This is a genomic window from Bacillus cereus group sp. RP29 (genome assembly GCF_040459765.1).
Classification (GTDB): Bacteria; Bacillota; Bacilli; order Bacillales; family Bacillaceae_G; genus Bacillus_A; species Bacillus_A paranthracis.
In genome coordinates, this window is record NZ_JARVHN010000002.1 from 1 (window position 1) to 230,686 (window position 230,686).

Genomic DNA, 230,686 nt, shown 5'->3' on the forward strand with positions numbered 1-230,686 from the left:
GTTGCAGCGGACTTATCTTCCATTACATTAAAGCTAATAAAGTCCGGATCTCCGCCTCCTATAACCTCCCATTTCAAATATTTTGTTCCTGCAGGAAGATTCTCAGTACTAAAGTTGCCACTTGAACGATTTTTCTGTCCTGGTTGTGGCTCTTTACCTGATCTTACTCTTGCAATCTCTACTGTCGCTTTTGTTTCCATTTCCATTCCCCATTTCATAATAATTGTATATTTTAGTTAGGTTACTACAGCAACCTAACTAAAATATACAATTTGTAGAAAAAAATGGGTATTGAGAAATATTGCGGCGTCTTTATTCATAAATTAAAGCATATATGTTTATTCCAACTAATGATGTAGCATTCCGAACATTATCAATGTAGAGTTCTTTATTTTGTACTACTTCAGTTCGATTTTCGTGTAAAACATCACTAAAAATAAGGTCATCTATGTCCCAGAATTTATCTTCCATTACGTCAAAAAGAATATCATCTAAATCACCGCTACCTGCTAATTCCCATTTCAAAAAACTCGTGCCTTCGGGTAAAGTTGCAGTACTAAATAACTGACCTGGATATATAGTTGCTACCAATTGCCTCTTTTTTATCTTCATGTTCATTAGCCCCTTTTCCAATAAGCATCATTTACTAAAATATATATTTTTTAGAGGTATTTAGGTATTGATAAAATCTACAGAATACTTATTATTGGTGAATGCGAAAACATAAAGATAGTCTAAAAAAATTACTTTATTAGGTTGAGATTTTTTAACCGTTTAAAAAGGTATACCTTTACAAACAGCCAAAGAACATCTATGAAACATTGAATTATCAAGTTTATAAAGGTGATGGAAATATTTTTATAAACGTTTATTTTCAATGAATACCTTTATAAACGAAAATGGTATAATTAAGGTAACAAATGTAAGGAGAATACCAAACGTGGCGAATATTTATGGATATATACGCGTAAGTACAAACGTGGGGTGGAGGCTCGGCGCATTTTTGTCGGAGATCAAAATGAACAACGTCAATTACATAAGATGATGGAACGTGGGGTGGAGGCTCGGCGCATTTTTGTCGATAAAGCAAGTGGGCGACATTTTGATCGTCCTCAATATCAATTATTACGAAAAATATTGAGTACAGGTGATATTGTTTACATAGATGCTTTAGATCGTATGGGCCGCAATTATGATGAGGTAATTTCAGAATGGAAGTACATAACAAGAAAATTACAAGCTGATATTGTTGTTTTAGAAAATGAAACACTGTTTGATAGTCGTAAATTTCGAGAGATGGGTGATATGGGTCGATTAATGGAAGATCAGTTTTTATCTTTACTTTCCTATGTTGCAGATCAAGAGCGTAAAAAAATCCATCAGCGACAAGCAGAAGGGATTGCAGTTGCTAAATCCCAAGGTAAGCATTTAGGGCGTCCTCCATTTACCCTTTCAGTATTAAGTGGAAAAAAAGCAACTAATTATAATTGAAGAAACTTATGAACAGTGGAAAAAAAGAGAGATAACGAGCGTTATATTTATGGAACTATTAGGACTTAAGAAAAATACTTTTTATAAAATACTAAAAGAATATGAAGAGAACAAATTACAACCTAAATAAAGCATATGGGCCGAATATTCCTTAGAGTAGGAAATTCGGCTCATTTTATGTCGAAATTTACTTAGCGTATATTTTCGTTAATTATCTTAACTAGTCGTTACGTATGACTTTACAGCATTCGATGCAAAGTTATCGGTTTTTTGTATGCAAATTTATGGATTAAGTCATACAATTACGCACTATTTTTAATGAATCGATATTTACTTGTTTCTTCAACTAAGTTCGTCCGAATCTTTTTCTACAAAATCACTAAAGTCATCTCCCCAATCACAGATGGCTGTTACAACATTCTCTAGTTGATGACCAATTTCACTAAGTTCATACTCAACCTTAGGAGGCACTACGGTATTTTCCAAATACACATCGAGTAATTATTTTATCGTCTTCTAATTCTCTTAATTGTCTAATCAACATACGTTGATTAACTTCAGGCAGCTTTTTTTGTATTTCACTTAATCTTAATGGCGAACGTTGTAACAAACACCATATAATTGCTATTTTCCAACGCCCTCCTATCACAGATAAAGCTAAATCTTTTCCAGTGAAAAATTCCTTGTCCTTATAATGAATAACCATAATTTTTGACCTTCCTCTCGCGAAAAAAATGTTTATAGTGACAAATTTGTCAGTATTGTAATTAAAATTATAAAGTGTAATTATAGTGGTGTAAACAATAAAAAAAGAAAGTAGGGATTCAATTGAAAAGTAGAGCTGCTGTTGCATTTAAGCCAGGGGAGCCACTTCAAATCGTAGAAATCGATGTAGAAGAGCCAAAAGCAAAAGAGGTATTAGTAAAAATACTATATACTTCTGTCTGTCATACAGATGTAAAACCTGGGGATCATGTTATTCCACTATATACACCTGAATGTGGAGAATGTATTCTGTCGTTCTGGTAAAACAAACCTACATTATCAGGTGACGACCCAGAAGGAGTATTTCCTGCTGTATTAGGCCATGAAGGTGCTGGTGTTGTCGTTTCAGTAGGTGATGAAGTTACTTCAGTAAAACCTGGGGATCATGTTATTCCACTATATACACCTGAATGTGGAGAATGTAAATTCTGTCGTTCTGGTAAAACAAACCTATGTAGTGCTGTACGAGAAACACAAGGTAAAGGTTTAATGCCTGATGGAACAACTCGCTTCTCTTATAATGGAGAGCCCCTTTATCATTACATGGGAACTAGTACATTCAGTGAATATACAGTTGTTAATGAGATTAACTTAGCGAAAATCGATGAAAACGCTCCGTTAGATAAAGTTGCTTTATTAGGATGTGGTGTGACTACAGGTATTGGTGCTGTACACAACACTGCAAAAGTTGAAGAAGGAGCTGTAACAGCTGTATTTGGTTTAGGAGCGATTGGATTAGCAGCTATTCAAGGATTGGTTCAAGCAAAAGCAAGCCGAATTATTGCAGTTGACCTGAATCCCCAAAAATGGGAACTCGCTAAAAAAATGGGAGCGACTGATTTTGTGAATCCTGCAGATTATGATCGCCCAATTCAAGAAGTTATAGTCGAAATGACAGATGGTGGCGTGGATTATAGCTTCGAATGTATTGGTAATGTTGAAGTAATGAAATCCGCTCTTGAAGCATGTCATAAAGGTTGGGGCGAAAGTATTATTATCGGAGTAGCTGGTGCTGGTAAAGAAATCCATACTCGTCCATTCCAATTAGTAACGGGCCGAGTATGGCGTGGATCAGCCTTTGGTGGAGTTAAAGGAAGATCTGAACTTCCAGAAATGGTCGAAGATTATATGCATGGTGATATTGATTTAGATTCATTTATTACTCATCATTTAGAATTTAAAGACATCAATGCGGCATTTGACTTATTACACAAAGGTGAATCCATTCGTACGATTTTAACTTACGGAGAGTGAGAGTATAGCCATTATTCCGAAGTCTTGCAATGTGATATGAAATTTAGTATCTACTTACCATCAAATAAAGAAAAGAAAAAAATTCCACTTATATGGTGGTTATCTGGTTTAACTTGTACAGATGATAATTTTAGTCAAAAAAGTGGATTTCAACGTTTGGCTGAAAAACATCAAGTTGCAGTAGAATACGTTTCTGATGTTGCAGCATGGGATCTTGGACAAGGGTTTTTATTTAAATGCAGGATGAGTCTTAAATGTATTGAACAACATCGTTCTTTCGAAGGAGAGCAACGTAAGTATAGCCATTATTCCGAAGTCTTGCAATGTGATATGAAATTTAGTATCTACTTACCATCAAATAAAGAAAAGAAAAAAATTCCACTTATATGGTGGTTATCTGGTTTAACTTGTACAGATGATAATTTTAGTCAAAAAAGTGGATTTCAACGTTTGGCTGAAAAACATCAAGTTGCAGTGATTATGCCAGATACTTCACCACGTGGAGAATACGTTTCTGATGTTGCAGCATGGGATCTTGGACAAGGGGCAGGTTTTTATTTAAATGCTACCCAGGATCCTTGGGCACAGCATTATAAAATGTATTCGTATATCGTAGATGAATTAACATCCATTGCTTCGACTATAGTACCTAATTTTTCAGGTGAAGAAAGCATAATGGGGCATTCAATGGGAGGACATGGGGCTTTAGTGATCGGTTTGAAAAATGCTAAGAGATTCAAAGCGGTTTCTGCTTTTTCTCCAATCTTAACTCCTAGTCAAGTACCATGGGGAATAAATGCTTTCACCTCTTATTTAGGTGAAGACAAAGATTCTTGGAAAGAATGGGATGCTTCAGAATTAATTAAAGAAGCTACTATTCCACCAATTCTTATTATGCAAGGTAGTCAAGACGAGTTTTATCCGAAACAATTGGAAGAACATATTTTCTTAGAGAACGCTCAAAAAAATAGTCAAATGGTAACTTATAAAAAAATGGAGGGCTATGATCATAGCTACTTCTTTATTTCCACTTTCTTAAATGAGCATTTCTCTTTCCATATGAAGTATTTAAGATGATTCTTATTTACAACAATACCCACTTCCAATGGCATATGAAGTATTTAAGTTTACAGCAAAATATAGTAACAAAAGTATCCGCATGTAGAGATGTGGGTACTTTTGATTGTTATATTTTGTCATATTATATCGTTTGTAAAAACAAATAAATTGGGAGGAAGAGTTCATGTGGATGAAACGTCTAAACCCGTTTCGATAAGAGATACAAGATCATATATTCAGCCTAATACTAAAACATTAAAAAAATGTTATTTAATTACCGTGTTAAACCATCCTTATTAAAATCTCGTTATGAGATCGAAAAGGAAAATCGACAAGTTGACTTATTTGAAAGTTCCACTGAAACGTCTAAACCCGTTTCGATAAGAGATACAAGATCATATATTCAGCCTAATACTAAAACATTAGAAGACATGATTAATTACTTAGCAGCTATTCGTGAAATCCCTTCTCTTTCCGTGGATAAGAATAAAATGCTTTGGCCATTAATATCCAAATGCTAAATTCAAAAAAATAATGGTTATAATTTTAGCTATTTCTATATCAAATATTTGAGTTGATGGGAGGTACAGTTTGTATGGAAATGAAAAAAATGTTAAACAATGACCGTATTAAACCATATTTATTAAAAGCACGTTTTGGAGTTGAAAAAGAAAGTCAACGAGTTGACCTATCAGGAAGTTTAGCTAAAACGGAACATCCCAAAAGTATTTCAGTAAGAGATGAACATCCTAGGAGATTTATTTAATTATTTAGCAGCTATATTCAGCGAGATTTCTCTGAAACACAAATGGAATTAATCACACCAGTTACTGAGACACTAGGAGATTTATTTAATTATTTAGCAGCTATCCATGATGTTGCCTATCGTTCTATGGGAAATAACGAAATGCTTTGGCCATTAAGCATGCCACCACAGTTGCCCGAAAAAGAAGAAGATATTGTTATTGCGAAACTTAATAATCATGAAAATGTTTTATATCGTCGATATTTATCTAATTCTTATGGTCGACGAAAACAAATGATTAGTGGTATTCATTACAATTTTGAATTTAGCGATAATTTGATTCAGGCATTATTTGAATTACAATCAGAAATAAAAGATTATCATCAATTTAAAACAGAAATTTATCTGAAAGTCACAAGGAATTATTTACACTATCGATGGTTAATAACTTATTTCTTCGGTGCTTCTCCTAGTAGTGAAAAGAATTTCTTTGAAATAAATCCTTTAAATGACGCCGTAAGAAGCATTAGAAATAGTAAATATGGTTATAGTAATGAAAATGATGTTCAAGTATCCTATAGTAGTTTACAGAACTATATATCTGATCTTTCTTCGCTGGTAAGTAAAGGGGTTTTATTAGAAGAAAAAGAATTTTATGCATCTGTCCGTTTAAGGGGCGGTCCTCAAGTTTCAGATTTAAAAAATCATGGGATTCGTTATATTGAATTAAGAAACCTAGATTTAAATCCTTTTGAAACATATGGAATTAGCCATGAACAAGCAGAATTTCTACATCTTTTCCTCATCTATTTACTCTGGATTGATCAAGACGATAATAATGATGAATGGGTAAAAATCGGTGATTTTCAAAATAATTTAGTGGCTCTTGAACATCCGTTAGAACATACGCAATTTAAAACAGATGCTGAGCGTATTATTGATGAGATGGAACATTTAACAGGGCTGTTAGACATAACTGTTTCGAATACCTTATTTGTTAACTTGAGAGAAATGCTAACAGATCCAAGTAAGACTTTATCCAAGACTTTATAAAGAAAATTCTTAGATAAGACTTTAGCTGGAAGACTTTATAAAGAGATTATAAAAAGTAGTCAAAGTCAGGTAGCTTCCCGTATTGCTAAAGAAAATTATAAAAAAGCATGGGATAAACCATATCAACTATCAGGATTTACTGACATGGAGTTGTCTACACAAATTTTAATGTTTGATGCTATTCAACAAGGATTACAAGTAGACGTTTTAGATCGACAAGATCAATTTTTAAAACTACAGTTAGGAAATCATGTTGAATATGTGAAAAATGGGAATATGACAAGTAAAGATAGTTATATATCACCATTAATTATGGAAAATAAAACAGTAACAAAGAAAATTCTTCAACAGCATGGATTTCGTGTACCAATAGGTGAGGAATTTAGTGATATAGAAAAAGCCTTACGTTCCTATGATATATTTGCAGGAAAGCCTTTTGTCGTTAAACCAAAAACAACAAATTATGGTTTAGGAATATCTATCTTTAAAGAAAACGGAGCAAGTTACGAAGACTATCAAATTGGAACAGAATATCGATTTTTTGTGCTAGATGGCAAAGCACTCACAATAGCATTTAAAGAGGACTCATCAGTATTAATAGAAGAATTTATTAATGGAACAGAATATCGATTTTTTGTGCTAGATGGCAAAGTTTCTGCCGTTTTATTACGAATTCCTGCCAATGTTATAGGAGACGGTTCACATACGATTGAAGAGTTAGTCGCTCAAAAGAACCTGAATTCATTAAGAGGAATGGACCATAGAACACCTTTAGAAAATATACAATTAGGTGAATTAGAGGTCCTAATGCTTAAAGCTCAAGGGTATCGAAAAGATTCTATTCCAACAAGTGATGAAATTGTTTTTCTGCGAGAAAATTCTAATGTCAGTACAGGTGGAGACTCAATTGATATGACAGATCAAATTCCCGATGATTATAAGAAAATTGCCGTAGATGCTGTGTCGGCACTTGGAGCAAATATTAGTGGTATTGATTTGATTATTGAAAATACAGAAGTTCCTGCAGCTAATAAAAATGCTTATGGAATCCAGACGTTTGACCATCTGTATATTATTAGAAAGGTATTTGAGGCAAACTTTAATCCATCGATGTATATGCATATATATCCGTATAAAGGCAAATCCAGACGTTTGACCATCTGTATATTACATTATTTATTCCCTGAACTACCAAAAAAATAATTTAGAAGTCTTCGAGATGTTAGAGGGATTAGTATAAAAATTGTAAATGATGTAACAAGAGGAGACATTACTTTTTAATTAATTGGGATCTCTCAGAGGTCCCAATTTAAATTATTATTTTAGAAACAGGCGTATGAGAAATGGGTTATTGGAATGCAAGTTTGAATAAGATAAAATAGGGGGAATATCAGAGGGAAATTTAGAAAGGTATTTTGACTTATTTGGTCAATCAAGAGCAAGTCAAAAAGGGATACAGACGAGATATACATGTTATCTATACTTAGGAGTAAAAACCTTAATTTAATAAGAGTTTTACATTGAATACATGTAAACAATTTGTTTGACAACGATCCTTGCAACATCGAAGTCTACAACCGTTCGTTGCCCTCAAGGTAACGGACGCGCCTTAAGGAGCTCTTAAGAGACACGGTTTATCCAAGCAAGGTTATTCGATACCTTCTCATTGCACTACCTTGAATACATTAAATACATAATTTACTTAGTTAAGATATCAAGTAGTTAACGTAGCTTATCACTCAATTCTTCTTCTTAGAATACTTTAAATATTCCTGATTTTCATAGTAGATAATACACGTACCTTGGCTGTACTCCAACGTAATAGTTGATATAAAACTTACGTTAAGCAAATTTCCACGAAATTTTCACTATTTGATTCTTTAAAAAAAGTAGTAAACTAAGTAATCGGTTCCTTAACGTACAGGAATCAGTTTAAATGTGTCTAAATTTTGTCTAAACGTACAATTTTCTTTTTTTGGTATGGTGACCCCTTATTGCTCCACCAGGTATAGAAAATCCAGAGTGGGAACCTATTAGAAAGTTTATTTATAACGACAGTACATGCAAAAAGAAAAAATCATTTAAACATTTTTTACATTATCTTCACGCGAATGGGGCAGATTCTGACTATCTTAATCCACACTATTCACAACAATATATTCAAGGAGAAGAAGAGTTTGTAACCAATTATATATATTTAGAGAATTTCTCTAATGAAATCTCAAAAATAGAAAACAAATATAACTTACAGACTATCCCACTAGACACATTAACGAGATCATGGCATCATCAGGCGCCTAAGATGATTCATAAGGGAAACTACGCTGAAGCTGACATTACAGATCCATCTTTCCCTCGGCTGCCGACATATCAGAGCTTTTATGATACGGAGGCTATAAAATTAGTTACAGATATATTTAATGAAGATTTTGAAGCGTATCATTATCTTAAAATGGATATTTCTACAATATGAATCAGTTTCAGAGTACTTAAATAATAGTCTTATTTTTAATATGGAAAACACCGTGAACACTGTTATGGTGTTTTTTTGGGTTTAACACTATATTTTTAACTTTATATAATCCATATACCTTCAAGATAAGATGTATTTGTAAAATAATGTATGCTTATGACCCATTTCTACAAGTATCTCGGCTGAACCCCTCTAGGTTTTTCTGTGCATCCTTTATATATTAAAGAGCCGATTTACTCTTAGCGGGGTAAATTCTGGCTCTTTTCTTATATATATTCTCTTAGCGTGGTTTTTTTCCGAAATGCTGGCGGTACCCCTGATATTCTTGTCAAAGAAGAAAACATGCTATATAAACACATTCCAGAACGTGATGTTTTCAAACTTACACATTCGGAAAATTCTCACTAGGAAAATGGATACTATAAATGGAGTTACAGAAATAAAAGGTGTTTTCACATATAGAAAACACCTTTTCAGTCTACAACTATTTTTTAATAGATTAATACTTTTTTCTATAGTCTAAAACATTTTTTAAATCAAACATTAGAATTATAACTTAACTCTGTATTTTTATTAGGAACAGCAAAATGTTGCTTTTCTAAGAGAGCTTTTTGGAATATAAATTTTATCGTTTTCAATTTTGTATTCAATATCATTCTCTTTTAATATTTCAGTGTTAACAGTATGTATACTATCGCCCCATCTAACGAATTCTTCATTTTGATTTTTTTGATAAAAATAATATGCTATTAACATGCTGAAAATTAACAAGCATAAAAGAACAATAGATTTCTTTTTCAAATTTATCCCCCCTAATTGATTTAAATTATAACATCGTTTATTAAATTAAACTGCCAGTTAGTGGAAGAAGGGAAACTGACATAATAACATTTTGATTCAACTTTTTTATAAACGGTACGGCTATATTTCAATTTTACATTAAGGGGTACCAACGCATGTCCATCAAGCTAAACAAGTAACTTACTAGATATGAAACGATTCTTGGTTCAAAACTAGTAATTGATAGAAAAGTAGGCATGCTAAAGAAGCCTATTAAAACGTGATTTTTTCGCTAGGCAGCTTATCTATGCTTCACTGTCGTTTTATACACAATCCCTAGAATATCAAAGACGGTCATCTTCTTATACCTATGACATTTACGACCGTTCTTTTTGAGCAGCTGATAAAGGCGATGCAAGTTCTCACTTATTTAGAATAAGAGTAAAGATGATGCTTTATTTGTTCAATGAAATATTGATGGTGTATATTATCGTTAGATACTCGACTTGCCATAATAGCTCCCTCCATTGAAGAGGCAAGAAAAGAAGCGAGCGATATAATGTCTATCTCTTCTTTAAGTTCTTGTTTCTCTATTCCTTCCTTTATGAGAGAGGCCATTAACATTACTGTATCATCATAGCCTTTTGCTGCTGCTTTTTGTAATTCTGGAAATACGCCAGTACTTTCAATGGCGCTATTAAGTAATGGACAGCCTCCAGCAATAGGAGGATTATTAGCTGCATCTTGATATACAAGGAAAATTGCAAGGATTTTATCGATTGCTGTTTTTTTATTTTCCATTGCTTTATGAAAATGACTCCACATAATCTCACCACTTTTGTCGTAGGCAGCAAGAACAATTTCTTCTTTATTTTTGAATCTACGATAAATAGATCCTTTCGGTAGTTCAGTGGCTGTCATTATATCCTGAATGGATGTGCGAGTTATCCCATTAGTATTAAATAAATATAAAGATGTTTCAATAATTTTTTCTTTTACCTTATCAACTTTAGTCATGCTTTGTCCTCCTAATGAAAACGATCCTAATATTCTAGGTAATGTTTACCCTCTATTTTCTTGATTTTTTTGTGAGTATAAATAAGTTCGGAACAGAAATATCTTATCAATCGCTATCTTATGAAAATCTCAAACAATACAGTTTGAAAAGAAGTTAATCAAATTATATTATCCATGTAAAATAAGTGAATTTGTTGGTTTGAAATTAAGTTTGATTAAAATTTAAGCGAAACCATTGATTTCATCACAAAAAAATCTCACGCATTTTGAAAAAAATTTGATTAAAATGCGTGAGTTGAAATTTTACAAGCTATTTATTTTTATAATAAAGTTTGATAATTTCGGTAAGCGAATTGTTAAAATGTGCCCTCTAATATTATATTTTATTAATTAATTTATCTAATTCTAATTCAGATATAACTTTAATGCCCTTACTTTCTAATAGAGCAGTCGTTACGCCGACTCCTGTTACCTTTTTTCCAACAAACTCACCACTATAAATTTCTTTACTGCCACAAGAAGGGCTATATTCTTTTAAAACTACATGGCTAGCTTGCATTTCTTGTGCTAAATTTAAAGTCTTCATGGCACCATTTATATATAATTCCGTCACATCATTACCGGAACGTTCCATTACTTTTGCTTTGCCCTCTAAAACATCATATCCATCTCCGCCCAAGATTTCAGCTGGTTCTCTCGGTGTAACAAAACCACCTAATAACTCCGGGCAAACAGGTATCGCTTTCTTTTCATCAATTAATTTTTGAATTGTATCGTTTAAACATGCAGTACCATTATATCTTACTGGTTTTCCAGCTAAGCAAGAACTAACTAAAATCATGATGTACATCCTTTCAAATTCATATTCAATTATTACAACAACATTAAAAACTACCCTTTTCTTAACTATGCGAACATCTTAATATTTTTGCTTTTATTTTATTAATAATTTATAAAGGGGGTTTAAAAAACTAGAAACTTATAGTATCATTAGTTTTCGAACCGAACCGTCCGGTTTGGTATTAATATAATTATATTTTAGAAGGAGAACCTAATGCAACAAGAAAAATCAAAGATTCTAAGTAATTTCATTATGGAGGTAATAAAGTGAGCTTTATAAAAATGAATACAAAAGAACTTGTTATGCTAATAGTTTATATACTGTTTGCACTACTTCAAATTGGCTTGTTCATATTATTTGGCATATCCCTTTTAACTAACAGTAATTTAGTTGAATCAGAATTTGCTCTTAGTGCCATCGGTGTGACTGTACCTGCTATTGTAGGAATCATTTTCTTTAGGAAAGAAATTATTGAAAGTTTTACTTATTTTAAAGAGAAAACAATTTTGAAAATAGTAAGCATTCCTATGGTAGTTTTACTTATGATAATTGTGGAAAATTCTATTATGCATTTTCTAAATACAGGTCAGCCAGAGAACCAAGAACAGATCCTTACAAATGGCGCAGAGATGCCTATTATATTCACATTACTTGTATTTGGGATTATAGGACCAATAATTGAAGAAATTATATTTCGCCATATATTAGTAAATCGTTTTTCGGAATATGTTGGTACTGCTATTGCATCCATCGTTTCGATTATAATTTTTACACTTCTTCACACGAACCAACTTTCGGATATTGCTATCTATTTACCTGGCGCGGTGATGCTTACTGCAGCTTATCTTATTTCTAATAGATCCCTTGCATATGTTATAGCGATACATGTGTTAAACAACACTATTCCTTTTATTTTATCATAGAGAGACACATGCAATTGAATATTATAAAAAATTAGGAGGGTGTCAAACATGATTGTAACAACAACGTCTGGAATTCAAGGTAAAGAAATTATTGAGTATATTGATATTGTAAATGGTGAAGCTATTATGGGTGCAAACATTGTACGCGATTTATTCGCTTCTGTTCGTGAGGTTGTCGGTGGTCGTGCTGGTTCTTATGAAAGTAAGCTAAAAGAAGCTCGTGATATCGCAATGGACGAAATGAAAGAACTTGCAAAACAAAAAGGTGCGAACGCTATCGTTGGTGTTGACGTAGATTACGAAGTAGTTCGTGATGGAATGTTAATGGTTGCGGTAAGTGGTACAGCTGTACGTATATAAGTAAATAAAAAAACGGATTCCCTCCTTGGGATTTATACTTTGAGGGGGAATCCTGGCTCTGTTGCAGATTTTAAAGACTAAAAACAGAAGTTGATAAATCATTGTACGTCGAAAACCCACAGTTTGAGTGTAAACTGTGGGTTTTTTATAGAGGCCCCATTCCATCACTATCAGGCAAAATTTTTTCAGTACCTCCAGAACGAAATTTTGTGTTAATTTGTAACAAAAAGTTCTTTTTTTCATTTTGGGGTAATTCTGAATTCTTAAGTTGATGGGCATGGGGTACCAACGTAAAAACGCGGTTTTTATACGCTAAGATATTTTTATTAGTAAAACCCCTAACATAAAAAATAATTATTTTCGACGCCTTCTCTTTGCTTTTTTTCGCCGATTTGTTTGACTATATTTTTTTATAGGAGTGCTTTTATTTTTCTTATAATCGGGTAACTTGAGTATAAGAACAGAAATCGCAGTAAAAATGCAAAATATAAGCATTGCAATGATCCAGAGGTTAATGTCATATTCATATAACTTACTAAAATACTTTTTGTGATGAGTAATATAACTTACATTACTGTCAATTGCTTCAAGGGTGTAGGGAATAACCCAAACGTAACCAATTATCATAACAAATGTTCCAAATAGGAAACTAGTTATATGTTTTATCAAGTTCAGTTCTCCTTTAATTATGTTTTCTATATAAATTCATATAGAATATAACGTATTTCTGCAGAGATTGTCTTTATTTAAAATAATAATATAAATTTCTATTAAGTTGATAGTGCATGTGGTGATTTCATGGAAATGAATATCTATATTGAATATTTTAAAAAGCGTAGAAAGATTAAATTCCTACGCTTTTTCTTCTTAATAAATATTTACTGTTGTTCTAAATTTTTTATATAAGATTTCACAGCTTGTAATAAGAATTCTTCCTGTCCCATACCTGAACTCGCTGCCATTTGAACTATTTTCTGCTTAAATTCGTGATCTGCATGAAAAGTTAATGGCTCTACATTGCTTTTAAAATAAATTCCTTCAACATGTGGAAGTATCGTACCGGATTTCATATGAGAATGTAAGTATTTAATCTCTTCTTGAAATTGCAATGGATCAACTTGTAATACAAAAGGTTTAATTTCTAATTTAATAGTATCAGATGAAACACTCAATCGCATATTTGTGATACCTAGCTCTTTATAAAATAAATTTATTAGATTATAAGTAATGGAATTAAATAGTTGAGGTTTTTTAAATGAAAAAGATAAATACCCTCGTTTTGTAATTACAGCTTGCTTACGGAAAGGTTCAAAGGAGTAATCATGCTCTTTGTACGTGGATAGAGGGAAAATTTCTTCGTCTTCTGTAAGAATCTTGCCATCTGCTCCATTGATTTCTATTACTCTCGCTATTTTTCCGGTATGTTGATGTGTTAACAATTGATACAAATATATATCTTCATCTTGAATCTTAGTAATGAATGTTTTTCGCTCTTTTGAGGTAGTTTTTTCATAAGTAAGTTGAAAAGTTTCAAGGTCATCTTTATTAATGATATATACTTCTTTTCCACGCTTTTCAATCTTTGAAGCAGGTAGTTTTCCAGATTTGATATATGTAAAGACAGTAGATGGTGCTACATTAAGAATCCCAGCTGCTTCTTTTGTACTATAACCCTCAATCTCTTCGTTATTTTTCAAACGTTCAATATCCTCTAAATAAAAAATCTTACTACCGAATTGCTTCCAATTATCTTTATATACACATTCTATTAATCCATCTTTTTCTTTCTTTAAAATTGTTTGTACCGTTACTCCTAATAAGTCGGCTGCCTCTTTTGTCGTTACAGTAGGTTTTGTAATGAACAATAAATCTTGTGTCATGAAAGGACACCTCCATAACTATTGTTTACTAGTGTTTTAGATATGTATATATAATATCAGAATATGAGATATATTTGAAATGGGAAATAAAATTTATTAAAGTTCTTATAAATTATTGTATTTTTAAGGAATTTTAGATTTTATTAATATCTTAATTTAATTTTAAATTCATCTTCTTTGTAAAACAGATTTAAAATCTAATGTATTAACTATTAAATGATATCTATTTACTAATAATTTATAAAAAATTATATATATGTTTAGATAGAGAAGAATGTAGCGTTCTTACAGAAAGAAAATGAATTATCATTTGTATAATAGATAGAAGTGAAATAAAATAATACGTATAGATAATAAAAAGAATTATATTCATAATCTTCAATAGGAGAGGTGAATTCTAATTATGGGTAATAAGAATTCAAAAGAAAATGTACCTATTATAAACAATCAAAGTGAGTATATGGATACATATGTAGAGAATATAAGTTGCATCATTCCATTTTTGCATAACAATTGTTATGTAGATAAAGTGGAAGAGAAGATGGAAGTTGCAGAAAAAGAGGGAAAGAGTAAATATACGTATTTAAGTGATATAGAAGTCATTTATCATTTTGTGCATTTACAAAAAGATATGGATGAAAAGAAGAATAGAAAAGAGGATACGAAAAAGAGTTATGTGTCCGAAATCTTGTCATTTTGTCAGTGCATGGTGCAGCACGCAGAGGAATTCGAATTGAATGGGGAAGAGGTACAGCAAAACGACTCTTTATTAAAAACATTGCAACCTTGGCATATTCGTAAATATAATGCTTGGTTAAAGCAGGTAGAGAACGGTAGAAACGGAGATACGTACGCGGTCGCAACACTTGCGAAGAAAACAGTGCTCATTCGTTCTTTTCTAAAACATCTTCATGTATTTTCTTACATTGAAAAGCCTCTTCATGAAGAACTGCAGCGCGCGAATGTAAATGAACAGGATCGGCCAAATCGAGACCTATCCTATGATGAAGTGATGAAAATTTTAGAGTTTTATAAAGAACAAGGGCATTTAGTAAACTATACAATTTTACTAGCTCTAGCAAGTACCGGTGCAAGAATTCAAGAATTGTGCACCGCGAGAGTGAAAGACTTACATTATGACGGAAAGTATTGGTTAAAAGTCACAGGAAAAGGGGATAAAGTACGTGAACTTTTCATTCCTGAGCATTTATTCCAATGTATTAGCGAAATGAGACGGAGAAGAGGATTCCAAACTGTATTGAATTGTGGAGATGAAAGTCCTGTATTTATCAATCAAAGAGGAAACTTTTATAATCCCAAAACGTTATCAAACCAGGTAACAGATATGATAAAAAAGACGAATTTAGATTTTCTAAAGTATCGTGAAAATCCTGTAACGGCACATACATTCCGTCATGCTTTTGCAATCATGGCAGTTGAACAAGGAAATGCGGATCTATATCATTTAATGCAAACACTTGGGCATGAAAATATTCAAACAACAAAGATCTATTTAGAGAAGCATATGAAACGAAAGAATAACGTGGGGACTACATTTGCAGATATGTTGGTGTGAATTTTTAATATGAACAATTGTTTAATTATGTCTTTTTTATATAATTAAATACACATTATTTAACGAGTAAGGAGGGTTTAATTATAGAATACTAAGAATCTACACATTAAGAAATGGCCTAGAAAAATCAATAAAGGTAGAGTCCTGGCGTTCATTTAGAGAAGAAATGAATGTGTTAGGAATTCAGGATTCAGATGTGTTTCAAATTCAGTTAGTGGAATATGGTAAAGAGAGAACGAAAAAGAGTTCTCCTAAAAATAATAGAAGAAAATAGTTTACTTACGTATAAATATCATAATTAAGCACATGTTATATACAAATATAGTGGAGGTGCAATTATGAATATTCAAAGACGCGAAAGTAATACAAATGAAATTCTTATTTCTGCTGCAGCAAGTGCTATTGAACAAATGAAGTATGAAATTGCCCGTGAATTAGGAGTCACACTAGGACCTGATACATCATCACGTGCAAATGGGTCTGTCGGTGGAGAAATTACAAAGCGCTTAGTTCGAATGGCTGAGGAACAATTATCAGGACAACACAGATTACATTAAGTTAAAATAATAAAAGGAAAAAGGGTCCATAAAACGGATTCTTTTTCCTTTTATTTACATAAATATTAAAAATCATTTTTAAAAACCTAAAAATGACCACTCAGATTCATTTTTAAGGGTTTTTATTTGATGTGACAATACATTAAGTATAGAAACCCATTAAACCCTTTAAAAGTAACCTTAAGTCTGTTAAACGCTATTAAACCTAAATTCGCTATTTTTTGTTTTAAGGTGTAGTCTACAAGAATTCATCTACAAATTCTAAAATTATAGCATAAGTTAAAAGACCGATTGGTAATAAATTTCCCAATAAAACAAAAATTCTTTTGGTTAAATTCTCTTTACTGAACATTGAAATGACGCTTAAAGGAATAGCAAATAAGGAAGAAAAAAATGTAACTGATATAGAAACCTTTAAAATAGATACTATATTTTCATTTGAAGTCATTGCTAACATATATAAGGATATTGGTAGAATTGTAATTGAAGTTAATGCTGTTAAGAATGAAATTTTAGTAAACACCCTCAAATTTTCTCTTTTCAAAAAATCCCCTCCATTTACTAAAAATAATGATAGTTCATTTGGAACTTTGTTACAATGAACATTAAGAGAAAATTTAAACCTGAGAACATATAGGAAAAAAGCTTTAAAGGGTGTGAAAAAATCGCTTGGAATAGAACTGAAAATGGAGGGACTAATTTGGTTAAAACTCTTATCTTCGATATTGATGGTACAATTTTAGATACAGAAAAAGCAATATTAAAATCGTTACAAAGAATTTTGAAAGAAGAATTAAATGAAGATTATACATTAGATGCATTGGACTTTGCATTGGGTATCCCCGGGAAGGAAGCTTTAAAAAAATTGAATGTGCCTAATATAGACGTTATTCATCTAAAATGGAGTAAAGCTGTATTAGCTTATAATCATGAAGTCTCCGTGTTCAAGTCAATTGAAGATATCATTGGTATGTTGTCTCTAAGTACTATAAAACTAGGCATTGTGACATCGAAAACTAAACAGGAATTAATAGACGAATTTGAGCCATTTGGCTTAAGTAGTTATTTTGAACATACAATTTGCGCATGTGATACGGATAAACATAAACCACATCCTGAACCTTTATTAGCCTGCTTAAAACGATTAGATGTTCCTTGTCACGAGGCAATCTACATTGGAGATTCTATATATGATATGCAATGTGCAAAAAGTGCTGGTGTGAAATTTGCTCTTGCCTCGTGGGGATCAAAAACAAAAGATGCTTTTAAAGATGCGGAATATATTTTACAAGAACCTAAGGACATTTTAAAATTAATATAAACATACAGGCAGGCTTTTTAACTTTTTGAGAGACAGAAATAAAACTATTATAATAGGAGGTTTTGATGATGGAAAGGGATTATTATTGAAAAAGATAACAAAGGGATTGAAAGAGTGAATCGAATCAATTATGAAATTGCTGTTCTTCAATCACTTCGAACTCGACTTCGTTGTAAAGAAGTTTGGATTGAGGGGGCTGATCGTTATCGAAATCCTGATGAAGACTTACCTCAAGATTTTGAAGAACGTAAAGAAGAACATTTTCAAGCATTGAAAGTACCTTTGGAAGCTGATCTGTTTATTTCAGAAATCATACGGTTAATGAAGGAAAAGTTAACTCTATTGAATCAAGGATTCGAAAAGAACAGTAATCGACAAGTTGTCATTACGACGAAAAATAATAAAGGTTGGATTCGAGTTTCTCCTTTAGAGAAACAGCCTGATCCTCCCCATTTGGCTCAAATTAAAGGTGAAATCAAGAATCGATGGTCAGATATTAACTTATTAGATTTGCTAAAAGAAACCGATTTTCACACAGAATTTACGAAGCATTTTAAGACTACGGCAGATCGAGAGATTTTAGACCGAAAAATAATTCAACGTCGACTTCTTCTCAGTTTATTTGGCCTTGGAACCAATACAGGTCTGAAAGCTGTCTCTGCTGGAAGCAACACTGATAGTTATCGGGAACTTCGATACATCCGTCAAAAATTTATACATAAAGATCATCTACGTAAAGCGAATGCAGAGGTTACGAACCATATCATTTGCAACCGTATGAAAGAAGTATGGGGAGAAGCTACTACGGCATGTGCTTCCGATTCAAAACATTTTGGATCGTGGGATCAGAACTTGCTGTACGAATGGCATCCTCGTTATAAAAGACAGGGCGTTATGATCTATTGGCATACAGATCGAAAGTCAGCTTGTATCTATTCACAGCTTAAATCCTGCCTTTCTTCGGAAGTTGCAGCTATGATGGAAGGGGTTCTTCGTCACTGTACGGACATGGAAGTAGATCGAAATTATGTCGATACACATGGGCAAAGTGTCGTTGCTTTTTGTCATCTACTTGGTTTTAAACTGATGCCACGCTTCAAAAATATTGGTTCTCAAAAATTATATCGTCCGGAATATAGAAATCCCCTTGTTGACTATATTTTAAATATAATTAATAAATATGGTACGTGAAATTTTATAATGTGCGTAGAGATGAGATTATATTTAACACAATTAGGGAAGAATGGCATATAAGATGATGGATTAAATACATATACTTTTATTAAAATGGCGGAGTGTTATTAACGCAGTTTCTAAAGAGTTTAAGCAGACCATAAACGCATTAAGTTCTGCCAACACATATTTAGATTGCTTAGTACAAACTAAAACGTATCTGCACTTTCTAATACTTATCATACTTTGTATTATTACTGTTTACATACCTTTTCCATCATTCATGCTTAATTATATAAATGAATTAGATATACGGATGCAATACTTAATTAAATCTTTTTATTTTTCTTTTCCCATTTCATTAGTTTTCCTATTTATAATGAGGGATCAACGGTTTTTGTTTTCTAAAAAAATCACTTTCCAGCAACTAAAAATTTCTTTTTTCTGTGCTTTTATTATTTATGCTATTATGTTGTTATTGTTAGCCGTACTAATATCTTTTACAACATTCAGAGGAGCATCTCATCCCATTGGGAATGAAGGGATTACTAATATGCTTCACAAAACACCTGGTATTGCAATTCAATTAATCGGAGAGAACATTATGTTTGTCTCTATATTGTTTTTTTGGCATAAGATCATACGCTCATTCATAATAAGCCCCATAGCTTCAATTACAGCCTCTTTAATATTATCTGGAAGCTCATTTGGATTACTCCATCTCTCTACGTATAACTATAATTGGATACAATGTTTAACTATCATTGGGATTCCAGCTATCGCCCAAATGATTGTCTTTCTAATATTTAAAAATATTCATATGGGATACATACTACACTTCAATTACAATATAATCATTATACTTTTTAGCTATATAGCTACAATTTAAAATAATTTACCACTGAAAATAAAAGAAAAGGTACCCCTGCTGCAAGGTACCTTTTCTAAGGGGTATAACTCATTAGCTAAGCGGCCGTTGGTCAAGTATACCGCCTAGACTATTACATGAGTTATGTTTTTATTATACATTGATCATATCAAAAATATTATCATTAGTGAAATTAACTTTCATTATTTTTTAATTTTAAAGCTGCCACCATAATAATAATTTTCTCCAAGTTTCATAACAGCTACATATGATCCTGGATCTTGAACAGATGTAATAGGTGTTACAAATCTACAATTCTTTTTCGTTTTAGGGGGTATTTTGTTTTGTTAGCTTGATAGCGATGTGCCTGTACCCCACATCCATCAACTTAAGGATTTAGACTATTCTTAAACTTAAAAGCACGTTACTTTTCTCTTATGTTAATGAGAAAGGGTGACGTGCTTTTTATGAATATGCATCAAAAACAAGAGCTGTCTTTATTTGCCGAAGAGTTATATCGATATATGTCTCCCGCTACACTTAATCAATTAGCTATAGAAGCAGGTGGAATGAAACGAAAATGTAAGTGCCATGGGCACCATTTTTTATCTTTGTGTGTATGGTTAAATCAACAAATCGCTACAACCTCTCTTACTCAACTTTGTAGTCAATTAGAAACTTCAACAGGAATTTTATTAAGTCCTGAGGGACTGAATCGACGATTTAACTCGGCTTCTGTAGCCTTCTTTCGAAATGTATTTACTACACTTCTACAAGCTAAAATTGGAGGATCATCTACAATTTCTCATTCTCTTTCTGCTTACTTTAAGCGGATTCGCATCCTTGATTCTACAACCTTTCAAGTTCCAGATCGATTCGCAGCTACTTATCCTGGTGCCGGAGGCTGTAGTCATACAGCTGGTGTGAAAATTCAATTAGAGTATGACTTGTTGAGCGGAGAGTTTTCTGATGTGAAAATTGAACCAGGAAAACGAAGTGATCAGGCATATGGGGCGACTCGAATGGACATGACACAAAAGAATGAACTATATATTCGTGACTTAGGGTATTTTCGTTTACAAGACTTTAAATCGATCCAAGATAAGGAAGGGTATTATTTATCGCGTCTTAAATTACCAACTAAAATATATAGAAAAGAATTCGAAACAGTGGTATTTAAAACAAAACCTGCTCAATTGAGACCGGTATATATACAAATTCATTTGGAAGACATCATGAACCAATTACAACCTGGCCAAGTGTATGAATTACATGATGTATATGTAGGGAGCAAAGACAAACTACCCACTCGCATTGTGGTTTATAGATGTACAGAGGAGCAAAAACAGAAACGTCTACATGATCGAGCTATTCGTGAAAAGAAAAAAGGGATTACATATACAGAGCGTACGAAACTTTTACAAGGAATTACGGTATATATGACAAACATTCCTACGGAATGGGTACCGAAAGAGAAAATCTATGATTTATATTCACTGCGTTGGCAAATTGAGCTGTTATTTAAAATATGGAAATCTTGGTTTCGAATTCATCGTTGTAAATCTATTAAACAAGAGCGATTAGAATGCCACCTTTATGGACAACTCATTAGTATCCTATTATGTTCTTCTACTATGTTTAAAATGAGAGAACTCCTGTTACGTAAGAAACAGAAAGAACTAAGTGAATATAAAGCGATGTACATAATTAAAGATTATTTCTTACTTTTTCATCAAGCACTACATAAAAACACCCAAGAATTATCAAAGATTCTCCTTCGTCTGTTTAACCTCCTACAGCGAAACGGACGAAAATCTCACAGATATGAGAAAAAAACAGTCTTTGATATTTTAGGTGTTGTGTATGAGCATACCACTTCTGCCCATCAGGTAGCATAGCGAAAAATTTGAAACCCGTCAGGGTTTATTTGATGTGCCTACTTTTATAACATCTATAAAAGATAATAAAAAACTACGTGGAAAGACCGCATTTTGTATAAAAATATACGTTAAGTTGATGGATGTGTGGTAGGACCCCATTAAGGTATTTGTTTTGCTTACAATCATAGAAGGAAGTACTGCTTGCATTCCATTTAACAAACCTAACATATTCACATCATACTTTTTTGATGTGACCACAGGAAATCCTTCTTTTGTTGACCAACATCCTATATTAGGTTGCGCATGCATTGCTAAAATAGGATTAAGCCGGGTAAGATATAATTATTTTTCTAAATAGTCTACTTTATAATTATTTAATCCGTATATTTTGTTTTTAGGGATAATGATTTTGTTTAGTGTTATACATATTTCTTTTCTACTGTATAAACCTTGTCTCCTCCATGAATAATAAACAAGGGATCTAATTTAGCTGCTCTTTGTAATAAAAGTTCGAATTCACCACCCATCTTAAAACAGCTACCTTCAGGTCCGTTGCATCTGCTGTCTTCAAAAAACACAAAATTAAATTTATTCTTACAGTGTAATTTTTTCATTCATTCTTTCAGTAAATATTCTGAACGTCCATGTAGTGTCATAAACATCTTTTCCTTTCATAAAAATCAATAATCTATCTTTTTAATTACATGAAGATTAATTGTTAAGTTAATCAAAAAAATAAAGGTTCTATAATGAATCTTGAGAAGCAAAAATAATTGAAATCATTTGAGTATAGAGATGAAAAACTTAGATGTTGGGAACTTGTTTTTTGTGGCATCTTCAACCAGTGATGTATAGGTGCATCTTCTATGCCTCGAGATATCGCTATCCAAACTTTCTTTTCACACAGTGGGCTTATTTGGATTTTAAGTGATTTGATATGAGATTTATTGTGTTAGCGCCTTTACTAATTTTTATTGTATATAAGATAAAATGAAGGAATGGTGGAAATGAAATGTCTTTTTAAAGTTATAACAATTGCGCTTATAGCTGGGGCTATCAGCGGTTGCTCTGAGTTAGCGGAGATAGAAGAAAGAGGCTTTGTAGTAGGTGCCGCTTACGATATTGTTAAGGAAAAGAAATCTAATCCAATTATGAAAGGGACGTATCAAATGGTACTTCCCAGTAAGTTAACGCAAGAAGGTGGAAAAGGCGCAGGGAATAATTATATTGATGTGAGTGCAAAAGGAGATAGTGTGTTTGAACAAATACGAATAATCGCTAAAAAGATTAGTCGTACTTTATTTTTTCCACATATACAAGTAATCATTTTTTCTGAAGAATTACTATCGAATCCAAATGTTTTACAAAATACGTTAGATGTATACATTCGAGATCATGAAATGAGAAGAAATATTCGTCTATTTGTTTCTGAGAAAAATGCAGAAGCAATCTTGAAACAAAATGCAAAACCAGAAAATTTACCGGCACAGTATATTGATATGCTAGCTGAACACCCTCCTAAAAATGCTCAGATGGTTGAGGCAGCAAGAATTGGTGACGTGCAGGAAAAGATAATTTCAAACCGAAGTTTTGTACTACCTGTCTTAAAACCTACAAAACAGGGGATAGAAATGGATGGGGCTGCGTTGTTTCGTGGGAAGGATAACAAGTGTGTTGGAATGTTAAACGGCGAACAGACAGTGGGAATAAACTTTATAATCGGTGAAAAATTAGGAGGTTATTTTACCATACGTAAAAAGGACCAGCTTATTACATATGAAATTCATAAGCTACACCGAAAAATACAGGTATTTACTGAAAATACTACAAAACCGAAGTTTGATATTCATCTATTTCTCGAAGGTGCTTTAGCGGAGTTGCATTTTAGTGATCATAAAAAATTCATGAATGAAAAACGCTTAACGAAGGATATTTCAAAAGAGGTGGAACAAAGGATTCAAAAATCAATAAAGCTTGTTCAAAAAAAATATAAGGTAGATGTATTAGCGTTAGGAGAAGTATATAAGCGGCATAATTATAAAAAATGGAAGAAAATACGTAAGAATTGGGATCAAGGCGAAAATTATTTTAGTGATGCCCAAATTAATGTTCATGTTCATTCAATAATTGAACATTCAGGTTCAGCTTTACCCAAGAAAGTAAAATGAGTTAATTTGATTGGTTACCGAATTAGATATTAGCTGCCAAATATCAATACTAGCTATACCCCGTATTATATATTTTATTTTCATAACTTCGATTGCTTCATATACATTACCTGTATTTCTTACATAAATTATATAAGTGAACAAGCTTTTACACTTTTCTTCCAATTTCACCTTTTACTTTTCTTAATATTTTCTTTTCAACTAAAAAATTGACTGAATAATTTTTTATCAGAGGTTTGAAATAGATTAAGTAACTAGAGGTACCATGTCAAAAAAGCTTGTAATTTGGATAACATCCAAATTACAAGCTTTTTATTTTTTATTTAATTACTGCCACCAAATCCAAGCCCAAAGGTAATTTCTTATATTTCGAGGAGTAATGCGAATGAAGCGTTCACCGTCAAAGAAGCAATTTAAATTTGGAAGTGTTTCATCTGGATTTTCTGGAACAAAGGTGACGATGTTCTCGTTACTTGTAACGGTTACTGTAATTGGTGGATCGGTAGGCGAGACTTGAAGTTGTAACGAAATATTGGCCGTATTTTTAAACTCATTATTAACAGGTGGACTTATTACTTGTACTGTGAATAACACGATAATTGTTTCGTTTGGCTCTAAATTAGTGGCAACTAGGAAACCGATATTCGGATTCGCTAGTGGAGAGCGTTCACCGTTAATAAAGACAGTGCCGTTTATAAATTGTAAACCTGCTGGAATAGTATCTTGTAACGAAATATTTGAGAGTGAAATTTTGGAAGTATTTGTAATGCGTACCGTGTAATCAAAATATTGATTTAAATAAGCTGAGCTGACGGAAGCATTTTTCGTGACTGTTGTAGTTATAAATTGAACTGGTATACGAACAATATTTGAATTAACAATGAAAGTAATAATTGGATCCTGTGGTGTCAATTGAAAAGCAGCGGTAACTGTTGCAGAATTTATAATTGTACTGTTTGAAGGAATAGAAGTTACGAGGACTTGAAATGTTATAGTTGCTACTGTACCTGCAGATAAAGAACCAATATTAATACCAGTGTCTGGACGAACATTTGGAACCGAAGTACCGTTAATAGTTACGCTGTTTTCTATAAATGTTGTACCAGCTGGAATTGTGTCTATAACAGAAGTACTAATTGTCGGAATTGTGGAATCATTAAATACCTCTAATGTGAATGTAATAACATCTCCTATAACGACGATAGATTTGTCTGCTGTTTTCTCAATGTTAATTATTGGCTCGATTAATGTTGTTGTAACGGTATTTGTTTGCTTTGTAATTGTAATAGGTGGTTCATCTGGATCAATGATAACGGTATAGGAAACAGTAGCATCGTTATTAATTGTAGGTTGAAGAGTAGAAGAAGATATTGTCACTTGGAACGTAATAATGACAGAGTCATTAGGAGCAAGATTTCCTAACGTAATACCATTTTCCGGATTCTCATTAGGCTGATTGATTCCGTTAATCGTAACACTACCAGCAACAAAAGTCGTATCTATTGGTATGGTGTCTATAACAAGAAGGTCTTCAATCGTTACATTACCGCTATTCATAATCGTAATTGTATACGTTAAAGTTTGAGCAGGTAAGGCATTCGTTACATCAACAGATTTTATGGCAATGACATTATCATTTTGGACAGTAGTTGTGACGGTATTTGTTGTAGTCGTATTTGTAACGGGTACGTTATTTGGGTTGACTATATAGTTAAAAGTAGTAATTGCGTTGTTGTTTAGTTCATTTGGTGTTGGAATAGTAGTCACAGTTACTTGGAATGAAACGATAGCATCTCCATCTACAATTATAGTACCAATTGGTATGCCGCTTACTGGATTCACTCCTGGAAGAGTTTCTCCGTTTACAATGACGCTATTTTCTATAAACGTAGTACCTTGAGGAATCATATCTTGAATGATTACATCATTTACTGCAACATTACCGGTTTGATTTAGTGTAATCGTATACGTTAACGCATCACCAACCGTTGCAAATGCAAGGTCAACAGTTTTATTACTATTCAAAGTCGCATGATTAATTGTTGTTACGGCAGCTGATGAAATAATAGTTTCGGTAATAGGCGGCTGGTTTGGTAACGTGTATTGGTATTCAATTGTACTCGTATTAGAGATTGGATTTGTTTGCGGAATTGAAGTAACCCGTACTTGGAATAGAATAGTTGCTGTCGTATTAGGCGGAATGTTATCAAGTTGTATCCCGCTAAGTGGATTATCATTTGGACGAGCGCTTCCATTCACAATAACACTATTCTCTATAAAGCTCGTATTTGCTGGGATGATATCTGTAACGATAATATTTTCCACTTGTATATTCCCATTGTTTGTGATGGAAATAGTGTAAGGGATAATCGTTTGTAGGTCAGCGTATTGGATAGGCGTTGTTTTTGTTGCAATTATATTAGCAGAAATAACTTCAGTGAAGGTAATATTACTAGTTGATATTTGTTCTTCGCTATTAATTGTATAACGAGAAGTGGATTGATTTTGAATACGACCACTAGCAGCTGGAAGAGATACCACAGTAACGGAAAATGTGACTGGGATAGAAGTGTTAGGAGCAATCGTTCCTACAAGTATACCAGTACTTGGATTCGCGTTAAGCTGAGGAATATTATTTACTAAAACGCTACCGTCTATAAAGGTTGTTCCAATAGGAATATTGTCTGTAAATACAACAGCAGTGGCATCTGTATTCCCTGTATTCGTTAAAGTTGTTGTATAAGTTAAAATGTCACCAATTGTTACAGAAGTTAAATCAACGGTTTTAAGTGAAACGATATCAGCATCATTAATTTGAACGAAAGTAGTGTTGGAAGTAGTCGATTTTTGAATTGGTGCAAAATCAGGGTTGAAAATAAAGTCGTAGACGATGTTTGCAGTATTAGGTGTTGGGTTTACAGCAGGTAAATTTGTAACGGAAACTTGGAATGTTATTGTTGTCAATTGACCTGATGCGATATTAGGAATAGAAAAGCCGATATTTGGATCTGCTGCAGGAAGTACAGTGTTGTTAACTGTTACACTTCCCGGAATAAATACAGTTCCATCCTCTATAATATCTGTAAAAAAGATGGAGTTAGTTGTAGTAGATCCATTATTTTGAATGAGTACTGTATATTCAATGGTTTCATCAATAGTAGCTAATACTGTATTAGCGGATTTTGTAGCGATAAGAATGGCATCAATAAATTGTATATTTGTAGTATTGGAAGATGTCGTTTCTGAAATTGGTGGCAAGCTTGGGTCTGGCTGATACTCATAGTGGATGACGGCGATATTATTAATGTTATTTTGAGAAGGTGCAGAGACTACATTTACTTGGAATGTAACGATAATTGTATTGTTTGGAAGGATAATATCAAGGGTGATTCCGGTAATTGGATTTTCGTTAGGTCTTGGTATGCCATCTACAAGGATGCTATTTGGAACGAATGTGGTGCCAGCAGCAATGGCGTCAATGAGGAGAGTATTTGTAATAGGTACTGTACCAGCGTTTGTAACTGCGACTGTATAGGTGATGATTTGACCGATACGTGTAATAGATCTGTTAGCAGATTTAATTGCACTAACATTTGCTGTCCGCACTTCAGTATTTACTGCATTTGATAACGATCTACGCTGAATAATCGGAGAACTAGGGTCAATTTGGTATTCATACGAAGTGTCTGAAATGTTAATGACTGTATTGCCAGGAGGTATACTTGTAAGTTGTACTTGGAATGAAATAGTGACTGTTTCATCTGGTTGTATCGTGCCAAGAGTTATTCCATTTTCAGGGTTCGCACCAGGCTGAATGACATTATTTATTGATAAGCTATCTTCAATGAATATCGTACCTTCTGGAATATTGTCAATGAACAATGTATTGTTAGCCGGAACAGTTCCTATATTTTGTAGTGTATTTGTGTAGGTAATATTTTGCCCGATGGATACGAAAGTAACATCTGCCTGCTTAACAGAAATAATATTTGCATTTTGAAGTGATGTTGTAACGATATTAGAATTTGCAGAGCGATTCACTGGTGGAGCTGTAGGAATACTTACATATTGGTAATTTACAGATGATTGATTTACAATTTCGGTTTCAGTAGGTGGATTATTTGTTTGTACTTGAAATAGTATTGTTTTGGAACTATTTGGTGGAATTGTTCCAATTGGTATTCCGTTTTCAGGATTTGCATCAGGCTGAAGGACACCGTTAATTGTGACACTGTCTGGAACGAATGTAGTCCCAGCTGGAATAGAATCTGTAAAAGTAATATTTATTGCGTCAACATTTCCGGTATTTTTCACTTCAGAAATATAAAGTATCGTTCCACCAATATCTACAGTTATTGGATTGGACGTTTTTGTAACTGTCAATTGTGCTTGCACGAAATTTGTAATGACAATATTACTTGTAGATGTTTCAGTAATAGGCGGTTGCCCTGGGTCTGGTTGAATTGTATATGTTGTATTAGATTGATTTGTAATCAATTGTTGTGAGAACGGATCGTTAATAAGAATTTGGAACGAAATAAGGTGAGTAGCGTTTGCTGCTAGGTTAGGCAAAGTAACACCTACATTTGGATTGGCACCAAGTATAGTTGTTCCGTTAAGTGTAAAACTATTGTCTACGAATGTAGTCCCTTCTGGAAGCGTATCTGAAAATATGAGATTCGTAGCTGGAATATTTCCGGTATTTTCTAGCGTTATCGTATAGGTCAAAATATCACCTGTTGTTGCTTGTTGTGCATTGACTGCTTTTAAAGAAAGAACATTCGCATCCGAAATTTGTGTGAAAGCTGGATTAGACGTAATTGTTCGAGAGATGATAGGAGCAGTTGGATCAGCGATAAAAGTATAGTCAATACGAGCTATATTAGAAATTGGATTCACGCTTGGAATGGATTGAACGATAACTTGGAATGTGACGGTGACGATTTCCGAAGGTGCAATGGAGTTTAATGAGATCCCTACGTTTGGATCAGTACCTGGAGCTGAAACACCATTAATGGTCACACTATCCGGAATAAATGCAGTTCCCTCTGGGACCAAATCTGTTAAAGTAACTGTATTTGCAGTTGTATTCCCGTTATTTTGAACGACTACAGTGTAAGTGATTGTACCGTCAGTAGACTGTACGAGGGAATCTGTATTTTTAATTACAGATAGTGATGCATCAACGACAGCTGTATTAACCGTATTAGATGAAGATGTTGCTGTAACTGGAGGTTGACTTGGGTCGACAATATACGTGTAACTTGTAAGTGCTTGATTTATAATCGCTCCTTGCGGTGGAATAGAACTTGCAAGAAATTGGAACGTAATCGTAGCGGAATCACCTGGTGCGATAATACCAACTGGAATACCGAGAGTTGGACTTGCATCTGGAAGTGAAATCCCGTTAAGCGTGACACTATTTGGAACAAATAATGCTCCTTCAGGAACTCCGTTAATGAGTAATACAGAATTTGCAGGGAAGTTTCCAGTATTCGTTAATGTTGCTGTATACGTAATGATATCTCCGATAGATACGATTGTACGATTTGCTTCTAAAACAGTTGTAACAGTCGCGTTATTAATTTGTGTGGAAGCACTATTAGAAGTTATTGTGCCTATAATCGGAGGAGCTGCCGGGTCAACGATGAATGCGTATTGAATAGATGCAACGTTTGTAATTGGGTTTGAAGGTGGAGTAGATGTAACTATGACTTGGAAAGTAACGGTTAAGGAACTACTCGCGTTAACGGTTCCGATATTCACTCCGTTATTAGGATTGGCACCTGGAATGGTACTTCCATTTACAGCAAAACTATTTTCAACAAAGGTCGTTCCTCCTGGAATGAGGTCTGAGAAATTTACATTCGTAGCGTTTGTATTGCCGCTATTTTGAATTAAAACTGTATAAGTGATTGTGTCTCCAATATTCGCAAAGGCTGTACTAGCAGTTTTTACAGCTAAAAGTATTGCTGTATTAATAGAAGTAACAAAGACGTTCGTTTCCACGTTGCCAGGCTGAGCTTGTAATGCATTGCCTACGTTATATTGGAAGTTCACAAATGCTAAGTTTTGGAGTTCAGGAGTGAATGTTGTTGGATTGCTTACAATTTGAACTTGGAATATGATTGTTACAGTTTGATCTGGATTGACTGTATTTATGCCAATACCGCTGGTGATAGAAGCGGATGGTAATGAAGTACCGTCAACAACAACTGATCCTGCAACAAATTGTGCCCATGAAGGTAAAGGGTCTGAGAAAACAACGTTGTTAGCTGGAATATTTCCTGTATTCATAATCGTAGTTGTATACGTAATCGTATCACCAATCGTTGCAAAAGTTTTATCTCCTATTTTAATCGTATTTAAAATCGCACTTTCAATTTTTGTTGTAACGTTGTTAGAAGTAATATTTTTTGAAACTGGAGGATTAGCTGGATTAACAATATGTTGAAAGCTAACGCTAGCTTGATTCGTAATTGGATTTATAGCTGGAATTTCATTGGCAATAATATGAAATGCCACAATGACAGATTCGTTTGGCGCAATATCACCAATTGGAACACCTGTAATAATATTTGCATTTGGAATGGTAGTTCCGTTCAATGTAAAGCTATTCGGTTCAAAGGAAGTTCCGTCTGGAATAAGATCGGTAAAAATAACATTCGTTGCACTAACATTGCCGCTATTTGTAATTGTAACGGTGTAGGTAATATCCTGCCCGATATCTACCGTAGATACATTTGAATTTTTTTGTGCAGTAAGAATAGCACTATTAATTTGTATGGTCGTTGTATTAGATTGATTGGACGTTGTAATAGATGGTTGGCTAGGATCAACGACATAATGATATGTGATAGAAGCAGAATTAGAAATAGGATTAAGTGTAGGAAGTGTGGTAACAGTTGCTTGGAATGTGACGATTGCTGCATTACCGCCGTTAATGGCACCAATATTTACACCAGTAGATAAATCAGCGTTTGGAATGGTTTGCCCATTAACTGTGAAACTATTTGGAACGAAACTTAAATTACTATCAAGAATATCGATAATAGTTACATCAGTTGCAGCCGTATTCCCGGTATTAGGGAGGTTAAGTGTAAATGTTATTGTATTACCAATATCCGCGAAAGTAAGATCTGCTGTTTTTGTGCTAATAATAGTTGCGTTGTTTATTTGAAGAAGCGTTGTGTTGGAAGTAGCTGCACTCGATACTGGAGGGTTAACAGGATCAACAATAAACTCATATGTCGTTGCTGCTGTATTCGGTGCTGGATTAATAGGTGGAATGCTGTTCACCGTAACTTGAAAGACGATACTATATATTTCATTTGGTGGAAGTGTTGCAAGTAATACGCCTGTATTTGGATTCGCATTCGGTTGTAAAACGCCATCGACCGTTAATGTGTTAGGAACAAATGTGAGTCCACTTGGTAATGTATCTGTGAATACAATATTAGTTGCATCGGTATTGCCTACATTGGTAATAGAAGTAGTATAAAAAGCAGTTTGCCCGATATCTGCAAAGGATACACTTTCATTTTTCGTCATAGACAATATTGCTTCGTTAATTTGGGTTGAAACAGGATTACTAATTGAAGTTTCTGCATCAGGTGGTGAGACTAATTGATACGATGTTGATGAGAAATTTACAATTGGGTTTTGGTTTGGTAATGATGTTACAGTAACTTGGAACGAAACTGTTACTGTAGTCCCGGCTGTTATTGTCCCAATATTCACACCGTTCGATGGATCCGCCCCACTTTGAGGAACTCCATTAATAGAAAATGTGTTTGCAATAAATGTAGTGACGCTTGGCACGGTATCTGTAAATATAACATTTTGTGCGGATGAGTTTCCATTGTTTGTTAAAACGACAGTATAAGTGAGTGTGTCTCCAATATGACTAAAGGATTTATCGACTTGTTTTAATGAAAGAATGTTAGCTGTATTAATCGTAGTAAACACTGTGTTTGAAGTAGCACTTCTTGAAACAATAGGTGCATTGGGATCAGCGATAAATGTGTAAGAAGCAGTAGCGGAATTGGCAATAGGATTTTGAACAGGGGTAGAAGTAGCGGTCACTTGAAATGCTATAGATATTGAGCTGTTAGGAGCAATTAATCCAATTGTAATACCTGTATTAGGGTTGAGCCCGATTTGTGTGATGCCATCTATTGTAACGCTATCAGTTATAAACGTCGTACCATCTGGTATGAGGTCAGTGAAAGTAATATTCGTAGCGTTTGTATTACCGCTATTCGTTAAAATTGTCGTATAGGTAATGGTATCACCTAGTGTTACAAGTGTTTGATCTACAGATTTCACCATCGTTATCATAGCATCTAGTACCGGGTTTGTAACGATATTTGTTGAAATAGAAGTTGTAATAGGAGTTCCGTTTGGATCGACAGTATAAGAATATAAAATTGTGTCATTACCCATAATCGAATTTGAAGGGGGAACAGAAATAACATTTACTTGGAAAGTAACAGTTACTGTTTCACCCGGTGCGATATTTGGTATAGTTACTCCCAGTGCTGGTTGTGCACCAGACTGCTGAACGCCATTTATCGTGAATGAATTTGGTATAAAGGTAATGCTAGCTGGAATAGCGCTTGTGAAAGTAATATTCGTAGCGGCTGTATTTCCTGTATTTGTAATAGTAGTTGTATACGTAATCATATCTCCAACTGAAACGATAGATTTATCAGCACTTTTTTGGGTTGTTAAAATTGCACTATTAATAGTTGTCGAAACAGCATTAGATACATTCATTTGTGATACGGAAGGTTGGCTAGGGTCGACCACATATGAAAATTGTACAGAACTAGAATTAGAAATTGGATTTATACTTGGAATATTTGTAACAAGTACGTTGAGAGTAATCACAGCCGTTCCGTTTGGATTTATATTTCCAATCTGAATCCCGTTAGCTGGATTTCCGATCTGCTGTGTACCAGAATCGTTTGTAAGAGTGCCAGATATGAATGTCGTTCCGTCAGGTAAAATATCTGTGAAAATTATATTTTGTGAAGTAACATTTCCAGGGTTACTTAATGTAATCGTATAAGAAATTGTATCGCCAATTGTTGCGAAAGTTTTATCTACAGATTTAACAAGTGTAATTTCTCCGGAATTTATTTGTGTCGAAACCGGATTGGATGTCGTACTTCTTGAAACGAGTGGTAAATTAGGTCCTGTCATAAATTGATAATCAATAGAAGCGCCATTTACAACTGGTGAGTTTGGCCCCCGAGGTCCAATTGTGAAAATTGGATTTGGAATGCTAACTACTTGCACGCGGAAGGTAATGTTTGTAAAATCTCCTGCAATAATATCCCCAATTGGTACCCCATTCGCTGGATTTACCCCAGGTAATAAAACCCCGCCTACTCGAACGCTATCCGCTATAAACACTGTATTATTTGGAATCGGATCTGTAAAAATGATATTCGTAGCAGTTGTGTTTCCTATATTCTCCAATAAAACAGTATACGTTAAAAATGAATTTCCAGGTGCTACGTCAGAAAATAGTCGATCCACACTTTTCGTTGCTTGAATAATCGCTTCGTTAATTTGAACTAAAGTTGGATTACTTGTAGCTGTTTCTGTCACCGGCGGCTGGGTAGGATCAACAATGATCGAGTATGTCGTGCTAGACTGGTTCAACGTTGGATTTGTAACTGGTATTGAGCCAACGATAGCTTGAAAGCTAATGGTTGTCGTTCCTCCAACTGGAATTGAGTCTAAAGAAATCCCGCTATCTGGTCTAAATCCAAGTTGTGGGATGGTATTAATTTGTACGCTATCAGGAACGAATGAAAGTTCAGGTGGTAATATATCGATAAAAACAGGTGTGTTTGCGGTAGTATTTCCGCTATTGGTGAGGGTAGTTGTATACGTAATTGTATCTCCAACAGCAGCAAATGCACTGCTTGCAGTTTTTGTTGCGATAACGGAAGCAGTATTTACTTGTGTAAAAGTTTTATTAGATTGAACTGTTCGTGAAACTGGCGGTTCATTTATACCTACAATAAAGCTATATTGAAGCGATGATTGGTTTGGGATTGGATTCGGATTTGGGAGTGATGTAATGTTTACTTGAAAACTGAGTGTAGCAGATGCATTTGCATTCAAGTTGCCAATATTGATACCATTTTGTGGATTTGCATTAGGAATAGTTGTTCCATTTACCGTAAAACTGTTTGGAATAAATGATGTACCATTTGGAATTACATCTGTAAAAATAACATTGTTTGCGGTAGTATTACCGGAATTAGTAATGATAGCAGTGAAAGTCAGTGTATCTCCAATAGTAGCAAATGTTGAATTGACAGTTTTATTTATAGAAAGAGTTGCATCAATAATTGGCGTAACCGTCGTATTCGTAACTGTACTACCAACAGCGGGTGATTGGTTTGGATTCACGGTATATTCATAATTTACAAGAGCATTATTTGTTAATGTCCCACTAGGTGGTATCGCTAAAATTTGTGCTTGAAAAGTAATGAATATAGTATCTCCTGGCGAAATATCTGCCAAGTGAACACCAAGTGAAGGATCTAATCCTGGTTGTGGAACATTATTGATAGTTACGGAGTTTTGGATAAATGAAGCTCCTGCGCCAAACCCATCTGTTAAAACAGTTGCACTAGCAGGGATATTACCTGTATTTGTTACTGCAATCGTATAGGTAACGATATCACCAATTGCAGCTGTCGGTGTATTCACAGACTTAGTAGCGACAATAGTAGCGTTATTAATTTGAATTGTTATTACGTTACTTAACGTATTGGTGGATACTGGCGGTAAGTTAGGATCTACGACATACTGGTACGTTGTATTGCTTTGGTTCGGGATTGGATTCGGGTTCGGGATAGAATTTACTTGTACTTGAAATGAGATTGTCGTATTTGCATTCGGATTTATTGGATCAATTGCAATTCCGCTCGCTGGATTGACATTAGGGAGTGTATTCCCGTTTACAGTAACACTATTAGGAATAAACGATGTCCCGTTTGGAATGACATCTGTAAATATTACATTTGATGCAAGTGTGTTCCCGTTATTCGTTAAAGTAGTCGTGTAGGTAATAATATCATTTACGTTAGCAAACTGTTTATCTGCCGATTTAGTAGCGGCAATTGAGGCGTTATTAATAGTTGTCTGTACGGTGTTAGATGCCACCATCTGCGTTACAATTGGTTTGGATGCGTCGTACATGTATTGGAATGTAGTGCTCGATTGATTCGTAATCGGATTTGGACTAGGAATAGTTGGTACAGAAACTTGGAATGAGACAGTACGTGATGAATTCGCTCCTATTGTACCAATTAAAATGCCATTAGCAGGGTTTGCATTAGCTATAGGGACACCGTTAATCGTTACAGTGTTAGGAAGGAAGATGGTACCAGCTGGAATGATATCTGTAAACGTTACATTGGAGGCAGGGATATTGCCGTTATTCGTTAAAATTGTTGCATAAGTTATGACATCGCCAACATCAGCGAAATTTGTACTTGTTAGTTTCGTAGCGACAATATTAGCAGTATTAATTTGTGTCGTTACTATATTACTAGTAGCATTTCTCACAACAGCAGGTAAATTTGGGTCAGCAATAAAGTTATATTGCAGTGCAGCACTGTTTTGAATTGGATTTTGTGTAGGCAAACTACTTGCGCTTATTTGAAAAACAATCGTTGTAAATCCGCCAGCAGGAATTGTCCCGACTTGAAGACCGGTACTTGGGTCTGCACCTAGCTGTAAAGCACCGCCTATAAAAGTACTATTTGGTACGAGAGTTGTGCCGGAAGGGAGTATATCGGTAACAACTACATTATTCGCTGGAGTATTTCCTGGGTTAGCTAGGACAATGGTATATGTGATTGGTTGCCCAACATCAGCAATAGTTAAATCTACCTGTTTAACAATAACTACATTTGCTACATTAATTTGTGTACTTACAGTATTACTTAAAGATGTTTCTATAGTTGGTGGATCGCCCGGATTTAAAATAAAACTATACTGTGTACTAGATGAATTTATTGTTGGATTTTGTGTTGGTAAAGAGGTGACAGTTACTTGATAAGAGACGGTAAGTGAACCGTTCGCAGGAATGGAAGGTAACGGAATACCGACATTTGGATCTGCGTTATTTTGGAGTACACCATTAATCAGGAAAGTGTTTTGGATAAAGGTAGTGCCGTCTGGATTTGTATCTACGAAAGTAGGACTATCAGCAGAAACACTTCCTGCATTCGTTAAAACGACGGTATAAGTTAATACATCCCCTACAGTAGCGAACCCTTTATCTACTGTTTTAGCTGAAATGACATTTGCATCGTTTACTTGCGTAAATGTAGTAGTTGAAGTAGTGTTCTTACTTACAGGCGAAGCGTTTGGATCAACAATAAAGTTATAAGAAATGGAGGCACTATTCGAAATAGGGTTTGGGTTTGGAATGCTAGTGATTAATACTTGGAATGAAGCTGTAATCGTAGTATTAGCATTGATGCTACCAATATTGATGCTAGCTGGTGTAACGCCTGGCTGAGTAACACTGTTAACTATAACGCTGTTTGGGACAAAAGCGGTTCCATTCGCAATTGAATCAGATAGTAATACATTGTTCGCTGCAACATTTCCATCGTTAGTAAGGGCAAAGGTGTAAGTTAATACATCACCAACTTCCGCAAACGTTTTATCTACAGATTTATTAGCATGGAGATTTGCTAGTCTAATTGTTGATGTAACAGAATTAGAATTTGCTGTTTTTGAAGTCGGTGGCAAACTTGCATTTACAGTATATAGATAAGAAGCGAAGGCGTTATTAATGATAGGATTTTGGGTCGTAATATTGATGACTGTTACTTGAAAGGATAAGGTGAAAGTAGCTCCTCCGGGTATTGTACCAATAGGTACGGAAACGAGAGAATCTACATTTTGTAAAACACCGTTGAGTGTTACCGAACCTGGTGTTAATATCGTTCCATTTGGAAGTGAATCTGTTAGCTGTACGTTCGTTGCAGCTGTATTTCCACTGTTTGTAATAAGGATTGTATAACTTATCGTTTCGCCAATTGTGGCAAATTGTTTGTTAGTTGATTTTGTTAATGTTACATTCGCATTATTAATTTGAGTGGAAACGAGATTAGAAGAAATGTTTTTTGTAACTGGTGATTGGCTAGGGTTGACGGTATATTGATAAGAAGCGCTTGATCCATTAGATACGACGTTTGACGCGGGTATTGTATTTACTACTACTTGAAATGAAACATTTTTTGTTGTACCAGTTGGGATGGATCCAATGTTCACACCGTTAGCGGGATTTGCGCCCACTTGTGTCGTGCCATCAATTGTTAAACTGTTTACAACAAAAGTTGTTCCAGTAGGAATGACATCTGTAAAAATAACATTGTTCGCATTCGTATTACCTGTACCTGTAAAGGAAACGGTGTACGTTAGTGTATCACCAATATCTGCAAAATTTTTATCTACTGCTTTCGTCATTGTTACAGTAGCATTATTCACTTGAGTGGAGACAATATTCGTCGTATCAGTCCCGCTTACTGCCGGTTGATTTGGCACAGGAATGTATTGATAAGTTGTTGTACCACTATTTAATATTGGATTTGTTTGCGGGATAGAAGGAACGAATACTTGAAATGAAACCGTAGTCGTAGAATTAGCAGCAATAGATCCAATTGATATACCAGTAGCGGGATTTGCGCCAGCTTGGATAACTCCGTTCACAGTTACGCTCCCTGGAATGAAAGTAGTCCCGCTAGGAATCAGGTCCGTATATATAACATTTGTTGCAGCGATATTTCCTATATTAGCTAAGGCAATACTGTAAGTTAGCGTTTCACCAATATCGGTAAAAAGTTTATTAACTGATTTTGTGCCATTAATATCTGCGAGGTTAACTTGTGTTCCAGCAGAGTTGCTTGTTGCAAGACCGTTAAAGGTCGTTCCACCGGCGATTGGTGTATATTGAAATGTAATATTAGCAGTGTTAGAAATCGGATTTGGATTTGGCAGAGAAACGACAGTCGCTTGGAAAGTTACTGTACGAGAAGCACCATTATTAATTGTTCCAAGAGATATACCAGCGGCAGGATTTGCATTTGTTTGTGGTATGTTATCTACCGTTACAGTGCCAGGTATAAAGGAAGTCCCATTAGGGAGAATGTCTGTCAAAATAACGTTATTGGCGGGAAGAAGTCCGGTATTAGGGATAGTAACTGTATAAGTGAGAATGTCTCCAATTGTAGCTACACTTTTATTCACGCTTTTCGTTGCTTGTATATTAGGTGAGTTTATATTAATTTGTAAGCCGACTGTATTTAACATGTATGCATCTCCGTTAGTTGTTAAACGGATTGCGGCAGATACTTGAGAATTTGTTAAATAGGGAGAAATATCAATGGAAGTAATGTCCCAGCCTTGTCTTCCTGCAGAGATGTTTGTACCTGAAGAAGCACTTTGATTTCGCGTTCCAAATGTCCCTGTTGTATCTAAGTTTCCTGCAGCATTATTAATTTGGGAACCGAAGAAATTATTTATGGCATTATTTGGTCCGGATAAAGCGTTTAATGAACTGAAATTTGGTCCGAATAGAGCCTGATCCCCAATTAAATCAGCATCCCCTTCGGTAGAACTCAAAAATAATCGTCCGCTTACAGGTCCCCCTGAAGGTGTTAAAAATCCTGAAACAGCTACATCTGCACTACCGGTATCAGCAGAAACACGGTTACCCGCTACATAAATGGTTAAGTTTCTTGCTGGCAATGTCCCATTTTGATAAGCGACAATGAGCGTCCATCCAGAAGAATTGATAGCCCCATTAGAAGCATCTAAAGGATCAACAAGTCCAGGGACAGAGCCAGTTGTATAAGAGCCAGATCCAGCAGCTTGAACGAGAGATGTTACATCTGCAGATCGTGTATAGAATCCAAATGTGACAGATCCAGAAACGAAAGTTTGATTTGAAGCTGTAACAGCCGAAGGGTTAATTGAGTATGTTGAAACAGGTGTTGTAAAAGAAACAGGGTTTCCTAATACACTCGTAATGTTTTGATCACGAGATAAATAGTTTCCACCCCAAACGAGTTCTGCGTAAAGAATCGTACTACCAGCAGGGATATTTAATACAGCGGTAGAACTATTTTGTGTATAGTTTAACGTTGTACCAGCAGGAAAAGTAGGTACTTGTAAAGCGGTATTCGTAGTTACGAATGCACCAATTGCCCCGATTGTACCAGCACGGTTTTGGTTACTAATTTTACTTAAACCTAGTGTGTTCCCTGTAATCGCAAGTGCCCCGTTAGTAGTGGTAGAAAATCGATTCGTAATGGGCATTTTTTCACCTCATTTGCATATAGTTTTGGTCAAAATACGATATGCATATAAACAATCAAAAGGAACATGTATAATTGAACTATAAATTCCTTCCTTAATCATTGGAAGGAATTTAATAGTAACAAGGGCTATTTTTAAATCAGTTAATATTAACATTAAAGGAAACTCCAGGGACACAAACATTGATTTATAAAACTGCATTTGTTCCTCTATTTTGTTTATTTTGACTTTTGGATAGCACCACATGCCCATCAACTTAAGAATTTAGAATTACCCCAAAATAAAAAAAATAAGCTTTTTGTTACTTAATAACGGTGTGTCTGTAGCCCTAAAAGGGGCATTTAATTATTAGAATATAATTATTACATTATCGCATACAGTAAAACATATATTTAATAATAGGAAACAGGATTAATACCTTAGCTAAATTTAAATGATTCGTACTATATCTATCAAGAAAAACCTATTCAAGATTAATTAAAATTCAATTATCTGAGCTTTTTTCAAATCAGCAAACCATTCACCTATTATATCGTTATGATGCTTAATAATTTGGGATGCCGATAATAATGTAGTGTCATATGTACTATGCCCATCTTCAACAAGAGTAACATCATACCCTAAGCTATATGCACGTCGACACGTCGCATCTATACATATTTCAGACTGAACGCCTGTAATCACAATGTGTTCGATGTCCCTTTTATTCAATTCTTGTTGAAGACTTGTTTCATGAAATGAATCAGGGTGGTTTTTTTCAAGAACGATATCTTCAGATAGTGGAGCTACAGATTCATGAATTGCCCATTCCGGATTTCCATGCTCTAATAAAGATCCTGTTTTCCCATTAAACTTCATGTAAAAAATAGGCGCTTGGACAGTACGAGCTTTATGGATTAACAATTGAATGTTTTTTAATAATTCAATTCCTTTATATAGCATTCTTTCTTCTTTAAATGAACCCACTTGTACATCTATAATAAGCAATGCTGCATAGCCTTTTATCATAAACGACCACCTCACATTTTGATTAAAATCATACAAGTAAAATATGTATAAAATAAGTATCCATTTTTAAAGTATCCAAAATGGATAGAGAATATAAATATGTGGAATCATGAATTTTTTTATCTTCAAGCTAGAAATGAATACATTAATAAAGTTTGTATTGCTTAATGTAGCCTAGAGGTGTTTGAATGTAGTGAATTTCGCACGTACAGTGTTAAGTGGCGCAAAAGATGGAGATAACTTCAAAGTCTTACCTATCGCAACGATGGGGATGAAGAATGACCATAAATAGAACCTGTTGTTTATAACAGGTTCTAATCAGAGTTATAGGCTCAATTACAGGAACTACAGATCTACTGGGGGGTAGTGTAATTCCTGATTAAAATTAAGATATGTTAAAAAATTTTAAATATGATTAATCAAATGATAACTAAACAAAATCGTTATTTTAAAGTGACTCAAAAAAGAGCACAGATATAAATGTGCTCTTAGAGAGGTAGGTTAAGTATCCTATTGGCCATTGTTCAAAGTTAATATATGTACGTTTAACTAAAAAGTGAAAAATAAAAACAGGATAGTTAGAAAAAAGCTAACTGTTTCATTGCAACTTGTAAAAAAGAATGTGGGAGGTTCAAAAAAGAAACTATATATAATTATACAAGTAAAACAGAATTGTACAGCATGAAAAGGAGCACTACATAAGTGAGTGCTCATCGATAAGGAGGTAACTTTTTTAGCTAAACACCCTTCTTAAAGAATATGCTGGAAAAGTGGGAAATAAAACTAAAATATAGTAACTAATGATGTTATGAATAACAATTTATAGGGAGAGGTTTAATGTTGTTATTATTTAAATAATAAAGCAGCTAGCTCAATGAACTAACTGCTTTATTGTCCAACAATAACGATACCCACAATACGTTGTAACTTAAAGTTACAACTATAGTATAAACGGAATTAAAAATATTATGTAAAATTAAAAGTGAGCTAAATAAGGAAACTAAAAAGAGCACTAGGTACAAGTGCTCTTTAAAAGAAGACCCTATGAGTTAATAGCTACATATCCGTAATATATGATGACAAACAAGTTAATATAAAAGAGCATTCAGCAGAAAACTAACTGCTCATTCCTAGAAGAAAAGGAAAAACAAAATTAAAGAAGTCACTGTGAATTCAAGCTGCATCAGCCCATCTATAGCATTGGACATAATGAATAGAAACAATAAGGTCATTAAAACTCACTTATAAAAACGTAAAGGAGGCACTGCTTAAATTGTAGTATCTCCTTTTAAAAAAGTTAAGTTCAGCTTTACTTCTGAAATCAAAACAGATAATAAAGTTGTTTATTTCCTTGTGAAACTAAAGCTACCATATAGTTGAATAATATAAATTGTTTTATTCGAATATATAGTTTTACCATTGACTTTCCGTCCTTATCCAATAACGGAGTAAATTCCCCTGCATATCCACTCAACTAAATAAATGATGAATTCCTATTTCTTTATCTACCATTATTACTCGTGAACACATAATTTAGAATTTTATTCGGAAAAACTCAAAAAGGCAGCTAGAAAAAACTAACTGCTCTAGTAAATACTATGAATACAATGTTTATTCGTATTCAAACTTGGATTACCTATATTGTTAACATGCCCTAAAAATTTATTCAATAAAAGAGCAGTTAGCCCAGTCTAACTGCTCGATGCAGAGGTATTGTATGCCGAGTTATTGATTTTATTCAAGGAATAAAGAAATTGTATTTATTTGAAAAATATAGTTGAAGAATTTTATAGAGAAAATGTAGCAAATTCTATATTACAAGAGATACAAGGTGTAGCTCCAATAGAAGACAGAAGTACGAAGACCTAAACAACTTTCTGAACCAAATTTTAGTAAGGCTTCAACTAATTTAACTGCATTTGAAACAAAACTAAATAGTAAAACCTAATTAAATGTGAAATTCAACTAAAATTTAATTCTACATAAATAACAAAAGATATTCATGAAAATGGATACTTTCTCTTCTAAAAAGTATCTATTTTATGTCCATGTACAAGTGTAGAAAGACATAAAAGTCTAAACTAAAATCTCACAAATAATTGTTGATAAATAGTAATTACCATATAGCAATAGGATTTGTAAATAATAATCAAACCACATACCTAAAATCTCGAAGATTATACTTTAATGAAAAGAATTCGAGGACTTTTTGCAAAGTACGAAAAATTAGAACGTGAACTTAAAGAAGTTAAATATTGCTTGTTGAAAGCAATATTTGTAGCACATAAGATTAATACGTAAAGCAATTATCTTTATATAATCTTGATATGAATTTTACTTTGTCTTTCTATAAATATGATTTTATCTAAATATAAATAAATTACACTCTCCTTATAAAGCATCGAGGAGAGATAATGATGAATCCATTTAGAAAAACAACCCTGTTTGTATTTACACTATCAGTATTAAATACAAACATTGGTATGTCACATGGTGATATTCCTATATTTACTAAAATACAACCTGCAATACCACAAGAGGAGAATGCAAAATCAGAAGTAGAATATATGAGAAATGAATCAGTAGAATCAGAAAAGGTACTTGAAAAAGAAAATAGGCCCATAGAGCAAGAAAAAGTGATAGTAAGGCCATTGGATGTGCCGCTGATTCTACAAAAACCAGAATTGATGAGAGGTTGTGAAGTAACGAGCCTTGCTATGGTGTTGCAATTTTCAGGTGTACAAGTCGATAAGATGGAACTCGCTGCAAAGATAAAGTCTGTACCATTTCAGGGAAAGGGTATAAAGGGGAATATGCACAAAGGGTTTATTGGGGATATAGCTACATTTGATAAACCTGGACTAGGTGTTTATGTAGAGCCGATTTTAGAATTGGCAAAGGAGTATGTTTCAGAAGAGAAAGTGAAGGATCTAAGTCACAAAGAACCTCAGCAAATATATGAGGCGATAGACAGAGGGCAACCTGTATGGGTATTAACAAATGCCCGTTTTAAACGGTTACCTGATGATGAATTTTATACATGGCGTACAGATGCAGGAGAAATGAAAGTAACATATCACCAGCATAGTGTCGTTGTGACCGATTATGATGAACAATATGTATATATTAACGATCCACTAAAGAAGGACAAACACAGAGCAATTGATCGGAATAGTTTTGAACAAGCCTGGATTCAAATGGGAAGACAAGCGATGACAGTTTCAATGTAAAACGAACGTAGATTGGATGAGAATAGAGATGAAAAAGGTTTTAATAGTTGAAGATGAACAGATTATCCGAGAGACTGTAGCCCATTATTTCTCGCATGATGGATATGAAGTAATTACAGCGGAAGATGGTCAAATTGGGCTAGATTTGTTTGCTGAACAAGAGCATAATATCAGTTTAGTTATTTTGGATATTATGCTCCCATTAATGGATGGATGGTCAGTGTGTAGACGTATTCGAAAGAATTCTAATGTTCCTATTATCCTATTAACGGCACGAAGTGATGAAGATGATACGTTACTTGGATTTGAACTTGGGGCAGACGATTATGTAACAAAACCATTTAAACCGTCTATTTTATTAGCGAGAGCAAAACGTTTGTTCAAAGATACAAATCAACAAGTACAATATCAGGACTGTATTAATTTATGTGGTATTCGCTTAGATAAATCAGCACGTTCTGTTTCAATAGATGGACAAAAAATAGATTTTACACATACAGAATATGAAATTTTACACTCTTTAATGCAACACAAGGAACAAGTACTAACAAGAGAGCAGTTAATCACAAATATTTTGGGATACGATTATGATGGAGATGATAAAACACTAACTGCACATATGCGTAATGTACGATTAAAACTTGGTGAGAAAGCAAAACACATTATTACAGTTGTTCGTACGGGTTATAAATTTGAGGTAGAAAAATGATGAGAAAGAAGATTGTGTTTCAGTTATTTTCTCTTACCTTTTTACTATGTTGCATGATTATCGCAGCTATCTTTTTCGGACAAATGTATGTGATGAAATACTTATATATAGATAAAGAAAAAGAAAATGTTCAGAAGCAATTACAACGGTACTATACATTTTATGAAGCTCATAAACAGGATGAAAATACACTCCAGAGGAAGGAACTCTCGTATGCTAATCAGCAGGGTATTATGATTGCTAGGCTCGATAAAGAAGCCAATATCAAGAAATTACCATCAGGAGATTATTATATAAAAACAGTTGATAAAAATGATTCGAGTCGATCCTCTAAGGTTGTGTTTAATAATTTAATCAATGCAAAGAAAGATATGGATCCTAATTTCAGTATATTAATTACAAGTTTACTCAATAAAACGACTAAACTAGCTATCATGGATACAGTAAGTAAAAGATCGAATAAAGACATAGTGATTCCTACAACATTGAGAATAAAAGGTTATGATGGAAATTTTGTTGCACCTACTTATTATCAGATTGATAAATATATGATGTCTGGTGCTAAAAATGGTATGAAGGTTTTTTCAAAAGAAGAAAGTGAGAAATATTATTTCTTAGAGGGAATTGTAACAGAGATAAAGTGAAATTACAAGGAGACGAATGGGTTCAGAATGAAATCAGTATAGATGGAATCAAGTATCTAGAAACGATAAAACCACTCATGCAAAATGGACAAGTAAATGAATTCATTTATACATTGTCTTCGTTACAACCGATTACAAAAGTGACAGATGTAATGAGTGATTATTATATATATATTATAGCATTTGTGCTGATTCTATCGCTGGTTGTATGTTTATATTATTCAAGAATTATTACCAAACCATTACTAAAAATTAATGAAGCAACGAAAAAAATAATGAAATTTCAATTTCAAGATAAGCTTTCTATCAAATCAAAAAATGAAATTGGTGAGCTTTCCTCTAATATTAATCAACTCTCAGAAAGAATGGAAGGATATATCAATCAGTTAAAAACAGACTTAGAAAAAGAGAAAAAATTAGAACAGACACGAAAAGATTTCATTGCAGGCGTTTCGCATGAATTAAAAACGCCACTCAGTGTCATGCAAATATCTGCATCTATGCTGCAAGATGGAATCGCGCCTGAAATGAATCAATATTATTGGGAAGCATTAGAAAAAGAAATAGAGAAAATGAATGTGTTAATAGATGAAATGTTGAATTTGGCTAAATATGAATCCGGAACGTACCAAATACAGATGGAGCAGGTTAATATAGGGAATTTAATTCAAAAGGCAGCAAAAGATTTACAAGTTCAAATTAAAGAAAAATCACTACACATCAAATTAAATATAGATAATGTTTGTGTTAAAGGTAAAACACATCTGTTAGAACAGGTCATAACAAACTTGTTTACCAACGCGATTCGCTATACAGATGCGAATCGAACCATTGTGATAGATGTAAACGAGAAACAACATGACGTATATATAGGGTTTGAAAATAAAGGGGCACATATAGCAGAAGAAAACATAGATAAAATATGGGATCAATTCTATAGAGTGGATAAATCAAGAAAAAGAGTATATGGTGGAACGGGTCTTGGACTTTCAATTGTAAAAAATATATTAGATTTACATAATGTAAAGTACGGTGTAACTAATACAAAAGATGGGGTATTGTTCTACTTCCATTTAGAAAAATGGGATACAAAGTAGTAAGATGTAACATTGATATTATAGATTTTACTGTGGTGTTAAAGGCGATTTACATTCATATAAATTATTTTTAAAAAGGTGCGGAGTCAACTGAAATGTACCCTTTAAAATGGACAGTTTAATAAAAAAAAACTGAAAAATCAAGCCCTGAAAAGATGATTCCGATATTCAATCGGAATCATCTTTTTTAATGTTCACTGATAACGATTATAATTATACCCCTCCATCTATTAATGGTATCTTTAGTAAAGTTGAAGAATATGTAGGCTAAAGCGTCCATAGCGTTGCTTTTTTTGGTTATATAAGGGTAATATCATATAGGAGTAGAAGCCATGCATATTTGCACCAGAACCGGTTAAAATTAAGGTGGTTCAGTTAGAGAAAGGAACTTTATGGTATCATTTTAGCGAGTTTATTTATATTAAACTATATAAATAAGAAGTTGCATAAAGGTAAGTAAATATTATAATTGATTTTGAACCATTTAATCCAACAATAAATGACATAGCGATCAAACTTACTATGGTACTTTTTATACCGTTATTCTTAGCCTTGCTTATCAAAGTCATACTTATGAAATTTATGAGAGAATCGATTGCTGGCAGACTAGCATATCTATCTTGTCTATTTTTTATGTACTATGTATTTAAATTTGTTACAGAGTAGAAAGACATCTTAGGATGTCTTTTCTTTATAAATAACAGTAATGTAGTATTTAAGCCTATACGTTCACACAAGATTACATGTATTTAGTTCTGTATATCAATAAAATTTTGGAACTTGATTTTCTTATCCAATCAAGTTTCAAAAATGAAACTCTAAACTAAAAACTTATAAAGAATCTTTGATAAATAGCCATTATTATAAATTTTGTAGGTACTTTCATGTCTTAATAACAGGACATGAAAGTCTAAAACTTTTGAACATAGGACAAAAAACTCTAAACTACTTAGCCAGTAATACCTTTAACTTATTTTATTATAATAGATGAAAATAATGATAAAATTATACCTTTTTCCTAATTGCACGTGTGAATATTCTGATACAATAGAATTAAATAAATTTAAAGTTAGGGTGAAACGTAATGTGGGATAGTCATTTCCATGGTACTCCAAGTAAAGTGATAGTTGAAGAGATTTCTTCGGAAAACAATAGTGATAAAACTTTTAAAGTTGGACAAATATATTCACATCCATTATATGTTTATAAGCTAGAAATTTCTAAAATTGAAGCGTATAAAGGTGAAAGTTATAGTTATAGAAATGCTTCTATATTTGTAAAGCCTTGCTTTTTTAATAGGGAAAATGAAATTGTTAAATTAGATGAGTATGAGATGACTACAGAAGAATTGAACGCAGACAAATGGTGGATTGAATCAGAAAAGTAGAGGTGAGAATACTATGATTAATTTACTTATAAATACAGGTCTTTCTAAAAAGCTGTTAAGTGAATGGCATCCTATCAAGAATGGTCACTTGAATCCTGAAGATATTACATATGGAAGTTACGAATATATTTGGTGGGAGTGCTCTGAGGGACATGTTTGGGGATCAACTCCTAATGATAGGCTGAAAGTTGAAGATGAGCTTTGTCCAAAGTGTATGAAGAAAAAGCAGCAGCTAGATAAATTAAACAATGTTAATAAAATAGAAGCTAAATCACTTAGATGTATTGATCCAGATTTATCTAAGCAATGGAATTTCAAAAGAAATGCAGATGTAACACCTGATAATGAGATGATTGATGAAGAGAATTGGAATGTTAGATGGTGGATATGTGGTAAGGGTCATGAGTGGAAGGAGTCTGTTAGAAGTAGACTTCATGATAAAACTGTGTGTCCATACTGTTCAAATAAGAAAGTTTGCAAAGACAACTCATTAGCAACAATGTATCCAGAGATAGCAAAGGAGTTTTGTATCTTTGACACATGTTATCGGCAGAAATTCCGAAATCCATATGAGGCAATTTATACTTCAAATGAAGAAGTAATGTGGGTTTGTAAAGAAGGTCATATGTGGAGAGAAAAAATAAATTTAAGAGTGAAAAATGGTAAGGGATGTAGAACTTGTGAAAAGTATCAACAGTCAATTGCTCTTCATAACCCAGAAATAGCAAAAGAATGGCATCCTACAAAGAATAAAGAAGTATATGGTGTAACAACACCAGAGGAGACATCTACCAGATGTAACGAAAGAGCATGGTGGATTTGTGGTAAGTGTGGACATGAATATAAAGCAATGGTCAAAGCTAGACATGAAGGGGCTGCAAAATGTCCGTCATGTTATCCTCCAGAACCAAGGGTAAGAAAAAAGAAAAGAGAAGCTTTATTTCAAACTTATAATAAGATGGAAGATAATAGGGGTACGGCAACGATTCCTTCTTTTTGGAGCCACTCGCAAACGTAAAACAAGAGGGGAAGTTATATAAATTGTCCCCGCTCTTGCTTAGATTAACCAGTTCCTTCAATTGGAATCGGTGATACAGGTATATCAAATTCAATATTTGGAGGGCGCCGATTAGAATCTAGTCGGTATTTCCCAAAGCGGTTTACATGAAATGTTAAATACGGACTCAGATCAGACAATACTTCCGCATCAATTTTATTTCCCTCTTGTATATATTCATGAAGAATCCGTGTAAGGTGAAATACATTGTAAAAAATTAAGCAATTAGCGATTAGATGATTGTATTTAATGATTTTTCTTTGACGCTCTCGATTATTTTCTGCAATGATTCCTTCACCACCAAAGAATAGCCATTTTGAAAACCCATTAAAAGATTCACTTTTATTTGTGGCTGCTTGAATTGTACTTCTCAATTTTTCATCTGATAGATACTTTAACAAAAATAAAGTGCGAATGGCACTACCTAACTCTCGAAAAGCTTGATATAACTTGTTCTTTTTACTATATGTATTTAACTTATTTAAAATCGTGGAAGGATGAATTCGTCCCATTTTAATCGACATTACTACACGTAACATATCTTTATAATGATTTCCAATCAAATTCCAATCAATTGAGTGTGAGAACAATCCATCAATATGTTGATAGGTAGACTCTTTACTTGGTCGCAAGAACTTTAAATCTTTCCAATTACGAATACGTGGCATAAGTTGAATCCCCAGTAAATAAGCTAATCCAAAAACAGGTGCATTTTGTCCTTGGGTATCAGCATGGAGAGTATCAGGTTGAATATCAGATTTATTTTTCATGAGAAGATCCAAAATATAAACACCCTCCCAGACACCACAAGGAATGAAATGGCTAAATAAAGCGATATAAGTGTCGGAGACATGGTAATAACCAATTCCACCATATCCTCCATATCGAATATGATTTTCTGATAATAAATTTTTTTCATATAAATCCCACATTGTGCCATCAGCCGAAGCACTAGTTCCATTTCCCCAATATTTAGGTAATTTAAATCGATTATAGGCATTAATAATCCACTCAATGGCTTTTTGAATGTTTTCTTCTGTAATATGTCTTTCATTTATCCAAGATATATGTTTTCGATCTAAACTTCCTAGAGAGCGTGCTGTTTGGGTGGGACCTAAATTACATCCATAACAAAAAGCAGTTGTCAAATAGCGTTTGAAGTGACCCCCGAAAGTTAGACAGGTCGTTTCATTAGGCAGCCTCTAGGGTATGAGCCCGGTATTGTACTGGGCTCATACCCTTTAATTTTGCCTTAATTCTTTTATGGTTATAGTATTCTATATACTTTGCTAATTCTTGTTTGAAATGTGTTATATTTTCAAATTCTTTTCGATACAGAAATTCCGATTTCATGATACCGAAGAAATTTTCAATAACGGCATTGTCATAACAGTTTCCTTTGCGAGACATACTTTGAGTTATGCCACAATTCTTAAGAGAATGACGGTATTGTTTCATTTGATAGTGCCAACCTTGATCAGAGTGAATGAGGAGTTTATCCGGATCGGTTACACAATAAAGTGCTTGGTCCAACATCGTTGAAACAAGGGAATAGGTCGGTCTGGGACCAATTGTATACGTGATAATTTCACCATTAAATAAATCCAACATTGGTGATAGGTATAACTTCTCCCCAAATAATTTAAACTCCGTAATATCTGTAACCCACTTTTCATTTGGTTTTTCAGCTTGGAAGTTGCGATTTAAAATATTTGGCGCAATTTTCCCAACTGTCCCTTTGTAAGAGCGATATTTTTTCATACGAACCAGACATTTTAATCCTAATTCTTTCATAAGGCGATACACTTTTTTATGATTTACTTTGTGTCCACGATTCATAAGTTCATCACGAATACGACGATAGCCATAACACCCATCGTGTTCATTATAAATAGCTTGAATCAGTTCTTTTACCTCCGCATTTGGATCAGGACGATTAAAACGTTTCATCCAGTAATAGTACGTACTACGTGGAATGTTTGCGAGTTGAAGTAACTCCTTGATAGGAAATTCATGCCTTAACTCGTAGATTACTTGCGCTTTGTCTTGTTTGGTGATTTTTCTTTGTTTTGAACTAAGGCATTCAACTTTTTTAAATATGCATTTTCCATACGTAAACGCTCATTTTCCGCTTGTAAGGCTTTGATTGATCCTTCATCTACTGGTTTTATTTTTTTATCTTTCATGGTTGGACGCCCCTTTTTCTTTAATTGTAGGGCATCCAATCCTCCTGTTTCATAAGCTATTTTCCATTTCCGAAGTGTTTCATAAGACGGTATATTGAAAAGTGCCGCTGTTTCTCTGATAGATGTCCCGTGTTCATTCATATAATAAAGTACATCTAGTTTATACTGCGCTGGGTAGAATGTATAGCACTTTTCAAAGGCCTTTTCACCTGAAGACTCATATCGTCTAATCCACTCACGAAGTACGCTAGGGTTAACTCCTACAGATTTAGCAATTATTTTTCCACTTTCTGTACCATCTAAATATCGTTTCACCGCTTGGATTTTTTCTTTTGAAGAAAATTTAGCCATAAAAAATGCACCTCCAATTGTTAGACTGTGTCTAACAATTGGGGTGCACTTCAGTTCAGGTGGCTTTTCTAACTTTGCATCATGACCAGAAATCGGGCCGAAAAAACGAGTCCAGTTTAACCAATATTCTGTGTCTCCTAATAAATCTAATACATTAATGGGAACCAATTTTTCATCAATACGTTTTCGTACGGCTTTTAACAAAGGAGATACTCTTTTCTTTTTAGGTTTTGTGATAACTGGCTCACCATTACGTAGTGTGACAGCTTTGTTTTTTGGGAAAGAAACGTCTACACTTCTAGCCCTTTTTTCTAGTTTGTTGTAAACTTGCATTTTAAACTCTTGAGCAGTCATAGGAAGTCCTGCTTGATTGCAAAAAGTAGCGACATTTTCTTGATATTCATCCCAAGAAATTAATTGTTTTCGATAATCTGCATATTTATCGCTTCCTTCTATATATAAGTCTCCAGACTTTAATTCCAACCAAATTTGAGAAAAAACACAGGCTTCAAAATGGCGCCGATGAATCTTTTCAGGAGGAGCGTCCCTTCTCTGATGTGGACGAATCCATCGCCACCATTTTTCAGGTATCCAGGAAAGGTCAACCACAGACGTTGTATGTGAATCAGCTTCATTATTTTTTTGATTAGTTAAGTCCATAATAGGAATCCATTCGGATTTCTTCATTTTATTTTTCACTAAAAATAAAATGGATTGTTCTAACCCTTTATTTTGGTTTGTTGATTTAAATTCTAACGTTTCTAATATTTTCATTAACTCTGCTCTACTGCTTTTTAAATGCTTCCATATAAATGAAAAGTAATTGTTTCCAGCATAAGCTAAATGATTTTCACAATCATCTAATACACGTTGACCAGAGGTTCCGCCAATTATATTTTCTAATTCTTGCACCTTTTCCTCTATCGATCCTTCGGACTGAAATGCAAGTACCGTATTATGTAGAATCGCAATTAAGTTATCAGTTTGTTTTTCTTTCTTTTTTTTCAATTCTTGAAGGGAACCTTCAGACTTTTTATGCGAACTAGCAATCCTCTTTATATACATTTCTCCAATATCATCAATAGTACTTGCAAATTGGACAGATAATAGTGAGACAGCTAATGTATATCTTTTATGCGCCTCCAATTCTTTCATTCGAGATGCATCTAATGTTTTAGCCTCAGCTGCTAATCTTTCAATTTTTGCAGGTGGAATGTGGAGCCGTTGAAAAAAATCAGAACCTACATATCGTTCGTTGAGCCAGTTTTTTCGATGTATCCAGCGTCTTAATTGATATAAAGTGGGACGTCCAGGATCTTGTTTCACTACATTCCAATCAGAATAAGTAGAACCTTCCCTACTCTGAAACAATTGATCTATCTTTTGTTTTTCTTCAATTGTTAATGCATCTGAAATGGATTGATATAAAGTACGATATGCTTCAGCATGTACATGGTCTACAGCTTTTGTAAATGTACTAAAAGCAGGAAGCTCATAGCTGTGTTTGACTAGCTCATCAATTGCAATATTAATGATATCGCTTTTTTCGTCCTTTTCCAATACAGATGTTTTCATAATATTAAACATGACTTGACGAGCTTGGTCATTAAACATTTTAGCTCGACGATATTCACGAATCATAGCGATTTGACGGATTCCTGTACCAGAACGATGATAAGAACTCCATTCTTCTCGCTCTGGTAGATTAAGCTTTGCTTTTCTCGCAATATGTTCAATAATAACTGGTGGAGTATCTCTGATTGGAAGAAAATAATTTAGACATTGGAATGTTTTTAGCATTGTTAATAGACCTAATTGCGAAAACGAGTTACGTGCTTTCTGTTTTGCCCATGAAATTTCACTTGAGCTGGGTGAAAAAAGTTTTTCTAATTCTGTAAAACTTGGACAACTCTTTAATCGGGGATAAGCTGTTTCTTGCATACTAACCATAACGTATCTCCTTTATTAACTAGATGACATCTTATCAGCATACTGACAGGATAGCTGCTCTAGTCCGTAATGTTTTCCTGTTAAAAATATAATTTAATTTAAGTATCTTGCTCTTTTTTCAATTGTCGCTTAGCTCTTGTAAGTGTACTTTTCGAAATACCAGTCTTTTCTTCTACTTCTTTATAAGAATGATGATTGAGAAGAGATAAGGCGTGTTCGATTTGTTTTTTTTGATATTTTTTAGGTCGCCCTTCCCTAAAGTCCGCCCGTAATTTAGCAAGTGCTTTTCCCTCTTGCGTTCTTTCGACAATCATATCACGTTCAAATTCTGCAAATGCACTCATAATGTTAAAAATAAGTCTTCCAGTTGGAGTATTTTCAACTAAGCCCATATTTAAAATATGCACCTTTACTCCTTTTTCAAATAGATTCTTAATTGTATGAATCCCGTCTACTGTCGATCGTGCAAAACGATCCAATTTCGTAACAATTAAAGTATCTCCCTCTTTTAAGTTGGCCAATAACTTTTGAAATTCTGGCCGATCTGTTTTTGTTCCAGTATATTTTTCAGAATAAATAAAATCACAATTTTCTTTCTCTAATGTTGCTATTTGGTTTTCTAAATCTTGATTCAAAGTAGATACTCTTGCATAACCATACTTCACGAAAATACACCTCTTTTTCATTTCACTTATGACTATAAGTTATGACACTAATCAACACCCTTATTTTACTGAATCTTAAATTAGGGGTCAAAACTTGAAAGTTATGATACATAAAAATTTAGAGGAATTAAAAAATCCAATTTCTACATTTTTGAGAAATTGGATTTTTATTGACAAGATTAAATTGTAGAGTCTATTTATTCATTGGTTATTTTCTCTCTAATTATCTGTACAAATTCATTAAGATTTTTGCTTTGAATATTTTTGATGCCTACTCTTTCGTTTTTATTCCAAAAAAGTATACTAGGTACACCAAATAAATTCTTTTTCTCCTTCAGCTTTGATATATTTTCATAAAAATATTCATTAACCCATGCATCACCAACTAAATCAGGGCCGTAAAAGAATAATCTTTTATTTGTAGCAATTAATACTCCAGGGCGTACAGGATGCCTAAATTCAAAAACGTCTAAAGATCCATGTAAAAAATCTAGAACTTTTTCATCTGAAGATAATATTGTCTTGGCTTGGTCTAATATATTTTGCATTGTAGGACTCCTTTATTATCTAATATCAATTATTATATCAGAAAATTCATAGAATTTTAAATCGAATATACATAATATGCAATTTTGCATATTATGTATATTTTTTACAGAAAGTAATTGGAACAATATTCATTATCGTTATATAATTCGAAATGTAACAACAATAAATCGATTTATATGGAGGAATAATTATGAAAGACTTAATCAAAGAATTAAACTTGGAAGAATTAGAGACTTTTGAAGGTGGACATGATGGAGTAAATTATGTGCATCAACATGATGGTGGCGGCGCTGGTGGCGGTAGCGGTATCGGAACTGCTCAATGTGCATACTTTAAAGCACTGTGTTATTCAGGAGGTAGTGAATGGCTTGGTGGTTATGGTGGATGCGGTTCAACTCAAAATAATTGTGAATTAGCAAGAAAATACTGTTAATAATCTTCAGAAAATAAAGAAAAAATTTCGTTGTATAACGAGATTTTTTCTTTATTTTCACGAAATCAACAATCTAAGGAAGCGATAAATATATGAAATATATACATACAAAACAACACGGCGAATATGATTGTGGATTGGCTTGTATATCTTCAATCTTGAAATTTTATGGATATAACTATGGTATCAATTATTTAACAGATTTCACAGTAGTTAAAAAGGGGTATAACTTAAAAGATCTTTTGTCTGTACTTAGAAATTTTGAGTTTTTAACTTATAAGCCTGTTGAGGTAGATAAGAACAGATTAGATATAGTTTTTGATAACATAAGCACACCTTGTATAGCTTTGGTAAATGAAAATAATGAGGGGCACTATATTGTTATTTACAAGAAGAAACGAGGGAAGCTTATAATAAGTGACCCAAAAAATAAACAAATTACAGCAATTAAAATGGATCACTTTTCAAAATCTTTTTCAGGGGTTTTATTAATGATTGAACCATGTTCGGAATTTCATAAACCTGCACAGATAATTAATACCAAAATAGATTTTGTCAAAAAACTTGTGAAGAAAAACATTCTCCAGCTAGGTATTGTATTTATTTTGTCTATATTATTTGTATTTCTTTCAGTTGCAAGTTCTTTTTGTATTCAATTCCTTGTTGATGAGATACTTCCTAGACATTTAGAATATTACCTATTTGTTTGGGGGCTATCTATGTTAGGGGTATTTATAATATCGATATGTTTTGATTACTTCCGGTCCTTATTTATTGTTAAAATGGCAAATAATATCGATAACAATATATCTAAAGACTACTTTAACCATATTGTTAAGTTACCCATCCGATTTTTTGAAAATAGAGAATCAGGGGACATTATCTCTCGTTTTAATGATGCATCTTATATTAGAAATATTGTGAGCACAAGTGTCATATCAGGAATATTAGATTTAATAATTATAATTGGAATTGGTTCTGTACTATATCGAGTGAACACTACATTATTTCTTACTACTCTAATTCCACTATTATTGCTAATATGTTTAACAGTACTTTTTTATGACCTTTTAAGTAAACGAAATAGAACTGTAATGGAAACAAAGGCAAATACAAATTCATTTCTAGTTCAATTTATAAAAAATATGCCTACAATATATGCACTAAATAAAAAACTATACTTTTTAAATAGCTTTAATACCGTATTTAAAAGTCAATTAAAAGCAATTCTAAAAGAGCAGTATGCAGCCAATAACAATGGGGCACTAAAAAAAATGATCCAAAGTTCTTCTACCGTATTAATATTGTGGGTTGGTGCACAACAAATTATGTCTGATGCTATGACTTTAGGAGAATTACTTTTCATTAATTCCTTATTAATGTTTTTAATGGGTTCCTTAGAAGGACTTATTGGATTACAATCACAATTGCAAAAAGCTTTTGTAGCAGGAAATCGTTTTTTGGATATTTTACAATATCCTGTTCATCCTGAAAAACAACAAGAACAGGAATCAAAAATCAAACATATTGAAATACAAAATCTGAATTTTAGTTTTGACACTTTCCGAAATATTATTGAGGGAGCGAACCTTATATTAAATGAAAATGAAAAAATATTGATTATTGGCGAAAGTGGTACAGGGAAAAGCACATTCGCAAAAACATTAACTAAACTTTACAAAGTAGAAAATAATACAATTTTTCTTAATGGAGTAGATATCAATAATATCAGTGAAGATACTATTAGAAAAAACATTGTCTATTTAAATGAACACCCATTTTTATTTAAAGATTCAATCAGAGAAAATTTATGTATGGGAGAAGATTTTAGTGATGTAGAAATTATGCAAGCTTGTAAAGTGGCTAATGTTCATGAGTTTATTTATTCATTACCAAATCAATTGGATTTTCATTTGAATGAGAATGCTGCTAACCTATCTACAGGCCAGAAACAAAGGTTAGCAATGGCTAGGGCCATTTTACATAGACCCAATATACTTATTTTAGATGAATCTTTAAGTAATGTAGATATAGATAACTTTAAGCAAATTCAGTCTAATTTAATGAGTATAAATTGCATGCTTATCTTCATAACACACAATCCCGAAAATGTTATATCGTATGATAGGAAATTCAAATTAGATAATAATAAAATAACAGAAGTAAGCAATCTTAAAGGTGCTATGGTGGTTGAATAAAGTATCCAGTAAAAATGTGATCATTAATAAAATCACATTTTCATTTAATATGATAACTGTAAGTTTTTATTTACAGTCTCCCTTTAAAAGTTGGAATTATAAAGGGGGGACTGTTAGTGAGAAATTATTGTATGTCCAGTAATGATGCATAAAAATTAATAGGAATTAGTATTTTAAGGAGGATGAAGGATGAAAAAATGGATTTTCACTTTAGTTACACTTGTTTTAACAGCTGCCGTTGTATTTATCGTTATCAATTCAAATACTTTAGAAAAACCAGACTATAAAAATGTAAGTTTAAAAGAATATAAACAAAAAATAAGTTCTCAAAACTCTTATTTTATGTATGTTTATAAAACATCTTGTGGTGTATGTCAAGAAATGAAGCCATCAATGAATAAAGTAATCAAACAGGAAAAGGCAGAGATTTTTGCTTTGAATGCTGAAGAACCAAGTAATTTGGATGGAGATTTTTTTGAACAGAATAAACTTAATAAATCACCTACCTTATTATACTACAAAGATGGAAAAGAGCTAGATCGCTTGGAGGGCTTCCATTCCACAGAGGAACTGAATACATTTGTACAAAAATATATGAAATAATTTAAAAGGGGTTATATAGTGGAAACATTAAACGACTTAGTAACTAGATTAGAACATTCGCACCCACATTCTTCTTTATTAAAAGATTTAAGTTTAATACAAGGAAATGAACAATATAACTATATTAATTGGGGAGGTTTAAGCAACAGTCAAAATTTAAATGAACTAGTTTTTCAATATGAAAAGGCACCGTATCCTTCAATTACTTGTGGAATACTTACTTATAATGAAGAGAGATGTATTAAAAGATGTTTAGATAGCCTTGGAAATCAATTTGATGAAATTCTTGTATTGGATTCTCATTCAACAGATAATACTACAAAGATCATTAACCGATATTTTCCAATGGTTAAAGTTGTATATGAGCCTTGGATTGATGATTTTTCCTTTCACAGAAATAAACTTATAAGTTTAACAAGTTCAGAGTGGATTTATTATATAGATGCTGATAATTATTGCGTCGATAGTACGAATAAATTTAAAAAAGTAGCCAAATTGATTCAATTTCTTTCTATAGATTGTATAATTAGTCCGATGATAAAAGAACATATTGGCCATGTATATACTGACAATAGAAAAATGTTTTCTGTAAAAAAAGGGATTCAATTCAAAGGAAAAGTTCATGAAGAGCCTATAAATGCTGATGGTAGTATTCCACAAAATATTACAGTGGATATCATGATTCGCCATGATGGGTATGATCCTGAAGTGATTAATCTGTCCGAAAAAAATGATAGAAATATAAAACTAACAAGACAAATGATGGAAGATGAACCCTCTAATCCAAAATGGTTATATTTTTATGCTAAAGAATTACACTATGCGAATGAAGACATGCATATAATTGAAACAAATTTAATAAAAGCAATTGATTTATATAAGCAAAGTACATATAAGAGATATCAAGCTGAAGCAATATTATTATTATGTAATATTTTATTTCAAAAGAGACAAATCCGAAAGTTAAATGAATATCTTGATTTATTAGAAGAACTACAGCCGCTTTGTTCTGATGTGAATTACTATAGGTCACTTATTTTATTTTATGATATTCGATTAAAAACGGGAAAATTGTTAGATGCGCTAAAATTGAGTGAACTCGAAAATAACAAATATAGTTTTATTGATTCATCAAAAGATCACATTAAAGCATTGTTAATAGAGTTATATTGTTCTATAGATGATTGGGAAGGCGCATTTACGTTATTTGATGAACTTCAATCAACAGAGTCTAGAAATAAATTTTTACGTACAGTCAAAACAATAACTACTCATATCAACAAAAAAATATAAGGGAGGTTATTCAAATACTTAGATTATGTTTGTTTATTTCTCTTATTGCTACTTGTGGAAGTCTTTATTTCAGTGAAATTTTGGGTTTTACTCCTTGTAACCTATGTTGGTATCAAAGAATATTCATGTATCCATTAATATTTTTAATTATTATTGCAATGATAAAAAAGGATGATAATATCAAGTATTATATTCGTGTTTTATCGTTCTGTGGTATGATAATTGCTTTGTATCAATGTATCATACAGTATTTCGCTATAAAAAGTACTTTTTGTAGTTTTACAAGTAATGATTGCTCATCGATTCAGACCGTATATATGGGATTTTTAACTATCCCTCAAATGTCTTTAGGTGCTTTTATATTGATTTTTGTATGTTCATTTTATATTAATAATAAAAACTAATATTTCTACATAAGAATCTGTACCAAAAAAATCTTTTTGGTACAGATTCTTATTTTAGTTTTGTAAGTGGCTCCAAAAAGAAGGAATCGTTGCCGTACCCCTAAAAAGGTTAACAGAACTTGAACAAAAAGAATTAGAAATACGTTATTTAAAGGCAAAGATTATATTGCTGGAAAAGTGCCAAGAAATCTTAAGGAGGTGGGAGGAAAAGAAGAAATAATGAAAATGATAAAGGAATGGCAATCAATTTTTACAATTGCAGAACTGTGTTCCATATTTAATATTTCACGTGCTACTTATTATCGTTGGAAAAAGCAGGAGAAAACAGTAACTAATCATGAAGAAAAAACCGTAATAGAAATATGTCAACATCATAAATATCGGTATGGATATCGTCGGGTTACAGCTTGTCTACGTGCTCAATTTAACATCGTAATGAATCATAAAAAAGTATTACGTATCATGAGAAAATACAACGTATTATCTCGGGTTAGAAAAAAGAAAAAGATATTTGTGCTTGGTCATGAACCAGTAGTAGCTAAAAATAGAATACAACGGAGGTTTAAAGCCACCAAGCCTAATGAAAAATGGTTCACTGATATCACGTATTTGATGTTCGGCAATAAGACTCTTTATTTTTCATCTATTATAGATGGGTTTAACAATGAAATTGTAAGTTATAAAATAGGTGAGACACAGGATGTTTCACTTGTATTAGATACTCTAAAAGAGGCCTTAAGAAAGCAAAATGTGATTGATACGATTTTACATTCGGATCAAGGAAAAGTGTATACATCAAAGCAATTTCAAACATATGCCAAAGAAAACGGCATTATCACAAGCATGTCTCGTACAGGAAACTGCCATGATAATGCCCTCATAGAATCCTTTCATTCTCATTTGAAATCCGAAGGATTCTATGCGCAAAATATAAAACAATCGAATAATGCTAGTATAATACAAACTGTGGATGAATACATCCACTACTATAATAATGAACGGATTCAGAGGAAATTAGCTAACATGTCACCTATAGCTTATAGGAAACATGTTGTCTAGGTGTTTTTTCTTTGTCTCACCAAATGGGGTCAGACCAGGATGGCGTTTTTTATGGATCTTTCGATTCTTGACGAACTTCAACCGATTGCTGAAGAATTACAACGACATATGTCTCCCCATGTTCTAGAACACTTAGCTAAAGAAAAAGGATTCGTTCATCGAAAGAGTAAATATCAAGCAAAGGAATTAGTTGCTTTATGTGTATGGCTTAGCCAACAGGTTGCAAGTACATCACTCACACAATTATGTAGCTGTCTTGAAGTATCTACAGGTGTTCTTATCAGCCCTGAAGGGCTTAATCAACGATTTAATGCTTCCGCAGTACAGTTTCTGGAACAAGTTCTAGCTAACCTTCTAACTCAAAGAATTCATTCAACACAAGAAATAATTCATCAATACACCACGACCTTTAAGCACATTCGGATTCTAGATTCTACAACATTTCAGCTTCCAGATAAGTTTTCTTCACATTATCAAGGTTCGGGTGGAAGTAGCCATACGGCAGGAGTCAAAATTCAATTAGAGTATGACTTATTGAGTGGGAAGTTCCTGCACGTTTATGTAGGAGAAGGAAGAGAAAATGATAAAATCTTTGGTTCAACAAGCCTACAAACCATTCGACCAAAAGACTTGTATATAAGAGATTTAGGCTATTTTGACTTACATGACTTACAGAATATCCACGATAAAGGAGCTTACTATATCTCACGTTTGAAATTAAATTCTCGAATCTATCGTAAGAATGATAATCCAGAATATTTTCGAAATGGGACCCTGAAGAAAGGGTCACTCTATATTCAGTTAGATATGGAAGAACTCATGAATCAATTGTCCCCAGGTCAAACAATGGAGATTTCAGAGGCATACATTGGACAGTATCAAAAATTACCAGCTCGTGTTATTATTCATCGATTAACAAAAGACCAAACAGAGAAAAGGTTGAAGGAACAAGCCAAAAAAGAAAAGAAGAAAGGTATTACCTATAAAGAACGAAGTAAACGGTTGAGTGGGATCAACGTGTATATTACGAATCTTTCTACAGAAAATGTTCCAACGGAACATATCCATGACTTGTATTCATTACGCTGGCAAATTGAAATTTTGTTCAAAACATGGAAATCTTTTTTTCAAATTGACAGGTGCAAAGAAATCAAGAAAGAACGCTTAGAATGCCATTTATATGGGCAACTCATTAGTATTTTACTATGTTCATCGACGATGTTCAAAATGCGTCAGCTACTCTTGGACAAGAAAAAGAAAGAGTTAAGTGAATACAAATCCATCTATATGACAAAGAACTATTATCTATTGTTTTATGAGGGACTACAGAAGGGCATCCATGAATTATTAAAAGTTTTATTGCGTTTGTTTTACCTGTTAGAAAAAAACGGACGAAAATCTCACCGTTACGAAAAGAAAACAGTCTTTGATATCTTAGGCGTTGTGTATGATTGTACGTTGTCACAAAGTTTCCAAGTTGCATAATATTTTTAAAAACACCTATTTAATAGGTTTATTTGCTATGAACATCTTTAGTGTAGTCGTAGAAACTTCAAAAAACACATTCACATATACCCTCTTGGCACCCTTAGCTTGATGGTGATGTGGTGCTCCCCCAAATACATCGGATTAGAATTTATAACACAAATAACCACATTTAATTATATAAAAAATACATAATTAAATATGGTTATTTTTTGTTTATAAAGTTAATGATAAGAGACCAAGAGGAAAATAATTTAGTATTTATAACATCTAAAATAGCACTTAGTTATTTATAAGATATTAAGCTTCCATGATGATTTAAAGGGGAAAATACAAGTAGATATCTTAATAAAATTAATATTTCCTCTTCACAAAAACTTTAATTCCTTTTAATGTATGGGAGTGAAGTAGTAATAGAATCCCTTATAGGAAAGGCGATTTTCTTAGGTTTTTTTATTCCTCAAAATATTGTACTTGGGTACATTAGATAGTTAAGATTAAAGTATTAAATTTAAAGAAAAATGTTGGAAAGCTTCTTATTATTATACATAAATATTAACGCTAAAAATTATGCAATTTTGCATAAACTCTTATATTTCTCTAATAAAAATTCTGGTAATTTTAGGTATAATCATTATCCTTATATTTACGCAGTTCAAAACCACCTTATATAAAAGTAATGAGGTTTTATGGGTAGTGTTATAGAGAATAATGAATAGAAAGGTTAGAGAAAAATATTTATTAGGAGTGCGACAATTTTATTCTAAAGGTATTGAGTCTTAATATTTTATGTATGCCTTGTTTAAAATAAAAATATCTTTACATTAGTTACATGCAACGATTAATGGAAAGATATCTAAGCTGTTGCAGCCTATATTCGTAAGATATATGTTTTCGACTATATAAAAATTACTTGTTTTGTTACAATATCTTTGTAAGATTTTAATAATAAATAAATTGGAGGATTTGAAATGTACAAACATATAATTTGGGATTTTGATGGTACTCTTTTTGATACATATCCAGTAATGGCAAAAATATTTAAAGAATTGCTGAAGAGAGAAGGAATAGACGAGCCATTAAGTGAAATTGTAAAACAAATGAGGGTATCTATGTCATCAGCTTTAAAATACTATGAAAATAAGTATCAAATAGAAAAAGACTTTATAACAAAATATCAATTGCAAAGAAAAGAAATGGAGCTTGAACTATCAAAACCATTTGAAGGAATTGTAGAAATTTGCAAGCATATTCATTCAACTAATAGAAAAAATTATTTGTATACTCATAGAGGAGAATCTTCTATTAAGTTATTGGAAATTTATGGTTTATATGGATATTTTTCTGATTTTATAACATCTCAACAAGGATTTGAGAGAAAACCAAGTCCTGATGCAATTAATTATTTAATTAACAAATATGACATGATTCATTCAGAAACTATAATGATTGGAGATCGGGATTTGGACCTATTAGCAGCGAAAAACGCGGGAATAAGTGCTTGCTATTTTACTGATGAAAATGAAAAAAATGATAATTCTGATTACAAAATCAATAACTTCAAACAATTATGTTCTATCGTTTGAACATAGATAGGAAATTGAAGTTAGCCAGTATTAATTCAATCAAACTTTACTGTACAGAATTTAATTAGGTAAAATGGGATTAAATACATCAATTTTTCGTTACACTTATGAATTAGCATAACATTAAGAAAAAAATTTAGCTTTCAGGATGTTTTTTAGTTAGGTAATAGCGGAGTTTTTTAATGATATTAAGTAATTTGAACAAACAAGGATTTCAATATAAATAAATTATACGAAGAATATATGAATTTTTAGGGGGTGATTATTTTCAGTTAATTCTAACATTAATTGAAAACAATAATATTAAATACTGTTTCTAAACAAAAAGCAGGGAAAATCCCTGCCTTTTTGTTTAGAAAATAGGTATACATGAGGAATTCTATAGTATTGTAAACTAAAGAATAGAAACCTTATTATATCTCTTTCGTTTTAATATGAGCAATCAATTATTAGCCTTTAATTGATACCTTTCTCCAACAGTATGAATTTTATTAACCTACTTTATCGGTACTATATTCTATTTCTTTTCGTGCATAAATATGTGGAAGTAACAGACATAATAGTACAGCTCCTAAAATTCCTGTCAACCAAATTAGTAACGAAGAGACCCATGCTGAGCTAATACTGACAAGATAGATAATTCCTGTAGAAATTAAAATGCTCCCACGATTTGCAAATTTATTAATAGCCATGTAAGAACTTCTTAATGGTTTTTTAGCTAGATCTCCTAAGTAAGTTTGAAAAATAGGTGCAAATAAAATTTCGCCTAAGGTTGCTACAAACATCATAATAATTAATATAAACGGATTTAAATTAGTTGCTATCAATCCATAACCTATTACAAAAAGTACCAATCCGGAAACAAATGGGATTCTTTCGCGTTTTATTTTAGTTATCTTTTTAGAAAATAAAATTGAGAGGAATACAACACAAATAGTATTTTCTAAAACTAAATTTCCATATAGTTGAGTTCCAGTTAGTTGTATATCAAAAATCTTAAAATCGTAATCTTTAAGCTTAATAGCTATGTACCTAGTGAGATGAGCTTCAAGAGAGAATAACAACATACTGGACACTACAAAAATAATAAAAATGCGATCTTTAAAGACCTCAATGTAATTTTTAATATAACCTTTATCTTTTTTATTTGGTAAACCTGAATTATCTGGAAAATAAGTTTCTTTTATCCAAAATAACGTAACTAAAAATAGCATTAAACTCACAGCAGCAAGAATTGTAAATAAATAAATTAAGTTTGTTTCAAAAAAATAAGTCCCAATTCCAGCACCAATAGCCAAAGACAAATTGTTTATCCAATAGATTATATTATACGTATACTTTCGTTCTACAGTCGTAGTAACATCTAGTAACATAGCTTCAGCAGCAGGACTGTATAACCCATTAAAAAAGCTTCGTAGCAAGAAACATAACACCGTTAGAAGCGGCCAATAATAGGAAGGGGAAGTCCCAAGTAAAAATCCAAAAAAGATTAGTACTTTCACCCCTTCGGATAATACCATTATAAATTTCCTACCATGTCTATCAGCATATCCTCCACCATACAGATTTCCTAGTAATGTTAATATAATAGATGCAGTGAGAACTAAGCTAGTTGCCTTTAGGCCAATATGTTTTGCAAAGTATATACTCATGAAAGGAAAAATCATATTTGATGTTAGATTATTAAAAAAAATTATTAATATTCTAAGTTGTATGTTCCGATGTAATCTAAATAAATTCATATATTTTTGTCCTTTTATATTGTTAATGTTTTAATATCCCAGATAATATTATTTTCAAGCCATTCGTTAATAATATTGAATCTTTCTTGAACTTGATGCTCGTCTTTACCTTTGATTATAAGTGACATAATTGCTGAAACGCTTGTGTCACCGCCGGAGAATGTTTTTCCAATTTTTTCATCTCTAACTATACAATGTATTATCCAATCAAAAGGGAAGTCGGTATTGATAGACAGTAATGTTCCTTTTTTAGGAGGGATGAGCATCCATCCATATGTCTCACTATCATTTTGAATTTTTAGATTTTTGTGATTGTAATCTTTATCACACTGTGCACGAACACATTCCGAAAGTAAATTTACACCTGTCTTCTGCAAAAAAGTATTATTTATTTTCCCTCCACCTACACGGGAGGCGATTTCACAGAAAACGATTTCATCCTGAGAAGTATAGAAAAATTCAGCATGGAAAGGTATTACATGATTTGGAGTAGGTAAGTTACGTAATACCTTAAGAACGCTCTTATTTAATCTTTCAAATAAAGGATGTGTTTCAGATAACATAACTGATCCCAAATATTTTTCCTCACGGTATGCTAAACAACCATTTATGTAGATAGAGGGTTGGGATATAATTAATTGATTATTGATATAAAGACCATCTACGTGGTACATATCTCCCTCAATAAATTCTTCTGCAATATAAGGGAAATCTGTATATTCTTCAAGGATTTTCTTGAATTCAGATTCATTCGAAATAACTGAAAAACCTGCCGATCCAGCTCCATCTACCGGCTTAATAATAAAAGGGAATCCATTAATTTCTTTAAAAGAAATTAAATCCATTTGTTCTTTAATCTCTAAATACTTTGGAGTTCTTACGGCTTCTTTTACCATATTTTTCATTAAGACTTTATTTCTAAAACCTTGGGCACTATCTTCTGTCTGACCAGGGATATTTAATAAATCTCTTATTTTACCTACTTCTTCCAAGTCAAACTCGTGAGTTGCAACTATTGATGTAACAGGTTTTTTCTTGTGAAGTTCTTGAATATAAAGACGAATATTATCATCTTCATGAAAATGATTGATTATTTTCCTATTAGGAAATAATTCACGAAATACATTTTTGTGCTTTTCTCTTGTAATTAAGATGTATTCTCCATCTATTCCACTTAAAGCTTCTTCATAATTTATAGTATTTTCTGAAAAACGGTTAATAATGATTATACACATGGTTTTCACTCCTTTGTTTTGAATAACACTAGTTCGTTCTTGAAATAATGTTCTGTAAATCTATAAAGATATATATCCGGAAATTTCCCTAAATGAATTTACAGATTGATTTAATATATATATTTTCCAAAAATTTATTTAGATATAACCCATCATCATACCTCCTTAATTTCAAAACTTTATATAAATTAAGTTATCTATTTAGTCCCTTTAGTCAAAGAGTCTATCTTTATTGAATAAATACAAGTAATAACATGTCTAAATCCACTGAAGGGACTAAAGATAAAAATAAGATTACACCAAAAATATACAATTGTGCAATGTTTTTTGAGAATAAAAATTTTATTTGACAAAATTATCGTACAATTGTATATTTTCTAATACAGTGTTGACATTTTGTTCCATAGGTACTATCGTATGGAAATAGGTTGGCTTTTTAAGAAAATAAATAATATTAAGTTTAGTTTCTTGAAAAAAGGTAAACTCAACATGTTATGAATCATGACAGCTATGAAATAATACATAAAATATATAATTCGTTAAATGTTTAAGAAAAAATAGGCCTAAAATATCAGAATAATTAAAAATACAATTATTTTATTAAAGGTTAAATGATTAGAAATGCGATGATGTAAAAAAAGATATGAAAAGTTTGATGTTTTAATCCAATAGTATTGAATGGGTTTTAGATGTACTGTTCATAATGGTTACATTGGAATTGATAACATCATATTTTGCGGTAATTTAATATAAAAGATGTTTATCGCACTAAAGAAGGGTACAGGTTTTTATCCCTTAACATATGAGGGTGTAGATATGTTGCTCATAATAAGTATGATGAAATCGATATCATTCGACTTGCGTAATATGCTCGCGTATATGTATTTTAGAGACAAGTTATTTTGATTGGGTATGAAAAATGTCATTATGTTAAATATTTCATGACTTTGTGTCTCGAGAAATGAAAGGGGCATATTTATGTAAAGATTTCCTTATGAAAGTAATCCTTTGAGGAAGAAAAGGTCATTAAATAAACACTTAAATTCTTTGAAATGTAACCATTATGAACAAATTTTGGGTATGTAAAAGTTTTATTGTTTGAAGTTAGGAGAGAATAACATGGAATTTTACTGTAAAAATAATAGGGATTTTGAAAAAAATAAGAACAGGAATGATGATTACCTCAGGTCAAATGAGATAATCAACGAAGAACAATACTGGTTAGATGTATATAAAGATGAGATTCCAGTATTGAACATGCCTACAGATTATGTACGGCCAAGTATACAAAGTTATGAAGAGAAATTGGTGAATTTAAAGATTGCTGAAAATATAGTATTAGATTTAAAAAAGCTTGCGATAGATACCGGAACTACAATGGATACACTTTTAATTTCGGCGTTTTACATACTACTTTCAAAATATACTGGTCAAGAAGACATTATAATTGGTGTTCCAATTTTTGATAGAGCTTCTATAGGAATTCAAGTAGGGATAGATTTGAGTGAAAATATTCTTGCTATAAGAAATCAACCAGAGGGTAGTCTAACATACTTAGAATTTTTAGAAGCAGTAAAAGCTAACCTATTAAAAGCATATAGGAACCAGAATTATCAGTTTGAGCAGTTAATAGACAAGCTAAAAATGAAACGAGATATGAGCAGACATCCGTTATTTGATGTAGCATTTAACAGTATTGATAGATCTAATGAAGAAAATATCAATGTAGATGATTTGGCATTAGAAAAGGTTGTTTGTAAAGATAACATCCCAAAGTGTGATTTAATATTTAATGCTGTTAGTAACAATAATAACGGTTTAAGCATTGTTATTAATTATAATTCAAACTTATTTACTCATCAAACAATTGAACGTTTTAGTTGTCACTTGGTTCAAATCTTAAAAAGTATAACCAAAAACAAAAAAAATTATATATCTGATATAAACGTAATGACAGAAGAAGAAATAAATCAAATATTATTTGATTTTAATAAAACAGACTATACATATCCGAAAATCAACACAATTTGTGAATTATTTGAAGCACAGGTTAAAAAAAATCCAACTAAAATAGCAGTTGTATTTGAGGATAACACTTTGACGTATATGGAATTAAATAAGAAGGCTAACAGTTTGGCAAGGAATTTAAGAGAACAAGGAGTTAGACCTGAGTCTATTGTTAGTTTATTAGTAGAGAAGTCTATAGAGATGGTAGTAGGGATCTTAGGCGTGTTAAAAGCTGGGGGTGCATATTTACCTATAGACCCTAGTTATCCGAAAGATAGAATAGAATATATTCTTAAAGATAGTCGAAGTGAAGTATTACTAACAAACATTAAGTTAAATAATAAGATTGATTTTAAATACAAGATTATTGACTTATTGGATGAAGAATTATACGGACGAGAAACAGAAGATTTAGATAAATTACACACCTCAAGAAATTTGGCCTATGTAATTTATACATCTGGTACAACTGGAGAACCAAAAGGGGTTATGGTTGAACACAAAGGCGTTATAAACTTAATTAATTCATCAAAGAAAAAATTCAATTTAAATAGTAATAAAAAAATATTACAATTTGCTAGCATTGCATTTGATGCATCGGCTTGGGAAATATACATGGGTATTTTACTTGGGGCTGAAGTGCATGTCATATCCAAGAATCTTGCAATGGATATTTGTAAACTAAACACTTATATAAAACGAAACGAAATCAACATAACTTTATTACCGCCATTTGTTGCTAACGAAATAGAAATTGAAGATACAGAGCTAGAAGTAATTATAACTGGAGGTAGTGAGTCTAATAGATCTTTGGCTAGCAGAGTTGGAAAAAAACTCAATTATGTAAATGCATATGGGCCAACGGAGAATAGCATCTGTACTACCATGTGGAAGTATGAAGGAACCATAAACAAGAGCGTTCCAATAGGAAAAGCGGTAGATAATAATAAAATATATATCTTAGATAAGTTGAATAATATATTACCGATTGGTATAGCGGGTGAATTATGTATAAGTGGAGATGGTTTAGCCAGGGGATATCTTAATAAAAATGAATTGACATGCCAAAAGTTTATTGACAATCCATTTGAGGCTGGAACAAAGATGTATAAAACAGGTGACTTAGCAAGATGGTTACCCGATGGTAATATTGAGTACTTGGGAAGAAAAGATAATCAAGTAAAAATAAGAGGTTACCGCATTGAACTTGGTGAAATAGAAAATAAGTTATTAGAAAACAATAACATAAAAGAAGCTGTGGTTTTAGTAAAAGAAAATAAAAGAAAGTATTTATGTGCATATATTGTAAGTGATAAAACTGTAGAAGAGCTGGACATTAAAGAATATTTGAAAAAAAAGTTACCAGAGTATATGATTCCAGCACATTTTGTGTTACTTAAGAGTATGCCTTTAACTCCGAACGGAAAAATTAATAACAGATTACTTCCAGAACCTGACACAAATAATTTGAATGCTAATTATCAAGCACCTAGAAATGAAATAGAGAAAACAATAGCAGAAATTTGGGGTAAGGCATTAGAAATTGAGAAAATAGGAGTTTCGGAAAACTTTTTTGATTTGGGGGGTGATTCTTTATCAATAGTAATCATGCTACATTTACTCAATAGAGAATTTGGTAAAGAAATATTCTTAGATGACTTTTTAAGGAATCCAACCATATCATATTTAGCTACTTTGATAGCAGCAGAGAAAGATAAAGAAGATTTGTTAAAGGAAATTGAAGAATCGCTTCAAGAAAAACTTAAAATAAATGTCAAGTTGCGAATACATGATTACAACTTTAGAAGTGTGATTGTTTTATTTACAAATAGTAATCATGATGAGATCAAGAAGATTATTTTAGACAATTACTCAGAAGCTCTCATACCAGATTATATAGTACCATTAAATGATTTTAAAAATTATAATGAACGAGGAATTTTAGATATATTTGATTCTATTTCTATGAATAGTGAGATAGAGGATAAAATTAATGATGTTTTAAGAGAACAGTATAGAGAAATTAATAAGAAAATAGCACTTAATAAGGTAATAAATCAGTTTCCATGTAGTAGTTCCCAGAATAAATTTTTAATGAAAAAAAGATTTTCAAATATTGTATGTACTATCCCTTTTAATAAAATCATAAGTTCATCAGCTATAGAATATGCCTTAATAAATACGATAAACCAAAATTCTATGTTACGTAGCAAGATAGGTTATGCTGAGGGGCGATATTATAATTTTGAAAGTGATAGAATTCACGATCTAGAAATAAATGTTATGGATTTGAGTCGTTATGACGATGCATCAATTAATCTAGTAAAAAAATATATACAAAGAAATATGGAAAGTATGAATTTTGGCACAGATATAATTGATAAGGTCTTATATAGTTTTATATTAATCAAAGTGAGTGAAAAAAAATATGAATTATTAATGATGTTTAATCACATGATTTTTGATGGTGCAAGTATGTTTATTTTAAAACGGCAGATATATTCACATTTAAATTCATATTTATTCAATAACAAAACAAAGAATTCCAACGTGAAACCGATAGATTATTTAGAATATGTAGATGAACAAATGAAAAATACAAATAAGGAAAAGATTATTCAATATAAAGAGGGATTGGAATTTAAAGAAATATGTGATTTTATCCTGAAGAGAAAAATAGATATAAATGATAACTCAGAATACCTGGTTGATTATTTCTTTGAATATAGTATACAAGACAATCATGATTATGGAATTATAGTATCAGAAAAAATGGAATGTTTATCGTTTTGGATTGCATTACAAATGTGCAAAATAATATTTGACCGTAATCAATTTGTTTTAAGAATGACTAGAAATGCTAGAAATATTGGCGGAAAAGATTTCGGTGATGTAATTGGGGATTTCCATATTAGTATCCCAGTAAAAGTAGATGCAGATGATCAAGATATTAATACAAGCTATAACAAAGTCGAAAATAGTTACAAGAAAAACTACATTGAAGATAAAGTCTTTATTGACAATATTGCGTATGGTGAATATGAAGACAAGGAACTTGGAAGGGATATTAAAAAGGTATATGATAGTTTGGATTTTGGCTTTAATTATACGGGAGAGTATTCTGAAAGCGAATATGATAATATCCGCACCATAATTTCTTCAAAGTTTAAAAAACATAAAAGGTATTTTATCACTGCGTTTTCGTACAAAAACAAAATGTGTTTTATTTGTAGGTTACCTAAAAATTACGATTTAAATAAATTACAGAAAATTAAAGAAGTTCAAATGTTATTAAAGTAAGTAAATAACTAACTAAATAAGTATATTTAATTACCTTGGCATGATCTTGAAGTCTAAGAAATCTATTTATTATTATAAACGGAAATAATGATTAAATCATGCCAGGTAATTAAATTAGTTTATATAAAATAATTGGAATGGGTAGGCGAAAATAATGAAATTAACAGAAAAATCTTTAAAGTGGATTAAAAATCATATCAATAATCAGGAGTTTATTGATTTACCGATTGAAGCATATTATAAGGCACCTATAGCTTTATACTTGGGTGGAGAAAGTATAGATGCTCAAAGAATTTTATCAAAAATGAAGAATACTGTGGATCTTTATCATTATTCTGATAAACATACTGTTGGAAGAAAATGTGATAATTATTATAACTACTGGTTATTTTTATACCAATATTTTGCGAAAGACCCTAATAAAAAGGAGATATATGAAATAATTAAGGAAAGTTATTCAGAAAAAACTGGCGGCTTTACATCGATAAAAAATGCAGAAGTTTACGAGTTAAGAGCTACAGCCTTTGGAGGAATATGTGCTTTCTTAATGAAAGATTATCAGGTAGGAAAGAGCACAGCAGATTTTATAGTAAACTTATTTAAAAAGAATGAGTTTATAGGAGATCATTTTTATTTAATTCAAGATGAAAATAATGAATTAATTACTAATTACTCAGAAGAGAATCAACGATTTTATAATTATTATGTAAAGAATAGTAAACCTTTATACTATTCAGTGTCTTTAGCAATTGTGAATTTGTGTTTGGCTTACATGGCGTCAGGAGATGAAATATACATAGAATGTGCAAAGGAATATTATGATATTTTAATTAAAAGCGGCAAAGAGGCAATATTCAATAATTATATAGGGAAATTTGGTATTGCTAGTGTCTTATTGTATATCAATACAAAAGATGAGTTATATGGAGATTATTATAAACGAGTAAACGAATACTTAGCTCAAACACAGAAAGAATTCGGTTTTTGGGAGGACAGTGCTTCGAATTTAACACTTGCTCTTGATAGAACATCTGAATTTACTGCTTCAATATATATTATGAATTATTTAACATCTCAATTCTCAAACTATAATAGTATTAAATCAGAAAGCTACATGGTTGCATCAAATTAATATATAGGAAAAGATTGTTGGAGGTGAATATACTGAAAAATATAGAGAGAAAATTTATTAGTAACTATGATTTGGGAGATATTATTGAGACGGAAATTAATAAAGTAGGTTGGGGTACTAACTATATATTTAAGACAAAATTAGGTAAGTTTTTTGTAAAAATTTTTGAATTAAACAAATCGAATAATAATAGCTTACATGAAATATTAATTTGTAATTACTTAAGGGAAAAGGGATATCCAGTTTCAAAATTTATTAAAAATAGAAAGGGTGAATATATAAGTAAATTAGATTTTAAAAAATCATTTCATGTTCAAGAATTTATTGAAGGTGATATTTGGAAAAAAAACACTGCTCCCAATTGGTTGTTAGAACAAGGATGTAATTATATTGGGAGAATTCATAATGAATTAAAACAGTTTGATTTAAATCTTCGTCCATCTATAAAACTATTAAATGATAAAAACTATCATATTAAACGTATTGAGGGAATAATAAATCAAATAAAAAAAATGCAAGTATCGGAGGATACTAAGCTCTTTATAGAAGATTTGGAAAACAGACGTGATGTCATAAGTAACAGTGAGATTATTGATATGTCAAAACTTACATTCGTTAATGGGCATTCAGATTATTCGGTAACACAAATTATAACTTCTAATAATAATATAACCGGAATCATTGATATGACGGAAGTTTCTAAAATACCCGCAATATGGGAATTAATGCGATTTTACTTAAATTCTATAAAAGAACGTAATGACGGCAGGATTTGTGTTAATGATTTAAGTTGGTTCTTGGAAAACTATATGAATGTATGTTCTTTATCAAAATATGATTTGCTTATGATGTATAAGTTAAATTATTTATATATGTGTCAAGCTGTATCGGTTTATGAAAAATTTATTTGCACAAAAGATGTTAAATTTGCTAACAGAGCGAAATTAAGAATAAACAAAATAAATAAATTTAAAAATTGTCAAGATGATCTACAGAATATAATTAGTAAGTTGAATCACTACTGCAGTAACTAAAGAAATGGAGATATCAAATGAATAAGGCTGCTGTAATTTGGGATTTAGATGGAACATTAATTGATTCATATGAGGTTATTGTTTGTAGTATTTACGAGGTAACTAGTAAATATAAAATACCGTATGATAAAATTACAATTTTGAATTATATTAAGAATAAATCAGTTCAGGAATTTCTTATAATGATTTCAATGCAAAATAATATTGATTATAAAAAAATTAAAAATGAATATTCAAATCTAAGTAATATGAGAACGTATGAATTAAAACCTTTGTTGAACGCAGAAAAAATACTTAAAGTAGTATTAGAAAAAGATATGATGAATTTTATATATACTCACAAGGGAATTACTACTTTAGAAGTGCTAAAAAATAATGGATTGATTGACTATTTTGATGAAATAATTACCAGTGATAACGGTTTTAAGAGAAAACCGAGTCCTGAAGCACTTAGGTATTTAATTGATAAATATTCATTAAAAAAAGAATCCACCTATTATATAGGTGATAGAAGTATAGATATAGAGTGTGCAAAAAATGCTGGAGTAAAGTCAGTTTTGATAAGTACTGACGAAGAAGAAAATATTGATGCTGAATACGTTGTAGGTGATTTGTTAGAAATTCAGAATATTATTTCACAGCACTAGTAATTTTATATTATATGGTAAAAAGAGCTTAAAATAGAAGATTGGTAGTAATATTACAATTTAGATAGAACTAACAGATTCTACAGCTGATAAATTAATATATATTGGGAGGTACTTATGAATAACAATAAGTTGAGTATAGATCAGATAAAATTAGTTATTTTTGATATGGATGGACTAATGTTTGATACAGAAAGATTAGGGATAGAAGGGTGGAAATATGCATTTGAACATTTTGGATTACCAATTCCAATGAGTATATTAATTAAGAAAATTGGTCTAAATTCAGTTGATTCAAGAAAACTATTCGATGAAGAAATTAAATATGAATTTGATTATAAATCTGTGAAGGAAGTAAAGAGAGAGTATGTAATTAACTATATTAGAGAGCATGGGACACCAATAAAAAAAGGACTGTTAGAATTATTAGATTTTCTTGATGAAAATAATATAAAAAAAGTAGTTGCGACTTCTAGAAGTGAAAAAATGGCAGGATTTTACTTGAGTGAAGCAAAAATTCAACATAGATTTGATGCAATTATTACAGGTGATATGGTTTCAAAAGGAAAGCCTAATCCAGATATATTTATTCATGCGAGCAAATTGTTTAATTATGAACCAGCAAATTGTATTGTTTTAGAGGATTCTCTAAATGGAATAAATGCTGCTGTAAATGCCAAGATGATTCCAGTTATGATTCCAGATTTAGTTCATCCAAATGAAGAAATAGAAAAGCTAATTTATGAAAAAAATAATACTCTTATCGAGGTTATTGATTTATTTGCTTAAATTTATAGGGTACTAAGAAATTAATTATATATAATTATAGCTAGGAAAGCACCCACAAATTGAATTTTGTGGGTGCTTTCGCTGCCTATCTAGCTAAGGTTTTGTTAGAAAAGTTTAAGAGGGGTCACCATACATGCCCATCAACTTAAGAATTTTATAATGCCCTAAAACAAAAAAATGTACATTTTTATCTTGTGTTGTTAATCCTCTCGTCTTGGAGTATTTGCTTTCCTTAGCTTGCTGGTGATAGATCTGTACTCCTGGTAGAAAAGCATTTTTTTACTTATAATGGAATATATAACTTAATCAATTAACAAGGAGAATGGAATATGATACAAAGTATTAACCATATTTGTTTTTCAGTTGCAAATCTAGAGAAAGCTATTGAGTTTTATCAAAATATACTGCAAGCAAAATTATTAGTAAAAGGTAGAAAGTTAGCTTATTTTGATTTAAATGGTTTATGGATTGCTCTAAATGTGGAAGAAAGTATACCAAGAAACGAAATTCAGTACTCTTACACACATATAGCTTTCACTGTAACAAATAATGAGTTTGATTCTTTAAAAGAAATATTAATTCAAAATCAGGTTAATATTTTACCTGGACGAGAAAGAGATGACCGAGATAAACGGTCTATTTATTTTACAGATCCAGATGGTCACAAGTTTGAGTTTCATACTGGTACTTTACAAGATCGTTTACAATATTATAAAGAAGATAAAAAGCATATGACTTTTTACTGATTAAAAAAACTAGTAAAATACTAGCTTTTCACACTTCTGATAATGAGACGTTATGTTAACCTGATATGTATAGAATATACAACAAAAATCAAACAACATATCAATTCTTTCAAATGGTAAAATAGGGGAAAAGGAGGTTCTAAATAATGCCTTTAGAAAACCCTATGTATTACATAGGAATTGCTATTATTTTAGTAATCATCGGTGCACTATTTGGCGGGATTATACGTATAATTCGGCATACTAGCAATCACAAAAAGCAAGATCCAGTTGAGCAAAAGTTAGATAGGGTTATTCAACTGTTAGAAAAACAAAACAAAGTTTGACTCTCCAAACAGAGGGAGTTGTTGTTGAGATGAAGAAAAGGAAGGGAACATAAATGGAGTTGTATCGCAGTAAAATTAGAGAATTGCTTGAATTCAATAATCAAAGGGAGTATTTCTATAAAGAGAAAGAAGAAGCTATTCAAGAAGTTGAAGAGAGACTTAACGTAAAGCTTCCAGCCAGTTACCGATGGTTTCTAAAGGAATATGGAGGCGGGGGTAATGGTCTATATGTGAACGACTGCAACGATATTTTGCATTACCATGACAGATTTAAGTCCTTCAACATTCCGAAAGGATATATTATTATTGAGCATTGCGATGAGTATTCCTATTGTTTAGATACGGAAAAAATGATGAACAATGAATGTCCTGTTGTAAACTGGAGTGCTCATGAAAAAGGTATCTATCCAGAATCGGACAACTTTTACAAACACTTATTAGAGAAAATTGAAAATGCAATTGAAAATGAGTGGTGGGAAGAATAATATATAACAAACCACAACACAATTCCTTTCAAGAAATACAAGCAGAATTACTTCAGTTTTCGAATTTTACGTAAACTAGCCTCTCTTGTAGGGGCTAGTTTTTTTCTTAGTGTGGCTTTTTTCCAAAATGCTAGTATTTTCCCAACAAGGCCATTAAAAAAGGGCTGATATGAATATCAACCCCTTTTGATTATGTATAATTATTTCACTGCTTCTTTTAATTCTTTTCCAGCTTTAAAAGCAGGTGCCTTTGAAGCGGCGATTTGCATTTCTTCACCTGTTTGTGGGTTACGTCCTGTACGTGCAGATCTTTCACGTACTTCAAATGTACCAAAACCAAGAATCTGTACTTTTTCTCCATTTGCTAGCGCATTTGTTATTGTATCTAAAACAGCTTGTGTTGCTGCAGCTGCATCCTTTTGTGTAAGTTCTGCTTTTTCTGCTACTGCTTTTGTTAATTCAGTCTTATTCATTTTCTACACCTCGTTATATGTAATTAGGTGACTATTATAACGTGCCTATACTTTTGATGCAATTAGTACCATACCTATATAGTTTTATAAGCTAATTATAAGACTACTCTTTTTATTTTTTAAGATTGACTAAACTTTAATACACTGTAAGAAGAAGTTACAGGGAGAACAATTGGTGTGTCAAATTTACCAGGGCTATGTTGAGCTATCCTTGGACCGTCTGGAGTTTTTTTAATAACAAAAACAGTATGCCACATAGTTCCTGAGGAAGTTTCTTTATATTGTACTACATCACCTGCAGCTGAACCTTTCCATACTGAGTTTTCACTAAAAGTATCAAAGTATGTTAATCTTTTTGTCCAATATTTATAAAAATCTACAACCCTAATCCAACTTGTAGTTACTTTTCTTTGCATATATCCAGTCGGAATTGTTACAAAAACACCATTATACCAATGTGAAATATTATCTGAAGTATTAGGAGTATACATATTTATAGTAGATGGCCTATTAATAGATTTTCCCCCAGCTTGTATAATTTGTGAAACGTAATTTGTACAATCACCACCATCTCCTCCATTTCCATAGTATCCATAAGTATCATTTGAAGTAGAACCGGCATGTCTAGCAGCGTAACTAACAGCTGTAGTAACATTAAATCCACCTTCAGGAGGCACTGCATATTGAATACCATTAGATTTCTGATTTACATTTTTTTCGGTTTGAATTGCTTCATTTTCATTTTTAATTTGTTTTAATGTCTTATTTGCAAGGTGATCCATATTAAATGTCCCTGAGGAATGTAACAATGATTGTTGGTTTTCGTTTGATAATTCTTTTCCTTCATTTTCACTTATATAGTTCGCTGCATAAGCTAGTATCAGTCTATAATGTTTTTCAGTTTTTAAATTTTCATCTTTCCCATACATTAATTGATCAAATAGATAATCCCTTAGTTCTTTAGATCCCATTTCGTAAGATAAATTATTACGTTTAAAATAATCAAACAATATATCTTCAGCTTGTCCAAGTGTAAATGAATCATATGTGGTATCATTAAATGCTTGTTTTTTCTCTTCAACAATTTGCTGTTCGGATTTTTTAGTCACCTCTTGAGCATAACTTACTTCGAAACTACTGATTGTAAGTGTACAAGTAATCCCTAAACCTAATAAAAATTTACTTTTTTTCATTTTCATTCTCATTTTGGGATTATTTTCAATGCTGTATAATAGTATTATAGTTTGTAATGTTTTGTAAATAAGAATATTCTAAAAATTAAAGATGGGGTGAACATTATTTCATGAAATTTTCAAAAAAAAAATTATTATTATTATTAATTTTATTGTGTAGTATAATTTTTATATTTTCCGCTACCAAAGAATCTAAGATTAAAGATTTTCCTATTCCAATGTCTGCTATTAACATTCAAGATGATAAAGTAAAAGCCTATACATATATTAGTATTATCCCAATTACCGAAGCCGAAGGATGGGAGTCTCTTGGACAAAATGGCCATGAAATAGAATTTAAAAAGGGTGATAGAACAGTAGTTGTAGTAAATTATCCAGAAGATAATAAGTATTATATATTTGAAAGATAATTTATTATTTAAATAGATAACTTGGCTCTCGTCCTACATGCACATGCTGTAGTTTTTACCTTTGTAGCTAGAATAGTGGGGGGCGAAATATCTATTCAAGATCAAGATGCGATTATTGATATTAGCAGGATAAACATAAAAGAAGCTGATAAAATTATTTTTTACTTTCCTAATGGCACGCTAAGCAAATTTCGACATAAAATGAGACTAATTCCTTACTCTAAGAGAGATTTAGCTCTAGTTTTTTAGGTAGCGCTATAATATTATAAGAATCCAATCTGTATGTTATGATTAGCTACTAAATCTTTTGCTTGGTACTTACTGGTTCGTTGTACAAAACCAACATCCCTAGCAAGGTCCCTTAAGGTATTTGGAGATAAAAAACTTTGAATCTCTTGAGCAAATAGTTGTAATTCATCAGACACAGAAACAGACATAAAAAACGCCATCCTTTCCTATGATTCTAGAGAAAGAATAGCGTATTTTTTCGTTTTATGGATACATTTTTTTAGCTCAATGGTGATTTCGTGTTACCTCAAATATAATTATATTATTTGAAGGTCTCTTTTAGATTTTTTTCAAATCTTTTCATAGGTTGATATACAAAGACGTGTAGTGATAAACCTATAACTGCAGTAATGTTTAAAATAATACTTATAATCATTAAAGACCATTCTATAACTGGAGAAAAGTATCCGTTCGTACTTAATGTAGAAGAACTTACACCTAGTATTAAAACAACTATTAGTAAAGGTAAGTTTTTAACCAATTTGAATCCCCCTCTAAACATAATATCTTTATATTACCATATAGAACAATAAGTTATGTAATAAATTATAAGATAGTTATCTATGGGAATTTAACTTATTTTTTCGATTTTGGTGCCTTTATTTTTCTTAAATTAATGGGTATAGGGTGACAACTTTGTAATCCTATTGTAAGGAAAATAGATATTTAGAATTTTCCGTTTGTTATAGAGTGAAAGAGCACCAAGTTAATTTTACCCCGCATTAACGGGCAGTAAGACCTACACTGATTAAAGTTCACTTTATTGTTGACTCTTTGTCATTGGTAGAGATGATAGCTGTGTCGTTAGTATGAAACGGCAAGCATCTAAACAATATGAATAGAGGAAAGGAATGTCTTATGAAAACACGTAGTCAAATTACATTTGCAAGTCTTGCCCTTTTAATGGCTGGAAGTTCCCTGTTATACACAACACCAACCTCAATTGTAAAAGCAGAGCCCACTCAAAATGTATCTAGTTCGTTACAAACAAGCACTCAACGAGATCGTAATTCCGTCAAACAAGCAATGCGGGATACATTACAATTTGGATACCCGGGGATACTTGCTAAAACTTCCGAGGGTGGAAAAACGTGGGGTTATGCCGCTGGGATAGCGGATTTGAGAAACAAGAAACCAATGAAAACAGATTTTCGCTTTCGCATTGGTAGCGTGACGAAGACGTTCGTTGCAACAGTTCTACTTCAATTAGCTGGAGAGAATCGCTTGAATCTAGACGACTCCATCGAAAAATGGTTGCCTGGTGTCATTCAAGGAAACGGATATGATGGTAAACAGATTACTATCCGGCAGGTATTGAATCATACAAGTGGTATCGCTGACTACATACAGTCAAAAGACTTTGATATTATGGATACAAAAAAATCGTATACGGCTGAAGAATTTGTAAAGATGGGGATTTCTCTTCCTCCAGACTTTGCCCCAGGAAAGGGCTGGTCTTATTCAAACACAGGATATGTATTACTGGGTATCCTTATTGAAAAAGTAACTGGAAACAGCTATGCGGAAGAGATTGAAGATCGGATTATTGAACCGCTTGATTTGTCGAATACATTCCTACCTGGCAATTCAAGCGTTATTCCAGGCACCAAGCATGCCCGTGGATATGTCCAACCAGACGGAGCAAGTGAGCTAAAAGACGTTACTTATTCTAACCCAGGTAGCTCGGATGGAGAAATGATCTCTACTGCTGACGACTTAAATAAATTTTTCTCTTACTTGCTCGGTGGCAAACTACTGAAAGAACAGCAACTAAAGCAGATGCTTACTACAGTTCCTACAGGAAGAGAGGGAATGGATGGATATGGTCTTGGAATCTTTGAAACTAAGCTTCCAAACAGTGTCTCGATATGGGGACACACAGGTGGCGCTCTAGGATTTACTACTCTTGTTGGAGGTAGACTTGGAGGTAAGCATACGCTGGTAGTTAATTGGAACAGTTTGGGTAGAGCTGACAGTCCTAGCCCTTATAAAAATATTTTACTTGCTGAATTTAGTAAGTAAACAAAAAGGAAAACAGGATACATTTTGTCATAGTTTTTATAATTAAAAATATATCTTTCTGGTTCAAAAACCCTCAAATTTCTCAAAAAAATAAATTTGTTTTTTTGAATTTTGTTTGCAACCCAATGCTATTAAGGTAATAAAACAAAATCCCACCTAAAATGAAAAAATACGCTATTCTTTCTGTAGAATCATAGGAAAGGATGGCGTTTTTTTTTGTTTTGGAGGTACTTTAAAATATTAGCTTGATAGCGATGTGGCGGGACCCCTAAATGAGAAATAATAGCTTTATTAATAGTCGCTATGTGCAAATATAAAACCTCCAATAAAATTAATTACCTCTATTCCTTCTTAAGATTATTTAAAATATAGTCTGTCAGTTCACTACTATTAAATCCCTTTTGTTCTTTTAATTCATTCATTTCGCTAATGAAAGCATTAGTAGAATTAGACTGAAAGAGTAATAGCAATGATACCGCCTGGTCTAATAATCTTGTTTTAGGTATATCAGTATCCTCTTTAAGCTTTTCTAATTTTTCATTTAAATCATTGGCTAATGTTGTAGATAATTGTTTTCTATTCACTACTTTATAGTGTTTCTTTTTAGTCATATTAAACATCCTTTAACTTTTTCATAGTTATATAATAGCATTACTATTGAGTTTCTATCAATTTAATTAAACAACAATAAACTTCATGAAGTTTATTGTTGTTTAATCTCCATATTCATTATATAATTAAAATATAAGGTTTTAGTTGCCGGATATGACTTCGATTAAACAAAGGGGGTGTTACCACGATGGGACTTTTAACTCTTATCACATCAATCTTTATCTTTTCTATAGTTACCATGGCATCGATTATTGTTCTTTGGTTAAAAAATAAACAGTTGTATGCCCCAGACATAATAAGATTAACTGGTGCAATTATATGTTTAATTAGTTCGGGAATTTTACTTATGTTTAAAGATAAATTTGAACCTACTTATAAAAACTTGACTGCAACAATTGGACAGTACACAGGGACCTCATTGAATATAATAATTTTATGCTTATTAGGATTTTTTTTGCTGATAGCTATTTTTAATGCAATTAGACTATGAACATAAAATAACTAATTTAGGGGGATTTAAATGAATAATTTTAATGATTTGATTAATTTATTTTGGTCTTATTTATGGATAGTGGGTTGTGTATCTACATTACTAATCACTTTGATATTAATGGGACGGATGTTTTTTGGTAAACCAACATATAGAGGGTATTCTAGTAGTAATAAGAAGGCGATGGATGTTGCTTTGTTTTCATCTATTACAAGCAGTAGTGATGCCGGAAAAGATTGAAGAACTTAATTCTATTTGAAATTATTGTTTTAAAAGTAATCAATTTATTAAATATAGACAGATGAAAGGACAGAATACAACATCTACAATAAACTAAGAAGGTAATTCTGAGCAGGAAAATCACAATTATTATTATAGAAACAGAGTAAAAATGTAACGTTTATACTCAACGCTTGAAAAAAACTTTGTTAACTAATTAAAAGGAGCTTTTACATGTTAGAGACTCTTGAAATGAGAAAAAAGCAACACGAAATAAAAATAAAAAAATATAAAAAAATACAAGAGTACTACAATCCATTTTTGTGGACAATCTCAATTATCTATTTTCTTTATTTCATGATCAGTGATAATTCTCTTTCAGTACATCTATTACTTTCTTTCATTATTGGTTTGATTCTTTGGAGTATAGGTCTAGCCATTAATTTAAAACTCTTTCATGAGTTGAAAGAAAAAAGAAAAATCTTGAATATAGAAACAATAAACGAAATGAAAAATAATAAATATATGAGTCCAGGAAGAAAAGAACGCTATATCACAGATTATAACGCGACGAAAGATGAACTAGAAAAGATAATGATTTACGCTAAATTTATGTTAGAAGCTGAAGAAAGAGAAAACGAAATAAAAGATGACAATAGCAATTTAGATATATAAGTGTAGTGAGAGAAGAATAAAAATATGTCTATAGAACAGTATATAAATCTTCGTGAAGCAGGGAAAGAAATTGAGGAGATTCAAAAACAATATCTGTTAAGTGAAGCTACACTTTTAACTCTAGAACTAGGTTATAAATGTTATGGAAAAAACATTTCATTGCATAAAGCAATTAATCTTATTGATAAAATTGTAGTATTAAATGTAAATGATACCAAGCATACATCCTTTAGTCCATCTGTGTCCATATGTGATTGATAGCTAGATTGAAGGAGAGAGAGCCATATACCCAAAGGCAAGTTAGATACCTTAATAATATAGTGGAACAAAATCATCGTTTTATCAAGAAGCGTGTGTGCTATGTTGGGATTTAAGTTATATAAAACAGCAACTTCTGTATTGAGTGGTGTAGAAGCCATGCATATGATAAAAAGGGACAAATTGATTTGTAGAATCAGTTTGTCCACCGAGTATTTGAACTTATAGCATAAAATAAGATTCCGTTAGGAATCTACTATCATCCATGTTCTTCTTCATATATTTGCAACAGAACTAATAAAATATTAATATGCTATTTTAAATCTAATTTAGTTATTTTTTATGGGAATTAAAATAATCTTTTGGGACTCTACTTAATGAATCAATTATTTGGCTATTCTCATTAAATTCATATTCTACACCACTAATTTTTACTATTGGTTTATTTGTACCTCGTTGTCCCATTATAAGAGCGGCAGTAGCAGCAAGAAGGTCACAAAAGGTTTCTGTAGATTTCTTCATCTCATTAGTATTTATGTCGACTACCTCACTGATTCTTAGAGCAGGGACACCATATAGGCCTATAGCAATTTGAGTCGCTCCAAGCTTTTCAATCCGCCCATCACTATCGGTAATTATCACTCCAACTTTAACGTTTAGTCTTTTTTGTAATGTTTCACTAATTTTCTTTGCACTTAGGTCGGGATTCTCTGGTAAAAGCATTACATGCTCAAAATCAATTTTATCTATTCCAGCACTTGTTAAACGCATTCCATTTGGTAACCAAGCTCCAATATAATTATTGTCTATTTCTAACTTACCACCTGAAGGATCACCTGTTTCATCTATTATTTTTTGAATTACTCTAGGATTTTTTCTTGGGATTTTTTCATGTATTTGATTAGCTAAATCACTTGGTTTTATGTTACTAAGATTGATGTCGCGTCCTTCTGCAGTTGAAACTGCTTTTGAAGCTACGCATAGTATATCACCATCTTTTATTTCAAAGCTCGATTTTATGACTGACAAAGCGATAAAATCGCCAATATTGTCACCTATATTAATTTTTGGTATACCTGGAACTGCTTCAACATTGATCTTCATATTTTTACCTCCTCTAATTTTTCCCGTAACTTAATAACAGATTGTTTTGAATAACTGTATTTCTCTTCTTCATTTTTAGCGTGGGTTTCAATACTTATAGTGATATCTTGACTATCTGGAATGTGTTTATTTAGTAGAGATAGAATTTTCGCATAATTAATTACCCCCGTTCCAACAGGTACGTATTTTATAGAAGTACCTACATATATAAAGTCCTTAATATGCAGGTACTCAATATGTGGTGCAATCTTTTCTAGGAACGATTCATCTATATCTTCACCAACTTGGATTAAATTCGCAATATCCAACCAGATTTTAATATTAGTAATATTATTACTATCAATAAATTTAACAAAATCTTCTAAGTGCTTTTTCATATAAATCGTACAAACTGGTTCATTTTCCAATAAAAATGTATGATTATCGTTTATTATTTTTTCGAACAATTTATCTCTGACAAAATTGCTAACCGGATTCTCGACTTTACCTAGGTAGGAGAAGATTCTAATTTTATCAATAGATAATATGTCAGCATATTTTAGAATATTATCCATTAGTTTCTCCTTTTCAGAAAGAGATAAATTAGGGTCTATGCCGAAACTATCATGTATGATAGTCTCGATGGAGTTATTAGTAGTCCATTTAAAAAGTGGACTTGCTATAGAAACAGGGGTAATTCCTGACGATTTTAACTTATTAGCAAAATCTACAATTTCATTTTTATTCATTAGGGAAAGGTTTTTATTATTAATCATGCGTAGTTCACATGTATGTAAATCCATTTCTTTTAAAAAAGTAAAAGATGAATCTATGTTGCTCGAAATCTCATCAAGATTGATAGTTAATTTAGCTTTCATAGAATGGCCTCCGTTAATAATTTGTGGATTTTTATTAGTTCTGAATGTTTTATATCAATATCTTTATCAAACCAAATAGATAATGCTAATATCCCCTGATAGATCATCATCCATAAGCCATCAACTACTTTTGCACCATTATTGGAGAAAAATTGTAATAAGATAGTTTTTACTGGATTGAAGACCGCATCAATAAAGAGTTTTTCCTGCATGTTAACACTTTTTAAAAGGTCAATATTAAAAGGGGCTTTTGCCACATTACCTTTCATACCAGTTGATGTTGTGTTGATAATAATATCAGATTTATCAACTATCCCTTTTACATCAGAGTAGGGTAGTAGAGTTATTTGTAGTGCTTTCTGTTTATTGAGTAAATCTTGAGTTGAATCACTAATATTTGGATGATCCCTATATAGAACATACACATTATTGCTAATTTTTTTTGCTGCATATATTGCAGCTCTACTAGCACCACCAGTTCCCAAAATACAAACTGTCGGATTATCTTTTTTTGAATTTATTAGTATAGGCTTGTATAAACCAATCCAATCTGTATTATATCCGACGAGTCCATTGCTGTTTATTTTAATTGTATTTACGGCCCCGACATTAACGGCTGTTAAATCTAATTGATCTATAAGTTCCATTACAGATCGCTTATAGGGCAAAGTAACATTTAGTCCTACATATTTCTTTTTTAATAGCAACTCTAATGTATCTTTTAGTTCGTTAGATAATACTTTGATTTTATCATGACGATAATTACAATCAAATTCAGCACTATTAATTAATTCGCTAAACATAATATCAGAAACAGAATGAGCTACTGGGTTACCAATTAATGCAGAATATTTTTCTTTCATATTTGTCTCCTCCTTTTCATTTTTAGAATATTTATTTTTTTTATAATATCGACAACATACACAATTATTGTATAATAGTCAACAAAATACCGCTTTTAAAGACATTTTTTTACAAAAGAATGAAAGAGGTGTAAATTTGTAACTATTTAGAAGGTTAACTGCAATAGACGTCAATTTATATTAGTTATGTATAAAGGAGTAAGTGGTAATGCATCAATTAAATCCCAGTGTATTAATTATGGGCTATGGTAAGATTGGCAAAATTAAGGCAAAGATTTGGAAACAATGTGGTATAAATGTTTTTGTAACTGATGTTACTAAAACACGACTAGAGAGTGCTCAAGCAGATGGTTTTCGTATTGAAAAATCCCCATCAAATATATCGTATAGTTTTGTGGATATTTGTACACCATCTAATACCCATATCGAGGTTTTGAGACGAATAATATCAGATGATGTTAGATTTGATCGTGTTATTATTGAAAAACCTTTATTTAATAATGCCTATGAAAAACATATATTGTATGAGTTACTTAATAATGATAATTCACTACATGAAAGAATTATTGTTAATGAACAATATTACAGATCAAAAGTAATAAAATGTTTACAAGAAAGACTTTCTAAAGAAAAGATTAAACGGGTGAAAATTACCATGTCCAAAGATAGGAATGCAGATAATAAAAGCGGAAGATTTATAGATAATGATATCGGTGCATATGGTATTGAGTTGCCACATATATTAGCGATACTAGATATACTAGATAAACCAGTTAATCTCATGGCATTGGTAAAAAATATACTATATATTGATTCAGATGATAAAAATAATCAGGGAATCTATATTGAATATGTCACTAAAAATGATACAACAGTAGTTATAAATAGTTTTCTGGGTGATTTTAAAGTATCCCCCGAAAATGAAGTTTCTGATAATTGTTTCATAGATAGATCCTTAGTGATAGAAGGAGAAAACTTTAATCATAGAGTTATTATGGATCCTCATCCCTCAAATAAACGCTTATATGCTGAATTAAAATTTGGAGAAGAATCGATGTTAATTCATGATGATATGTTAAGAGAAAATATATTCAGTATTATTAATAATAATATTGCTGAGGGTTGTAAACTAGAATACGCTATACAGCAATCTAAACAAGCAATCCTTTTATTTAACAATGCAAATATTATTCATATTAAAAAGGAGGATAATTATGTCTATAACTATTAATAATGATTTTATTACACCAGATAAATTACAATTCGAGGTAGTAGAAAGAAAAGGATTAGGACATCCTGATACTTTGGCTGATGGGATAGCAGAGGCAGCTGAAATCGAATATTGTAGATATTGCCTTGATAAATTTGGTTATATTCCGCATCATAATTTCGATAAGGTCATGATTGTAGGAGGCCACTGTATACAAAAATATGGTGGTGATAATTTTTCAGATCCAATAAAAGTCATTTTCATGGGACGAGGAAGTAAAAGTTTTGGTGATGAAACAATCCCGCTGGAGGATATACAAATTAAAGCAGCTAAGAAATATTTGTCAAGAGTCTTACCACATTTAGATGTAAATTCTAAGTCAGTAATTGAATTTCGTTCTATAACTAGTTCTCATAGTACACGCCCTTATTGGTTCAACCCTAGAGACAAAAATGATTTACCAGAATACAATAATGAGGGTCCAACTGCAAACGATACAGCAACAATGATTAGTTACTGGCCACTTACAAAGTCAGAAAAGCTAGCACTTGATATAGAAGGATATTTCTACAAAAATAATACTGCTGATTTACCTTATCCAAGATTTACAGAATTTGGTGGCGATATTAAAGTAATGGTAGTTAGAGATGGTGATACTATCGTAGCTACAGTCGCAGTACCACAAATAACAACTATGACAGCAAATGCAGATCAGTATTTTTTGCGTGAAAATAAGTTAAAAGATAACCTGAAAAGGTACATAAAATCTCTATATCCGAATGATGATATTCAATTGATTTTAAATTCCCGTCCACCATATCTAGTTACAGCTGGTTCATGTACAGACTTTGGTGAAGAGGGTGCAGTTGGTAGAGGGAATAAGACTCACGGTATCATTTCAAGTTTCCGTCCTAACACAATGGAAGCCCCGCATGGTAAGAATGCTACATACTTTGTTGGTAAGGTTCTTGGATATCATGCTGATGTCATTTCAAAAAGAATTTATGAAGCAACTGGGGTACCATGTCAAGTTATACTTCGGGCAAATATTGGGGATAAATTATACTCACCTTCAAAAATATTAGTATCCACAGCAAAAAAAGTGGATGAGATAATTATACAGAATATTATTAAAGATGCACTTAATACTGGTGTGGAGACTACTATATCTATTATAAACGAACAGCCATTTATTCCTCGAACTAATGTCATAGATGAGGTGAAGTATGGAAAAGATATATATTGATTCAACGTTAATAAATACAAAGAAAAGAAGCGGACATATAGGTAAGAAAATTATTAATGGATGTGTTGAGATTCAAATTTCATCTGAACGGGATACTATATTTAATAACATTTTATCGATTCAAAAAGAATTGGGATTGAATACACATAACCAAGTAGAAGCAATTAAAATATCGGGATTAATAAATTACATTCAAGATGAAATTACTAGTGTTACTTTCGATTCTGATAATCGCTGCCTATCAGTAAAAGGCCCATTGGAACTATTTGTTGAGGGACGAGCGCTATATTTTTTATCTGAATATATGTCTGAATGCTTACAGGCTTCCTACACAAATAGTTTATTGATACATGCGGCAGCCGTTTATTCAAAAGAAAAAGATAGATCATATTTGATTTTAGGAGAAAAAGGGTCTGGTAAAACAACATTGTCCTTTAGATTATGTCAAGAATTAGGATTAAGTCTTATTGGTAATGACTTAGTTCGTATTGGATATGATGAAAATGGTGAACTTTTTACAAAAGAAGGAAGTCGATGGTTCGATGTAAGAGAGACAGCAGTAAAGGCTGACGATTATATGAATAAGTTAGCTACTATATTATCTGCTAAATCGGCAAATTCATGGAATAATAAAACTAGAATATTACCAGAAGATCATTCTATAGAAACCCATTTTGAGCAATCGAAAATAGATAAAATTTTAAATATTAGAATTGATCCTTATCAAAATTATTTTTCTGTTTCTCCATGGGAAGGGGTACAGAGAAATTTAATACTTCATGAAAAAATAGGTAGGCATATATCTGGTCAGGCTACACCATTTCAAGATGATCAGGGTAATTATCTTGGATCACTACCAAGCATAAATCGTGATAAGGCTTCATTGGTAAGGGATAATATAGTTAAGTGTATGGTCAATACAGGAATAACTGAACTATTTGGTCCGGACAGTAAAGCACTTGCAACCTGGTTTAAGGAAGAAGTACTATGATTGCTATCGGAATTCCAACTTATAATGAAGCAAAAAATATTTCTAAACTTACTCAATTAATTGATTGTGTAGCAGTAAAAATAGGGCTAGAAATAGTTATTATTAATGCAGACAATAACAGTCCAGATAATACGGCCACAATATTTACATCAGTTAAAACATTAAATAAAAAAATATCTGTTGTTACCAAGGAAGTTGGTAAAGGTTTCAATATTAAAGCAATAATTGATATTGTAAATAACCTAGATAATTGTGAAGGTTGCATATTAATTGATGGTGATATTACATCTTTTTCAGAGTCTTGGCTTAAAAAATTTACTGAACTTTTAATAGACAAAGTAGATTTTGTTGTACCTAATTATTCAAGGAGTTTTCAGGAAGGGAACACAACAAATCACTTTGTTTATCCATTAATCAATTACCATACGAACGGCAATTGCCCAAGACAGCCAATCGCTGGTGATTTTGGTTTATCGAAAAATTTCATCAAATTTCTTGTCAATTCTGTGCACTGGCACAAATATTGTTATGGGTATGGTATTGATATATTTCTTACTTTACATGCTGTATATAATAATTTTCGAATAGAGGAGATCAATCTAGATAGAAAAGAACATAACCCTAGTTTCGGGAAAATGGTAGACATGTTTGTTGAAGTTGCGAGTAGTTATTATGAAACCTCCAAAATCATATTTGAAAGTAAAAAGAAAAATGGCATTTTCAATACAGCAGTAATAAAATCTAGTAATCCATCAGTTTTATTTTCTCCTAAAATATTTTTAAGCCAAGAGGAAATATTAAAGAAAAAAGAGGAAGCTAATAAAATATTAGCATCGAAAGAGACAATATTAAATATGAGAAAAGATATTGAAATTAATCCATCAGTTTGGGTGGAAATATTGCTTGCTCATGAGAAAAGGATAGGACAGGTAGATAGTCAATTGCTTGCAAAATCAATATTGCCGTATTATTTGTTACGTGTTGTAGACTATTTACAAAACATTTCTAATGTGAAAGATGCAGAACTTAATATCGAAAAGGAAATTGATTTATTGCAATTACAAAAAAATGAAGCTGTCAAATCAGATGTTGAATTTGATGTAGATTTTATAAACAGTATTTAAATTAAAGATTAATACCTTGTATTTTTTTAAAATTCGAATAACTATCCTTTTCCTTGAAAACTTCATCATACGGACTATTTGACTATCTTATTGTAAGATCCAAATAGTCCGTTCATCACTTTAAAATGATAACATTAAAAATTTGAATTATAGTGCAAATGGTTTATAATTCTTATTCTATTTTAATGGCTTCTATTTGTTGAAAAATGGAGTAATTTCTCTATTTCAAATTAATTTAGAGATGAATTATGAAGCTTAAATTTTTCGATATCGGTATAGTCCCTCCTTCGCTTGTTTGTTGTATCAAAGCTAAATGAACTATTGGGAATGATGAGGAGAATAAATATTGAAATTATTTTTAAGTTGGTAGGAGGGAACATAATGGATCGTTCAAAGAAAAATGGTATATATATGCTTACGGGTAAAACAACAAATAAAATAGGTAATGTAATTTTTGATTATATAAATAATGTATTAATAGCTTCTTTAGGAACAAAGGCTTCTAACCTTTTAGCACTATATCAAAGTTCTGAAATTATTGTAAATATATTGTTTAATATGTTAGGTGGTGTTTTTGCAGATTTAAAAAATAGGAAGAAAATAATTATTATAACAGATTTAACTGCTTCACTAGCAACCTTTCTACTCTATCTTTTTTGGGATAGTAAAAATTCCTTATTTTTAATTATTTTAATAAACATTTTATTGGCGTTATTGTATTCTTTTAATTCCCCTGCATATAAAGCTATTGTTAAAGATATACTGAAAGCAGAAGATTTAAATAAATTCAATTCATACTCTAATGCTTTTTCAGAAGTGGTTTCTGTATTGGGTCCTTTAGTTGCTATAAGTACCGTACATTATTTTGGATTTAAGACAGGAATGTTAATTAATAGTATTAGTTTTCTTATTTCTGCTTATTGTGTAAGTAGATTTCAAGTTATAAATTATGTGCAGAAGAAGAAAAAGGGTAAAGAAAAATATATGGTAGTTCTTTCAGATGGTTTTAAATATGTTTTGAAGCAGCGTAATGTTCTTGAATTATTAATTGTATCTTCTTTTATTAATTTTTTTCTAGCAGGATATAATTTCTTTTTACCATATACAAATATTTTTTCTGAAAATCAAGGTATCTATGCATCCATTTTAATTACAGAATCTATAGGGAGTATTGTTGGGGCTCTTTTAAATCGATTTTTTTTAAAAAAAATCGATTTAAAAAGTATACACTATTGTTTATTTTTTATGGGGATTTCGCTTTTATTCCTTGCTTTATTTAGACCCTTTAAGTGGAGTATGTTTTTTTATTTTTTTATTTTTTCAATATCATTAACAATTTATAACATAAAGTTCTTTACTTACATACAAAATACTGTTGATACAGAATTTTTAGGTAGAGTTTTTAGTATTGTATTTACTGTCGCGGTTTTATTTATGCCAATAGGTTCGTTCTTTTTTGCCAACTTTACTACACCTAGTTGGAATGCGTTTGGATTTATTGGGACTGGCATACTATTTTTATTTTTAATACTTCTAATAAAAATGAAAATGTTTAAAAATAAGGAGGAGAAATGATGTTTTTTTTAGAAAAATTGAGTTATTATTCAAAAAACACTCCGGATAAAATAGCAATTTTTGATGATGCAGAAGTATACACATATAGAGATGTTGAAGACATTACAAACTATTTTGCAAATAAACTATTAAAATCAATTGGTGAGAATAATAGAGTTTTGGTTAAATTACCTCACGGAGCAAATGTTATTTTCGCAATAATTTCTATTATTAAATCTGGAAATAGTTATGTTCCTGTTAGCAATACAATCTCAAATGAGAAAATAAAAGATATTATTATAGGAACAAAAGCAAGTGCAATTATTAGCGATAACTCGGAGTTAACTTTACCAAGCGAGATTTCTAGGTTTAATACGCCAGATGAATGTTTAAGTGAAGAGATAAGAAATTCTGATTGTTTTATGAGCAATAATTTTAAAATTATTGCTTCAGAAAAAGAAGTGTATGTATTACATACTTCTGGTAGTACAGGAAAGCCAAAAGGAGTAAAGGTTATTAGGAAAAATCTCGACTATATTTTAGAAAATCTCCAAAATTTATTTCCTGTAAATAAGGAATCAGTATACCTTTTCTCCACTCCATATACTTTCGATGTATCTATTTCTGAAATTTTAGGGTGGATTATTGGAGGTGGATCAGTTTATTGTCTAGATTTAAGCTCTTTAGAAGTCTACAGGAAGTTCCCATCCTTAATTAATAAGTATGGTGTTACACATATGGCAGCATCTCCTTCCGCATTTAATACAATTCTAGATTCAATGGACATGAATGATTTGCAATTAATGAATAATTCTATGAAATATGTTGTAATAGCTGGAGAAAGATTTAATCCTATTATTCAACACAAATGGATTCAAAATAACATGAATTTTAAATTGTTCAATGCATATGGTCCGACAGAGACGACAATATATGCAACTTGTTTTGAACTCCCGAAAATTGCGATGGATGATATTCCAATTGGCCAACCACTAGATGGTGTGAAAATTGAAATTCAACCTATCGATGACTCAAATTTAGGAATTCTTTTGATAGGGGGAGATGGAGTAACAGCTGGATATACAGATGAATCCTTAAATAAAGAGAGGTTTGTAGTAATTAATGGGGAAAAATATTACAATACTGGCGATGTAGTTTCATGTAATAAAGATCAACTATACTACCATGGAAGAAATGATAGTCAAATACAAATTAACGGTATACGTGTAGAATTAGGTGAAATTGAATATTTACTTGAAAAAATACATGGGGTTCAACAAGCGGTTGTTTTATTTTATCAGGATAAATTGCTTGCATTTATCCTGAGTTCTAATTTAACAATTCATGATATGAAAAAAATGGCTACTTCAGTACTTGAAAGGTATATGTTTCCAAATGATTATCATATCATCAAGACGTTTCCATTGACCGAAAATAATAAAGTTGACCGAAAATCTTTATTATTTTCTTATGAAGAGAGTAAGAAATCGGAAAAACTAATCATTAGTAAGGATATGACAGAATTTGAAGAGGTTTTAAGAGATAAAGTCGCTCTAATACTTAATTTACCAAAAGAGTTAATTGGAAAAGATAGTGATTTCTTTGAGTTAGGTGGAGATTCCCTAGATGTATTTCAATTACTTTTAAAATTAGAAGAAATGTATGAAACAGAGTTTTCTTTGGAGTTAATTTATACTAATCGAACATTATCTAGGATTGCTTCCGAAGTTTCAAAATTATTAACAACAGAAAGAGAAGAAGTTTTTGAAGAAAAGCTACATGAGGAAGACTTTAAGCTCATGGAAAAAGAAATCAACGGTTATTTATTAAATGATGAATATCAAACTACTTATAGCTTTGAAACTATACACTCACAACGGGTTTACTATTTTGATAATTTTAAGAGTTCAGTTTCCTTTGATTATAGGGTAGATACTTCATACGATAAGGAAACAGTAATAAAAGCAATTAAAACTATTATTAATAGCAATGATTTGATGAGAGCTATGTTAAGGGAAAGTGATTCCAGATTAGAATTTAAAATTTTAAATTCCATTGATAGTTTCCCTATATTTACATTAAATCGAAATGTTGAAAAAAAATCATTTATCCAAAAAATCGAATCAATAGGAGAAAACTTGGTGTATAAGGCTCGCAATAATGGTGGGTTACTCGGTTTTTTAGCCTTACTAATAGATAAATCAGGGTATACAATAGTTGGTGTGTTAGATCATACTATTGCTGATATCTCATGTATTAATATAATTAAAAAAATGATTGGTGAGGAACTAAATGGCTATTCAAGTAAAGAAAAGGCAAGTTATAATGATTTCTGTTATGAGGTTAGAGAATATAATACAATTGATAGCTTAAAAAATAATGCATATCATAATAATTTACTTGCTATAAGCAAAAATGTGAATGATGTCAACTTAAATAAGCTAAGTAAAAGTTTAAAATGTTATGAAATAGATTATCCTAGCCAAGGTGATTCTTTTCGGATTATAAATTTTCTTTCATATGTTATAGGAAAAAGATTATTAGAAATCGTAGATCGAGAACAAATTGTAATAAAATCAGTCATTAACGGGCGAGAAAATAAGCTTTTTGATTTTTCAACCACAATCGGTGATTTTCATGGTAGTTTATATTTAATTTATTCAAAAGATGAAAACTATGAACAATTTACGAATAAATCTGAGGGGATATTCGGAAAATACTACACTACCCACCCATACAGACCAGGGTATGCGTTTGGTTCAAATTACCCAAGTAAAACAAAAGAACAAAAAAAACTTAAAGATCAGTGGAATTCGATTTCAAATACCTCAATAAATTATATTGGAGAAGTATCAGATTACGAAAAGAGCTCTTATTATGATACAATCAGCAATGTCTTTGATAACTTGGAAAAAATACAAGATTTAATTTATGTTACAGCTTTTAGTAATAATAATAAATTAACGGTATTCTTAAATAAAAATTTAGGCCAACTAAATTTCCTTGAAAAAATGTACTATCCAACTTTCATTTAAAAGAGAAACAGTATGTTACCTTATATTTTTGGAAATTGAAAACAGGTTATTATTGTAGCTATCAAAAATACTAAAAAGTTAAATCAATCAATAATAGACAACACTAACTCTAGTATTATATTAATTTATGATTAATCAACGCTGACTGTATTTCCTTGAGACTCTAATAAGACAGGTTTATTATTAATATAGAAAATAAAGTTGGATTTAAATACTATAAAAAAATATATAGAATTAAGGAGATTGGGATATAAAACAAAAAGATATTGAGGGTGTGCTTATTGTGAAAATTACAATAGCAGGAATAGGATACGTAGGACTATCTAATGCGATTTTATTGTCTCAAAATAACGAAGTTATAGCATTTGATATTATTCAAAAAAAAGTAGATATGATAAATGATAAAAAATCTCCTATTTTAGATGATGAAATTGAGAAATTTTTAGCAACAAAAGAATTAAATTTAATTGCAACTACCGATAGTTACAAAGCATTTAAGGATGCTGATTATGTAATTATTGCAACGCCAACAGATTATGATCCAGAAAAAAATTCTTTTAATACAAGGACCGTTGAAACTGTAATTGCTAAAATCTTAACAATTAATCCAGAAGCTATAATGATAATTAAATCAACTGTACCCGTAGGCTATACAGAAAAAGTAAAGCGAAAGTTTAAAACAAGTAATATTATTTTTTCACCAGAATTTTTAAGAGAGGGTAACGCTTTATATGATAACTTATATCCTTCACGTATAATCGTTGGTGAACAGTCTAGTAGGGCTAAAGTATTTGCTGACTTGTTAGTAGAAGGAGCTGCTAAGAAAGATATTCCTGTCTTATTTACAAACTCAACTGAAGCAGAAGCGATTAAATTGTTTGCTAACACATATTTAGCAATGAGAGTGGCTTTTTTTAATGAATTAGACTCATATGCAGAAGTAAGAGGATTACACACAAAACAAATTATCGATGGGATTGGATTAGATAATAGAATTGGGAATCATTACAACAATCCATCATTTGGTTATGGTGGATATTGTTTGCCAAAAGACACAAAACAACTATTGGTAAACTATGAGAATATCCCCAATAATATAATGACAGCAATTGTTGCTGCAAATAGAACGAGAAAAAATCATATTGCAGAAATGATTATAAAGAGAAAACCTAAGGTTGTGGGTATATATCGATTAACCATGAAAATGAATTCAGATAATTTTAGACAATCAGCTGTTCAAGGAATTATGAGGCGTATTAAAGAAAAGGGGATTGAAGTAGTTATATATGAACCTGCTTTTCACGGGAAAGCATTTTATAATTCTAGGGTTATTAATAACTTTGAAGAATTTAAAAAGATAAGTGATGTAATTGTAGCTAATAGATTATCTGATGAATTATGTGACCTAACTGATAAAGTTTATACTAGGGACCTATTTAGTCGAGATTAGAAGTGCATCTGTTACAAAGTTTAAAGAAGCAAAGTTGAGTTGTATGAGTGAGGTTCTATAGTAAATCCCCTAAAAAGATAGTAGGAGAATTTTTAAAAAATGATATAATATACGAGGGTAGCATAATGCGAAGAAAATATTATTTATATTAACAAGTATCGTTTTGACGGTAGGAATTGTTTACACCGCTGCTGGTAGTAAAGAGCAACCAAGCAATTTAGTAAAAATGAATCAGAACAATTATTAGCTAAAATGGATTAACCCTTAAATAATTCGAATGCGATTATCTCAATAGAGGCAATCGCATTTGTTGTTTTTAGAGATATTTCCTAAATTGAACTTTTAAACCTTAAAATCGAGCTTCTTCCTAATTATATACTTACTAAAATAATGAATTTCCTATATCTATTGTGGCCAAGTTTTGGCGTCTTGTACGTTCCCTTAAATAACGTTCTGTCGTCATAATAGATTCATGTCCTAAATAGTCACGTATTTTCTTAAGCTCAACACCTTTTCCCATCAAATGATTTGCAAAGAAGTGTCTGCAGGTATGGGGAGTAATTCTATCTTTTCGGTAACGTAGAAATGGTAAGTTTGTTTCTTCAATTTTTTCTGCTACATATTTTGATAAATAGTCGGCTCTATAATGAGAGCCATTCGCTTTAGGTAGAAAAGCAGATATGCTAGAGGCGTCCAATTGACTTGTTTGTTTACGCAATTGACGAAGACGACAGATATCATCAAGTACATCCTCAAAGATACGGACTTCTCTAGTTTTATTTCCCTTTCCAACTACACGTAGAAGATAAACATTTAAAGAAGAGTGGAATGCAAGGTCAGCCCACTTTGTATTTGCAACTTCCTCAATCCGGAGTCCAGTAGTTGTAAGAAGAAAAAACAAGGAATACATAAAGAAATTCGTTTTCTTCAGTGTATCTAGAATTTCGTTCACTTCTTCTGGAAAGAGATCACGATTGATTAGCTCTTCTTTTCTTACCGATACTTTTTTGAGACGACTACTAAAGTTGTCAGAAAGTCCATTGTTATCATACACATATTTTAAAAACTGCTGAACCACTGTTTTCTTTCGACGTAATGTGGTGGCCGCATACTTCTTACTTAGTTGATAGAAGTAGATTTCCATCTCATTATGGGATAATTCCTTAATGGTTCCGATTGATTCTTTTATATAACGAAGAAAATGAGAAAGATCATGCAGATAAAGTTTTTTTGTTCGTTCACTTCTTTTTTTCGTTAAAGAAGGCTCATCGTGTAAAAATAAATAAACTAATGATTCTTCGCTTAATTTGGAGTAGTCAATGTTTCGAATGCCCATGGCCATAATCTTTTCGAAATGACTGCTATCAAAAAAATCCGATTTGGATTTTACCAGTTGATTATTATGTTCGTAATTTATAATATTCAAATTTACACACACCCTTTAATGGAATGAAAAGATACACATATATTTTTTATAAAATTTCATGATTCTTATTATACCACAATAAATACATAATTTATTGTGGTATAAAATGAAATGATTAAATAAATATTTCAACCTAAATATTTAACGTTTCTATTTAGGTAATGTATAATGGAAATGTTTGATTGATTTTTTTTGTACATTTCAATCCAAATGCGGTAGGAGGAGATTTTTTGACTCATCTTCGTCTGAAAATTTTACATGAAATCCATAATTTAGAAAGCACCCATTGTTCAATTTGCCCTCTGAACAACCTATCAGTGAATTGTACAGATGAGCAAGAACAGGCAAAACAGAGAAACTACAAACATTGTAAAGGATGTCCCATTTTTGATTCCATACGAGAGAAAGGAGAGCAATTGAATTCTTTATCGAAAAAGAGTACATTTAATAAGGTACGAGAACGTTATATGGAAAATCCATTTAAGTACCTGCAGTATAAGGAGTATTCAATCACAGATGTAGTAAAAGAAACAGGTTTAACAAAATATCAACTAAGAAAGTTTAAACAACAGCTAGAATGAAAGTTTCGGATGAGGTGAGAAATGAACTATTTATCTTTAGAAGAGGCATGCGATAGAGTAGGTTTAACCAAAAATCAATTAGGCTATTTAGTTAAGTATAAACACATCGAACCTATTAATTTGGCTACCTGGAAAGCAGATGGTGGATATCGTTTTGAGCAAGAAGATGTAAGAAAGTTAGAGGAGTTATACAAAGACTCTTTAACATTAAAAGAAGCAGCTGAATTTTTAAATAAATCTAAGACTTACGTTCATAATGCAGCTAAAGATGGGATATTGCCCTTTAAAGAGATTGCTAAAGGGAAATCTACTGAACGACTGTACTTAAAAAAAGATTTGGAAGTTTTCAAAGAAAAAATTGAAAACAGATCAAAAGAGGAATCGAAAGAAAAAAAGCAGCATTTAAGCCTATACCTTGATGAAAAAGTTTTAGAAGCAATAAAGAAAAAGGCTGAAAAGAAAGGATATAATGGCTACAAGAAGTTTGCTGAAGACATTTTATCCGCCGAAGTAAAAGAAGACATAGAAGAATAGAATTCCCAAAGAGGATAGACTCCAAAAAAACGAAAAAACGTTACAAGGGGTCTATTTCCGTTTTTAAGAGGTTTTTTAACCGTTGAATATAATTGCATTAACTGAATCGCTATTGATTATTAAAGAGGAATTTGAGAGGTCGTTTTTTACGTCAACTTCTGTATAAATTACTAAAATTTCTAAAATAGGTTTTATATAAATGTAAAGTTAATAAAAGGAATTTGAGAGTTGATTTTAAAGGAGGTTTATTTTAGATGAAAAAAGAGTACAAAAAGAAATGAGAAACGCAATTAAAAATGAACCTATTAATAGGTTGAGTACAAAGCTTTATATGAAATTTACAAGATAAAAAAATCAAACATTTAAGTTTACATATTTTGATTATAGTAAACTAATTTCTTGTTAAACTCTTAAACTATAAGATTATGATTAGGCTTCAATTGGACGAATTTGCTATTTTAGAGTGTAGAAGTATGGTAAAATAGAAGTATAACTGTATATCGTGTGAAGGTGGGCTTGTTATTATCCCTTCTTTCCATTCGGAAGGAAAGGGGGTGATATAACATGGAATTTTTGTTTGAACTTTTAAAAGAAATTGCAAGAGCAGTTGTGCGTGAGGTTTCAGCATATGCACTGAAAAAGCAATTTGAAAAAAAAGACAACAAAAAACCCTCGCTTCACCGACCAAAGTTCAAGCGTGGGCCTAAAAGAAAAAGATAATGCATAATAACAACCACCTTGACAGTAGCAGTTATAAGGCGAGATGTTGACAGCATCTCGTCTTTTTTAGTTTATGCAATTCAGTTAAGTACTATACTTTATATATATTGGATATGCATTCAATATATATCTAATCTACAGTAAACATACCATATTTTTATTTTTTGGTCAACGTTTGGTAATATAAGGGGCTAAATAAAGAAGTATATACATTAATTCATAATACAGGTGATAAGAAAAAATAACTGTGGTTTTATAGAGAAGGGGTAGCTTGATCTGCGTACAATGTACAACCAAAATCAGAATAAATTTTAATGTTGTATTTAATATAAAATAAAACATATTTATCACAAAAACAGCCCATTCCTTATTAGGAACTGGGTCTTTTTTGTAAGGCGAAATATTCTCGCTTTTAGAAATGGATATTTTCAAATGGTAACTATTCATGAAATAATGATATGTTATAATTTTCATAATATACACGAAAAGAAGGGATGGAATGAGCACACAAATTAAAGTAACACCGGAACAAATAGAACAAGCTGCTAAAACCGTAAAAAATACGAAATCATCATTAGAATATTTACATAAAGATTTATACTCTCAAACTGAATATATAGCTTCTCAGTGGAGCGGAGCAAGCAGTGATCGTTTCTATCAGATGTTTAATGAAGCAAAGCCAATGATGTTTAACATTTTGCAAGAATTAGATAAAATCGCAGTAGAATTAGATCGTGCAGCTGTTAAATTCAGAGAAGCGGATGAATTGTATGGCGGAAATTTAGTTGACTCTGACATTCAAGAAGGAGGCATGTGTGGTAAACTCCCTCCAAAATCAGAAGAGTCATTTTTGAATAAAAAGGATTTAAATGCTGCGTGGACTGGTATTTCTACTGGGTTTGTAGATGGTGCAGTGGATGCCTGGGAAGGACTAATATCCTTAGGTGATAAAGAAACCTGGTTAAATATGCGAGATGCGATTGTAAACTATGATGAAACTATTCCTGCTGCGTTGAATGCTCTATCTGATTCATTTGTAAACAATTTTTGGAATGGAGATATGGAAAGTAGAGAGCATTATGTAGCTTATGGTGTAGCAACGTTAGGATTCGGACTTCTGGGGGATAAGGGTCTTAGTAAAGCAGGACAAGTGGGGAAGGTAGCTGCAATTACAGGTATTAACAAAGGGAAATCACTTGTAATTAATTCTCCTGCTTATAGGAATGCATTGCATATATTAAATAACTATGAGTTCAAAGGTGGTAAATACCTTTCATATGCGGGAATTGGTAGCACACAACAGTATTTACAGAAAGCGGCCACCTATACTTATGAAGGTAAAAATGGTCCAAAGACAATTAGGTTAAGAATGGGGGAACTAGCTGGCGATAAACATCCAGTTTCAGGTATATCATATGACTTAAAGGGATTCCCTATTTTCGATGCTTTTGCTGAAGTAAAATTAAAAGAAGTTGACTTTAAAAAATCAAGACCTACTCATGATAGAATATGTAATAAACTGTTATACGAACAGATATTAGAAGATCCAAAACTTGCTGCTAAATTTACAGCAGAGGAAATTGAATTATTTAAAAATGGTCAGAAACCCAAAACATATACATGGCATCACCATCAGGACTCAGGCAGAATGCAGCTTGTAGACGCGAAATTACATAAGCAGACTGGTCACACGGGTGGATATAACATTTGGGGTAAAGACGGAGAAAAATAGGGAGGTTTATTTATGCGTAGCATTGTATGGGTTGGTGTAAGTAAAGAAAAAGTTACAGATTATGAAATTGAACAAGTAGAAAAATGCTTAAACATTAAACTACCTAATGATTTTATTGAATGTGTGAAAGAATACGATGGAGGTTACCCTCGTCCTAAAATATTCGATATACCAGGACAAGATGAAAATGTATTCAATGATTTAATGACCTTCCATATAGAAGATGAATATTCAATTGTGAAAAATTACGAAGATGTAAAAGAAGAATTATTAGACAACGTATATCCTTTCGCAAATGACCCTTTTGGGAATTTCTTATGCTTTGACTATCGTAACAATCCCTCATCACCAACAATCGTATTTTGGGATCATGAAGAAGAGGACATGGAAAAAGCAATACATCCTGTTTGCTCAACATTTACAGAATTACTTGATAGTCTACGTGATTTTGAAGAAGAAGAAAATTAAGGAAACTAAAAAACGGTCTATATCTAATAGACCGTTTTTTTATGATTTACTAATCTTCCAACCATCATCCGTTTTCTCAAGTTCAATTACGATTACTTTTTTAGGATTACCTTTGTATACAGCATCAACAGTTACTGTAGCAATTTCATTTTTCTCTTCGACTTTTCGAATCTTATAGCTTTTAAGGTCTTCACTAATTGATTTCATTAATTCTGCATTTCCGCCAATAAAACCAACTATTTTTTTTGCTTCTGGAGTGAATAACTCGCCAAAATCTTTAACATTTCCTTCTTTTGCATCTTCGAAATACGCTGTAGCAACTTCTTCGGGATCACGATTATTTCCACATGCTGCAAGTGCTGTAACTGATAAAGCCATTACCACTATCAACATGATTATACGTGTAAATTTGTTCATCATTTAAACCGCTCCTTATATATAACTTAATTTCAACTCGCAAAAAGAGCGAAATCACTTGTATAAGTATATAATAATTAAAACTATAAAACTATATATTTTTAGATAATACTTTTTTAATATATTGATCATAAAAACGAATAAGGGTAGGGGAAATCTACCTATTAGGGGTATGTGTAGCAATGGAACCAAATCACGCAATAAGTATTAGTGTACGGTACACTTTAAGGAATGTTTTTTTGGGGGATGAATCAAGCTATTTTAATAGCTCTTTCAAAACTTCTAACTCATATTCTTTAATGTTAATTTCTCTTTTGATTTGCTCTTTTTCCCAATTTTCAACTATAACTCTGTGCATATACTTTGTACGGTAATAATCCCTTTGGCAAGCATAACAAACACGCTTATTTCTCAGTTTACCCTTTTCATAAACAACGTCAAAATTTGATAATGATTGTTCTTCTCCACAATGCGTACAACGGCGAGTGATTCTAGAACTGTCATTTTTTTCAATCCATACTTTTTAGATAAATATTTTAGTCTTCTAATGTTAATGTTTAATACTTCAGCTATTACAGCTTGCGTACCCCATTTATATATAGCTTTCAGTATCTCCAATTCTGTTTTCCCTTGTTCTTCTAATCGGACAACATATCGTTTTATAGATTGAATATCTTCTTGAAGATTCATTAGATCAACTCCTAATGAATTGTACTTTTTAATACCAAAAGTACAATTTTATATTGGTAGTAGTTTGACCAATAAATTATATAAAGATACTTTGCGGTCTATAGCAGAAACCCTGTCACTACTTCTAGAATGTCCGCTAATGCTTATTGCGTGATTCTGTTCCGTTGCTACACATACCCCTATTATTATAGTATTGATTTCCGTTATATACATTAGTATAATAATAACGTCAGAGCACGCTCTGATTAGTCAGCGTTATATTGGGGTATAACAGACGACATTCATTTTTAAAATCATAAAATCGGATTCACTTATATGAAAGATAAAAGCCCTCCTAATTAAAGGAGGGCTTTTATCTTTTCTTTTAAATTACAACGAACAATCGGACTCATAGAATCATATCAATCAATTCAAACCTTCAAAGACGGTATAGTAAATATTACGCCTTAAAAATAAAAATCTTATATTATTTGAAGTGTAAACCTAGAAAAAGAGCCACAATCCCCAATGCCTGAGATTATGGCTCTTTCAAGATGCAAGAAGAAGACACAAAAAAAAGATCAGTGACAAGGTATTTATACATAGAAGAGACTTGTCACTGTTACGTTCTCTTTAAAATTATAGCATAAAAGAATTTTGATGAGGAATAGAAAACTGCAAATTATTCGCGAGATTTATAGTGAATAATTTACAAAAAACCAATTCTCGTATAGTGGAATTGGTTTTTTGTAATAACATAGCCTAAAGGAGACTTGTCTCTTTTATTTAGTATAACCTAAATTGAAAGAAAATTCAAAATGAAAATCATTTAATAAAATATAGCATATGTTACCCAGGTTGAGTCATATAAATTATAGTTAACAGCTTATTAGAAAAAACATCTAAAATTAAGAAGGCCCTGACTAGGGGAGCAGGACCTTCTTAAAGGGAATGTTATATAGTTGACCAACAATGTTAGTCATAGGGTTACCTTTAGATTACTATAATTGGAATTTATATTCCATTGATAAAGGTTGATAAATAAAAAAACTCACCTTTCATTTTTCATTTACATATTTATCAATATTCTGTAAATTGTATTTAAAATCTATTCGTTCTAACGGGAACAACCATGTTTTATGAAAATTAATTAGATGTAGAATAACATTTGAATAGAAATACGTATAGTAAATGCACTTTTTTTATAATAGGCGATGGAGTTCGCCATAAACGCTATATATAGCTAATGACTCCTACTGATAAACGAGGCTTTTTCATGTTTATCAGTAGGAGTCATTTTTTGTATATCTCACATAATTACATGAATAAGGAGTGAATATTTTAATGGAATTACGAAACATAATCTAAAAACTCATTTTGAAAAGGGCCTGTTGCGAGGGTAGGCCCTTTTAGAAAAAAATTAATAGTAAAGTTTACGTTGAGGTTACTTATATAATACTAAATACAATTCATTAGTTCTATATGTTAGACGTTGAAAAAATATAAGTACTAAAAGAGCACCCATACACAAGTGCCCTTTTTAGGGAGGGTTATATGAGTGGAAAAGCTTTCACATACTTATTATATGTTTATACTTCTATTTGGTGACAAGCTAATGGAAAGGAAAAATGGGGGACTGTACCATCTGTTTAAAGAGTGGGGTTCACATACGCGGGAAAATCCTTGCAACAGATAAATTTACGGTTCTTATGATGGCTCAGGGTAAGCAACAACGGATTTACAAAACAGCGATTCCCACAATTAGTAGGGAAACCTTTTTCTTTTATCGAGGACGAGAGACAAAAGAAAAAAAAGAAGATTGAAATCAATCTTCTTTAGAAAAGGAATAGATGACAGAATACTACTCAGCTCGTAATCAATTATAATGAAGTATATAATGATATTCAATCCATTTAGAATTTTCTCAATATTAATTATTTCATTACCAAATTATAATATAAGTAATTCTTTTTATTATTATATGTTTGTTCTTTCCTGTTGCAGCATCCTTGTTATAGGGATGCTCTTTTTTGTATAACAAATCCAAGATAAAAAAGATAAGACCTGAGAGGATCTTATCTTTTTCATAAGGAGAAAAAGTCAAAGACTTTCTTAAGATTTATAATATTATATTTCTTTCTTAACTTCTATATAAAACCCATATTTACCATCTGTTTCTATATTGAGAAACAAATAAATTATAAAATATGTTATAAATCATTCGAAAATCCAATGCTGTAACAGGAGCTAGGAAAAATAAAATTAAGTGTTCTTTATTTTATATACTTGCCAACCAGTATGAAGAATCAAAATAGGGAGAAACTATTGATACTTAACGATAATTTAGGGGGACACAAAATGGATCATAACACAAAAGTAAAACTTGGAGATTACGTTCAATTTTCATATCGTAAAAATCCTAATTTACAATTAACAGGATTTGTAGTCAATGTTCTGCAAAATACAATTGTTGTAGATATTACAGAAATGATGGATATTGAAGTAGATGATGTTAGGCAAGTTGTAAAACATGGTTATTATAATAAAGTAATTCCTACGCAGATTAAAAATAATGCTTCATAAAAAGTTCTCCTAAAGTTATTTAGGAGAACTTTTTATGATAGATATAATTTTCACTATAGTTTTATGATTCAAGTGTCTGGTTATCTTTAATCAAATATTATATGGAAAATGGTGTTTCTTCGTTTCAAAAGAGAAGGGGCTAAGAATTAAGAAAAGGTGCATTACTAAAGAAATACATTAGTCTACAATCTTTTTATAGTTATGTTCGCTTAAGGACCTTAATTATTAATGTGAAAATAACATATTAGTATAAAAATTTGGAGTAATGCAACAACAAGACTAATGTAAAAAGACATGAAAGTAGGAACAAATCTTGTAGTGCAAAATGCTGAATTATTAACTGATACAGTTCATTTAGTACCCATTTTCTTGTCCTCATATTAAGACAAGAAAATGGGTACTTTTTAAATCAAGACACCAAAGTGGATACTTTTTGAAAAAATAGGAAACTAAATTTGAAACAATTTTAACTAGTAACTAGCATAAAATAGAGAGCATAGATTTCTTTTTTATTTAACAGTAAAACCTAATTAACTATGAAATTCAACTGAAATTTAATTCTACATAAGTAACAAAAGACATTCATGAAGGATCTATTTTTTCTTAAAAGTATCAATTTTCATAGTCTTGTACAGTTATTCATTTTTATTATTATAAATATAGTTATCTAAATAGAATTCCTATTTGTGTTTCATAAAAAACATTACCACTTCCTTATTACATTATATAAGGTTATTATAATAACTGGAGTATTAATATTTACTAAGTTAATTATTGTAGGGAGAGAACTTAATAGTATGGACATTTTGATAACAATTTTAATGTTTGCTTCAATCAGTTTATTAGTATACTCACTAATACAGAAAATAAGAAAAAAACCAGCTATCATATGGCTGAAAATTGCTGGTATATCATTCGGTCTTGCTTTAATCGTATCTGGATTTTCTGTTGGAGTAAGAGGTGGATTTGCTGCAATAACGTTTATTATTGGAGCATGCGCTACAGTAAAACTAATTTTACAATTTGTAAAAAAACAATCCGGGAAATTAAAAACTTTCATTGTGGTTCTTATTGCATTTACCACATATACAATACTAGATAACGTAATTCCATATAGTACAAGTGTTGAAAGGAGTGATGGAAATGTTACAAGTCAAAAGAAACCTGCTGTAGATGTGGGGAAAGTAAATGCAAAAGAAGAATCTAGAGAACCTACTCACAAACAGTATAGTACAGAAGAAATTAAATCAATGTTTGCTATCGGGATGAGTATAAAGGAATTTGAAGAAAAAAAAGAAGGCAGTAAGATAAAAGTTCGAAACTATAACAATTACAATCCAGCCGACTTGTACTCATTTGATACTAAAGATGGACAAATTGTAGTAGTGGTATTAAATGCAAAAGAAGTTACTAAAATAGAAACATTAACTGACGAACCTTCTTTAGGAAATTTCATTAAAGAAGAAGAAAATAGAATGAACGAAGAAAAAAGAATTGCTAAAGAAGAAGCTAATAAGAAACTAAAAGAATCATACGAAAATAGTAAACAAAAATTAGAAGGATCTGGTGATTCTGTCACAAATAAAGTCAATCTAAAGTCAGGCTTGGCATTTTTTGATTTTAATAATACAGGTTCAAGAAACTTTATTGTACATTTAAAAAATGCTAGTGGCAATGACGCTGGATTGTTAGTAAATACCATTGGTAGCTATAAAGGAAAAGTATCAACTACAATTCCGGCTAGCGGAGAATATTATTTAGAAGTGAAATCGAGTGGTAATTGGAATGCAGCAATAACGCAAGAAACACCACTTGTATCAGAATCGGTTCCAGGGACAATTAACGGGCATGGTGATGATGTAGTATCCATTAATATCCCAAGCGGAAATCATATTGTTAAGTTAAATCATACGGGTTCAAGAAACTTTATTATTAAAGTGAACGATCAGAATTTATTAGTGAATAAAATTGGTTCTTATGAAGGTTCTTCTTCTCACGTTTTCAAAGATTCAGGGATGTATAGTTTTGGAGTAAAAGCAGATGGAGATTGGAGCATTACAATAGAATAGAACTATAAGGGTAGCAACAAATATAGTTATAGCTTTAAAATAAAGTTTAAATTAAAAACCTTTGTTAAATTTAATGAAATATTGATTTAAGAAGGTTCTTTGGAATCTTAGATTAAACCCTTGTATAAAAACTAATTTTATATGTCTAACACGAGAATCTATTTTGATTAATCTTTTTTCAAAATGGATTCTTTTTCTTTATCGTAAAACATGTTTTTATGCAGTAGGAAATGAAACTGGATACTAATTAATAACGTAAAATATCGAATTACCAATAAAGATGATTCGTTTAATACTTATTTTCTTGTCTAAAAACAATAATAAAAACAGAAGTAGCCACTTTCTTGTCTAAAGAGTATCTATTCTCATGTCTTTGTACATTTGTACAATGGGGGGGAGGGGGTAACTCGCATCTTCTGATGTGTTCGTTAAATTCCGATTTAACGAACTCTTAGATGATTCTCATAGAATATAGTAAAGGAAAAGGGAGATATAGCTACAAGAACAGATAATGGAGCTATTCTTCAATTAATAACAAATGATTAAGGAGAAATAGTAATAGAAGAAACTTGTCAAATAGGGGCAAGTTTACAGTTGGATAACGATATCAAAAGTCTGTTTTTCTTTGTTTCGTCTCAAAATAAAAGAATACTCTTCATTTTGAAATATCCAATTATTTTTTATGTAGATGTTAATACAGCAGCGTCTGATAAATTACAAATAGCAACAAATATGCCATTTGCAACAGAAAACAAATAATTAACTAACTAATTTAATAAATGATACAATACAAAATTCCAAGACCATCTCAATAAAACGTCATAACTTAACTTTTTGAGATGATATTTTTTTAAAAAATAGAACTACCTATAATAAAGGTTATGTAAACTAATTAAAAGTAAGTTTTCATGAAGCCACTTATATACGCGTTTTTTTCACCATATCCCTTTCCCTACTGAATACCCCTTAATAAGGGTTATTCTCCCTTTGTCTAATACTTTTGACGTATCAAAAAGTATGCAACGGTCCTAGCAGCGGTGATCTTATAGGATTTATTTCGCATGCACATCTTTAAATTCCCTACACGTAGCCTTTAGAAAAAAGAAACAACCTCTACTATAATTGACGTTGTATGAGCTTAGCTTGATAGCGATGTGACGCTACCCCAGTATAGAAAATTTACTATTAGATAACGATATATTACACTAATGCGGGTAATTATTATCTATAAAGCATCTCTCCTTTTAACAATTTTGACAGATAAAAAAAGATTAAAACGCAAAACAAGACTGTGGGGCGTACTTTCTCCACAGCCTTCATCTTTTTATGTTATACCTTTCGCTACTTCAGCTAAGCGATCTGATGACGTCGCAATTTGATCGACTGCACCATAGATATCCCCAATAACATAGCCTAGCTTTCCTAAATCTTTGTTAACTTGATGATTTTTCTCTTTTAATTGATGCATAGATGTAAGAATTTCATCAAAAAAACTACTTGTCTTATCTGTTTCCTTTACCCCTTGTTCAACTAATCCATTTGTATTTATTACAGAATCCGAAATGCTATATACTTTTTGGTTAATACCATCAATTAATCCCAATACTTCTTGTACTTCCTTCTTCGTACTCTCCGCTAACTTCCTCACTTCTCCGGCTACGACAGCAAATCCTTTACCTCGCTCACCCGCACGTGCTGCTTCAATAGCTGCATTAAGTGCTAATAAATTTGTTTGCTCTGCAATCGACGTTACTAGTACGGCAATTTCCTTAATTTTGATTGCTTTCTCCTTTAAATCCACCACTTCTAGTTTTACCATCGACATACTCTGTTTTGTAGTATGCATCATTTGTTGTAATGAATTTAATCTGCCATTTCCTTCACTCGATTTCAATTCTGCCATTTCTGCAATAGCTAATCCCGCTTTAGTTAATTCTGTTATTTCTGTAGCTTGTGTTGAAATTCCTTGTAAAGAACAGCTGGCCTGCTCACTAATCACAGCTAACTCATCAATACTCTTACTTACTTGTTGGCGTAAAAAACCTTTTTTCTTCACTTCTTCCTCCCGTTGTCTCCCTTGTTCTTGTTCATATGCTTCCAAGACGAGTTGTTGTTCTAAGCTAACAAGTTTTGTAGTAGCTGTTACAAGTTGATGATATTCCTCTTTTAAATATGTATGTTTATTAATAATTTGAATAAATGATTTTAGTAAATTTTGCAACGCACACATATACCACGTTCTCTCTAAACCAATTCGCACGTGTACATGAGCAATTACATTCCTTTTTTGAATAAAACCTTCGTCAATTTTACCACTAAACATTTCTTGAATGTGGCGTGAGAGTGTCCCCTTTAATCGATTAATATTACTATGCTCTTTAATAATTTGAATAAGTGACGGTTCGTACACTAAACTTTCATAGAATGTTTCGACAATTTCGTGTAAATGTTTTTCTATATACGGCTGAAACGTTCGAAGAATTGCTAAATCATCTATTGTCAAATCAATCATCGTAACTTGTTTTTCTACAATTGTATTCCTTGGTAAATTCATACTAACAAGTCGCCTATTATCTTCTATCCTCTTTAAAATATGCTCTAGCTGCTTTTTTCGCCTTTTCCACATTGACATATACTCCCCCTCTAGTTAACATTTATATTCTATCAAACTATTAATAATTTATGAATTGGTTGATAGAAAGTGATAAGAATTCAATCCATTAATCCTAATATATTAAAAGTAAATAAAATTAACCACACTATATACCCAAATCCACTTCTCAAATTACATTTTCGTTCACATTTATGTCACAAATATATAAATTTCAATACATTAAAATAAAAAGCATTTTTTGTATCAACCTCAAAGAATTCCTATTCTTCTGGGACTTTTCTACTTAAACAAAGATATTTCCGTTCCATATTTAGAGCATTAGAGACGCATCGTATTATAACTTATATTTGAAATACGTCATTCTTTTTGGTAGTCCCTTACTTAAATAAGAGACTTTCTCATTTAAAATAACATTTCTGCTAGTTTTGACACGTATACTTAAAAAACATATGGATATATTATTGAATAGTGATTTTCTATTCATAGAAATCCAATTTTAAAGGGCATAATTTTATGTGCGTGTGCTTTTTATTTAATAATCATTTTTTGAGGGGATTACATACACTAAAAATTAAACACACCGGTTTTATTAAGCTCTCATAAGAGCACCAATACAAATGTGAACACCATTAAATTGTGTTCACATTTGTATTGGTGATAGGTAAGACTTTGAAGTTATCTCCATCTTTTCTCCCACTTAACACTATACGCGCAACTTTCATCGTATACAGTATCCCATCTTATTCTTTTATACTAAAGCAACTAGATTACAAACAATGTTGCACTCACCGATGTATTAATTCCACTTTCTTACGAAAAGTCCCATCATCTTACTCGATCCTGTGAGTTACATCTAGTTGCTTTAGTTTTCAAAGAACAAGACTAGGGAATATCCTTCCACATTTGTTACATGGTTCGTCGGTACTGTGTCCCCCACCTTCACAAAATAAAGCAATTTCGGTTCGTTAGGACCTTATATGCACCTACCTGCTAGTAGGCGATAGTGACAGTTTCTGGCTTATCACATTCCAGTTGACTTAGCTATACATATATCCTTAGGTGCTTACTTTAAGCCCATTATCTTTACATCCTCATCGTTAGATGTTCCAATTTTCACACTATTCACTCTTACTTTTCGGTAGATAACGTCGTCATTAACGACATACACATTTCTAATGCATTAAGCGTTTAGAAATGTGTATTCGCAAGTTCGCCAGTCCATTTGGACATTCTCATCCTAGATATTTTGTAGCATTCCGACCTACCTATTACCATATGATTTCTCACTTAGGTTTTGTTCAGCCGACTTCACCTAGCTACATACAATTTGTGACTACTATCACGCCTTGCATGTAGGAGTATCAGCTAAGTATTTTAAGCTCAACCTGACGGTTTTCATTCCTACTTTCAGTCAATCAGTTGTTGTTATCAAATTGATAACCCTCCTATTTCGTGTTTTACACACCTATAAGGAAACATGTCGTGCAAAGGATTATTTTTTAAAAATCCAGCTTACACCCTATTTTATGGTGGTAATTTTTTATAATTCTGTTTTACCCTTATATATTATTTTTTATTACATTACACTAAAAAGGTATTCGATTAAAATTATCAAGACCTAATTGATAAAAAATGTTATTAAATCACTCCTCATTCCCCTTTGCATATAATTTATTATCGGATGCAAAAAGTGTGTAACAATTTCAATTTAAGATCCCCAAATGACTTCTATGATAATAATTAGATTTAGCAATTACTACAGAAAAACAAAATCTAGATAGTGCTTTATGAGAGCTTATTAGATTGGTTCCATAAGTTAATTGACGAAAAAAGAGTCCAATATTATTTGGACTCCTTCCTATTATTCTAAATATGCTCTTAGGATTATTTTTTTGTTAAGTTCATCAGTATTTTCATTTTTTCAACTATAATAATTGTACATTTAAAATAGTAACTTTTTTAGATTGAAGTAGATATAAATACAGAGTATACAGCACTTTGAGTAATCCCCGGAGTAATAAAAAGTGATATAGCATCCGTTCTTGCAACTGGATTACCAGGTATCGTACTAGTCCATGTAACTGTTGCAGGTGCAACTACTGGATTTGGATTAAATACTTTTACAGGCTGTGCTCCAATATCAGTTGGTTTGATTAAAAATACTATTGTTCCAGTAATATTGGCTGTAAGGGTAAGTGTAGATACTATTTGACCAACCCCTGGTGAAGCTAGATTAATAGGTACATTATCACATACTTGTGGTAGATATACACCTATACCTAAGTTATTTACATTAATAGAAGCTGAAAAACCAACAATACTACCAGCTCCTGCTGTTACATAAGGGAGCGTTTGTGAATCTGCACCAGGTGATCCTGCTGTGCGCTGAAATCCAGCATTAGTACCACCAAAAAGGATAGCCTTTGTAGAAGTTGTTGCTGTAGCGCCGGGAGCTCCAGTAGAACCTGTAGGTCCTGTAGGTCCTGTAGGTCCGTAACTCCCGTAGGATCAGTGTCTCCGGTAGGCCCAGTAGAACCAGTAGCTCCAGTCGGTAATGTAAATGGTGGGATTGGTGGCAATGTAGGTCCTACAAGGTTAGAATCAAACGCTCCAACAGATATAAAATCATCCAGGTTTAATCCTTTTGGATAATTTTCACTCTCATATGACATATACACACTTCCTTTCCCTCTAAAAAATTTATTCATCATATGGCTTGTACATACTATAAAATAGCAAATTAAATTAAAAATACTGGATGAGGAAGTATTGCCTTAAAAAAGAGCCGATTAAAAGCTCTTTTTTAGGTTTACTTGGATTTGTTATAATACGGTTCTGCTTCGTTAATGGAAGAGGGGGGAACTTTATTCCCTCAAACCTTTCTATAAACTTCTGCATAGCAACCTTTAATTGTTCACGCAATTGTTTTTTCTCTTCTTCTAATTTCTTAATCTTACGTTTCAAAGAAGCCATAATTGCATCTTCATTGTTTTCATCTATTTTTCGCTTCACCTGTTTTGGAGTGGGAACTTGAGATTATTGCTGGCGCAGAGATTCAATTCGTTCACGCAGTGCACCGTTGTTGTATAGCGTCGCTTGCCACACTATTAAAATTGATAGGATTATTTGCTCGCAAGAGCCTTTGGATAGCTTTATCCACCTTTTGTGAAGTAATTACCTTTTTTGATGCATGGATTGCTTTCAGTTGCTCTTTGCGGTTACAATTAGTCATTTTTTCACACCTTACTTCTTTTTCATCCGATTTTGTCTTCCAAAGATAATATTACCTTCGCGGATATTGTTTAAAATGTCATGATAACGTTGTAGGTTTCTCTCTTGTTTTTCTAACATATCATCCCGGCCGTGTTGTTTTGCAATCTCAATGGATTTAGATGTTGTTTTTACGTGAAGCACATACTTTTGTACATCATATTCTGAAAAGCCCATTGCCAAGTCCTTACACGTAAGGAAAGGAGGCGCTTCCATATGAGGACAATTCCCTTTCAGTCGGGCATGACACGTCCCGTACGGGTTGTCCATCGCGTTCAGCTTATGATTGCCAAAGAGCGCCCAGTATGTCCTCTGGGATGTCTTCGCCTGCTTTAATTTCTTGCACCTCGCCATTTAAGTTAAAACTGAACACACCTTGGTTGATAATCGATTCAAATGCTTTTCGCTTCGTTTCATCCAACAGTTTGGCATACCGTAAGGTCGTTTCGGGTGAGGTATGTGCCAGCAGTTCCTGTATAGTTAGAATATCTGCTAATTCATCATCAATTGGGATTCGATGCCCTTGTACATATGTTTTTGCAATATCCGTTTCAATAGAATATTGTCCACTAAGTTTTACTAAACAATCAGAGGTTACACCTAATACATCTGATATTCTATGTCCTGTTTTAAACGCAATCCAAACCACAGGAATCACCTCTTTATGCAAATCATTAATGTGCTTAAAAAGTTGCTCTAATACATAGTCGGGAATATAATCAATTCGATTAACAGACTTCTTTTTTGGTTTTGGTTTGTCTTCAGGAAAGAGTAACAATTGTATATTAGTTTCTCCAGGTCCAGGAGGATGCAGCCATACAGCTGGGATAAAAATTCAACTTGAGTATGATTTGTTAAGTGGACAGTTCCTACATATTCATACAAACAACATGATTGCACTTACGGCTCTCTGTGTGTCCCAACTGTGACAGCGAATGATCTATGTATCCGAGATTTAGGTTGTTTTCATTTAAAAAACCTTCAATCTTTCATTTTAAAGAGCTGTTTTTTATAAAAAAGTTTGCTTATTTTTAAGCTCCTTATTCCACTAAAGCATCTGTTAGTTGAAGAGTATCTTCTTCAAGATATTCAATTAAATTTTGTTAGCGTATACTCTAGTATGGTAAATTTAATTCTATAAAAGCTATTACCAATTTTCTAATATATACTTTTACTTACATTATAAAGAAAGGGAGTGTCCATACCATGAAAAAGAGAATACTTGTGCTTTTATCTATGGGTTATGGGTACTCGACTGCAGTTTTCTTTTAGAAAAATAGTAATTGGTGGAGTCTGTCTAATTATTTAAGAAGATATGCAGAAAATTTATAACGAGTGAGGTAATATTATGAAAAAAATTATTAGAAAAAACCCTAAGCTAATGCCAAAACCATTAGGCGACTACAGTCATATCACTAGAGTGCCTAATGGGGCAGCCTTAATAGTAACATCAGGTCAAGTAGGAACAGATATGAAAGGCAATGTTCCGAAGAGTTTAAACGACCAAATAGCTAATACTTTTGCAAACATGAAAAAGATTCTTGAATCAGAGGGGTTGTCTCAAAAAAACGTTATTAAGGTTAATATCTGGGCGACTGAAGAGATAGACTGGGATTATTTCGACCTTAAATGGATTAAGTTTTTTGATAATGAATCCCCATCTATGACAATTGCATATATAACAGCATTAGGATTACCTGAATTAAAAATAGAAATTGAGCTATGGTGTGCTGAAAATTAATGACAAAAAGGGGTCACACGACCGAAAAAAGAAAATTGCACATTAAGGAATATTTTCACATATTATTGAGAAATAAAAACACAGAGAAAATGATTTTCCCTGTGTTTTTATTTCTGTTTTATTCTATTTTTTCGTAGTGGCCGTAAGATTTCAAAATTCACTTTTTGATTTAAATTCCAAATATAATCTCCTGTAAGTGCGATATATTCCCAGCCTAATGGAGAGATGTGCTGAATATATTCCTCTGGAATATGAATACCTTTACTCCGTAACGTTTCAATTGCACGAGAGATATAGATAGAATTCCAGGTTACAATCGCAGAAATAATGAGTTGAAGTCCACTTGCACGATGTAATTGATCTTCATAGGATCGATCACGAATTTCTCCTAATTGATTAAAGAATACAGCTCTAGCCAAAGATGTTTTACTTTCGCCTTTATTTAACTCAACCTGAACTTTTCTTCTATGCTCAGGATCTTATATCCATTTTAACATATATAAACTTCGTTCTATCCGGCCAATCTCACGAAGCGCAATAGATAAACTATTCTTTCTAGGATAAGATGATAATTTTTTGAAAATCAGGGAAGCTTTAACTGTCCCTTGTCGGGGCACGGCAACAATTTGCCCTTTTTCGGGCCACTTATAAAAAACTTTGAAATGTATAATAAAATTTTGACTTTAAGGTAATTAGATTTGGAGTTTTCAAGAACGCTTTTTTTTAATATGTTCCGTAAATTCATTTCAAAAAGTTAACGGAATTCCAGCTCTGTTAACTTTTTGAAAGTGGCGAGTGGCCTCTAAAAGTAGTAATCTTTGCCGTGCGCACCTACATCTACTAACTTCCATAACAATACATTATCAACTTTGTTAAAAATTAAATGAAATTCTTAACAAAGTTGAACTTAAGTAACAATTAATACCATAAAAAACCTCCAATATGGAGATTTTTTTATGGTATTAAAATTTGATCTAAAAGGCTAATATCATATTTATTTAAGTCTACAATATCTAACCCTACAAAACTTTCAAATTTTTCATCCGAGAAACAAAAATCAATCCCTTTATAATGAAATTTTTGATTCACTTCTTGCTTATTTAAGCGGAAAGAATAGATACCACCATCTTTAGTATATATCTGTGTAGAGCCTGCTAATTTAGATAACTCTAAAGCAATTGGACCAAATACCTCGATACCAACAATTCTATCCTGTTCATCGATATCTAATTCTAAATATTCGTTGACTTCTAATTCATCAGTAAGTTGAATTTTATATTGAGCTGTTGAAGATAAAGTGTATAAATAAGCTAATTTTGATTCAATATCATAAGTAATTCTTGGTTTCATTTCTTCTGTCTTACCTCCAGCGACTTTTTGGAGAAGATGTTTTATAAGTTGTTGTTAAAGAATTTCCTTTTCTTGCTACTGCTACACCCTTATAGTAATAGACTGCGGAATTATATATTGGATCATAATATTTCTTCCCTTTTGTAGCTGCATTGAAACCTTGAACAGGTGAAACACCACGTTCATACATACGTTCAGCAAGATGCCATGTAGCACGAATTGCAGGCATTCCATACTTTTTAAATAAAGCAGTAACTTCAGGAGTTGCATATAATTCTGCCTCAAGTTTTTGTTCTTCTAATAGTAATTCTTGAACATCGAAATCTGGATTAATAGTATCACGATATGCCCAAGTTTCTGCATCAATTAAAAGTTCTGTTTCATCTAAACTAAGGATTTCTTGTTCCAATTCCATGGCTTCTTCTGTCGTCATAGTAGAATCAACTTGTTCAATTTTTTGATTTTCTACTAAATTTGACGAATCAAGGTTTAATAATTGCTCATTTGTTAAATGAGTATTATTTTTTGGTTGTGATAATTCAACAGTTTCAGCCAAAGTGGGTCCTACTACAGTAAAAAGCATAACAGTAGTAATTAAAGCAATTAACTTTTTCATTATCTCTACTCCCTTCAAAATATTAACATAGGTTTCGAGTAAAGTTTGATTAATCACCTCTTACAAATCCACATTCTGTGTTAAACAAACAGACTCCATTTTGAAAAAAAATTCATCAAAATAGAATCTTTCTCTGTGACTAAATGTTCAATTTTCATAAAAAATTTTGATCAAAACATATTTAGAATCCTTTAATTAAAAAGATATAGCATCAAATCCTTCTTATAAACATCGTGACTTTATTTCATGTCCATATTTACAACTGTTACTGTAAAAAATGATGTTCTTTAATCTAGTTTGAAACAATACCTCTATTATTACCTATATATTCTTTAAAATTGAATATATCTCAGTACAAAAAGAGCTCCCGAAATCAATTGATTTGGTTCAAGAGCTTTTTTAATGCATTTTTTACAGTGACATTTATGTATAACCAAAAGATTTCGGTCCTTAATTTCATTGATCTTACGATAAATGAACATACTACATCATTAATATCATGTATAGTAAATTACATTAATTATACCAATTACCATATGGAAATATTAACATAAAAAAGAAATGATTTGCAGTGTTATAAAACTTTTTTATACATGTTATTTTTATATTTAGATTACATAGTGTTAATTACAATGCTTACCTTGAAAAAATGTAGAAAAGAGGTGAATAAGGTTAAAAAGATTTTAATTCTTATACTAACAGGACTAGTTTTGTGTAGTTCACTTTTTTATTTTCTTTTTTATAGTGAGTCTACATTATCAAAAACAAAATCTAATATTCCCTACAAAACGAAAAAACAATCTGTAACTTGGGGAAGAAAGGCTGTAATAGAAGATAAATTTACTCATATTCAAAATACAATCAAGGTTGCTATTTTGGATAGTGGTATATATAAAGAACATGAAGATTTAAAAGGTAAAGTTGTAAAAGAATTTAATACTATTAATTTAAATACTCCTATTACTGATGAAACTGGCCATGGAACTGCTATTGCTGGAATCATAGCTGCTGAAAATAATAATTTAGGAATTTTAGGTGTAGTTCCAAACGTTCTACTCTATGACGTCACAGTCCTTAATAATCAAGGTAAAGGCGATGTTGATCATCTTATTAAGGGGATACGTTGGTGTATAGAACAACAAGTTAATATATTAAACATTAGCTTTGGCTTACAATCTGAAAGTCCTGAATTAAAAAAAGCAATAGATGAAGCAGTAGATTCTGGAATTATTGTAGTAGCAGCTTCCGGTAATACCTATGGTTTGAGCGTAGACTATCCTGCTAAGTATGAAAATGTTATATCAATATCATCAGTAAATAAGGAATTTAAACGTGCTAGCTCATCTGCCAAAGGAAAAATAGATTTTGCAGCCCCAGGAGTTGATATATTGTCAACAAATCAAGATGGAGGTTATTCCATATATAGTGGAACATCGTTTGCTACTGCATTTGCAACAGGTGTTATATCTGTATTATTAGCTGAGAGTGACAATAAGCTTAACTTGGACCAAATTAAAAAAACTTTAATTGAGCGTTCAATAGATCTAGGAAGTAAGGGTTATGATAATGAATTTGGCCATGGTTTAATCCAAAAATGACTAGGAGTGACTAAAGATGCAAAAATCGTTAATAAAAATAATGATATTGACTTTATTTATTACTTTAATTCCTAATTTAGGGATTATTGTTCAAGAAGCTAATGCTGCAACACAAGAAACAAATCTAATTGATCAAAATATAGAACGACAAGTTGATAGCAGCATTTCAGAAGGCGTAAATGTTGATGTTATTACAGATAATAGTGCAGAAATCATAGTAGAAAGTGCAGTAAATGCCGTAGATTTTACCGCATCAACGGATGTTTCTTTAGATAAAGAAACAGGTGATGTCCAGGTTAATGGAAACTTTATTGATGAAAATGGGGAAGAAATAAAAGTAAATTTTGATGTTGAAGTAATTGAATCGAATGAAGAAGTATTCATCGCCAACTTTAAAGATCAAAAAACTGGGGAAATATACGAGTACGATACAACAAAACTTCAGGCTTCTGTAATACCAGCCGTTCCAGTGGTATTAGCTTTAGTAGCCAGAGTAGGTATACAAGCTGCTATTAAAAAGTGGGGAAAAACTGCTTTAAGACAAGTTTCTAAGCAACTAACAAAATCTAATAGCCCAGTGTGGAAAGGTCTATCATCACATAAAGGAAAAACAAAAACTAGTGGTAAAGGTTCAAAAAAGAAATACTATGAATGGGATCATACTCATAATGACATTGAGGTTTATAATAGTAAAGGTAAGCATCTAGGAAGTATGGACCCCCTTACTGGTGAGATGATTAAAGGTCCCGTTAAAGGTAGATCTATAAAAATATAATAGTTTGAACAGAGGTGTACTATTTCTTGAAAAAAATTAGAGGTTGGAAAAGAAGAGTAAGAAAGCTGAATCAATGGAAGGTAGAGAATAGTCAATTTGATAATAAATTTTTAGAGGTAAACCATTTTGATTATGTAAAGACTTTTAATTATCTAGACAAACGAGATTTACCAATTTGGTATAAGAGGAAAGTTATTTGTGCATTAATTGAAGTTTTTCAAAGTTGGAAGTTGGCCGCCGAATCTAAGTTTAGTCACTTTTATTTAAGATTACACATAAATGAAAATGATTTATTAGATTCCCAGTTAATTCTAGCTTTAGAGGAACAAATAGTAGAATATAAAAATAAATTCGTCGAATATCAAACTCAATTAGAAAAGCCGTTATTTTTAAATGACATCGCTCTCAATTGGCGAGCATATCATTTAGTTTCTATTTGGCTAGAAGATGAAATAAATACTCTATCTGCCACAGAAAAAGAATTATTATTAAATAATTTACTAGATGTCCGAAAAGTTACCTCCTACGATGATGAAACGTCTAATGAATATTTAATTAAGGACAGTGTTATTTGGGTATTTGATTACGAGAATATTAAAGAGGATAAGTATAAAAAATAAATAACCTCTAGAACATGAGTTTAGTACTGTACTAAACTCATGTTTTTGATTCTAATTAAATTAATATTACACGTTTGAAACATTGCATTGCCAATTAAAAAAGAATAGATGATAACTGAGACTGGATATTCTTATGATTAATAGTTACATATAACTATATGTACATTCCAAGCATATAAATTGACAGAGTGGGGGGCGTAAGTTCGATCCTCTCCGGGGTCATACAGTTAGTTATATCAAGGGCTTGAATACGTTTCTTAACAATTAAAAATGTTATGGTCATTACTCAACTTGTCTTTAGTCACCTCGATGAATTGACCTCAGACGGGTATTCAAATGGTACTTTTACTAAAAAGGCTGTCTTAAGAGTGGGTATGCTGTTCGATGATAATGAAATAGCAAATAAAGTTATGACGCAAAATATTGAATTATGCCTGATTAGGAAAGTATTTAATTAGCTGGAGGGTTTAATATTACCCACTGGCTATTATATTGGCTAAAATTCTACGTCCTTGTTGTGCATATTTGTACAGTCTGAAAATATTTGTTTTGCACAATGCTAGATGTATCAAGGATAGAACACTTATTCTTAGTTAGGGTATGAAAAAAGAGACCACCAGCATTAGCTGTTAGTCTTTCTTTTTGCACGTATTAGCGTGCTTTTACTAATACCTGTCATTTCCTCTACTTGCTTATATGAATGTGTTCCCAGTTGCATCAAAGCGTGTTCTATTTGTTTTTTGCTGTATTTATTAGGACGTCCTTCCCTAAAATCCTCACGTTGTTTAGCTATTGCTTTGCCCTCTTGAGTACGTTCTACAATCATATCACGTTCAAATTCAGCAAAAGAAAAGAAGATGTTTCGTATTAGTTTGCTTGCTGGTGTATTATCCATTATTCCAATGTTGAGTATATGTACTTTGATACCCTTATCTATCAATTCTTTAACAGTTTCAGACCCTTGTGTCATACTTCTTGCAAAACGGTCAAGTTTAGTCACGATTAAAGTATCGTTAGCCAACCGAAGTATTATAGTTCTAATACTAACTAAAATGCCAAACACCTCCTTATGTAAAGCGTTATATTTAGTTTGTTATTTTAACAAACGATTCTTCATCCTTTAACAATAATTGAATCGTATAATCATCATTTTGAATTTTTTCTTTTGTTTCTGGCAAAGCTAAATATTCTTGTATCGCTAATTCAATTCCTTCAATTGTTTCTTCAGAAGGTGGTTTATCTAAATCCGTTTTAATTGAAACATAGGAATGCCCTTTCCTCACTTTATAAGATAATCCTGTTAGTTGATAAGTCGATTTCCCTGCCATTGCAGCATATATTTCAGATGCAATATAATGCCCAGCGATTATCTTGCATACGATGTTCAAAGTTAAACGTATTCACTTCAATATCTTTTACATCTAAATTTTGTGACTCTATTTCTTTTTCGATATCCGCAATAATTTCAGTTGACTCCTGAATATGGTCAGGCATATCAATTGTAACAATGTTAGAAAACCATGTTTCATTAAGACCTGCTAATTCATAATCTGCTTCTTCATCATATCCATATGATGTGAATACTTCCTTCACAATCTTACGTACCTTGTCATAAAGACTGTTTGTTTCATCGCCTTGTTCATCTCGAGGTACTTCAGTTGCTTCTGAAACCTTTAATTCATATTTGTCATAGCCATTTTCATATAGATAATTCGTTATCTTTGGTTCAAGGTCATTTGTTGCTTGTTTTAATGTAGAACCTTTCAAAAATAGTGAAATTTCAATTGTATATGGAGATGGTGTTATCCCCACAGAATTAACAGTGTAACCTTCCTTTTCAATTAATTCAAAGAGTCGAGATGTTAAATCGGGATTATACTGACCATCTGAAAAATTAGGAGTGATAGAAATTGGTAAAACTTTCGCCACAATACTTGCCATTGTCGTTGAGTAGAACGGCGATGTGATGATAAATAGCACACATGCTACAGCAATCCAACCGAAATATTTTAAATGACGTTTTTTATTTTTATGTGTACTCTGCAAAATTTTACTTCTAAGTTGGTCTTTGGATTTGTCCGTTATCTTTAGTTGTTCTTCTAATTCCCTAAATTGTTCATCATAGTATTTCATTGGTAATCCCCCCTCTAATCAATTCATTTTTCAGTTCAACTAACGCTCTTTTTAAAGTCATTTTCACTTTACTTTCTGACCAGTTTAAAACGAAGACTGTTTCTTTTGTTGAAAACTCTTTTAACTTCCGCAAAATGATGACATGCCTATAAGAAGGTTTTAATTGTTGAATAGTTCTATATAATTGTTCATTTTGAAAATTCATTGCTACGATTTGTTCAGGTATTGGCTTGTAGTCTTTCTCTTCCATTGTTAAACCCAAATAATGTTGTATAGGGTGCTTTTTTCTAAAATAGTCCTTTGTCACATTATGTGCAATTGAAAATAACCATGTTTTCACAGATGATTTCTGTTCAAATTGCTGTTGATGTCTATATGCTTTTATAAAAGTTTCCTGTGTTAAATCCTCCGCTTGTTGATAGTCTCGCACCATTAAAAGAGTGTAAGTTAGAATCGAATCACCATATTTATTAAACCATTCAGTTAGTTCCTTTTGTTCCAAAACTGTTCCCCCTTTTCTATAAACTTAGACGCACATTAAAATGAATCGGTCACGCTTTAAACAATTGAATTCAAAGAAATAAAATCAATTATCATTCCGCCATCTTTAAGTAATTTTACAAAATAAAAAAGCGTTAATCCCAAGTTGGGACAACGCTACTAATTTGACCTCCAATATAACATTTAACCAATTTCTCAAATAATAACACATTACAAGCTGTAAATGGACTAACCTTCCGTTATCCTCTTCAACTATCTGCCCCTTTAAGTACATTCTTACACAAACAATATGGCTTATTAAATAACAAACTATAAAAGACATAGTGTCTTATTAAAATCACAGTTTTATTTATCATTGTGCATCCATGTCTTAAATTCTGACCTATATTCAAACGTCCACTCTAATACATAAAAAATCACTGAGGATAGTCTCTCAGTGATTTTTTCTTCTAGACGTTTAACAACATCATCTAATTCTGATTCGATGACTTTGAAAGCATATCGTATAGCGTATTTATAATTGAATCCACTACCGCCATTTGTGTAAATAGTGAATTTACCTTTTGCGTTACGAATATCAAATGCGTGTATTAACTGTACCTTTAATAACATCATTGCAACATGAATGGATTTATCTGTATATCCTTTCTCGTAAAGGCATTGGTTCTGGTGTAAAAATATAACACTTGTGCAATGAATCTGTAAATCTTAGACATACTGATACTATTACTCTACAAAAGGGGTGTGTGATCAGTATGAAAAAGGGAACTTTGTTTAAATGGAAGCACTATCAGCCAGATATTATTCTATTAACTGTACGTTGGTACGTACAATCTTAGTTTTCGTGATTTGATAGAAATGATGGAGGAAAGAGGACCATCCTTGGCTCATACAACGATTATGCGGTGGGTCCCTCAATATGGGACGGAGTTAGATAAGCGAATTCGACGTCATCTCAAACAAACGAATGACTCCTGGAGAGTAGATGAAACGTACATAAAAGTAAAAGGACAATGGATGTACCTATATCGTGCCGTTGATTCTGAAGGGAACACGATTGATTTTCATCTCAGTAAATCTAGAAACCATAAGGCTGCAAAGCGATTCTTCAAGAAGGCTTTGCGGTCTTTTCATATTTCAAAACCTCGTGCAATCACAGTTGATAAAAATCCCGCCTATCCCATTGCTATCAGCGGGTTGAAGAAAGAGAAAAAAATGCCGTTAGGCATCCAAATCAGGCAGATAAAATATCTAAATAACATCATAGAGCAAGACCATTGTTTCATTAAAAAACGTATATGCTCTATGTTAGGACTTAAATCTTTTCGCACAGCTACATTTATTCTTGCAGGAGTAGAAGCCATTCATATGATAAAAAAAGAACAGATTGATTTACGGGATCAGTCTGTTCAAAATCAAAAACAATTCATTCATCAATTATTTGGATTAACAGCGTAAAGAACGATTCCGGTAGGAATCCTCATTGTTTTTTGGAATGTATCCTTTATTTGCACCAGAACCAACAGCCACTTCTATATTGAGTGGTTTTGAAGCCATGCATATGCTGAAAAAAGGACCACTTCACCCACAGGTGAAGTCTGACCAAAATGAAGTTAGATTCATACATAAATTGTTTGGAATTGCATTGTAAACTGTCATTTAACAGTCCATATAGGTTCTATGTTTCTATCAAATGGTTTTGCATCAGAACCTCTTTGAATGTCATTACAAATAACAAAGATAACATTAATATAATTACCGAAAAAAGACACCCTAAGGTGTCTTCCTCCGACTTGAACCATCTTAATTTTAATAATATGTATTGGACTCCCATCCAAATATTATTTTACCATGTTAAGTAATGTTGTGCATTGAGAAAAAATAAAAGCACTCTTTCGAGTGCTCATTTTATGCAGATACAGTAGCTTTATTTTTACGGAAGATGCCCATTAATCCGCCAATTAATAATAATACTCCTGGTAATAAGTAAAAGATAGAAATACAAATAAATCCACCAATAGCAGCGATAGTCATCATGATTCCGCCAACTTTCGCTTTACTTCTTACCATAACAGAACCAACGATTCCTAAGATTGATAGGCCTACAGCACCCCAACCTAATCCGATAATCGTATTTGCGCCTTCAGCTTCAAAAGCAGCTCCCATACCGCCGATCATTAAAGCGATAAATGCACAAATAACACCGAAAATACCACCAATAAGTCCTAATACAAATTCAGCTGTTCTTTTCATTTAATTTCTCCTTATTTAGCAGGTGTGAATTCAAATTTCACAGATTTATCATCTAACGTAAAATTAGGTTTATATGTACCTGTATATTTATCTGAGTCAGCTACATCAAAGTACATTTTTCCTGTAATTTGATTACCTGGGCCAATATTCTCGTTCATAAAAGCATTATCTGCGCCGAAATATTCTTTGAATTGGTTGCCATTAGCATCAGCAATCTTCAATTCTTCTGTTCCGATATAAGCATCTTTCTTACCGTTGTTTTTCGCAGCGAAATCAATTTCTAGTACTTTCCCTTTTTCAGCTTTTGAATACTCATTAGGTTCAACGAATTGAGCTGAATTGAAAGTGATTTGTAATCCATTAACTTCTACTGTTTCTCCAGTTTTATAAACTTTGTTTTCAGTAGATGCTTTTTTGTCCTTTTTTTCCTCTTGTTTAGAAGATTCGTTTTTACTTACTTCCTTAACTTCAGTTTCGCCACAAGCAGCTAAACTAAAAGCAAGCGCTCCAGTTAAAGCAATTGTACCCATTTTTTTATACATTTTGTTTCCTCCAGTTATGTAAAATGTAAGATTTCCAAGATTATCATATCGGATGACCTGACTATTTTATGTCGTATTATGTCGAAAAAAAAAAAAAAAAAAGAGAGCGTTCGCTCTTGATGGAAAGTTTGGTAAAATAATGTAAAATTTCACCTCTGGTAAATGGAACTGATTTCTTTTATGATGAAATCAAATCATAGTATATCTTTGTTGTTTTGTAGCATTTTAACGTACAATGAAACTTGCTTAGCAAAACGACCTTGTTGACGTCCATCTAGCTCCTTATAAGCTTTTTGGATGTCAGTAAACTTATTATTAATTTTAATAATGAAAAGAAGAGAGCAAAAGCTCTCTTTTTATTTTATCTATAAATTCCAAGTCCAAATATCATCATTGTGATCAGTTACAATAAAGATGTTTAATTCTACCCTTATAATCACACAAAACACCTTCCAGTTAACCTAGACGGTGTTTTTAATAGTTGTTTAATATCTCTGTATTGTGAATTACATTGCTTAAATTGAATAACAAAAAAGTCGTTTAAAATCAGAGTCTTCTTCAACAATCAAGCGCCCGATTATTGAAGTTCGGTTTTAGACTAATCCACTTCACATATTTACTTTATGAAGCTTCAAGATGAAGACCGCTGCCACGATAAGAAGGGACACCGTCTGAAAAGTAACTGCGAACGCGCTTTGCCCACTTGCGTACAAAGCTGCGGGAGCGACGCCTTCGGGGAGAGAAAAATACCCCATAGAGTGGCTATGACTAGTGGCGTGGCAACCGCAAGTATAATTTTGACCGCTGCCCCTGTCTTGATATGATAACCCCAGTAACTGAACGCAGCCATTGCACCAAGCTCCAGTAGAAAGAATCCGGTGAGGACGCTAACACCTATCCATTTTATTTCCATCCGACTCTTCCTCCCAATAAAAAGAATTAAGAAACTAATGTTAATTTTTTTATATACAATATGTTTCGGTCATATTCTAAAATCCTGCCATTTAACTTAATGACAATCATTTCAAAATTCTGTGATTTTAGCAATCGCTTTATTCTAGAAAATGGACCGATTGTTAAATAAAGGAATGCACTACAAACTAGATCTTTTTATCAAACTTTTTTTACAAATTATCAATCTTTATTATAAATGATTAAACTTTATATTAAATCAACACTTAGCATGATTTTTTTCCGGTTTTTGATTTTCACCTCTTTTATTAGATTGCATGATTTCTAAACATTTCTCTAAAACGGCCTCATTATCAATAATAATATGCAATTTTTTTCTAGCTCTTGTTACCATCTGATAGAGCATTTTTATATTACTATAACGGTAATCGTTTTTGCTTGTTAGTAGATTTTTATCGTAAGTAAAGTTAGAATCTATTACAACAATTACATTATCAAATTCCTGTCTAATAACCTCATGTGCACTTTCATCCTGTTCATTTTGAAATGCTTCATATGGATAATTCACACGAAAACCTGGTGTATAATTTATTGCCTTCCATTCCTTATCTGTATCTGTAAGACCTTTAATATAATCTTTTACCTTAGTACCATCCTCAAAATATTGCATACTAATATTTGAATAAATTTGAGCTGCATTACTTTTTGTTAAATCAAACAAGTTAGTTATGAAGGCAGCTATCTCTTTATTGGTTCTAATTTTTTTGTTAATGGATAACGTATTGGTGAAACCTCCTCTTTTAGAAATTGATGTAAAAAGACAATAAAGCTATTAAATTTTAAAGCCTAAAACAAGCATAACCCCGTTCTAAATTTAGGACGGGGTTAAAATATAGTTGTTTAATTTCCGATATAAGATACTTCACTGTACTCAAAAATATAACAATAAAGTCGATTAAAAATCTAAGGTTTATTCAGCAATAGCGCCCGATTGTTGAACATCACATTAGTCTATTGAATAGTATCGTTGTACTGTGCAGTAAAAACTATGATGTCTTAGTTCTCGAAGAAATATTAATATTTTATACCTTGTTAGTGTTTGGAAAGTTGTCGATAAAACATCTACATCATATATCATTAACTTTCACTCGTAAATACTAACTCTTCAAAATTCTAAACATTTCTTCTTGATGTTTACCTGCTTTTTCTTCAGTCCATTTTTCATCGTCGAGATTGACTAATTCTTTCATGATCTTCAGTTTCAAGCTTTGTTCAAAAATGCTTGGGTAAGAGCTGATTTTCCCTGCAGGTGGCAAATTAGAAAACTTAGAGTTTCCTGACACAGTAATTAACGCAAGATTTCCAAAACCATCAAGGTCATCCGATTCCCAATTTACACCCTCAGCTAGATGCTGTGGTTGGAAGTGTTCTATCGAACTTCTAAATTGAAATTGCCATTCATCACTCATTGTCGGGATTATTTCCTTATCCAAGTAAGAATACCCATCTTTGTATAAAAGATAATCAAGGTAAGTAAATACGATTCTTTCAAAACCAAATCCACTAGTATTCTCAAAATTTGATTTTATAACTTTTATTTTGCAGTAATCTTCAAGAATTTCAATGATATCATATGATTCATTCTCTAGTAACCTCGTTAAAACTAGTGAAATCCAATGCATTGTCTTAGGTGACGTGTAGGTTATGCGCAAGCAGGATTGCAGAGTTCTTATTTGTTTATTATTCTGACTATCATCATTGCCGAAAGTACCTACATATTTGGGCTTTTCCCCTTTCAAATCACTATATTTTTCTAAACGTTGTAACGACCATTTTCCAGTTTCTTTATAGTCTCTAGCATATTCGCGTTTCAAAATATATTTATCAAACAACACACGACATTTTAACATATGATATAAAAAGTTCTTTGCTCTATCAGCATCATTCCAAGCCCATGATAGATTATTCAAAAAGTGTTTATCATCAAGTGTTGAATCTTCTTCTCCTAACTTACCAATGACTGCATTTACCTGTAATAAAAAATTTGGGAATGAAATAGTCGATTCAAAGCGTTCATTCTCACCTTCATCCTTACTTCCTCCATTATTGAGTAGCTTCTTACTTTTTAGAATGTCAATCAAAGGAACAGAATGTTTATCATCTTCATCATTCGGAATACATTCTCTAATTGAATCAAAATCGTCAATATGATCCTTGATGCTAGACCAATCTTTTGTAAAAAGAGCCTTTCTAACTTTGGGATCAAAATTCATTTGGATATATGAGTCCATATCAGAGCATTTTTCCCAAATCAATGCTGCAGTTTTTTTTATCGTGTTCTGTATCCAAAACTTCTAAAAACTTTGCCTTTGCTATTTCATGAAGTTCTAGTTGCTCACCCCGAGTATTCATGATTTCAAAATAATGATTTAAATCTATACCTTGCGGAACTTGTACACGAACAAGAAAAACCTTTTCAAGTTTTTTCTTTAACTCATTTTTATCTATTTCTTTCGTTTTTTTAAAATAATTTTCAATGATTTGATAACCCGCTAAGATTTCAACTGATACTAATTCCTCCAGTAATTCACCATTGTTCTTATTGTTTATCATGTGAAGTGTACGGTTTGACTTTTCCCGTGCTTCAAATCTCAACGAATCTTTCGCAAAATTCATGCCAAGATAATTTTCTAATAGAAATAATGTCGTCAACCTTTGTTGTCCATCTATTACTTCATAAACATTATTATCAGTTTGATTAACAATAAGATTTCCAAGAAAATAGTTTTTATTAAGATCGTCAATTGAACTATTAATATCTTCTATCAGTTGTTCAATTTGCATCTCTGCCCAAGCATAGTTCCGTTGATAAATTGGAACTACATAACTGATATTAGTAAAAATGTTTGATACCGGTATGATTTTTAAATGATTATCCATCTCCTACCACCTATTCCATTCACAAAGTAAATCATACACTGCTTTGTACTTCTCTTTATTTTTATTCTCAATATCGGGTTGCTCCAAAACAATGAGCTTTAACTCTTCAGCATGGTTCATATCACTAATTTCTGAAAACAGATCCAAATCTTTGTTCAACCGCTCATGTTTTCCTCGTGCATATTTATTAATTGTCTGAGGATACACAGCATGCATAGTAAGTCGCAAAGAATAGCTCCATGAATATAATTGGTGCATCACACCTTTAGATAGGCTTTCAATACCAAAGCGATCAGCAAAAAACAATAACGCACATTCATATAACTGTTTAATGTAAAGATCCCCAGAACGTCTACTCGGAATTTGTTCTTTCGTGTGAGCTTTATTTATTAAATTTTGTATTTGCTCAAGTTGATTTCCATAGTGACGGGTATAATGGAAAAACCGTCTTCCTGCGATTAGTGGCTGTGTTAATTGAAATTGATTTAATGCTTTTGATGCAAGTAATTCATTGCTTCCGTTTGCATTAAACTGTTCTAAGAAAAGGTTACTTGCTTTATGATAGATAGCATAATTAAATACATTTGTGGTTTTAATCCCTTTGAATACATCAATGTTACTTGCAGAATAGCCTAAACCATTCTTTCCTTTATACCATTGCGTCAACGGGAACAGATAACTTTTAAATAAGTCATTTAAATCATCCTGGTTCGTATTTTCCCAATCGTTAATAATTCTTACTTTCTGCTGTTCGTCTTCATCATCCATCTCACGTAAATGATATGACTTCAATAAATCATGTGGGTCTAACTCTTTGCCACGAGAATTTTGCGAATCAAAGAATTGAAAAGCCTCTTGCTCGCTGTCTGTGACAATTTGAACTGTACTACAATGTTCTAGTAAATATTGTTTGTATTTGTTTTGCTCATCTTCTGAAAGTTCACTTATCCTCTTAGATAAAATTTCATAATTAGTCACTATTACATCATTAGATAATTGATTATATTTTTCTCGTAATAGCCCTTGAGTCTCATCACCTAAACAGTATAGAAGAATTGAAATGGTTGTCAGTCGCTGCTGACCATCTACAATGTTGTATTTTTCATTTTCTTTATGTAAAATTACAGAACCAATTCTGTATTCTTGTGTACCTTCTTGATATGCATGATAAGTATCAAGGAATAGCGTATTTGTAGACCTCACACTCCAACTATACGGACGCTGATATGATGGTAAGGCTAATTTTATTCCAAGTAATTCTTGTATCTTTGTTATTTTTAATTCGTTATGAAGTAGAGCCATCCATAAATCCCCCCTCGACAAAAAATTACTGAGTATTCCATAATTTCCTCTTGTTTTGGAATTCAATATATCGTTTAAGTGTGAGGCGATAATGAGAGTCTTCTGGATACTCCCTATCAACAGATACTATCAAAGAAGGAGTAAGCTCTGTTTCTCCATTATATAAACCTTTGTTAAGGATCCCGTTCCACCGACTAATATAATCTTTTACAGATTTGTCTCCCAAATGATAATTCTTTCTTAAAAATTCCCCAAATTCCATACCATATCCCTCACTCACTATTATTTTCTAATATGCCTATTCCCTACCATCTGCTTCTTTTCCTTTTCAAAGGGAGCATAAAAATCATTAATGAAGAACTTTACTGCGCAGTATGTATCTACTATGTATTAAGAATGATGAGTTAATTCTTGAATTAAACTGCCAGTTAGTTCAAGAAGAAGTCCTAACTTAAAAGCTAATAAGATTTCTTATCGAACTTTTTATAAATAATCAAACTTTGTTTTAAATTATCAACTAAAAGTCTATCATTCATGTATATTGTAACTATATAATAAAATAAGAGCACACCTATAAAGGAATGCTCTTATTTTGTATATAAGTGAATCCGATTTTATGAATTTAATATAGCATGTTATACCCCTACAACATTACATTTTAATACCTATATATTATACTAAATCTCCCTATCATTGACAATTGTTGTTTCTATCCTATGATTCCAACCCATATTTTGAACGCTAAAACACTAAATAATAAATAGTCTATAGTGTATTGGAGAATCCTATTTTTTCACAAAAACTAAATCATCAAGGTTTCAATTAAATTACTCAACTTTTCACGATCCCATAGTTTAGTATTAGTCTTGCTAGCTAACTCGACAGCTCCTTTAGTATATGTACTATTTGTAATTACCCATGATTCGTCAGCACCATAAAACGCCTTTCCAGCTACAACTTCTTGTATTGCCGCTGTCCCAACTGTACTTTTATAACGTTTGGCCTGAATTACATATTTTTTATTTTGTTTAAATGCTAAAATATCTGCACCTTGATCCCCACTACCCTTGGTTAATTCTGTTCTGAAACCAAGACACTTTAGTAAGTCCGCTAGATATTGTTCAAACTCCTCTCCACTAAGTAAATCTATATCTCCAATAGTTATATATTTTTGCGTATGTGCAGTTGTTCTATTCTTGTTAAGGGAAGTCTCTAACTGTATAGCTCTAAAACTTTTTATTTCTTTTTTTATATGTGTGTACAATTTTGTTGTTCCTTGAATGTAATTTATAAAACCTTTTTCTTTTAAAAATACTGCTAGAAACCCTAAATATGTTATTTGATTAATGTTACTTTCACCGACCAGACTAATGTATTTATGTATAACACCAACAGTACTGTTATATACTGGGGATAGATTAAACAATGGGATGAAATCATCACTATGTTCACTATAGTTTTTTAATAAAGCCATCTCCTTTAAAATAAGTACAAAATAATCTTCATAACCATTAATTTTATAGTTTTTGCTTTTTAGAACGTGTAAGAATGGATCGAATAATTCCTCGTGAAAGGAAATTACCCAGTTCCAATTTTGATAATGGCATGACCCCGAAATATTATCTTTCCTTTCTTCCCCTTTAATTAGTGCTAGTAAAAGTTCATCTGAATTAGAATGAATAATTCCTGACACATAATGCAGTTCAACAAAATTTTTAAATAGTTCGTTAAACTCATTATCTTCTTTTCTATATTGCTTTTCTTCTAAACGACGTTGTAGTTTTCCTCTTCGCCCCTCTTGTTAACGAGTTTACGAATCACTTCAGCAAAAAATCTAATCTGGGTTGATTTTTCCTCGCCCAGTAAATCAATATTATTATTACTATTAAGTTCTTATGAGACAAAATCAGTTTCCACTTGTCCCTGCCTCTCGAAGTAAACTTCCATTTTTTCTTTTTGTTTTCTACTCAAACGGGTTTGTTTTATTAATTCCCCCTTTTTTTCCTCAATAATAGAATTATATTTTTGAATTTCTATATTCTTTTCCTCAACCTCTAAAACACAGTTTTGAAGTAATTGTTCTTTAATATGCAATTCTTCAGTTACACGTTTAAGTTGTGCTACTTTAGATTCGATTTTGATTGAAATAGAGTCTAATTCTTAATTTTGCTTATTTACTTTTAAATCAATGGATTTTAGATTTTTTTTTACTTTGACAACCTTTGATATGATTGCTTTTAATTCTTCCTCTACTTCTTCTCTTTGTGTTAATATTTTTGTAATATCTTTAATTTTTTTTAGCACTAATTTACGTCTCACTTTCTGATTTATTATCTTTAGACTGTCTAAATAATAGTTACATAAAGGTATAATGTACATTTTAATATAATGATACTCGGTCTGTTTACGCTAGCACTGACATTGCTGGCGGTCATTTCCAAATTGACAGCGGGATCTATGGAAGGAGCGACAGCTTTCTCGTACCCACTGATTTTCTTGCCGTTTATCAGTTCGGCCTTTGTTCCCACTGAAACTATGCCTAAAATTATCCGTGCGTTCGCTGAGAACCAGCCCGTGACTTCAATTGTGAATGCGATTCGTGCCCTTTTGTATGGAGGGGCTGTTAGCAACGATATCTGGATCGCGCTTGCTTGGTGCATCGGCATCATGATCATTGCATACTTCTTCGCAAGTAAAGCATTTAAACGCCAGTTAAGGTAAGTACACCATCGGTTTGGTGTCTCGTGGCAACTGAATCTTACAAAATAAAATATATGTTTAGAAAAGCGTGGGAAGATTTTCCGCGCTTTAATTATTTGTCATGTAACTCAAATTTTAAAATTGAAAGTCAACCTTTTATCCCGCATTAACGGAAGGTAAGCCCCCTATTGGTTCAACTAACCATCAGTGTTGAAGAAAACCACCACTGACGGAGGCTTCACTTTATCAGTATGGTCAAGATAGCAACAATTCTTACGAAAACAGCTTATATTTCATATCTAAAATATAGTGACTTTTCCTTTTTTAAATTATATAATTTTAATATTGTGTTATTTAAAAAATTAAGATAGGAGAATTTCTTTTATGCAACCCGAACTTACGCAAGACAAAGTGTATTCAGTTTCATGGTGGGGGGTTATTTGGGCTGTACTGTTTGCGTTTTTGGGAACGGATATTATCGTAGGAGTATTTATTGGCATTCCGTCTACGATTTATACAGAGTTAATTACTATGCAAGAACCAACTGCCCTTCACGTATCTGTCGAAGATACGGCGTTTAGATTTGGAAGATTAATTGTATTACTGTTATTCATTTACGCATATGAGCCCATTAAGAGCTTAGTCATACCAACTTTTAACTTCCATGTGTTAAAAAAGATCAATATGTATATATATGTACTTCTTTTCCTTGCAGTAAGTTGGATTATATATTTATATGTTCTTGAACCACTATTTCCTCATGCAGGAGAAGAACAATATGTAGCTTTAAAATCAGAAATGCTAGAACAATATCCCATTCTTTTATTTCTCAGTAGTACAATACTTGCACCCATTGTTGAGGAAATAACCTACCGCGGTATCATCTTACGCTTGTTCCAAGAGCGCTTCCCATTTTGGATTGCCGCAATTGGATCAAGTTTTCTTTTCAGTATCGCTCACTCATATTCAGTTGGTGTGATGATAGATACTTTCATTGGTGGGATGCTCATGGCGATATTATGTAAGAAGACGAATTCCATTATTCCAGCTATTTTACTCCACATACTGAATAATGCACTTGGTTAAGCGGTGACTTCTTTTCACATACACCAATAATTTAAATATAAAAAAGGTAAGTGGATACACAAAAAATTGTACATTTTCACCGGGAGATGCCAATTTTATCATTTTGGGGTATTTGCTTTTCTTAGCTTGATGGCGATGTGGCGGTACCCCTAATAGTAAGGTCTTTCACTCTAGAATTTCCTTCATTAATATGAGTAAAAGCGTCAAGAAAAGGAATCCATTGATGTAATTCGGGAATAAGATTAGGTAAATCGATATGATTCATTAAAGAATGAGCCTGTTTTCTCAATTTTTTTAATGCTTTTAGCTCTTCTAGTCTGTCTAGTGGAGGAAGAACAATCCTATTGTTTTAAATGCGAAACTCTTCATTCTCCACTAACTTTTTTGAGCCTTTTGATATGTCTCATCTAATTTTATAGCTAGATTCTGTAAGGTTTCTTGTGCTGATGAAGACCAACCAAGTGTTCTTAATATATGTGGTTTGATTGATTCCCAATCTTCATCTTGTAATAGTTGAGCTCTAGGATCACAATACCTTTCACTAGGGGCGGTGAAAATATCATGCCGTTTTAATGCTTCTGTAAATTGTTCAATTGTCCAAAATGTATAAGCACATCGGTCTATTCGATGATTTTCCCTTTTCAGAATCAATGGTACGATATAAATACATCCATTGTCCCTTTAACTATATATATTTCATCTACTCTCCATGAGTTATTCGTTTGTTTGAGATGACGCCGAATTTGTTTATCAAACTCTGACCCATATTGATGTACCCATCGCATAATAGTTGTATGAGTCAGGTATAACCCTCGTTCCTCCATCATTTCACGAAAGCATAAGTTGTACGGTAGGTACCAATGTACTGTTAACAAGATGATGTTAGGTCGATAATGTTTCCACTTAAATATATTCTCCTTTTCCATGCTGATCATACACCTTTTATAGAGTAATACTATCAGTATCGCCAGTTTTAGGAGATTACTTGCAAGAGCTTTAGAGTCTTTTTACCAACCCCTTTTATATATGCGCTTTTTATTTGGCAATCATTTTTCTTAAAATAATTATATATACTATACTAAGAACTGCCCACCGGTTCTACTCATCCGCATAAGATTTATGCTACTTATTGAGCACTGTTAAACAGTGACCTTTTTTTGTTTAAATAAATATCTTATCAAACTTCAACTTCCACATAACGTTAATTGATATATATAATCAAATTTTCCTAACACCTGAAGTAATAAAATGAATGACACCTTCCTTTTTTTTGTGTTTTTCATCATAGGAATCCTGATTTTATTTTCATTACCACTAAATATTTTTGCATTTTTTAATCTGTTATATTTATTCATTGCCTATACCATTTTTAGATGTCTTATCTTCAAAAAATACAGAAAAAACTTGCTGCGTTTTTAATTATTTCAGGCATTTTATATGATTGCACATGCATTCTAGATTTTTATTATTGGTTGGGGATAAAGCTAAATTTTTCTCCTAAACAACGATTTTGTTCACTATTTTGTCACACATATAACTATCTTAATATGTTAGGATAATATAGTCCTTTTTTTAGTATTACCCTCAAAAAAGTCCTAGTCCCCTAGGACCTTTTTTATTTTAAATAACTGTTTGGCATTAAAATTACACAAATCCCAAAAGCATACATACCATATCATGTGGTTTTCTTTTTCAATTTTAGTTTTGGTCAAAATACCTAAATAGGCACTATTTAACTGTAGTTGCGACAGGTAAGACTTGAAGTTATCTCCATCTCTCCCCCACTTCAATTAAAATCTCATCATAATACAATAAAATGCATTCGACTGTGTACGGATACTTTTTGCTAGGAAAAATCCTAGCTTTTTTATTTTTCTATTGATTAATGCTCAATATTTCGTCAATACTGTAAACATCAAACCCTCAATCCCCCTTGGAGATGAGCCGTTAGCTTTTGTTAGCTGTTTTTTTCGAATTCTAATTAATTTCCCCAAGCACATTTATGAAATTTTCGAATGATACAATGTATCCTTTTTTCAGGAAACGGAACTCCTTACGAGTGCACTTTTATGAAGCGCTATTTTTATGTGTCATAGTAATACAAAATGAATTATTTATCCAATTCTCGAATACATACTCTTCAAATCTTTCGATGAAAAAAGATTTTGACCCACCACTGTTTTTCTGTCCAACTTTTTTATACTGAAATATTCCACCCACCACCACTTTTAAATTTATTTTCTAAGTATCCGACATGATGAATTATTGGATACGCGAACACAGAAGATCTTTCCATAACTAAATCCCCAATTTCAATTCCTTTCCTTTTTTCAAACCAGTTTTATGTTCTTGCAAATACTATACTTAAAGTATGACTAAAAGCCATTCTTGCGTTCGCATCGATACTTTCTGCTAATTTTTTGATTTCCACTATCTATTCTCTACTGCCACCAAACTAAGACATAATTTAGGTTTTCTATATGCTGAACAGGATCTTTCTGAAGCAGCTATACGAAACCTAACAACAGCTATTGATACTCCAGAAAAGAGTTATAAAGCTATTTTCCTTATTGCAAGAGAAAACTACAAACTCGGAAATACAGAAGAGTCCGAAAGTATAATCACAGAAGGAATTGAGTACTTTGAACAACAAGGTTTATTAGGGTTCGTTCATGACTACTCGAAACAATTGGCTTTAAAATTCTACTCATCTAACCAGCAAGATAAAGCAAACCAATATTTCTTTAAGTCACACGAAGCCGAAGAAAAACTACGTAAAAAGGAGGCATTAAAATAATGAAGAAAGTAATTCAAGTTTTAGGTATCACTCTAGGATTAGTAGCCGTTTTCGGATTTAGCTTCACTTCAAACAGCATTACTCAAAATGCTGAACATGGAGAAACATTTGCACCAAAAGTACAGGATAGCTCTATCCATTACGTAATGAGAGAACACGGAGAAACATTTTAATACTTAAAAAGAGCCATTCATATATGGCTCTTTTTTCATTACATTAATTTGTAATCTTATGTCTTTAAGTTCATATATTCAGCTAAATCCATCAGACTTTTACTTACGATTGATCTCTCGCCTAACTTCTTTGCTTCGCCCAAATTTATGCTAGGAGTTTCACTAATCACAAATCGCGGGATTAACTATTATTTAGAAAGGGTGTAATTTCTTCTATGTTAACTACACTTCCGATCATTATGACTACCAATGGCCAGAAATTAAAATGTTCATTTACTAGCATTACAGAACGATGTGATTTTGATCATATCTCCTTCGACATGGAATTTCACGACATTGTGAATAATTCCAGGGTCGGAACTGCTTCATGTCGTATACAAAAAGATCCATCAGAAAACAAAATTGAAATTACTATTACAAGTTTAGATGCAAAACATATTGGAACTGGGGTTGGAACAGCTATGATATACTCCATATACAGATGGGCATATTTTAGCTATCCTGGTTATGAACTTCTCTTCAATGGAATGATTAGCATGGCCTTCGATGAAGAATATTTAATAGGTTTTTATACAAAAGTTGGATTTAACGTAAAAAATGGTTTCTTTAATCTAAAAATAGAGCAAAATGATTTTCAAAAGTTCTGTATAAATACTGAAAGTAAAATATCTGAGCTATGTTTCACATTTCTAAGTAAACAAAATGAAAGCTATAACAATGAAATAGCTAATTATCCTGTCACATATTGAAAAGAAATATAATTCAATGTCATTAATTTCATTTATTAAACAACGCTATTTTAGACGTAAACAGTCCTATAATGAAAATACTCCTATGTAGATTTAAAATAAAGTTTGATGAAATTATTATAAATAACCTTCATATTAAATCAAGAACAACGCTAATATGCCAAAAGGGAGAAAATGGTCAAATGGACTTTTATGTTCCTTATTATCCGAAGAAGAAATACTAATTACATATTATGAAGGCGGCTATTTACTTACTAACTATATGACCATCATTGATATAGATCCGTTAAATAGCGCTATCATATGTACGGATGCTTTCTATAATAAGTTGACACTACAATTTTCGGATATACTGGATGTAAAATAGAATAGATTTAAACGTTTGGATTGTTATAAAGGAGTGTATAAAATGCAAGGGAATCAGATAAGAAAGAATACAGCAAGAACAGTTATTCATAACAATATAAATAACTATCCCTATTTAAATATACCTATGATTATTAATGAGAATGATGGAATAACTTACGAGGTTTTAAGCACGGGTTTTCATAATAATGATGCAGTAGCAATAATAACAACGGACGGTTTCACTACAACTAGGGTAAATACACCAATCGTAATAGTAAAAAACGATGATAGTAGTATCCAAGTATTCCGTTTACCCTTAGAATTGGATTATTGGGTGCTTTCATGTATGCTCGATGCTTCAAGAGGAAAAAATCCATTCCCATGTAAAGTTGCTTTTGGAATCATTGATACTAAATGTCATGTGGAATTCAAGTAAAAAAGGAGTAAATTAATTTGTTCCTTTTATAATTTGGGGGACATTTATTTTTCTTAAGTTGATGGGCATGTAGCGTTATCCCTCACTATTAAATTTCAAATGCATGAAAATGAGAAAAAGTTTAAAATAATTTATATACAAATGAAATAATCCAGCGAGAGTATCAAACTGTATACAATTTACCTTTTCACACTAAAAAATGATACTAAGGTCATTGAAAGGCACCTCAGAGTGTCTTTTTCTTAATTCTAATCCGCGGTAACAAATTCATATTTTTTATATAAAAAGCGGAAAAAATATTTTATAATTCTATTTAGATTAATATTACGTTTTTAATATAAAACTTATAGAAAAATGGCGGTGATTGATTTTATGTTTAATATTTCAAAGGGTGCGATGATAGATACAATAAACAATATAATTTACAACATTGCTCTTTATGTCTTTGTATTTATTATTTGCATGTGGATTTTAGTATGTATTGTTCGATTATTTGTAAGGGGATTATCTAGAGTAATACCTATAACGTATACACCTTCGTTGCAATCTAAAGGCAATGGAAAAAGAAAACAAAATAAAAAAAGGAATGCGTCTTATAGAGTTCAATCAGTTGGAAAGAAAGCAAATACAAATAAAGTTATAAATTCTGATTTGGATGATGAAGGTGATTTTAACGACTATTATGACGACTACAGTTCCCCTAGCTATTATAGCTCTTCTAATAGTTCAAGTTCTGAAAGTTCATATAGTAACTCCAATTATAACAGCACTTCTAGTTACAAAAATGAAGATTCCTCTAGGTATGATAGTCCTTCTTATAATTCTAGTTATAATATTAACTCAGATGAAAATGATTATCAATAAAATACTAACTTGCATGATAGTGCATAATCTATTTGTCATAGAAATGCACACATCCATGTATTCAAAATATATTAAATTGCAACAATCATTTTGGTTAGGAATCTTATGTTTAACATTAAACTTAAGATGGTTCCATACGGAGAAAGGCGCCTTTGGTGTCTTTTCTTTGTATGGATCAGTACCAAGCTTCTAATATATTACGTAAGAACTTGACGCTATTTTCAATGGCTCAAAAAATAGACAATGATTTTCACTTCCAACTTCACAAAACAATTTTCCCTTTTTGATTTGCTCTATTTGACGATGTTCATGCAAATTGAATCATTCTATCCACTAAACAAGAAATAATTCTCCAAGAGCTGAATATATCAATCAATAAAGCAATTTTTCATATAATTGATTTCTTGTTTCATCTAAACCTATATCCTTAGACTTCTACGCTTGAAGTATCCTTTACGGATAAAACATTCCTTCACTACTACATCAATTAAATCTATTCTTGCTGCAGTAGTTTTCCTAATTCATGAAGAAATGTATGAGTTTTCTCAACATCCTTTAAGATATCCTCTAGGTTCTCATTTGCTACAAAATCTCTAATAGAATGGTTAAAAACCATTAACCTACCATATCTATGCTCTATTTCTTTAAACCACACTTCTTTTTCCAAAAGCTTAAAATTTTTACGAATGACTTTTCCCCTTTTTGAAGGGATGAACATAAAGAGGCCTCCTAATACATCACCAATTACATCTCCCATGTGAAAACCTCCTTTTTCTCTATTTTAACATTTAGAAAAAACGATATATATTAGCATTTCCAATACACTTCAAATAAAGATTTGTTACCAATTAGAGTGAACGGTAGAACTTGCGTTATTGTTTTTTCTTATCTCGACAGAATACGACATCACCATTTACCTTAATTTGGTATAATCATCTGTGGAATTTTACAATTTTCAAAATGGAGGAATTAAACATGTTCAAAAAGTTGAGTACCATTGCATTAGGAAGTGCTTTAGCGATGAGTCTAGTTGCTTGTGATGATTCGTCAAACAAAGCTTCTACAGAAAAGAAAGATGAACCCAAACAAGAGGCTAAGAAAGAAGCAAAACAAGACCAAAAACAAGAAACGAAAAAGGACGATAAAAAGAAGATAACGGTTGCCGATGTGGATACTATTAAAACTGGTGATCCTGTAACTGGTGAAGGCGGAGATAAATACGAGGATCTAGTTGCTAAATATGGCGAACCTGACATCAAATCTGATTCTACAAGTAAAAATGTAAAAACGTATACTGCTAGTTGGAGTAAAAATGCAAAAGGTGGCACAGGAGCTAATTTCACCGTTAGTTTCATTGAAAAAGATGGTCAAAAATTAGCAGTAAGTAAAACTCAAATAGGGATGGAATAAATAAAATATTTTTAAAATCATCCCTAACACAAGGAATATAGATACTTATTTTACTCTCAAAGGCTGAAACATAAACATAACTGCATAACTACTGAAAACAAACATAAGAAAGACGTTCAAATCCATGTGGATAGAACGTCTTTTCACTTTACTTCATACATATATCAATTTTTCACTTATTCATTTTGCATTACAATTAAAAAATCGATAAATTCATCTTCATTTACAGGTTTACTGTAGTAATAGCCCTGAATTAGATAACATGCATTACGTTGTAACACTGTTAATTGTTCCTTCGTTTCTATCCCTTCTGCTATCACTTTCATGTTTAAAGTATGAGCAAGTGAAATAATGGTTTGTATAATTTCATCTCCATCAGTAGAAGTTCCAATCCTATTAACAAATTCTCTTGGAATTTTCAAAGTATCAATTGGATAAAGAGGCAGATACGCTAGTGAAGAATAACCTGTGCCAAAATCGTCAATTGATAAATGTACACCAAATGATTTTAATGCTTTTAACTTTGATAAAGTTTCTCTTTCATCTACCATTGCAATTCGCTCTGTTAATTCCAAATCAATCGAATTAGCAGGTACCCCTATCTCTTCTATGGTAGATATAATGGTTTGAACAAAATCTTTCTGTTCAAACTCTATAGCTGATAAATTTATCCCCATCTTTAGATTTGAAAAGCCCGCAGAATGCCATTCTTTCAGTTGTTGACACGCTTTCTGTAACGTCCACTTCCCAATTGAAATAATCTGCGTTGTTTCTTCTGCGATAGGTATAAACTCAAAAGGAGAAATCAGCCCAAGCTCTGGATGTTGCCAACGTATTAAAGCCTCTGCACCAATAAACTTACCTGCCTTACTATCAATTTGTGGTTGATACAATAAAAACAACTCATTATTTTCAATTGCATTTGGTAAATCCTGTTCTAATCGTAATCGACGAGTTACTTTTTGAGATAATGTCTCGTCATACATACAAACAGCATTGTTACCTTTTTCCTTTGCGCTATACATAGCGATATCAGCGTGTTGTAAAAGTGTAGTAGTATTTATTCCTCCAAATGGATATACCGCTATTCCTATACTAAGAGATAAGTAAAAACTATGCTGATTTACTACAAATGGTTCTTCAGTTATACGAAATAGAGTTTTACACAAATCCAATAGCTGTTGCTCTGTTTGGTTATGGACAATGATCGCAAACTCATCACCGACTATTCTTGCTAGAGGAATAGTCGGTGACAGACATGTCCTAAAACGTTTGGCAACTTCTTTTAAAACCTTGTCACCAATCGAATGACCCAATGTATCATTAATAGTCTTAAAGCGATTTAAATCAATATACAGGAGCCCAAACTTATCCTGTGTTTTTTGTGCACGCTTAATAGATCTATCTAATTCTTGTTGGAAGAATATACGATTTCCAATCTCCGTCACCGTATCATGGAATGCAAGGTAATTTATCTCTTCCTGTTGTTGTTTCATCCTTGTTATGTCTTTTACCATTACATAGCTCCCAAAGGTTTGTCCTTCTATCATAATAGGAACTATAGTGACATACCAAAAGAGTATATCCTTCTCATTGTTATTTTTCACACGTAACTGTAGTGAAGATGAACTACATCGTTTCCCTTTCTTTATAGCTACTTCCAATTCAGATTTATCTTCATCTAAAAAAATAGAGAAGCACTCTTTCCCTATCAATGCAGCACTTTCTTTTCCTAATAACATACTTCCAGCCTGGTTTATATTTAATACGATACCGTTTGAATCAATCGTTAAAATAGGATCCGGATGATACTCATATAATGACTTAAATCTCTCTTGATTTTTTACTAAATCATTAGATTTATTTATTAAATCCCTTGTTCTTTGAGATACTGTTTGTTCTAATTGATTATTAAACACTTTTAATGTTTTAGTTAACTCTTTGTTTTGCATTCGTACGATTGTATGACGAATCAGTACAAATACAAAAGCAATACAATTTCCCGTAATTAATGTAGCTGAAGAAGTTTGCTCTTTCAAAGTAAAGCCAATTAAGACTGCAACTGCAAGATACGGGAATATACCAAGAAGTTTCTCTCCAAATGTCGGATTAATAATAAAATAATTTCTTTTAGAAGACGTATTCTTTGGGATTGTAGCAGCAATAGCGATAAATAATAGTAAAACTCTATACAAACACCTTAAAAATATAACTGAACGCTCTGACAAATCACCCTGTAAGTAGAAATACAAGTAGTCCGTAATAGCCAATCCAGTTAATACTAGGATAAAAATAAACAATTTACTTTTTGCATTGAAAATAGCGGGTCTAAAGATTAGTGTAACTCCAAGTAATAGAAGTAATAAATCTATAATCGGAAAAATAAATGAGAGAAAAACATCTCCAATTGATAAGAATAAGATATTTGCAGATGGTTTATTAAATAGGTACCACTCTAATGTAAAAATAGCAGTAACAACAATGCATAAATCACAAAGTAAATACGCTTTCTCCCATTTGTTACATTCCATCATAATTTTATAAAAGAACGCAAAAAGAAAGAAGAATAAAAAAACAACAAAAATACATCAGAAATATTAAAATTTTGGATTGGTAATTCTACATTAAATACTTGAAAAGCAGATATGAAATTCCCTATCAAGAAACACCCTATCGCAATAGTAATACAAACCCAGAATACTCCTAACTTAATTTTTCTGGATAATATAGAATACAGTAATGAGATAAATACAGTAGTTTCAACAACTAAAGATGATAGCCGGATATTAAAATCTAATACAAAATAAAGATTCGGAAAAACAAATAAAAATATAACGCAAAAACTTATATAAGCTATTAAAGCCAATAGCAATACATAAAATTGCACATATGCATGTTTACGCAATGAGCTCACCTTCTTGAGTTTTTTCTATACTTTTATTAAAAAGGTCTTGATAGTGGCACAGCTCCTACTAATTAAAATGTGTGCAACCTATTATGTATATTATGACCTTTTTTAAAAGGTTTCTTTCTACATATAACAGTCTTGTTAACTTTTTGTAGATGTTTACAATTTTCAATACTGAGGATTCCAAATAAGATACGTTGAAAAATGTAGTTTTTTTAAGTATTTGAGCATCGTAAATTTGGATAGTACAACTTATCCACTCTTTAAATACGAGATAGAATCTAATTCTCTATTGGATTATAGTTAACCCCCTAACTGTAGCCATTATAGTTACAACCTAGATTCATGTCAATTTCATATTCCCTCCTTTTTAACGAATTTCCGGAAAGAATTCTCCTTCCTCAAGCGTGTGAAGGGCGTAGCCCAACGGTAGGTGGGAGATGAATTTCGGTTTGGCGTAGCCAAAAGGTTTTCCTTTTTATTTTGCCTCTGATATAATCAGTCTTATAAATGATAAAGGCTGGTATATAAATGAAATTAGATAGTAATAACCATTCAGTATTCTTGTTATATTATCACCTTGTGTTGGTCGTGAAATACAGAAGAAATGTGTTTGATGATGATATGTCAGACTATGCAAAAGATATGTTTGTTCGACTATCTGAAAACTATAACATCACATTAGTTGAATGGAATCATGATGTAGACCATGTTCATATTTTGTTCAAGGCACACCCTAATATAGAAATGACAAAATTCATCAATGCTTATAAAAGTGCAAGTTCTCGACTTATTAAAAGAGACTTTCCACAAGTGAAAAAGAAACTTTGGAAAGAGATGTTTTGGTCAAGAAGTTTTTGCTTGCTAACTACTGGTGGTTCGCCAATAGACGTAGTAAAAACATATATTGAAAATCAAAGTGAAAAGTGAGGTGAAATGATATGACAAAGCAGAATAAAGCATATAAATTCCGTTTGTATCCAACAGAAGATCAAGCACATCTTATGCGTAAAACTTTCGGTTGTGTACGTTTCGTGTATAACAGAATGTTAGCTGAACGGAAAGAAGCGTATGAAAAACATAAAGATGATAAGGATCAACTAAAGAAACAAAAGCTTCCCACTCCTGCAAAATACAAAGCAGAATTTGAGTGGTTAAAAGAAGTGGATTCATTAGCTTTGGCAAATGCTCAACTAAACTTGCAAACTGCCTATAAAAATTTCTTTCGTGGTCAAAATGACTTCCCAACATTCAAAAGCAAAAAAGACAGAAAGTCTTATACAACGAATGTAGTGAACGGAAATATTATGTTGCTTAACGGTCATATCAAATTGCCAAAACTGAAAATGGTACGTATCAAACAGCATAGAGACATACCACAAGACCATATAATCAAGTCATGTACGATTTCTATGACACCTACTGGTAAATACTATGTGTCCATTTTGACTGAATACGAAAAAGAGATCGTACAAAAAGAGGTAGAAACAGTTGTTGGATTAGACTTTGCGATGGATCAATTATACGTCAGTTCTGAGGATGAGAGAGCCAATTATCCTAAGTTCTATCGTGAAATGTTAGACCGATTAGCAAAGGCGCAACGAGTATTATCAAGACGTACAAAAGGTTCAGGGCGTTGGAATAAACAACGTATCCATGTAGCTAAGTTACATGAAAAAGTAACGAATCAACGTAAGAACTTCCTTCATCATAAGTCTAAAGAGTTAGCTACTCATTTTGATGTTGTAGCTATTGAAGATCTAAATATGAAGGGAATATCGCAAGCACTTCATTTTGGAAAAAGCGTCGCTGATAATGCTTGGGGTATGTTCACTTCTTTCGTAGCTTATAAACTAAATGAACAAGGCAAACAGCTTGTGAAAATAGACAAATGGTTTCCTTCCACAAAAACATGTAGCAGTTGTGGAAATGTGAAAAATATGTCATTGTCTGAGCGAGTCTATTCTTGTATATGCGGTGTAAATCTCAATAGAGATTATAACGCAGCTATCAATATCAAAAATGAAGCAATACGCCTATTGGCGTTAGCATAGATAGCAATAAAATAACCCTTGGAACAAGGGAGTTAGCTCGGCTGCCTTAGGACGAATTCGTTAGCTACCAAAAGTAACGACTAACCGAGAAGCCCCCACTTCAAACAGTCCGCTAGGACGTTAAGTGGTGGGTAGTTCACTGGACAAAAAGCATGACGTATTTATAAATAAAAACAAAACATATTGAGAAATAAATAATTAGATTGAATATTCTAAGTATTACACATAAAATGAGTATGAGTCGAATAGCAACTAATCTCTAACCCTTGTATGGAAAAGAGATTGAGTATCATGATCTCTTTTCCATACGTAATTTTAGCCTGTGCATACAGGCTCTTTTTATTTGATAGAAAAGAAAAATATTTGCTATACTAAATGCGCACAAATATATGCAAAATCACAAATAAAAAAAGGGCAGCCTGGCATAGCTGCCCTTTTTTTATATTTATTCTCATAAACTACTATATAGTTTAAGTTAATTATAAACCTAGTACACTAACAATCTGGCATGCTTTGGAATTTACAATATGATAGTACATCTCTAACCCTCTTCTTTCCGAGCGTAGAATCTTGCCACGCATCTTAGATAAATGCTGAGATACGGTTGATTGAGGCAATTCTAATAGCTCTGTTAACTGTGTTACATTACAAACTTTGCGACGTTCTAGTTCTTTCACGATTTGTAATCTAACTGGATGAGCCATAATCTTTAATAATTCTACATCTTCTTCTGGAATTTTGCACATTTCATTACTTACTTGTATTGTTGTCATTTTTTATTTCTCCTTTTTCATTTCTTTTTTGTTTTTATTATCAATTTATGAGCATTTTTAGTTTGTTTAAATATATATTTCACAACCACTTTGTTGCTCGATCTTTTGTCTCTCTATCAAGTTTAATATATAGAAGGATTATTATGCCTAAAAATCCAACAAAAGATAGCATAGGAATTGAGATGGAGCCAAACAAATTCAAGTAATCTCCTGTACAAGAAACTCCTACTGAACACATCTTCAATTCACTTGTAGGAAAAGCCTGAATCGTGATTTGATAAACGGCTATTAATAGGCCAATACATGCAAGTGGAAATGCATATGTACTTACTACATACCTATACCTAATATTAATACTAATGGCTACATGGCCATCCTTTGATACCAGCACAAATTACATGGAGGCAACTTCATCCATTCATTAAAAACCAAACTTATGAGCATTGCACTAGTAGCTATCATCCAAGCAATTGCAATGTGATACTTTCGAATGATTGACATCCTATATTCCCCTCACCTGTCTTATTAGAATGTAAAACGTTTACTAATATATGACTAGTTTATTTCCATGTTTGGAGTACCCTGTTTCAATAGACAGTATCCAATCATTGATATCTTTCCAATCATAACCCTTATCTTTTAATTCTATAAACAATTCCCATTCCCGCTCTTTTTTCAGAAACTTATAGAAAACGAAAAAAAGGACACACCAATGGCATATGTATGCGTAGGTGTGTCCTTTTGCAAGATAGATTTAGAAGTATTTTGATACTTTTATCATATTATAAATCTTATTAATTTTATATAAGAATTAATAATTTTAAAATATTCGGTAGTTTTCTTATAAAACGGTTGTAGTTAAGGTTGGTTTAATACTTACATTCATATATACAATTTGTTAATCCAATTGATGACCTGCTACTAAAATAATACCTCTTTACCCATTATTTCTTTCACTATACTAAAAAAATTAACATGTTGAGGATTAACAGAAAAATTATTATGCATAGCGCATACTGATAACTTATACTGATCATCAATATCATATTGTTTAACAAAATATGGGTTTTTTTTATTATTTTTTATTATTTCAATTTGTTTAAAATCATGTTTTTTAACTAAAAAGGAATTAAGAGGAATTGTTAATCCTTCTCCTAAAACTTTTACATAACTTTCCTTTATAGTCCAAAGATCATAAAAATAATCTAGTTTCCTTAGTGGATCTATAGAAAGCAAATCATTATATTCTGCCTCTGCAAAAAAGCTTTTTGCTATTTCAAATTCAATTGGCTTTATCAATTCAACATCTATACCAATTGAAAATTTATCTACAGCACAAACAACCCAATCGCCCGAATGAGAAACATTAAATTCGAAATTAGAAACATTATGTAAATACGGCTTTCCATAAAGATTATTTTTGAATTCAATTTCTTCATTTGAAATACTATATTTTCTTATAATCAAACTTCTAACAAGAAGGTCCGCAATAAGGCCCCTATAACTATCTTCTTTCCTGTGGAAGTTCTCAATCTTTTTTCGCTTTTCATTAGAAACATAACCTAGTAATTGTTTAAATAATCTAGTTTCTATTTTATTAGGAATTCTTACAATATATACTTCTATCATTTAAATTCCACCACCTTTATAAACCTTTTAAGTTTCTTTAATAGATGTGCGAGTACCAACGTGTAAAACTACGAAAAAAATTGGAGAAGAAACAAGAGAAGTCATTCCCTTTTTGGTGTTTTTCTGATAATTCCCCTATAAAAAACATAGAAATATTAAAGTCTCATTTATAATATTTTACTTTGAAAATCGGATGAACTTAATGTTTTATTTATTACTTTAACAACTTCTTCTGTAAAATCATTAATAAAAAAGTGCCCTCCCAGATATCCATAAAAATAGCATTGTTTACTAGTATAATCAGTCCACTCTATCAATCTTTGATTATCTACTAGCTTATCATCGTAACCGTATAGAATAGAAATATTAAATGTAAAAGGACTTATTTTTCCTTTAAGCTCATAAGTTTCAACTAGTTTAAAGTCTGCTCTAATGATCGGGAGAAACATATCTAATATTTCATCATAAGATTGTAATTCTAATGGAATTCCCCCTAAGTCTACTATGTATTTCTTTAGTTCTTGATCTGGTAAAGTGTAACGCTTTTGCTGATCTATAGTATGAACAGGTAGTCGCCCTGAGAAAAATGCATGTATTGGACTTATTCCTTTGACATCATGGATTTTCTGAATCATTTCATATACTAATAAAGCTCCCACACTATGTCCAAATATCGCAAATGGAGAACCATCTAAATTAGGTTTCATCAAATCGTAAATATCTAATACCGCTTCTTCCATACTTGTATATACGGGCACTTTCAAACGTTTCCCTCTTCCAGCTAATTCAATAGGGATAATCTCAATATCCTTGTTTAAATAATCCTTCCAATTGTAGTAGGCTGACGAAGACCCACCTGCATGATGAAAACAAAAAAGCTTAATTTTTGAAACCATATGTCATTCTCCTATTATTATTTATCTTTAAATATATTAGATTTATCAACATTAATTCATTTAAAAATTTTATACCTGAAATAGGAATATGCATAACTTAAAATTGCTTATAAGTCTGTGTTATGAGGATTTTTTATGTTAAAATACTTTAATTTACCATATCGCTCCCTCCTCCGTTTCAATAATAGAATTAGTACTTCATTTCTTTACCTAGCATCCTATAATATGAAGAAAAGTTTTCAATTTTGCCAACAACTGCTGGATTTATGAGCCTGCATATTTTTATTAATTACGATAAGCCTGCTTTTTAATTTTGTCGATTTTTTGATTAATTTCGTAAATTTTTGCTAAAATCTCCTCTTGCTCTTCTTCATTTACAGGACTATCTGACAAGTAATTCTGCCTCTTGATTTCCAAATAGAAAAGTTCATTTTGCATTTCTACTGTTAATTTTGATTCTTTATTTTGTTTCTCCCGCTCATAATCAGAATAAGAGCCTTCAAATACTCTTTTGCTTGTGCTTCCTAAATCTAGTATTCTATCTGCAATTTTTCTCAAAAAATATTTGTCATGTGAAACAGCAATTATCGTACCTGGAAATTCTTGAAGCGCCTCTTCAATCGTCTCTCTCGTCTCAATATCTAAATAATTATTCGGTTCATCGAGAATGAGTAAGTCGGCGCCGGAGAAATATAATTTTACAAAGGCGACCCTACATTTTTCACCCATGCTTAAATGAGATATTCTTTTGAGCACATTATCTCTTTTAAACAGAAAACAGCCGAGAATTGTCCTTGCCTCTGTCTGAGTTAAATTAGGAATTTTCATAATATGATCCAATATTGTATCGCTTCCGTCCAGATCACTAAGCTCTTGTGAAAAATAACCAACCTTACATCTAGGATGAAGCTGTACCATTCCTTCTTCCGGCTGCTTCCGTCCTAAAATAAGCTGAAGTAGAGTAGTTTTCCCGGAACCATTTGGCCCAATTACAGCTAATCTCTCGGAGCGTTTCACATCTAAGTTAAAATCCTTAAAAATAGGAATACCATCATATCCAAATGTCATTTGACGTATTTGCAAAAGACGTGAGGCTCCAAAATCTGTTTCATGAAAATCAAGCTTCACTCGATCTGCTTCTTTGTACTTTTCTATTTTATTTTTCTCAAGGCGATCTAATGCTTTTTCAAGCGCCTTAAATCGTGAGGCGCTTTTCGTTGCCCTCGATGAGAAATTGTTTTTTTGCGCAGCAGAATCATCTTTTCCAGATGATTTTTGGGCTTGCTGGAACCATTGCTTATAACGGTTAATTGACTCTAATAACTCTTTCTTTTTTTGTTCCTGTTTGGCGTAAAGTTTCTGATGGGTTAATATTTCATGATCCTTCTGTTTTTTATATGCTGAATAACCGCCTTTGTACTTTTTTGTTCCTCCTGCTGTCAACTCATACGTTACATCAGCCACCTGATCAATAAAATGTCTATCATGAGAAACGAACAATACGGTTGTATCACTAGCTTTAATCCAATTCGTAAGCCATTCAATTGCATCTTTGTCCAAATGATTGGTTGGTTCATCTAAAATTAAAAATTTTGGATTTTTGAGCATCGTCCTAGCTAATTGCGCCCTAGTTTTTTCTCCACCACTTAATTGACTATAAGGCATGTACCAGCTTGCTGGGGGCAACTGTAATTGACTCAGGTGCTTTTCAATTTCCGTTTGAAATTGAAAACCATCCATTGCGATAAAACGCTCATAAAATGTCGTGTATTCCTCCATCAAGCCTTCTAGCTCCTCTTTTGTTACAATCGACATCTTTTTTTGAAGCTCATCAATCTTCTTTTGATAAGTTGCCAGCTCAGGACGAACCAAACTAACATATTCATAAAGAGTCACATCCGCTAGTTCCTCCATCTGTTCAACCCATCCCCAAGCATCTGCAGGATACCTTCTCATAATTTTTCCCTTTTCTAATTGCACCTTACCAAATAGTGCTTTAAGCAATGTCGTTTTACCAACACCATTACTGCCAATAATGGCTACTCTCTGCTTTTCTTCTATATCTAAATGAACGTTTTCAAAAATCACCTTTTCATTTCTAGTAGCTTTACACCCTTCTGCTTTTAACATAAGCATTTTATCGTTCCCCCTTAAAACAATCCCCCCACCTTTCATAAGAAAAGTGAGGGTAATACCTATCCTATTAAATGTTTTTTATATGCATTTCTAAAAAATATCCTTTTTCCCTCATCATTGAAAATAGTTTCTTTATATAATCAACTGAAGGCTCTGGCCATTCAAAACCGCACTGTTTTAAATAGTGAACTGTTACATCACATTTACTTTTTACTACGGCACGATACGCCTCATTCTCCTTCACAATATAATAAGTAAACCCTAAAATCTTTTGATAGTTTTTTTCATTAGCATAGGATTCTACTAGCAATTCATACTCATGATCTGGCACCTTATTTATTTCAATGCCTCCTAAATTAAACATTTTCTGTATATTAATTTTATACGGATTATAAATATGAAAAACAGGTTTATTACTATAAGAGGAGGCAAGTTTTAAAATTGCTTCACTACATAAATCCACTGGTGAAACATCTAATAACTGGCCAACAATTTCCTCTGAAACAGCTCCTAGATGATAGATAGTTTCAAGTGTATTTGCGAATGCATTCTTCCTCAAATTCAATTGGACGCATCCATCCACGTGTCGCCCTGTAATCAATCCTATGCGATAAATAGTTGCATTCACCTCTTTACGAGCAACGGCATGCATGACTTCATGCTCAGCTAAAAATTTACTTTTCACATAAACATTGTCATCTATCTCCTGCTCAATGAAAAAGTCTTCTTCAGTAAAAACTCTTTCCTCTTCACCTTTTGCGACATGACCTGCTACACTCATAGTCGAAATATAATGAAGTTTTTTATTGTCGCCTGCAAATTCCAATATTCTTTTTGTACCATTTATATTGAACTCTTTGAATTCGTTAAACTGTCCAAAGTGGTCCGTTTTAGCCGCGGCATGAAAGATATGCTCTGTTCGTTTTTTAATATCTTCGTATATGTCATAGGTTAAGCCGAATCGTTCTTTTGTTAAATCTCCGGCAACAATACTTAATCTGTCTGATGCTTGTTCTATCAAGTCAATATCCTTCGGAAAGTATTGTAAAAAGACTTGTTTGAGCCACTCTTCTGCTGTATATTGCTTATTTCTCCTTACTAAACAGATAATATGACCCTGTGTTGTACGTAGTAACCTTTCCAGCAAATGAATGCCTAAAAATCCTGTTGCCCCGGTCAAAAATACACCACTTTTGCTATGCAGCCTTTTATCATCAATCAAACTAAGCTCTGCTGGACGGACATATACACTATCATCGATTTGATTTTCTTCTATTTCCGTTTGATCACAGATAGCAGCTATCGTTTTTCCGTCAAAAAAGTCTTGAATCGATATCTCCCAGTCCTTATCCATCGTTAAGGCAAGAATCTTTAAAATATTGATAGAATTTCCGCCAAGTTCAAAGAAATCATCATGAATCCCTATAGAAGTAGAAGGTATATTTAGAACTTCTCCCCAGATCTCTCTCATTTCGGTTTCAAGTTTCGTTCTAGGCTCTATTTGCTGCTCTGCATCATTTTTTACTTGTATCGGTTTTGGCAGTGCTATCTTATCTATCTTTCCATTTTCAGTTAAAGGAAAGTAATCCAGCTTTATAAATTGTGAAGGAACCATATAATCTGGAAGCCTTTCTGAAAGCTGACTTTTTATTTCGTCAACGAAAAATGGCTGATCACAAATAATGTAGGCAATTAATCTTTCAGCTGTCGTACCCATATTATGTTGTAAAAGATAGACGTCCTTTATGCCGGGCAACGTTTTTATAGCATGTATAATTTCCTGCAATTCGACACGATATCCGCGTATGTTAATTTGCTCATCCGCTCTTCCAATGTATTCAATTGTTCCATTTGATGTCCATCGCCCATAATCTCCTGTTCTATATAAACGTTCTTTTGTAACCGGATGATGTATGAAACGTTCTTTCGTCTCTTCACGACGATTCCAGTATCCTCTTGCTAATCCAGCTCCTGCAAGACAAATTTCTCCCGTTACTCCTATTGGTTGCTCTTGGAATTGATCATTGACAATGAATACCCGGCAATTATCAATTGGGATTCCAATAGTTATGTTAGAATCGCTTTCAATTACACCACTTGTGGAAACAACTGTATTTTCTGTTGGTCCGTAATTATTGACAAGTTTATAAGAATGCGATTTACAAGTCTTCAACGCTTCACCGCCAGTTAAAAGGATGCGAAGTGAGCTGTTTGTCAAATGAGAAAATTGTTCGTAATAGGCCGTAGGCATAAATGCAATCGTAACTTGGTGACGTTCAATAAAATCATTTAGCTGATATATGTCCTGTCGTACATGAGCATCGACGATGTAAAGAGATGCCCCATAAGACAAACAAGGGAATATCTCCCATACAGAGGCATCAAATCCAAAACCAGCAAATTTCAAACAACGATCAGCCTCTGTTAATTGGAATCTCCTTTGATGCCACTGAACCAAATTCATTAATGAATGATGCTCAATCATGACACCTTTTGGATTTCCTGTAGAGCCGGAAGTGTAAATCATATAAGCTACATCATGCCCTTGTACTGTAATAGAATTGGACAATCCATTTTTCTCAAAATGATGGACATCCAAAAAGACCACTTCCTGTTCAAACCCTGTTAGCAAACTCTTATACTCAGATTCAGTCAGCAAGAAGGTGACTTCACTGTCTTTCAAGATATAGTCAATCCGTTTTTTAGGATATGCTGGGTCTATAGGTACATAAACTGCTCCAGCCTGTAAAATACCGAAAATTCCTGCCAGCATATTGAATGATGGATTTGTCATAATTCCAATCATCTCACCTTTTTTGATCCCTTGCTGCACAAGCCAATCGGCAATTGCATTAGCCTTTTCGTTTAATTCCTTATAGGTTAAAATTTTATCTTGATGCACCGCTGCTACGCTATCAGGGTGATGTTCAGTCCATAATTTCATCATGGTGCACACCGTCTGATTAACCGACAATGGATAAGCAGTATCATTTACACGCTCAATTAATTGTTTTTCTTCATCTAAACGAAAATCAATTTCATATAAGTACTGCTCCGTTCCCGTCAGATATTGCTTAACGAGCTCCACATAGTGTCTAGCCATCCTATCAATATTCTCTACACGGAATAGGTTTGTACTGTATTCAATATTGATGTGAAATTCGTCGTTTAACTGAGTGACCTCAAATGTCAAATCAAATTTCGCTGTCTTTTGATCTGTTTGAAGTTGTGTCCATAAAGAAACTTCCTCTTCTGTATGAAACGAAAAGACTGTGTCAAATAATAAATTCCGATTAAGATTTCTTTTAATCTGTTTACGTTCAATGAATTCATCGAGCGGATAATCAGCATATTTCATCATGCTATATACCTGATTTTTCACCTGCTCCAAAAAGCTAGTTATCGACATCTGTGGTGTTGTAACTGTTCTAATGGGCAGTGTATTCATTAATAGACCTATTGTATTTTCTAAGCCCATTTGACCTCTCCCTGAAACTGGGGTTCCTGTTAGAATGTCATTCTGACCTGAATATCGATGAAGAAGTATCTGATACAATCCCAGGAACAAAACATAAGGTGTCATTTCCTGCTCTTGCAGCTTCTCTAGAAGACCACGTCCCACTTCTCGATTAATTGAAATCGATATATAATCTCCTTCAAACTGTTGAACCTTTGGCCTGCTAAAATCAGTCGGTAGATTCAACACAGGTAGCTGACCATCCAGAATAGATTCCCAATGATTATTCGACTGGCTGTAATCTTGTTTTTGCTTCCATACTGCATAGTCCTTATACTGCACCTGTACAACAGGAAGTTCAGCTTTTTCATCAGCATACAGTGAGGAGAATTCATTTAGTAATATATCTATTGATACACCATCGCAAATTATGTGATGCATATCCAAAAACAGCAAATGCTCTCCATTGTCTACCTTCGCTATTTTTACTCTCATGAGAGGTGCTTTTTTCAAATTAAAAGGCTTAGTCCACGCAGAAATCCGTGAAGGTACCTCATCTGCTTTCAGTACTTCTTCTTCTATATCTAAATCAGAGTTAGCATGAACTACCTGTACTGCTTCGCCATTTTTCACTTGGAAAGAGGTTCGTAAACTTTCATGACGTTCTATTATTCTTTTAATCACTTTTTCTGTCTTTTGTTTTTCCAGCTTAAATGGCACTGTTAGAACAATAGGCATATTATAGGTTGTGTCAGCACCTATTAAATGACTAACTGCATAAATACGTTTTTGTGCAGAGGTCATCAGGTACTCTTCGGCCTCTTTAGCCACTGATATGATTTCTTTTTTTGCTTGACCCGTTTTGTCAATTTTATTAGCAAGCTCTTTTAAGAGTGGATATTCAAAAATATCCTGTAAAGAAATTGTTGTAAATAGTTGCTTTCTGATTTTGTTCATTAAATCTATAGCTTTTAAGGAATGTCCACCAGCTTTAATGAAGTGGCTATTTCTCCCAATTAGATTTGTCTCCAGCACCTCCTGCCAAATGGAAACGAGCGTCTTTTCAGTCTCTGTGCAAGGCGGTACATATTCTTCCTCTATTTCTTTTTCAGATATTGGAAGCAGCTGTTCATTTACTTTTCCATTTGGCGTTAAAGGCAACTCATCTATTGTCATGAAATGTACAGGAATCATATATTCTGGTAGAGTTTGCGCCAGCTTTCTTCTTATTTTCTGCGGCTCACTCTCTTTCTTCCACACGATATACGCACATAGATTTACTTGTCCTTCCTCATCATGATGAGCCACCACATAGCCATTCTCGATCTCATCCAACTCCAACAGCTTCGCAGTAATTTCACCCGGCTCAATCCTCATGCCTCGGATTTTAATCTGTTTGTCCAGTCTGCCAAGATATTCGATTGTCTGATCTCTATGCCATTTGACAAGGTCACCTGTTTTATAGAGGCGCCCATTTTGTTCGAATGGATCGGGTACAAAAGCACGATCCGTCTGATCTGGACGGTTCAAATAGCCCCTTGCAATACCTGCACCACCAATATACAGTTCACCAGGAATACCTGATGGTACAGGATTTCTTTCTTCATCAAGCACATAGACTTTTGTATTGTCAATGGGCGCTCCCAATTTAATTACCCCTCTGTCAGGTAGACAGGACCATACGAGTGTATCGACCGTCGCTTCGGTTGGACCATAATGATTATATAAATGGTACCCTTGCGATGTAATTTGGTTAGCCAATTGAGGATCCAACTTTTCTCCACCGCAGATGACCACTTCTAAATTCTTAGCTTTTTTCGTTTGTCCAGCTAAAAGTACACGTAAGGTTGCTGGAACAAATTGAGCTATACGGATTTTGTGCTCATTCAAGAAATCGATCAGCGTTTCCTTTTGGAAAACTACTTGTTCTTCCGCAATAATGACAACAGCTCCCGACATAAGCGGAATCAACGTTTCCTCCACACTAACATCAAAGGCAGAATTGGTCATATGGAGAATGGCATCTCCAGGAGCCACATGATACGTCCTTTCAAACCATTGCCATAAATTCAGTACACTGTGCTGTTCAATCAAGACGCCTTTCGGCTCCCCAGTTGATCCAGAAGTATAAATCATATAGGCTAGATGATGCCCTTCTGCCACTGAGGGTGGATTCGTTGTATGCTCTCCTTCCATCCCCTTATCCAAATAAATCACTTTGCCTGAGTATGAGTCTATTCTTTCTTTCAACACCGACTGTGTAAGCAAAAAAGGGACAGCACTGTCTTTCAGCATGTACTCAATACGGCTATCTGGATATTGAGAGTCAATTGGCACATAGGCTCCTCCCGCCTTTAAAATTCCCAGCATCCCGATGAGTAGATCAAATGATGGGCGAACCATGATGCCTACCAACATATCCGTTCCAACACCTTGTTGAATGAGGGCATGTGCTAGCTGATTGGCACGACTGTTCAATTCTCCGTAGGAGAGGGATTTTCCTCTAAAAACAGCCGCTGTTTCCTCCGGACGCACCTTAGCCTGCTTTTCAAATTGAGCCGAGATAGATTGGTAGGAAGGCATCGGTACAAAAGTATCATTCATGCTGGCCAATAGCGTTTGTTCCTCCTGAGAAAGCAACCCGATTTCTCCAATCAATTGATGTGGATCGGCCAACACCGTCTGGATAAGATATTCAAAATTTTGGGCCATTTGTTCAATAGTCTCTTTTCTGAATAAACTTGTACTATATTCAAAATAGATGTCTAAATGGGAACTGTATTCAAACACATCCAATGATAGATCAAATTGTACATTGGGATTGAAAACGTTTTGTATCTCCCATTGTGCAGCAAGTTCTTCCTGCTCATGATGAAACGAAAACATGGTTTGAATAAGAGGAGTACCATTTGTCTTCCGTGTCATACTAGTTCGATTCATAATCCATTCTACAGGATCCACATCACATTCGAAGGCTGCAAAACAATGCTCCTGTACTTTTGAGAAAAATTCATTTACTGGCTGTGCAGACGGTAAATGAGTCCTAATAGGTAATGTTTTAACAAACATCCCAACAGTTTTATCAAAAATCGCATGATTTCTCCCAGCAGAAGGAGTACCGACTACTAAATCTTTCTGCCCTGTATATTTAGAGAGCAAAAGCTGATACATCCCTAATAATAGTGAAAAGAGAGTTTGATTCTGTTGCAGGGCATACTTTTTCAATTGATTTGTTATTTCCTGATTAAGCGTTCTGATATAAAAGCCACCCTCTGGCTTTGTTCCACTTGTCTGCTTCTCATCAAAAGGCAATGTCAAAACTGGAATATCACCCTTAAACTGCTGCTCCCAATAGGAAACATCCGCATCCATCTCATGCTGCTTTTCCCAAACAGCATAATCCTTATATTGGAGCGCAAGAGGAGGTAGCGGCTGATTGTGTTTATACAATTCAATGAATTCCCGTATAAAAATCTCAATTGATTGACCATCTGATATGATGTGATGCATATCAATAAACAGCAGATGATCTCCTTGATACTCAAAAACTCCCGCTCTTAACAGTGGAACCTGATGAAGATCGAATGGTTTTACCAATTTAGACATAAGTTTGTCTAGCCCGCCTTCACATACTCTTTCTCTCATCACTTCTACATTGGCAGAAGAGTGGATTCGCTGTACCAGCTCATCCCCAACCATATCAAAGGAAGTTCTTAGACTTTCGTGGCGCTCAACAAGCATATTAAGTGTGTTCTGAACACGCTCAATGTGTAAAGTATGCGGAGCCTTTAAAAGGAACGGCATGTTATAACTCTGCTCCCCGCCCGGTAAGTGGCTGATTGCATATATCCGTTGCTGATTTGCAGAAGCTGGATAATGGTCCTGAGATGGAGCTGGGAGAATACCAAGCACTTCCCTATTTTTTTCCTGTTCAATCATTATTGCCATTTCCTCTAAATAAGGATGTTCAAAAATCTTTTTAATCGACAATTTAACCGATAACTCCCTCTCAATGGCCGCTATCAGAGAAACAGCTTTGAGTGAATGACCTCCCACTTCAAAGAAATGGGTACCAATACTAACAGGAGTTACCCCTAAAATCTGCTCCCACAATTCTGCTAGTTTCTTTTCTACCGTTGTTCTAGGTGCAATATACTCCTCCTCTTGATTTAACATAAGTTCAGGAGCTGGCAGTTCTTTTTCATTGGTTTTTCCATTCGGTGTGATTGGAAGGTCGTTTAATGGAATGAAAAAGGAAGGCAGCATGTAATCAGGTAGCCGTTTAGCCAAAGCGTTCCTTATCTCCTTTGACTCTTTCTTGGTATCAGACACATAATAAGCGCATAGATATGTTTCATCTTGCTCGTTTTTTCTTTCCATAACATACGATTTTTTTATGTTATGGACGAGTAATAATTCGGCCGCTACTTCTTCTGGTTCAATACGGAAACCTCGGATTTTCACCTGACGATCAATTCGCCCCATAAATTCAATAGCTCCATCAGGAAGCCATCTTACCAAATCACCAGTTTTATACATTCTCTCCTGTTCTTTAAACGGATGTGTGACAAACTTCTCGTCGGTTAAATCAGGACGATTCAGATATCCTTTGGCAAGAGCTTTCCCAGCTATGCATAGTTCACCAGGCAGACCGATTGCTTGAAGTTGCCCATATTGGTTTAAAATTATGAGCTCTGTATCATTCAGCGGCTTTCCAATTGGAATAGTTCCTAATCTTTTATCAATAGATTGAATTTGATAAAAAGCGGCAAAAACAGTGCTTTCCGTCGGCCCATACACATGAATGAATTTGTTAGATCCAGATTCCTTTAAGGCTTGCTCGACAAAAGAAACCGTTACCTTTTCACCGCCGAACAAAACGGTATGAAGTCCATTAAAAGCTGCTGGATTTTCAGCTATGATTGCATTGAATAAAGCAGTAGTCAAAAACATGGTTGTAATCTTCTGTTCTACTAAGAACGTAGAAAGTTCTCTTGGCGACAGAATGATGTTTGGGTCAATAAGGATTAATTCTGCTCCGTTCAGTAATGCTGCGAAAATGTCAAATACCGAGCCATCAAAAGATGGGTTAGATAATTGTAGAATACGATCCTCATGTTTCACATCTACATAATTTGTATTTACAGCCACTCTCATTACATTTTCATGTTTGGTGAGAATTCCTTTTGGCTTTCCTGTCGATCCTGATGTATAAATGACATAGGCAAGGTCTTGTAAAGAGGAAATAGAAGGAAGATTTTCACAATAGTCACCGTTATACATGTCATCTATAAACAGTACTTTTCCTGTATATATAATAGTAGGAAATATATCCGCATGCTTTTTTTGATCCGTGATAAGAATGGATATTCTCGAATCTTGAATCATATAATTTATCCGTTCCAGCGGATAATTTGGATCAATTGGAACATATGCTGCTCCTGCTTTTAAAATACCAAGAATGCCTATGATAAATGAGTGAGAGCGTTCCAGCATAACACCTACTAAGTCATTTGATTGTACTCCAAGCCCTCGAAGCTTTTTAGCAAGCTCGTTAGCGCGACTGTTTAGTATTTCATATGTAAGAGATTCTCCATTGAATGAAACAGCTGTTTTATTAGGAAAGCAAGCGGCCTGCTGTTCAAAGCGTTCATGAAGGGTGAGATTGTCTTCACCCCTATTGTAATTAGACGTTTGAAATGTTTCAGTTATAAGCCTTTTTTCTTTCTCATCAATTAGCTCTATTTCACACATCCTCATATCAGGTGCCTCAATAATCTGTTCTAATATACGGATAAATCGTCTGCTTATGTTACGGATTTCATCATTTTCATATACGTTTTGATTAAAATGAAAAATAATGTATTGTTCCTTTGGAGCAACAGTTAAATGAAAATCATAATTTGTTTGCTCGGTATCATGAAATTCTTCTATGCGAAAACCAAAAAGTTCTTCTTCCTCTTCTGTTGAAGTATCATTAGACGGATAATTCTGAAAAACAAGCAAATGACTGAACAAATCTGTCTTAAATTCTGTCATTTTCTGAAGTTCAGCCAGAGAGCAATATGAATAGCGCTCAGACTCCAAGTTTGAATCTTGTACATTCTGCAGGAGCTGTGCAAAAGACATTTCAGGCTCCATCTTTATTCTGACTGGAATGGTATTGATAAACAATCCCACAGCATGCTCAATGCCTTCTAATTCAGGTGGTCTTCCAGATACAACTGATCCAAATACAACATCTTTCGATTGGTTGTAATGACTGAGCAACAAAGCCCAAGCTGTCTGACATATAGTATGGACAGTGACTTTGTATTGCTTTGATAGTCGTTCAAGACTTTGAAGCAAGTCATCATTTATTTTTTGATAAAACTCCCCTTTTTGAAAGCCCTTTTTTGTTGCTTTCTTGTAGAATCTCGGCATTTCTGTATTTGTCTCAAGTCCTTTTAAATATTCCCTCCAGTAGGCATGAGCCTTATCTTTGTCCTGATTTTCAATCCATTGAATATATTTACTAAAAGAAAATGATTTCTTCTCTCTCACCGGCTCCTGGTGCAATAACGTAGCATATATCTCAAAGAATTCCTCTAAAACAGCTCTAGAGCACCAGCCATCCAAAATAATATGATGATTCGTAAAAACAAGTATATGCTCAAAATCGCTTAATCTCAGTACCTGTACCCGAAATAGAGGGCCAGTTACCAAATCAAACCCTTCCTTTAAATCCGATGCCAAGAACTTTTCGATAGCTTGCTCTTTATGAATCCCTTGTAAATGAGTATAATCATGCATTTGGATGAACATCTCTCTATTTTTGAATACAACTTGTCGAGGACGGCTTAACTTAGAATGAATAAAAACTGTCCGTAACAAATCATGACGTCTTACAAGAATATTCAGGCTATTTTCTGCAATATCAAAATTAAACGTACCGGAAATTTTCAGAGCGGATTGGACACAGTACGCTTGAAAATCTTGATCTTTATCGCTTAAATGATGAAACAACATACCTTCTTGCATAGGCGATAGCGGGTAAATGTTTTGGAAATTTTGTTTATTTTTCATTTTTCCACTCCTTTTTCTATCATAGAGAGAGGAAGACCTCTCTCTACATGTCTTCAAGCAGCTCATAAATATGATCCAGTTCTTCGTCCGTCAATCGTTGATCATCAAAATCACTTAACGTTTTTTCTCCGTCATCTTCCTTATCTATACAATGATCGACCATTTTTTCAAGTGTTTCCGTGTAAACATTCAAAAGTTGTTCGATTTCATTTCTATCAAACTCACGCTCATGATATTCCAAATTGATTTCTAACACGCCATTTATGACTGCAAGATTCAAATCAAGCATGTGTGTTCTTTCATTTTCCAAGCTGTTTGAATTACCTAAGTGCAAAGATTGGCCCTCATTTTCATGCAACTCAAACTGACCCAAATAGTTAAAACTCACTGGAGGAGACGGTCTTTCTTCAATAGTGTGCAGTTCCTTACAATAAAGCAATCCATATCCCATTCCCTTTTGAGGAATACGGCGAAGCTGGTCTTTAACCGATTTTATTGCGGTTCCTAGTTTTTCTTCTCTTCCCGCCTCTAGTACAACTGGAAATACAGACGTAAACCACCCAATCGTTCTTGAAACGTCGACATCTTCCGAAAATGTCTCTCTTCCATGCCCTTCTAAATCAAGTGGTAGTTCTTCTATTCCAAATTGTTCCTTCATAGCTAACGCAAACGCCGCCAACAGAATTTCGTTTATTTCTGTGTTATATGCCCGATGCGCCTGTTTTAAAAGCAAATCCGTTTTTTCTTTGTTAAGTTGCCGAACAAGCTGTTTACTGTACCATCTCTTTTGATTGATCGATTGACGTACGGCTAAAGAAGAAGGTACTACCAGCCTGTTTTCAACATCTTCCCAATAAGCTTTTTCATTTACTACTTCCTCTTTGGCGTAATTCCACAATTCTGTTGTCCATTCTTTATAAGAATTCGTTTTCTCAGGTAATTTTATTTTTTCTCCAGAAACAGCTTGTTCATAAGCTGTTTCTAGATCCTCAAGCAAGATCCCCCAAGAAACACCGTCTATGATGAGATGATGTATAACTATAACAAGGTGGCCCCCTTTATTGGTTTGAAAGATACTCGCTTTGATAAGAGGTCCATTTTCTATATCGAGCTCCCCTTGAATACTATCAATATGGTTTTCTGCAAGCTCTCGCCAGTTATTTTTATTTCTAAGGTTCATAACTTCCAATGTATAAAAATCAGCTGTATACGCTTTTCGGTTGATTTGAACCATCTGTTGCGGATTCTTTACAAAAACAGCTCTTAGTACATCATGGTGCTCTATGAGTTTGTCCAACGCCAATTCAACCGCTTCAGGGTCAAATCCTTCTGCTTTGTAGAGTGTCTCAGCCTGATTATAGTGGTGTGGATTAACAAAGTTTTTTGAAAAAAACCAATTTTGTATAGGAGAAAGTAGAATTTCCCCAGATATCTGCCGTTGATCAATCTGTTTCTTTAAAGGCTCGATATAGATAGCCACTTCTTGTATTGTTGCATGTGTAAATAAATACTTTGTTTCAAGTTTCAATCGATACTTTCTTAATTGAGAAGAAATTTGAATGGCTTTGATCGAATCTCCTCCATAGTCAAAAAAGCTTCCTTTTATGCTGACACGTTCTATAACAAGCACCTCCTGCCAAATGTCAGTGAGCAATTTTTCAATCTCTGTACAAGGCGGCACATATGCTTCTACTGTTTCTGTTTCTTTTTCAGGTATTGGAAGCAGCTGTTCACTCACTTTTCCGTTTGGCGTTAAAGGCAACTCATCTATTGTCATGAAATGCACAGGAATCATATATTCTGGTAGAGCTTGCGCCAGCTTTCTTCTTATTTTCTGCGGCTCACTCTCTTTCTTCCACACGATATACGCACATAGATTTACTTGTCCTTCCTCATCATGATGAGCCATCACATAGCCATTCTCGATCTCATCCAACTCCAACAGCTTCGCTGTAATTTCACCAGGCTCAATCCTCATACCCCGGATTTTGACCTGTTTGTCCAGTCTGCCAAGATATTCGATTGTCTGATCGCTGTGCCATTTGACAAGGTCACCTGTTTTATAAAGGCGCCCGTTTTGTTCGAATGGATCGGGTACAAAAGCACAATCCGTCTGATCTGGACGGTTCAAATAGCCCCTTGCAATACCTGCACCACCAATATACAGTTCACCAGGAATGCCTGATGGTACAGGATTTCCTTCTTCATCAAGCACATAGACTTTTGTATTGTCAATGGGCGCTCCCAATTTAATTACCCCTCTGTTCGGTGGACAGGACCATACGAGTGTATCGACCGTCGCTTCGGTTGGACCATAATGATTGTATAAGTGGTACCCTTGCGATGTAATTTGGTTAGCCAATTGAGGATCCAACTTTTCTCCACCACAGATGACCACTTCTAAATTCTTAGCTTTTTTCGTTTGTCCAGCTAAAAGTGCACGTAAGGTTGCCGGAACGAATTGAGCAATGCGGACTTTGTGCTCATTCAAGAAGTCAATTAGCATTTCCTTTTGGAACACCACTTGTTTTTCCGCAATAACAACAACAGCTCCCGACATGAGTGGAATCAACGTTTCCTCCACACTAACATCAAAGGCAGAATTGGTCATATGAAGAATAGCATCTCCAGGAGCCACATGATACGTCCTTTCAAACCATTGCCATAAATTCAGTACACTGTGCTGTTCAATCAAGACGCCTTTCGGCTCCCCAGTTGATCCAGACGTATAAATCATATAGGCTAGATGATGCCCTTCTGCCACTGAAGGTGGATTCGTTGTACGCTCTCCTTCCATCCCCTCATCCAAATAAATCACTTTGCCTGAGTATGAGTCTGTTCTTTCTTTCAGCACCGACTGTGTAAGTAAAAGAGGGACCGCGCTATCTTTCAGCATGTACTCAATACGGCTATCTGGATATTGAGGGTCAATTGGTACATAGGCTCCCCCCGCCTTTAAAATTCCCAGCATCCCGATGAGTAGATCAAATGATGGGCGAACCATGATGCCTACCAACATATCCGTTCCAACACCTTGTTGAATGAGAGCATGTGCTAGCTGATTGGCACGACTGTTCAATTCTCCGTAGGAGATGGAGCTTCCTCTAAAGACAGCCGCTGTTTCCTCCGGACGCATCTCAGCCTGCTTTTCAAATTGAGCCGAGATAGATTGGTAGGAAGGTATCGGTACAAAAGTATCATTCATACCGGCCAATAGCTCTTGTTCCTCCTGGGAAAGCAACCCGATTTCACTGATTATTTGATGTGGATCGGCCACCATCGTCTCGATAAGATGTTCAAAATGTTTTGCCATCTGTTCGATAGTTTCTTTTCTGAATAAACTTGTACTATATTCAAACCGGCACCCAAGGCAATCATTAAGAACTGCAGCCTCCAATGTTAAATCAACTTTAGAAGTATTATAGTCTGTATCGACAATAGACATTTTGACACCTTCAGACAGCTCATAACTCTCTTTGACATCTTGTAGAGCAAATACAGTCTGATAAATAGGATTTCTGCTTGGATCACGATTGAGTTTCAGTTGCTTGGCTAGTTCATCAATAGGGTATTGCTGATGATTCAGCATACCAAGCATATCGCGTTTGACTTCTTGGCAAAATTGAGCGAAACTAACTGTTCTGCCAACTACCTTCCTAATAGGAAGAGTGTTGACAAATAATCCTGTAATCCTTTCTATATTTGAATGAATGCGTCCTGATATAGGCGTACCAACGATCAAGTCATCTTGACCCGTGTATTTTGATAACAAGACAAAATATACTGATAAGAGACTCATATAAAGCGTCAGGCCGTGCTTCATAGAATAATCTTTTAGTTTGTTTAGTAGATTTATATTTAATTCAAATTCAAATGTTTTTCCATCAAAAGATTGCACATCTGGCCTTGGGAAATCAGCAGGCAAATTGAGCTGTTCTGTATGGTCAACAAGAATGTCCCTCCAAAAATCTCGGTGTGCAGAAAACCGATCTGCTTCTAATTGGCGATTCTCCCATACAGCGTAATCTTTGTACCCAAGTTCCAATTGTGGCAAAGTTCTCCCCTGATATATCAATGCCAATTCTTCCATAAATACTTGGAGAGACATACCATCGAAAATAATATGATGAAAGTCTAATAATAAAACATGTTTTTGAAGAGATTGTATTTTAATCAACCGTGCCTGCATCAAGGGAGGCTTGTCCAATGAAAACGAATGAGGCGAAGCGCAAATAATCTCCTCTATTTCAGATTCCTTGTATACATCATAATCCACATGCAAGGAAACGTTTGTATGAACTTTCTGCTTAATGACGCCATCTTCTTTTATAAAAGCGGTTCTAAGCGATTCATGTCGATTGACTAACTTTTGCATTGCATCTATAAGCGCACCCGCGCCAAGTGGCCCATCTATTTGGAATACACAAGGTATGTTAAACAGATTAGCGTCTGTAATTAATGATCTTGTGTATACCCCTTCTTGCGCAGCTGTCACAGGATAAGAATCACTCTTCTTAGCAGGTAGCAGCTGTTCAAAATTGCCTATCTTCATTTTTTCTTCAATGACATCTGCCATTGCAAACAAAAGTGTATTAGAAAAAATATCCCCTAGCGTCAGTCGAATCCCGAACTCATTCTCAATCTCATTCAAAAGTTTTAATGCTTGCAATGAATGAAAACCTAGCTGGATAAAATCAGAAGTTGCATGTAAATTGTCTACCTTTAGCGTTTTCTTCCAAACTTCGGCTAATTTCGCCTCAACTGCTTTATGAAACAAACCTGTCTCTTCCTTTTCCTTGAAAAAGACTTCAGGCTCTGGCAGCTCTCTCCGATTGACTTTGTGGTTTTCAGTTAAAGGCAATCGGTCTAATTGAATAAAATATGTCGGGACCATATAGTCCGGCAGCTCTCTAAATAAAAATGCTTTTATTTGATTTGTGATATCTACTTCATCTGATTCAAAGTAAGCAGCCAATACGGTTTGATGGGAGTTAGGTTTAACAGTCTTTACAACCGCTCTCCTCACCAAAGAGTGCTGAATCATTTTTGCCTCAATCTCTCCAATTTCAATTCGATGCCCTCTAATTTTGACTTGAAAGTCATTGCGCCCAAGAAACTGAATATTTCCATCAGGCAGCATTTTCGCTTGATCCCCTGTCTTATACAGCCTTTCAGAGGGATCATAAGGGTTTAAGATGAATTTTTCCTCTGTCAGCTCTGCATTGTTCAAATAGCCTCTGGCGACGCCTTTTCCACCAATGTACAACTCCCCTATATAATGAGGTGGAAGAAGCTCCATGTTTTCACTAAAAATGTACATTGACATATTTGATAACGGTTTACCGATTGGCGTAATACCCTCATAATCTGCAAATGCCTGCTCAGAACAATAAATGCTCGATTCAATTGTCGCTTCAGTGACACCATATGTATTAAAAATTCGTATACTCTCACCATAACGTTCTAAGAGACGTTCATAGTCTTCTTTCAAACAAGAATCAGCACCCAGCACAACCAATTCAAGAGAAGTATGCTTAATCCCTTTTTCATACATGTCATCTAAAAGAGGAACAATTAAAGCTGGTGTTGATTCCAGCATTGTAATCTGATGTGTCTCAATCAAATTTTGAATACGTACTAAATCACGCTTTGCTTCTGACGAACAAATGACAAGGGTTCCTTGATTCAATAAAGCTCTTGCCATATCCCCAGAAAAGACATCAAACGAAAAGCTGGCCATCTGTAAGATACAAGGCTTTATTTCTTGAAAACCGTATGCTTCGTTATAGGCTTTCCACATATTTAGATAATTCCGATGTTCAATCATAACCCCCTTTGGCGTGCCTGTTGTTCCAGACGTATATATGATATAGCATAAATCTTCAGGCTTCGTCAGGTTTTCAATAGAAGATGTCGGCTGTTGCTGAATTGCTTCATCTTGAAAGTGGATGCATTCAATAGAAGCATCTTGTTCTACTCTATTTACTTGATCCGTCAGCAAAATCACAGAACTGCTGTCTTTTAGAATAAATTGGATTCTCTGCTCTGGAAATTCGGCATCGATTGGGACATAAGCTCCACCTGCTTTCATCACCGCTATCGATCCAACGATCATATCTTCTGTACGATTAGTAAGAATAGCAACTGTTTTTTCTCGTGTTATCCCCTTTTGTCGAAGGAGTCGTGCAAGCTGATTCGACCGCTCATCCAGTTCCTTATACGTCAGTGTGCGCTCCTCACAAACAACCGCTATCTTTTCAGGTATTTTTTTTGCAATTCTTTGAAAAATCTGTTGGAAATATTCCTCCGGTTCATGACAGACTATTTCCATTTGCTCCCTAAAATATAAGGATTGATCAGTAACTGTTAATAAATCTAAATTTCCAATCTGCTGCTGCGGAGCCAATAATGCTTTAGAAAGTAAAAGCATTATTCTATTAAACATGTCGCGGATCTCTGTCTCTTCAAATAAATCAACTCTATAGTCGATTTCAAATGCAATGTCTTCCCCATTTTTTACAATATGAAAGGCGAGATCATTGATTTCATAACCGTTATATAAAAAATCAACATTATATCTAATCCCATCTGTCTTAGGGAAATCCACCTCCAAATATTGTAAGGAAGTTGTATACAAATAATCATGCGTGCTGTGCTTTTTTCGCCAATCATTTAAAATACGATTATATGGATATTTTTGATGCCTCATTGTTCTAATCTGCTGCTGATTTAAATTTCTTACGAATGAAGAAAAAGTGAGAGCTGGATTAACCTCTACACGAAAAGGAACAGTGCTAACAAGCATGCCAAACAATTCCTTTTCACGAAGCGTTGTCCGATTGGAAAACATTGTACCGATTACAATATCCTTTTTCTGACTCATTTTGGACATATACAAGAAAACGCCTGACAAGAACAAATTAAATAAACTAATATGATTCTTAGTCGAATATTCTTTCAACTTTTCCGCAAGAGATTTCGGAACTGCTTTAGACAGCCGTATTGCTTTCGCACTGCTGCAATAATCGTTGCTAGGCTTAAGAGATGTTAATTCTGGCCTACTTTGGAAAATCTGTTCCCAATAAAGACGATCCTTTTCATAACGCGGACTTTTCTCGTATGTCTGCTCCGCTTCAATTTGCTCGATAAACGATGGACTTTTCACCATATCGATGACCGCACCACTTGCTAAATCAGTGTAAATGGAAATAATGCTCTCTATGCAACTCATGACAGACACAGCATCTGAAATAATATGATGAATATTCACATAAAGAAAGCACTGATGCCTGCTTTCTTTAAACACTTTAAAATCAAAAAGATCCTCGTCCTCTAGTGGTAAAGGTTGCTGAAAGTGGGCAAGTGCAGCCTCTTTTACACTTTCAGTGCCTGCATCTTTTAACTCGATAATTTCTATTTCTTTTTCAATATATTCAGCTACGTACTGAACTGGTTCGCCTTCTTTTCTAGAAATCATACGTAAACGGATATTGTCTGTTCGTTTTATATACTCATTTATAGCAATAGAAATTAGATTATAAAGAAGGGGCTGCTCTGTAGCCAATTGTATAAGTGCCCCGTTGTTTGAAATACTTGTATTAGGATACATTTTTTCAACATACCAAATGCCCAGCTGTCCATTACTTAATGGAAAATAACGACTCATCTACATGTACCTCCTCATATATCCTTATTTTCTACAAACTGGCCTTGCTCCATTTTGATAAGATGATCAGCCTTATGGAAGTATTGATCGTCATGTGTAATTGCAATGACACACTTCCCTTCATCTCTTAACATAGGAAGCAAATTGTAGTAGAAGAATTTGCGATATTCTGGATCTTGATCTGCCGCCCATTCATCAAATAAACAAATAGGTCGATCCTCTAAATATGAAACTAGCAAAGCCAAACGCTTCTTTTGACCTGTCGACAGTTTAGTCGTGCTGAATTCACCATCTTTGATTGTGACCTTATCCTGAATTCTAAGAAGCTCAAGCAAGCTTTGAATTTCCTGCTCTCTTCCATCAATATCTATACCATAGAGACGGTCAAAAAGATAAAAGTCGCTAAAAATTGCAGAATAGTATTCTTGGATTTGTTCTGGTGTTTTAGAAACGCCGTTAATGAGAGTTTCTCCTCGATCAGCCGGATAAAGGCCGGTAACAAGCTTAGCAAAGGTTGATTTCCCACTTCCATTCCCTCCAGTAATAAAGGTAATTTCTCCAGCCTTAAATTCATAATCAATTGGTCCAACTGAAAAATCTTCTCCGCTTGTACCTTTATATTGGAATTGGACTCCCTTTAAAGTGAGAATCACTTTCTTTTCAGGCGACGGTTCGACAGAAATACGGTCTTCTTTTTCTAATTCAGCGACCTCTTCCATTAAACTATTAATACGTTTCCAGCTTACTTGAATCTGCATAATTTGCGGAAAAGAATGCAGCAGATAGGTGACAGGGCCAATCATATAAAGGAAAATAAAAACATAATTGTACAGCAATTCACCTTGCATTTTGAAAATCAATGGAAAGAGAAACGCCACAAATCCAACAACCGACAATAGAATCATGTCTTCCATAATAAAAGCGTTAGCGAACTTTAGGTCAACCTTTGTTCCCTTTTTACGATAGTCGCTGCAAGCTTCTTCAAAATTTTGTTGGAATGCCAGTTTTCTTGCTCTATTTAGCTTCAACTCTTTGAATCCTGCCAACATGTCATTAATAAAACCAAAAAACTTATTTTGAATGTCCCTTGTCTCTTCATACAGTCTAGTTGCTTCCCCTGCAACAAATAGATTGATTAGAATAGTGACCACAACAACGCCCAAAGACAAAACAAGGCCCCAAAAGCTCAACATACCCAAATAAATTAGACAGAAAAACAAAGTAATTAAATTGGTCGCACCAGTAACTGCTAAATGCATGCCTTCACTAATTTTTTCTGTATCATTATTTAAACAAGCACTGATTTTTCCTTTCTCAAAACGCTCCATTCGTTCAAATGGAATTTGCAACGTTTTATCAATCAGCTTAACCCTTTTTTCATAAACTACTCGATTGGTAATTACAGCAATCCTTGTACGAATGTATCGTTCTGCAATGATATGAACAACCAACCCAATTAAAAAGGCATAGAATAAACCATTCGTAAAGTTGTCTTTCGTATTTAACGATTGATTAATGATGTATATGACAAACGTATTGCTCAACCCACTTACAGCCCCACTGATAATCATTAGCAGAAACTGTTCCTGCCCTTCTTTTTTATAAAATAAAGTAAGCGTATAGTAGAGAATATACAGACCTATCAATCCAATCGATAACCAATATACAATTGACATTTGTGTACTAACTGCTTGTAAATCGACAAACTCATATTTTAGCCACTTATAAGATTCATGAAGAACGTAAATTAAGGCCCCATATATAACAACTGCCACACCCAAAAGCAATCTATTCTTTGCCGATACAACAAGTGAACGCTCTTTTCTCAGAGCCTGTACAATGACTCTGTATAAAATAAATAAATTGATGCAAATAAACACGCCGATGACAAACGAAGCCCCTGTCAAGGCACGTCCAATATCTGCTAGTGATTGCTCACTGCTAAAATTCAACGTTATTCCCCCTTCAAAAACTCTAACTCTTTGTATTTTATTTCCTCTTTATTTCTCTCTACATATACAATGAAGGTTCCTTTTATTAATGCAAACACGCCTTGCTTTCTCACCACTTCCACCATTCAAAATGACAAGATTACCTGCTTAGATAATTTGAGAAATTGTATATATTGTAGCAAGCAAAAAACAAGTGCATTTTGATTGTTTCTGCAATTTTCATTTCCAAAATGGGGCTTAACTATACAAGATCCCTTACAACGAGTAAACTCCAAGATTATTTTTCTCTATCTATATTAATTAAATAAACAATTTTTCATAGTTCACTTGATATTTCCATTCCATTCAATTGTAGGGTGTTGAATCAAATAGGATGCATAATTCCCACAAAACCCAAAGTTATTGACAAGCACGCTAGATATGTTCGCAAATGCCTTTTCTTTCATAATATTTGCGGTAATTTTCGGATCAAGCTGATCTAAACCTGTTGTCGGCGGAATACATTGCAGCTTCAAGGCCAATAAAGCAGCTGCTGTTCCCAAAAAACCTGAACAACGCAACAAATGCCCACATGCTCCTTTATGAGAACTCACCGGTATACTGCTTCCATCTTCAATGGTTTCCACCAATGCTTCTGATTCGATCACATCTCCTTGCGGCGTTCCAGTTGCATGAGCATGTATATAATCTGGCTTATTGACCCCTGCCAGTTGGAGCGCTGTTTGAATAGATTTGACTACCTTTCCCTTATCTAGCTCAATCATATTTTGCTTTTCTCCACCTAATACACAACTGGCACCGTCAAGCCATGCCAACGGCTTATGTTTACGTTCTTTCAAACTATCCGCCGACTCTAATATAATGACTCCTGCCCCCTCACCGATCGTAATGCCATTTCTCTTGAGATCAAAGGGCTTTGCTTCAGTTTTTGTTATGGCTCTGACAATATCAAGTGAAGCAAAGTCATACTTATTAAATACTTCTGCACGTGCGATAAAGACCCTATCCAACTGGCCATGTCGAATCATGCTGTAGCCAATTGAAAGTGCTGTACCAATTGACGCACAAGCAGACGTCGGTCTAATGATGTTTCTTGTCTGAAATAAAGAAGTTGGAAGATGATGTTCAGGATCCATGATCCATTCATTAGCTTCATTTTCCATTGTGTCATTGTCCGGCCCTGTTACAACCGGAAGAATCAATCCCGTCCTGTGATGTTCTATCTTTTTTTCACTTAAACCAGCGATTTCTACAGCCTCTTTCATGGCAAATGATAAAAATTGTTTAGCGATACTTTCCTTAGAATGAAGAACATTCCCCTTTACCTGGCCAGCTATTTGACTCCTAAAACCACTTGCATCAAAACGGGTAATAGGCGACATAGCACATTCCCCTGAATATAACCCTTCTTCAAATGAATTCATTCCAAGCCCAAATGGAGAAACAAGCCCCATTCCACTAATGCCAATCCTATTCATATTTACAGCTCCTTCCACTGCCTTTATGTTAAACGACTTACACCTTGTCCTTTATTACTCTCGACGCAATGGTGAATCCATTCACTAAAACTTAAGTGTTCATCATGTTCGTTTTCCCATTCCCAGTTCCGTATTTCAAACAGAGGTTGGTAGTTTTGAAGACGGCATGCATTTGTTAAAGCGGCAATTGTAATCCGACCGGTGAAATTTTCATAGTCAGTTTCAGGTGCTCGATAAATTTCTGCCACTAACATTAGACCGGCCAGTCGGTCTACTAAAGCGTTATGCGCTAATCCAATTCCATACATTTTGCCACAGTAATCTGCAAACGTTGTAGAGGGTCCATTGAGACCAAGTTGTATGGCTGCTTGAGCAGTTGGAAGACTATTTTCAAAAGATATCGTCATGTGAGGCCTAACAGCCTTTTTTCCTTTTTCCAAAGCTTTTACGTATCGTTCAATATCAGGCCAAATCGCATTTGAAACATTGACAAACAGGCCAATATCATCATTAGAATGGACAAATCCTTGATGTGATAATTCAGTAATAATTTTATACAGTCCTTCACATAACGGTTCTACAGTCTCATCGTTAAATTTACTTTTTTGATATTGAAAGGGTTCTCTTTCAATTGGTATGTCATTTTTTGTGATCCATTGATAGCTCGGAACCCCGTTTATAACGTCGACTTCAATACCAATAAGAACAACTGAAGGTTCATTCTTCACTCAATCACACCCTTTGCTTGTTTTGTAAAACACATTTCCCTTAAAGCATTCCGGTCAATTTTTCCATTTGCCAGCATCGGAAATTCATCCAGTTGTTTGTAATAAAAAGGAACTTGTTCTTTTTCTAAATGCTTTTGTGCATAGCATTTTACATTTTTTGAGTTGATTTCACTTTTGTTTTTGCTAATGTATATGGCAGCGAGACGCACACCGTTGTTTTCATTATAAACACCAATAACGACAACGTCTTGAATTTCTTGAAAGTGGCGCAGCTTATTCTCGATATATTCAGGACTAATATTTTTTTCTTTAATCACAATAATATTTTTCGTCCGGCCTATAATTTTTACATAACCTTCCTCATTGATCTCTGCTAAATCTCCAGTATTAAGCCATCCTTCAGAATCGAGTGGATTTTCCTGTGAATTTGGACCAAAATAGCCCATCATATTGCTAGGGCTCCTAACAAGTAGCTCTCCCTTTTCGTTCAGTTTTAATTCCGTCCCTTCCAGTGGCCTTCCCACCGTTCCTATACAAAAATCATTCCATGCATTCAACGCCACATTGGGTCCAGCTTCTGAAAGCCCATATCCGTCGAGAATAGGACGTTTTATTAGTTCAAACCATTTTTCTGCGACAGTTTCAGGTAAGATTTCTCCTCCACATCCCCAGCTCCGCATGTTGGAAACTGCCTTTCGTTCATCCATGTCCTTACTGAAATGCTCAAGCATGATTTTGTAGAATGAAGGTGTTCCCTCAAACAAAGTAGCACCACTTTCTTTCATTAATTGCAAAACATACCGAGGCCGCAAATGTTCTGGAATAACCAGGTTCATTTTGCATGTTTCAATGATATTAATCAGAGTCAAGCCATAAGCTCCCCACAAAGGAACAGCCGCAAACATAATATCTCTTTCAATAAAGCCCATTCTTGTGATTGTTTGTTCACTTTGATATTTGATTCCCTTTTTAGACCAGATGACAAATTTAGGCATACCAGTAACCGATCCTGTCGTTCTGATAATAGCCCCGATTCCTTCTGGAAGAAGTGCCTTTTCAATGCCATCATAACGTTCAACACAAAAACCATGATCCGCCTCATAGCAGAAAAGCGGCACTTGAATCCGCGCAAGCTCTTTTTGAGGATTTTTCATCGCACCTGTCACGACTGGAATAATTCCCAGTTCACTACACCCTTTATAGGCTGCGTAAAATAGCAGCGGATCTCTTATTGAAAGAGCGACAGCCTCTTTCGACTCTATATGGTTAGCCTTCATTAAGAGGATGAATTTATTTGTTAAATATTGAATTTTATCTGTTTGATCTTGATGGCCGACACTCACTTTGTTTTTTAATCCTATCATGCCCTACACCCCATACTCCTGTTGTACTGTATATGGAATATCCGTTTTCCAGTCTATGCATATTTCAATTAAGGACAGTTTCCCCTGTTTACATTGCTCTTTAGCTTCACAAATAGCATTTTTGAATTCTTCTTCATTAGTTGGAGAATAAAAAGCTCCTTGAAGAGATTGAATCGCATGAGCCCATTGATGCTCTCTAAAATCACATCCAATAGAAACATTCATTTTTTGTTGATTAAATCGCGGCCACGAATAGCCTCCATTATTAATAACGATATAAATCATACCCAAACCCAGCTCGTATGCTGCATCTAATGCCCCTTTTCCCATTTCAAATGAGCCATCTCCAATAAACGTAATAATGGTGGATTCAGGCTGAGCTAATTTAGCTCCGATGCTTGCCCCCATTGGCACACCAAGGGCAGTTTGTTCGCCAGGTACAAGAGTTCTTCCCAATTGATTAATAAAAATAGGATAGGAATAGCCCCATATATCATGAAGTCCGTTATCCTGAACCAAAATGTTATTTCCTTCCATATTCTGTGACAATATATGATAAGCAGCTCTGACAGGGTGCTTTGAAAAATCGGATTTAGTCCATTCGCTAGTGAGCTGATATTTGACCCGCCTCTGTCTCTCTAGCCATGAATGTCGCTTTGATCCTTCATTCTCCTCATGTTCCAGCAGCTGCTGCACAGTTAAGGAAACGTCACCTAAGATGCTCACATCTTCATCAACGGACTTTCTCAAACTTTGGTAATCACAATCGATATGTATAAACAAATTTTCATCTGCAATATCTTTCCATCCCATTAAAGCTGTTTCTTCAAGTTGCGTGCCAAAAGCCAGAAAGACATCCCCTTCCCTCAATAATTCCTTTGCTTCTGGCAAAGCATAAAGACCTATATTGCCAAATACATGTGGATGCTGCTCATTCACAATCCCCCTACCAGAAGCAGTGGTAAACACGGCGGCCTGAAATTTTTCAGCCAAGGTCAAAAGAGATTGGCCTAACAAAGAATTATTTTGACAACCTCCTCCTGCGATAAACACCGGTCGTTTTGATCTCGTTAAAATCTCTGCAGTCAAGCTTATCTGTCTTGGATTTGGGCACATGGCAATCGGCTCTTTTTGAATCAATGAAGAGGGCTGCTCATACCGCTGTTGCTCCAGATCATTTGGTATTTCTAAATAAACCGGTCCAGGCCTTCCATTTATAGCCATATGTACCGCTCTTTTTAGCGCCCACTCTGCTTGATCTTCGTGTTCAACCCTATACTGCCATTTTGTGATAGCTTTCATCAATTCGATACTGTTGAGTTCTTGAAAAGCTCCTGTTCCAATGGATGTTCTCGATGTCCCTGCAGAAATGATAATCAGAGGAACACACGCAGAAAAAGACTCCAACACTGCCGTTAATCCATTCACAAGTCCTGGACCCGGGCTTGTCGCATAAACGACCGGTTCACCTGAGGCTTGAGAATACCCCATAGCCATACTTGCTGCAATTCTTTGGTCTTTCGATGTATACACATCCATATTGGCTAAGTGTGCAGATTCTAGAAGACCTTCGCCTTCTCCCACCATAGCAAAGACCTTTTTAATATTTGAATTTTTTAATAAATATGCATAAAAATCCCATATAGAAGTGAACAAAAACAACTCCCCCTAATTTTTAATTAACCTGCATTATATATTGATTAAATACTCGGTTGACTTCTTTAGAAATTAAAATTGGCCTGCTTTCCATGCAGTCGTTGTATTTCACATAACTTGCCTTTGGACCATAACCACCAAAAGGCTGATGGCCACATTCCATATCAAAAAGTGTTTTGTTAAGGGCAACTGTATAATGTTTTTTTAATGGCCCGATTAAATCTGTATTCCCAAAAACAGATACACCAAATGACGATTCCAAGCGTTTTGCATCCATAAGCCAATTGAGTACCTCAGACGCATCATGATAGGAAACAACATTAAAAATCGGGGTAAAGTGCTCCTCATATCGCGGCATATCATCCATATCGGAAACCAAAACAGTAGGTTCAATCCAACTCTTATCTATATCCACTTGGCCTCCATATACAATTTTTTCTTGATAATCAGTAAGAAATATCTCAGCCTGCAGCACTAGCTCTTTATAATTACTGTTTTTGACCTTGTCACTCATTCGTCCAGACATTTTCATCTCATTTAACTGCTGCAACAAGCATTTGACGAACCTTTTTTTTTGACTTCTGTGGATAAAAAATAAATCCGGACACATGCAATCCTGACCAGAATTGAACACTCGAGCCTCTACAGCTTTTCCAGCAGCATATTCGATATCAGCTTCAGCGCCTATGAAAAAAGGATTCAAGCCGGAACCAAAAAATAGAAAGAGCGCGCCAGGATAGTCCTTTTGAACAGATAGGCTATTATGATAATTACCTGTAAATACCACCACTTCTGCATCAGATGTTTTCTTTTTAAATTCTGCATATCCAATAGGTTCAATTTTTACATTCAAATTAGAATATTTATTAAAAAAATTATGAATTTTTAACGTAGTAGAATGAGATAATGTGGACGGTCTTAAGAAAATATTTTTACAGTAATAGCTTGGAATAATTGCATATAAAATATAAGAATATAGAATAGAGTTAGTTGGATAGAAGATTGCTACTTTTTCAACTATATCTCTTTTCATATATTTCAGTTCCTTTGTTGCTTGCTCCAGAACATTAATGCTAGAACTAATTTCATACTCAGCACTTTCAATCGTGCTGACTTCCATAAGGATTGATCTTAATTCATCTTTATACTTTTTCATGTTACATATAATAAAACTCAGCTCTTCAAAAAACACATGATCCATAAGTATTTATACCTGCCCTTCGTTAGATTTTATAAGAATATACAGACATTAAATAGTAATAAATTCATGCTTTTAGGCTTGATACTAGACTAAAAGGCAGCCCTATATTGTTTTACTAAAAAATATAACAATAATGTGGTGTTTATATGGAAAAAGCAAATGGAAAATGTCATAATGCAACATAAAAAAGAAACAGTAAAGTATATTCTAGAGAACAATAAACCCGTGGCACAATTAATTCGAGAAACTGGATTAATTGTGAATCCCTTATATAGTTGAATTAAAAAGAATAGCGAACAACTTGAAGTAAATTTCTACCTCAGGTACTGAACTAAGAGCATTACAAAAGTAATTAAATAATCTCAAAGAGGAAAATAGAATTCTAAAAAAGGCGATGCACTAATTATGACATAGTACTCGATTAATTTAGAATTTATTCACCATCTTCGCTCCCAATATTGAGTGAAGAAGATCTGCAAAGTCTGAGAATTTCTAAATGTAGTTATTCCAAATGGCTATACCGACCAAAAACTTATGCGCAAAACATTTCAAGCCCCCAAGAATTCAACCAAATATATAGAAATATCAAAATTGAAAAAGAACAAGTGAGTATAGTATTCAGTATGCTTCCAGTGATTATCAAAACTATTAAAACAATATAAATTGATAGGCAACTTGAACCGCAAAAGAAACTATTACAATTAATGCTTGTATCACATACCTTCACCGCATTCTTAATCAAGAACTTGTTTATCAAACGAAGTATAAAACAATGAGTAAAGTAAAAAATCACTTTTTGAGTATATTGTATTCTTCTATAATTCAAAGAGAATCAACTCAGTATTTGGCAATCACACACCAATTGAATATGCAAAATGTATAGTCAGTTTTTCGTGATATAGAATTCCCTTCATAAAAAAGTTTAAAAATGGCATTTCTTTAAACTTTTTTATAAATGCCGTTAAGCGAAACAACGGTAGAATATCTGTGTTATCTCATTTTTATTATAACTAACTATAGAACCACCTTCCTCTACTTCAATAGAGTCTCCTTTTTGAAAACCAACGTACATACTAACGTTTAATAATTCAATTTCTACAGTTTGCTCTATCTATTTTCTACTTTTGTAATTTTTGATACTAATTCTTTTTGCTTTGAGAAACTATTAAATTATAGATTTTCATTTTAAGAATTAAGATTTTGAATTTCATCAATTCTAATAATTCATCTTTCAATAGTAGAAAATCCTACTCAGAATTTATACCTTGACTCAATACATTTTTATACGGGGTATTATTCAATGTATCGTTTGATTATACAGATACACCATTCATGACACCAACGATAGTTTCTAACATAGTTCCCAAATAATTTACTTCATTTTTCAATTCAGAGTTACTACATCACTATTTTTCCATATTATTACTTCAGCTCCATTAAATTAGCATATGTAGGTAATTTTGTAAACGAATTAATTGGAAATGAAGATTGAGAAACTTTTTCTAAACATCACATTTGTTTATATACATAATGACTTTATTTCAAAGCTAGATTTATGACACTATACAACTTTTTTATGATGTAATTTAAATAATGTTAGCAATCTTGTATCCCATTTATAATAGAAAACTACAAGACTATTAAATTATTTAACACTTATTATGAAATCTTTCGCAATATACTCTAAAATACCGGATGTATAAGTAATTCTGCCACTGTCACTTCTGTACAATGCTGTACGTTAAACCAACTTATAATTTTATCTTTAACCGTAGCTGCCCTTTTTCGATTAGCTAGAATGCCCCGCTGTAGATATTTATTTAATAATGCTAGATTAAATCGTGTATTTTCCTTAATAAGATGCTGCTTTGTAATTTCTTAATAACATGATTTATCTATTTCTTTCATGATACATAGCACAAGTAAATGTAATATTTTCAAGTAAACCTTCACTTGTTAATAACCTAAAAGAATTAGACATCTAACAAATTAAACATAAAAAGATCATTATAATTCCTTCATCGCGATCTCCTTTAATTTTTCAACAATACGCTCTAATTCATCTACATCTTTTGATGTAAGTCTGCTGTAAATTTTATCTGAGACTTGCTGTTTTACATAATCTTGCTTTGAAAAATACTCCACTCCTTTTTCATCTAACGTTATAAATATTTCACGTCGATTTTGTAGATTAATTTCTCGTTTGATATATTGATTCTTTTCTAATTTTGCAATCAGTTGGCTAACTGCACTAGAGCTTATATTCATTTCCATCGCAATTTCGCCGACCGTACTGCGCTTAGCCACGTACACAATATCTAATACAACCGCCTGTTGTGTTGTAATACCGATATTTAAATATTGTTTATAATGTTTAAATATCAGACGGTCTATTGTATATGTAGCTTCATTAATACGCTTAACTTGTTCATATAAAGACAAAAAATCACCCGCTAATACGTTAGATAACTAATATATTAAGCAACTAATATGTTAGATAACTAATATGTTAGCAGGTGACTTATAAACCGTCAATCTTTATTATTTCCCTTAAAAGAGTTTTATCATTTTTGTACCATATTTACTTATAATAATGGATTTTGGTGCAAATACATGAAAAAGATTACAAATGCTAGTAGATTCCTAATGGTATCGAAACCTATACTGTAAGTTCAAACTTTTAATGAATGAACACCTCCCACTTTTGGATAGACTAATCCTGCAAATCCATCTGTTCTTTTTTGATCATATGGATAACTTTGAAAATTCTGTTGAAAAGTTGTCTAACTGAGGCAACACTCTAGAAAAAGGCAAAAGGAGAATTATACATGTGATATTTTACTTATTCCCCGAAAGAACTCTCCTTCCTCAAGCGTGTGAAGGGCGTAACCCAACGATAGATGGGAGCTGAATTTCGTTTTGGCAAAGCCAAAAACTTTTGATAAACAAGCTATATAAAGTTCTTTAATAACTTGATATAAGAGGTTATAGGAAGAAAATAGAGTGCTAAAACTAAGCCATGTGGTTCCTTTGTAAAATATCAACCTTACCACAAGAGCGTCCATGCATTGGAAATCTAGGTGTAATACCCCGAAGTATCGCTCAGGGAATCGAAAGGTTAATTTCTTTGTAGAACTGAGAAGCTCCCACTTCAAGCTTTGCTAAGTGGCGAGTAGTTCACAACAGAACCTTCCTGACCAAATCAATTAACTTTTTGATATGGTATTTCAATACCTTCATCGATAAATAAATGCTTCGCATCATCTACATAACTCATCGTATTACGTATCCAATAATATGACTCATCTATTTTAAAAAGTGGGACAGACAACTGATGTTCAAATGAAATCATAAATTGTACATCCTTTTTAATTGTAAATCTTGTGCCAAGTCCATCTGCTAATTCATAGCAACCCGTAATATCATCTTTAATAGTGAGCGGTAAAGTCATCACATATTTTGGTGCTTCTACAGCATATTGTATTCCCATTAAGTAATTCATAATTTCTTGTTCATATTGAGGAAACACTTCTTGATTCGTCGCTAACACAATTACTTCCCCTGTAGATATATTTATAAAAGCTTGTGCTGAGCAACCAAGCCATCCACCTGTATGACCAACCCACTCATTTTGAATGATAAAGCCATAACTATAATTATTAGTGACTTCTGTCGGTGTTAACATAAATTGAACAATCTCTTTGCTAATGTACTGCCCTTGCCAAAATGCTTTTAAAAACTTCGCTACCTCTGCGACTGTTGCATAAATACCACCGTCACCATATTGATCATTATATTTTTCGATTTCGTGTAAATATGGGTCATCAAGCACATTTTTATATTGTTGCTTCTCATAATTAAACGTTTGACCTTGCGCTACAGATTGCTTTATAGGTTGTGTGGTCATATGAGTAAGATTTAATGGCTCTGCAATATATTGTTGCAAATACGTTTCATACGATAAACCACTCACTTTTTCAATTATTTTGGCAAGTAAAACATAATTTGTATTACTATAAGACCAATGCTCATTTGATGTATTTTGTGGTAGCACTCCTTCGATAAATGTTTCAACACTTATTGTTAAATCGTCTGTGATATACTCTGGAATACCAGATGTGTGTGTAAGTAATTCTGCAACTGTTACTTCTGTAAAATATGGTACGTTAAACCAACATGTAATTTTATCTTCTAACTGTAGCTGTCCTTTTTCGATTAGCTGAAACGTCATTACCGCTGTAAACATTTTACTTAATGATGCTAGATTAAATTGTGTATTTTTGTTAATAAGGTGCTTCTTTTCGAGTTCTTGACAACCATGAAAATACTGCTTGATTTGACCGTTTTTTTCATAATAAACTGCACCGTTAAAAGCGATAGTTTCAAGTAAACCCCTCATACTTTAGCCCCCTAAACAAATTAGATATCTAACATATTAGGCATGAAGGGATTTTTATAATTCCTTCATCACAATCCCCCTTAATTTATCAACAATTCTTTCAAATTCGTCTAGCTCTTTTGATGAAAGTTTGCTGTAAATTTTATCTGCAATTTGCTGTTCTACATAATCTTGTTTCGAAAAATACTCTAATCCTTTTTCATCTAACGTTATATATATTTCACGTCGATTTTGAAGATTAATTTCCCTTTTAATATATTGATTCTTTTCCAATTTCGCTATTAATTGGCTAACTGCGCTGGAGCTTATATTCATTTCAATCGCAATTTCACCGACCGTAATACGTTTCGCTAAATATACAATATCTAATACAACTGCTTGTTGTGTTGTAATGCCAATATTTAAATATTGCTTGTAATGTTTATATATCAAACGGTTTATTGTATATTCAGCTTCATTAATGCGTTTAACTTGTTCATATAAAGACAAAAAATCACCCACTAACATGTTAGATACCTAATATATTATCAAGTGATTTGTTAAACGTCAATCATATGTCAACCTTTTTGCGTTTCTTTGCATGCGTGAGCCTATAGGGATAGGAAATGATTGAATACAAAGCGAAAACAACCGATCGTTTTATTGATTAGAATAGCTTGTGCTTAATTTGGATAGATACGAAACTTATAGGCTTTATTAATCATCAGTTAATTCACATCCATTTCGGTGTATGACTATTATGCACCAAACACACTCTCGATAGATAGTGAAGTTACACTTTCTGTATGTCCAACAATTAAGATGGCTTCCTGCCATCCCTTGTTCGAAGCCAATAAGATTAACAAAGATGAAATTAGTTTAGAAAAAGATGGGAAAGATCCAATTGTATTTGGAGTAAATAAAGATGGTGATGAATATAAATTTAAGGCAACGACTTCAGCTATTAAAAAGAAATTTGGAGATTTGACTTTATCACCAAGTAAATAGCAAATGAAAAGTCGACAAAAAACTCTGTAATAATTTTAAAGAGTTTTTTGTTTGGAATTTATTTAAGTAATTTTTACGCTGATACATATTAGTAATATTGTTGGTTTGAAATAAATTTTCAAAACGATTAAACTTTATTTCAAATCCACACCTCTTTCGTCTTTTACCTCATTACTTGTAACAAAATTATTACCCTATAAGAATATTGTAATTAAAAATAAGCATAAAAAAGATTCCTTTTATACAAAGGAATCTAGTGCTTCAGCTTTTTTTTATAAACAGTTCGACTTTATTTCAAATTTATTTCTGTTTCTCTACTTCTAATTTGTTACCTTTACTATCTACCATTCTTAAAGAACCTGCTCTCAAGAACTCAACAGTATAATCTACTACCGCATTCATTTGTCTAGCATCTATCTTCTTACCGTCCTTAACAAACTCAGTAGGAATCAAAGTTACTTTATTACTGTCTTTATTGTATAACCATGTTCCTGTCATCTGATTGTCTTCATAAGAAGAGTTACCAGTGTCATCATAAGCCGTGAATGACTTATCTTGTCTAAAGTCTAAACCCTTACGAAACTCAGAACCTTTGTAACTCCCCCAAGAACCGATTAACTCGTTACCGTCTGCGGATATTTGTACGTTACCATTATCAGAAGTATTTGACGACTTAGAGTCGGTCTTCGTATCTACATCGAAACCTAAGGCTTTTGCTTCCTTCTCATTATGGGATTCAATAGGGTCGAATCCTTTATGCCAGTACTTGTTACCCTCATTAATCAAGTCCATTGACTTTTTAGACTTTTCTCTATCTTCGTCTGTTACTTTTCCTTTACCCTCCATAATTTCTACTTGAAGTGCATAGGCTTCACTATAACAGTCTACTGCTTTTAAAATCTCTTTATGAGCGTCTTCAAACTCTTTTGGTGGGTCTATCTTCTTAAACTTAGCGATAATCTTTTGCAACTCAGACTCTTCTTTTAGAATTTCTTTCTTTAAGTCAGTTTCCTTTTTAGTTTTATCCATAGCTATCTCAGTTATTACTGTAATTTTCTGCACTAACTCAGAAGATAAACCAGTCATTCGAGTTGGATACTTCTCTTTGGACAGCTTTTCTTTCGTTTCTGATTTAGATTCTACTTTTTCTTTTGGCTTTGCGTCTGTTTTATCGGTACCACAACCTGCTAATAGCATGAACGGTATCACAAACATTACTAGTTTCTTTGCTTTCACTATGCCCCATCCCCTTAGAAAAAATCGCATTTAATTAACATATTGTACCATAACATAATTTGTATAAATATGATAGAAAGTTTATCCATCATTAATTAAAATGTAGACTCTACATAAAAAAAGCACTTGAACATTAAATAGCTGTTCGAGTGCCTTATTTCTTCCCTATTTTTCATGTAATTTTAAAAAGAGCGTCCAATTAAAGTTATGTCAATTACAATAAGTGAAAAGAAAAATATATATTCAATCATACTTCCTGTTCTTGTATATATCGGAAATCTTATTTTCATTTTCAAAGGATAAAGCAATTGAATCCCACTTGGAGTAAGGGCATCTAACACTAGATGACTTAATACCCCAATAAACATTCCTATATATATCATGGGGTACTGGGGAACTAGGTACTTAAGAAGTGCCGTTATACCAAACAAAAAGATTAGACTGTGTGTTATTGTACGGTGACCAAAAGTTTTATTGATACCCCAAGATAATAAAGGTATTTTTCTTCCTAAAGTGGATCCTTGATGACAAATATCTGGTATTAATGCCCCAATTATTGATGTGGCCGTTAATAAATATGGATCATCACCTATTCCCGCATAATTATGTGCAATTAAAGCCAATGCTGCTCCTGCTGCTACATGTGTCGGTCCTCTCAAATATATCCTCCTTTCTATTATTCAAGCTTTATCTTAACAGTTGGCGAAAATATAATATCCTTTCACCCAGCGTTCTTTTAACCATCTCATTTTATATTCTAGGCTTGGTGTATAAGTTGCTGCAGAATCCATTAAGTTATATCTATCTAAAATCTCCAAACATCTATTAGGATTCGTTAAAGTATTTAGAAATTCCAAATCCTCGCTTTCGAGAGACTTCCATACAATTCCTTTAAAATTAATTGGCAGCAGTTCTAATATCATATCTCTATCCAAACCTGATGTTTCTAAGAAATTCTGAAGATGGGAGAGAGATAAATAACTCCAGTTTGTACTTTGGTACTCTTCTTCTAAAAATGTATATAGATCTAAGTCATTACAATTTAATTCATAATTCTTTATTGCTTCTATTCCCCATTTCATCTCATTCCCTCACAATCATTATGCCCAAAATTGCCTAATAAGTATGTTCACAAATTTCTACCAGTTACTCTTAAACATCGTAATAGGCTTCCCTTTTCCGTCTTTTCACATAATGAATATATAGGTAACACGAACAAATCATATTGATTATCATTGTAGATAAACTATAAAACACATTGATTCCTAAAACATCACAACATAATAAAGCAACCATGCTTAAAACATAAAAAAATAATAATCTATCAAAAATAGACAAATGTCATTTCTCCCTTTTTTTAAGATTAGTATTATGCAAATGTTGCTTTTTATAATTTCTCCTCACTCTTCCCCAAAACAAAATTCCTAGATTAAACATTATTGCTATAACTATCATGAGAATTGCATACAAAACTAGATACACTTTTCTACAGATCCCCCCCTTTAATTATAAATATAAAAATAACTCTTTATCTAACAGGTTACTATCGGTAACTTGTCCTTCACTTTAAATATATACAAATGATTCTACGAAACTAAGTGACAGTAAAAAAACAGCAACCAATTCTCAATTCTTAAAAAGAACTAGGCGTAAATGTCAAAACTAGGTCATTTTTAATTATCCTGCTCTTCATTGTGCTAAGGTCAATAATCTTTATAAGAAAATTTTATGATTTTATTCATAGATATTAAATTCTGAGAAACTCGAAAACAATACTTTTTCCCGAAGAAGTCAATAGAAAATTGTTGAGAAATATTTTTCTAGATACCTAAATATTAACAATTTTGATACAATAATGAGAAATCGCACAATATATAATAGGAGGGTTTTATATGGGAGCAGCAACAGTAACATTAAGTGAAATTACAGAGCTTTTAAGTAACTGGCATGACTCTATACGCGAACTTGATCATGAACAATCAACTCATTTGTTTGGAGAAATAAAAAATAAGATTGATAAAATTGAGGAAAACCAAAACGTGCTTTTATACTACTCTTTATTAGAGTTTAGACATAATATGTTAAACAAGGATTATGAAGGCTCTAAGAAATCTCTTGAAAAAATTGAAGATTTTAATAAACCAAGTGAAGAACTTTTGAATTACTACTATAACTTCTTTAAAGCAATTCATAACACAGAAATTGGAGAATATAAAAAAGCTGGTGAGTATTTCGATAAAGCCAAACAATTAATCGCAAATATCCCTGATGAGATTGAAAAAGCTGAATTCTATTATAAAGCAGCAGCTTTTTACTATCAGGTAAGACAACCTTTAGAAGCAGTTAAGTATGCAAACCGTGCTTTAAAATTCTTCGAACCTGAAACAGGATATGAACTTAATATAGCAGCTTGTAATAATATCCTTGGTTTAACATGTACATCACTTAAACAATATGAATATGCGGAAGAATATTTTATTAAGGCTTTAGATATCGTTACAAAAAAACACAATACCATGTTAGGTCTTAAAATTAGACATAATTTAGGTTTTCTATATGCTGAACAGGATCTTTCAGAAGCAGCTATACGAAACTTAACAACAGCTATTGATACTCCAGAAAAGAGTTATAAAGCTATTTTCCTTATTGCTAGAGAAAATTACAAACTCGGAAATACAGAAGAGTCATTAAAATTTATTGAAACTGGGTTAGAAGCATGTAATCGTATCAATAACACGGAATATAAACACCACTTCTCAATATTAAGCGCACTAAACTCAAAAGAATCTACAGAAAAGTCAGAAAATATAATCTCAGAAGGAATTCAATACTTTGAACAAGAAGGTTTATTAGGGTTCGTTCATGACTATTCGAAACAATTGGCTTTAAAATTCTACTCATCTAACCAGCAAGATAAAGCAAACCAATATTTCTTTAAGTCACACGAAGCCGAAGAAAAACTACGTAAAAAGGAGGCACTAAAATAATGAAGAAAGTAATTCAAGTTTTAGGTATCACTCTAGGATTAGTAGCCGTTTTTGGTTTTACTTCAAACAACACAATACAAAATGCTGAACACGGAGAAACATTTGCACCCAAAGTAAAAGATAACTCTATCCATTACGTAATGAGAGAACATGGAGAAACGTTTTAATACCTAAAAAGAGCCATAGTATCATATATGGCTCTTTTTTATTACATTAAGTTGTACTCTTGTGTCTTTAAGTTCATTTATTCAGCTGAATTCATCAAGCTTTAATGTGTGGTTAGTCTCCCACCTAACTTTTTGCTGTAATTCAATTTTAAGCTAGGAGTCGCATCGTCCATAAATAGTAGGATAAACCATCATTTAAAAATAGTGTAATATTAATTTTTGAGACCTATAAATAATATTTAATTTTCTAGGATTTTAATTCCATATACATCTGGATATACACCATATGTATTCCATGTTTTTAAAATACACTTCTTTAAAGGTTCTATTTCAGCAACTTGCGTCCAATTAGGATAAGTTTTGTTTAATCCTCTAAGTGCGGATTTTAAAGAAAACCAACAATCACTTATTTGATAATTACTTATAAAACTATCTAATAGTTGTTCATTAATTAACTCTGTTTCTTTTGTAATACCATCCAGCTCACCTATAATAGTTGAAAACACCTTTAATAAATGGCTAGTCTTTAATTGAAGTTCTCCGAAAAAATTATATATATTTATCTCTCCATTTTGATACTTTTCAATATCTTTTTTTACTTCTTTTTGAGTATAACTTATTATATCTGCTAAAAAATTTGTATCTATAATAGTATTTGGATCTTTAGTAGTAACCGCCATTTTAGGAACTATATATTCGCTGAATATGTTCATTGCATGTGCATTTAATACACTATAAATAGTATCGGATTCCATATCTAATTCCGCTTGAAAATCAAACATTTTCGCCAAATCATTATTATCATGAACATGACATAATTCATGATGCAGAGTATTCAAAGATAACTTTTGAGCATATCCCTCTCCTAATAACAGTTGTAATAAAATTTCTTTACGAAGAAAAATTCTATCTTTCAGTTCTCCATTTACTTCTAGTTCAATTGTTTTTCCGAATGTAGTTCCCATAGCATTGTTTGTTACACCTCTTTCAGATATACCTTGTTCAATCTGAAATTCCAGTATAGCTTTATCAAAATCGTTAGGAAAATATATATAATCTAACCTAGATAAATCTAAACCTTTTGAGAGCCATTCGACAATTATTTCTACGTGTTCTTTCATTTTTTCTGTATATTCTTCTTCAATTTCATCAAGCTTATCTATAACTATCATCACTCCACCCCCTAATAAACATCATTTTTTCATTCCTCATATATTGTTGGATTATTGTTTTTGAACAAACATATACTACTGAATTAACTATTTGAACGTTTGGTTAAATTAACCTAGACCAAATAATTCAGGAACACTTATCTTTATTAAGTCTTTTAAAATAACAGAACGTCCAGCATGACGTGGATCTCCGTTCTCGGTAAAAGTGCTAATAGCATTCTTAATATCAAAAACATATAAATCATCTTTGTGTAATATTGAAAGTAAATCAACAATACGCAGAACTTCTTTATAATAAAGTAGGTGGGGAATGGTTTTAGCTTCTGGTATTCCCCAACCTACTACTATAAGCCTCTTACCCTTCGTTGCAATTGCCAACTTAGCTTCATTTACCTTTTGAACTCTATCCAGGACATTCGCTTCGTTTAAAGATCTAATTTTCTTTAAAGCCGAGGAAGTATTGCTTGCATAGACCGGTAAGACATTACAAATGCTAATATCTTTAATTTGATGTCCATCTATTTGATAGTCATAGAAAAAATCAATTAGCTTATTAACAGTATCATCTGAGTTATCTTTGTTGGCTCCAGAAGGATTCATTAATATAATCCCTACTGACGAGCCCTCTCTTCTGTTCAAAAATGGTATTGTTAAAGAATATCTGATATCTACATTTCCTATAAAAGCTTCCTTATCGATAGCAATTCTAGGTTGATTGACTTTTGTTAAGTCGTACATTATTACCACTTTTCCCACTCCTGCTTCGTTTAAATGATTATATTCATGCACTCATCAATCTTAATACTTAAATCATATTAGAATAATAACAATTTACTGTTCTTATTCCTATGAAATTTTTGGGAATTTCCTTATTAAAGAATTATTCAACAATCTGGACTGATTGTTGAATAAAAAAACCTGCATATCTACACAGGATTTTTAATCAAACTTTATTATAAATGATCGAACTTTGTTTTAATTGATCAATCTTTTATATAAAACTACACATTTCTAAGTAAACAAAATGAAAGCTATAACAATGAAATAGATACTTATCTAAATATCCTGTCACATATCGAAAAGAATTTTAATTCAATGTCATTAATTTCATTTATTAAACAACGCTATTTTAGACATAATCAGTCCTATAATGAACATACTCTCATACAGTTATAAACTAAAGTTTGATGGAATTATTACAATTAACCTTCATACTAAATCAAGAATAGGAAACAAGTTTTAAAAAGCACAATCGAAACTTGTTCTCTATTCTTATGTTATCTTATTTCTGTTTCTACGCCATGATTGTATAGCTTGATAGTATCCTCTGTAAAATTCTGAATGACTGTTGCAAGTTCTTGTAATTTCTCCTGCGTTACCCCATTGATATACCAAACAAAATTACTATTGGATTCAGAATCAGTTGGTATGGAACCAATGGTTATTTTATATTCTGTAGTTTCTGTTACCGTTTCTTCATATGACTTCTTTACCTCATACTGATATTTTTCAAGACGAATAAACATATCTCGCCAGAATAAATCAGCAATTTCCATTTGATGATACTAGACTTTACGGAAATAATCAGGAATACTTCTTGTATGTTCTAACAAATACCCTTTTGTCTTTGTTGGGTGATGGATCATCGTATGAATCGCTTCCGTAATATAATGCGCTGTTGGATGATTACGAACCAAGATACGACGCGTTTCCTGACGCACTTGTAGAAGAACATCGTAATAAAAATACATCATGTCACGAGTCGTAGTAGCAAGCTCCCCTTTTTGAAATGGAACCATAGTACCGTTGTAAAATGTTAGTGATGCATCACCAAGGTTCCATGTATATGTTTGCAAATTATAATCCCCTTTCGTTTTTTTATATCTAGTATAACCTCCACACTCCCAAAAAGGATTTATTCAGTAATGAGAAACAATACTAATATCCCTTTTACACTTTCTAATCTAACCTTCAATTTATAAGGACTTGGAGAGACACTCTTAAATCTTGTTCAACTAAAGTACCCATTAGTTCAATAAGAAAAAATTATCTATTATTATTAAAGTGGCCCACCTTCAAAACCAATTGGCCATCCATCGTCTTTAAATTTTACTTTATACTGAAACTCAAAGTGACCATCATAAATAAAAGCTAAACTAAACCCAGAAAATATATAATCATCAAAATTAACCATCTTTCCAAAACATATTGTGGATAGATAGTAGTTCTTCATTTCTTGATTAGGGAAGAATTTCTGTAAATATTTTAATGCACAGCTTATATGTAGATGGAGTTCATCAAATGTTTTTTCTGCCATTTCGATAATCTCCACATCGGGATTTTCATTATTCCCCTGAATAATAATATCAACATCTTCCCATTCTCCGATATTAATACTATAAAACCACCGTTTTTGAATGAGATACTTCTCATTTTCGTATACAGGGGGATTAACTAGGTTTAATTTTTTTACCTCATCTTTAGTTAACGGTTTATCAAGAATAAGCTTATTATGCAAAATTTCTTTGATATTAGAGACAATATATTTAGATTTGTTTAATTCTAAAGAGTCCATTTTCCACCTCATAAATTATAAAATAAAGTAAATTCCCCCTTAAGTATATCATCATCCTTATTCAACTATCCTGCACCGTTAGTTCAATAAGAATTTAACAACTTTATTATCTCTTAACAATATTAATATTAAGATATAATCCAATCAAATTATACATATATTGGATAACTTATGTTAAAATACCATTGAACATTATAAAAATACTAATTATTCAAACATCAAAAAGGGGCATATAAATGGCATGATAAATCAAGCTGAATGGTTGTGGCAACGGATTATCGAAAGAGGTTCAAATTCTGAAAGTAACTTTAAAGAATCGTTAAATCTTCAGCCAGGTGCAAGTGCTGAAGATTTCCAACTTATTGAGGATACACTAGGACTTACACTACCTGAAGAAATGAAGAGCTTTTATAAAGTGTATAACGGACAAATTTGGGAACCAGGGGTGAATCCATTTGTAAGAAATTTGACCCTGTCTCCCATTTCTGAAATTATATCAAATTGGGAATTTTTACAGGAAGAATTCGATCCGGATGATGATTTAGAGCCAGATATTGAAAAAGAGCTTAAACCAGCTCTTTGGAATTCTAAGTGGATTCCAATTGCAGAAAATGGTGGCGGAGATTACCTTTGCATTGATACAGATCCATCTGAAGTTGGGTTAACAGGACAGGTTTTATACTATTACCATGACTGGGGAAAGCGTGCTATCGAGGCAAAGAATATTTTTGCCTTCATCGAAATTTGTTTAAAAGAAGAGAATTGTGAATAAATGTAGCTAAAGTAATGTGTACTTTAGCTACATAAGAAAGGACATTACATATTAAATATGTAATGTCCTTTAATTTATCTAAGCCTATTCAATTTAGGTCTTGATTATGAGAAATTCACACAATCTTTTAAGATACCATTCTGTCCTAGTAAACAATCCATTTTTACAGATGGTACTTGCTGCGAATGAAACCCTTAGGATATTAAACCTATTTCACTAAAAACTTTTCTAATTCTTCAGCTAAATGTCTAGCTCCATTAGGACTTAATGTAATTTTTCCATCTGCTAAAGTTATATTTCTCTCAGTTACCTCTCCAGTAATTTGGCAAGCATTATAAGGTGAATATCTTTTTAAAATTATATTTTCATTATCAACAAAAATTTCTAATGGTGATTTAATCCCTATGCCTAGCGTATCTCTGAGTTCTTTTGGTATTACAACTCTGCCTAACTCATCAACTTTTCGAACAATTCCAGTTGCTTTCATAATATTATTCCCCCTAATAAATTATCAACCATTTATATTTTAACACTTTTACATTATGGCTTAGATTGCTCCAATTGCTGTTTCATTTTCTTTTCATTTTCAGTTATAAGATTTATTAACTCCTTTTCCCTATTATTATAATAACTAGTTAGTGTTTCAAAACGAAGCTTAATAAGCTTTTCAAGACTGAGTTTTTTATGATTATCAATTATTTCTTTCTCACTTAAGTAAGAAATATTATTCTTTAAGTTATAATGCTCTTTATTAATTACATCATTAATCTCCATATGAGCCTTTTTAATATCCATATATAAATCTGCCCACTGCGTATTCAGACTGAAGTATTGATCAATCTTCCAATTTCCCCATTCTTTATATAGTTTTTCATACTCCTTATTAAGAGTTTGGTGTAATTCATCAGCACTACTTACTGTCGCGTAATTCCCTTTTCCTGCTTCTGCAGTATTCTTTAATTGCTGTTGTTCGCTATTTTTCACATCAAATCCAATGATATTTACAACTGCATGAGTACTAGATTGGTTGAGATTTTTGGCAGCATTAACTGGGTCTCCTCCACAAGTCTCTTCTCCATCACTCACAATATATACTACGTTTAGGTTTTCTTCTCCGGTATACTCTTTAAAATCATCATTTATAGACTCTATAGCGGATGCTAACGGCGTCCAACCCTTTGGACCAAATTTAGATAAAGCAGCATTGAATTGCTCCTTATTATAAGGCTGTAATGGATACATTACCTCGGAAGATCCACAGGATAAACTTTTATCATTTTCATTATTACTTCCTTTATGTCCATATACCCTTAACATTACATTGGCATTGTCCGGAATCTTATCAAGATAGTTGTAAATAGCTTTCTTAGCTGCTTCCATTTTAACTTCACCATTAACTTTACCAGCCATACTCCCGCTTGCATCAAGTAAGATCTCCACATTCAGGGATTTAGCTTTTGGTTTTATAGAATGTACATTGTCATTATTTTGTTCTTTAATCGCTAATTCAGGAATTATTCCCTCCAGTTTACTTACAGCATCTTTATAACTTTGCGCCTGTAAATTTAGTAATTGTACATATATTTGTTCTGCACTTAAATCTTTTGGTAATTTCATCAATTCCTGATTAAGTTCATTCATTTCTTCTGATGATAGTGCTCTTTCCTTTGCGTATTTACCTGGTCCTTCTTGAATCATTAACGGGGCATTAGTAGCAAATAACGACTCATATGTCTTGGTATCCTCTTTTTTAATTTCTTTCTTGCTGATTTCCTTTTCAACTACTTCACTTTTTGGTTCATTAGATTTAGAAGGCATAGTATCTGATTTTGAACACGCAGTAATAAATACACAGAACCCCAGTGTTATTCCAATTACATTAAATAATGATTTCCCCACTTTAAAACCTCATTTCTTCCTGCAATGAAAACAGATTCAATGTTTTACTGTTGATTAAAAATTGAAATTTGAATGGTTCTTTCCTTCTTTTCCACCTTTTCTTTAATTTCAGGCTTTTTAAACTCTAACTTATTAGCTGCTACGTTATATGACAACACAGCATCGAAAAGGTCCTCCCCCTTCTTAAATCCCTTAATCGTGTTTGTTTTTCCATCCTTCAATAGTTTTTTCACTTGTGCACTAGATATTTTCTTACCTAATATCTTCTCTTTAATCTGAAAATCACAACCTGTCGTACTATATGCAGTGCAGCCATAAAAACCTTTTTTTAGAACCACTTGACTCCCGCACTTTAAACACGAACCTAGTAACTTCTTCTCTTCCTCTTTCCTTTTAGATTCTTCAATTTTTTTAATTGAAGAATCTAAATTCCACGATTTAGAGATTTGTTCAATATCATTTAATAGCTTCACAACTAATTTTTCAGCCTTACCTATAAATTGCTTATAATCAATTCGGCCATCTGAGATTGCCTCTAAAACATTTTCCCATTTTGCCGTTAATTCAGGTGAACACACAATCATCTTGTCGCCAAGTGCATCCATTAACATCCGGCCTTTCTCTAATAAAAGTACCTTATTATTCTTATTAATTAAATATCCACGATCATATAATGTATGGATAATACCATCACGTGTAGCAACAGTACCTATTCCACTTGTTTTTTTAAGGATTTTTTGCATTTCTTTTTCTTCCATAAGTGAACCGCAATTTTCCATAAATTCAACTAGTGTTCCAGGTGTCAAATATGGTGGGGCTTTTGTCATTCCTTTACTAATTTCCGTATCAACAATTGTCCCTGTATCTCCTTCTTTTACATCCGGTAATTGGGCCACTTCTTCATTTTCCTCTTCTTGATCATCTTTCTCTTCAGATACTTGTTCTTTCTGATATAACATCTTCCAACCCAAACTCACTTCTTGTTTCCCTTTAGTTAAAAACGTTTCTGTTTCGTCTACAACTGTGATAATTGAAGTAAAATCATACAATGCATCTTCGTGATGCGCGGCAATTACTCGTTTCACCACCAAATCATATATTGCTTTTTCACCAGGATTTAATTTAGAAAAATCCTTAGGAACGTCTAATACTATAATTCCGTGATGATCTGAGACCTTCTTCTCATTTATATACCGCGAGGACAAATCAGTACTACGTATTGGAGCAGGTAAATATTTAGAGTATGACTCGGTATACTTTAACTTTTCTAAAACTGATGAAAGGATTGGTGCTTCAGCTGCCGTAATATACGGGTTATCTGCACGGGGATAAGACAACAAACCAGCTAAATACAAGTTTTCTGCATGATGAAGAGTTTCCTTAGGATCCATTTTAAATAATTTATTAGCAGTAGATTGAAGTCTGGTTAAATCAAAAAACTGTGGTGGCTTAAATGCCTTACGTTCCTTTTTCACTTCCTTTATAACAGCTGGTTCTTCAACTAATCGAATTGAAAGTTCCTCTATTTCTTCTTCACTATCAAAACGATTCTTGTCTTCTTTGAACCATCTTCCTGTATATTCTTTACCGTCCACTTCAAAAGTCCCAGTTAAAGTCCAAAAAGGTTCTGGTACATGTGCTTCTATTTGTTTAATACGATCGTAAACAAGACGTAACGTTGGAGATTGACACCTTCCAATCGAAAATACTTCCCTTTTCAAAGCACTTAAATCCCCATTTTCAGAATTTCTACTTACAAATTCTGATTGCATTCTTAGAGATACAGACCTTGATAAATTTATACCTACTAAGAAATCAGCTATTGCTCGCGCATAAGCACTATGATATAAATTCTCTTTGGATTTATAAGGAACTAATTCTTGCATTCCTTTTTTAATTGATGCTGGCGTTAGAGAAGAAATCCACAAGCATTTTGTTGGAAGGTTTCTATTTGTTACGTACTTTATTATTTCAGTAAATATTTTCATACCTTCTCTAGCTGAATCACAACAATTAATAAACATTGTAACTTTAGGATCATTAGCCAGGTTTTTTATTGTTCTAACATATTTTTCTCTTCCTTTAATTGGCTTATAAATATAATTTTTAGGCATTATAGGTAATCCAGACAAACTCCATGGAGTGTTAGTCTCCATTTTTTCTTCATCAAAAGTCAAAAGGTGCCCCATACAATAGGCTACATATGCACCATTAGGAAATTCATTGCAGGGCATTATCTCGTAATACAAATCATGCTTTTTATATTTTGGAAAAGCAGCTACAATTTTCTTTGCTACATCCGGTTTTTCTGCCAAACATAAATACACTCTTAACCCTCCTTATAAGCATAATAGGCTTTTACTATCCTGTTACTATTTCTATAAATACCGCAACTGATATCAGCTTATAGAAATAGTCTCCCTCATATGGATTATGAGATTTTCTATCCAGAAATCTAAGAAAATATAAAAAGAGATAAACCAATTGTTTTATTTAGTTTCAAGTAATTTGAATCAACCTTTTTCTTAACAGGAATAGGCATATAATGTTAAACATTATATAATAATAAAAGAAAAGGATAGAACAGACAGAATTATTCTGTCTATTCTATCCTTTTTTATCACAAAAAACTGCATTTACCACAATGTTTGTATTGACAGTCCACTTGTTATCAACTTAATACCCTTATTGATTCTTATAAGCCATTTAATGGCTTCATCAACCTTTTTACATCTACCTGAAGAAGATAATACTCTTAGTACACTATTTTCCTATTAATACTGAAATTAAATCATATCTTAATAATAATATATTTATTTTTCAAATAACTAAATGTCGTGATTTTTTGGTAAAATATCCTTAGAAGATATTTCCTAAAAATATATTAAATAAGGAATGAATATACATGATATCAACTACACAATCACATACTAAATGGTTTGTAGATGCAGGTACAACTGTCTTAACATCAGAAGGTAAAAATATTGAAATTTTTGAATTTAAATATGAGCAAAATGATGAAACTTTATCTTCATGGGCAAAACATTTCCGTCAACATTATTGTTTAGATAGTGAAATTGATTATTTCAGGAAGGGTTATAAATTTACAAGAACTGAGTACTTAAACAGAATAAAATTTCCTGACCCTTCTCGTGCTCCAGGGCCAAGTATACGAGCTGGAGATTTCAGTGAGATATTAGTAGCTGATTACCTTGAGTTTATTCTAAATTACTGGGTACCTCGTACTCGATATGGTACAAAAACAATTAGTAATGAATCTACAAAAGGATGCGATACCCTAGCTTTTAAAATTATTAGTGATGGAGAGTATTCACCTGAAGATACTCTAGCAATTTTCGAAACCAAAGCACAATTCTCTGGTACAAAGGCGAATCCACGGTTGCAGGATGCCGTTGATGATTCAAAAAAAGATATAGCTAGAAAAGGTGAATCACTAAATGCAATTAAACAACAACTTTTTCTGAAAAGAGAACTTGAAGAATCTGAAAAGATAGATAGGTTCCAAAATCCTACAGATTATCCGTATAAAGAGATTTCAGGGGCTGTTGCTATGTTTTCTTCAAACCTACTGGATCTTTCAATGATTACAAATACATCTATTAATGAGCATCCAAATAAAGATAATCTAACATTATTAGTAATTCATGGTGAAGATATGATGCCCCTTGTCCATGAATTGTATAGGAGGGCGGCACATGAAGCCTGAGAAACATTCCAAACAATTATTAAGTGCTACTAGATCAAAAGCAAAAATGAATGAATACAATGTCAATGAAGAAGATCATATAAAACTCACTAAAGATCCATCAACTCTTTTTACATTGGCAATAGGCTTGCTAGGTGATTTGTCAGCCCATCTGAATTCCAAGGATCCAGACGAGCGACACCTAAAGGAATTGCGTGAAAACCTTAAATTTTCAGCGCATTTTTTTGATGCATATTTACAAACAAATCTTAAGGCAGATTTAGATGACTACGTTTTACTGCTAGGTTCAGCTTCCTATTATTTATGCGATTTACCAGGAAGTTCACTTGTTTTAGTAAATCGTATCGATATAGATAATCTAAACTTAGAATGTTCGAATTTAGATACTTTATTAGCAAGGATCCTCACTGGGAATTTCTATCCATGTTATGTGGAAGAAGGCGGAATATATACAAAAAATATATTAGATATTTCATTTTATCTAACTAAATTTTATGAGGATGGATGGTATGAGCAACATGTTTATAACCTCATTTCCACTCTCAGGGTTAATGCTTATGCATTTGGCACTCCAAGAGAATTACTTTTCGCTGATGTAATAGGTGCAGTAATAAAAAAAAGAATAGAAAACTCTAGTAGGAAATGTCTACCTATATATTCTGATATTAGCGTTGAAAATTGGGAAGATATTTTACAAAATAAAAATTTCATGCAAGAATTTTGGCCAGCTCAACACCTTTTGGGGAAAACTGGTGTTTTTAAAGGGGAATCCGCTGTAATTCAATTACCAACTAGTGCTGGGAAAACCAAAGCAACAGAAGTAATAATACGTAGCGCCTTTCTATCAAATAGAACTTCTTTAGCTGTAATTGTGGCTCCATTTAGAGCATTATGTCATGAAATTAGTATCAGTCTAAGTAAATCATTCCAAAATGAGTCTATTAATATTGATGAAGTATCAGATGTGCTTCAAATGGATTTTGAACTTAAATCAATACTTAGGGATGATTTAATCTTAGTTGTTACTCCAGAAAAACTTATTTATATGCTTCGCCAATGTCCAGAATTGGCAACGGAAATTGGATTATTAATATATGATGAAGGACATCAATTTGATAGTAATACACGAGGGATCAATTATGAATTACTCCTTACAGCTTTAAAAGGGATGGTTCCTGAAGGTGTACAAAAAGTATTAATATCCGCTGTAATCAATAATGCAGAAGTGGTTGGTTCTTGGCTTAATGGCCCTGAAAATAAAGTTGTTTCAGGAGTTAATCTTTCTCCTACATATCGAACTGTAGCACTTACAAGTTGGTTGGATCGTCTTGGAAAGCTTCAATTTCTGAATGAAGAAAATCCCGATGAAATAGATTTTTATGTACCCAGAATAATTGAGCAACAAAAACTGCAATTGAAAGGAAGAGAAACAACCGAACGCTTCTTTCCTATTAAAAACGATAGCAGCACCGTTTCTTTATTTTTAGGTTTAAAGCTAATTTCAAATGGAAGTGTAGCAATATTTTGTGGAAAGAAAGATAATGTATCCAGTCTTTGTGACAAGATAGTGGAGACGTATGAACGAGGATTAGCTTTAAAAACTCCATTTGAATTATCAGAAAAAAATGAAATAAGGAAACTGCACTGGCTATATCATGGACATCTGGGTTCACAAGCTTCTGTCACAAAAAGTGCAAAACTAGGGATTTTAACACATCATGGAAATATACCTTCTGGTATACGTCTTGCTGTTGAACACTCAATTAAAGAAGGTTTATCAAAATTCGTCATATGTACATCCACATTAGCACAAGGTGTTAATCTACCAATTAGGTATCTTATTGTAACGAGTATTTATCAAGGATCTGAAAAAATAAAAGTTCGTGATTTTCATAATTTGATTGGTCGCGTCGGTCGTTCTGGTATGCATACAGAAGGTAGTGTTATTTTCGCAGACCCTAGTATCTACGATAAACGTAACAGCCAAAATAACAAATGGCGTTGGCGACAAGTAAAAAACTTATTAGATCCTAATAACTCAGAACCAGTTGAAAGCTCATTGTTAAAGATATTTGATCCCTTATGTAGCGACGATAGGAAGACTACATATAATATTAATTACATAAGACTATTTGAAATTTATTTAGAAGATCCTGATAAAATATTTAATGTATTGGAAAAAATAGCTAAAGCATTTGCCGACGATGGATTTTCATTTGATGGACTAATTCAACAAGTTAAATCAAAAATAAATGCACTCTCATCTATTGAAAGTTATTTGATGGACAATTGGGAAAATTCAACTAATGAAACAGAAGATATATGGATAAGTTCACTCGCTAAAGAAACTTTGGCTCATTCACTAGCTGAAGAACAAGTGAAAGAACAAATTATTATCTTATTCCAATTGCTAGCTAAAAATATTTCAAAAAAAATCCCACAAAACTCAAAAAAGAAACTGTTTGGGAAAATGCTATACGGAGTAGAAACTGCTATAAAAATTGAAGAATGGTCTAAAATGCATTTAGAAGAACTTGAGAAGTGTGAAAGCTATGAGGAGCTTTTGAATGTTTTATGGCCACTTTTAGCATCGAATATTAAAAATAATATTTTTAACAAATGCGAAAAACCTGAAATTTTAAGAGAAGTTGCTTTAGCATGGATTTATGGATTGCCCTACTTTAAACTACTAGATATTCTTAAAGAAAATGATATTAGGATAAAAACAAAAAAACAGCGTAGAAAATATAGAATAGATCATATTGTAGAACTCTGTGACAATGCATTTTCATATGAAGGCATGCTTCTAATTGGAGCAGTAGCGGAAATAGTTGAATCTTTAATTGCTGATCGAAATTTATATTTAGTTGACAATCTCAAGAAATTACAAAAACGTATAAAATATGGTGTACCTACCCCTTTAAGTATACTATTTTACGAATTGGGTTTTGCTGATCGGATCATTTCTTTAGATTTGAGCACAATTTTAATAGATCAATCTCCACCAGCAAATAAGAGAATGTTAAAATCGTTAATTCAAAGTTACGAAAAGGATTTTCGCAACAAACTAGTAAACTACCCTTCATATTATACCTCTGTTTTAGATAATATCTTGATGGGTAGCGACAATAGAATCATCTAAAGAATTGAATGCAATATACACAATTACTGTAATTTCATTATTATCAAAATACAGTCGTTTAAATTTTGGATGAACTATTGCATCTACACCATGCTCAAGTTCTAGCTAGATTAAATTTGCCTCACTATAGTTTTTATACGAGAAAAATTTTAAAATAGACACAAGCAATATTTTTGCTCGTGTCTATTTTTTTGTACACATTTACCACAACATTTGTATTAGCCCTTATAAGATTTTTTATGACTTCATCGACCTTTTTGTCTAAAAGAAACAAAATCACCCCTTCTAAAAGAACTAACGTTCTTTAAAGCGGAACAAAAAATGGTATAGTATTAAACAATATATTCGAATACGATAAAAGTAAAGGGGGTTCACCTATGGGATTATTCGATAAGTTTTTCGAGAAAAAAAAGAAAAATAAACAAGAAAAAATGAGAAAGCTAATTGACAAAACAATAGAAGACGAACCGAAAGAAAGTGAAAAAAAATATAGGATGTTAAAAACTTTATTGGATAGTAATACTTTATTCTAGTTATATCTGGATGCTCAGCAAAGTATGAGGTTGCATCATCTTCAATTGCAGCAATACTCCTTCTGCGACGCGCACTCTCTTCATTCCTTACACCGTTATAAAGCAAAACATCAAATTCGTCATTTTCTATATCCATAGGAATTTCATTTAAAATTTCTTTCAATTTATTCTGCATTGGCAGAAGTTTTAAATGGCTCGTGCACCATCTATTTCTTACATTTCCTAACGGAATAGAAGTACCGCGACCTAATAATTCATAAAAAAATCTACTTTTCATTGGTGGTTTCACCATATGAACCAAAAACGGCATTTTCCCCTTATTATGAAATTCACCTGCCGCATATCTCTTAATTTGTTCTAAGCATCTATATTGATAAGCAGTCATTTCTGGTGTCTCAACACCCGTATCAGCACAAATTATATGAACCTGTGAATACGTTCCTCTGGTTTCATATTCTCTAATGTTTCACATAATAATTGCATTACAAGTGATGAATCTTTCCCTCCACTCATTGCAACCATGTGAGTCTTATATTTTAAATATACTTCTTTCATTCTTTGCTTTATTATTTCAATTTCATCTAAAGAGTTTCTATTCATTTTTTCTTACCCAATATTACAATAAAAAACACAAAGGGATCTCTCCCTTGTGCTTATTGCAACAAAGGGTTATCCCCCTTTCATTTATGGTATTTACTGCATACGTAGTTTTTAATGAAGCAGCTGCTTAAAATAAAGTTAACTGTCCTAATTCATCATTATTCAAGCTCATCTCTCTAGTAATTTTTTCTTCTTGTTCTGAAGGTTCTTCTGTACATGATTGTGATAAGACGTTTTGTTCATTACACTCTGTATGATTTCGCTTATAACATGCGCAATACAATGGTACTTCAGGATCCACTTGTTCTAAATAGCAATCTCCTTTTCCCAATGAACAAGTTTTCCAGTGTCCACATGCCCCAAACCCTTTCTTAGAGTAACCTAGAGCAGTATATAAAGCGTCTGATTTCATATGTGGGTTTCTTTCCATTATCCTTTTCAACTGTTCTATCCACATAGATTCTCCTCCTTATAAAGCAACCATATATACGTTTTTTTGCAACTTAATGAACATTTCTTGCAGAACAAGATTTAACGAAACATTCGCTTGTCTTCTTATATAACCTTTTTCTAAAAGTTCTATTGCATCAGCAATTCCTTTTACACCTAGTTTTTCAGCATGTAACTCTAAAGTATCGATTTGACTTTGAAAAGATACAAAATCTTTCTTGTTTGTTAAAGCATATAGCACATCTTTAAACCATATATTTATAAATTTAAATAGAATGGGCTCTTTTTCTTTTGTATCTATTAATTTTAATAACTTTATTATTTCTATAAAGACTGTAGGTTCCATCAAATTTTTCATTAAACTAACTATTTGTAAATGGAGTTCTATAAACCACTGCCCTTTTGCTAGTGACATAGCTTTATCTATATTATTTGTCATACGAGTTAAAAGCTTTACTATATCCTGAGAAAGATTAGCTGCTGATAATTCTTCTTCGTATTCTCCCATAGGTGTATCTAGAAAGTTTAAAATTTGGCATCTAGATTGAATCGTACCGAGAACCTTTTGTATATTTTCAGTAACAAGAATAGCCGTTGTATTTCCATCTGGTTCTTCTAAAAATTTTAATAAACTATTAGCAGCACTAGTTATTAGCATCTCGACTCGATCAATAAGATAAATCTTTCTTGAGAGTTCAGTAGATGTGTATGAGATTTCTTTGTGTAACTGCTGAATTTGCTCCTTTTTAATACTCCCACCCTCTTCTGGTGAAATAATAACTACGTCAGGATGAATGTTGTTATTTATGCGATTACAATTTCGGCAATCATTACATGGTATTCTCTCTGAATTTTCTAAGCAAAATAGGCTTTTAATAAATAATAAAGCTGTCTCTTTTTTTAAAGTACCTGCTTCCCCGTTAAATAGATACGCATGATTAACCTTATTATTTACTAATCCATTTTTCAGTATTGTCCCTACGATATGTTGCTTTTGCATAACTTCGCCCCAAGATATAATCCGCGTCATCATTACCACTCCTTAAATTTTATTAACACAAAAAGACCTTCCGAAGAAATAAGTGCTATTGTAAGAGACTTACAATAATTCTTATAACCCGAAAGGTCTTGTGTATTATTTTAAACAAAATAAAAGTATTATTTAATCTATATTAACTCGAACTCACGAAACATTCAAACATTTCCCTGTTACTATAATGGGTTAATATATAGTAGATAAGAGTCTTTCAATCTTATCCATAACATTATTTTGTATCATTATTAATATAATTTAAAATTGTTTTGATACCTTTTACTAAATCCTCCCCGTCTATTCCAACGTCTGATTCTTTAACATTTATTCCAATTACTTTTAGGTTTTGCTTCGAAAAGGTTAGCGCATCACTATATGAAATATTAGGAAGGATAATAAAATGTTCTCCACCCGTTTTAGATATAATTTTTTCGTACAAGTCTTTAAAATAAACATCTTGAAAAGAAAAACCTAAGAAGATAAATGATTTATTGCTCATAAACGTAGAGATTATTCTCATAAAATCCTCATTCTTATACAGCCCATCATAACTTTCCTTTGTAACAATCATAGTTTTAGGTTTATGAATCATCCCGTGTAAATGCACTATGGATTGTTTTTTCTCGCCTAAAAATTTCTGCATATTTTCAATATCATCCCACATAAGAGGGGGATGGAAACTACCCCTAATCGTCGAAAAAATATTATCATAATTTGTTGTTAAATAAAAATCAGAATTCAAATCTAAAACATCTTGATAATTATGATTTTCTCTTTCTATTTTCATGTTAATTTTTTCATTAAATATATCAACAATTTGTTCTTGAATTAATTCGTCCTTGCTTAAGAACGAAGACTTTTTTAAATAACTAAGCGCTTCGAAATAATCTCCTTCATCTAGCTTATCATTATAATACCCCTCATATCCTTTTTTCAGATATCTTGAAAATCCATTTAACATGCCTTTCCAATTAGGTAAATTAAAAGGAACTGACAATCCCGAACCCATAAATGGTATTAAATTCTCTTTTCTTTTCTTTAATTGCTCTAGATTAAGAGAATAATCCTCTATAAGATAATGATCTAACATTTCTTTTTCTCTCCTTAAATTTAACTCCTCTAATAGTATCAAAGTTTTCGTCTTATTTATTTGAAACATATGTTTAATTTCATGATTACCATTTACAACACTAATATTGTTTCCACAATGTACACATGTGGTCATCATTACATTTGTATTTTCAGTTTTATCATATCTTAAACATGTGTAATTAAAATACTCTCGTGTTAAACCTAATTCCTTCATTGCTAAAATAATTTCACTAAAATTCGGAAAAGACGAATCGCTACTAAACTTGATAAAACGAAATTTTTTTAGAAAAGAATTAATATTTTCTATGGCCTCTGATTCACTCATCGCCTTCTTCGTAATCACGGCACTGACTAAGCTCTCCAATAACATGCTGAAATAATTCCTTCCCAATATGGTTTTTGTTAATAAAAGTCACCTTGAAATTCTCTTTCATAGATACTACAGATGTTTGAATGACTTCTGTGCTATCTGTTAAATGATTTATATCTGTAAACCAAGATAGTGCCCATTTTGGTAATTCCAGAGCTTCCTGGAAGTCAGTATATAAACTATGAAACATAACAGATGTAGCTACCGGTTCACTTGCTCCTGATGTTCCAGTTGCTCCCTTTAAAGAATTACTAGATTGAAATGCCACTCTAGTAGGATAACCAACTAACTTACTACTCTTTGCGATATATATTAAATTATCATCTTCGGTCATTACATCTAAATATGTTGCCAATAATAAAGATTTAAAACGTTTTACTAAATTATCTTGTTTTACAATTGGGGCAATTGCTTTCCCAAATAGTTCTTCAGTTAACGTACTTACCATAGTTTTAAGCGTGTCCGAATTTTTCAATTCAATTTCTTCTCTTAAATCATACAACATAGTATTATCAAGTTTTTCACACATTTCAAACATTGCTCTTCTATCTTTTTTAACTTTAATAAACTTTTGAATTTGTAAGTGATTTTCAAAAAGTTTTAAAAATTTTTTATACGCTTGAACTACTGTTTTTTGTATTCCCTCATCTATTTCTCCATTCTCATCTTCATTTACTATATTGGGAATGTTTTTTAAAGCTGCTACAAGTGTTTTTTTTGTATAATTAATTTCTATTGCACATACAAGATATTTTATAACTGTTCTATCAGCGTCTGTTTTTGTTGGAACAACATGTGTAATTAGAAATCTGGATTTATCTACATAACCATTTGCAGTACTATAATCGAAACCAGCTAAAAATGTATTTTTTTCTGTAGTGTTTACTAAATCCATTATGTAAAAGCCATCTTCCTTCATTAACCTTTTAACATCTGGTGGTAAAGTATTTCTAGAATTCATATCATCAATTAAGCGTTTGACTGCTTGTTTGAAAATGTCCTCAGTAACGGGTTCATTTTTTATTTTATTTATGAATACATTGGTTAATCGTCCATAAAAAATTGATTCAAAAAATTCTCTTTCTAAAATTTCTGCCTCGCTAGCTTTTTCTGTTAGAAAGCGCTTATAATACTCTCCAAAACCCTCTCCATCCTGTTCCTCAAAACCTGTCTTCTCTTTTATAACTTTCTTTATCTCAATTGGTTCTATATACTCTAAAAAACGATTACCTTGAAAGATATACATGCTATTAGTTTCTGCATTTATATTAATTGGTTGTGACATCAGGATTCACCCTCTTTTTCAAAATCAATATAAATGCATTATAACAATAATATTATTACTTTTGGAGATAATAATATACAAATTTCACCACCTACAAGGTCTTTAATTAATTCTTAAAAATATATATTGTTGATTTTTTAAATAATGTTTGATTAGAAGTCTCTTATAAACACGTATTTTATAACATCTTAAAAGGATTCATTTTGAATAAAGTTTAATCAAAATGAATCCTTTTAAGATGAACTTACCGTTTTTCAACTTAACACTTTATTATATATTAAACTCTCTCTTATTTTATATCTTTGTATCCTTCAACCCAAATGCGTCCCCTCACCATCGAACATTCTAGCTAAATCTCAAACTTCCATCAAATTTTTATCTAATTCTCATTAGCATATCTTTTTAATGCACTTTCAAATGCTGAAATCCCCTTACTATTTACAAAGCGAATAGGAGTGTTATAACGAGCTGCGGCCGGAATAATTAATTCATGATATATATGACTCAATAATTCTGTTAGATAAAAGACTACATCAGCTTTTTTAACTGTACTATCTATCTTACGATGCTGATCTTCTGCTACAAATATAATTTCTGCATTGTATTTTTCAACGCACTCTCTATAGTATCTTTCTTTATTCCCACCAATTACAGCCACTTTCTTTCCTGACAAATCATTCTTATGCACATTTCCTTCCGGCTCTTCTTCTTTCTGCAATTGAATGATTTCTAGAGCCATTTGTTCAATCGTTTTATTTAAATACTCTATTTCTTTTTTATGTTGTTCTGACTTGATTTCCTCCTCAGTTGCCAAATCAGTCATCAATTCATTTACTGACCTCTCCGTTTGTTTAACAACTCTTGAGGCCTTAGCATCTGATGAGATTTTTTGTTTTTTCAAATGTTCATTTTCCATTTTGTATTTATTTAACATCTTCTCTTGTTTGTTAAACTTTTTTTCATACTCGTTTAACTTACTTTGAAGTTTATTCCACTCCTCTTTAAACGAAATCTCTTCGGCCTTTTCTTGACTAGGATATCTCTCCTGATGAAATATTGCTAATTCTGCAAGAATGTTAATGTATCTAAATGGAGCAGCTTCTAAATACAAATCATGCATATCATCTGTTCCTTTAGTTTTCATATAAGCAGTGATAAAAATTGTGAAATGCATTCCGTACTTCTCAATTACTTCTTGTACATCTTTAATTTTTTTCTGTTGATTATCTGTTTGATCATACGCTGCTTGTAATTGAGCTATCTCAATTTCACCAGCGACTTTCAAGTTCTTTTGAAGTCTTTCTTTCATTTGTGGTTTACTATATTCTTTTAACAAGCGATCGATTTTCCCTCGTTTACCTTGTTTCTTTTCCTTTGCAGTTAAGAAAATTTTACAGTCATTGAAAAAACGAGTAACTATTTTCTTGTGTTTTGGTGAATCACTTTCTATTAATGAAATAATAATGTACAAATCAACAACATCAGGTAATGAGTCCGTAGATTCTAACCAATACTGAGTAACAGCATCTTTCACTTTTGTAAATAATTCATCAGATATCTTATCTTGACCTATAGAATCTCCTTCCTCAAAACACTCACTATAATGTTTAAATAAATCTATTGATTCTTTTCCATCCTTTTTTGTAATCGAAACTAATTCACCCATTTTTAATCCCCTCCACAATAGAATTTTCTGACAACTCCTCTAAATAGTAATATGTGGAATTATGAGTGTCAAATCGATTCATAAACTTTTTAATCTTCCTTTTTGCTAAATCAAGAGTTATAATATTCTTATATTTTTTTACTTTTTGTTTTTTCTTCTTTAAATTAAAAGCAGCCCTTTGGGTTGAGTTAACACATGAAAATGTGAACAGTAACTCTACTCATTTGGCTGCTTTTTTGCGTTTAAAAGGATTGCCATTTAATAAAATTTATATTTATGGGAGGAATATTAATGAGTAATTATATTGCACTATACCGTGCGTATAGACCAAATAACTTTAATGATTTAGTGGGGCAAGATCATATTAAAACGACAATCATGAATGCGATTAAACTAGAAAAAGTAGCTCATGCCTACCTACTATCTGGACCACGAGGTACTGGTAAAACAACTGTTGCCAAAATAATTGGAAAAGGCGTTAACTGCTTAGCTCCATTAAGTAATGGTGAGCCTTGTCAAAAGTGCGCCAACTGTAGTGATATCAATAATAATAAATTCGCGGACATTCTAGAATTTGATGCTGCAAGTAATAATGGAGTAGAAGAAATACGGCAGATACGAGACCAGGTACATTTAGCACCGGTTACAGGAAAATATAAAGTGTACATCATCGATGAAGTGCATATGCTTTCAAATTCTGCATTTAATGCCCTATTAAAGACATTAGAAGAGCCACCAGCACATGTTATTTTCATACTGGCTACAACAGATCCACAAAAAGTTCCTAAAACTATCATTTCTAGATGCCAACAATTTGAATTTCGAAATATACCACTTCAAGCAATGATTGACAGGTTAAAATTCATCTCCCATGATCAAGGGATTCGGATTACAGATGAAGCATTGCATTTAATATCCCAATTAGCTGAAGGTGGTTTAAGAAATGCTCTTAGCATAATGGACCAAGTAATTGCATACGCAACAAATAATGTAACAATAGAGCATGTTGCAACAGTCGTTGGTAAGGTAGCAATTCAGGATATTGAAAAACTAATACATTATATAACTGAGAAAGATTTAAACAGCACTTTGGATTCCTTGCAAACTATCCTAGAGAGAAAACAAGCGGATTTCTTTTTAAGCGATTTAATCGGTTACTATAGAGACCTCATGATATTTAATCTATCTCAAAAAACTGACATGTTTAAAGTGGCCATTTATAATAATGCCTTTATAAACCTTGCTGAGCGAATACCATTATCCAAGATTCCAAATATTCTTGAAGAGCTTACTACGGTACAGTATAAAATAAAAAATTCTGTATATGCAGCAACGCTAATCGAAATTGCATTAGTTAAGATACTTCAACTGGAGCAGGAAATATCAACGATCCAACCGAATATCAAAAATAATGAAAATGAAGATTCCAGTGAGCTTAATCAAACATTGTTACAAAGTTTACTTGATACCATCGCAGCATTCAATCAGCGTTTAGACGAATTAGAAAAACAAAAAGAAGAACCAACTGCTAATCAAAGACGCAGAAACATTCAAATTTATCGCGATCCTAAAGCTAAGGAAACTGCAAAAGATATTGTTTTACCTGAAATCACTTGGGAAACAAGCAAATTGTTAGAAACTTTCCTCCCTAACTGTATTGCTCATATAAAGAAAGATAATCCCCTTATTGCAAATAGTTTAGGAGAAATAGTTCATGCTACTGGATCAAAGCACCATATTATATTCGTAATGGAACATCCCCAACAAGTTGAAACTTTATATAATCCATTAAATGATTCCATAGTTACTAAAACCATTTCACAATTACTTAGACGTCAAATTAAAATGATTTACTTAGAAAAAAGTGAGTGGGAAGAGATAAATACTAATAAGGAAGTGTAGAAATGAATCGTATCAAAGTACCGTTTGGAAGAAAAAAGAAACCTAAACTCCCAGTTGAAGATATTTCCGCCTTATCTTCTATGGAATTTGATCATCTATTGTATGTACTTAACGAACTTGCAAATAGATATAAGTATTATAATACTACCCCATATGACATTAGAAAGTTTCTTCAATTAATTGCATTTCATCTAGCAAATAAATTAACAAAGCAGCATACATTCTCTAATATCGAATTAGGTATCCTAAACGTTATACTTGAAAACAGGCTCCTACCATTTGAGGAAAGTAATAAATTAGGTGATTTTGTATTATTAGAGAAAATTGATAAGCAAAATAATTCAAATGAATTTATTACCCAATTAATAGAAAATGACTTTCAATTAGTTGAGAACATTGCATATGTAAGGATAAATAACAACACTCAATGTAATTAAATACTTCATTATGGAAGAAAATGTTGGTTTGAAATAAAGTTTAATCAAAAAAACTCCACAAACCCATATTATATGGTAAATAAGAAGACTCCATTTTGAAAAAAGATTAATCAAAATGGAGTCTTTTGTTAGAAATCCGAATCTAGTTTTTATAAAAAAGATTAATCAAAACTCATAGACATATCTATTACAACAATATACTTATACCTAACCTATTCTTCAAACCAAAACAGAACTTCAATAGGTGCTTTCAAAACCTTCGCAATATCATAAGTGAGTTTGAATGAAGGATTATATTTTCCATTTTCGAGATTGCCAATTGTTTCCCTTCGGACACCAACCTCATTGGCTAGATCTTCTTGAGACATACTTAGCTTTACCCTATATTCTTTCATTCGAGTTTTAAGTGGCATCTTGCATCCCTTTCTTTTCTCTACGTTCAAATATTTCTAAATTAATTACAAAAGTTCCTAATGGTATTACAACTGCAAGTACAACGCATAATCTGATTACATGTACATTTGCAAAAATAACGATACTTAAGATTAGTAAAACACCCATTACTAATGCCACGAAAAATGCCTTTGTGGCAGCAATGCGAACATGTAGAATAAAAAGTTCATCTGGTATAACTTTTGCATATAAAAAGAAGGGGAAGAAAGCGAAAAAGTAATATGTAAATGATGTTTCACCTAAAAATGAATGAGGACCTAAAAGTCCTAGAAATCCTAGAAATCCAATAAACCCCAAGTAAGCCAGTTTGTTTTTCATGTGAATTCTCCTTTGCGATGTATTTCGCACTAATTGTTATAAATATATCACATCAACTTGGAAATAAAAAGGATTGAAAACGGTACGACTTTTTTATAAGCAGTTAATCTTTTTTCAAAACGGTTAAACCTTATTGCAAACCTACACAAAAATCAAAAAAGACCAACCCCTTAATAAATAAGGGGTTGGTCTTTTGGGAATTCTCTATAATCTCTTAATATATTCCTTTAAAATATATCAATTACTCATAATATTTATCATATTCCACTGCATATTTAGTTTTTAATTGTTCTATTAACTTCTCATTAAATGAAATTATATCAAGTACATCCTGATTTATATATAATAAATAATTGTCATTATAAAATGAGATATATGCTGATGGATGCCCTTGTGATACATTTTGACAGTATTTATAGACATCTTGATAATTTAAATTTTTTATAGATGCAAAAATTGTTGAACTTGTAAAATTATCGTTTTTTATTAATGTTTCTTTCCAATTTCTAATTTTAGTAAATTTACCTAAACCTGTTTTTTCATGAATTCTTTTACCATTTATAATATATCCACAGATAAAGGAAGAATTTATTTTTTCGTTTTGATTGAATAAATTATCCAAGATATTTTTTAATAATCGAGTGTTATTATTCACAAATAAATCCATATCGAATCTAATTCTATGATTCGAAGTTACTTGAAAAAAGGGAGTTTCTTCAGTATTTGTAAAATCTACTTTGAATTTTTTAAATTTATCCATAATTAGTTATTAAGCTCCGATTCTTCTTAATTCTAAATCATAAGTTCCAGATCTAGTTTTCTTATTTGCAAGAGCTTTTACTGTATCAGCACCTTTAAAAGCTCCACCAATGTGGCCATCTTTGTCTCTAGTTATATATTTAGGTTTTCCTTTTTTGTTATAATATACTCTTGCACCATGAGAGTAAAATTTTGTTTCTGCGTATCCTAATCTGCTTGCAACTGCTTTAGCAAGAGGTTCAGAGTTTTTCATTAGAGTTCTAATAGCAGTTGGTCCATATTTTTTTATAGCTGCTTTTAGACCGCTTTTAACTATGAATGCAACAAGAACGGGAACCAAAGGAAGAGCAGATGCAGTTATTTCTTGTGTATCAATAGAATATTGCTCACCAGTTTCTTGATCCACAAAAATGGCTTTTAAATCTTCACCTTCTACATCAGTCACAAGAATTGAAAAATTCTTCTCTATTTCATTTCCATTATCATCATTTAGTATTGCTTTAGCACTCATTTCACTTGTTTCAATATTATATTCCAATGTACTTTCCATTTGTACTTGATCAGTATCTAATATTGATTCAAAAGTGTCTACATTATCAACAACATTTTCAGTTATTTCAATTTGTTCGGATGATTCTATTCCTAAATCTTCCTTTACATCAACTTTAACTTCGGTATCTATTTTACTAGTTTCAGTGTTTTCGGTAACATTTACAATTTCTTTTAATGCAGAATCATTTTCTTGCGCTGCATATACAAACCCTGTAGGAACATATGTAATGAAAAGCGCTGTAATTATACTGAAGATAAAATATTTTTTCATTAAATTCTCCACCTTATTCTTTTATTTGTACTAATCCCATCCCAAATTTTTCTTTCGCACCTAATTTTATTGCTCCAAAGCGTAGATCCTTTTCTATGTCTTTACTCCCATTTTGAAGCAATATAGAAACTATCCCTGTTGTATAAGCTGTTGCATAAGAAGTCCCGCTTTGCATTTCAACCTCTCCATGTATGTTTAATACAGGTACATCTACGCCTGGTGCCACAAAATCAACCTTGCCTTGGCCGGCATAAGCATATAATTTCATATCCTTATCAATAGCAGAAATAGATAATACTTCAGGGTATTTAGCAGGGTAATCAGTAGATAAGCCAATGGTATTTCCTGTAGCAGCAATAATTATTATCCCTTTATTTGATGCATTTCTTATCGCTTCCCTTAGCTTAGGGTCATCTTTAGAAAAGCCAAAACTTAAATTGATAATATCAACACCTTGTTCAACACTCCAGTTTATCCCTGATATTATATCCGCTATTTTTCCACTACCCTTTTCATTTAAAACTTGAACATCATACAATTCAACAGCAGGATTAATTCCCACCACATTATTTCTACTTTTTGTAGAAGCAATGATACTTGCAATCATAGTTCCATGATCTAATATAGCCTCTGTCTCAAAAGTATTATTAAGCGCATTATAACTTTTCTTTACCTGGCCTTTAAGTCCCTTTATGTCCTGATTAATCCCACTATCTAAAACAGCTACTTTCACAGTTTTAGAACCTGCAATTTTGATTACACGTTCAGGAAATAACGTACAAACTGCCCAATTTTTCTGGCAACTTCCCTCTGAGATAACATACTTATTAGATACTTTTTTAGTACATCCAAACATGACAAATAACACTAAAGCGCATACAAATAATAATATTTTCTTTATAAACACCACTCCTTTTTAACGATTCCTTCAAAAAACGTCCCCTTGTAATGACGAGGATTAATCAACACAAACTTAAAGTTCATATGACCCTTTAAATATTAAAGTCAATTGAATGTAATAAAAAGACTGTTTTTTACCAATATTTTCTGATATATTCAATGAGAACAGATACCAATATTTAACTTAGTTTAATATTTATATAATGCGATAAATATATTTTTATAAAGATAAAATTACTTACTAACAGAAGCAATACGTAAAGTATAAATCAACATAAAAAAGCAATAATTTCCTGTCACGAAAATATGATAGGAAATTATTGCTTTTATTTAAAATGACTTTATTACACATAAAATGATTTTTGGACAAAATTTAATCAATAAATGATATTATCTAAAAATCCTCTTTCCATACTTCAAAAGCCTTATCAAAATATAGTTTTTTAGCTGTTTCATCACTTATTACTTCTGAAACAATAGCATTCCCTTTTTCATCTTTAATGATTTTTATGAATTCTACTTCTTGAATATCTCCTTCACTATCAGGGTTATCCAATAATATAAACCCTGATGTGCCCTCAGCTATAAGGTCACCACTTGCTGCTTCCTTAGTTTCTAAATAACCTGTTATCCATTCTTCTCCTTTACCTTTGTAATTAAAAATGCTAGTTGTCCATCGGTATTTAACTTCAGCTCCCATCGAATCATCCTTTCTGATTGTACTAAAGCTTTGTAAATAAATTTGAAACTGATTATCCTATTATGAATTTATCTGTCACCCTTTATTTTATATATACTACTTTTTAACTTAGGCTTCTTGTGTAACCGTACTTTAGTTCCATTAATATCTAAGTCAATTTTCTCTTCCTCTAAAGCCTCTATTTTCTCTTCATGTTCCTTTTTAATTCTATCTCTTTCTTCTTTTTTCTTAGTCGCTTTTGGACCAATTACGAACAGAATTAAGAATATGCTTACCATTACAACAAAAGTAGTCACTAGTACCTCTCCCCTTTGGCAAAACTTCGTATCATATATTTTTTTAATCTATTAGATTTACCTTGAAATCTACAGGAGAACGGATACTAGCATCATTACACAGAAATATTTTAGAAATTACTTGCACTATTCCTCCTTCTCCTTTTATAAACCGAAATTATAAATGACGCAGTAAGGCCGGTACTAGCAATGTCATTACAAATATAAAAATGGAACTATATCTCAAACTTGAACTCCATTTTCCATATTTGGGATGTTCAAATTTCTTATAAAGCATACCTAATGCTAAAGATATCAAAAACATTAATACAGCTGTTCCTAAAATTATAGAAGTAATTAAGCCCACCATATTACTCATAAAGGTTTGAAAATCAAAAGAACGTGTCGTCAACATTAACACTGGTAGAATCCTTATTAAAAGTATGAGAATAAATGAACCTACTCCAAAATATATAGATCTTTTTTTCCACTTAATATGTTTAAACCATAACGAAGCCCCAAAAACTAATAATGATATTAAAATTACTACAGAAAGTATAAGGAAAATAACATCAAAGAATGCAGGCACACTCGCATGGACTGCACCATCTATTTTATCTCCCCCATCTTTCATTACATCACTGCCGCCATTAAACAAAGAACCAAACCAGTCTACAATCCAATCGGTCATCCAAGAAATATCAAATGGTAAATCTTCATTTTTTGTTTGTGCAGGAGCAGCTGAGTTATACACTTCCAAATTATCCTCCCCCTTAATTGAAATTAAGTCCTTTACTTTAAGTATATAAACTTAACGAACCAAAACTAAGAAAATATCAAATCATATCTTATTTGATAGAAGAACCACACTTTCGAACTTTAGTTCTGTACCTCTTTATTTATCACTAACATTTTTTTATTAGTTAACTTTGCAATATAAGTTTGTATATAATTCCTTTCAAAGACACAAAATATCGGAGTTTCTATTAATAATTCCATTGTTTTTTATCTCATTCCAAAAAAGAGCTGTATAATATGGACGAAGAAAATCTATTGAGCGAACAGATTAATCGCGTCCCATCGGATGCCCTGAATACCCCTAGTAAGGAACAAGAACAAATGCTAGAAATAAAGATATTAACCAAGACCTATATGGCACAGACTTACCCATTTCAGATGTAGATAGAACAACAAACAAAAAATAAATTACAAAGAAAAAACTTAATAACCAGCAAACTAATTTTCCCCATAAAAAATAGCTATCGGGTCAGAAGCACACGTCAAAATAAAGGATTATTTCTACATACTTACTGAAAGAATTCTCCTTCTTCAAATGTGTGCAGGACGATAGCCCGACGGTAACAGTAAGAAGGATTTTCCTTTCTGCGCATAAATAGAAAAACGAGCACCCTATCACTATAAATAGGAGTGCTCGTTTTTCTATTTATCTATTCCTTTTCTGGCCAAATTTTCACGTTTGGTTCTAATAACCACTTGTGGTCTTCCTCCATAATACGATCATTCCATGGGTTATTCTCAAGATGTCGAATCATCCAACAAAAATACATTGCATATCCAGGCGCAGTTGCTTGCGGGTGGTCTAGCTCACCTGGAATTGTAATAAAGCTATTATGTACAACGCGATAAGCATCCTCACCAACCATTACACATCCAAATCCCTGCGGCTTATTAAAGCGATAATAATATACCTCCGGTTGATCATGGTGATGCGGTGGATAACTGGACCATCGTCCTGGATAAGAAATAACTTCTCCTACTACCATGTTAGAATATGCTGCATTGTTATAGTCAAAAATCGTACGAATAACACGCTGGGCTGTTCCCTCTAATAGACCTTCCCCAGCTACAACACTTTGGCACTCATTTGGAGTATACAACTTAGACGCAAATTCTTGGTCATTATCTGTTTTTTGGACAAGCACTTCACTATCTGAAAGAGCAGTAATTGTAACCTTCACATTTTTAGCCACATGTAAACACCAAGGGTTTTCTTCAAAAACAGACTGTCTTTGAATTACTTGTTCCATTCCCACTCTAAACGTATTGTCTCTTCTAGTAAAAGTACTGCTGTTTCATTCTTATTATCAAATAACAACTCTTCTTTTCCATTAGACATCTTATATATACCTATACCCATTAACATATCATTGTATTGACCGTTCATTTCTGTTAATACATTATATCCTTCATTTTTCTATGCAAAATAAAAAAGAATAAGAAGATTCATGCGAGTAAACGCTTTAGAATCTTCCTATTCCTCTATACACCCCCTTAAAAATAGTTGGCTTATTGCTTTGTATTAGATAATCCCCTTTTTCATTAAACTCACATAGTTGTTATCTCCAATGATGACATGATCTAGAAGAGGTATACCAATAATGTTTCCACATTCTTTTAACCTTTTAGTCACTTCAACATCTTCGTGAGATTCCGCACTATGGCCTGAAGATAGCAATAGGTAAGACTTTGAGGTTATCTCCACCTTTTCCCCTGCTCCACACCGTGCATGCAACTTTCATCGCACACGGCATTCCATCGTTTACCTTCTATTTCATTTTCCTCAATCTACTTAGTTTAATTTGAATCCCTAATTTACTTGATTATTTCATTCCCAATTAACAACCTTAGTTTATTCAGCTTCATAAGTTGTTCCTCATTTAATTCAAGAAATTCAAGATACTTTTGGATAGTTTCTACATCTATGGCATGGATTAGCCGGTGAACATCTCTAGTAATTAGCACTAAGTTGGAATAACTATCATCCTTCGTTTTACTCCATAATGTTTTATGATGGCAATCCATTTCCGTTAGAATCAATTCTTCCCCAGTCACTGCACATTTTCCATTTTGGGCTATAAACAGCGATATTCGATTGTCATTGAATTCTATTGTTGCCCGTTCATTAATGATAGGGTGTTCCCTAATCCATTGAACTTGCCAGTTCGGAACCGACTTTTGTTCCCGATGCATTAGTTCTCGTCCTTCTTTGGTAAATTTATTAACACCATTTTTAGGCATTAATGCTGTTTTTGTTTTAATGAACCCAATAGGAATAAGGGGATATCCATTAATATATCTTGTCATCTTTGATTTTAAATAAGGTTTAATGCCTTTATCTTTGATTGCATAATTGGTTGTTTTTCTCAATGAAAATTGCTTTAATCGCTGACGTTCTATTTGTGTTAATTGGTATTGTATTGGCATCAAACTATTGACTACTTGCGTCGCAATTTGATAATAATTGTGAATGCCAATAACCATACTATTATAAATTCGAACGTTCTTGATTAATTCGTTTCCATTGGGAACTCTTTGCATGAGTTTGATCTGGTCTTTGAGTTGTTTCTTAATCCTCTTTCGTGCTTTTTCTGCTATATGTGATTGACAAACGTATTTTCTGCGGCCAAAACGGTCATATCCTTTTCGTTCCATTTTCAGTTCAAAGCCGAGAAACTCGCTACTTTTCTTTTTCAGATTTGTAATTTGAGATTTCTCCTCAGAAATAGGAAGGTTTAACCGTTCCTCTAGCCACATTTTGCTTGCCATGAAAATCTTTTCAGCATCTAATCGCGTTGTAGTAAAAATTTTAAAATCATCTGCGTAGCGGACAATGTACATTTCTTTTAATGTAGATGTTTTTCTAAGTTGTTGATAGCGATATTGGCGACTATACCATCCTGTTTTCTTATTAAGATAGTCCTTAAGTGTTCGGCACTTTTTACTTTCCCATTGGTTTGCAATCCACCAATCAAATTCATTTAAAGCGATATTCGCCAATAGAGGGGAAAGTATTCCACCTTGCGGTGTCCCTTTTGTTGGATGTACGATTTCTCCATTTGGTAAAACAATAGGCGCTTTTAACATTTTACGTATAATCACAAGTAATTGTTTATCACGAATACCCATTGCCCAAATTTGTCGCATAAGTTTTGAATGTTTCACTTCATCGAAGAAACCTTTAATGTCTATATCCACTACATATTGCATTTTATTATTGTTTATTGGTCCATTACATGCAGATATTGCATTTTCAGCTGATTTTGTCGGTCTAAACCCATAACTATATTTGTAAAAATTAGCTTCACATATAGGTTCCAGTACTTGTAGAATACATTGTTGCGCAATTCTATCCCACATAGATGGAATACCTAATGGTCTAGTTTTTCCATTAGGTTTTGGAATTTCCACACGTTTTACTTTTCAAGGATTATACTGTTTAAATCTTTTCTTCACAATTCCAATAAACTCATGGGTTCCAAGCTCTTCAACGTCCTTTATCGTAACTTCATCGACTCCAGGCGTAGCACTTCCGTTATTCCGTTTAATATTTCGATAGGCGAGTAGAATGTTGTTGTATGAAGTAATGATTGACATGAGGTTTTTAAATTTTTGTTTATCCTTACTTTTTGCATAAAGTTCATCGAAGATTTCAGTCATGCCATAATAATCAGCATGGCGTAACCTTGTATTTTTCATTCTAGGGATCTTCTTAAAGTTTTTGTTCAAGGTATATCACGCTCCAATCTTGGCTCGTGACCTTTTTAGTCATACGAGAATCCTTGAGATGATTGAGTTGAAATAGTTTAGGCGAAACGACTTGAGGCTATTGTTCCATTTCCATTACAGAAACTTTATCACTCCTGCCTCTACTCTCACTATCATAAAAGGAAGTTATAGATATATTCCTTTCCTCCCTACCACTTCATAGAGTGTGTACTCTCCATGTTGATAGCTTTCCACGTTCCCTTAACTCTATCTATTCTTAACTTAGGTGCTAGCTCTTGCCTGACGTCCTCTCCATCGCCTGTAACGATGCATGGAGCTTTCGAAACCACCATACTTACTCGCCCACGGAACGCACTTGAAGTTTTCATCAAGTCTACTCATTTCTAAGTAGTTCCACTTACAGACATTTCATTCGCTAGTTCGTCAGTGTTTTACCACATTCTCACCATATTAAGTTTTTCACGACTCCCGACCTATCAGTTGTACCAACCACCTCTGGTTAGCTTTCGGTTATTCATGAGTACTACGACAACTTTCAGCCGACTTCACCGAGCTTCACACCCTATTCTTATACACATTCGAATAACGCATGTCGGAGTATTAGAGTAGGCATTTCAAGGCGTTACCCTATCATTCTACCTATCGAGTTAAGAGTTCACGACTCTCTTACTTGCCATAAATGACGTTCAGACAGCGTGCGTAACCTTTTCAGTTAGGAACGTGTCGCACGGTGATTGTGAAAACATATAATAGAAGATGCATTGTTTAATATTGCCGTGCGGAAAGTTTCCCTTGGATGGACTAACGATGAATCAACAGTTCCTTCAAACACAATGCTACAACCAATAATTTCATTCTTTGTATTTAAGTTAAATACACCAAAAATTTCATTTGGCCTTGATTCTATATCAAATATAATCTGTGCAAAGCGTACAGCATCCGCTGGACAAGTAATTTTCTTTTTCTCAATATCATAAATTCGATTACTATCTTTTACCAACTTTACAGATTGAACCATAATTTTCTTACCCATGCCCTTCTCCTTTCGAAATAAAAAAGACGAGACTGCTTCTCTCATCTTTTTCCACCTTCTTTTGTATTTTGAAATTCAAAATTCTTACTTCCTTATTACATTTCTTAAAAAGTTAAGACATCCTATCACATCCTTGTTAGTTCAATACTTGTCCTATTCCTACAACGCAAAAAAACCTCTCAGGAATACATTCGTATTACAAATTAGCGTATATGTTTTATACACTTCCTTGTAATGGATCGTAAACCCGAAAGGTTTGTGGTTATTTAGGAATGATTAAAAAGGAAAAAATTTCTTGAGCTTATTATATAATAAGCTCATTTCTATTTCAATTAAAAAAACAAAATATTCATACTTTTACAAAGGAGATTTGATTTCTAAAATAAAAGACACCCAAATTCAATTGAGTGTCTTTACAAAATTATTTAACTTGTTTTTGTAGAATTTCTTTTAATTCTCGCACAGTCTTGGAAAATTCATCAATTCTTATCGTGCACATTTCGATAGTTTTTTCAGTATTGATAACTTCCCACACAGGATGAATAACTTCTCCCTCCTGTTTCGGATACAGCAATATACATCTTTGAACTTCCTTATAAGCAGTTACATACGCATACATTTGATAAATGTCACTCTGAACATAACTAATTCTTCCATTATTTGTTGCACTTTTCCACTTCGTATCCATGATTATCATATTATCAATCACAAAATCTGGTTTTAATAAAATATTCTGGCGTCCACTCTTCTTGTTACGTAATAGCCTCTTCTCTGCATGTTGACTGATTATTTTATTATTACCAATAGCCTCTTGTAGTGCTACTTCAATATATTTTTCAAACAACATATTCATTTGAAATAAGAAAGAGAACGATGATGCTCCTCGCCCTTTACTATAAATCGTTGCTCGCTCAACAATTAGGTTAGCAAATAAAGCAGCTTGACGAAAACGTTCATTCCGTCGGTTAAATGTAATGCTTTTTAATTCCTTCTCTGTGAAATGTACTATATCCACAGTTTCTAAGTAGCCTAAACAGCGCTCAAGATAAAGTTTTAAAGTATGTATTTTGGTATGCTTTTTTACAATGAGCAATGCACATTTAAATAACTGGTTTAAAGAGTTATTTTCCGTATATTCATCAAATGCACAATATGCTTTTGTTTTTTGAAATATATTCTTATAAATGTGTTTACTAAGCTCGAGCTTGCCACGCAGTGTATTTAAATTTTCTTCATGACGTTCGTATGTTTTATAAGTCCCTTTTCTGAGCTCATTTAGCAAACGGGTAAGAAATGTAGCAAGAAATGCCGTAAGCAGTTCACCTCTATCTTCACCATTTAGTACTTCCTCATAAAATGAAACCGGCAAAAAGCCTGTAATTGAAAGCATTCCTAGCAATGCCTTTCGATCGTCAATAGGTGTGATTTTTATTTTTGGTATAATTTCATACCGCACATCAGAACATTGTATGACGCCAACATAATTAATAAAGCGAAGTCGTTTATACTTTTGATCAATCACCTGTTCATTTGGATATTTTTCTTCAATATATCGTATAAGCTCATCAAATTGTTCTACTGTAACGTCGTTTTCTGTAATCCAGTCATACGCCTCACGCACTATAATTGTCTTATTCATAAATCGCGATTAGCTCTTGCGCTGTTAATTTTCGTTTTACTCGGTACAGTGCAGGAATATAAATAGATGGCTTTTGTTTAAACAGTTCATTTATATTAACTTCTTCTTTATAAACAATATATTGATCTTCCTTTGAGCTCCCAATTCCACCCAAAACAAGACCAATCTTTTCCCAATCATCATAAAAATACTCTTGTAAAAGTGGAATGATTTTCGTTTGAAAAATAGCTATAACTTCATTATCTGTTTTCGCGTTTATAAAATACGCATGCCCAATCATATGATCACGATCGTACAGCACTTCAATCCTCCTATTAATAACAGAAAGCATTTCAGCAAGATCAATTTCATCACCAATCGATTCAAGAAGATCCGTATTTGGCATGATTTCTTCAAACACAAAGCGACGGCGTAACGCTGTATCAAGCAGTGCAATTGAACGGTCGGCTGTATTCATCGTCCCTATTACATATAAATTGGGTGGTAACGTAAACTTCGCTTTTGAATAAGGTAGTTCAACAATCAATTCATTACTTTGTGTTAAACGCTTATCCTCTTCTAGTAACGTTAACAGCTCACCAAAAATCTTAGAAATATTGCCTCGGTTCATTTCATCAATAATTACAACATGTTTTTTCGCATTCGAATAATCAAACGAACTGTTTTCCAACAATGCCTTTTGAATAATTGCCTTTTTCTCTTCTACTTCAACTTCAATTTTTTCTTCGTCTTCTACTGTATCTTCCATTTTTTCTAATATCCAATTTAGTACAGACCAATATCTCGTCTGATTACACCCACCAATCGCCTCACGAACAAACATAATATTATTCTTCCAATCAATATCATGCTCCTGAATATAACGATAAAGGCTTAGTAAACGATTCTTTGAAACTATTGAACTAGTTTTTACATCTTCACTCGTTACAACGATATTATTTTGCTCTGAAATGTATGAAATGAAATTTTTCGTTCCTGTTTTTGATTCGAATTGAATATTATTCTTCAAGCCATTTTCAACCAGGTAATTATAAAGTTGCTCAAAACGAACTTCATTCGAAAATTCCTGACTTGTACTTTGAATTCCTTCATACATCGCTTCAAGAGCGGCTTTTTTCAAAATACCATCCGTTGGCACAAAATTCCCTTTTCCATCAGATTTCAATCCTTCTATAAAATCTTCATATCCATAGGACTGATGGAACGTTACAAGATGAATTTGTCCTTCTTTTGTTAAACGTGAAAACTCTTGTTGCAATGCTTCTCGTCCATCTGCCTTCAGTTCCTCATGTGTTTTTTTATCGATTAATTCAAGAGCACGTTCAACAATTTGATATGTTTTCCCTGTTCCAGGTGGACCAAAAAATACATAGTTTCTTGGATCTGAGTCTGACACTTCATTAGATTCTTGGAGCGTATTGCTAATTTCCTTTCCCTGCATAAATACTAAGTTAATTACATTCTTATTTTTTACTTCATTTAATGTACTCACACTGCGGTTTTTCATACACTTCTTTATCCGAATACTTAATTTCTTTTTATATGGTTGCCTGCGCCTTATGTTTACCTGCATCCAATTGTGTATACGCTGCGAACTGATTACACTCTTCTTTGCTATATACCTCTGAACAATTCTCATCGATCTTCGGCGTAACTCTTTCTTTAGAGTTGGAATTCTCCTTTCATACACCATTTTTACTATCTTCCTTAGAAACATTCTTTGTCTTTTCTTTTGTATCTGTACAACCTACAACCATAGCAGATAGTCCAAGACATAAACAAACAATCTTTATCTTACTAACTTTCATAAATACTCCCCTTTTCCCTCCATCTATATTTGACCTATATAAAAAAGAAAGAGGCTACAAGACTCCCTTTCTTTTTTGCTAACTTGCCGTCATCGCCCAGTTTTTTTGTTATCGCTTTACACAATCACAAACTTCATCCCCACTTTAAATAAATTAGTGTAGCAAGGATAAGAAGTACCGCCCACATATATATATTGCCCCTCCAGACTTTTCACCAGCACCACCTTCTATAACCGTTAGACTTACACCACCCTTTGTTTTCATAATGGTTTTTTGACTCAAATGATAATCTCTTGAAACGACAGTAGCCTTTACAGGGTTTCTTTTAAAATACCCATCGCTTAACCCCATTTCACTTGGTGATAACTTATTTTGTATAACTAATTCATACTGTTCCTCACTTACTTTACAATGCTCTGCCTCTTCACGATATCCCCTAGCCAAACAAAACTCGATTGAATATTCTCTTGCATCCCTCTCAACTTCACAATTTAAGTATTCACGCGCGGAGCTGTAAGTTGTATTAAAGTATAAATCCTGAAAATATATATACTGATAAGCATACCTCATCTCATGAGAAAGAATCGAGATTAAATAATAGTGATCAACTATATAGACATGATTCCTGTCAGCATGATAAAAGCCCCCAATACCACCATCTAACGCATAGCCCCTCGGATATATTTTAACTGTTGGGTAAACCTTTAAATTTCTTGCAATAATGTCATAATTTTTATATAGCGTCTTTATAGTAAAAGCATCCAATTGACCTACAATTTGAATTTTCAATTGCCCATTACCTGTATTATTGAGCCATTTAAATTATTAAATTTGAAACTCGTATTATTTTTTTGTAATTCAATGAATCGATTGGACACGATAATTAACCCCTCTTTATATATACGTAATCAAAAACATATAGTTTTAATTACGTTCAAAAAATCTAAATATGCATAATTTCATCTATATAAAATTATATAATGATATATACCCTAACAAATTATCTCCCTCATTACAAAGCAGTTTAAAAATAACGTCGATAAAGTATACAGCCCTTTGATAGAAAAACCTCGAAACCCTTACAGCGTAACGAGGTTTTCAATCGTTATTTGCATCTATGTATCTTTGAATTTCTCTTAGCGCTTCTTCCTCTAAATCGTACTAACTTTCGGACAGATTCACTGGCAAATGCTTTTTTCATCAAAAATATCATGTTTTTGAAGGATATCAATAACATTGTGTTTTCCTGCTTGTAGAGTTTTATTCGTATGTACATTACCAAAAACAAGTGCTTCCTCATTATCATCCTTTATACATATCTTCATGCATTTCCCCATTCGAAAAGAGCTGATTTTACCCTCTTATGGGTGTATCGGCCCTTTATTATTTAAAGCGCGTAAGGTATCTAAACTTGTTTAATTTATGTAATTTTTCTTGATGATATCTTTTACATTATTGATAAGGAACGCAAGGAAGAAAACTGCTAGGATACCATTTATCCAGTAATATGTATTTCCAGAGTTAAATTTATTATAAAAAGAATTGACATTAAAATATAATAGACCCGCTGAAAGGACGGTAGAGATTACTAACATACCAAAACTTTTCATGATGCTCACCTTCATTTCGAACATTTTGATTTTTATTACAATTATACATAAAAATGGGGGGATTAAAATGTATGCAGTATCCCATCGTTATCAAGTTAACAATACATTCTTCCTCAAAACAAAAATAACGACTAAATACACACTTCGTTGCTACTTCAGAACCTTAGATTGATTGACATGCGCCATTACCTATAAGAGACCTAATACTCCAATGCATTCAAAGTTTTATATCTTGAGGAAATGGAGTTCCCCTGATTGATAAGTATATCTAAATAAACTAAAATATAGATTGTAGAAGGGGGAATTGTTGTGAAAAAAGTTATGGCAACAGTTTTAGGTTTGTTAATTGTAGCAAGTGGGTGTAGCTCAAAAATGTATGATGAGCAAGTTGATTCAGGTAAAAAGGCCATAGAAAAAGGGGAATATGCAGATGCTGTTAACTCTTTCGAAAAAGCTGCAAAGGATAAATCAACAGACGAAATTCAGAAATACATTCGATTAGCAAATGATATGAAAGACAGCGCTACTGCATTAAAAGAAGAAAAATACGAAGTGGCAATTGCAAATGCTGAAAAAATTACGAAAGAAAAACGGATGATAAAATATTCAAATCTGCAAAAGAACAAGCGGATAAAATCATCAAAACCGCTAAGAGTTCTCAAGAACAACAAGAATCAACAAAGAAAGAAATTCAATCGGGGAAAGATTTATTAAACCAACAAAAATATGATGAAGCCTATCAAGCTTTCAAAGCAATAGCTGATAAAAAAGAATCACCACAACTTGTAAGTGAAGCAACAACATTAATGAATGAAGCGATTACATCGAAGAAACAACATGAAGATGAACAGGAAAAGGTAAGAAAAGAGAAAGCAGAAAAAGAACAAGCTGCGCAAGAAAAGAAAAAAGCGGAACAAGAACACCAAAAAACAAAAGAAGAAATTAAGAAACAACAAGACACAGTCACGGATAAAGGTGAAATAACTGAACACGAGGCTGAAGACCTTGTACGACGACAATTTAATTTCTCAACAGATGTAGTAGTACAATATAATAACGACGATGAGAATGGTAATTTTGTTATCCAAGTGTATGAAGATCATCCCGATCATACAGCTACATTAGGATGGTTTGCTGTAAATCCAAAGACGAAAAAAGTTACTAAAATACAATTATAAAATTGAACAAAGAGAAACATTCGAATAAAGGACTTCTATTACTTTACAGTAAAATAGAGGTCTTTTTCATTACAATGTGAATATTGTCAACTCATGTGCTTCCTCTCTTCCTTATAACTTTTATTTTGAAAAACAAGAAAATAATTCTTTTTTCTACTCCCCATATATTAGTTTGGAAACTTATCTTATCAATATTTAAGTAACTGTTTATATTCAAATAAAATATTATCAAATCTAGTACTCTTTTTCACATGAAACATCTAAATTATTCTTTATTACTTATGGTACTTCACCTCATGTATAAAATAATTTAAATCATCTTTTGATAAAAAATAAAGAAGTAACAAATTTAAAATTAAGACTAAGTGAAGCAATTGCTGTGAATGGGAATGTAGATTCTTTTGAAGTTAACAATAACAAGGTACACGATAACAACATCAGAATTGTTCTTATTGGACATGAAGAAATATATCCAGTAGCTGCTTTAGATCAAGCACGGAATGGAATTGTTCGTAACAATATCGCTCATTACAATTCATCTTTCATTAATCCTAGTTATAATGAAACTTATCAAAACGCTCAATTTTTAAAAGGACCTAGAAATACATATATCGGAAAATCAATGAACAGACTACAAATCCAGATGTGTCTTGATAAATCAACTGGTAGAATTATATCAGTATTTCTAATCTACTAATAGAAGGATAAACACCTACGAAATATATCTCTAAATTTTGTAAAGAATCTTTTGATATATTACTGATTAGCTTACCTGAAGAAATTTCTTTAGTTAGTGATTTGCCAACCTATCTTGTTTACTATCAATCAATTTTAAAAGAAATTCTTTGTTTAGGGGATACTTTAAAATCTTAAGTTGATGGGCATGTACAGTCCCCTACTAATATTCTTGCTTTTAAATCATTTTCAATATATTATATAAATATGGTAATATAGGAATTACGGTATACAGAAAGGGATCCAATCTATTTGTAAGATTTAAATCCTTTTCAAAGATAAAAAAATTTCACCAAAACGTAATATAATCTATGCTGGTCTTTTTAAGATGTATCTAATAAAAACACATTTTTTATCAATACAATTGTGTTTTCAATATAAACGGAAAATTTTTAATAGACGTTTATTTACTTTCAATAATAAGAGCTAGTGTTCTAAAACATAGAGAAATAAGGCACTATACATAGCATCTGACAAACTTGAGAGGTTTTGTATGTAGTTTGCTCATCACAGATAAAAACAAAAGAACCTTACCTATCTAGGCAAGACTCTACTAGTTTAGTTATATAATATTTACATAACAATTAAGAAACTAAAAACATATAACACCAAGTAGCAGAACCCTAATATTCCTCCTACAGCTAATACCTGTTTAGCCAAACTTTTAATTTTCAGATTACTGTAAATCACTTGTACTCTTTCCATATTTCCTCCTATTAGGGAAAACCCTTAAAGACTCACACCTCGCTATGGTACCATTAAAGAATGACTAATAGGACCTAATTTTTGTCCAAACGTATAAATATGCAATATTGCATACAAAAACGTATTGTTATAAATGTAAGCGCTTACTATAATGAGGTTATAAAGATTCACACATCTTAATACAAAAACAGAGGAGAGAATACTATGGAAATCGCAATGGCAGTTTTAAAATTTATTGGTGGAGCAATCCCATTAATTCAAGAACTTCTAAAAGCATTTATGTAATTTCATTCTTTAGCAATTCTTTATAAATATTATCATACAAATGATCTGTATATCAAAAATGAATTGATTTACAGATCATTTGCGTGAGTAAGGTCCCTTGAACATGATCGAGGGGCTTTTTTAAATTTTTAAATACTTACGATTACGTCACATCAAAATCAAGTTAGCAAAACAAAAATACGCCACCCTTTCCTAGGAAGTAACTCGTTCATTTCTTCTTCGAATAGCTTTTTACATAGAAAAAAGGCCTTGTAAATTACAAAGTCTTTTTTCTTCTATATAAATTTATAACTTTCATATTAGTATTAGTTAAATCCCCCCGCCAGGCTCTGTATTAGCTAGTGCTCCTGTATTCTCATGTGATTCTAACTTCGGCGCAGGGAAATGTCCATGAGTATAAGTTGGAGCTCCTCCATGATCCCCATCAGCTTCTAACTTAGGTGCAGGCGCGCCTCCTATCGCCCAAAAACACCTTGATGACACCGAGCAGAATACAGCCTGCAGCGACAATCCTAGCTAAGATGATCTGCAGTTGTAAAGTATTGCCCGGCAACCCCTTGTAGTCAGTTGTGCCACTCAGTGCCTCTGGCCAACGTGCCATTGCATACCCCGCCAATGCAAGCGGCAGGAAGACGCCGATCCCGAAAAGTGAGATCATGACGAAAATCTGCTCGTATACCCAGAAGTCGGCGGCACCTGCTTCTTGATCCCGTATCATAGCTGCAGGGCCCAGAAACGGTGCAATCAACAGCATGGGAGCGAGTAAACCGGTACCAACCCAAATAACCACGCAGGTAGCCGCTCCCCCAACGGCCTGCAAAACGCCATTGCAAGAAAGATACCAATTGCAGCGAGAACGGCGGTTACTGCGTTTATAATGCGCCAACTAGCGTCACCCATTTGCTCGGTTGGAAGGAAGATACCAAAAGTCCATACGATTTTGATCAGCAGGTAAGGTGCTACTGATATTGCGGCACCATAACCGCAGATTCTACGCAACCTCATCAATCTGGAATACTTCCTCTCTGCACTAATTGTCATCTTCTAAGCTCCTTTATAAGCTCTAACTTACTTTGTTTCATAATTATTTATTCACAACTATCCTAATGCCTCTAACGCTTTTAAACCTTTCTTGTACAACTTTCAATTATTTATATTTCCAAGACTTATATTAGTTCCTTCCTTACATAACATAGTTACTTTAGATTATCGAAAAAAAATATCATAACTCTAAATTAACTTCGATTTCCCTTTGAATAATCCCCTCCTTAATTCCATTAAATGGCCCGATTGTTGAACAGAATGACTCACATTTTTTTAAACAACTTTTTTGTCACTTTACAACAAAATTAAAATATTTTTAAATCGTAAAAAGGAAATTGAATTTTTTAACAAAAAATCAATTTCCTTAAATGATATAAAAAAAGCACTGCTGAAATCTTCAGCAATGCTTTCCCATTAACCGTATATGATAATGAACGTCTAATTTTTCTACTCATGAGTTCTGTATACTCACATATATTTATTTTATATTTAAGATACGTTCTATTTCCTTCACACTCAACTTACTTGCTTTTGCAATAGTTTCAAGTGGTACACCAATTTCATGCATTCCTCGGATCATCTGCATCTTACCTTGCTCAATGCCTTTTTCCAT

At 32.7% G+C, this 230,686-nt stretch carries 168 protein-coding genes, 41 pseudogenes and 1 riboswitch (1 of these 210 cut by a window edge); of the genes and pseudogenes, 92 read left to right on the top strand and 117 right to left on the bottom strand.

From position 1 onward, the window contains the following. A pseudogene (locus QCI47_RS28275) lies at positions 1-200 on the bottom strand (DeoR family transcriptional regulator); the annotation flags it as partial. 112 nt (positions 201-312) lie between these two features. Continuing rightward, a complete protein-coding gene (locus tag QCI47_RS28280) occupies positions 313-612 on the bottom strand; it encodes a hypothetical protein (RefSeq protein ID WP_000694314.1) in 300 nt (99 codons plus the stop codon). 328 nt (positions 613-940) lie between these two features. Between QCI47_RS28280 and QCI47_RS28285 the strand changes: the two are divergent. Further along, positions 941-1,621 (top strand): annotated as a pseudogene (locus QCI47_RS28285) (recombinase family protein). A gap of 212 nt (positions 1,622-1,833) precedes the next feature. Here QCI47_RS28285 and QCI47_RS28290 read toward each other — a convergent pair. Continuing rightward, a pseudogene (locus QCI47_RS28290) lies at positions 1,834-2,197 on the bottom strand (winged helix-turn-helix transcriptional regulator). Positions 2,198-2,319: 122 nt separating this feature from the next. Between QCI47_RS28290 and QCI47_RS30345 the strand changes: the two are divergent. The 7 genes and pseudogenes from QCI47_RS30345 to QCI47_RS28320 form a co-directional block, all read left to right on the top strand. Next, positions 2,320-2,452, top strand: a pseudogene (locus tag QCI47_RS30345) (S-(hydroxymethyl)glutathione dehydrogenase); the annotation flags it as partial. A 77-nt stretch (positions 2,453-2,529) separates the two neighbouring features. Next, positions 2,530-3,510: pseudogene (locus QCI47_RS28295) on the top strand (S-(hydroxymethyl)glutathione dehydrogenase/class III alcohol dehydrogenase); the annotation flags it as partial. 36 nt (positions 3,511-3,546) lie between these two features. Beyond that, positions 3,547-3,633, top strand: a pseudogene (locus tag QCI47_RS30350) (alpha/beta hydrolase-fold protein); the annotation flags it as partial. Positions 3,634-3,753: 120 nt separating this feature from the next. Next, entirely contained in the window at positions 3,754-4,587 is an 834-nt protein-coding gene (gene fghA / locus QCI47_RS28305) for an S-formylglutathione hydrolase (protein ID WP_000053341.1), read from the top strand. 245 nt (positions 4,588-4,832) lie between these two features. Beyond that, positions 4,833-5,090 carry a UDP-N-acetylmuramoylalanyl-D-glutamate--2,6-diaminopimelate ligase gene (locus tag QCI47_RS28310; protein WP_353812020.1) on the top strand — a complete coding sequence of 86 codons (258 nt, stop codon included), beginning with the start codon at positions 4,833-4,835 and terminating at the stop codon, positions 5,088-5,090. 74 nt (positions 5,091-5,164) lie between these two features. Continuing rightward, a pseudogene (gshAB, locus tag QCI47_RS28315) lies at positions 5,165-7,570 on the top strand (bifunctional glutamate--cysteine ligase GshA/glutathione synthetase GshB). Between the two features lie 787 nt (positions 7,571-8,357). After that, positions 8,358-8,840 (top strand): annotated as a pseudogene (locus tag QCI47_RS28320) (sulfotransferase family 2 domain-containing protein); the annotation flags it as partial. A 573-nt stretch (positions 8,841-9,413) separates the two neighbouring features. On the opposite strand, the gene QCI47_RS28325 reads toward QCI47_RS28320, so the two are convergent. The 3 genes from QCI47_RS28325 to QCI47_RS28335 form a co-directional block, all read right to left on the bottom strand. Then, positions 9,414-9,641, bottom strand: coding sequence for a hypothetical protein (locus QCI47_RS28325; protein ID WP_086405117.1), 228 nt, complete (start codon positions 9,639-9,641; stop codon positions 9,414-9,416). A gap of 405 nt (positions 9,642-10,046) precedes the next feature. Next, a complete protein-coding gene (locus tag QCI47_RS28330) occupies positions 10,047-10,637 on the bottom strand; it encodes a TetR/AcrR family transcriptional regulator (protein ID WP_000169643.1) in 591 nt (196 codons plus the stop codon). 376 nt (positions 10,638-11,013) lie between these two features. Then, positions 11,014-11,478, bottom strand: a complete 465-nt coding sequence (locus QCI47_RS28335; protein WP_000604767.1) for a 2-thiouracil desulfurase family protein — start codon at positions 11,476-11,478, stop codon at positions 11,014-11,016. Between the two features lie 266 nt (positions 11,479-11,744). On the opposite strand from QCI47_RS28335, the gene QCI47_RS28340 reads away from it, so the two are divergent. Then, positions 11,745-12,401 carry a CPBP family glutamic-type intramembrane protease gene (locus QCI47_RS28340; protein WP_353812021.1) on the top strand — a complete coding sequence of 219 codons (657 nt, stop codon included), beginning with the start codon at positions 11,745-11,747 and terminating at the stop codon, positions 12,399-12,401. 48 nt (positions 12,402-12,449) lie between these two features. Continuing rightward, a complete protein-coding gene (locus tag QCI47_RS28345; RefSeq protein ID WP_353812022.1) occupies positions 12,450-12,761 on the top strand; it encodes a heavy metal-binding domain-containing protein in 312 nt (103 codons plus the stop codon). 354 nt (positions 12,762-13,115) lie between these two features. Here QCI47_RS28345 and QCI47_RS28350 read toward each other — a convergent pair whose 3' ends face one another. Together QCI47_RS28350 and QCI47_RS28355 are read right to left on the bottom strand one after the other, a co-directional pair. After that, entirely contained in the window at positions 13,116-13,430 is a 315-nt protein-coding gene (locus tag QCI47_RS28350) for a hypothetical protein (RefSeq protein ID WP_000589782.1), read from the bottom strand. A gap of 209 nt (positions 13,431-13,639) precedes the next feature. Next, positions 13,640-14,641 (bottom strand): helix-turn-helix domain-containing protein, encoded by a 1,002-nt coding sequence (locus tag QCI47_RS28355; protein ID WP_000189821.1) that lies wholly within the window; start codon positions 14,639-14,641, stop codon positions 13,640-13,642. A 403-nt stretch (positions 14,642-15,044) separates the two neighbouring features. Between QCI47_RS28355 and QCI47_RS28360 the strand changes: the two genes are divergently transcribed. The 3 genes from QCI47_RS28360 to QCI47_RS28370 all read left to right on the top strand — a co-directional run bounded on the left by QCI47_RS28360 (position 15,045) and on the right by QCI47_RS28370 (position 16,774). Then, positions 15,045-16,217: a tyrosine-type recombinase/integrase gene (locus tag QCI47_RS28360; RefSeq protein WP_000527114.1), complete on the top strand. Its 1,173-nt coding sequence runs from the start codon at positions 15,045-15,047 to the stop codon at positions 16,215-16,217. An 88-nt stretch (positions 16,218-16,305) separates the two neighbouring features. Further along, positions 16,306-16,491, top strand: a complete 186-nt coding sequence (locus QCI47_RS28365; protein WP_234712127.1) for a hypothetical protein — start codon at positions 16,306-16,308, stop codon at positions 16,489-16,491. Between the two features lie 64 nt (positions 16,492-16,555). Further along, positions 16,556-16,774 carry an alpha/beta-type small acid-soluble spore protein gene (locus tag QCI47_RS28370; protein WP_001025787.1) on the top strand — a complete coding sequence of 73 codons (219 nt, stop codon included), beginning with the start codon at positions 16,556-16,558 and terminating at the stop codon, positions 16,772-16,774. Between the two features lie 238 nt (positions 16,775-17,012). Here the strand turns inward: QCI47_RS28370 and QCI47_RS28375 are convergent, their stop codons facing one another. After that, positions 17,013-17,318 (bottom strand): hypothetical protein, encoded by a 306-nt coding sequence (locus QCI47_RS28375; RefSeq protein ID WP_000817947.1) that lies wholly within the window; start codon positions 17,316-17,318, stop codon positions 17,013-17,015. 156 nt (positions 17,319-17,474) lie between these two features. Here QCI47_RS28375 and QCI47_RS28380 point away from each other — a divergent pair, with 156 nt between their 5' ends. The 3 genes and pseudogenes from QCI47_RS28380 to QCI47_RS28390 all read left to right on the top strand — a co-directional run bounded on the left by QCI47_RS28380 (position 17,475) and on the right by QCI47_RS28390 (position 20,157). Beyond that, positions 17,475-18,095, top strand: a complete 621-nt coding sequence (locus tag QCI47_RS28380; protein WP_000241162.1) for an HAD family hydrolase — start codon at positions 17,475-17,477, stop codon at positions 18,093-18,095. Between the two features lie 69 nt (positions 18,096-18,164). After that, positions 18,165-19,229 (top strand): annotated as a pseudogene (locus tag QCI47_RS28385) (Tn3 family transposase); the annotation flags it as partial. A gap of 166 nt (positions 19,230-19,395) precedes the next feature. After that, entirely contained in the window at positions 19,396-20,157 is a 762-nt protein-coding gene (locus tag QCI47_RS28390) for a hypothetical protein (protein ID WP_071742858.1), read from the top strand. Positions 20,158-20,339: 182 nt separating this feature from the next. On the opposite strand, the pseudogene QCI47_RS28395 reads toward QCI47_RS28390, so the two are convergent. Beyond that, positions 20,340-20,447: pseudogene (locus tag QCI47_RS28395) on the bottom strand (DUF5065 family protein); the annotation flags it as partial. A 156-nt stretch (positions 20,448-20,603) separates the two neighbouring features. Here QCI47_RS28395 and QCI47_RS28400 point away from each other — a divergent pair. Both QCI47_RS28400 and QCI47_RS28405 read left to right on the top strand, forming a co-directional pair. Then, entirely contained in the window at positions 20,604-22,034 is a 1,431-nt protein-coding gene (locus tag QCI47_RS28400) for an IS4-like element ISBce2 family transposase (RefSeq protein WP_001055907.1), read from the top strand. A 989-nt stretch (positions 22,035-23,023) separates the two neighbouring features. Continuing rightward, a complete protein-coding gene (locus QCI47_RS28405) occupies positions 23,024-24,184 on the top strand; it encodes a Ger(x)C family spore germination protein (RefSeq protein WP_000649885.1) in 1,161 nt (386 codons plus the stop codon). A 327-nt stretch (positions 24,185-24,511) separates the two neighbouring features. On the opposite strand, the gene QCI47_RS28410 is transcribed toward QCI47_RS28405, so the two are convergent. Both QCI47_RS28410 and QCI47_RS28415 read right to left on the bottom strand, forming a co-directional pair. Beyond that, the gene (locus QCI47_RS28410) at positions 24,512-39,547 is read right to left on the bottom strand and encodes a DUF7507 domain-containing protein (RefSeq protein WP_353812023.1); all 15,036 of its coding nucleotides are present in this window, start codon (positions 39,545-39,547) and stop codon (positions 24,512-24,514) included. Positions 39,548-40,024: 477 nt separating this feature from the next. After that, positions 40,025-40,555, bottom strand: coding sequence for a cysteine hydrolase family protein (locus tag QCI47_RS28415; protein WP_000589748.1), 531 nt, complete (start codon positions 40,553-40,555; stop codon positions 40,025-40,027). A gap of 2,414 nt (positions 40,556-42,969) precedes the next feature. Here QCI47_RS28415 and QCI47_RS28420 point away from each other — a divergent pair. The 5 genes and pseudogenes from QCI47_RS28420 to QCI47_RS28440 all read left to right on the top strand — a co-directional run bounded on the left by QCI47_RS28420 (position 42,970) and on the right by QCI47_RS28440 (position 48,640). After that, positions 42,970-43,785: a C39 family peptidase gene (locus QCI47_RS28420; RefSeq protein ID WP_001997354.1), complete on the top strand. Its 816-nt coding sequence runs from the start codon at positions 42,970-42,972 to the stop codon at positions 43,783-43,785. A gap of 28 nt (positions 43,786-43,813) precedes the next feature. Next, positions 43,814-44,494: a response regulator transcription factor gene (locus tag QCI47_RS28425; protein ID WP_061130336.1), complete on the top strand. Its 681-nt coding sequence runs from the start codon at positions 43,814-43,816 to the stop codon at positions 44,492-44,494. Further along, positions 44,494-46,235 (top strand): annotated as a pseudogene (locus QCI47_RS28430) (sensor histidine kinase). The gene QCI47_RS28425 and the pseudogene QCI47_RS28430 overlap by 1 nt, the downstream one beginning before the upstream one ends. Positions 46,236-47,319: 1,084 nt before the next feature. After that, positions 47,320-47,622 carry a hypothetical protein gene (locus QCI47_RS28435; RefSeq protein WP_000263523.1) on the top strand — a complete coding sequence of 101 codons (303 nt, stop codon included), beginning with the start codon at positions 47,320-47,322 and terminating at the stop codon, positions 47,620-47,622. A 13-nt stretch (positions 47,623-47,635) separates the two neighbouring features. Continuing rightward, on the top strand, positions 47,636-48,640 hold the full coding sequence (locus QCI47_RS28440; RefSeq protein WP_353812024.1) for a zinc-ribbon domain-containing protein: 1,005 nt from the start codon (positions 47,636-47,638) through the stop codon (positions 48,638-48,640). 44 nt (positions 48,641-48,684) lie between these two features. Here the strand turns inward: QCI47_RS28440 and QCI47_RS28445 are convergent. From QCI47_RS28445 to QCI47_RS28465, 5 genes and pseudogenes are all read right to left on the bottom strand, one after another. Then, a pseudogene (locus QCI47_RS28445) lies at positions 48,685-49,836 on the bottom strand (transposase); the annotation flags it as partial. A 34-nt stretch (positions 49,837-49,870) separates the two neighbouring features. Further along, a protein-coding gene (locus QCI47_RS28450; RefSeq protein ID WP_152692390.1) for an IS3-like element ISBth10 family transposase occupies positions 49,871-51,216 on the bottom strand; the annotation gives its coding sequence in 2 pieces (ribosomal slippage) (positions 49,871-50,775 and positions 50,775-51,216; 1,347 coding nt in all). Positions 51,217-52,680: 1,464 nt separating this feature from the next. Then, a pseudogene (locus tag QCI47_RS28455) lies at positions 52,681-53,166 on the bottom strand (DUF4158 domain-containing protein); the annotation flags it as partial. Between the two features lie 98 nt (positions 53,167-53,264). Then, complete coding sequence (locus QCI47_RS28460) at positions 53,265-53,831, bottom strand: recombinase family protein (protein WP_046648578.1); 567 nt, start codon at positions 53,829-53,831, stop codon at positions 53,265-53,267. 197 nt (positions 53,832-54,028) lie between these two features. Next, positions 54,029-54,379, bottom strand: coding sequence for a PH domain-containing protein (locus tag QCI47_RS28465; protein ID WP_046648576.1), 351 nt, complete (start codon positions 54,377-54,379; stop codon positions 54,029-54,031). Between the two features lie 191 nt (positions 54,380-54,570). On the opposite strand from QCI47_RS28465, the gene sunA reads away from it, so the two are divergent. From sunA to QCI47_RS28505, 8 genes are all read left to right on the top strand, one after another. Further along, positions 54,571-54,813 carry a sublancin family glycopeptide gene (sunA, locus tag QCI47_RS28470; protein ID WP_353812025.1) on the top strand — a complete coding sequence of 81 codons (243 nt, stop codon included), beginning with the start codon at positions 54,571-54,573 and terminating at the stop codon, positions 54,811-54,813. Positions 54,814-54,905: 92 nt separating this feature from the next. After that, positions 54,906-57,011: a peptidase domain-containing ABC transporter gene (locus QCI47_RS28475; protein ID WP_046648584.1), complete on the top strand. Its 2,106-nt coding sequence runs from the start codon at positions 54,906-54,908 to the stop codon at positions 57,009-57,011. Between the two features lie 189 nt (positions 57,012-57,200). Next, positions 57,201-57,614, top strand: a complete 414-nt coding sequence (locus QCI47_RS28480; protein WP_046648572.1) for a thioredoxin family protein — start codon at positions 57,201-57,203, stop codon at positions 57,612-57,614. Positions 57,615-57,632: 18 nt separating this feature from the next. After that, entirely contained in the window at positions 57,633-58,907 is a 1,275-nt protein-coding gene (locus QCI47_RS28485; protein ID WP_353812026.1) for a SunS family peptide S-glycosyltransferase, read from the top strand. A gap of 29 nt (positions 58,908-58,936) precedes the next feature. Next, positions 58,937-59,311: a disulfide bond formation protein B gene (locus QCI47_RS28490; RefSeq protein WP_225991074.1), complete on the top strand. Its 375-nt coding sequence runs from the start codon at positions 58,937-58,939 to the stop codon at positions 59,309-59,311. Positions 59,312-59,509: 198 nt separating this feature from the next. Next, entirely contained in the window at positions 59,510-60,370 is an 861-nt protein-coding gene (locus QCI47_RS28495) for an IS3 family transposase (protein WP_353812027.1), read from the top strand. Between the two features lie 51 nt (positions 60,371-60,421). Then, positions 60,422-61,855 carry an IS4 family transposase gene (locus QCI47_RS28500; RefSeq protein WP_012644836.1) on the top strand — a complete coding sequence of 478 codons (1,434 nt, stop codon included), beginning with the start codon at positions 60,422-60,424 and terminating at the stop codon, positions 61,853-61,855. Positions 61,856-62,826: 971 nt separating this feature from the next. Beyond that, positions 62,827-63,441, top strand: coding sequence for an HAD-IA family hydrolase (locus QCI47_RS28505; RefSeq protein ID WP_000276483.1), 615 nt, complete (start codon positions 62,827-62,829; stop codon positions 63,439-63,441). A gap of 491 nt (positions 63,442-63,932) precedes the next feature. Here QCI47_RS28505 and QCI47_RS28510 read toward each other — a convergent pair whose 3' ends face one another. Both QCI47_RS28510 and QCI47_RS28515 read right to left on the bottom strand, forming a co-directional pair. Continuing rightward, positions 63,933-65,183: an MFS transporter gene (locus QCI47_RS28510; protein ID WP_061529120.1), complete on the bottom strand. Its 1,251-nt coding sequence runs from the start codon at positions 65,181-65,183 to the stop codon at positions 63,933-63,935. Positions 65,184-65,197: 14 nt separating this feature from the next. Next, on the bottom strand, positions 65,198-66,418 hold the full coding sequence (locus QCI47_RS28515) for an ATP-grasp domain-containing protein (RefSeq protein WP_061529119.1): 1,221 nt from the start codon (positions 66,416-66,418) through the stop codon (positions 65,198-65,200). 1,119 nt (positions 66,419-67,537) lie between these two features. Between QCI47_RS28515 and QCI47_RS28520 the strand changes: the two genes are divergently transcribed. The 8 genes from QCI47_RS28520 (at position 67,538) to QCI47_RS28555 (ending at position 76,884) form a co-directional block, all read left to right on the top strand. Continuing rightward, a complete protein-coding gene (locus QCI47_RS28520) occupies positions 67,538-71,725 on the top strand; it encodes a non-ribosomal peptide synthetase (RefSeq protein ID WP_061130481.1) in 4,188 nt (1,395 codons plus the stop codon). Between the two features lie 154 nt (positions 71,726-71,879). Beyond that, positions 71,880-72,857 carry a hypothetical protein gene (locus QCI47_RS28525; RefSeq protein ID WP_061130482.1) on the top strand — a complete coding sequence of 326 codons (978 nt, stop codon included), beginning with the start codon at positions 71,880-71,882 and terminating at the stop codon, positions 72,855-72,857. A gap of 23 nt (positions 72,858-72,880) precedes the next feature. Beyond that, entirely contained in the window at positions 72,881-73,891 is a 1,011-nt protein-coding gene (locus QCI47_RS28530; protein WP_270394700.1) for a phosphotransferase, read from the top strand. Between the two features lie 17 nt (positions 73,892-73,908). Next, on the top strand, positions 73,909-74,538 hold the full coding sequence (locus QCI47_RS28535) for an HAD-IA family hydrolase (RefSeq protein WP_061130484.1): 630 nt from the start codon (positions 73,909-73,911) through the stop codon (positions 74,536-74,538). Between the two features lie 117 nt (positions 74,539-74,655). Beyond that, positions 74,656-75,327 carry an HAD family hydrolase gene (locus tag QCI47_RS28540; RefSeq protein WP_069297328.1) on the top strand — a complete coding sequence of 224 codons (672 nt, stop codon included), beginning with the start codon at positions 74,656-74,658 and terminating at the stop codon, positions 75,325-75,327. A gap of 329 nt (positions 75,328-75,656) precedes the next feature. Then, a complete protein-coding gene (fosB, locus tag QCI47_RS28545; RefSeq protein WP_000616114.1) occupies positions 75,657-76,073 on the top strand; it encodes a FosB family fosfomycin resistance bacillithiol transferase in 417 nt (138 codons plus the stop codon). A gap of 146 nt (positions 76,074-76,219) precedes the next feature. Further along, a complete protein-coding gene (locus QCI47_RS28550; protein WP_061130485.1) occupies positions 76,220-76,399 on the top strand; it encodes a DUF4083 family protein in 180 nt (59 codons plus the stop codon). 53 nt (positions 76,400-76,452) lie between these two features. Continuing rightward, positions 76,453-76,884 (top strand): SMI1/KNR4 family protein, encoded by a 432-nt coding sequence (locus QCI47_RS28555; RefSeq protein WP_061130486.1) that lies wholly within the window; start codon positions 76,453-76,455, stop codon positions 76,882-76,884. Positions 76,885-77,084: 200 nt separating this feature from the next. Here QCI47_RS28555 and QCI47_RS28560 read toward each other — a convergent pair whose 3' ends face one another. After that, positions 77,085-77,357 (bottom strand): HU family DNA-binding protein, encoded by a 273-nt coding sequence (locus QCI47_RS28560; RefSeq protein WP_061130487.1) that lies wholly within the window; start codon positions 77,355-77,357, stop codon positions 77,085-77,087. Between the two features lie 119 nt (positions 77,358-77,476). Continuing rightward, entirely contained in the window at positions 77,477-78,550 is a 1,074-nt protein-coding gene (locus tag QCI47_RS28565; protein WP_061130488.1) for an amidase domain-containing protein, read from the bottom strand. A 110-nt stretch (positions 78,551-78,660) separates the two neighbouring features. On the opposite strand from QCI47_RS28565, the gene QCI47_RS28570 reads away from it, so the two are divergent. Beyond that, complete coding sequence (locus tag QCI47_RS28570; RefSeq protein ID WP_061130489.1) at positions 78,661-78,960, top strand: hypothetical protein; 300 nt, start codon at positions 78,661-78,663, stop codon at positions 78,958-78,960. Positions 78,961-79,253: 293 nt separating this feature from the next. Here QCI47_RS28570 and QCI47_RS28575 read toward each other — a convergent pair. Then, positions 79,254-79,397: pseudogene (locus QCI47_RS28575) on the bottom strand (IS4 family transposase); the annotation flags it as partial. Positions 79,398-79,510: 113 nt separating this feature from the next. After that, positions 79,511-79,729 (bottom strand): hypothetical protein, encoded by a 219-nt coding sequence (locus QCI47_RS28580; RefSeq protein ID WP_048520041.1) that lies wholly within the window; start codon positions 79,727-79,729, stop codon positions 79,511-79,513. A gap of 377 nt (positions 79,730-80,106) precedes the next feature. Between QCI47_RS28580 and QCI47_RS28585 the strand changes: the two genes are divergently transcribed. Continuing rightward, complete coding sequence (locus QCI47_RS28585; protein ID WP_353812028.1) at positions 80,107-81,270, top strand: serine hydrolase domain-containing protein; 1,164 nt, start codon at positions 80,107-80,109, stop codon at positions 81,268-81,270. A gap of 341 nt (positions 81,271-81,611) precedes the next feature. On the opposite strand, the gene QCI47_RS28590 is transcribed toward QCI47_RS28585, so the two are convergent. Next, positions 81,612-81,881 carry a ribbon-helix-helix domain-containing protein gene (locus tag QCI47_RS28590; RefSeq protein WP_048520039.1) on the bottom strand — a complete coding sequence of 90 codons (270 nt, stop codon included), beginning with the start codon at positions 81,879-81,881 and terminating at the stop codon, positions 81,612-81,614. A gap of 188 nt (positions 81,882-82,069) precedes the next feature. On the opposite strand from QCI47_RS28590, the gene QCI47_RS28595 reads away from it, so the two are divergent. The 5 genes and pseudogenes from QCI47_RS28595 to QCI47_RS28615 form a co-directional block, all read left to right on the top strand. Continuing rightward, complete coding sequence (locus QCI47_RS28595; protein ID WP_048520038.1) at positions 82,070-82,372, top strand: hypothetical protein; 303 nt, start codon at positions 82,070-82,072, stop codon at positions 82,370-82,372. 30 nt (positions 82,373-82,402) lie between these two features. After that, positions 82,403-82,612, top strand: a complete 210-nt coding sequence (locus QCI47_RS28600) for a hypothetical protein (RefSeq protein WP_048520037.1) — start codon at positions 82,403-82,405, stop codon at positions 82,610-82,612. Positions 82,613-82,825: 213 nt separating this feature from the next. Then, complete coding sequence (locus QCI47_RS28605) at positions 82,826-83,266, top strand: LapA family protein (RefSeq protein ID WP_048520036.1); 441 nt, start codon at positions 82,826-82,828, stop codon at positions 83,264-83,266. Between the two features lie 24 nt (positions 83,267-83,290). Then, entirely contained in the window at positions 83,291-83,524 is a 234-nt protein-coding gene (locus QCI47_RS28610) for a hypothetical protein (protein WP_048520035.1), read from the top strand. A gap of 35 nt (positions 83,525-83,559) precedes the next feature. Continuing rightward, positions 83,560-83,752, top strand: a pseudogene (locus QCI47_RS28615) (DDE-type integrase/transposase/recombinase); the annotation flags it as partial. Between the two features lie 105 nt (positions 83,753-83,857). Here the strand turns inward: QCI47_RS28615 and QCI47_RS28620 are convergent. Genes QCI47_RS28620 through QCI47_RS28630 form a run of 3 tightly spaced genes read right to left on the bottom strand, consistent with a single transcriptional unit; the run spans position 83,858 to position 86,348 of the window. Further along, entirely contained in the window at positions 83,858-84,628 is a 771-nt protein-coding gene (locus tag QCI47_RS28620; RefSeq protein ID WP_048520034.1) for a coenzyme F420-0:L-glutamate ligase, read from the bottom strand. Next, positions 84,625-85,485: a sugar phosphate isomerase/epimerase family protein gene (locus QCI47_RS28625; protein WP_073542001.1), complete on the bottom strand. Its 861-nt coding sequence runs from the start codon at positions 85,483-85,485 to the stop codon at positions 84,625-84,627. The genes QCI47_RS28620 and QCI47_RS28625 overlap by 4 nt, the downstream gene beginning before the upstream one ends. Continuing rightward, complete coding sequence (locus QCI47_RS28630; protein ID WP_048520033.1) at positions 85,482-86,348, bottom strand: shikimate dehydrogenase; 867 nt, start codon at positions 86,346-86,348, stop codon at positions 85,482-85,484. The genes QCI47_RS28625 and QCI47_RS28630 overlap by 4 nt, the downstream gene beginning before the upstream one ends. Positions 86,349-86,556: 208 nt before the next feature. Between QCI47_RS28630 and QCI47_RS28635 the strand changes: the two genes are divergently transcribed. The 7 genes from QCI47_RS28635 to QCI47_RS28665 all read left to right on the top strand — a co-directional run bounded on the left by QCI47_RS28635 (position 86,557) and on the right by QCI47_RS28665 (position 96,958). After that, the gene (locus QCI47_RS28635; RefSeq protein ID WP_048520032.1) at positions 86,557-87,579 is read left to right on the top strand and encodes a Gfo/Idh/MocA family oxidoreductase; all 1,023 of its coding nucleotides are present in this window, start codon (positions 86,557-86,559) and stop codon (positions 87,577-87,579) included. Beyond that, the gene (locus tag QCI47_RS28640; protein WP_000028781.1) at positions 87,563-88,804 is read left to right on the top strand and encodes a methionine adenosyltransferase; all 1,242 of its coding nucleotides are present in this window, start codon (positions 87,563-87,565) and stop codon (positions 88,802-88,804) included. The genes QCI47_RS28635 and QCI47_RS28640 overlap by 17 nt, the downstream gene beginning before the upstream one ends. Further along, positions 88,785-89,795: a hypothetical protein gene (locus QCI47_RS28645; protein WP_000412005.1), complete on the top strand. Its 1,011-nt coding sequence runs from the start codon at positions 88,785-88,787 to the stop codon at positions 89,793-89,795. Before QCI47_RS28640 ends, QCI47_RS28645 begins: the two co-directional genes overlap by 20 nt. Next, positions 89,792-90,919, top strand: a complete 1,128-nt coding sequence (locus QCI47_RS28650; RefSeq protein ID WP_048520031.1) for a glycosyltransferase family 2 protein — start codon at positions 89,792-89,794, stop codon at positions 90,917-90,919. Before QCI47_RS28645 ends, QCI47_RS28650 begins: the two co-directional genes overlap by 4 nt. 381 nt (positions 90,920-91,300) lie before the next feature. After that, positions 91,301-92,494, top strand: a complete 1,194-nt coding sequence (locus tag QCI47_RS28655; protein ID WP_230306221.1) for an MFS transporter — start codon at positions 91,301-91,303, stop codon at positions 92,492-92,494. Beyond that, positions 92,494-95,508 carry a non-ribosomal peptide synthetase gene (locus QCI47_RS28660; protein WP_353812029.1) on the top strand — a complete coding sequence of 1,005 codons (3,015 nt, stop codon included), beginning with the start codon at positions 92,494-92,496 and terminating at the stop codon, positions 95,506-95,508. The genes QCI47_RS28655 and QCI47_RS28660 overlap by 1 nt, the downstream gene beginning before the upstream one ends. A gap of 283 nt (positions 95,509-95,791) precedes the next feature. Beyond that, positions 95,792-96,958, top strand: a complete 1,167-nt coding sequence (locus tag QCI47_RS28665; protein ID WP_048520028.1) for a nucleotide sugar dehydrogenase — start codon at positions 95,792-95,794, stop codon at positions 96,956-96,958. Positions 96,959-97,340: 382 nt separating this feature from the next. Here the strand turns inward: QCI47_RS28665 and QCI47_RS28670 are convergent, their stop codons facing one another. Continuing rightward, the gene (locus QCI47_RS28670) at positions 97,341-98,384 is read right to left on the bottom strand and encodes a tyrosine-type recombinase/integrase (protein WP_048520027.1); all 1,044 of its coding nucleotides are present in this window, start codon (positions 98,382-98,384) and stop codon (positions 97,341-97,343) included. Positions 98,385-98,614: 230 nt separating this feature from the next. Between QCI47_RS28670 and QCI47_RS28675 the strand changes: the two genes are divergently transcribed. From QCI47_RS28675 to QCI47_RS28695, 5 genes are all read left to right on the top strand, one after another. After that, positions 98,615-98,965 (top strand): hypothetical protein, encoded by a 351-nt coding sequence (locus QCI47_RS28675; RefSeq protein WP_000149387.1) that lies wholly within the window; start codon positions 98,615-98,617, stop codon positions 98,963-98,965. Positions 98,966-98,986: 21 nt separating this feature from the next. Then, a complete protein-coding gene (locus QCI47_RS28680) occupies positions 98,987-99,499 on the top strand; it encodes a helix-turn-helix domain-containing protein (protein ID WP_001108537.1) in 513 nt (170 codons plus the stop codon). 564 nt (positions 99,500-100,063) lie between these two features. Next, on the top strand, positions 100,064-100,219 hold the full coding sequence (locus tag QCI47_RS28685; RefSeq protein WP_000394774.1) for a hypothetical protein: 156 nt from the start codon (positions 100,064-100,066) through the stop codon (positions 100,217-100,219). Between the two features lie 499 nt (positions 100,220-100,718). Beyond that, positions 100,719-101,951 (top strand): WXG100 family type VII secretion target, encoded by a 1,233-nt coding sequence (locus QCI47_RS28690; RefSeq protein ID WP_000107145.1) that lies wholly within the window; start codon positions 100,719-100,721, stop codon positions 101,949-101,951. A 12-nt stretch (positions 101,952-101,963) separates the two neighbouring features. Continuing rightward, positions 101,964-102,419, top strand: a complete 456-nt coding sequence (locus tag QCI47_RS28695) for an SMI1/KNR4 family protein (RefSeq protein WP_001256677.1) — start codon at positions 101,964-101,966, stop codon at positions 102,417-102,419. Positions 102,420-102,458: 39 nt separating this feature from the next. Here the strand turns inward: QCI47_RS28695 and QCI47_RS28700 are convergent, their stop codons facing one another. Both QCI47_RS28700 and QCI47_RS28705 read right to left on the bottom strand, forming a co-directional pair. Then, positions 102,459-102,839 carry a DUF4878 domain-containing protein gene (locus QCI47_RS28700; protein WP_000981212.1) on the bottom strand — a complete coding sequence of 127 codons (381 nt, stop codon included), beginning with the start codon at positions 102,837-102,839 and terminating at the stop codon, positions 102,459-102,461. Between the two features lie 408 nt (positions 102,840-103,247). Further along, positions 103,248-103,526 carry a hypothetical protein gene (locus tag QCI47_RS28705; protein ID WP_001053138.1) on the bottom strand — a complete coding sequence of 93 codons (279 nt, stop codon included), beginning with the start codon at positions 103,524-103,526 and terminating at the stop codon, positions 103,248-103,250. Between the two features lie 1,180 nt (positions 103,527-104,706). Further along, positions 104,707-104,768: riboswitch (Fluoride riboswitch) on the top strand. Between the two features lie 365 nt (positions 104,769-105,133). Here QCI47_RS28705 and QCI47_RS28710 point away from each other — a divergent pair. From QCI47_RS28710 to QCI47_RS28725, 4 genes and pseudogenes are all read left to right on the top strand, one after another. Further along, a pseudogene (locus QCI47_RS28710) lies at positions 105,134-105,268 on the top strand (RNA chaperone Hfq); the annotation flags it as partial. Between the two features lie 595 nt (positions 105,269-105,863). Next, positions 105,864-106,088 carry a DUF2187 family protein gene (locus QCI47_RS28715; protein ID WP_353812030.1) on the top strand — a complete coding sequence of 75 codons (225 nt, stop codon included), beginning with the start codon at positions 105,864-105,866 and terminating at the stop codon, positions 106,086-106,088. A gap of 797 nt (positions 106,089-106,885) precedes the next feature. Continuing rightward, a complete protein-coding gene (locus tag QCI47_RS28720) occupies positions 106,886-108,157 on the top strand; it encodes a hypothetical protein (protein ID WP_000353217.1) in 1,272 nt (423 codons plus the stop codon). Positions 108,158-108,751: 594 nt separating this feature from the next. Beyond that, on the top strand, positions 108,752-108,916 hold the full coding sequence (locus QCI47_RS28725; protein ID WP_000368107.1) for a hypothetical protein: 165 nt from the start codon (positions 108,752-108,754) through the stop codon (positions 108,914-108,916). Between the two features lie 565 nt (positions 108,917-109,481). Here the strand turns inward: QCI47_RS28725 and QCI47_RS30355 are convergent. From QCI47_RS30355 to QCI47_RS28745, 5 genes and pseudogenes are all read right to left on the bottom strand, one after another. Next, a complete protein-coding gene (locus QCI47_RS30355; RefSeq protein ID WP_370685186.1) occupies positions 109,482-110,060 on the bottom strand; it encodes a methyl-accepting chemotaxis protein in 579 nt (192 codons plus the stop codon). A gap of 186 nt (positions 110,061-110,246) precedes the next feature. After that, a pseudogene (locus QCI47_RS30360) lies at positions 110,247-110,789 on the bottom strand (protoglobin domain-containing protein); the annotation flags it as partial. A gap of 1,941 nt (positions 110,790-112,730) precedes the next feature. Then, a pseudogene (locus QCI47_RS28735) lies at positions 112,731-113,443 on the bottom strand (exosporium leader peptide-containing protein). A 200-nt stretch (positions 113,444-113,643) separates the two neighbouring features. Next, positions 113,644-114,003: pseudogene (locus QCI47_RS28740) on the bottom strand (DUF6262 family protein). 11 nt (positions 114,004-114,014) lie between these two features. Continuing rightward, positions 114,015-114,834: pseudogene (locus QCI47_RS28745) on the bottom strand (site-specific integrase); the annotation flags it as partial. On the opposite strand from QCI47_RS28745, the pseudogene QCI47_RS28750 reads away from it, so the two are divergent. Together QCI47_RS28750 and QCI47_RS28755 are read left to right on the top strand one after the other, a co-directional pair. After that, a pseudogene (locus QCI47_RS28750) lies at positions 114,830-115,026 on the top strand (IS4 family transposase); the annotation flags it as partial. The pseudogenes QCI47_RS28745 and QCI47_RS28750 sit on opposite strands and share 5 nt — an antisense overlap. A 363-nt stretch (positions 115,027-115,389) precedes the next feature. Further along, complete coding sequence (locus tag QCI47_RS28755; protein WP_061114610.1) at positions 115,390-115,782, top strand: RidA family protein; 393 nt, start codon at positions 115,390-115,392, stop codon at positions 115,780-115,782. A gap of 107 nt (positions 115,783-115,889) precedes the next feature. Here QCI47_RS28755 and QCI47_RS28760 read toward each other — a convergent pair. The 3 genes and pseudogenes from QCI47_RS28760 to QCI47_RS28770 form a co-directional block, all read right to left on the bottom strand. After that, positions 115,890-116,417, bottom strand: a pseudogene (locus QCI47_RS28760) (Tn3 family transposase); the annotation flags it as partial. A 319-nt stretch (positions 116,418-116,736) separates the two neighbouring features. Then, positions 116,737-117,132: a DUF2283 domain-containing protein gene (locus QCI47_RS28765; protein WP_061114608.1), complete on the bottom strand. Its 396-nt coding sequence runs from the start codon at positions 117,130-117,132 to the stop codon at positions 116,737-116,739. Positions 117,133-117,142: 10 nt separating this feature from the next. After that, a complete protein-coding gene (locus tag QCI47_RS28770) occupies positions 117,143-117,748 on the bottom strand; it encodes a hypothetical protein (RefSeq protein ID WP_061114607.1) in 606 nt (201 codons plus the stop codon). A gap of 620 nt (positions 117,749-118,368) precedes the next feature. On the opposite strand from QCI47_RS28770, the gene QCI47_RS28775 reads away from it, so the two are divergent. From QCI47_RS28775 to QCI47_RS28785, 3 genes are read left to right on the top strand one after another with little or no spacing between them, the layout of a single operon-like run. Beyond that, positions 118,369-119,346 (top strand): S8 family peptidase, encoded by a 978-nt coding sequence (locus QCI47_RS28775; RefSeq protein ID WP_241973567.1) that lies wholly within the window; start codon positions 118,369-118,371, stop codon positions 119,344-119,346. 16 nt (positions 119,347-119,362) lie between these two features. Beyond that, entirely contained in the window at positions 119,363-120,121 is a 759-nt protein-coding gene (locus QCI47_RS28780) for an SAR2788 family putative toxin (RefSeq protein ID WP_061157529.1), read from the top strand. 26 nt (positions 120,122-120,147) lie between these two features. Next, positions 120,148-120,741, top strand: a complete 594-nt coding sequence (locus QCI47_RS28785; RefSeq protein ID WP_071742915.1) for a hypothetical protein — start codon at positions 120,148-120,150, stop codon at positions 120,739-120,741. A gap of 622 nt (positions 120,742-121,363) precedes the next feature. Here QCI47_RS28785 and QCI47_RS28790 read toward each other — a convergent pair. The 5 genes from QCI47_RS28790 to QCI47_RS28810 all read right to left on the bottom strand — a co-directional run bounded on the left by QCI47_RS28790 (position 121,364) and on the right by QCI47_RS28810 (position 123,990). After that, positions 121,364-121,804: a recombinase family protein gene (locus QCI47_RS28790; protein ID WP_241973566.1), complete on the bottom strand. Its 441-nt coding sequence runs from the start codon at positions 121,802-121,804 to the stop codon at positions 121,364-121,366. 22 nt (positions 121,805-121,826) lie between these two features. After that, positions 121,827-122,069, bottom strand: a complete 243-nt coding sequence (locus QCI47_RS28795) for a hypothetical protein (RefSeq protein WP_353812031.1) — start codon at positions 122,067-122,069, stop codon at positions 121,827-121,829. A 13-nt stretch (positions 122,070-122,082) separates the two neighbouring features. Further along, positions 122,083-122,874 (bottom strand): hypothetical protein, encoded by a 792-nt coding sequence (locus QCI47_RS28800; protein WP_353812032.1) that lies wholly within the window; start codon positions 122,872-122,874, stop codon positions 122,083-122,085. Then, the gene (locus tag QCI47_RS28805; protein ID WP_353812033.1) at positions 122,861-123,376 is read right to left on the bottom strand and encodes an RNA polymerase sigma factor; all 516 of its coding nucleotides are present in this window, start codon (positions 123,374-123,376) and stop codon (positions 122,861-122,863) included. The genes QCI47_RS28800 and QCI47_RS28805 overlap by 14 nt, the downstream gene beginning before the upstream one ends. A 344-nt stretch (positions 123,377-123,720) precedes the next feature. Next, a complete protein-coding gene (locus QCI47_RS28810) occupies positions 123,721-123,990 on the bottom strand; it encodes a hypothetical protein (protein WP_071742917.1) in 270 nt (89 codons plus the stop codon). A gap of 140 nt (positions 123,991-124,130) precedes the next feature. On the opposite strand from QCI47_RS28810, the pseudogene QCI47_RS28815 reads away from it, so the two are divergent. Continuing rightward, positions 124,131-124,833: pseudogene (locus QCI47_RS28815) on the top strand (IS6 family transposase). Between the two features lie 450 nt (positions 124,834-125,283). Here QCI47_RS28815 and QCI47_RS28825 read toward each other — a convergent pair. The 12 genes and pseudogenes from QCI47_RS28825 to QCI47_RS28880 all read right to left on the bottom strand — a co-directional run bounded on the left by QCI47_RS28825 (position 125,284) and on the right by QCI47_RS28880 (position 133,643). Further along, complete coding sequence (locus QCI47_RS28825) at positions 125,284-125,628, bottom strand: DUF4064 domain-containing protein (protein ID WP_061114714.1); 345 nt, start codon at positions 125,626-125,628, stop codon at positions 125,284-125,286. 11 nt (positions 125,629-125,639) lie between these two features. Further along, positions 125,640-126,170, bottom strand: a complete 531-nt coding sequence (locus tag QCI47_RS28830; RefSeq protein WP_061114715.1) for a DUF4352 domain-containing protein — start codon at positions 126,168-126,170, stop codon at positions 125,640-125,642. Positions 126,171-126,364: 194 nt separating this feature from the next. Beyond that, a pseudogene (locus QCI47_RS28835) lies at positions 126,365-126,478 on the bottom strand (XRE family transcriptional regulator); the annotation flags it as partial. Positions 126,479-126,801: 323 nt separating this feature from the next. Then, positions 126,802-127,083 (bottom strand): YrdB family protein, encoded by a 282-nt coding sequence (locus tag QCI47_RS28840; protein WP_226809518.1) that lies wholly within the window; start codon positions 127,081-127,083, stop codon positions 126,802-126,804. Positions 127,084-127,341: 258 nt separating this feature from the next. Then, positions 127,342-127,803, bottom strand: a complete 462-nt coding sequence (locus tag QCI47_RS28845) for an ATP-binding domain-containing protein (protein WP_228746220.1) — start codon at positions 127,801-127,803, stop codon at positions 127,342-127,344. Between the two features lie 436 nt (positions 127,804-128,239). Beyond that, positions 128,240-129,397, bottom strand: a complete 1,158-nt coding sequence (locus QCI47_RS28850; protein ID WP_353812034.1) for an HNH endonuclease family protein — start codon at positions 129,395-129,397, stop codon at positions 128,240-128,242. Further along, positions 129,375-130,022, bottom strand: coding sequence for a DUF262 domain-containing protein (locus QCI47_RS28855; protein ID WP_353812035.1), 648 nt, complete (start codon positions 130,020-130,022; stop codon positions 129,375-129,377). Before QCI47_RS28855 ends, QCI47_RS28850 begins: the two co-directional genes overlap by 23 nt. A 3-nt stretch (positions 130,023-130,025) precedes the next feature. Next, on the bottom strand, positions 130,026-131,324 hold the full coding sequence (locus QCI47_RS28860; RefSeq protein ID WP_071742921.1) for a DUF262 domain-containing protein: 1,299 nt from the start codon (positions 131,322-131,324) through the stop codon (positions 130,026-130,028). Positions 131,325-131,349: 25 nt separating this feature from the next. After that, positions 131,350-131,586 (bottom strand): hypothetical protein, encoded by a 237-nt coding sequence (locus QCI47_RS28865; protein ID WP_071742923.1) that lies wholly within the window; start codon positions 131,584-131,586, stop codon positions 131,350-131,352. Positions 131,587-132,126: 540 nt separating this feature from the next. After that, positions 132,127-133,017, bottom strand: coding sequence for a restriction endonuclease (locus tag QCI47_RS28870; RefSeq protein ID WP_086405068.1), 891 nt, complete (start codon positions 133,015-133,017; stop codon positions 132,127-132,129). 200 nt (positions 133,018-133,217) lie between these two features. Continuing rightward, positions 133,218-133,418 carry a hypothetical protein gene (locus QCI47_RS28875; RefSeq protein ID WP_071742924.1) on the bottom strand — a complete coding sequence of 67 codons (201 nt, stop codon included), beginning with the start codon at positions 133,416-133,418 and terminating at the stop codon, positions 133,218-133,220. 66 nt (positions 133,419-133,484) lie between these two features. Further along, positions 133,485-133,643 carry a hypothetical protein gene (locus QCI47_RS28880; RefSeq protein ID WP_353812036.1) on the bottom strand — a complete coding sequence of 53 codons (159 nt, stop codon included), beginning with the start codon at positions 133,641-133,643 and terminating at the stop codon, positions 133,485-133,487. Between the two features lie 72 nt (positions 133,644-133,715). On the opposite strand from QCI47_RS28880, the pseudogene QCI47_RS28885 reads away from it, so the two are divergent. Next, positions 133,716-134,045: pseudogene (locus QCI47_RS28885) on the top strand (ABC transporter permease); the annotation flags it as partial. A 363-nt stretch (positions 134,046-134,408) separates the two neighbouring features. Beyond that, positions 134,409-135,110, top strand: a complete 702-nt coding sequence (locus QCI47_RS28890) for a CPBP family intramembrane glutamic endopeptidase (RefSeq protein WP_071742927.1) — start codon at positions 134,409-134,411, stop codon at positions 135,108-135,110. A gap of 151 nt (positions 135,111-135,261) precedes the next feature. Here QCI47_RS28890 and QCI47_RS28895 read toward each other — a convergent pair. Both QCI47_RS28895 and QCI47_RS28900 read right to left on the bottom strand, forming a co-directional pair. Then, a pseudogene (locus tag QCI47_RS28895) lies at positions 135,262-135,761 on the bottom strand (Tn3 family transposase); the annotation flags it as partial. After that, positions 135,751-136,036: pseudogene (locus QCI47_RS28900) on the bottom strand (DDE-type integrase/transposase/recombinase); the annotation flags it as partial. The pseudogenes QCI47_RS28900 and QCI47_RS28895, both read right to left, overlap by 11 nt. A gap of 1,870 nt (positions 136,037-137,906) precedes the next feature. Here QCI47_RS28900 and QCI47_RS28905 point away from each other — a divergent pair. From QCI47_RS28905 to QCI47_RS28925, 5 genes and pseudogenes are all read left to right on the top strand, one after another. Further along, a complete protein-coding gene (locus QCI47_RS28905) occupies positions 137,907-138,080 on the top strand; it encodes a hypothetical protein (protein ID WP_000755961.1) in 174 nt (57 codons plus the stop codon). 215 nt (positions 138,081-138,295) lie between these two features. Next, a pseudogene (locus QCI47_RS28910) lies at positions 138,296-138,920 on the top strand (GNAT family protein). 66 nt (positions 138,921-138,986) lie between these two features. Further along, complete coding sequence (locus QCI47_RS28915) at positions 138,987-139,196, top strand: YolD-like family protein (protein WP_071742931.1); 210 nt, start codon at positions 138,987-138,989, stop codon at positions 139,194-139,196. Positions 139,197-139,238: 42 nt separating this feature from the next. Next, entirely contained in the window at positions 139,239-139,613 is a 375-nt protein-coding gene (locus tag QCI47_RS28920) for a hypothetical protein (protein WP_001161896.1), read from the top strand. Positions 139,614-139,967: 354 nt separating this feature from the next. Next, entirely contained in the window at positions 139,968-140,477 is a 510-nt protein-coding gene (locus QCI47_RS28925; RefSeq protein WP_249024563.1) for a hypothetical protein, read from the top strand. A 493-nt stretch (positions 140,478-140,970) separates the two neighbouring features. Here QCI47_RS28925 and QCI47_RS28930 read toward each other — a convergent pair whose 3' ends face one another. Continuing rightward, positions 140,971-141,234 carry a hypothetical protein gene (locus QCI47_RS28930; protein ID WP_000503054.1) on the bottom strand — a complete coding sequence of 88 codons (264 nt, stop codon included), beginning with the start codon at positions 141,232-141,234 and terminating at the stop codon, positions 140,971-140,973. 218 nt (positions 141,235-141,452) lie between these two features. On the opposite strand from QCI47_RS28930, the gene QCI47_RS28935 reads away from it, so the two are divergent. Then, entirely contained in the window at positions 141,453-141,887 is a 435-nt protein-coding gene (locus tag QCI47_RS28935) for a hypothetical protein (RefSeq protein WP_000473787.1), read from the top strand. A gap of 176 nt (positions 141,888-142,063) precedes the next feature. Here the strand turns inward: QCI47_RS28935 and QCI47_RS28940 are convergent. Then, a pseudogene (locus QCI47_RS28940) lies at positions 142,064-144,792 on the bottom strand (putative bifunctional diguanylate cyclase/phosphodiesterase). A gap of 534 nt (positions 144,793-145,326) precedes the next feature. Between QCI47_RS28940 and tnpA the strand changes: the two are divergent. Continuing rightward, positions 145,327-145,725 carry an IS200/IS605 family transposase gene (gene tnpA, locus QCI47_RS28945; RefSeq protein WP_353812037.1) on the top strand — a complete coding sequence of 133 codons (399 nt, stop codon included), beginning with the start codon at positions 145,327-145,329 and terminating at the stop codon, positions 145,723-145,725. A gap of 11 nt (positions 145,726-145,736) precedes the next feature. Continuing rightward, the gene (locus QCI47_RS28950; RefSeq protein WP_000166220.1) at positions 145,737-146,849 is read left to right on the top strand and encodes an RNA-guided endonuclease TnpB family protein; all 1,113 of its coding nucleotides are present in this window, start codon (positions 145,737-145,739) and stop codon (positions 146,847-146,849) included. Between the two features lie 479 nt (positions 146,850-147,328). Here QCI47_RS28950 and QCI47_RS28955 read toward each other — a convergent pair whose 3' ends face one another. The 14 genes and pseudogenes from QCI47_RS28955 to QCI47_RS29015 all read right to left on the bottom strand — a co-directional run bounded on the left by QCI47_RS28955 (position 147,329) and on the right by QCI47_RS29015 (position 178,805). Then, positions 147,329-147,622 carry an ArsR/SmtB family transcription factor gene (locus QCI47_RS28955; protein ID WP_000207875.1) on the bottom strand — a complete coding sequence of 98 codons (294 nt, stop codon included), beginning with the start codon at positions 147,620-147,622 and terminating at the stop codon, positions 147,329-147,331. 79 nt (positions 147,623-147,701) lie between these two features. Continuing rightward, a pseudogene (locus QCI47_RS28960) lies at positions 147,702-148,123 on the bottom strand (disulfide bond formation protein B). A gap of 43 nt (positions 148,124-148,166) precedes the next feature. Then, the gene (locus QCI47_RS30365) at positions 148,167-148,376 is read right to left on the bottom strand and encodes a hypothetical protein (protein WP_370624736.1); all 210 of its coding nucleotides are present in this window, start codon (positions 148,374-148,376) and stop codon (positions 148,167-148,169) included. A gap of 167 nt (positions 148,377-148,543) precedes the next feature. After that, positions 148,544-149,251, bottom strand: coding sequence for a 4'-phosphopantetheinyl transferase family protein (locus QCI47_RS28965; RefSeq protein WP_000573885.1), 708 nt, complete (start codon positions 149,249-149,251; stop codon positions 148,544-148,546). A 167-nt stretch (positions 149,252-149,418) separates the two neighbouring features. Continuing rightward, the gene (locus QCI47_RS28970; RefSeq protein ID WP_000253753.1) at positions 149,419-150,147 is read right to left on the bottom strand and encodes a thioesterase II family protein; all 729 of its coding nucleotides are present in this window, start codon (positions 150,145-150,147) and stop codon (positions 149,419-149,421) included. A gap of 285 nt (positions 150,148-150,432) precedes the next feature. Further along, positions 150,433-152,283: a ribosomal protection-like ABC-F family protein gene (gene abc-f, locus QCI47_RS28975; RefSeq protein WP_000928863.1), complete on the bottom strand. Its 1,851-nt coding sequence runs from the start codon at positions 152,281-152,283 to the stop codon at positions 150,433-150,435. Between the two features lie 67 nt (positions 152,284-152,350). Further along, a complete protein-coding gene (locus QCI47_RS28980) occupies positions 152,351-162,805 on the bottom strand; it encodes an amino acid adenylation domain-containing protein (protein WP_353812038.1) in 10,455 nt (3,484 codons plus the stop codon). 43 nt (positions 162,806-162,848) lie between these two features. Continuing rightward, entirely contained in the window at positions 162,849-170,471 is a 7,623-nt protein-coding gene (locus tag QCI47_RS28985) for an amino acid adenylation domain-containing protein (RefSeq protein ID WP_353812039.1), read from the bottom strand. A gap of 14 nt (positions 170,472-170,485) precedes the next feature. Next, positions 170,486-172,423, bottom strand: a complete 1,938-nt coding sequence (locus QCI47_RS28990; RefSeq protein ID WP_001011810.1) for a cyclic peptide export ABC transporter — start codon at positions 172,421-172,423, stop codon at positions 170,486-170,488. A 323-nt stretch (positions 172,424-172,746) separates the two neighbouring features. After that, positions 172,747-173,901, bottom strand: a complete 1,155-nt coding sequence (locus QCI47_RS28995) for a beta-ketoacyl-[acyl-carrier-protein] synthase family protein (RefSeq protein ID WP_001079735.1) — start codon at positions 173,899-173,901, stop codon at positions 172,747-172,749. A 23-nt stretch (positions 173,902-173,924) separates the two neighbouring features. Continuing rightward, positions 173,925-174,629, bottom strand: coding sequence for a hypothetical protein (locus QCI47_RS29000; RefSeq protein ID WP_353812040.1), 705 nt, complete (start codon positions 174,627-174,629; stop codon positions 173,925-173,927). Continuing rightward, positions 174,626-175,993, bottom strand: a complete 1,368-nt coding sequence (locus QCI47_RS29005) for a class I adenylate-forming enzyme family protein (protein WP_000579674.1) — start codon at positions 175,991-175,993, stop codon at positions 174,626-174,628. The genes QCI47_RS29000 and QCI47_RS29005 overlap by 4 nt, the downstream gene beginning before the upstream one ends. A 3-nt stretch (positions 175,994-175,996) precedes the next feature. Further along, complete coding sequence (locus tag QCI47_RS29010) at positions 175,997-177,649, bottom strand: thiamine pyrophosphate-binding protein (protein WP_353812041.1); 1,653 nt, start codon at positions 177,647-177,649, stop codon at positions 175,997-175,999. Positions 177,650-177,668: 19 nt separating this feature from the next. Continuing rightward, positions 177,669-178,805, bottom strand: coding sequence for an aldehyde dehydrogenase family protein (locus QCI47_RS29015; RefSeq protein WP_235438297.1), 1,137 nt, complete (start codon positions 178,803-178,805; stop codon positions 177,669-177,671). An 837-nt stretch (positions 178,806-179,642) separates the two neighbouring features. Between QCI47_RS29015 and QCI47_RS29020 the strand changes: the two are divergent. Further along, positions 179,643-179,747, top strand: a pseudogene (locus QCI47_RS29020) (hypothetical protein); the annotation flags it as partial. 1,110 nt (positions 179,748-180,857) lie between these two features. Here QCI47_RS29020 and QCI47_RS29025 read toward each other — a convergent pair. The 4 genes and pseudogenes from QCI47_RS29025 to QCI47_RS29040 all read right to left on the bottom strand — a co-directional run. Then, the gene (locus QCI47_RS29025) at positions 180,858-181,292 is read right to left on the bottom strand and encodes a MarR family winged helix-turn-helix transcriptional regulator (protein ID WP_000061085.1); all 435 of its coding nucleotides are present in this window, start codon (positions 181,290-181,292) and stop codon (positions 180,858-180,860) included. 760 nt (positions 181,293-182,052) lie between these two features. After that, positions 182,053-183,249: a serine hydrolase domain-containing protein gene (locus QCI47_RS29030; RefSeq protein ID WP_001214684.1), complete on the bottom strand. Its 1,197-nt coding sequence runs from the start codon at positions 183,247-183,249 to the stop codon at positions 182,053-182,055. Positions 183,250-183,303: 54 nt separating this feature from the next. Beyond that, positions 183,304-183,738 (bottom strand): MarR family winged helix-turn-helix transcriptional regulator, encoded by a 435-nt coding sequence (locus tag QCI47_RS29035; RefSeq protein WP_000061082.1) that lies wholly within the window; start codon positions 183,736-183,738, stop codon positions 183,304-183,306. A 104-nt stretch (positions 183,739-183,842) separates the two neighbouring features. Continuing rightward, positions 183,843-183,953: pseudogene (locus tag QCI47_RS29040) on the bottom strand (helix-turn-helix domain-containing protein); the annotation flags it as partial. A gap of 115 nt (positions 183,954-184,068) precedes the next feature. Between QCI47_RS29040 and QCI47_RS29045 the strand changes: the two are divergent. After that, positions 184,069-184,236, top strand: a complete 168-nt coding sequence (locus QCI47_RS29045; protein WP_000460998.1) for a hypothetical protein — start codon at positions 184,069-184,071, stop codon at positions 184,234-184,236. 300 nt (positions 184,237-184,536) lie between these two features. Here QCI47_RS29045 and QCI47_RS29050 read toward each other — a convergent pair whose 3' ends face one another. The 3 genes from QCI47_RS29050 to QCI47_RS29060 form a co-directional block, all read right to left on the bottom strand. Continuing rightward, positions 184,537-185,472 (bottom strand): DUF7018 domain-containing (lipo)protein, encoded by a 936-nt coding sequence (locus tag QCI47_RS29050; RefSeq protein ID WP_353812042.1) that lies wholly within the window; start codon positions 185,470-185,472, stop codon positions 184,537-184,539. A gap of 182 nt (positions 185,473-185,654) precedes the next feature. Then, complete coding sequence (locus tag QCI47_RS29055; protein WP_001214880.1) at positions 185,655-186,131, bottom strand: metal-dependent hydrolase; 477 nt, start codon at positions 186,129-186,131, stop codon at positions 185,655-185,657. Positions 186,132-186,164: 33 nt separating this feature from the next. Further along, positions 186,165-186,554: a hypothetical protein gene (locus QCI47_RS29060; protein WP_000870988.1), complete on the bottom strand. Its 390-nt coding sequence runs from the start codon at positions 186,552-186,554 to the stop codon at positions 186,165-186,167. Between the two features lie 810 nt (positions 186,555-187,364). Here QCI47_RS29060 and QCI47_RS29065 point away from each other — a divergent pair. After that, entirely contained in the window at positions 187,365-188,459 is a 1,095-nt protein-coding gene (locus tag QCI47_RS29065) for a Rap family tetratricopeptide repeat protein (RefSeq protein ID WP_000500488.1), read from the top strand. Next, entirely contained in the window at positions 188,459-188,626 is a 168-nt protein-coding gene (locus QCI47_RS29070) for a hypothetical protein (RefSeq protein WP_000755962.1), read from the top strand. Before QCI47_RS29065 ends, QCI47_RS29070 begins: the two co-directional genes overlap by 1 nt. A gap of 239 nt (positions 188,627-188,865) precedes the next feature. Here QCI47_RS29070 and QCI47_RS29075 read toward each other — a convergent pair whose 3' ends face one another. After that, positions 188,866-189,798: a hypothetical protein gene (locus QCI47_RS29075; protein ID WP_000635310.1), complete on the bottom strand. Its 933-nt coding sequence runs from the start codon at positions 189,796-189,798 to the stop codon at positions 188,866-188,868. A 108-nt stretch (positions 189,799-189,906) separates the two neighbouring features. Next, positions 189,907-190,587 (bottom strand): DUF1643 domain-containing protein, encoded by a 681-nt coding sequence (locus QCI47_RS29080; RefSeq protein WP_013142331.1) that lies wholly within the window; start codon positions 190,585-190,587, stop codon positions 189,907-189,909. Between the two features lie 213 nt (positions 190,588-190,800). On the opposite strand from QCI47_RS29080, the pseudogene QCI47_RS29085 reads away from it, so the two are divergent. Then, positions 190,801-190,974: pseudogene (locus QCI47_RS29085) on the top strand (GNAT family N-acetyltransferase); the annotation flags it as partial. Between the two features lie 101 nt (positions 190,975-191,075). Here the strand turns inward: QCI47_RS29085 and QCI47_RS29090 are convergent. The 3 genes from QCI47_RS29090 to QCI47_RS29100 all read right to left on the bottom strand — a co-directional run bounded on the left by QCI47_RS29090 (position 191,076) and on the right by QCI47_RS29100 (position 192,373). Further along, positions 191,076-191,354, bottom strand: coding sequence for a hypothetical protein (locus QCI47_RS29090; RefSeq protein ID WP_000401453.1), 279 nt, complete (start codon positions 191,352-191,354; stop codon positions 191,076-191,078). Between the two features lie 9 nt (positions 191,355-191,363). Further along, complete coding sequence (locus QCI47_RS29095; RefSeq protein ID WP_001195496.1) at positions 191,364-191,654, bottom strand: hypothetical protein; 291 nt, start codon at positions 191,652-191,654, stop codon at positions 191,364-191,366. Between the two features lie 203 nt (positions 191,655-191,857). Next, the gene (locus QCI47_RS29100) at positions 191,858-192,373 is read right to left on the bottom strand and encodes a hypothetical protein (protein ID WP_013142330.1); all 516 of its coding nucleotides are present in this window, start codon (positions 192,371-192,373) and stop codon (positions 191,858-191,860) included. Between the two features lie 241 nt (positions 192,374-192,614). Here QCI47_RS29100 and QCI47_RS29105 point away from each other — a divergent pair, with 241 nt between their 5' ends. Continuing rightward, a complete protein-coding gene (locus QCI47_RS29105; RefSeq protein WP_000609756.1) occupies positions 192,615-193,145 on the top strand; it encodes an SMI1/KNR4 family protein in 531 nt (176 codons plus the stop codon). A 208-nt stretch (positions 193,146-193,353) separates the two neighbouring features. On the opposite strand, the gene QCI47_RS29110 is transcribed toward QCI47_RS29105, so the two are convergent. From QCI47_RS29110 to QCI47_RS29120, 3 genes are read right to left on the bottom strand one after another with little or no spacing between them, the layout of a single operon-like run. Continuing rightward, positions 193,354-193,632, bottom strand: coding sequence for an AbrB/MazE/SpoVT family DNA-binding domain-containing protein (locus QCI47_RS29110; RefSeq protein WP_046947106.1), 279 nt, complete (start codon positions 193,630-193,632; stop codon positions 193,354-193,356). Between the two features lie 53 nt (positions 193,633-193,685). Next, complete coding sequence (locus QCI47_RS29115) at positions 193,686-195,044, bottom strand: VWA domain-containing protein (protein ID WP_073540786.1); 1,359 nt, start codon at positions 195,042-195,044, stop codon at positions 193,686-193,688. 44 nt (positions 195,045-195,088) lie between these two features. After that, positions 195,089-197,371 (bottom strand): type IA DNA topoisomerase, encoded by a 2,283-nt coding sequence (locus QCI47_RS29120; protein ID WP_239534393.1) that lies wholly within the window; start codon positions 197,369-197,371, stop codon positions 195,089-195,091. Between the two features lie 578 nt (positions 197,372-197,949). On the opposite strand from QCI47_RS29120, the gene QCI47_RS29125 reads away from it, so the two are divergent. Next, complete coding sequence (locus tag QCI47_RS29125; protein WP_073540784.1) at positions 197,950-198,771, top strand: Hachiman antiphage defense system protein HamA; 822 nt, start codon at positions 197,950-197,952, stop codon at positions 198,769-198,771. Beyond that, positions 198,761-201,913: a DEAD/DEAH box helicase gene (locus QCI47_RS29130; RefSeq protein WP_353812043.1), complete on the top strand. Its 3,153-nt coding sequence runs from the start codon at positions 198,761-198,763 to the stop codon at positions 201,911-201,913. Before QCI47_RS29125 ends, QCI47_RS29130 begins: the two co-directional genes overlap by 11 nt. 375 nt (positions 201,914-202,288) lie before the next feature. Here QCI47_RS29130 and QCI47_RS29135 read toward each other — a convergent pair whose 3' ends face one another. The 7 genes from QCI47_RS29135 to QCI47_RS29165 form a co-directional block, all read right to left on the bottom strand. Continuing rightward, complete coding sequence (locus QCI47_RS29135) at positions 202,289-202,831, bottom strand: adenine nucleotide alpha hydrolase family protein (RefSeq protein ID WP_239534392.1); 543 nt, start codon at positions 202,829-202,831, stop codon at positions 202,289-202,291. Positions 202,832-202,863: 32 nt separating this feature from the next. Beyond that, the gene (locus QCI47_RS29140) at positions 202,864-203,046 is read right to left on the bottom strand and encodes an adenine nucleotide alpha hydrolase family protein (RefSeq protein ID WP_239534391.1); all 183 of its coding nucleotides are present in this window, start codon (positions 203,044-203,046) and stop codon (positions 202,864-202,866) included. Positions 203,047-203,173: 127 nt separating this feature from the next. After that, positions 203,174-203,503, bottom strand: coding sequence for a hypothetical protein (locus QCI47_RS29145; RefSeq protein WP_073540780.1), 330 nt, complete (start codon positions 203,501-203,503; stop codon positions 203,174-203,176). Between the two features lie 12 nt (positions 203,504-203,515). After that, positions 203,516-204,526, bottom strand: a complete 1,011-nt coding sequence (locus tag QCI47_RS29150; RefSeq protein WP_353812044.1) for a DNA polymerase III subunit delta' — start codon at positions 204,524-204,526, stop codon at positions 203,516-203,518. A 235-nt stretch (positions 204,527-204,761) separates the two neighbouring features. Further along, complete coding sequence (locus tag QCI47_RS29155; RefSeq protein WP_071742950.1) at positions 204,762-205,946, bottom strand: SIR2 family protein; 1,185 nt, start codon at positions 205,944-205,946, stop codon at positions 204,762-204,764. Beyond that, a complete protein-coding gene (locus tag QCI47_RS29160) occupies positions 205,939-207,276 on the bottom strand; it encodes a hypothetical protein (protein WP_071742952.1) in 1,338 nt (445 codons plus the stop codon). Before QCI47_RS29160 ends, QCI47_RS29155 begins: the two co-directional genes overlap by 8 nt. Before the next feature lie 379 nt (positions 207,277-207,655). Then, positions 207,656-208,942 (bottom strand): DUF2325 domain-containing protein, encoded by a 1,287-nt coding sequence (locus tag QCI47_RS29165; protein WP_071742954.1) that lies wholly within the window; start codon positions 208,940-208,942, stop codon positions 207,656-207,658. Positions 208,943-209,233: 291 nt separating this feature from the next. Here QCI47_RS29165 and dnaX point away from each other — a divergent pair, with 291 nt between their 5' ends. Both dnaX and QCI47_RS29175 read left to right on the top strand, forming a co-directional pair. Then, a complete protein-coding gene (gene dnaX / locus QCI47_RS29170; RefSeq protein WP_170933251.1) occupies positions 209,234-210,844 on the top strand; it encodes a DNA polymerase III subunit gamma/tau in 1,611 nt (536 codons plus the stop codon). A 2-nt stretch (positions 210,845-210,846) separates the two neighbouring features. Beyond that, entirely contained in the window at positions 210,847-211,281 is a 435-nt protein-coding gene (locus tag QCI47_RS29175; protein WP_001079848.1) for a hypothetical protein, read from the top strand. Positions 211,282-211,493: 212 nt separating this feature from the next. Here the strand turns inward: QCI47_RS29175 and QCI47_RS29180 are convergent, their stop codons facing one another. The 19 genes and pseudogenes from QCI47_RS29180 to QCI47_RS29270 form a co-directional block, all read right to left on the bottom strand. Further along, positions 211,494-211,694: a helix-turn-helix transcriptional regulator gene (locus tag QCI47_RS29180; protein ID WP_001128818.1), complete on the bottom strand. Its 201-nt coding sequence runs from the start codon at positions 211,692-211,694 to the stop codon at positions 211,494-211,496. Beyond that, entirely contained in the window at positions 211,684-212,052 is a 369-nt protein-coding gene (locus tag QCI47_RS29185) for a DUF3796 domain-containing protein (protein ID WP_000791541.1), read from the bottom strand. Before QCI47_RS29185 ends, QCI47_RS29180 begins: the two co-directional genes overlap by 11 nt. A gap of 241 nt (positions 212,053-212,293) precedes the next feature. After that, on the bottom strand, positions 212,294-212,812 hold the full coding sequence (locus QCI47_RS29190; protein WP_000357144.1) for a hypothetical protein: 519 nt from the start codon (positions 212,810-212,812) through the stop codon (positions 212,294-212,296). A gap of 9 nt (positions 212,813-212,821) precedes the next feature. Further along, positions 212,822-213,634: an SAR2788 family putative toxin gene (locus QCI47_RS29195; protein ID WP_000759759.1), complete on the bottom strand. Its 813-nt coding sequence runs from the start codon at positions 213,632-213,634 to the stop codon at positions 212,822-212,824. Positions 213,635-213,647: 13 nt separating this feature from the next. Continuing rightward, positions 213,648-214,541, bottom strand: a complete 894-nt coding sequence (locus QCI47_RS29200) for a S8 family serine peptidase (protein WP_025921766.1) — start codon at positions 214,539-214,541, stop codon at positions 213,648-213,650. A gap of 387 nt (positions 214,542-214,928) precedes the next feature. Continuing rightward, positions 214,929-215,234 (bottom strand): hypothetical protein, encoded by a 306-nt coding sequence (locus tag QCI47_RS29205; protein ID WP_000500630.1) that lies wholly within the window; start codon positions 215,232-215,234, stop codon positions 214,929-214,931. Between the two features lie 68 nt (positions 215,235-215,302). Continuing rightward, the gene (locus QCI47_RS29210; protein WP_000206847.1) at positions 215,303-215,530 is read right to left on the bottom strand and encodes a hypothetical protein; all 228 of its coding nucleotides are present in this window, start codon (positions 215,528-215,530) and stop codon (positions 215,303-215,305) included. A gap of 157 nt (positions 215,531-215,687) precedes the next feature. Then, the gene (locus tag QCI47_RS29215; RefSeq protein WP_078437645.1) at positions 215,688-216,287 is read right to left on the bottom strand and encodes a hypothetical protein; all 600 of its coding nucleotides are present in this window, start codon (positions 216,285-216,287) and stop codon (positions 215,688-215,690) included. A 670-nt stretch (positions 216,288-216,957) separates the two neighbouring features. Then, positions 216,958-217,694: pseudogene (locus QCI47_RS29220) on the bottom strand (5-deoxy-glucuronate isomerase). A 135-nt stretch (positions 217,695-217,829) separates the two neighbouring features. Continuing rightward, positions 217,830-217,976 (bottom strand): annotated as a pseudogene (locus tag QCI47_RS29225) (JAB domain-containing protein); the annotation flags it as partial. Between the two features lie 146 nt (positions 217,977-218,122). Further along, positions 218,123-220,036, bottom strand: a pseudogene (gene ltrA, locus QCI47_RS29230) (group II intron reverse transcriptase/maturase). A gap of 188 nt (positions 220,037-220,224) precedes the next feature. Further along, positions 220,225-220,404, bottom strand: a complete 180-nt coding sequence (locus tag QCI47_RS29235; RefSeq protein WP_000858402.1) for a hypothetical protein — start codon at positions 220,402-220,404, stop codon at positions 220,225-220,227. Between the two features lie 347 nt (positions 220,405-220,751). Then, a pseudogene (locus QCI47_RS29240) lies at positions 220,752-221,069 on the bottom strand (JAB domain-containing protein); the annotation flags it as partial. A 421-nt stretch (positions 221,070-221,490) separates the two neighbouring features. Further along, positions 221,491-222,708, bottom strand: coding sequence for an McrC family protein (locus QCI47_RS29245; RefSeq protein ID WP_001044030.1), 1,218 nt, complete (start codon positions 222,706-222,708; stop codon positions 221,491-221,493). Beyond that, positions 222,701-224,401 carry an McrB family protein gene (locus QCI47_RS29250; RefSeq protein WP_013142322.1) on the bottom strand — a complete coding sequence of 567 codons (1,701 nt, stop codon included), beginning with the start codon at positions 224,399-224,401 and terminating at the stop codon, positions 222,701-222,703. Before QCI47_RS29250 ends, QCI47_RS29245 begins: the two co-directional genes overlap by 8 nt. After that, entirely contained in the window at positions 224,391-224,516 is a 126-nt protein-coding gene (locus tag QCI47_RS29255) for a hypothetical protein (protein ID WP_255829288.1), read from the bottom strand. Before QCI47_RS29255 ends, QCI47_RS29250 begins: the two co-directional genes overlap by 11 nt. A gap of 153 nt (positions 224,517-224,669) precedes the next feature. Next, on the bottom strand, positions 224,670-225,305 hold the full coding sequence (locus tag QCI47_RS29260) for a hypothetical protein (protein ID WP_000701548.1): 636 nt from the start codon (positions 225,303-225,305) through the stop codon (positions 224,670-224,672). Positions 225,306-225,694: 389 nt separating this feature from the next. Then, a complete protein-coding gene (locus QCI47_RS29265) occupies positions 225,695-225,841 on the bottom strand; it encodes a hypothetical protein (protein WP_000686580.1) in 147 nt (48 codons plus the stop codon). 90 nt (positions 225,842-225,931) lie between these two features. Then, entirely contained in the window at positions 225,932-226,126 is a 195-nt protein-coding gene (locus QCI47_RS29270; RefSeq protein WP_000834518.1) for a hypothetical protein, read from the bottom strand. A gap of 309 nt (positions 226,127-226,435) precedes the next feature. Here QCI47_RS29270 and QCI47_RS29275 point away from each other — a divergent pair, with 309 nt between their 5' ends. From QCI47_RS29275 to QCI47_RS29290, 4 genes and pseudogenes are all read left to right on the top strand, one after another. After that, positions 226,436-226,840: a COG3014 family protein gene (locus tag QCI47_RS29275; protein WP_013142321.1), complete on the top strand. Its 405-nt coding sequence runs from the start codon at positions 226,436-226,438 to the stop codon at positions 226,838-226,840. Positions 226,841-226,932: 92 nt separating this feature from the next. Beyond that, positions 226,933-227,304, top strand: a complete 372-nt coding sequence (locus QCI47_RS29280; protein ID WP_013142320.1) for an axoneme-associated protein mst101(2) — start codon at positions 226,933-226,935, stop codon at positions 227,302-227,304. Positions 227,305-227,608: 304 nt separating this feature from the next. Further along, positions 227,609-227,932 (top strand): annotated as a pseudogene (locus tag QCI47_RS29285) (DUF5123 domain-containing protein); the annotation flags it as partial. A gap of 911 nt (positions 227,933-228,843) precedes the next feature. Further along, positions 228,844-229,029, top strand: a pseudogene (locus QCI47_RS29290) (hypothetical protein). A gap of 309 nt (positions 229,030-229,338) precedes the next feature. Here QCI47_RS29290 and QCI47_RS29295 read toward each other — a convergent pair. The 3 genes and pseudogenes from QCI47_RS29295 to QCI47_RS29305 form a co-directional block, all read right to left on the bottom strand. Next, positions 229,339-229,488, bottom strand: a pseudogene (locus QCI47_RS29295) (group-specific protein); the annotation flags it as partial. Further along, positions 229,477-230,070: pseudogene (locus QCI47_RS29300) on the bottom strand (hypothetical protein); the annotation flags it as partial. The pseudogenes QCI47_RS29295 and QCI47_RS29300, both read right to left, overlap by 12 nt. A gap of 481 nt (positions 230,071-230,551) precedes the next feature. Then, positions 230,552-230,686 carry the end of an Rpn family recombination-promoting nuclease/putative transposase gene (locus tag QCI47_RS29305; protein WP_000104998.1) on the bottom strand. It continues 750 nt past the right edge of the window, so only the last 135 of its 885 coding nucleotides appear in the window; its start codon lies beyond the right edge, outside the window; the stop codon is at positions 230,552-230,554.

Excerpts from the sequence above, each read along its gene's own strand:
- QCI47_RS28630 (WP_048520033.1), bottom strand. The coding sequence starts at position 86,348 with ATGAAAGAAAAATATTCTGCATTAATTGGTAACCCAGTAGCTCATTCT.
- QCI47_RS28860 (WP_071742921.1), bottom strand. The coding sequence starts at position 131,324 with ATGGCTCTACTTCATAACGAATTAAAAATAACAAAGATACAAGAATTA.
- QCI47_RS28435 (WP_000263523.1), top strand. The coding sequence starts at position 47,320 with ATGTGGGATAGTCATTTCCATGGTACTCCAAGTAAAGTGATAGTTGAA.
- QCI47_RS28995 (WP_001079735.1), bottom strand. The coding sequence starts at position 173,901 with ATGAATAGGATTGGCATTAGTGGAATGGGGCTTGTTTCTCCATTTGGG.
- QCI47_RS28560 (WP_061130487.1), bottom strand. The coding sequence starts at position 77,357 with ATGAATAAGACTGAATTAACAAAAGCAGTAGCAGAAAAAGCAGAACTT.
- QCI47_RS28650 (WP_048520031.1), top strand. The coding sequence starts at position 89,792 with ATGATTGCTATCGGAATTCCAACTTATAATGAAGCAAAAAATATTTCT.
- QCI47_RS28765 (WP_061114608.1), bottom strand. The coding sequence starts at position 117,132 with ATGAAACCAAGAATTACTTATGATATTGAATCAAAATTAGCTTATTTA.
- QCI47_RS28535 (WP_061130484.1), top strand. The coding sequence starts at position 73,909 with ATGAATAAGGCTGCTGTAATTTGGGATTTAGATGGAACATTAATTGAT.
- QCI47_RS28905 (WP_000755961.1), top strand. The coding sequence starts at position 137,907 with ATGAAGAAAGTAATTCAAGTTTTAGGTATCACTCTAGGATTAGTAGCC.
- QCI47_RS29075 (WP_000635310.1), bottom strand. The coding sequence starts at position 189,798 with ATGATAGTTATAGATAAGCTTGATGAAATTGAAGAAGAATATACAGAA.
- QCI47_RS28600 (WP_048520037.1), top strand. The coding sequence starts at position 82,403 with ATGAATAATTTTAATGATTTGATTAATTTATTTTGGTCTTATTTATGG.
- QCI47_RS28415 (WP_000589748.1), bottom strand. The coding sequence starts at position 40,555 with ATGATAAAAGGCTATGCAGCATTGCTTATTATAGATGTACAAGTGGGT.
- QCI47_RS28625 (WP_073542001.1), bottom strand. The coding sequence starts at position 85,485 with ATGAAAGCTAAATTAACTATCAATCTTGATGAGATTTCGAGCAACATA.
- QCI47_RS29135 (WP_239534392.1), bottom strand. The coding sequence starts at position 202,831 with ATGACTGCTTATCAATATAGATGCTTAGAACAAATTAAGAGATATGCG.
- QCI47_RS29070 (WP_000755962.1), top strand. The coding sequence starts at position 188,459 with ATGAAGAAAGTAATTCAAGTTTTAGGTATCACTCTAGGATTAGTAGCC.
- QCI47_RS28500 (WP_012644836.1), top strand. The coding sequence starts at position 60,422 with ATGGATCTTTCGATTCTTGACGAACTTCAACCGATTGCTGAAGAATTA.
- QCI47_RS29190 (WP_000357144.1), bottom strand. The coding sequence starts at position 212,812 with ATGGATAAATTTAAAAAATTCAAAGTAGATTTTACAAATACTGAAGAA.
- QCI47_RS28700 (WP_000981212.1), bottom strand. The coding sequence starts at position 102,839 with ATGATGAACAAATTTACACGTATAATCATGTTGATAGTGGTAATGGCT.
- QCI47_RS28955 (WP_000207875.1), bottom strand. The coding sequence starts at position 147,622 with ATGACAACAATACAAGTAAGTAATGAAATGTGCAAAATTCCAGAAGAA.
- QCI47_RS28980 (WP_353812038.1), bottom strand. The coding sequence starts at position 162,805 with ATGAAAAATAAACAAAATTTCCAAAACATTTACCCGCTATCGCCTATG.
- QCI47_RS28345 (WP_353812022.1), top strand. The coding sequence starts at position 12,450 with ATGATTGTAACAACAACGTCTGGAATTCAAGGTAAAGAAATTATTGAG.
- QCI47_RS28715 (WP_353812030.1), top strand. The coding sequence starts at position 105,864 with ATGGATCATAACACAAAAGTAAAACTTGGAGATTACGTTCAATTTTCA.
- QCI47_RS28330 (WP_000169643.1), bottom strand. The coding sequence starts at position 10,637 with ATGACTAAAGTTGATAAGGTAAAAGAAAAAATTATTGAAACATCTTTA.
- QCI47_RS29060 (WP_000870988.1), bottom strand. The coding sequence starts at position 186,554 with ATGAAATGGGGAATAGAAGCAATAAAGAATTATGAATTAAATTGTAAT.
- QCI47_RS28525 (WP_061130482.1), top strand. The coding sequence starts at position 71,880 with ATGAAATTAACAGAAAAATCTTTAAAGTGGATTAAAAATCATATCAAT.
- QCI47_RS29280 (WP_013142320.1), top strand. The coding sequence starts at position 226,933 with ATGAATGAAGCGATTACATCGAAGAAACAACATGAAGATGAACAGGAA.
- dnaX (WP_170933251.1), top strand. The coding sequence starts at position 209,234 with ATGAGTAATTATATTGCACTATACCGTGCGTATAGACCAAATAACTTT.
- QCI47_RS28420 (WP_001997354.1), top strand. The coding sequence starts at position 42,970 with ATGATGAATCCATTTAGAAAAACAACCCTGTTTGTATTTACACTATCA.
- QCI47_RS28595 (WP_048520038.1), top strand. The coding sequence starts at position 82,070 with ATGGGACTTTTAACTCTTATCACATCAATCTTTATCTTTTCTATAGTT.
- QCI47_RS28555 (WP_061130486.1), top strand. The coding sequence starts at position 76,453 with ATGGAGTTGTATCGCAGTAAAATTAGAGAATTGCTTGAATTCAATAAT.
- QCI47_RS28425 (WP_061130336.1), top strand. The coding sequence starts at position 43,814 with ATGAAAAAGGTTTTAATAGTTGAAGATGAACAGATTATCCGAGAGACT.
- QCI47_RS28645 (WP_000412005.1), top strand. The coding sequence starts at position 88,785 with ATGGAAAAGATATATATTGATTCAACGTTAATAAATACAAAGAAAAGA.
- QCI47_RS29165 (WP_071742954.1), bottom strand. The coding sequence starts at position 208,942 with ATGGGTGAATTAGTTTCGATTACAAAAAAGGATGGAAAAGAATCAATA.
- QCI47_RS29015 (WP_235438297.1), bottom strand. The coding sequence starts at position 178,805 with ATGAAAAAGTATAAAGATGAATTAAGATCAATCCTTATGGAAGTCAGC.
- QCI47_RS28590 (WP_048520039.1), bottom strand. The coding sequence starts at position 81,881 with ATGACTAAAAAGAAACACTATAAAGTAGTGAATAGAAAACAATTATCT.
- QCI47_RS28925 (WP_249024563.1), top strand. The coding sequence starts at position 139,968 with ATGGCGGTGATTGATTTTATGTTTAATATTTCAAAGGGTGCGATGATA.
- QCI47_RS28475 (WP_046648584.1), top strand. The coding sequence starts at position 54,906 with ATGAAATATATACATACAAAACAACACGGCGAATATGATTGTGGATTG.
- QCI47_RS29100 (WP_013142330.1), bottom strand. The coding sequence starts at position 192,373 with ATGGACTCTTTAGAATTAAACAAATCTAAATATATTGTCTCTAATATC.
- QCI47_RS28780 (WP_061157529.1), top strand. The coding sequence starts at position 119,363 with ATGCAAAAATCGTTAATAAAAATAATGATATTGACTTTATTTATTACT.
- fosB (WP_000616114.1), top strand. The coding sequence starts at position 75,657 with ATGATACAAAGTATTAACCATATTTGTTTTTCAGTTGCAAATCTAGAG.
- QCI47_RS29245 (WP_001044030.1), bottom strand. The coding sequence starts at position 222,708 with ATGAATAAGACAATTATAGTGCGTGAGGCGTATGACTGGATTACAGAA.
- QCI47_RS28795 (WP_353812031.1), bottom strand. The coding sequence starts at position 122,069 with ATGGCAGGGAAATCGACTTATCAACTAACAGGATTATCTTATAAAGTG.
- QCI47_RS28660 (WP_353812029.1), top strand. The coding sequence starts at position 92,494 with ATGTTTTTTTTAGAAAAATTGAGTTATTATTCAAAAAACACTCCGGAT.
- QCI47_RS29005 (WP_000579674.1), bottom strand. The coding sequence starts at position 175,993 with ATGATAGGATTAAAAAACAAAGTGAGTGTCGGCCATCAAGATCAAACA.
- fghA (WP_000053341.1), top strand. The coding sequence starts at position 3,754 with ATGAGTCTTAAATGTATTGAACAACATCGTTCTTTCGAAGGAGAGCAA.
- QCI47_RS28515 (WP_061529119.1), bottom strand. The coding sequence starts at position 66,418 with ATGTGTATAATCATTATTAACCGTTTTTCAGAAAATACTATAAATTAT.
- QCI47_RS29145 (WP_073540780.1), bottom strand. The coding sequence starts at position 203,503 with ATGTGGATAGAACAGTTGAAAAGGATAATGGAAAGAAACCCACATATG.
- QCI47_RS28550 (WP_061130485.1), top strand. The coding sequence starts at position 76,220 with ATGCCTTTAGAAAACCCTATGTATTACATAGGAATTGCTATTATTTTA.
- QCI47_RS29140 (WP_239534391.1), bottom strand. The coding sequence starts at position 203,046 with ATGAATAGAAACTCTTTAGATGAAATTGAAATAATAAAGCAAAGAATG.
- QCI47_RS29205 (WP_000500630.1), bottom strand. The coding sequence starts at position 215,234 with ATGGGAGCTGAAGTTAAATACCGATGGACAACTAGCATTTTTAATTAC.
- QCI47_RS28695 (WP_001256677.1), top strand. The coding sequence starts at position 101,964 with ATGCGTAGCATTGTATGGGTTGGTGTAAGTAAAGAAAAAGTTACAGAT.
- QCI47_RS29090 (WP_000401453.1), bottom strand. The coding sequence starts at position 191,354 with ATGGAAATTGCTGATTTATTCTGGCGAGATATGTTTATTCGTCTTGAA.
- QCI47_RS28480 (WP_046648572.1), top strand. The coding sequence starts at position 57,201 with ATGAAAAAATGGATTTTCACTTTAGTTACACTTGTTTTAACAGCTGCC.
- QCI47_RS28810 (WP_071742917.1), bottom strand. The coding sequence starts at position 123,990 with ATGATGTTATTAAAGGTACAGTTAATACACGCATTTGATATTCGTAAC.
- QCI47_RS28705 (WP_001053138.1), bottom strand. The coding sequence starts at position 103,526 with ATGAATCTTCAAGAAGATATTCAATCTATAAAACGATATGTTGTCCGA.
- QCI47_RS28410 (WP_353812023.1), bottom strand. The coding sequence starts at position 39,547 with ATGCCCATTACGAATCGATTTTCTACCACTACTAACGGGGCACTTGCG.
- QCI47_RS29185 (WP_000791541.1), bottom strand. The coding sequence starts at position 212,052 with ATGAAAAACAAACTGGCTTACTTGGGGTTTATTGGATTTCTAGGATTT.
- QCI47_RS28970 (WP_000253753.1), bottom strand. The coding sequence starts at position 150,147 with ATGGTTTCAAAAATTAAGCTTTTTTGTTTTCATCATGCAGGTGGGTCT.
- QCI47_RS28635 (WP_048520032.1), top strand. The coding sequence starts at position 86,557 with ATGCATCAATTAAATCCCAGTGTATTAATTATGGGCTATGGTAAGATT.
- QCI47_RS29150 (WP_353812044.1), bottom strand. The coding sequence starts at position 204,526 with ATGACGCGGATTATATCTTGGGGCGAAGTTATGCAAAAGCAACATATC.
- QCI47_RS28520 (WP_061130481.1), top strand. The coding sequence starts at position 67,538 with ATGGAATTTTACTGTAAAAATAATAGGGATTTTGAAAAAAATAAGAAC.
- QCI47_RS28605 (WP_048520036.1), top strand. The coding sequence starts at position 82,826 with ATGTTAGAGACTCTTGAAATGAGAAAAAAGCAACACGAAATAAAAATA.
- QCI47_RS29235 (WP_000858402.1), bottom strand. The coding sequence starts at position 220,404 with ATGAAAACTTCAAGTGCGTTCCGTGGGCGAGTAAGTATGGTGGTTTCG.
- QCI47_RS28280 (WP_000694314.1), bottom strand. The coding sequence starts at position 612 with ATGAAGATAAAAAAGAGGCAATTGGTAGCAACTATATATCCAGGTCAG.
- QCI47_RS28370 (WP_001025787.1), top strand. The coding sequence starts at position 16,556 with ATGAATATTCAAAGACGCGAAAGTAATACAAATGAAATTCTTATTTCT.
- QCI47_RS28855 (WP_353812035.1), bottom strand. The coding sequence starts at position 130,022 with ATGGATAATCATTTAAAAATCATACCGGTATCAAACATTTTTACTAAT.
- QCI47_RS29270 (WP_000834518.1), bottom strand. The coding sequence starts at position 226,126 with ATGAAAAGTTTTGGTATGTTAGTAATCTCTACCGTCCTTTCAGCGGGT.
- QCI47_RS28540 (WP_069297328.1), top strand. The coding sequence starts at position 74,656 with ATGAATAACAATAAGTTGAGTATAGATCAGATAAAATTAGTTATTTTT.
- QCI47_RS28405 (WP_000649885.1), top strand. The coding sequence starts at position 23,024 with ATGAAATGTCTTTTTAAAGTTATAACAATTGCGCTTATAGCTGGGGCT.
- QCI47_RS28510 (WP_061529120.1), bottom strand. The coding sequence starts at position 65,183 with ATGAATTTATTTAGATTACATCGGAACATACAACTTAGAATATTAATA.
- QCI47_RS28400 (WP_001055907.1), top strand. The coding sequence starts at position 20,604 with ATGAATATGCATCAAAAACAAGAGCTGTCTTTATTTGCCGAAGAGTTA.
- abc-f (WP_000928863.1), bottom strand. The coding sequence starts at position 152,283 with ATGCTTATGTTAAAAGCAGAAGGGTGTAAAGCTACTAGAAATGAAAAG.
- QCI47_RS28685 (WP_000394774.1), top strand. The coding sequence starts at position 100,064 with ATGGAATTTTTGTTTGAACTTTTAAAAGAAATTGCAAGAGCAGTTGTG.
- QCI47_RS28355 (WP_000189821.1), bottom strand. The coding sequence starts at position 14,641 with ATGACACAAGATTTATTGTTCATTACAAAACCTACTGTAACGACAAAA.
- QCI47_RS29195 (WP_000759759.1), bottom strand. The coding sequence starts at position 213,634 with ATGAAAAAATATTTTATCTTCAGTATAATTACAGCGCTTTTCATTACA.
- QCI47_RS29105 (WP_000609756.1), top strand. The coding sequence starts at position 192,615 with ATGATAAATCAAGCTGAATGGTTGTGGCAACGGATTATCGAAAGAGGT.
- QCI47_RS29125 (WP_073540784.1), top strand. The coding sequence starts at position 197,950 with ATGATATCAACTACACAATCACATACTAAATGGTTTGTAGATGCAGGT.
- QCI47_RS28840 (WP_226809518.1), bottom strand. The coding sequence starts at position 127,083 with ATGGAAATAAAATGGATAGGTGTTAGCGTCCTCACCGGATTCTTTCTA.
- QCI47_RS28965 (WP_000573885.1), bottom strand. The coding sequence starts at position 149,251 with ATGATAGAAGTATATATTGTAAGAATTCCTAATAAAATAGAAACTAGA.
- QCI47_RS28755 (WP_061114610.1), top strand. The coding sequence starts at position 115,390 with ATGAAAAAAATTATTAGAAAAAACCCTAAGCTAATGCCAAAACCATTA.
- QCI47_RS28570 (WP_061130489.1), top strand. The coding sequence starts at position 78,661 with ATGAAATTTTCAAAAAAAAAATTATTATTATTATTAATTTTATTGTGT.
- QCI47_RS29180 (WP_001128818.1), bottom strand. The coding sequence starts at position 211,694 with ATGCCACTTAAAACTCGAATGAAAGAATATAGGGTAAAGCTAAGTATG.
- QCI47_RS28825 (WP_061114714.1), bottom strand. The coding sequence starts at position 125,628 with ATGAAAAGAACAGCTGAATTTGTATTAGGACTTATTGGTGGTATTTTC.
- QCI47_RS28915 (WP_071742931.1), top strand. The coding sequence starts at position 138,987 with ATGCCAAAAGGGAGAAAATGGTCAAATGGACTTTTATGTTCCTTATTA.
- QCI47_RS29110 (WP_046947106.1), bottom strand. The coding sequence starts at position 193,632 with ATGAAAGCAACTGGAATTGTTCGAAAAGTTGATGAGTTAGGCAGAGTT.
- QCI47_RS28620 (WP_048520034.1), bottom strand. The coding sequence starts at position 84,628 with ATGAAGATCAATGTTGAAGCAGTTCCAGGTATACCAAAAATTAATATA.
- QCI47_RS28610 (WP_048520035.1), top strand. The coding sequence starts at position 83,291 with ATGTCTATAGAACAGTATATAAATCTTCGTGAAGCAGGGAAAGAAATT.
- QCI47_RS28935 (WP_000473787.1), top strand. The coding sequence starts at position 141,453 with ATGTTCAAAAAGTTGAGTACCATTGCATTAGGAAGTGCTTTAGCGATG.
- QCI47_RS28985 (WP_353812039.1), bottom strand. The coding sequence starts at position 170,471 with ATGAGTCGTTATTTTCCATTAAGTAATGGACAGCTGGGCATTTGGTAT.
- QCI47_RS28565 (WP_061130488.1), bottom strand. The coding sequence starts at position 78,550 with ATGAAAAAAAGTAAATTTTTATTAGGTTTAGGGATTACTTGTACACTT.
- QCI47_RS28865 (WP_071742923.1), bottom strand. The coding sequence starts at position 131,586 with ATGGAATTTGGGGAATTTTTAAGAAAGAATTATCATTTGGGAGACAAA.
- sunA (WP_353812025.1), top strand. The coding sequence starts at position 54,571 with ATGAAAGACTTAATCAAAGAATTAAACTTGGAAGAATTAGAGACTTTT.
- QCI47_RS29155 (WP_071742950.1), bottom strand. The coding sequence starts at position 205,946 with ATGAGTGAATCAGAGGCCATAGAAAATATTAATTCTTTTCTAAAAAAA.
- QCI47_RS28930 (WP_000503054.1), bottom strand. The coding sequence starts at position 141,234 with ATGGGAGATGTAATTGGTGATGTATTAGGAGGCCTCTTTATGTTCATC.
- QCI47_RS28440 (WP_353812024.1), top strand. The coding sequence starts at position 47,636 with ATGATTAATTTACTTATAAATACAGGTCTTTCTAAAAAGCTGTTAAGT.
- QCI47_RS29265 (WP_000686580.1), bottom strand. The coding sequence starts at position 225,841 with ATGAAGATATGTATAAAGGATGATAATGAGGAAGCACTTGTTTTTGGT.
- QCI47_RS28950 (WP_000166220.1), top strand. The coding sequence starts at position 145,737 with ATGACAAAGCAGAATAAAGCATATAAATTCCGTTTGTATCCAACAGAA.
- tnpA (WP_353812037.1), top strand. The coding sequence starts at position 145,327 with ATGAAATTAGATAGTAATAACCATTCAGTATTCTTGTTATATTATCAC.
- QCI47_RS28800 (WP_353812032.1), bottom strand. The coding sequence starts at position 122,874 with ATGAAATACTATGATGAACAATTTAGGGAATTAGAAGAACAACTAAAG.
- QCI47_RS29250 (WP_013142322.1), bottom strand. The coding sequence starts at position 224,401 with ATGGTGTATGAAAGGAGAATTCCAACTCTAAAGAAAGAGTTACGCCGA.
- QCI47_RS28830 (WP_061114715.1), bottom strand. The coding sequence starts at position 126,170 with ATGTATAAAAAAATGGGTACAATTGCTTTAACTGGAGCGCTTGCTTTT.
- QCI47_RS29255 (WP_255829288.1), bottom strand. The coding sequence starts at position 224,516 with ATGAAAGTTAGTAAGATAAAGATTGTTTGTTTATGTCTTGGACTATCT.
- QCI47_RS29160 (WP_071742952.1), bottom strand. The coding sequence starts at position 207,276 with ATGTCACAACCAATTAATATAAATGCAGAAACTAATAGCATGTATATC.
- QCI47_RS28920 (WP_001161896.1), top strand. The coding sequence starts at position 139,239 with ATGCAAGGGAATCAGATAAGAAAGAATACAGCAAGAACAGTTATTCAT.
- QCI47_RS29065 (WP_000500488.1), top strand. The coding sequence starts at position 187,365 with ATGGGAGCAGCAACAGTAACATTAAGTGAAATTACAGAGCTTTTAAGT.
- QCI47_RS28640 (WP_000028781.1), top strand. The coding sequence starts at position 87,563 with ATGTCTATAACTATTAATAATGATTTTATTACACCAGATAAATTACAA.
- QCI47_RS28360 (WP_000527114.1), top strand. The coding sequence starts at position 15,045 with ATGGGTAATAAGAATTCAAAAGAAAATGTACCTATTATAAACAATCAA.
- QCI47_RS28335 (WP_000604767.1), bottom strand. The coding sequence starts at position 11,478 with ATGATTTTAGTTAGTTCTTGCTTAGCTGGAAAACCAGTAAGATATAAT.
- QCI47_RS28690 (WP_000107145.1), top strand. The coding sequence starts at position 100,719 with ATGAGCACACAAATTAAAGTAACACCGGAACAAATAGAACAAGCTGCT.
- QCI47_RS28505 (WP_000276483.1), top strand. The coding sequence starts at position 62,827 with ATGTACAAACATATAATTTGGGATTTTGATGGTACTCTTTTTGATACA.
- QCI47_RS28680 (WP_001108537.1), top strand. The coding sequence starts at position 98,987 with ATGAACTATTTATCTTTAGAAGAGGCATGCGATAGAGTAGGTTTAACC.
- QCI47_RS28770 (WP_061114607.1), bottom strand. The coding sequence starts at position 117,748 with ATGAAAAAGTTAATTGCTTTAATTACTACTGTTATGCTTTTTACTGTA.
- QCI47_RS30355 (WP_370685186.1), bottom strand. The coding sequence starts at position 110,060 with ATGGCAGAATTGAAATCGAGTGAAGGAAATGGCAGATTAAATTCATTA.
- QCI47_RS28585 (WP_353812028.1), top strand. The coding sequence starts at position 80,107 with ATGAAAACACGTAGTCAAATTACATTTGCAAGTCTTGCCCTTTTAATG.
- QCI47_RS28720 (WP_000353217.1), top strand. The coding sequence starts at position 106,886 with ATGGACATTTTGATAACAATTTTAATGTTTGCTTCAATCAGTTTATTA.
- QCI47_RS29175 (WP_001079848.1), top strand. The coding sequence starts at position 210,847 with ATGAATCGTATCAAAGTACCGTTTGGAAGAAAAAAGAAACCTAAACTC.
- QCI47_RS28655 (WP_230306221.1), top strand. The coding sequence starts at position 91,301 with ATGGATCGTTCAAAGAAAAATGGTATATATATGCTTACGGGTAAAACA.
- QCI47_RS29130 (WP_353812043.1), top strand. The coding sequence starts at position 198,761 with ATGAAGCCTGAGAAACATTCCAAACAATTATTAAGTGCTACTAGATCA.
- QCI47_RS28465 (WP_046648576.1), bottom strand. The coding sequence starts at position 54,379 with ATGCAAAATATATTAGACCAAGCCAAGACAATATTATCTTCAGATGAA.
- QCI47_RS29030 (WP_001214684.1), bottom strand. The coding sequence starts at position 183,249 with ATGAGGGGTTTACTTGAAACTATCGCTTTTAACGGTGCAGTTTATTAT.
- QCI47_RS28890 (WP_071742927.1), top strand. The coding sequence starts at position 134,409 with ATGCAACCCGAACTTACGCAAGACAAAGTGTATTCAGTTTCATGGTGG.
- QCI47_RS28310 (WP_353812020.1), top strand. The coding sequence starts at position 4,833 with ATGTTATTTAATTACCGTGTTAAACCATCCTTATTAAAATCTCGTTAT.